Origin of the sequence: Enterococcus crotali (assembly GCF_000633635.1) — a bacterium.
Taxonomy (GTDB): Bacteria; Bacillota; Bacilli; order Lactobacillales; family Enterococcaceae; genus Enterococcus_L; species Enterococcus_L crotali.
In genome coordinates this window covers 1-230,686 of record NZ_AYPQ01000006.1, presented here as the reverse complement: position 1 = coordinate 230,686, position 230,686 = coordinate 1, and the positions used below count along the sequence as shown (strand labels likewise).

207 protein-coding genes, 10 pseudogenes, 2 CRISPR repeat arrays and 2 other annotated features (1 of these 221 cut by a window edge) are annotated in these 230,686 nt (G+C 35.9%); of the genes and pseudogenes, 164 read left to right on the top strand and 53 right to left on the bottom strand.

The window, feature by feature from the left end:
* From V192_RS0114515 to V192_RS0114500, 4 genes are all read left to right on the top strand, one after another.
* Window positions 1-1,386 carry the 3' portion of an AcpB/EbpR/MafR family transcriptional regulator gene (locus V192_RS0114515; protein WP_025872947.1) on the top strand. The gene continues 108 nt to the left of window position 1, outside the view, so the window shows 1,386 of its 1,494 coding nt (coding positions 109-1,494); the start codon falls outside the window, past its left edge; it ends in the stop codon at window positions 1,384-1,386.
* A gap of 118 nt (window positions 1,387-1,504) precedes the next feature.
* On the top strand, window positions 1,505-1,783 hold the full coding sequence (locus V192_RS0114510) for a YiaA/YiaB family inner membrane protein (protein WP_025872946.1): 279 nt from the start codon (window positions 1,505-1,507) through the stop codon (window positions 1,781-1,783).
* 215 nt (window positions 1,784-1,998) lie between these two features.
* The gene (gene dnaX, locus V192_RS0114505) at window positions 1,999-3,753 is read left to right on the top strand and encodes a DNA polymerase III subunit gamma/tau (protein ID WP_025872944.1); all 1,755 of its coding nucleotides are present in this window, start codon (window positions 1,999-2,001) and stop codon (window positions 3,751-3,753) included.
* A 15-nt stretch (window positions 3,754-3,768) separates the two neighbouring features.
* Window positions 3,769-4,083 carry a YbaB/EbfC family nucleoid-associated protein gene (locus V192_RS0114500; protein WP_025872942.1) on the top strand — a complete coding sequence of 105 codons (315 nt, stop codon included), beginning with the start codon at window positions 3,769-3,771 and terminating at the stop codon, window positions 4,081-4,083.
* A 256-nt stretch (window positions 4,084-4,339) separates the two neighbouring features.
* Here the strand turns inward: V192_RS0114500 and V192_RS22920 are convergent, their stop codons facing one another.
* Entirely contained in the window at window positions 4,340-5,485 is a 1,146-nt protein-coding gene (locus tag V192_RS22920; protein WP_025872940.1) for an LPXTG cell wall anchor domain-containing protein, read from the bottom strand.
* 565 nt (window positions 5,486-6,050) lie between these two features.
* Between V192_RS22920 and V192_RS0114490 the strand changes: the two genes are divergently transcribed.
* The 8 genes from V192_RS0114490 (at window position 6,051) to V192_RS0114460 (ending at window position 11,712) form a co-directional block, all read left to right on the top strand.
* Window positions 6,051-6,746 carry a Crp/Fnr family transcriptional regulator gene (locus V192_RS0114490; RefSeq protein ID WP_025872938.1) on the top strand — a complete coding sequence of 232 codons (696 nt, stop codon included), beginning with the start codon at window positions 6,051-6,053 and terminating at the stop codon, window positions 6,744-6,746.
* A 125-nt stretch (window positions 6,747-6,871) separates the two neighbouring features.
* Entirely contained in the window at window positions 6,872-7,483 is a 612-nt protein-coding gene (locus V192_RS0114485) for an ECF transporter S component (RefSeq protein WP_025872936.1), read from the top strand.
* On the top strand, window positions 7,473-8,213 hold the full coding sequence (locus V192_RS0114480) for an energy-coupling factor transporter transmembrane component T (RefSeq protein WP_025872933.1): 741 nt from the start codon (window positions 7,473-7,475) through the stop codon (window positions 8,211-8,213). The genes V192_RS0114485 and V192_RS0114480 overlap by 11 nt, the downstream gene beginning before the upstream one ends.
* The gene (locus V192_RS22640; protein ID WP_275574546.1) at window positions 8,210-8,431 is read left to right on the top strand and encodes an ATP-binding cassette domain-containing protein; all 222 of its coding nucleotides are present in this window, start codon (window positions 8,210-8,212) and stop codon (window positions 8,429-8,431) included. The genes V192_RS0114480 and V192_RS22640 overlap by 4 nt, the downstream gene beginning before the upstream one ends.
* Window positions 8,428-9,060: an energy-coupling factor ABC transporter ATP-binding protein gene (locus V192_RS20325; RefSeq protein WP_338030884.1), complete on the top strand. Its 633-nt coding sequence runs from the start codon at window positions 8,428-8,430 to the stop codon at window positions 9,058-9,060. Before V192_RS22640 ends, V192_RS20325 begins: the two co-directional genes overlap by 4 nt.
* Complete coding sequence (locus V192_RS0114470; RefSeq protein WP_025872931.1) at window positions 9,061-9,858, top strand: energy-coupling factor ABC transporter ATP-binding protein; 798 nt, start codon at window positions 9,061-9,063, stop codon at window positions 9,856-9,858.
* Window positions 9,855-10,787, top strand: coding sequence for a nucleoside hydrolase (locus V192_RS0114465; RefSeq protein WP_025872929.1), 933 nt, complete (start codon window positions 9,855-9,857; stop codon window positions 10,785-10,787). Before V192_RS0114470 ends, V192_RS0114465 begins: the two co-directional genes overlap by 4 nt.
* Window positions 10,788-10,791: 4 nt before the next feature.
* Entirely contained in the window at window positions 10,792-11,712 is a 921-nt protein-coding gene (locus V192_RS0114460) for a ribokinase (protein ID WP_025872927.1), read from the top strand.
* Window positions 11,713-11,849: 137 nt separating this feature from the next.
* Here the strand turns inward: V192_RS0114460 and V192_RS22635 are convergent, their stop codons facing one another.
* Window positions 11,850-11,978: a hypothetical protein gene (locus V192_RS22635; RefSeq protein ID WP_275574545.1), complete on the bottom strand. Its 129-nt coding sequence runs from the start codon at window positions 11,976-11,978 to the stop codon at window positions 11,850-11,852.
* A gap of 297 nt (window positions 11,979-12,275) precedes the next feature.
* Between V192_RS22635 and recR the strand changes: the two are divergent.
* A pseudogene (gene recR / locus V192_RS20320) lies at window positions 12,276-12,871 on the top strand (recombination mediator RecR).
* 290 nt (window positions 12,872-13,161) lie between these two features.
* On the opposite strand, the gene V192_RS0114445 reads toward recR, so the two are convergent.
* On the bottom strand, window positions 13,162-13,827 hold the full coding sequence (locus V192_RS0114445) for an O-methyltransferase (protein ID WP_025872925.1): 666 nt from the start codon (window positions 13,825-13,827) through the stop codon (window positions 13,162-13,164).
* A gap of 260 nt (window positions 13,828-14,087) precedes the next feature.
* Between V192_RS0114445 and V192_RS0114440 the strand changes: the two genes are divergently transcribed.
* The 9 genes and pseudogenes from V192_RS0114440 to V192_RS0114400 all read left to right on the top strand — a co-directional run bounded on the left by V192_RS0114440 (window position 14,088) and on the right by V192_RS0114400 (window position 21,914).
* Window positions 14,088-15,830, top strand: a complete 1,743-nt coding sequence (locus tag V192_RS0114440) for an MSCRAMM family protein (protein ID WP_025872923.1) — start codon at window positions 14,088-14,090, stop codon at window positions 15,828-15,830.
* A 169-nt stretch (window positions 15,831-15,999) separates the two neighbouring features.
* On the top strand, window positions 16,000-16,644 hold the full coding sequence (gene tmk / locus V192_RS0114435; protein ID WP_025872921.1) for a dTMP kinase: 645 nt from the start codon (window positions 16,000-16,002) through the stop codon (window positions 16,642-16,644).
* Between the two features lie 14 nt (window positions 16,645-16,658).
* Window positions 16,659-16,988, top strand: a complete 330-nt coding sequence (locus V192_RS0114430) for a cyclic-di-AMP receptor (RefSeq protein ID WP_010760520.1) — start codon at window positions 16,659-16,661, stop codon at window positions 16,986-16,988.
* A gap of 1 nt (window position 16,989) precedes the next feature.
* Complete coding sequence (holB, locus tag V192_RS0114425) at window positions 16,990-17,940, top strand: DNA polymerase III subunit delta' (protein ID WP_025872914.1); 951 nt, start codon at window positions 16,990-16,992, stop codon at window positions 17,938-17,940.
* A 14-nt stretch (window positions 17,941-17,954) separates the two neighbouring features.
* Window positions 17,955-18,794 (top strand): PSP1 domain-containing protein, encoded by an 840-nt coding sequence (locus tag V192_RS0114420; protein WP_025872912.1) that lies wholly within the window; start codon window positions 17,955-17,957, stop codon window positions 18,792-18,794.
* Window positions 18,787-19,133: pseudogene (locus V192_RS20315) on the top strand (DNA replication initiation control protein YabA). Before V192_RS0114420 ends, V192_RS20315 begins: the two are co-directional and overlap by 8 nt.
* Window positions 19,134-19,218: 85 nt before the next feature.
* On the top strand, window positions 19,219-20,085 hold the full coding sequence (rsmI, locus tag V192_RS0114410) for a 16S rRNA (cytidine(1402)-2'-O)-methyltransferase (protein ID WP_025872909.1): 867 nt from the start codon (window positions 19,219-19,221) through the stop codon (window positions 20,083-20,085).
* A 258-nt stretch (window positions 20,086-20,343) separates the two neighbouring features.
* Window positions 20,344-21,561 carry an ammonium transporter gene (locus tag V192_RS0114405; protein WP_025872907.1) on the top strand — a complete coding sequence of 406 codons (1,218 nt, stop codon included), beginning with the start codon at window positions 20,344-20,346 and terminating at the stop codon, window positions 21,559-21,561.
* A gap of 11 nt (window positions 21,562-21,572) precedes the next feature.
* On the top strand, window positions 21,573-21,914 hold the full coding sequence (locus V192_RS0114400; RefSeq protein WP_025872905.1) for a P-II family nitrogen regulator: 342 nt from the start codon (window positions 21,573-21,575) through the stop codon (window positions 21,912-21,914).
* 71 nt (window positions 21,915-21,985) lie between these two features.
* Here V192_RS0114400 and V192_RS0114395 read toward each other — a convergent pair whose 3' ends face one another.
* The gene (locus V192_RS0114395) at window positions 21,986-22,564 is read right to left on the bottom strand and encodes a hypothetical protein (protein WP_025872902.1); all 579 of its coding nucleotides are present in this window, start codon (window positions 22,562-22,564) and stop codon (window positions 21,986-21,988) included.
* A gap of 172 nt (window positions 22,565-22,736) precedes the next feature.
* Here V192_RS0114395 and V192_RS0114390 point away from each other — a divergent pair, with 172 nt between their 5' ends.
* The 3 genes and pseudogenes from V192_RS0114390 (at window position 22,737) to V192_RS22870 (ending at window position 26,403) form a co-directional block, all read left to right on the top strand.
* Window positions 22,737-23,714 (top strand): HD domain-containing protein, encoded by a 978-nt coding sequence (locus V192_RS0114390; protein WP_025872900.1) that lies wholly within the window; start codon window positions 22,737-22,739, stop codon window positions 23,712-23,714.
* 44 nt (window positions 23,715-23,758) lie between these two features.
* Window positions 23,759-24,916 (top strand): DNA polymerase IV, encoded by a 1,158-nt coding sequence (gene dinB, locus V192_RS0114385; protein WP_025872898.1) that lies wholly within the window; start codon window positions 23,759-23,761, stop codon window positions 24,914-24,916.
* Window positions 24,917-24,991: 75 nt separating this feature from the next.
* Window positions 24,992-26,403 (top strand): annotated as a pseudogene (locus tag V192_RS22870) (cryptochrome/photolyase family protein).
* Between the two features lie 138 nt (window positions 26,404-26,541).
* On the opposite strand, the gene V192_RS0114375 reads toward V192_RS22870, so the two are convergent.
* The 3 genes from V192_RS0114375 to nrdD form a co-directional block, all read right to left on the bottom strand.
* Entirely contained in the window at window positions 26,542-27,330 is a 789-nt protein-coding gene (locus V192_RS0114375; protein ID WP_025872896.1) for an SDR family oxidoreductase, read from the bottom strand.
* Window positions 27,331-27,525: 195 nt separating this feature from the next.
* Window positions 27,526-28,128: an anaerobic ribonucleoside-triphosphate reductase activating protein gene (gene nrdG, locus V192_RS0114370; protein ID WP_025872894.1), complete on the bottom strand. Its 603-nt coding sequence runs from the start codon at window positions 28,126-28,128 to the stop codon at window positions 27,526-27,528.
* 107 nt (window positions 28,129-28,235) lie between these two features.
* A complete protein-coding gene (gene nrdD, locus V192_RS0114365; protein ID WP_025872892.1) occupies window positions 28,236-30,428 on the bottom strand; it encodes an anaerobic ribonucleoside-triphosphate reductase in 2,193 nt (730 codons plus the stop codon).
* A 308-nt stretch (window positions 30,429-30,736) separates the two neighbouring features.
* On the opposite strand from nrdD, the gene V192_RS0114360 reads away from it, so the two are divergent.
* The 18 genes and pseudogenes from V192_RS0114360 to V192_RS0114280 all read left to right on the top strand — a co-directional run bounded on the left by V192_RS0114360 (window position 30,737) and on the right by V192_RS0114280 (window position 50,897).
* Entirely contained in the window at window positions 30,737-31,504 is a 768-nt protein-coding gene (locus V192_RS0114360; protein ID WP_025872890.1) for an ABC transporter ATP-binding protein, read from the top strand.
* Entirely contained in the window at window positions 31,494-31,736 is a 243-nt protein-coding gene (locus V192_RS22380) for a hypothetical protein (RefSeq protein ID WP_239644696.1), read from the top strand. Before V192_RS0114360 ends, V192_RS22380 begins: the two co-directional genes overlap by 11 nt.
* On the top strand, window positions 31,706-33,577 hold the full coding sequence (locus V192_RS20305; protein ID WP_239644695.1) for an ABC transporter permease: 1,872 nt from the start codon (window positions 31,706-31,708) through the stop codon (window positions 33,575-33,577). Before V192_RS22380 ends, V192_RS20305 begins: the two co-directional genes overlap by 31 nt.
* A gap of 358 nt (window positions 33,578-33,935) precedes the next feature.
* Window positions 33,936-34,085: a teichoic acid D-Ala incorporation-associated protein DltX gene (locus V192_RS0114350; protein ID WP_025872889.1), complete on the top strand. Its 150-nt coding sequence runs from the start codon at window positions 33,936-33,938 to the stop codon at window positions 34,083-34,085.
* Between the two features lie 14 nt (window positions 34,086-34,099).
* The gene (gene dltA / locus V192_RS0114345) at window positions 34,100-35,614 is read left to right on the top strand and encodes a D-alanine--poly(phosphoribitol) ligase subunit DltA (protein WP_025872888.1); all 1,515 of its coding nucleotides are present in this window, start codon (window positions 34,100-34,102) and stop codon (window positions 35,612-35,614) included.
* Entirely contained in the window at window positions 35,611-36,816 is a 1,206-nt protein-coding gene (gene dltB / locus V192_RS0114340; protein WP_025872887.1) for a D-alanyl-lipoteichoic acid biosynthesis protein DltB, read from the top strand. Before dltA ends, dltB begins: the two co-directional genes overlap by 4 nt.
* Before the next feature lie 42 nt (window positions 36,817-36,858).
* On the top strand, window positions 36,859-37,095 hold the full coding sequence (gene dltC, locus V192_RS0114335; RefSeq protein WP_025872885.1) for a D-alanine--poly(phosphoribitol) ligase subunit DltC: 237 nt from the start codon (window positions 36,859-36,861) through the stop codon (window positions 37,093-37,095).
* On the top strand, window positions 37,095-38,363 hold the full coding sequence (dltD, locus tag V192_RS0114330) for a D-alanyl-lipoteichoic acid biosynthesis protein DltD (protein WP_025872884.1): 1,269 nt from the start codon (window positions 37,095-37,097) through the stop codon (window positions 38,361-38,363). The genes dltC and dltD overlap by 1 nt, the downstream gene beginning before the upstream one ends.
* A gap of 160 nt (window positions 38,364-38,523) precedes the next feature.
* Window positions 38,524-42,879, top strand: coding sequence for a SpaA isopeptide-forming pilin-related protein (locus V192_RS0114325; RefSeq protein WP_025872882.1), 4,356 nt, complete (start codon window positions 38,524-38,526; stop codon window positions 42,877-42,879).
* An 879-nt stretch (window positions 42,880-43,758) separates the two neighbouring features.
* Complete coding sequence (locus V192_RS0114320; RefSeq protein WP_025872881.1) at window positions 43,759-44,841, top strand: M42 family metallopeptidase; 1,083 nt, start codon at window positions 43,759-43,761, stop codon at window positions 44,839-44,841.
* Between the two features lie 20 nt (window positions 44,842-44,861).
* Entirely contained in the window at window positions 44,862-45,659 is a 798-nt protein-coding gene (locus V192_RS0114315; protein ID WP_025872880.1) for a DUF975 family protein, read from the top strand.
* Window positions 45,660-45,846: 187 nt separating this feature from the next.
* Window positions 45,847-46,587, top strand: coding sequence for an MBL fold metallo-hydrolase (locus V192_RS0114310; RefSeq protein WP_025872879.1), 741 nt, complete (start codon window positions 45,847-45,849; stop codon window positions 46,585-46,587).
* A gap of 12 nt (window positions 46,588-46,599) precedes the next feature.
* Window positions 46,600-47,604, top strand: a complete 1,005-nt coding sequence (locus V192_RS0114305; RefSeq protein WP_025872878.1) for a lipoate--protein ligase — start codon at window positions 46,600-46,602, stop codon at window positions 47,602-47,604.
* A gap of 201 nt (window positions 47,605-47,805) precedes the next feature.
* Window positions 47,806-48,141 carry a PadR family transcriptional regulator gene (locus V192_RS0114300; RefSeq protein ID WP_025872877.1) on the top strand — a complete coding sequence of 112 codons (336 nt, stop codon included), beginning with the start codon at window positions 47,806-47,808 and terminating at the stop codon, window positions 48,139-48,141.
* Window positions 48,131-48,492, top strand: a pseudogene (locus V192_RS20300) (DUF1048 domain-containing protein). The gene V192_RS0114300 and the pseudogene V192_RS20300 overlap by 11 nt, the downstream one beginning before the upstream one ends.
* Window positions 48,493-48,579: 87 nt before the next feature.
* Entirely contained in the window at window positions 48,580-49,260 is a 681-nt protein-coding gene (locus tag V192_RS0114290) for an O-methyltransferase (RefSeq protein ID WP_025872875.1), read from the top strand.
* Between the two features lie 81 nt (window positions 49,261-49,341).
* Complete coding sequence (locus V192_RS0114285; protein ID WP_025872874.1) at window positions 49,342-49,968, top strand: endonuclease III domain-containing protein; 627 nt, start codon at window positions 49,342-49,344, stop codon at window positions 49,966-49,968.
* A gap of 83 nt (window positions 49,969-50,051) precedes the next feature.
* Entirely contained in the window at window positions 50,052-50,897 is an 846-nt protein-coding gene (locus V192_RS0114280; RefSeq protein ID WP_025872871.1) for an alpha/beta hydrolase, read from the top strand.
* A 112-nt stretch (window positions 50,898-51,009) separates the two neighbouring features.
* Here V192_RS0114280 and V192_RS0114275 read toward each other — a convergent pair whose 3' ends face one another.
* The gene (locus V192_RS0114275) at window positions 51,010-51,702 is read right to left on the bottom strand and encodes an aspartate/glutamate racemase family protein (protein ID WP_025872869.1); all 693 of its coding nucleotides are present in this window, start codon (window positions 51,700-51,702) and stop codon (window positions 51,010-51,012) included.
* A 299-nt stretch (window positions 51,703-52,001) separates the two neighbouring features.
* Between V192_RS0114275 and ahpC the strand changes: the two genes are divergently transcribed.
* The 3 genes and pseudogenes from ahpC to V192_RS22865 all read left to right on the top strand — a co-directional run bounded on the left by ahpC (window position 52,002) and on the right by V192_RS22865 (window position 55,702).
* On the top strand, window positions 52,002-52,565 hold the full coding sequence (gene ahpC / locus V192_RS0114270) for an alkyl hydroperoxide reductase subunit C (RefSeq protein ID WP_010760552.1): 564 nt from the start codon (window positions 52,002-52,004) through the stop codon (window positions 52,563-52,565).
* Between the two features lie 95 nt (window positions 52,566-52,660).
* Window positions 52,661-54,349 carry an FAD-dependent oxidoreductase gene (locus tag V192_RS0114265; RefSeq protein WP_025872867.1) on the top strand — a complete coding sequence of 563 codons (1,689 nt, stop codon included), beginning with the start codon at window positions 52,661-52,663 and terminating at the stop codon, window positions 54,347-54,349.
* A gap of 328 nt (window positions 54,350-54,677) precedes the next feature.
* Window positions 54,678-55,702: pseudogene (locus V192_RS22865) on the top strand (acyltransferase family protein).
* Window positions 55,703-55,832: 130 nt separating this feature from the next.
* Here the strand turns inward: V192_RS22865 and V192_RS0114255 are convergent.
* From V192_RS0114255 to V192_RS0114245, 3 genes are all read right to left on the bottom strand, one after another.
* Window positions 55,833-56,594: an SGNH/GDSL hydrolase family protein gene (locus tag V192_RS0114255; RefSeq protein ID WP_025872865.1), complete on the bottom strand. Its 762-nt coding sequence runs from the start codon at window positions 56,592-56,594 to the stop codon at window positions 55,833-55,835.
* Window positions 56,595-56,681: 87 nt separating this feature from the next.
* On the bottom strand, window positions 56,682-57,215 hold the full coding sequence (locus V192_RS0114250; RefSeq protein ID WP_025872863.1) for a 3'-5' exonuclease: 534 nt from the start codon (window positions 57,213-57,215) through the stop codon (window positions 56,682-56,684).
* Between the two features lie 126 nt (window positions 57,216-57,341).
* Window positions 57,342-58,100, bottom strand: a complete 759-nt coding sequence (locus tag V192_RS0114245) for an exodeoxyribonuclease III (RefSeq protein WP_025872862.1) — start codon at window positions 58,098-58,100, stop codon at window positions 57,342-57,344.
* 219 nt (window positions 58,101-58,319) lie between these two features.
* Between V192_RS0114245 and V192_RS0114240 the strand changes: the two genes are divergently transcribed.
* A complete protein-coding gene (locus V192_RS0114240; RefSeq protein ID WP_025872860.1) occupies window positions 58,320-59,552 on the top strand; it encodes a chloride channel protein in 1,233 nt (410 codons plus the stop codon).
* A gap of 185 nt (window positions 59,553-59,737) precedes the next feature.
* Here the strand turns inward: V192_RS0114240 and V192_RS0114235 are convergent, their stop codons facing one another.
* Window positions 59,738-60,874 carry a hypothetical protein gene (locus V192_RS0114235; protein ID WP_025872858.1) on the bottom strand — a complete coding sequence of 379 codons (1,137 nt, stop codon included), beginning with the start codon at window positions 60,872-60,874 and terminating at the stop codon, window positions 59,738-59,740.
* A gap of 577 nt (window positions 60,875-61,451) precedes the next feature.
* On the opposite strand from V192_RS0114235, the pseudogene V192_RS20290 reads away from it, so the two are divergent.
* Both V192_RS20290 and murB read left to right on the top strand, forming a co-directional pair.
* Window positions 61,452-62,365 (top strand): annotated as a pseudogene (locus tag V192_RS20290) (Gfo/Idh/MocA family protein).
* 70 nt (window positions 62,366-62,435) lie between these two features.
* Window positions 62,436-63,338, top strand: a complete 903-nt coding sequence (gene murB, locus V192_RS0114225; RefSeq protein WP_025872856.1) for a UDP-N-acetylmuramate dehydrogenase — start codon at window positions 62,436-62,438, stop codon at window positions 63,336-63,338.
* Window positions 63,339-63,380: 42 nt separating this feature from the next.
* Here the strand turns inward: murB and cbpA are convergent, their stop codons facing one another.
* On the bottom strand, window positions 63,381-64,025 hold the full coding sequence (cbpA, locus tag V192_RS0114220; RefSeq protein ID WP_025872851.1) for a cyclic di-AMP binding protein CbpA: 645 nt from the start codon (window positions 64,023-64,025) through the stop codon (window positions 63,381-63,383).
* 148 nt (window positions 64,026-64,173) lie between these two features.
* On the opposite strand from cbpA, the gene rpmG reads away from it, so the two are divergent.
* From rpmG to V192_RS0114185, 7 genes and pseudogenes are all read left to right on the top strand, one after another.
* Entirely contained in the window at window positions 64,174-64,326 is a 153-nt protein-coding gene (rpmG, locus tag V192_RS0114215) for a 50S ribosomal protein L33 (RefSeq protein WP_010760564.1), read from the top strand.
* A gap of 17 nt (window positions 64,327-64,343) precedes the next feature.
* Window positions 64,344-64,514: a preprotein translocase subunit SecE gene (gene secE / locus V192_RS0114210; protein WP_025872850.1), complete on the top strand. Its 171-nt coding sequence runs from the start codon at window positions 64,344-64,346 to the stop codon at window positions 64,512-64,514.
* A 173-nt stretch (window positions 64,515-64,687) separates the two neighbouring features.
* Window positions 64,688-65,229, top strand: a pseudogene (gene nusG / locus V192_RS0114205) (transcription termination/antitermination protein NusG).
* A 110-nt stretch (window positions 65,230-65,339) separates the two neighbouring features.
* A complete protein-coding gene (locus V192_RS0114200; protein ID WP_025872848.1) occupies window positions 65,340-66,206 on the top strand; it encodes an alpha/beta fold hydrolase in 867 nt (288 codons plus the stop codon).
* 39 nt (window positions 66,207-66,245) lie between these two features.
* A complete protein-coding gene (locus tag V192_RS21310) occupies window positions 66,246-66,383 on the top strand; it encodes a LacI family DNA-binding transcriptional regulator (protein ID WP_082266041.1) in 138 nt (45 codons plus the stop codon).
* A 416-nt stretch (window positions 66,384-66,799) separates the two neighbouring features.
* Window positions 66,800-68,176 carry a helix-turn-helix domain-containing protein gene (locus V192_RS0114190; RefSeq protein WP_025872847.1) on the top strand — a complete coding sequence of 459 codons (1,377 nt, stop codon included), beginning with the start codon at window positions 66,800-66,802 and terminating at the stop codon, window positions 68,174-68,176.
* A gap of 230 nt (window positions 68,177-68,406) precedes the next feature.
* Entirely contained in the window at window positions 68,407-71,451 is a 3,045-nt protein-coding gene (locus V192_RS0114185) for a SpaA isopeptide-forming pilin-related protein (RefSeq protein ID WP_025872845.1), read from the top strand.
* 215 nt (window positions 71,452-71,666) lie between these two features.
* Here V192_RS0114185 and sdaAA read toward each other — a convergent pair whose 3' ends face one another.
* Both sdaAA and sdaAB read right to left on the bottom strand, forming a co-directional pair.
* Window positions 71,667-72,557, bottom strand: coding sequence for an L-serine ammonia-lyase, iron-sulfur-dependent, subunit alpha (gene sdaAA / locus V192_RS0114180; RefSeq protein ID WP_025872843.1), 891 nt, complete (start codon window positions 72,555-72,557; stop codon window positions 71,667-71,669).
* 25 nt (window positions 72,558-72,582) lie between these two features.
* The gene (gene sdaAB, locus V192_RS0114175; protein ID WP_025872841.1) at window positions 72,583-73,251 is read right to left on the bottom strand and encodes an L-serine ammonia-lyase, iron-sulfur-dependent subunit beta; all 669 of its coding nucleotides are present in this window, start codon (window positions 73,249-73,251) and stop codon (window positions 72,583-72,585) included.
* A 299-nt stretch (window positions 73,252-73,550) separates the two neighbouring features.
* On the opposite strand from sdaAB, the gene rplK reads away from it, so the two are divergent.
* From rplK to V192_RS22750, 7 genes and pseudogenes are all read left to right on the top strand, one after another.
* Window positions 73,551-73,973, top strand: coding sequence for a 50S ribosomal protein L11 (rplK, locus tag V192_RS0114170; protein ID WP_025872839.1), 423 nt, complete (start codon window positions 73,551-73,553; stop codon window positions 73,971-73,973).
* Window positions 73,974-74,083: 110 nt separating this feature from the next.
* Complete coding sequence (gene rplA / locus V192_RS0114165) at window positions 74,084-74,773, top strand: 50S ribosomal protein L1 (RefSeq protein ID WP_025872837.1); 690 nt, start codon at window positions 74,084-74,086, stop codon at window positions 74,771-74,773.
* A 66-nt stretch (window positions 74,774-74,839) separates the two neighbouring features.
* Window positions 74,840-74,967, top strand: a sequence feature (ribosomal protein L10 leader region).
* Between the two features lie 42 nt (window positions 74,968-75,009).
* Window positions 75,010-75,510, top strand: coding sequence for a 50S ribosomal protein L10 (gene rplJ / locus V192_RS0114160; protein WP_025872835.1), 501 nt, complete (start codon window positions 75,010-75,012; stop codon window positions 75,508-75,510).
* Between the two features lie 61 nt (window positions 75,511-75,571).
* Window positions 75,572-75,937, top strand: a complete 366-nt coding sequence (gene rplL / locus V192_RS0114155) for a 50S ribosomal protein L7/L12 (RefSeq protein ID WP_025872833.1) — start codon at window positions 75,572-75,574, stop codon at window positions 75,935-75,937.
* Between the two features lie 161 nt (window positions 75,938-76,098).
* Window positions 76,099-76,362, top strand: coding sequence for a hypothetical protein (locus V192_RS0114150; protein WP_025872832.1), 264 nt, complete (start codon window positions 76,099-76,101; stop codon window positions 76,360-76,362).
* Between the two features lie 126 nt (window positions 76,363-76,488).
* Window positions 76,489-76,731, top strand: a complete 243-nt coding sequence (locus V192_RS0114145) for a GlsB/YeaQ/YmgE family stress response membrane protein (protein ID WP_010765775.1) — start codon at window positions 76,489-76,491, stop codon at window positions 76,729-76,731.
* A gap of 23 nt (window positions 76,732-76,754) precedes the next feature.
* Window positions 76,755-76,877, top strand: a pseudogene (locus tag V192_RS22750) (DUF3788 family protein); the annotation flags it as partial.
* Window positions 76,878-76,962: 85 nt separating this feature from the next.
* On the opposite strand, the gene V192_RS22365 reads toward V192_RS22750, so the two are convergent.
* From V192_RS22365 to V192_RS22355, 3 genes are read right to left on the bottom strand one after another with little or no spacing between them, the layout of a single operon-like run.
* Window positions 76,963-77,409 (bottom strand): PTS sugar transporter subunit IIA, encoded by a 447-nt coding sequence (locus tag V192_RS22365; protein ID WP_025872831.1) that lies wholly within the window; start codon window positions 77,407-77,409, stop codon window positions 76,963-76,965.
* 17 nt (window positions 77,410-77,426) lie between these two features.
* Complete coding sequence (locus V192_RS22360; protein WP_025872829.1) at window positions 77,427-78,485, bottom strand: BglG family transcription antiterminator; 1,059 nt, start codon at window positions 78,483-78,485, stop codon at window positions 77,427-77,429.
* Window positions 78,482-78,859: an HTH domain-containing protein gene (locus V192_RS22355; RefSeq protein WP_025872827.1), complete on the bottom strand. Its 378-nt coding sequence runs from the start codon at window positions 78,857-78,859 to the stop codon at window positions 78,482-78,484. Before V192_RS22355 ends, V192_RS22360 begins: the two co-directional genes overlap by 4 nt.
* Before the next feature lie 195 nt (window positions 78,860-79,054).
* On the opposite strand from V192_RS22355, the gene V192_RS0114125 reads away from it, so the two are divergent.
* Genes V192_RS0114125 through V192_RS0114110 form a run of 4 tightly spaced genes read left to right on the top strand, consistent with a single transcriptional unit; the run spans window position 79,055 to window position 82,442 of the window.
* A complete protein-coding gene (locus V192_RS0114125) occupies window positions 79,055-79,375 on the top strand; it encodes a PTS sugar transporter subunit IIB (protein WP_025872825.1) in 321 nt (106 codons plus the stop codon).
* A gap of 21 nt (window positions 79,376-79,396) precedes the next feature.
* Complete coding sequence (locus V192_RS0114120) at window positions 79,397-80,650, top strand: PTS sugar transporter subunit IIC (RefSeq protein WP_025872824.1); 1,254 nt, start codon at window positions 79,397-79,399, stop codon at window positions 80,648-80,650.
* 4 nt (window positions 80,651-80,654) lie between these two features.
* Window positions 80,655-80,999, top strand: coding sequence for a PTS lactose/cellobiose transporter subunit IIA (locus V192_RS0114115; RefSeq protein WP_025872823.1), 345 nt, complete (start codon window positions 80,655-80,657; stop codon window positions 80,997-80,999).
* A gap of 18 nt (window positions 81,000-81,017) precedes the next feature.
* Window positions 81,018-82,442 carry a glycoside hydrolase family 1 protein gene (locus V192_RS0114110; RefSeq protein ID WP_025872821.1) on the top strand — a complete coding sequence of 475 codons (1,425 nt, stop codon included), beginning with the start codon at window positions 81,018-81,020 and terminating at the stop codon, window positions 82,440-82,442.
* A 60-nt stretch (window positions 82,443-82,502) separates the two neighbouring features.
* Here V192_RS0114110 and rlmD (V192_RS0114105) read toward each other — a convergent pair whose 3' ends face one another.
* A complete protein-coding gene (gene rlmD / locus V192_RS0114105; protein WP_025872819.1) occupies window positions 82,503-83,873 on the bottom strand; it encodes a 23S rRNA (uracil(1939)-C(5))-methyltransferase RlmD in 1,371 nt (456 codons plus the stop codon).
* Window positions 83,874-84,010: 137 nt separating this feature from the next.
* On the opposite strand from rlmD (V192_RS0114105), the gene recX reads away from it, so the two are divergent.
* The 3 genes from recX (at window position 84,011) to bph (ending at window position 87,781) form a co-directional block, all read left to right on the top strand.
* On the top strand, window positions 84,011-84,811 hold the full coding sequence (gene recX, locus V192_RS0114100) for a recombination regulator RecX (RefSeq protein WP_025872816.1): 801 nt from the start codon (window positions 84,011-84,013) through the stop codon (window positions 84,809-84,811).
* Complete coding sequence (gene mutY / locus V192_RS0114095) at window positions 84,801-85,976, top strand: A/G-specific adenine glycosylase (protein WP_025872815.1); 1,176 nt, start codon at window positions 84,801-84,803, stop codon at window positions 85,974-85,976. Before recX ends, mutY begins: the two co-directional genes overlap by 11 nt.
* Window positions 85,977-86,141: 165 nt before the next feature.
* Window positions 86,142-86,992: a CRISPR direct-repeat array (repeat unit 33 nt; unit sequence GTCTAGCTCTGTTTAGAGCTAGTGGATTGAAAT).
* Window positions 86,993-87,247: 255 nt separating this feature from the next.
* Window positions 87,248-87,781, top strand: a complete 534-nt coding sequence (gene bph, locus V192_RS0114090) for a biofilm phosphatase Bph (protein ID WP_025872814.1) — start codon at window positions 87,248-87,250, stop codon at window positions 87,779-87,781.
* Window positions 87,782-87,865: 84 nt separating this feature from the next.
* On the opposite strand, the gene V192_RS0114085 is transcribed toward bph, so the two are convergent.
* From V192_RS0114085 to V192_RS20985, 3 genes are all read right to left on the bottom strand, one after another.
* Window positions 87,866-88,300 (bottom strand): GNAT family N-acetyltransferase, encoded by a 435-nt coding sequence (locus V192_RS0114085; RefSeq protein WP_025872813.1) that lies wholly within the window; start codon window positions 88,298-88,300, stop codon window positions 87,866-87,868.
* A 223-nt stretch (window positions 88,301-88,523) separates the two neighbouring features.
* Window positions 88,524-88,748 carry a hypothetical protein gene (locus V192_RS0114080; RefSeq protein WP_025872811.1) on the bottom strand — a complete coding sequence of 75 codons (225 nt, stop codon included), beginning with the start codon at window positions 88,746-88,748 and terminating at the stop codon, window positions 88,524-88,526.
* Window positions 88,749-89,257: 509 nt separating this feature from the next.
* Entirely contained in the window at window positions 89,258-90,772 is a 1,515-nt protein-coding gene (locus tag V192_RS20985) for a C40 family peptidase (RefSeq protein ID WP_025872807.1), read from the bottom strand.
* Between the two features lie 312 nt (window positions 90,773-91,084).
* Between V192_RS20985 and V192_RS0114060 the strand changes: the two genes are divergently transcribed.
* Complete coding sequence (locus tag V192_RS0114060; RefSeq protein WP_025872805.1) at window positions 91,085-92,230, top strand: AI-2E family transporter; 1,146 nt, start codon at window positions 91,085-91,087, stop codon at window positions 92,228-92,230.
* A 244-nt stretch (window positions 92,231-92,474) separates the two neighbouring features.
* The gene (locus tag V192_RS0114055) at window positions 92,475-93,854 is read left to right on the top strand and encodes a hemolysin family protein (protein WP_025872800.1); all 1,380 of its coding nucleotides are present in this window, start codon (window positions 92,475-92,477) and stop codon (window positions 93,852-93,854) included.
* A 54-nt stretch (window positions 93,855-93,908) separates the two neighbouring features.
* Here the strand turns inward: V192_RS0114055 and V192_RS0114050 are convergent, their stop codons facing one another.
* A complete protein-coding gene (locus tag V192_RS0114050) occupies window positions 93,909-95,399 on the bottom strand; it encodes a helix-turn-helix domain-containing protein (protein ID WP_025872799.1) in 1,491 nt (496 codons plus the stop codon).
* 504 nt (window positions 95,400-95,903) lie between these two features.
* On the opposite strand from V192_RS0114050, the gene V192_RS0114045 reads away from it, so the two are divergent.
* The 3 genes from V192_RS0114045 to V192_RS0114035 all read left to right on the top strand — a co-directional run bounded on the left by V192_RS0114045 (window position 95,904) and on the right by V192_RS0114035 (window position 100,079).
* The gene (locus V192_RS0114045) at window positions 95,904-97,481 is read left to right on the top strand and encodes a peptide chain release factor 3 (RefSeq protein ID WP_025872798.1); all 1,578 of its coding nucleotides are present in this window, start codon (window positions 95,904-95,906) and stop codon (window positions 97,479-97,481) included.
* A gap of 289 nt (window positions 97,482-97,770) precedes the next feature.
* Window positions 97,771-98,430 carry a CatB-related O-acetyltransferase gene (locus V192_RS0114040; protein WP_025872793.1) on the top strand — a complete coding sequence of 220 codons (660 nt, stop codon included), beginning with the start codon at window positions 97,771-97,773 and terminating at the stop codon, window positions 98,428-98,430.
* 383 nt (window positions 98,431-98,813) lie between these two features.
* Complete coding sequence (locus tag V192_RS0114035) at window positions 98,814-100,079, top strand: MFS transporter (RefSeq protein WP_029948279.1); 1,266 nt, start codon at window positions 98,814-98,816, stop codon at window positions 100,077-100,079.
* A gap of 60 nt (window positions 100,080-100,139) precedes the next feature.
* Here the strand turns inward: V192_RS0114035 and V192_RS0114030 are convergent, their stop codons facing one another.
* Both V192_RS0114030 and V192_RS0114025 read right to left on the bottom strand, forming a co-directional pair.
* Window positions 100,140-100,454 (bottom strand): DUF1827 family protein, encoded by a 315-nt coding sequence (locus V192_RS0114030; protein WP_025872790.1) that lies wholly within the window; start codon window positions 100,452-100,454, stop codon window positions 100,140-100,142.
* 200 nt (window positions 100,455-100,654) lie between these two features.
* Window positions 100,655-102,910, bottom strand: a complete 2,256-nt coding sequence (locus V192_RS0114025; RefSeq protein WP_025872788.1) for an ATP-dependent Clp protease ATP-binding subunit — start codon at window positions 102,908-102,910, stop codon at window positions 100,655-100,657.
* Between the two features lie 327 nt (window positions 102,911-103,237).
* Between V192_RS0114025 and V192_RS0114020 the strand changes: the two genes are divergently transcribed.
* The 3 genes from V192_RS0114020 (at window position 103,238) to ptsP (ending at window position 105,596) form a co-directional block, all read left to right on the top strand.
* Window positions 103,238-103,429 carry a hypothetical protein gene (locus tag V192_RS0114020; protein WP_025872786.1) on the top strand — a complete coding sequence of 64 codons (192 nt, stop codon included), beginning with the start codon at window positions 103,238-103,240 and terminating at the stop codon, window positions 103,427-103,429.
* 173 nt (window positions 103,430-103,602) lie between these two features.
* Complete coding sequence (locus tag V192_RS0114015; RefSeq protein WP_010765749.1) at window positions 103,603-103,869, top strand: phosphocarrier protein HPr; 267 nt, start codon at window positions 103,603-103,605, stop codon at window positions 103,867-103,869.
* The gene (gene ptsP, locus V192_RS0114010) at window positions 103,869-105,596 is read left to right on the top strand and encodes a phosphoenolpyruvate--protein phosphotransferase (protein ID WP_025872781.1); all 1,728 of its coding nucleotides are present in this window, start codon (window positions 103,869-103,871) and stop codon (window positions 105,594-105,596) included. Before V192_RS0114015 ends, ptsP begins: the two co-directional genes overlap by 1 nt.
* A 249-nt stretch (window positions 105,597-105,845) precedes the next feature.
* Here the strand turns inward: ptsP and V192_RS0114005 are convergent, their stop codons facing one another.
* The 3 genes from V192_RS0114005 to V192_RS0113995 are packed head-to-tail and all read right to left on the bottom strand — an operon-like array spanning window position 105,846 to window position 110,445.
* Window positions 105,846-106,604: a nucleotidyltransferase domain-containing protein gene (locus V192_RS0114005; RefSeq protein WP_025872779.1), complete on the bottom strand. Its 759-nt coding sequence runs from the start codon at window positions 106,602-106,604 to the stop codon at window positions 105,846-105,848.
* A gap of 23 nt (window positions 106,605-106,627) precedes the next feature.
* Window positions 106,628-109,171 (bottom strand): metallophosphoesterase, encoded by a 2,544-nt coding sequence (locus tag V192_RS0114000; RefSeq protein WP_025872777.1) that lies wholly within the window; start codon window positions 109,169-109,171, stop codon window positions 106,628-106,630.
* Window positions 109,171-110,445, bottom strand: a complete 1,275-nt coding sequence (locus V192_RS0113995) for a class I SAM-dependent methyltransferase (RefSeq protein WP_025872775.1) — start codon at window positions 110,443-110,445, stop codon at window positions 109,171-109,173. The genes V192_RS0114000 and V192_RS0113995 overlap by 1 nt, the downstream gene beginning before the upstream one ends.
* Before the next feature lie 191 nt (window positions 110,446-110,636).
* On the opposite strand from V192_RS0113995, the gene V192_RS0113990 reads away from it, so the two are divergent.
* From V192_RS0113990 to V192_RS0113950, 9 genes are all read left to right on the top strand, one after another.
* A complete protein-coding gene (locus V192_RS0113990) occupies window positions 110,637-111,947 on the top strand; it encodes a WYL domain-containing protein (protein WP_025872773.1) in 1,311 nt (436 codons plus the stop codon).
* A 138-nt stretch (window positions 111,948-112,085) separates the two neighbouring features.
* Entirely contained in the window at window positions 112,086-112,841 is a 756-nt protein-coding gene (locus V192_RS0113985; protein ID WP_025872771.1) for a WYL domain-containing protein, read from the top strand.
* A 116-nt stretch (window positions 112,842-112,957) separates the two neighbouring features.
* Window positions 112,958-113,914, top strand: a complete 957-nt coding sequence (locus V192_RS0113980) for a DUF1002 domain-containing protein (RefSeq protein WP_025872769.1) — start codon at window positions 112,958-112,960, stop codon at window positions 113,912-113,914.
* Between the two features lie 197 nt (window positions 113,915-114,111).
* A complete protein-coding gene (locus tag V192_RS0113975; protein WP_025872767.1) occupies window positions 114,112-114,546 on the top strand; it encodes a GNAT family N-acetyltransferase in 435 nt (144 codons plus the stop codon).
* On the top strand, window positions 114,536-115,510 hold the full coding sequence (locus V192_RS0113970; protein ID WP_025872765.1) for an AraC family transcriptional regulator: 975 nt from the start codon (window positions 114,536-114,538) through the stop codon (window positions 115,508-115,510). The genes V192_RS0113975 and V192_RS0113970 overlap by 11 nt, the downstream gene beginning before the upstream one ends.
* A 194-nt stretch (window positions 115,511-115,704) precedes the next feature.
* Window positions 115,705-117,000, top strand: a complete 1,296-nt coding sequence (locus tag V192_RS0113965) for an MFS transporter (RefSeq protein WP_025872763.1) — start codon at window positions 115,705-115,707, stop codon at window positions 116,998-117,000.
* A gap of 68 nt (window positions 117,001-117,068) precedes the next feature.
* A complete protein-coding gene (locus V192_RS0113960; protein ID WP_025872761.1) occupies window positions 117,069-118,652 on the top strand; it encodes an alpha-L-rhamnosidase-related protein in 1,584 nt (527 codons plus the stop codon).
* Window positions 118,653-118,672: 20 nt separating this feature from the next.
* Window positions 118,673-120,031, top strand: a complete 1,359-nt coding sequence (locus tag V192_RS0113955; RefSeq protein ID WP_029948278.1) for an MFS transporter — start codon at window positions 118,673-118,675, stop codon at window positions 120,029-120,031.
* Window positions 120,032-120,271: 240 nt separating this feature from the next.
* Window positions 120,272-121,153 (top strand): hypothetical protein, encoded by an 882-nt coding sequence (locus tag V192_RS0113950; RefSeq protein WP_025872757.1) that lies wholly within the window; start codon window positions 120,272-120,274, stop codon window positions 121,151-121,153.
* Between the two features lie 83 nt (window positions 121,154-121,236).
* Here V192_RS0113950 and V192_RS0113945 read toward each other — a convergent pair whose 3' ends face one another.
* Window positions 121,237-121,509, bottom strand: coding sequence for a hypothetical protein (locus tag V192_RS0113945; RefSeq protein WP_025872755.1), 273 nt, complete (start codon window positions 121,507-121,509; stop codon window positions 121,237-121,239).
* Between the two features lie 1,413 nt (window positions 121,510-122,922).
* Window positions 122,923-123,179, top strand: a binding site (T-box leader).
* Between the two features lie 64 nt (window positions 123,180-123,243).
* On the opposite strand from V192_RS0113945, the gene V192_RS0113940 reads away from it, so the two are divergent.
* The 13 genes and pseudogenes from V192_RS0113940 to tig all read left to right on the top strand — a co-directional run bounded on the left by V192_RS0113940 (window position 123,244) and on the right by tig (window position 136,926).
* Entirely contained in the window at window positions 123,244-124,356 is a 1,113-nt protein-coding gene (locus V192_RS0113940) for a 5-methyltetrahydropteroyltriglutamate--homocysteine S-methyltransferase (RefSeq protein WP_025872753.1), read from the top strand.
* Window positions 124,357-124,389: 33 nt separating this feature from the next.
* Complete coding sequence (locus V192_RS0113935; protein ID WP_025872751.1) at window positions 124,390-124,863, top strand: S-ribosylhomocysteine lyase; 474 nt, start codon at window positions 124,390-124,392, stop codon at window positions 124,861-124,863.
* 34 nt (window positions 124,864-124,897) lie between these two features.
* The gene (locus tag V192_RS0113930) at window positions 124,898-125,764 is read left to right on the top strand and encodes a MetQ/NlpA family ABC transporter substrate-binding protein (RefSeq protein ID WP_025872749.1); all 867 of its coding nucleotides are present in this window, start codon (window positions 124,898-124,900) and stop codon (window positions 125,762-125,764) included.
* Window positions 125,761-126,468, top strand: a complete 708-nt coding sequence (locus V192_RS0113925; RefSeq protein ID WP_025872747.1) for a 5'-methylthioadenosine/adenosylhomocysteine nucleosidase — start codon at window positions 125,761-125,763, stop codon at window positions 126,466-126,468. Before V192_RS0113930 ends, V192_RS0113925 begins: the two co-directional genes overlap by 4 nt.
* A gap of 205 nt (window positions 126,469-126,673) precedes the next feature.
* A pseudogene (locus V192_RS20285) lies at window positions 126,674-129,444 on the top strand (sigma-54-dependent transcriptional regulator).
* Window positions 129,445-129,516: 72 nt separating this feature from the next.
* Entirely contained in the window at window positions 129,517-129,933 is a 417-nt protein-coding gene (locus V192_RS0113915; RefSeq protein ID WP_025872745.1) for a PTS sugar transporter subunit IIA, read from the top strand.
* Window positions 129,934-129,952: 19 nt separating this feature from the next.
* Window positions 129,953-130,423 carry a PTS sugar transporter subunit IIB gene (locus V192_RS0113910; RefSeq protein ID WP_025872743.1) on the top strand — a complete coding sequence of 157 codons (471 nt, stop codon included), beginning with the start codon at window positions 129,953-129,955 and terminating at the stop codon, window positions 130,421-130,423.
* Window positions 130,424-130,437: 14 nt separating this feature from the next.
* Window positions 130,438-131,226 (top strand): PTS mannose/fructose/sorbose/N-acetylgalactosamine transporter subunit IIC, encoded by a 789-nt coding sequence (locus V192_RS0113905; protein ID WP_025872741.1) that lies wholly within the window; start codon window positions 130,438-130,440, stop codon window positions 131,224-131,226.
* Window positions 131,210-132,040 carry a PTS system mannose/fructose/sorbose family transporter subunit IID gene (locus V192_RS0113900; protein ID WP_025872738.1) on the top strand — a complete coding sequence of 277 codons (831 nt, stop codon included), beginning with the start codon at window positions 131,210-131,212 and terminating at the stop codon, window positions 132,038-132,040. The genes V192_RS0113905 and V192_RS0113900 overlap by 17 nt, the downstream gene beginning before the upstream one ends.
* Before the next feature lie 26 nt (window positions 132,041-132,066).
* Window positions 132,067-133,116: an SIS domain-containing protein gene (locus V192_RS0113895; protein WP_025872736.1), complete on the top strand. Its 1,050-nt coding sequence runs from the start codon at window positions 132,067-132,069 to the stop codon at window positions 133,114-133,116.
* 12 nt (window positions 133,117-133,128) lie between these two features.
* Window positions 133,129-134,133, top strand: a complete 1,005-nt coding sequence (locus V192_RS0113890) for an SIS domain-containing protein (protein ID WP_025872734.1) — start codon at window positions 133,129-133,131, stop codon at window positions 134,131-134,133.
* A gap of 114 nt (window positions 134,134-134,247) precedes the next feature.
* A complete protein-coding gene (locus V192_RS0113885) occupies window positions 134,248-135,468 on the top strand; it encodes a zinc ribbon domain-containing protein (protein WP_025872732.1) in 1,221 nt (406 codons plus the stop codon).
* Window positions 135,469-135,643: 175 nt separating this feature from the next.
* Window positions 135,644-136,926, top strand: a pseudogene (tig, locus tag V192_RS20280) (trigger factor).
* Between the two features lie 79 nt (window positions 136,927-137,005).
* On the opposite strand, the gene V192_RS0113875 reads toward tig, so the two are convergent.
* Window positions 137,006-137,869, bottom strand: a complete 864-nt coding sequence (locus tag V192_RS0113875) for an alpha/beta hydrolase (RefSeq protein WP_025872729.1) — start codon at window positions 137,867-137,869, stop codon at window positions 137,006-137,008.
* Window positions 137,870-138,258: 389 nt separating this feature from the next.
* Between V192_RS0113875 and allC the strand changes: the two genes are divergently transcribed.
* The 8 genes from allC (at window position 138,259) to arcC (ending at window position 147,738) form a co-directional block, all read left to right on the top strand.
* Entirely contained in the window at window positions 138,259-139,485 is a 1,227-nt protein-coding gene (gene allC, locus V192_RS0113870; protein WP_025872727.1) for an allantoate deiminase, read from the top strand.
* 20 nt (window positions 139,486-139,505) lie between these two features.
* Window positions 139,506-140,291 (top strand): (S)-ureidoglycine aminohydrolase, encoded by a 786-nt coding sequence (gene allE / locus V192_RS0113865; protein WP_025872725.1) that lies wholly within the window; start codon window positions 139,506-139,508, stop codon window positions 140,289-140,291.
* Window positions 140,292-140,311: 20 nt separating this feature from the next.
* Window positions 140,312-141,379 (top strand): ureidoglycolate dehydrogenase, encoded by a 1,068-nt coding sequence (gene allD / locus V192_RS0113860; protein WP_025872724.1) that lies wholly within the window; start codon window positions 140,312-140,314, stop codon window positions 141,377-141,379.
* A gap of 218 nt (window positions 141,380-141,597) precedes the next feature.
* A complete protein-coding gene (allD, locus tag V192_RS0113855) occupies window positions 141,598-142,647 on the top strand; it encodes an ureidoglycolate dehydrogenase (RefSeq protein ID WP_025872721.1) in 1,050 nt (349 codons plus the stop codon).
* A 122-nt stretch (window positions 142,648-142,769) separates the two neighbouring features.
* Entirely contained in the window at window positions 142,770-144,527 is a 1,758-nt protein-coding gene (gene fdrA, locus V192_RS0113850) for an acyl-CoA synthetase FdrA (RefSeq protein ID WP_025872719.1), read from the top strand.
* A gap of 135 nt (window positions 144,528-144,662) precedes the next feature.
* Window positions 144,663-145,931, top strand: coding sequence for a YlbE family protein (locus tag V192_RS0113845; RefSeq protein ID WP_025872717.1), 1,269 nt, complete (start codon window positions 144,663-144,665; stop codon window positions 145,929-145,931).
* A 3-nt stretch (window positions 145,932-145,934) separates the two neighbouring features.
* Window positions 145,935-146,786, top strand: a complete 852-nt coding sequence (locus V192_RS0113840; protein ID WP_239644693.1) for an oxamate carbamoyltransferase subunit AllH family protein — start codon at window positions 145,935-145,937, stop codon at window positions 146,784-146,786.
* Window positions 146,787-146,799: 13 nt separating this feature from the next.
* Entirely contained in the window at window positions 146,800-147,738 is a 939-nt protein-coding gene (gene arcC / locus V192_RS0113835; RefSeq protein ID WP_025872712.1) for a carbamate kinase, read from the top strand.
* Window positions 147,739-147,794: 56 nt separating this feature from the next.
* Here the strand turns inward: arcC and V192_RS0113830 are convergent, their stop codons facing one another.
* Window positions 147,795-149,435 (bottom strand): PucR family transcriptional regulator, encoded by a 1,641-nt coding sequence (locus V192_RS0113830; protein WP_025872709.1) that lies wholly within the window; start codon window positions 149,433-149,435, stop codon window positions 147,795-147,797.
* 713 nt (window positions 149,436-150,148) lie between these two features.
* Here V192_RS0113830 and V192_RS0113825 point away from each other — a divergent pair.
* From V192_RS0113825 to V192_RS0113800, 6 genes are all read left to right on the top strand, one after another.
* The gene (locus V192_RS0113825; protein WP_025872707.1) at window positions 150,149-151,357 is read left to right on the top strand and encodes a pyridoxal-phosphate-dependent aminotransferase family protein; all 1,209 of its coding nucleotides are present in this window, start codon (window positions 150,149-150,151) and stop codon (window positions 151,355-151,357) included.
* A gap of 212 nt (window positions 151,358-151,569) precedes the next feature.
* A complete protein-coding gene (locus V192_RS0113820) occupies window positions 151,570-152,835 on the top strand; it encodes an MFS transporter (RefSeq protein ID WP_025872705.1) in 1,266 nt (421 codons plus the stop codon).
* A gap of 71 nt (window positions 152,836-152,906) precedes the next feature.
* Window positions 152,907-154,127 carry a dicarboxylate/amino acid:cation symporter gene (locus tag V192_RS0113815; RefSeq protein WP_025872702.1) on the top strand — a complete coding sequence of 407 codons (1,221 nt, stop codon included), beginning with the start codon at window positions 152,907-152,909 and terminating at the stop codon, window positions 154,125-154,127.
* Between the two features lie 174 nt (window positions 154,128-154,301).
* The gene (gene allW, locus V192_RS0113810; protein WP_025872700.1) at window positions 154,302-155,762 is read left to right on the top strand and encodes an allantoin permease; all 1,461 of its coding nucleotides are present in this window, start codon (window positions 154,302-154,304) and stop codon (window positions 155,760-155,762) included.
* Between the two features lie 166 nt (window positions 155,763-155,928).
* Complete coding sequence (allB, locus tag V192_RS0113805; RefSeq protein ID WP_025872698.1) at window positions 155,929-157,296, top strand: allantoinase AllB; 1,368 nt, start codon at window positions 155,929-155,931, stop codon at window positions 157,294-157,296.
* A gap of 261 nt (window positions 157,297-157,557) precedes the next feature.
* Window positions 157,558-158,889 (top strand): hypothetical protein, encoded by a 1,332-nt coding sequence (locus V192_RS0113800; protein ID WP_025872696.1) that lies wholly within the window; start codon window positions 157,558-157,560, stop codon window positions 158,887-158,889.
* Between the two features lie 111 nt (window positions 158,890-159,000).
* Here V192_RS0113800 and V192_RS0113795 read toward each other — a convergent pair whose 3' ends face one another.
* Window positions 159,001-159,342 carry a YrdB family protein gene (locus V192_RS0113795; RefSeq protein WP_025872694.1) on the bottom strand — a complete coding sequence of 114 codons (342 nt, stop codon included), beginning with the start codon at window positions 159,340-159,342 and terminating at the stop codon, window positions 159,001-159,003.
* A 135-nt stretch (window positions 159,343-159,477) separates the two neighbouring features.
* Between V192_RS0113795 and V192_RS0113790 the strand changes: the two genes are divergently transcribed.
* Complete coding sequence (locus V192_RS0113790; protein ID WP_025872693.1) at window positions 159,478-159,825, top strand: winged helix-turn-helix transcriptional regulator; 348 nt, start codon at window positions 159,478-159,480, stop codon at window positions 159,823-159,825.
* A gap of 147 nt (window positions 159,826-159,972) precedes the next feature.
* On the opposite strand, the gene V192_RS0113785 is transcribed toward V192_RS0113790, so the two are convergent.
* The 4 genes from V192_RS0113785 to V192_RS0113770 all read right to left on the bottom strand — a co-directional run bounded on the left by V192_RS0113785 (window position 159,973) and on the right by V192_RS0113770 (window position 164,849).
* Entirely contained in the window at window positions 159,973-160,719 is a 747-nt protein-coding gene (locus V192_RS0113785; RefSeq protein WP_025872692.1) for an SDR family NAD(P)-dependent oxidoreductase, read from the bottom strand.
* Window positions 160,720-160,960: 241 nt separating this feature from the next.
* Window positions 160,961-162,883 (bottom strand): PTS fructose transporter subunit IIABC, encoded by a 1,923-nt coding sequence (locus tag V192_RS0113780; protein ID WP_025872691.1) that lies wholly within the window; start codon window positions 162,881-162,883, stop codon window positions 160,961-160,963.
* 302 nt (window positions 162,884-163,185) lie between these two features.
* Window positions 163,186-164,100: a 1-phosphofructokinase gene (pfkB, locus tag V192_RS0113775; protein WP_025872689.1), complete on the bottom strand. Its 915-nt coding sequence runs from the start codon at window positions 164,098-164,100 to the stop codon at window positions 163,186-163,188.
* A complete protein-coding gene (locus V192_RS0113770; protein ID WP_128080826.1) occupies window positions 164,097-164,849 on the bottom strand; it encodes a DeoR/GlpR family DNA-binding transcription regulator in 753 nt (250 codons plus the stop codon). The genes pfkB and V192_RS0113770 overlap by 4 nt, the downstream gene beginning before the upstream one ends.
* 185 nt (window positions 164,850-165,034) lie before the next feature.
* On the opposite strand from V192_RS0113770, the gene V192_RS0113765 reads away from it, so the two are divergent.
* The 11 genes from V192_RS0113765 to V192_RS22630 all read left to right on the top strand — a co-directional run bounded on the left by V192_RS0113765 (window position 165,035) and on the right by V192_RS22630 (window position 179,532).
* Entirely contained in the window at window positions 165,035-166,519 is a 1,485-nt protein-coding gene (locus tag V192_RS0113765; RefSeq protein WP_025872685.1) for an alpha-amylase, read from the top strand.
* 287 nt (window positions 166,520-166,806) lie between these two features.
* Window positions 166,807-167,309: a CRISPR direct-repeat array (repeat unit 33 nt; unit sequence GTCTCACTCTTTATTGAGTGAGTGGATTGAAAT).
* Window positions 167,310-167,536: 227 nt separating this feature from the next.
* The gene (gene pcrA / locus V192_RS0113760) at window positions 167,537-169,777 is read left to right on the top strand and encodes a DNA helicase PcrA (protein WP_025872683.1); all 2,241 of its coding nucleotides are present in this window, start codon (window positions 167,537-167,539) and stop codon (window positions 169,775-169,777) included.
* Between the two features lie 11 nt (window positions 169,778-169,788).
* On the top strand, window positions 169,789-171,834 hold the full coding sequence (gene ligA, locus V192_RS0113755; protein ID WP_025872681.1) for an NAD-dependent DNA ligase LigA: 2,046 nt from the start codon (window positions 169,789-169,791) through the stop codon (window positions 171,832-171,834).
* 199 nt (window positions 171,835-172,033) lie between these two features.
* Window positions 172,034-172,339, top strand: a complete 306-nt coding sequence (gene gatC / locus V192_RS0113750; protein WP_025872678.1) for an Asp-tRNA(Asn)/Glu-tRNA(Gln) amidotransferase subunit GatC — start codon at window positions 172,034-172,036, stop codon at window positions 172,337-172,339.
* Window positions 172,339-173,808 carry an Asp-tRNA(Asn)/Glu-tRNA(Gln) amidotransferase subunit GatA gene (gene gatA / locus V192_RS0113745; RefSeq protein WP_025872676.1) on the top strand — a complete coding sequence of 490 codons (1,470 nt, stop codon included), beginning with the start codon at window positions 172,339-172,341 and terminating at the stop codon, window positions 173,806-173,808. The genes gatC and gatA overlap by 1 nt, the downstream gene beginning before the upstream one ends.
* The gene (gene gatB, locus V192_RS0113740) at window positions 173,808-175,238 is read left to right on the top strand and encodes an Asp-tRNA(Asn)/Glu-tRNA(Gln) amidotransferase subunit GatB (protein ID WP_025872674.1); all 1,431 of its coding nucleotides are present in this window, start codon (window positions 173,808-173,810) and stop codon (window positions 175,236-175,238) included. The genes gatA and gatB overlap by 1 nt, the downstream gene beginning before the upstream one ends.
* A gap of 16 nt (window positions 175,239-175,254) precedes the next feature.
* A complete protein-coding gene (locus V192_RS0113735; RefSeq protein WP_025872672.1) occupies window positions 175,255-176,313 on the top strand; it encodes a diacylglycerol kinase in 1,059 nt (352 codons plus the stop codon).
* A 264-nt stretch (window positions 176,314-176,577) separates the two neighbouring features.
* Window positions 176,578-177,273 (top strand): nicotinamide riboside transporter PnuC, encoded by a 696-nt coding sequence (pnuC, locus tag V192_RS0113730; protein ID WP_025872670.1) that lies wholly within the window; start codon window positions 176,578-176,580, stop codon window positions 177,271-177,273.
* 8 nt (window positions 177,274-177,281) lie between these two features.
* Window positions 177,282-177,923, top strand: coding sequence for a deoxynucleoside kinase (locus V192_RS0113725; protein ID WP_025872668.1), 642 nt, complete (start codon window positions 177,282-177,284; stop codon window positions 177,921-177,923).
* 108 nt (window positions 177,924-178,031) lie between these two features.
* Window positions 178,032-179,402 carry a 23S rRNA (uracil(1939)-C(5))-methyltransferase RlmD gene (gene rlmD / locus V192_RS0113720; RefSeq protein WP_025872666.1) on the top strand — a complete coding sequence of 457 codons (1,371 nt, stop codon included), beginning with the start codon at window positions 178,032-178,034 and terminating at the stop codon, window positions 179,400-179,402.
* Between the two features lies 1 nt (window position 179,403).
* On the top strand, window positions 179,404-179,532 hold the full coding sequence (locus tag V192_RS22630) for a hypothetical protein (protein WP_010773187.1): 129 nt from the start codon (window positions 179,404-179,406) through the stop codon (window positions 179,530-179,532).
* A 153-nt stretch (window positions 179,533-179,685) separates the two neighbouring features.
* Here V192_RS22630 and V192_RS0113710 read toward each other — a convergent pair whose 3' ends face one another.
* Together V192_RS0113710 and V192_RS0113705 are read right to left on the bottom strand one after the other, a co-directional pair.
* A complete protein-coding gene (locus V192_RS0113710) occupies window positions 179,686-180,048 on the bottom strand; it encodes a MerR family transcriptional regulator (protein ID WP_025872664.1) in 363 nt (120 codons plus the stop codon).
* 458 nt (window positions 180,049-180,506) lie between these two features.
* Entirely contained in the window at window positions 180,507-182,450 is a 1,944-nt protein-coding gene (locus V192_RS0113705) for an FAD-dependent oxidoreductase (RefSeq protein ID WP_275574549.1), read from the bottom strand.
* A gap of 227 nt (window positions 182,451-182,677) precedes the next feature.
* Here V192_RS0113705 and V192_RS20980 point away from each other — a divergent pair, with 227 nt between their 5' ends.
* From V192_RS20980 to V192_RS0113670, 6 genes are all read left to right on the top strand, one after another.
* Window positions 182,678-183,253, top strand: a complete 576-nt coding sequence (locus tag V192_RS20980; RefSeq protein WP_025872662.1) for a TetR/AcrR family transcriptional regulator — start codon at window positions 182,678-182,680, stop codon at window positions 183,251-183,253.
* Window positions 183,254-183,511: 258 nt separating this feature from the next.
* Window positions 183,512-184,075 (top strand): helix-turn-helix domain-containing protein, encoded by a 564-nt coding sequence (locus V192_RS20265; RefSeq protein ID WP_338030882.1) that lies wholly within the window; start codon window positions 183,512-183,514, stop codon window positions 184,073-184,075.
* Between the two features lie 16 nt (window positions 184,076-184,091).
* Window positions 184,092-184,682 (top strand): GNAT family N-acetyltransferase, encoded by a 591-nt coding sequence (locus tag V192_RS0113690; protein ID WP_025872660.1) that lies wholly within the window; start codon window positions 184,092-184,094, stop codon window positions 184,680-184,682.
* Between the two features lie 1,572 nt (window positions 184,683-186,254).
* Window positions 186,255-186,647 carry an Rrf2 family transcriptional regulator gene (locus V192_RS0113680; RefSeq protein ID WP_025872657.1) on the top strand — a complete coding sequence of 131 codons (393 nt, stop codon included), beginning with the start codon at window positions 186,255-186,257 and terminating at the stop codon, window positions 186,645-186,647.
* 71 nt (window positions 186,648-186,718) lie between these two features.
* The gene (locus V192_RS0113675; RefSeq protein ID WP_025872655.1) at window positions 186,719-187,648 is read left to right on the top strand and encodes a DMT family transporter; all 930 of its coding nucleotides are present in this window, start codon (window positions 186,719-186,721) and stop codon (window positions 187,646-187,648) included.
* 84 nt (window positions 187,649-187,732) lie between these two features.
* On the top strand, window positions 187,733-188,098 hold the full coding sequence (locus V192_RS0113670; protein WP_029948275.1) for a cupin domain-containing protein: 366 nt from the start codon (window positions 187,733-187,735) through the stop codon (window positions 188,096-188,098).
* Window positions 188,099-188,293: 195 nt separating this feature from the next.
* Here the strand turns inward: V192_RS0113670 and V192_RS0113665 are convergent, their stop codons facing one another.
* The 5 genes from V192_RS0113665 to V192_RS0113645 all read right to left on the bottom strand — a co-directional run bounded on the left by V192_RS0113665 (window position 188,294) and on the right by V192_RS0113645 (window position 192,222).
* Window positions 188,294-188,473 carry a DUF1648 domain-containing protein gene (locus V192_RS0113665; protein WP_239644699.1) on the bottom strand — a complete coding sequence of 60 codons (180 nt, stop codon included), beginning with the start codon at window positions 188,471-188,473 and terminating at the stop codon, window positions 188,294-188,296.
* 43 nt (window positions 188,474-188,516) lie between these two features.
* Entirely contained in the window at window positions 188,517-190,079 is a 1,563-nt protein-coding gene (locus V192_RS0113660) for an ABC transporter permease (RefSeq protein ID WP_025872648.1), read from the bottom strand.
* The gene (locus V192_RS0113655) at window positions 190,072-190,785 is read right to left on the bottom strand and encodes an ABC transporter ATP-binding protein (RefSeq protein WP_025872647.1); all 714 of its coding nucleotides are present in this window, start codon (window positions 190,783-190,785) and stop codon (window positions 190,072-190,074) included. The genes V192_RS0113660 and V192_RS0113655 overlap by 8 nt, the downstream gene beginning before the upstream one ends.
* A 223-nt stretch (window positions 190,786-191,008) precedes the next feature.
* A complete protein-coding gene (locus V192_RS0113650; protein WP_025872644.1) occupies window positions 191,009-191,611 on the bottom strand; it encodes a TetR/AcrR family transcriptional regulator in 603 nt (200 codons plus the stop codon).
* Window positions 191,612-191,850: 239 nt separating this feature from the next.
* Window positions 191,851-192,222: an iron chaperone gene (locus tag V192_RS0113645; RefSeq protein WP_025872642.1), complete on the bottom strand. Its 372-nt coding sequence runs from the start codon at window positions 192,220-192,222 to the stop codon at window positions 191,851-191,853.
* Between the two features lie 173 nt (window positions 192,223-192,395).
* Here V192_RS0113645 and V192_RS0113640 point away from each other — a divergent pair, with 173 nt between their 5' ends.
* From V192_RS0113640 to V192_RS0113620, 5 genes are all read left to right on the top strand, one after another.
* A complete protein-coding gene (locus V192_RS0113640; protein WP_025872640.1) occupies window positions 192,396-192,944 on the top strand; it encodes a DUF1697 domain-containing protein in 549 nt (182 codons plus the stop codon).
* An 85-nt stretch (window positions 192,945-193,029) separates the two neighbouring features.
* Window positions 193,030-193,881, top strand: coding sequence for an SDR family oxidoreductase (locus V192_RS0113635; protein WP_025872638.1), 852 nt, complete (start codon window positions 193,030-193,032; stop codon window positions 193,879-193,881).
* Window positions 193,882-194,286: a MerR family transcriptional regulator gene (locus V192_RS0113630; RefSeq protein ID WP_025872636.1), complete on the top strand. Its 405-nt coding sequence runs from the start codon at window positions 193,882-193,884 to the stop codon at window positions 194,284-194,286.
* A 350-nt stretch (window positions 194,287-194,636) separates the two neighbouring features.
* The gene (locus V192_RS0113625; RefSeq protein WP_128080824.1) at window positions 194,637-194,999 is read left to right on the top strand and encodes a hypothetical protein; all 363 of its coding nucleotides are present in this window, start codon (window positions 194,637-194,639) and stop codon (window positions 194,997-194,999) included.
* Window positions 195,000-195,014: 15 nt separating this feature from the next.
* On the top strand, window positions 195,015-196,097 hold the full coding sequence (locus tag V192_RS0113620) for an endonuclease/exonuclease/phosphatase family protein (RefSeq protein WP_025872632.1): 1,083 nt from the start codon (window positions 195,015-195,017) through the stop codon (window positions 196,095-196,097).
* A 46-nt stretch (window positions 196,098-196,143) separates the two neighbouring features.
* On the opposite strand, the gene V192_RS22350 is transcribed toward V192_RS0113620, so the two are convergent.
* The 7 genes from V192_RS22350 to V192_RS0113590 form a co-directional block, all read right to left on the bottom strand.
* Window positions 196,144-197,148, bottom strand: coding sequence for a glycoside hydrolase (locus tag V192_RS22350; RefSeq protein ID WP_239644692.1), 1,005 nt, complete (start codon window positions 197,146-197,148; stop codon window positions 196,144-196,146).
* Window positions 197,145-198,431 carry a glycoside hydrolase gene (locus V192_RS22345; protein ID WP_239644691.1) on the bottom strand — a complete coding sequence of 429 codons (1,287 nt, stop codon included), beginning with the start codon at window positions 198,429-198,431 and terminating at the stop codon, window positions 197,145-197,147. The genes V192_RS22350 and V192_RS22345 overlap by 4 nt, the downstream gene beginning before the upstream one ends.
* 374 nt (window positions 198,432-198,805) lie before the next feature.
* Window positions 198,806-200,212, bottom strand: coding sequence for a sensor histidine kinase (locus V192_RS0113610; RefSeq protein WP_025872630.1), 1,407 nt, complete (start codon window positions 200,210-200,212; stop codon window positions 198,806-198,808).
* Window positions 200,196-200,840, bottom strand: coding sequence for a response regulator transcription factor (locus tag V192_RS0113605; protein WP_025872627.1), 645 nt, complete (start codon window positions 200,838-200,840; stop codon window positions 200,196-200,198). The genes V192_RS0113610 and V192_RS0113605 overlap by 17 nt, the downstream gene beginning before the upstream one ends.
* 14 nt (window positions 200,841-200,854) lie before the next feature.
* Complete coding sequence (locus tag V192_RS20975) at window positions 200,855-201,481, bottom strand: FtsX-like permease family protein (RefSeq protein ID WP_025872625.1); 627 nt, start codon at window positions 201,479-201,481, stop codon at window positions 200,855-200,857.
* Between the two features lie 64 nt (window positions 201,482-201,545).
* Window positions 201,546-202,115: a glycoside hydrolase family 73 protein gene (locus V192_RS0113595; RefSeq protein ID WP_025872623.1), complete on the bottom strand. Its 570-nt coding sequence runs from the start codon at window positions 202,113-202,115 to the stop codon at window positions 201,546-201,548.
* A 210-nt stretch (window positions 202,116-202,325) separates the two neighbouring features.
* Window positions 202,326-203,822 carry a helix-turn-helix domain-containing protein gene (locus tag V192_RS0113590; protein ID WP_082266036.1) on the bottom strand — a complete coding sequence of 499 codons (1,497 nt, stop codon included), beginning with the start codon at window positions 203,820-203,822 and terminating at the stop codon, window positions 202,326-202,328.
* A gap of 431 nt (window positions 203,823-204,253) precedes the next feature.
* Between V192_RS0113590 and V192_RS0113585 the strand changes: the two genes are divergently transcribed.
* The 11 genes from V192_RS0113585 to V192_RS0113535 all read left to right on the top strand — a co-directional run bounded on the left by V192_RS0113585 (window position 204,254) and on the right by V192_RS0113535 (window position 214,925).
* Window positions 204,254-204,865, top strand: coding sequence for a TetR/AcrR family transcriptional regulator (locus V192_RS0113585; RefSeq protein WP_025872619.1), 612 nt, complete (start codon window positions 204,254-204,256; stop codon window positions 204,863-204,865).
* 270 nt (window positions 204,866-205,135) lie between these two features.
* Window positions 205,136-205,654 carry a response regulator transcription factor gene (locus V192_RS0113580; RefSeq protein ID WP_025872617.1) on the top strand — a complete coding sequence of 173 codons (519 nt, stop codon included), beginning with the start codon at window positions 205,136-205,138 and terminating at the stop codon, window positions 205,652-205,654.
* Window positions 205,655-205,803: 149 nt separating this feature from the next.
* Window positions 205,804-206,106: an LPXTG cell wall anchor domain-containing protein gene (locus V192_RS0113575; protein ID WP_025872615.1), complete on the top strand. Its 303-nt coding sequence runs from the start codon at window positions 205,804-205,806 to the stop codon at window positions 206,104-206,106.
* A gap of 38 nt (window positions 206,107-206,144) precedes the next feature.
* Window positions 206,145-206,984 carry a WxL domain-containing protein gene (locus V192_RS0113570; protein WP_025872613.1) on the top strand — a complete coding sequence of 280 codons (840 nt, stop codon included), beginning with the start codon at window positions 206,145-206,147 and terminating at the stop codon, window positions 206,982-206,984.
* Between the two features lie 25 nt (window positions 206,985-207,009).
* Window positions 207,010-207,804 carry a WxL domain-containing protein gene (locus tag V192_RS0113565; RefSeq protein ID WP_025872611.1) on the top strand — a complete coding sequence of 265 codons (795 nt, stop codon included), beginning with the start codon at window positions 207,010-207,012 and terminating at the stop codon, window positions 207,802-207,804.
* 81 nt (window positions 207,805-207,885) lie between these two features.
* Window positions 207,886-209,028 carry a WxLIP family cell surface protein gene (locus V192_RS0113560; RefSeq protein WP_025872608.1) on the top strand — a complete coding sequence of 381 codons (1,143 nt, stop codon included), beginning with the start codon at window positions 207,886-207,888 and terminating at the stop codon, window positions 209,026-209,028.
* Window positions 209,029-212,241, top strand: coding sequence for a MucBP domain-containing protein (locus V192_RS0113555; protein WP_025872606.1), 3,213 nt, complete (start codon window positions 209,029-209,031; stop codon window positions 212,239-212,241).
* A 168-nt stretch (window positions 212,242-212,409) separates the two neighbouring features.
* On the top strand, window positions 212,410-212,724 hold the full coding sequence (locus tag V192_RS0113550; RefSeq protein ID WP_025872604.1) for a rhodanese-like domain-containing protein: 315 nt from the start codon (window positions 212,410-212,412) through the stop codon (window positions 212,722-212,724).
* Complete coding sequence (locus tag V192_RS0113545) at window positions 212,724-214,376, top strand: FAD-dependent oxidoreductase (protein WP_025872602.1); 1,653 nt, start codon at window positions 212,724-212,726, stop codon at window positions 214,374-214,376. Before V192_RS0113550 ends, V192_RS0113545 begins: the two co-directional genes overlap by 1 nt.
* The gene (locus V192_RS0113540) at window positions 214,376-214,681 is read left to right on the top strand and encodes a rhodanese-like domain-containing protein (protein WP_025872599.1); all 306 of its coding nucleotides are present in this window, start codon (window positions 214,376-214,378) and stop codon (window positions 214,679-214,681) included. The genes V192_RS0113545 and V192_RS0113540 overlap by 1 nt, the downstream gene beginning before the upstream one ends.
* Window positions 214,671-214,925: a metal-sensitive transcriptional regulator gene (locus V192_RS0113535; protein WP_025872597.1), complete on the top strand. Its 255-nt coding sequence runs from the start codon at window positions 214,671-214,673 to the stop codon at window positions 214,923-214,925. Before V192_RS0113540 ends, V192_RS0113535 begins: the two co-directional genes overlap by 11 nt.
* A gap of 225 nt (window positions 214,926-215,150) precedes the next feature.
* On the opposite strand, the gene V192_RS22340 is transcribed toward V192_RS0113535, so the two are convergent.
* Entirely contained in the window at window positions 215,151-215,504 is a 354-nt protein-coding gene (locus V192_RS22340; protein ID WP_239644690.1) for a cyclic nucleotide-binding domain-containing protein, read from the bottom strand.
* Window positions 215,505-215,851: 347 nt separating this feature from the next.
* On the opposite strand from V192_RS22340, the gene V192_RS0113525 reads away from it, so the two are divergent.
* The 13 genes from V192_RS0113525 to V192_RS0113470 all read left to right on the top strand — a co-directional run bounded on the left by V192_RS0113525 (window position 215,852) and on the right by V192_RS0113470 (window position 226,469).
* Window positions 215,852-216,223 (top strand): GntR family transcriptional regulator, encoded by a 372-nt coding sequence (locus V192_RS0113525; protein ID WP_029948272.1) that lies wholly within the window; start codon window positions 215,852-215,854, stop codon window positions 216,221-216,223.
* Window positions 216,216-216,920, top strand: coding sequence for an ATP-binding cassette domain-containing protein (locus V192_RS0113520; RefSeq protein WP_025872593.1), 705 nt, complete (start codon window positions 216,216-216,218; stop codon window positions 216,918-216,920). Before V192_RS0113525 ends, V192_RS0113520 begins: the two co-directional genes overlap by 8 nt.
* Complete coding sequence (locus V192_RS0113515; protein ID WP_025872591.1) at window positions 216,904-217,623, top strand: hypothetical protein; 720 nt, start codon at window positions 216,904-216,906, stop codon at window positions 217,621-217,623. Before V192_RS0113520 ends, V192_RS0113515 begins: the two co-directional genes overlap by 17 nt.
* Window positions 217,580-218,311 (top strand): ABC transporter ATP-binding protein, encoded by a 732-nt coding sequence (locus tag V192_RS22335; protein ID WP_239644689.1) that lies wholly within the window; start codon window positions 217,580-217,582, stop codon window positions 218,309-218,311. Before V192_RS0113515 ends, V192_RS22335 begins: the two co-directional genes overlap by 44 nt.
* A 53-nt stretch (window positions 218,312-218,364) precedes the next feature.
* A complete protein-coding gene (locus V192_RS22330; protein WP_239644688.1) occupies window positions 218,365-219,588 on the top strand; it encodes an ABC transporter permease in 1,224 nt (407 codons plus the stop codon).
* A 30-nt stretch (window positions 219,589-219,618) separates the two neighbouring features.
* Window positions 219,619-220,152, top strand: coding sequence for a hypothetical protein (locus V192_RS0113505; protein WP_025872589.1), 534 nt, complete (start codon window positions 219,619-219,621; stop codon window positions 220,150-220,152).
* A gap of 79 nt (window positions 220,153-220,231) precedes the next feature.
* Window positions 220,232-220,633: a DUF3224 domain-containing protein gene (locus V192_RS0113500; RefSeq protein WP_025872587.1), complete on the top strand. Its 402-nt coding sequence runs from the start codon at window positions 220,232-220,234 to the stop codon at window positions 220,631-220,633.
* Window positions 220,626-221,513: a helix-turn-helix transcriptional regulator gene (locus V192_RS0113495; RefSeq protein WP_025872586.1), complete on the top strand. Its 888-nt coding sequence runs from the start codon at window positions 220,626-220,628 to the stop codon at window positions 221,511-221,513. The genes V192_RS0113500 and V192_RS0113495 overlap by 8 nt, the downstream gene beginning before the upstream one ends.
* 76 nt (window positions 221,514-221,589) lie before the next feature.
* Window positions 221,590-222,021 carry a hypothetical protein gene (locus tag V192_RS0113490; protein ID WP_025872585.1) on the top strand — a complete coding sequence of 144 codons (432 nt, stop codon included), beginning with the start codon at window positions 221,590-221,592 and terminating at the stop codon, window positions 222,019-222,021.
* Between the two features lie 408 nt (window positions 222,022-222,429).
* Window positions 222,430-222,699 (top strand): ACT domain-containing protein, encoded by a 270-nt coding sequence (locus V192_RS0113485; RefSeq protein ID WP_025872584.1) that lies wholly within the window; start codon window positions 222,430-222,432, stop codon window positions 222,697-222,699.
* Window positions 222,700-222,983: 284 nt separating this feature from the next.
* Complete coding sequence (locus tag V192_RS0113480) at window positions 222,984-224,327, top strand: PFL family protein (protein ID WP_025872582.1); 1,344 nt, start codon at window positions 222,984-222,986, stop codon at window positions 224,325-224,327.
* Between the two features lie 136 nt (window positions 224,328-224,463).
* On the top strand, window positions 224,464-224,850 hold the full coding sequence (locus tag V192_RS0113475) for a DUF1149 family protein (protein ID WP_025872580.1): 387 nt from the start codon (window positions 224,464-224,466) through the stop codon (window positions 224,848-224,850).
* Between the two features lie 227 nt (window positions 224,851-225,077).
* On the top strand, window positions 225,078-226,469 hold the full coding sequence (locus V192_RS0113470; RefSeq protein ID WP_025872577.1) for an L-cystine transporter: 1,392 nt from the start codon (window positions 225,078-225,080) through the stop codon (window positions 226,467-226,469).
* Window positions 226,470-226,546: 77 nt separating this feature from the next.
* On the opposite strand, the gene V192_RS0113465 is transcribed toward V192_RS0113470, so the two are convergent.
* The gene (locus V192_RS0113465; protein WP_025872575.1) at window positions 226,547-227,356 is read right to left on the bottom strand and encodes an MBL fold metallo-hydrolase; all 810 of its coding nucleotides are present in this window, start codon (window positions 227,354-227,356) and stop codon (window positions 226,547-226,549) included.
* A gap of 118 nt (window positions 227,357-227,474) precedes the next feature.
* On the opposite strand from V192_RS0113465, the gene V192_RS0113460 reads away from it, so the two are divergent.
* Together V192_RS0113460 and trhO are read left to right on the top strand one after the other, a co-directional pair.
* On the top strand, window positions 227,475-227,846 hold the full coding sequence (locus tag V192_RS0113460; protein WP_025872573.1) for a VOC family protein: 372 nt from the start codon (window positions 227,475-227,477) through the stop codon (window positions 227,844-227,846).
* A gap of 298 nt (window positions 227,847-228,144) precedes the next feature.
* Window positions 228,145-229,086, top strand: coding sequence for an oxygen-dependent tRNA uridine(34) hydroxylase TrhO (trhO, locus tag V192_RS0113455; RefSeq protein ID WP_025872571.1), 942 nt, complete (start codon window positions 228,145-228,147; stop codon window positions 229,084-229,086).
* A gap of 55 nt (window positions 229,087-229,141) precedes the next feature.
* Here the strand turns inward: trhO and V192_RS0113450 are convergent, their stop codons facing one another.
* The gene (locus V192_RS0113450) at window positions 229,142-230,245 is read right to left on the bottom strand and encodes an SLC13 family permease (protein WP_025872569.1); all 1,104 of its coding nucleotides are present in this window, start codon (window positions 230,243-230,245) and stop codon (window positions 229,142-229,144) included.
* Between the two features lie 179 nt (window positions 230,246-230,424).
* Between V192_RS0113450 and V192_RS0113445 the strand changes: the two genes are divergently transcribed.
* On the top strand, window positions 230,425-230,686 hold a 262-nt coding region (locus tag V192_RS0113445; RefSeq protein WP_025872567.1), incomplete at its 3' end, for a helix-turn-helix domain-containing protein.

Genomic DNA, 230,686 nt, shown 5'->3' with positions numbered 1-230,686 from the left:
TGCTCGAAAAAAACGATCATGTTGGATTGTCAGTACATAGAAGATCGCTGGTCCGATTATTTGACGATAGAGACATCCAGAAAGCATGGTGTTCGGCTGATTGCCTCGCCGCATCGTTCGATTCATGAAATTTATATAGAGATCATTCAGGAATCAAATGCTTTTTCATTATTAGAGTCGATTTTTTTTGAGCCGAAACAGCCTGCACATTTTTGGGAGAAAAAGTTATTTTTAAGTAATTCTAGTTTGTATCGTTTATCAAATCTGATCAGTTCAGCGTTAAAGGATCGTAATATCCAAATGAGTCGTTCACCGTATTTTGTTCATGGAAAAGACGAACGGCAGATTCGCTATTTTTTTACTTGTTACTTCATCGAGGTGTATGGTATTCGTGAGTGGCCGTTTCATTTAGATCGAGATAAAATTTTTCGATTATCAAACAAGATCAATCGGAAATTTGAATTAGAGCTAAACGATAGTCAGATCGTTCATTTGGCGTATTCGATCGCTGTAACAATCATTAGAGAACGTCAGGGTTTTTTGATCCAAAATAGAAAAGATCCAATCAATAGCTTCGTAAAAACAACCATCGATGTTAGAAAATACCAAGCAGACGTGGAAGAGATCGCAGAACCATTAAATGTTGTGCTTCCTGATAATTGGTATGAAGATTTTTGTTATTCTATTTTCTGGTGGGACTTTGGTTGGGATAATGAACAGGAGAAAGTGAATGTTATCCATCAAGCGGAAAACTTGGTAATGACGATCAAAAAGGCGTTGTCTATCTCTATTTCAGAACAAAGTCGAATCAGTATCGTTCGTTTGATTGAGTATATCTATGCCAAACACAAAATGTTTCCTTATAAAAAGTTTATGGTTTATGATCGGTATTTGTATTCCAGTCGGGCAATCAAACAGAATTTTATTGTGTTTACTGCCGTTGTGAAAAAAGCATTAGGTGTGCTGGAAGTAAAAATGAACTTTCCTTGGAAAACAATGTATTTAGATGGTATTCTTCATGAAATGGCGATTCGTTGGCAAGATCTCAGTAAGCTTATGGATGTGATGAGACATCAGCTATCGGTCTTAGTTTTGAGTGATTTAGGCAAAGAACATGCACAGCTTCTCAGTTCCATTTTAAAAGAAAACTTCAAAAACAAGGTCAATCTTTCTGTTCAGGAAAACCATTTTTATAATCAGTCAATGAAATCTTATGATCAAGAGTATGATCTATACGTATCAAATTATGCGGTGGAGTCTGTAGATGAAAATATCAACATGATCGTTGAAGATATTCCATCCTTTAAAAACTTAACAGACCTGCGAAAGTATATTGATAAAAGAAGATTGGTTTTACCGAAAGATATTGCGTATCTAAATGCTTGATTTGTTATTTTAGTAAAAGTAATAAGTCATTTATTTTTTAAAATTAAAATAATGATTGTCATTTAATAAATAATAATGTTATACTAAAAAAGTATTATTTTTTTAAAAGGAGAGAATTATGAAGAAGAAAGCGTACAGAAACACACCTGCATTTGTCTTTCTAAGTTGGGGATCATTTGCCTTTTTTGTGGCATTGATGTTGATTGGGTTATACACACTAAAAGAACCGTTAATGGTCAAAGGGTATTATTTGATGGGATCAGTTGGATTGATTTCTTCATCATTTACACTTTCAAAAGTAATCAGAGACAATCAAGAAGATGAAGAACGTTATAACCAAATGTTCCGTGCAAATGATGGTCTAGCTAATAAAGATGAAACAGATACACATATTTAATCAATAAAAAAACGGTTGGACAGTAGTGCTCAAGCTGAAATAAGCTTCTGCTTCCAAGGTTTATCTGGATTCTAAGTGACTGAGGTATGACTCGTAGAGTGATGATGCCTCAGTCATTTTTTTAATATTTTTTAATCAGTTAGCTTTTTTTAATGCCTTATCCATAAAAATCACGTATAATAGTAGATAGTGAAATTTTGAGGGAGGGGTAAATTATGGCTTATCAAGCTTTGTATCGTGTCTGGCGTTCGCAACGGTTCGATGATGTTGTTGGACAAAAAGCAATTACACAGACATTAAAAAATGCGATCATACAAAAGAAAACCTCGCATGCCTACTTGTTTACCGGCCCAAGAGGAACAGGAAAGACTAGTGCGGCGAAAATTTTTGCTAAAGCGATCAACTGTAAACATAGTGTTGACGGAGAACCATGTAATGAATGTGAAACCTGTGTTGCAATCACCGAAGGACGTTTGAATGACGTGATCGAAATTGATGCAGCTAGTAATAATGGTGTTGAAGAAATTCGTGATATCCGTGATAAAGCTAAGTACGCACCAACACAAGCCGAATATAAAGTGTATATCATTGATGAAGTACATATGTTGTCCACAGGGGCCTTCAATGCATTACTAAAAACCTTAGAAGAACCGCCGCAAAATGTTATTTTTATTTTAGCGACAACTGAACCACATAAGATTCCATTAACGATCATTTCGAGAACGCAACGTTTTGATTTTAAACGAATCAGTACGCAAGATATTGTTGATCATCTAGGCTATATTTTAAAGCAAATCAACGTTGAGTTTGAAGAGCAGGCTTTATATGTAATTGGACGTGCAGCTGAAGGTGGGATGCGGGATGCTTTGAGTATTTTGGATCAGACAATTTCATTTAGTGATGAAAAAGTCACTTTGACTGATGCTATGCAAGTAACTGGTAGCTTGACCTATGAAATGATGGATCAATATATTTCAAGTTGTGTGACAGGAGATGTTGAACAGGCATTAGAAATATTAGAGAATATCCTTAGTTCAGGTAAAGAAGCAAGAAGATTTTTAGAAGATCTGTTATTATATTGTCGTGACCTATTGATGTTTCAACAAGCACCAAACCTGTTAGCGGAAAAAGTTGGAAATTTGACTGATAATTTTAAAGAATTAGCAGGACAAACTGCTGCAGAAAAAATTTATCAAATGATTCAAATCTTAAGCGATACTCAAAATGACATCCGTTTTACTAATAATGCGAATATCTATCTTGAGGTTGCAACAGTTAAACTAGCAAAATCAGTTAAAAAACCTGTAGAAATTTCAACAGAGACACAACCTGCAACAACAACAGAGATGACTTCGTTACAGCAGCAAGTTGAACAGTTACAAAAGGAACTAACAGAGTTGAAGAAAAACGGTGTTACAGCCAAAGAGGCTGAACCTGTTAAAGCAACACGAGCGACAAGTAGTAAAAATGCGCTGCGGATCCCAACAGAACTTGTCTATAAAGTGTTGATCGAAGCGACAAAAGATCATTTATTGAACGTAAAAAATGTTTGGGATGATTTATTACAAATGATGTCTGTAACTCAAAGAGCTATGTTGAAAGCTAGCGAGCCAGTTGCTGCAAGTCCTAATGGTTTAGTGATTGCATTTGAATATGAGATTGTTTGCGGTCGAGCGATGGAAGATGAAGAAATGCAGTTAGCGATCCATAATAATTTAAGTCGTTTGGTAAACAATTATGCACCTGATATGGTTTGCATCACAAAAGAAAGTTGGCCGAAACTACGCCAATCATTTATCAGTCAAAATAAAGAGACACCAGGAGAACAAACAAATGATGATCATCCTGTTAGCAATGAAGCAAACCATTTGTTAGCCGATGACGTCCCAACAGAAGAGGTCAACAACCAAGTAGTAGACGAAGCAATCGCAATGTTTGGCGAAGAGCTAGTTGAAATAATTCAAGATTAAGAGGAGAAGATAAGTATGATGCGTGGCATGGGTAATATGCAAGGAATGATGAAACAAGTTCAAAAAATGCAAAAAGATATGGAAAAGGCGCAAGCGGAATTGAACGAGCGCGAATTTGTAGGAGCTGCAACCAATCAATTGGTGACTGCAACTTTTACTGGCGATCGTAAAATGAAAGATATCGCAATTAAAGAAGAGGTTGTTGATCCAGAAGATGTAGAAATGCTACAAGATTTAGTGATCATGGCGGTAAATGATGCTTTGACTAAAGTAGAAAAAGAAACAGAAGCAACAATGGGTAAATATGCTAAAGGGATGCCTGGATTCTAGTCTAGGATAGACTGGGGAATAAAAATGAGCAACCATCAAGTAAATTTTGATGGTTGCTCATTTTTTATAATCCCTAGCTGCGTGTTTTTAGAAGTAAGAATAAGCTTGATCAGTGATTTATAAATAAAACCAACACCTGATAAATGTCCAGAGACCGAATCAGGTGTTGGTTATTTCATTTAGTAAACTGAATGAAAATAGCTACTAAATAGTTTTCAGTTAAAGATTTACATTACAATTATAAAAAGCAAATGTATTATTTTGCTACTTGTTTTTTTCTAAAGATGTAAGCTCCACCAGCAATCAACATTACACCAGCTGAAGCAATCATCATTCCGTTATTTGATTCACCTGTTGAAGGCAATTGTTTTGCTTTTTTCTGAGTTGAGCTAATAGGTTTTTTAGCTGAAGTAGAAACTGGCGATACTACTTCTGAAATAAGATCATTAGTAGGTGCTTCAGGTGTTTTTTCAGAATTAGCAGTAGGATCAACAGGAGTCAATGGATCTGTTGGTTTATCACTTTCTGGAAGAACAGTTAAAGTAATTTCTTTTTCTGCTACAATGTTATCTGTGCTACGAGTTACTTTACTCACATAAAATCTGATTGTATGCGTTCCAGGAGTTACTAACAGATTGCCAAGTGCTGTAACTTGGATCGAGTCCCCAACTACTTCAAAACCTACCATGTATCCTTCAGCGTTATTAAATGTTGCCCAGCTTAAAATAATCTCTTCTGTTAACTTTTGACCTACATACATCGTCTGATTAGAGATTTCGATGGATGGTTTAACCTCTTCTGATGAACTAGAATCAGTAGAGCTTGATTCAGTGGAACTAGAATCAGTAGAGCTAGGTTGAGTCGAACTAGAATCAGTGGAACTAGGCTGAGTTGAACTAGAATCAGTAGAACTAGGCTGAGTCGAACTAGAATCAGTAGAGCTAGGCTGAGTCGAACTAGAATCAGTAGAGTTAGGATCAGTGGAACTAGGCTCAGTAGAGTTAGACTCAGTGGAACTAGGCTCAGTAGAGCTAGAATCAGTGGAACTAAGCTCCTCAGTAGAACTAGGTGGGGTAACAGCAACGACTTTTGCTAATGCAATATTCATACTGGTAATAAACGTTTGATAACTGCTCTCCATATTAGTGTCTAAGGCAACTTGGGCGTTAGATACTGATGTTTTTAGGCTTTCAATCGATTCAGGCGTGTACAAATCAGGTGTTGCTAAGATTGTGTTGGCTTTATCAACTAAACCTTGTAATTGTCCTCGAAGTGCACTCGAATCGTCAGCCGTAGGAGCTGTTGATTCTTCAGCATGCACGATAGAGTTAACGGCAGGTGTTGAAAAGGCAACAGAACTAAATAATAATAACGCAGACATAATTTTTAAACTCTTTTTCATAAAAAATCCCCTTTATTGTGTGTGTATGGATATATTTTATTATCCATAATAAATATATAACACCCGTAATAAAAGTCAAGACTTGTTTTCGGATGGGAAAACAGTGTTTGTCTGGTCAATTATACTTATTATATAGTTTGATTAACTATTGTTAAATGGCTTTTTTTTAATAAAAGGGGGTATTTTAAATGAAATTTTCATACCAATAGTTGAAAGGAGGTAGCAGAAAAGCCTGATTTTAAACACTTTAGGTCGCTCATATGTTTTTTCATGGATGGATTATTAGAATTTCTATTTATTTTGTTGTTTTTAATGTTAAAAAAAGATTAAGAATAACAGAGATAACTCTTTAATATGAGATTTACTAGTACATAATTCTTTCGCACATTATAATCAATAAAAAAATAGTATGTTAATATATTTTTCGGATAACTATTTGACATGTTATTAGATTGCTGCACAATAATCATTTGCAAAAATAAAATTGTAAATGATAAAAAATATGCTATCTTATATTCAGAATATCGATTCACTGGCATTAAAATAATAAGGAGCGTGTCAAAAAATGAATCTGCACGAAACGTGGCAAAAATACCCTACAGACAGAGTGTTAAACTTTTCTGATATCTCTAGCTATCTGAATGAAAAAGGCCATACAGTTATTTATAAGTCCGGACAATCAATCATTGAAAAAGGGGATTTTCCTTCTTATATCTATTTTATCATCGAGGGAATCGCCATTGGAAAACGAGATTATGAAGACGGGAACGAATATAATTATTTCCAAATAGACAAACAAAATGGCAACATTGGTTTATTGGAAATAGTAGCAAAAAAAGAACAATATGTTGCAACAATTACTTGTCTCACTGATGTAAAAGTTGTACGGATCGAATCTGTCATTGTCTACGAAATATTGATGAATCATCTTTCGTTATTAAGAAAATGTACCTTTTTATTGGCGGATGATCTTTATAGTAGATCTGGAAATGATGGTATTTATTATTACTACACAGGGATTGATCGAGTTCGTTTATTTTTAATGAATTATTTTGAGCAACATTATGCTCATCAGGCACTTCAAGTAGAAATGAATTATGAGAAAATTGCCAATCAAATCGGCGTTAGTATTCGCACAGTCGGCAGAAGTATCAAGGCGTTGAAAGCCACAAACGAAGTGCAAAATCAAGCTAAAAAAATTATGGTGACAAAGGAGCAGTACGAAAAAATGAAGTTTGAACTGACAAAAAAAGGAAGATAATCTTTTTTTTTTGTTTATCCGGACATCTGTCCTTTTCTAACGGTTAATGTATTTTTATAATGAAGCTAGGAAATGGATAGAATTCTTCTGCAAATGAAAGCGGTTTAAGAAAGGACGGGTTTTAAGTGAAAAGAGGCATAAAATATGATTTTCCACTTATGGCATTATTGTTGATCCCTGTAGGAGTTTCACTCAATGTTGTGGGGTATCAGTTATCATCAATCCTGAAATTACCAGTTTTTATCGATATGATCGGAACAATTATGGTATCAATGATTGCAGGACCGTGGGTTGGTGCTTTAACTGGTTTATTAGGAAATGTGGTCAGTGGGATGCTTAATCCAATTTCAATTGCGTATGGCGCTGTATCTATGCTCGTTGGTTTTATTTCAGGCTATTTGTCGAGATGGAAATTTTATACAAATATTTTCGGTATTATTATTTCTTGTATCATCTTATCCGTTGTTTCAGCCGCAGCGGCAGCGGTGGTGACTGTATTTATGTTTGGGGGAGTTACAGGTGCCGGGACAGATTTGATCACAGCAACATTTCTTGCAGCCGGAAAAGAGCTATGGAATTCAGTGCTATCCACCAACTTGATTTCAGGTACGATCAATACCATTATTAACTTTTCTATCAGTTGGCTGATTGTTAGAAGAATTCCAGACAGATTTTTAGTGAAACTCAATTATGGAATGCCCTATGTTCATAAGGAGGGACGAATCAATGAATACTAGAATCGGTAGACTTTATCCCGGAACCAAAGTTGCTTGTGTTTTACTTATCATAATCCTGTGTATGTTTTTGCCAGGTTATCTGTTTCAATATGCAGTGCTGCCTTTTATTATGTTACTAAGTCTTTTCTCGCATAACTTTTGGCAATTTATCTCAGTGTTTATGAAATCAATTTTTGTAGTTATTGTGTTTATTTTTGTTATCCAGGTATTCATCGTGAAGAATGAGGATTCGACCTCACTTTGGTGGATTTTCAGCTTCTCTCAAATGGGATTAGATAACAGCCTTGGGATGACCTCTAAAATTGTTGGAATCAGCTCCAGTATTATTTATTTTTTCCAAGTGACAAGTACTAAAGATATTCACTACACTTTGGAAAAATCAGGAGTCCCCAAAAAAATGACCTTTGTTATAGCATCAACGATCCAATTAGTCCCACAAATGTCTAATTTATCTAAAACAATTACGGATGCTCAAAAATCAAGAGGAATTGAAACAGAAGGTTCATTATGGATCAGAATGAAATCCTTTGTCCCTATGATTGGCCCGCTGGTTTTATCTTCCATCCAACAAACAGAGGAAAGAGTGCTCACCTTAGAATCACGGGCCTTTTCATCTAAAAATAAAAAAACATCCATCTATGAATTACCAAAAAGAAAAATCGATTATCTAATTACAATTACTTGCTGGCTAATCTTTGCAGGCTTTATCATTTGGAGGCTGATGAAATGAGTATACTATCTTTAAAAAATATTCACTACACCTATCCGTTAGAACACCAAGAAACCATTAAAGGTCTTTCTTTTGAATTTGAAAAAGGAAAAGTTTATGGTCTAATTGGTGCCAATGAATCAGGGAAAACAACCTTATGTAATATCATTCGTAGCTTTATTCCGACTGTTTATAAAGGTGTCTTAAAAGGCGAAGTTCTTGTGAATGGTAAAAAATAGAACATTTCGAGGATGGTGAGCTGGCTTCGATCATCGGCTACTCTTTTCAAAATCCCTTTACGCAAATTTCAGGTGTCAAAGAAACTGTCTATGAAGAGATTGCTTATGGCATGGAAAACTTAGGCTTCAAAAGAGAGCAAATGATTCAAAAGGTAGAAGAACTGATCGATATGTTCAAATTAGAAGAATTGAGAGATAAAAATCCTTTTGAGCTATCAGGGGGACAAAAGCAGCGAGTTGCTTTAGCATCAATCGTAGCTTTAGATCCAGAAATCATGATTTTAGACGAGCCAACTTCACAATTAGATCCTCAAAGTACAGAGGAAATTTTTACCATTGTTGATTTATTAAGAAAACAAGGAAAGACAATTATCCTAGTGGAACATAAAGTCGACTTACTAGCTGAATATTGCGATGAAATCCTCCTGATGCATGAAGGGCAAATTGTGCTAGCTGGCAACGCGAAAGGAGTTCTCTCAAATCCAGCAGTATTAACTTACGGCGGACAGTTACCACAGGTCGTTTTATTTTTCCTACAAGGAATCAAGGAAGAGAAGATACCCGTAACAAAAGCGATCCCTCTGACAATCGGTGAGGCCTATCAAAACCTCAGAGAGGAAGTGAAATAAATGGGCTATTTAGAGCTACATGATGTTTCTTACACCTATCCAAACGGTTATGAAGCAGTAAAAAATATCGATTTGAGCTTTGAACTTGGTGAATCTGTAGCAATTATTGGGCAAAATGGTGCAGGCAAAACAACCACTGTAAAATTAATGAATGGCCTACTAAAACCAACACAAGGTGACATTTTGGTAGAGGGTGTTTCCATAAAAAAAACAACGACAGCCCAAACTTCGAAGCTAGTCGGCTATGTCTTTCAAAATCCAGATGATCAAATTTTTCAGGAAACGATTTTTAAAGAAATCGCTTATGGTCTGAAGAGCAAAAAACTAGATGCAGACACAGTTCAACAACGAGTTAAAGAAGCCGCTACTCTTTGTGGCTTGGAGGATTTATTAGAGGAACATCCGTATAATTTGCCTTATTCTAAAAGAAAATTTGTGACAATCGCTGCAATCATCGCCATGGACACACAGGTGATTATTTTGGATGAACCAACTGCAGGACAAGATCGAGAATCTACGGAGCGATTAGGAACACTGATCCGCAACCTTTCTGAACAACATAAAACAGTGATCACGATTACTCATGATATGGAATTTGTCGCAAGAGAATTTAAACGCGTGATTGTCTTTTCGGATAAAGAAAAAAGAATGGACGCGACACCTGAAAAAATATTTTGGAACGAATCTTTATTAGCCATGGCAAATCTAAAGCAACCTTACATTTGTCAGCTTGCTAAATTGTTAGGTGATACAGGGGTCATGACAATAGATGCGTTATTAGAAAGGAATTTTGGATGAAAACGATTTTAATTGATTGCGACCCAGGGCATGATGATGCACTTGCCATTTTAACAGCGCTTGCCAATGAGGAGAAGCTGTCTATTCTTGGTATTTCTACAATAGGTGGGAACCAAACTCTAGCAAAAGTCACAAAGAATGCCCAAAATGTGTTAGCGTTTGTTGACGCAAAAATCCCATTAGCAATAGGACAGGCAGGCCCGTTAGTGAAGCAGCTAGAGCCAAGTGATGAAGCACACGGTAAAAGCGGGATGGATGGTCCTTATTTTGAACAAAAGGAATATCCGATTGCGTCAACAAATGCAGTTGATTTCATGTTTGAAAAAATCATGACAGCAGACGAACCAGTCATTATTGTTGGTTTAGGTCCTTTAACCAATATTGCGCTACTATTAAAAAGCCATCCTGAGGTTCACAAAAAAATTGCTTTTATTAGTTTAATGGGCGGTGGAATTGAGCATGGCAATGTAACCTCGTTGGCAGAATTTAATATTTATGTAGATCCTGAGGCAGCCCATATTGTCTTTCATGCAGGCTTACCGATTGTTATGTCAGGATTAGATGTAACTGAAAAAGCAGAAATTACCGTACCTGAGATTGCTACCTTAAAAAATAAAGGTCGAGTAAGTAATTTAGCCTATGAGCTCCTACACTTTTATAATCAGTCAGGTCAGCAGTTTGGTTTTATAGATAGTCCCATTCATGATCTGTGTGCGATTGCTTATTTAATAGCGCCAGAAATCTTCACAGGTAACTATTATTATGTAGATGTTGCGACTAATGATGGTGTGAGCAGAGGACAAACGTTTGCAGATAAGCGCTTAGTGACAGAACATGAAAAGAATACGCTAGTTTTAGAAACGGTGAATCGAGAAAAATTTGTTAAGCTGTTGATATCGGCTTTAGAAAAGTTAGACAAAAGAGGGTGACAAAATGAATGATGTCGTTGTGCTAGGTAGTTTAAATATGGATATTGTTGTAACTAGTAGTAGATTTCCTAAGGTTGGCGAAACCATCATGGGCAAGCGCTTAGCGTATCATCTTGGTGGAAAAGGTGCGAATCAAGCGGTAGCCGCTTCAAGAATGGACATTTCGACATGCTTATTAGGGAAAGTAGGCGCAGACGTTTTTGGCAAACAAATCATCGATCAATTAGCAACTGAAAAGTTATGTTTGGAGCATGTCAGTGTCGAAGCAGGAGAAGCAACAGGGATTGCAACCATTACGAAAACCCCAGAGGACAATAGCATTATTGTGATTGCTGGAGCAAACAGTTTTACTGATGTTGCCTTTGTAACTAAAAAAGAAGCAGTGATCTCACAGGCTAAAGTTTTACTTGGGCAGATGGAAATTCCAGTGGGGGCGTTAAAAGAGGCTTTTAAAATAGCCCAAGCTAACGGTGTTCTAACGATTCTTAATCCAGCACCATACACCAATGAAGTAGTTGAATTATTATCTGATGTGGACTATCTAACGCCTAATGAGACAGAATTTCAAGAACTTATGGCGAGATTTCACGAATCGATTGATTTTGAAGCAGACCTATTAGAATTGAGCAAGCAATTAACTGCTAAAATCATTGTAACACGAGGAAAAGATGGCGTTTCATTTGTTGAAAATAACCAAGTTGTCACGTTACCAACTATTTCGGTCAATGTAAAAGATACAACAGGAGCTGGAGACACTTTCAATGGGATTTTTGTTACTTATTTGGCTAAGGGGTACCCGCTAAGAAAAGCCGTGGAGTTCGCCAGTGTGGGAGCATCACTTTCTATTGAGAAGGACGGTGCACAAGGTGGCATGCCGACTTTGAAGCAATTGGAAGCTACGATGTTAGACAAGAATGCTACTTAATTAAAATCGTGAAGGAAGTCATTCATTTGTTTTAGCTGATGTAATCATTTTACAAGAAGCTAAAGAATGTATAAATAATTGTAGAGATATTGGGGATATGAAGCAGAAGTTATTCTGTTTGATATCCCCAAATGTGTTTATTCAGGATGATTTTTTTTGTCTAAATCGCTTGAAACCTGTTTTAAATGTTCGATCAATGCAATGAAATGTTCTGTTCCATCTTGCTCTTCTAAAGAGCGTTCAGTAGTCGCAATAGCTTTGCGCATCGCCAGACTCACTAAGAAATAAGTTATAGGAGCTCTTCTTTAGAGCACCTTACTTTTTGATAATATAACCTTTCTCACAATATTTTTATATTTTTCAATAGAGTAATTAAATCATTTTTGGTTGACTTTGTCGACTTTAGTTGTGCTAAAAATAAAGTTGATTAATTTGCAGAAAATTAAAAAGCTAAATGGTATAAAATCACTCACAAAAAATGGTATAATTGACTTTAGTCTTATAATAGATACATAGTTTGAAACCAGACACGAATGGTCTGTGTTTGAAAGGATTTGAAAGTAATGCATTATCCTGAACCAATTGCAAAATTAGTAGAAAGTTATATGAAATTACCAGGTATTGGCCAAAAAACAGCTGTACGCTTGGCTTTTTATACACTTGATATGAAAGAAGAAGATGTAAATGCTTTTGCAAAATCTTTGATTAGTGTGAAACGTGATCTGCATTTTTGCAGTATTTGCGGCAATATTACAGAAGAGGACCCTTGTGAGATTTGTCAAGATACGACAAGAGATCGTAGTATTATCTTAGTTGTAGAAGAACCGAAAGATGTTATGGCAATGGAGAAGATGCGGGAATATCATGGTCTGTATCATGTACTTCATGGGGTATTATCGCCTATGGAAGGGACAGGGCCAGAAGATATCAATATTGCCTCTTTGATCCAGCGTCTGCATGATGACGAAGTCAAGGAAGTGATTATTGCAACGAATGCCACGACAGAAGGGGAAGCGACAGCGATGTATTTATCTCGTTTGATCAACCTGCTGGTATTGTTGTTACAAGGTTAGCTCATGGATTGTCTGTTGGAAGTGATATTGAATACGCGGATGAAGTGACTTTACTCAAAGCTGTAGAAGGACGCCGTGAATTGTAAAAATAGAAAAATTATAAGAAAAGCGAAGGCGCGTGGGACTGAAGTATTTAACCCCGAGAAATAAGAAGGGGTACTTCTGCTCTCGCCGTCTATTCGTATTTAGGGTGTGGAAAAAAGTGATTTTTACTTTTGTCCACACCCTTTTTATTTTAGGCATAAACTATTAAAAAAACAGTGATACCGTTTTGATCACCTATAATTCTAAGCACATTAGTATTCAGAGTTGCAAGATCAGAGTCAAGCTGAAATTTTCGGAGCTAGATGCTGTTGTCACGATTTCACGCTATTCTTTATTTCTCAACAATACTGATGGTAAAGCCGTCGTAGCCTTTTACACCAACGGTTTCAATTGCGGTCGAAGTTAATGAGTGAGAAGTGGATAGATCATCCACAAAAGAACGGACTCCGATAACCCTTCCATCAGAGCTAGTCGAATCAATAACAGCACCATCACGTACGACATTATCGCCAATAATAATGGTACCAGGACGAGCAAGTTTCAATGCATAGTCCAAGTAAACAGAGTTGTTTTCTTTATCTGCATCGATAAAAATTAAATCGAAAGCAGGAGTTTGAGTATGTACCATTTTTTCTAAGCTGTCAGAAGCTGGACCAACTAAAATCGTTGTTTTATCAGAGACGCCAGCAATAGTTAAGTTTTCTGATGCAACTTCCGCATGTTTTTTATCATATTCAAGAGAGATTACTTGTCCATCATTTTCAATTGCCTTAGCAAACCAAAGCGTGCTGTATCCGCCAAGTGTACCAATTTCTAAAATTCGTTTAGCGCCTTTGATTTTTGCGAGAAGATATAAAAATTTTCCTTGAGAGGGGGATACATCGTGTGGAGGTAATTGGTGCTTTTGATTATTAGCCAGAATTTGATCAAAAATAGGGTCATTTTCTACTAGTTTTTCAATAAAATAGTCATCAACAGCTGCAAATAAGTTTTCCAAAAAATCACTCCTAGTTTTTATTGTTATACCTAAAATAATTATACACTTTTTGTGTTGAGAAGAAATATTATTTACTTTAATTGATTATATTTTTTGGTTCAATGTGTTTTGATAGTCTGGTTTTTCTGAAAAATAAATACATGAAAATAGAATAGATATTGTATAATTGAAATAAATAGAAATAATATGGTTTATATTTTTTATTTTTATCTTTTGGTATAGAGAGAACAAAAATTAATTTATAATAAGGGTGGGGAACAATGCAAGAGAAATATCATAGGTCTATTAAGGTGTTTGTTTTAAGTGTTATGTTTATCGGGATTTTAATCAGTTCTACAGTGCTTTTTGAAATAAGAACGGAAGCAAAAGAAATCAATAACACGATCCAAAATGTAAAAATCACCAACGAACATGGAGAAGAGCAGGACTCGTTTAAATCGTGGGATATCATTCAAGTTCATATGGATTGGAGTATACCAAATGGAAGTGCTCAAAAAGGCGATACAACATTAATCGAGTTGCCTGCTGAGTTAGATTTGGTCAATAGTTTGTCTTTTGATGTGCTGGATGAAAGTGGGGCTGTTGTTGCTACAGCAGTTGCTGATAAGGGAGCCAAAACAGTTTTGCTTACGTATACTGATTTTGTAGAAACCCATTCTAATGTAAAAGGTACATTGCAGTTTTTCAGTCGTTTTGATAAACAAGTGATCGAGGAATACGGCACGATTAAACTAGTGTTTCCAATCAACAAAACGACAGAGGTTTCCACAGAAGTTGAGGTCGAAGAAGCCACAGATGATCCAAATGAAGTAATCAATAAATGGTCTTGGTTTTCATCTGATTCTCGTACACTTTTTTGGGAAATTCGTGTAAATGCTAGTGGTCAAGAATTGCCCAATGCGGTCGTTAAAGACACGTTTCAAACAGACAACTACACGTTAGTTCCAGATTCGATCAAAGTGACCTCAGCAGTATTTCCAGACGGTGATCAAGGGATTTTTGATAATCCGATCAATAAAATCGATATCACCAGCCAAGTAACGATCACCTATCTTCCCAATGGATTTACAGTAGATTTTGGCGATATGCCCAAAGGAATTGGCTACCTTATTTCTTATGACACAACGATCGATCATCAACCTCAAGATCAAGAGGAGTTTTCTAATATCGCAACGTTAGAAAGTGAACAAATAACTATTGATTCAAAAGAATCCAAGACGCAATACTCTGATGGAAATGGTTCAGGAAGCGGAGAAATATTCTCTATTCAATTAATGAAGACTTCAGAGGATGGAGCTGTTTTGGCGGGAGCAGAATTTGATGTCTTCAAAGATTCTACGAATGAACTTATTGGAAAAATCATCACAAATGAGCAAGGGATAGGCGAAATAAGTAATTTATTGCAAGAAGACTACACACTGATTGAAACAAAAGCGCCAATTGGATTTATTTTAGATGGGACGCCTATAAAAATAGCTTCAAAAGATTTTCAAAATAAGATTGCATTCAGGCAAGTAATAAATCAAGCTGAGCCAACATTCGGAGCCGTACGACTAATTAAAATCGATCAGTCAACGAAGAAAACCTTAGCAGGTGTAGTCTTTGAACTGCAAGATGAAAAAGGAAACACATTACAGACCGGACTTACAACAGATGAAGATGGGCAGCTACTCGTCGAAGGATTAGCACCTGGAACCTATCAATTTTTAGAAACCAAAGCATTAAAGGGCTATAGACTAAATGAAGAGCCGATTCCTTTTGTGATCACGTCATCTCAAATTGAACCATTAGAAGTGATTGTTGAAAATCAAAAAGAAGAAACACCAGAACCTTCACAAGAGAGTAGTACTGAAAACCAAACAAAGAAAAATACTAGCAACCAAGCGAAAGATAAAATACTACCTAAAGCTGGAGAAAGTACTAAGAACTACTTTGTCCTATTTGGAACCATTTGCTTAGGGAGCGGAGCGATTATCCTGTTTGCTAAAAATAGAAGAGTTTAAATTTTTTATAAGCGACTAAATAAAACTGGGGTAAGGTCTGTGAGGCTTTTCATCTCAGTTTTATTTGTTCAACAGGAAATTTTTAATAATAAGGAATTCAATTAGACTGATTGTGATAGATAAAGTATAATAGATAGAAGGAATCAAAGTAAGTAAGGGGATTAGTAAAGTGCAAGGTATTTTTATAACGATCGAAGGACCAGACGGCGCAGGAAAGACGAGTGTTTTAAATGAGTTATATCCAAGGTTGGATCTGGCGGCGGAAAGAAGTATTATCAAAACAAGAGAACCTGGCGGCATTCCCATTGCTGAGAAGATTCGTCAAATTATTTTAGATCCAAGAAATCAAGAGATGGATGAGCGGACGGAGGCTCTGCTTTATGCCGCGGCTAGACGTCAGCATTTAATGGAGAAAGTTTTACCTGCTCTAGAAGAAGGTAAAATTGTTTTATGTGACCGTTTTGTAGATAGTTCGTTAGCCTATCAAGGAGCGGGCAGACGTATTGGTGTTGAAGCGATTGCGACAATCAATGAATTTGCGATCGAAGGGACTGTACCTGATTTCACGATTTATTTAGATGTTGACTCAGATACAGGATTAAATCGTATTAAAAACCATCGTCAGCAGCAAATCGACCGATTGGATTCAGAAGGACTTGAGTTTCATCAACGAGTTCGTCATGAGTATTTAAAACTAGTAGAAGAAAATCCTGAAAGAATCACGAAAATCGATGCCAGAATGAGTTTGGAAAATGTTGTAGAAGCAACATTTCAAGCAATTGTAAACCGTTATCCAGAATATTTTAGAAACTAGGAAGGTGACCGAATATGAAAATTATTTTAGCGATTGTCCAAGATAAAGATAGTAACCGTTTAGCCAATGAATTTATTGATGCCAATATTCGTGCGACAAAGCTTTCATCAACGGGCGGCTTTTTAAAAGCTGGAAACAGTACATTTATCGTTGGGATTGATGATGATCGTGTGGAAGAAGCATTAGAATTGATCAAAAAAACATGCCAATCTCGCAAGCAATATGTGTCAACTCCTGTAACATTAGATATTACAATGGATGGACAAGTGCCTTATCCTGTAGAGGTCGAAGTTGGCGGCGCGACAGTTTTTGTCTTGCCAGTAGAAGGATTCCATCAATATTAAGATGAATGAAGCATCCGTTTTAAGTGAACAACAACCGCTGCTTTACCAGCAGCTTCAAAAAAGTTTCGAGCATGGTCGTCTTGCCCATGCTTATCTTTTTGAAGGCGATACAGGAACTGGTAAAAAAGAATTTGGTTTATGGATGGCAAAATCCGTTTTCTGTACAAATTTAACAGATAATAATCCTTGTAATCAGTGCAATAATTGTTTGCGGATCAATGAAAATGAACACCCTGATGTTTTACGGATCGCACCTGATGGACAAACGATCAAAGTCGATCAAATCAGAGCATTGAAAGCAGAATTTAGCAAAAGTGGAGTGGAAACCGCTCAAAAAGTCTTCTTGATCGAGCAAGCAGACAAAATGAGTGTTGGTGCAGCGAATAGCTTGTTGAAATTTTTAGAAGAGCCAGAGGGAAAAGTTTTAGCTATTTTAGAAACGACCTCTTTAACAAAAATGTTGCCTACGATCCAATCTCGTTGTCAGGTTCTTCATTTTCAACCTTTAGTTAAGTCTAAATTAGTCCATGCTTTAGTAGAAGCAGGAATCAATAAAAATACAGCCAGCCTTTTGGCAGAGTTGACAAATAGTTTTGACAAAGCAGTTGAAATCTCTCAAGATGAATGGTTTAATGAAGCTAGGGAAATTACTCAACAATGGTTTGATTATATGATAAAAGATGATTTACAGGCTTTTGTCTATGTTCAAAAAAAGATGGTCAAAGTCTTTAAGGAAAAAGACCAACAAGGGTTGAGTTTTGATTTATTACTTGCTTATTACCGCAAGCAGCTCACTGAAAGTGTAGCGCAAGAACAACTCAAACGTGTGATAGAACAACAGGCACAACGAGTTGAACTGATTTTAAAAGCGCGGCAAAAATGGGAAGCTAATGTCAGTTGGCAGAGTGTTTGCGAGCAATTAGTGATACGAATGATCCACCCTAAAACATAAATAGGAGGATGGAAATGGTAGAAGTAGTAGGAGTTCGCTTCCGTGAAGCAGGTCATATCTATTATTTTGCTCCTGGAAAATCAGAGTATTTTTACAATGAGAAAGTACTTGTGGAGTCACAGCAGTCTAAACAGCTAGCCACAGTTGCGATACCGAAGAAATCTATTGATCCAGAAGACTTACCTGAGGAGTTAAAACCCATTTTAAATAAAGCATCAGAAACTGATTTAGAAAAAGAACAAAAGAACGTGGATGATGCTGAAGCGGCTTTGAGTGTAGCCAAAGAAAAAATTCGAGCACATGAATTAGAAATGAAATTGATTCGTGTTGAATATACATTTGACCGCAGCAAGATGGTTTTTTATTTTACAGCAGATGGACGAATCGACTTTCGTGAGCTAGTCAAAGATTTAGCGGCGATTTTCCGTACAAGGATCGAATTGCGCCAGATCGGTGTTAGAGATGAAGCGAAGATTTTAGGTGGGATCGGTCCGTGCGGCAGACAATTATGCTGTTCAACTTTTTTAGGTGATTTTATGCCAGTATCGATCAAAATGGCAAAAGATCAAGGGCTATCACTGAACCCTGTAAAAATTTCTGGGTTGTGTGGACGCTTGATGTGTTGTCTAAAATATGAAAATGATGAATACGAAGCAGCGAAAAAAGAATTACCTGACTATGGTAAAGATGTCATTACACCAGATGGAAAAGGACGTGTAGTTGGTTTGAATTTATTGAGCCGGATCATCAAAGTTCGTTTGGTTGGACGTGAAATAGCTGTAGAATACGATTATGAAGAAATCAAAGAAGCAACAGAAAAAGCTCAAGCCGAAAAAGGTGATCACAATGGATAAACGCTCTTTATACGATGGTCTGAGTTCTTTAGAGACTGATTTACAAGGAACTTTAGGACAATTATCAGAGATTAAAGAAGCACTTCATGAATTAGTTGAGAAAAACACAACTCTAGAAATCGAAAATCAGCGTTTACGGGAACATTTGCAGGAATTGACTAAATTAGCCAATGACTCTAGTGATCCAGCTAAGCAGGAGCTATCTAAATCTCGAATGAATTTGGAAAAGCTCTATGAAGAAGGGTTTCATGTCTGCAACATTTTATATGCTCGCGCCGGGAAAATGATGAAGAATGTGCTTTTTGTCTAGATGTAATTTATGGTGAACGATATAAATAAAAAGTTGGGACAAAAGGGGCTGCTTTTAGGCTAACTGCTTATGTCCCAACTTTCTTTTTTCAAAAAATCAAAAAGGAGTTTCTCTATGCAAAAACAAAAAAGTTTTGATTCATCCGGCATCGGGCAGCTATATTTAGTGCCGACTCCAATAGGAAACTTGGAAGATATGAGCTTTCGCTGTATCAATATCTTAAAAGAAGCAACAATTATTGCTAGTGAAGATACTCGTAATACTCAAAAATTGTTGAATCATTTTGAGATAGCGACTCCTCAAATCAGTTTTCATGAGCATAATTATAAAGAACGGATACCACAATTTATTGAACGTTTAGAAGCTGGCGAACTGATTGCTCAAGTTAGTGATGCTGGGATGCCTTCGATCAGTGATCCAGGGCATGAATTGGTTGAAGCCTGTATCGAAGCTGGGATTAAAGTGATTGCTTTACCTGGACCCACAGCTGGGATCACGGCATTGATTGCTTCAGGATTATCGCCGCAGCCATTTACTTTTTATGGTTTTTTACCTAGAAAGAAAAAAGAACAAATTGATGTTTTAGAGAAGTTGAAAACAGCAGTACCAACGCAAATTTTTTACGAATCACCTCATCGAATTGCTACAACGATAAAGCATTTTTCAGAAGTATTTGGAAAAGAGCGGAAAGCCGTGATTTGTCGTGAATTAACGAAACTCCATGAAGAATATCTTCGAGGTACTTTGGCTGAATTGACAGATTATTTAGCAGAACACTCGTTAAAAGGTGAGTGCTGTCTTTTGGTTGAAGGCGCCGATGGATCACAGGTAGCTGAAAATGCGGATCTGGAGCTTTCAATCAAGGCACATATCGATGTACTGATGAATTCAGGAAGTTCATCTAAAGAAGCAATTAAAGAAGTTGCAAAGCTACGCGGATTGAAGAAACAAGAAGTCTATAGAGAGTTTCATGTAGATTGAATTGAATAGTAAAAAATAAACTGATTTCAAAAGTCAGTTTATTTTTTGTAGTAATTGGTGTACTCGATAGAAGCTATAGAATATAATGAAACCGTTCTATTGGTATAGATGTTATTTCTTGTAACGTGAATTGTCAGAAAAATGAAATTATTTTCACTAAATAAGTGATTTCTGTTAGGATAAATCCCAGTTTGATGCTAAAATAACCGACAAAGCTAAAATGAAGGTTGGCTTAATTTGGATATTGGAGGGGTTTGTATGGAAACTGGAAATATCGCGTTTATTATTGTATGTTCAGCAATGGTTTTTTTGATGACACCCGCATTAGCATTTTTTTATGGAGGGTTGGAGCGTAGAAAAAATATCCTTAATACGATGATGATGGTAATTTGTGTGATGGGCTTAGCTTCAGTACTTTGGGTTGTCCTAGGCTATTCCATGTCATTCAGTGGTGACCATTTATTTGTGGGGAACTTAGATAAATTATTTTTTAATCGAGTGTCCATGACGAAAGGAGATACGATTCCAGAAGGCCTGTTTGCTGGATTTCAAATGATGTTTGCTTTGATCACAACAGCAATTATTACAGGGGCTGTAGTTGGGAGGATGCGTTTTTCTGCCATCTTTTTATTTATCGGTATTTGGTCGATCGTTGTTTATTATCCAATGGCCCATATGGTTTGGGGCGGCGGTTTTTTAGACAAAATCGGTTCAATCGATTTTGCAGGAGGAAATGTGGTGCATATTAGCTCTGGCATTTCAGGTCTTGTATTAGCTTTGGTTTTAGGGCAACGTAGAGAATATCAACAAACAGAATACCGTCCCCATAATATTCCCTTTGTTGTGCTAGGTGCGGGCTTACTTTGGTTTGGCTGGTTTGGTTTTAATGCTGGCTCGGCTCTGGCAGCAGATGGACTAGCGATCCATGCAATGCTTACGACGAATACAGCCGCGGCAAGTGGGATGCTTTCCTGGATGCTAATTGAAAAATTGGCAATTGGGAAACCGACAATTGTTGGCGCTTGTACAGGTGCTGTAGTAGGTCTCGTTGCAATCACGCCAGGTGCAGGCTTTGTTTCGTTGTGGAGTTCATTTGTATTAGGCGCGCTGGTTAGTCCAGTTTGTTATTATTTTATTTCATTTGTTAAACATAAATTTGGTTACGATGACGCACTAGATGCATTTGGCTGTCATGGTGTTGGCGGAATCTTTGGTGGAATCATGACAGGGATTTTTGCAGATCCTGCTATAGGAGGAAAAACAGGTTTGCTTTATGGCGGAATCGAGTTATTTGTAGCCCAAGTGGCCAGTATTGTTTTTACGATTGTATTTGCAGGAGTTGCTAGTTTTCTTATTATTAAAGGAATTCAATTATTTATGCCGATTCGAGTTTCAGCAAAAGAAGAAGCATTGGGATTAGATCGTATTGAGCATGATGAAACAGCTTATCCAACATTTATGGGATTAGATTCTTAGGAGGGAAATAAATGAAAAAAGTAGAAGCAATCATTCAGCAAGAAAAATTAGAAGAACTGAAAGAGAAAATGACTGATAGTTTTGAAGCACTAGGAATGACGGTGAGCCAAGTGCTAGGCTTTGGGAATCAAAAGGGGCTAAAAGAATATGTGCGAGGACAGGAAATCATTACCACCTTATTACCAAAAGTCAAAGTCAGTTTTGTTGTTTTGGATGAAGAAGTCGAAGAAATCATCTCTTTGATTTTGCTAATTTGTCAGACAGGAGAAGTGGGAGACGGCAAGATATTTGTTTATAATGTAGAAGAGGCGATCCGCATTAGAACAGGTGAGAGAGGCACAAAAGCGATTTAAAGAGATAACAAGAAGTAACTCAGCAAGTTTTTGAAAATGCTGAGTTACTTCTTTATTTTTATAAAAATAATTTATTTAAAAGATGAATCATCGATTTCTTTAATGCGTTCTGCTGCTTTGTCTTCAGATATTTTTGTATACTTTTGAATGACAGTATATGCTGGATTTTCATTTGAAGAGCCAAAAGCATATAGATAGTCTTGTTCAATAAAGTACTTAAAACTATTCTTCATAGTATCACTTTTATCAACGACGGTTTCTGGATCAAGAGAAGAAATGTATTTATATTTGTCATACGTTAACGTATAAATACCATTTTTTTCAGTATAGTGACCGCTAACATCAATATTTTTCTCAATGCTGCTGAAAGCATGCATTGAAAATGTATCATCACTATTCATTAAAAGTAATTCGCTAGAGTCTTTAAGTGGTGCTGTATAAGTAGCAGAGGCAGCTAAATCTTTCATAGCATCAGTTTCAGTGAATGTGTCCGAACGATATCCACCGACAAGAAGCCAGTTTTCAGTCGTTACTTTTTCCTCTGTTGTGGTAGTGGTAGTACTTGCTTGTGTTTCATTTTTCTTGTCTGAACAAGCGCTTAATGATAAAAAGCAAAGGGCCCCAAGAGTTACTAATAGTATTTTTTTCAAAACATTCTCTCCCTAACAATAATTTTGAACACTTCTAATAATAGTACATTAAATTTTTTTTATCAATATCAAAAAAATAACATAAATTACAATAAAATGAATTTAGTTGTAAATGAACAAACGTTCGTATATAATGTTTGTAAAAGTAAATGGAATTTTAAGGGAGAGTAAAATGATTGTTGAAGATATTTTGTATGGTTCATTTGAAGTAGAAGAGGTTCTAGCGGCATTGATCTCATCACAGGAAATACAGCGTTTAAAAGATGTTCATATGGCAGGACCTGCCGTTTTGATCAATCCAGCTTGGAACGAAACGAGATACGAACATTCTGTGGGCGTTATGTTGTTGATCAGAAAATTTGGAGGAACTGTAGAAGAACAGATTGCAGGCTTACTACATGATGTGTCGCACACGGCTTTTTCACATGTGGTCGATTTGGCTCTAGCGAATAAAAAGGATGATTATCATGAGCAAATCAAAACACAATTGATCGAGCACTCTACGATCCCAGCTATATTAAAGCAGTACGATCTTGATTACAGGCAGATACTATTTGATGATGAACAATGGCTATTATTAGAACAAGAAGCACCATTATTATGTTGTGATCGAATCGATTATACATTACGAGAAGTTCATCGTTATTTTTCTGTTCCAATACAAGAAATACAGCAATTTTTGAAGTCAATCAAAATCATTGAAGATCAAATCGTTGTAGATTCAGTTGAGTGGGCAATGTGGTTTATGGATCAATATCGAAAAGTAGTGATCGACTTTTTTTACGATCCGCGAAATATTTGCAGCTATGAGTGGATGGCAAATGCCATCCGGCTAGGACTGGAAGAGCAAGAAATTACTTTGGCTGATTTAATGATGACAGATTCAGCGTTTCTCAAAAAATTAAAATCAAGTGTTTCTGTTGAAATCAAACAACTATTGGATAAAATAGCTCATCCTCCAAAGTGTAGTGTTTGTTCAAGTGAGGATCATTATGATATTTACCAGAAGAAGAAAACAAGAGTTGTTGACCCTTTAGTAAAAGTGCCTGAAGGGATTGTTTCGGTATCGTCTATTTCAGCTATCGCTCAAGTAAAGCTTGAAAAATTACTTGATGCGAGTCAAAAGGGAATTTATCTTATATTCGATTAGAAGTGGACAGCACACTATGATTATTATAAAGGAGGATGGCAATTATGATCAGTGAACTTCGTTTTCCCTTAAAGAAGGATACATCTCGCAAGATTATTCATATCGATATGGATGCTTTTTTTGCTTCTGTCGAAGAACGCGATCATCCTGAATTAGTCGGCCATCCTCTAGTAATCGCGCGCCATCCTAGTGATACTGGCGGCAAAGGCGTGGTAACTACTGCAAATTATGAAGCACGCAAATTTGGGATCCATTCCGCTATGAGTGCTCAAAAGGCCTATGAATTATGTCCAGATGCTATTTTTAAACCAGGTAATTATGAAAAATATTCGGAAATCTCACAGCAGATCAGAGAAATTTTTCGTCGCTACACAGATATTATCGAACCCGTTTCAATCGATGAAGCGTATTTAGATGTCACTATAAATAAAATCAATAGTAAGTCAGCAATCAAAATCGCCAAATTAATTCAATACGATATATGGAATGAATTGCATTTAACTTGTTCGGCAGGGGTGAGTTACAATAAATTTTTAGCAAAACTAGCTTCTGATTTTCAAAAACCAAAAGGTCTGACTGTTGTGATGCCAGATGATGCTGAGACATTTTTGAAGGCTTTACCAATCGAAGCATTTCATGGGGTTGGGAAAAAAACAGTTCCCAAAATGCACGATTTGGGGATCTATACTGGTGAAGATTTGTATAAGCAAGATGAGATGGAGTTGATTCGTAACTTTGGTAAGATGGGTTACTCTTTGTATCGCAAAGTTCGTGGTATCCACGATTCACCTGTAAATATAACAAGAGACCGCAAATCAGTAGGGAAAGAACATACATATGGCACACCACTAACAACTGAAGCACAAGTAACTGCTCAATTAAGGCAGTTAGCAGAACGTGTGGAAGATTCACTAGATCGAGTCCAAAAACACGGAAAAACAGTTGTATTGAAAGTTCGTTATACAGATTATACAACAATAACAAAACGTCGGACTCTGCCAGAATATATTTCTAAAAAAGAAGAATTATATTATCAGGCAAACTTGATCTGGGAAGAAATTCTGGGACTGGAACAAGGTATTCGTTTATTAGGGATAACCTTGACGAATCTTGATCCGATGGCGTATGAAAATATAGTCTTGCCTTTATGGGAAAAACAAAAGACGGATGAATATGAAAAACTGGATGATCAGATCAAATAACTAGTTTTAAATTTTAGTGATCACTGGCTAACTATGCTACTATCTATATAATCATAAGCAGGAAAGGAAAAAATAATGAGCAAAACATTTATGTGGTTTCGCAAAGACCTTCGTTTAGATGATAATACTGCTTTTAATAAGATGATAGAAGAGAGTAAAGAGACAGACGAGCTTATTTGTCTTTTTCAACTAAACCCGGCACAATTTTTAAAAGAAAGTTACAATCATGATGCTTTTTTTTATAGCTTAAAGACTTTTTTTGAGCATGCTGAATGGTATCTCCATTCATTTCCTATATGGAGATGTCGAAGAAGTTTTACTGAACTAAAACAGGTATATCCAGAGTGGCATGCGATTTATTTTAATAAAGATGAACGTGGCTTTGGCAGACAACGAGATCAAAAAATGGTGACCTTTTTTCAGAATAATGAAATTCAGGTACATTCATACCAAGATAGTCATTTACATGGCGTCGAGGAAATCAAAAAGCCGACAGGCGAAAGTTACAAAGTATTTACCCCTTACTTTAGAAAATGGCGAACGCTACCAAAACCTTTTTATGAAAGAACCATAAAGATAAATAGATCATTTGGCAAGCTCAGCATCCCTTATTTAACAAAGGTCAAAATGAGTTTAAACAGATCATTGAAAAGATAAATTTACCATTTGATTTTGAGTGTGGGGAAGCTGCTGCAGAAAATATTTTGAAAGAGTTTATTAAAAATCACTTACATGATTATCAAAAAGGACGAGACTATCCTTTTTTAGATCAAACAAGTAAGTTATCGAGATATTTAAGAACAGGGGAGATATCGGTTCGAAAAGTTTGGTATGCTCTAAACGCGGAACCAGATTCTGATAGTCGTCAGACGTTTATTTCTGAATTATGTTGGCGGGATTTTTATAATATGATCTATTTTGAAAACCCTAACCAAAAAACGCAAGAAATAAAGGAGCAATATAGACAGTTGCAATGGGGCTCCAACCAAGAAGCATTTGAGCGTTGGAAGCAAGGTCAAACAGGTTTTCCAATTGTCGATGCTGGAATGAGACAACTTAATCAAACTGGCTGGATGCATAATCGGGTACGTATGATTGTCGCTTCTTTTTTGATCAAAGATTTAATGATCGATTGGCGGAAGGGAGAAGACTATTTTCAACAAAAATTAATCGATTATGATGCAGCAAGTAACATTGGTGGTTGGCAATGGGCGGCTTCAACAGGAACAGATGCGGTTCCTTATTTTCGGATATTTAACCCTACAGTACAAGGTGAAAAATTTGATCCACAGGGAGAGTTTATTCGTCAATTTATTCTTGAATTAAAAGATGTACCAACTGAATATATTCATGAGCCAAGTAAAATGCCAGCGGACCTTCAAAAAGACATTGTTGTGTCTAGCGGAAAAGCTTATCCTGATCCTATCGTCAATCATCAAAAAATCCGTTCAGAGATCTTAGCTTTTTTCAAGGAAAGTTCTTCTTAAGCAAAACGAAAAATCAATTGGAAAAACAATGAGGTTGGAGCAGAAAGCCCCTAACGCCTTGAAATGTTTAGAGGCTATTTCTGACTCAACCGTTTATCTGTATCTTACAAGGATACTGCCATTTTTTGATAACATCGTTTAAAGTAATGATTCTGCGCCATCCACATAAAGTTCTGTTCCAGAAATATTCGCAGATGCATCCGTCGCTAAAAATAAAACGGATTGTGCAACTTGGTCACTGGTTCCTGTTTCATTTTTCAACGGTCGCTCACCTTCTGGAAATTCTACCTTGATTTCGACTTCTTTTAATTCATCTGAATAAGTTGTTTTTTCATTGATTGCTGTATCGATAGCTCCAGGACAGATGGCATTGACACGGATATTATATCGAGCAAGTTCTAAGGCGGCCATTTTTGTAAAAGCTACCTGTCCAGCTTTTGAAGCACTGTAGGCAGAGGCTCCAAAATTATTAAAAATTCTAGTACCATTAATAGAGCTTGTTATAATGATTGAACCGCCGTGCTCTTTCATATGAGGAACTGCAAATTTTGTACATAAAAACGTACTGCGTAGATTCGTATTTATTGTAGTATCCCATTCCTCAATTGTTAAGGACTCGATCGGTGCCCACGTGCCATTGATTCCAGCATTGCTGAAAAAGATATCTAACCCTTGAAGACTGTCGGTTAATTCATCGATGGCCTTTTTTAAATGGCGTTCATCTGTTACATCCACATTTCTGTAGTAGCAATCATATCCTTCCTGCTTGAATTCTTTAGAAATAATCTCTAATCGACTTTTGTCGGCGTCAATCAAACCGACACTATATCCTTCTTGGATAAACAGTTTGGCTGTCGCATAACCTATACCAGAAGCGGCTCCGGTGATGATGGCTTTTTTAGCATTTAATCGTTGATTTGTATTCATAATCGTTTATCCTCCTAAGTTCTTGGGTGATTATATTTAGTGATGATGCCTTCTATTTTCTATTGTAATATACTCATAAAAGATGAGCGAATGATTTGATAATGACTATAAAGAAAAACTGACTGGTGCAGCCGCAAGAGGTTCTCTGTGGCTGCATCAGTCAGTGTAACATATGATTTTTTATGATAATAAAAATTAAATCATATTTCCTTTTTTTATTTGTTCGTATGCTTGTTCAGCATCATGACATTTATCCCAAATGACAGCTTGTCCACAATCTAGAGATTTCTTGACATCAAGAATCCGCTGATTGCTGCTGCCTCTGAATTGGAGGTTCAAGTTTCTCTTTGATAATTCAAACCGACCATCAACTAAGATATCGATTTTGTTCAATAGTTCAAGTTTGTCCTCGGATTCTAGCAATAATTCTTCAAATGTATAGCCGGACCAGGACCAAATATCTTTTTTAGTTCCAAATTCTTTATGAACTCGATCGACAACGGTCAAACAAACAGCTGTATTCAAAAAGGGTTCTCCACCTAATAAGGTCAAGCCCTGGACATAATCGTGTGATAAATCTTCAATGATTTTATCTTCCAATTCTTTTGTAAAGGGTTTACCGTAGCGGAAATTTTGGACAGCTTGATTAAAGCAGCCTTCACAGGCAAATAAACAACCGCTGACATATAGACTATTTCGTACGCCTTCCCCATCTACAAAGTTAAAGGCTTTGTAGTCACCAATATAATTTTGACTAAGTTCTTCTGCTAACCATTCTTGTGGTTTAGGATTTCTCATTTTAGTCATCCTTTCAAATAAACACGATGCCTGCAAAAAGCTGCAGGAGACATCGTGTTTTGGGAATTGATTGATTCTGGTTGTATCTAATCCGTTTGTTTTACTTTTTATTTCATATGTTTCACTCGTGATGAGATTTCTTTATGGCGTCCGTGAACCATTGGTCTGGCTTGAGGATTCCCTAAATAGCCGCATGTTCGTTTTACTACATCACATGATTTCGGATCGTGATTGCCGCATTGCGGGCATTCAAAGCCACGTTGTGTTGGGTTGAAATCTCCTTCAAAACCACATTCGTAACAATGATCGATCGGTGTGTTTGTTCCTAAATAACCAATCCGATCATATGCATAGTCCCAAACGGATTCTAAAGCTTTGGGATTTTGTTGTAAGACTGGGTACTCACAGTAATGGATAAAACCGCCTGAGCAATATTGAGGATAGTCTTTTTCAAAATCTAATTTTTCAAATGGCGTTGGATTTTTACGGACATCGTAGTGGAAGCTGTTTGTATAATATTCTTTGTCGGTGATATTTTCGACCACGCCAAACTTTTCAGTATCCAAACGACAGAAACGATCTGTTAAACTTTCACTTGGGGTTGAATAGACGCTAAAGTGGTAACCATATTCATTGCCCCAATCGTCAGCATGTGCTTTTAAATCTTTTAAAATCTCAAGGGTGAAGTCTTTGGCCTCAGGATTAGTTTCCCAATCACCGCCATAAAAGGCAGAAGCTACTTCATATAAACCGATATATCCTAGAGAAACAGTCGCACGTTTATTTTTGAATAGTTCGTTGACTGATTCTTTTCTAGACAAACGTTTCCCAAAAGCGCCATACATATAGAGAATTGGTGCATTCGCTGGTGTTGCTTCTTTACAGCGTTCAACTCGATAAACTAAAGCATCTTTCATTGTATCAAGGCGCTCAGCCAATAGTGCCCAGAATTTATCCATATTACCATGAGCTTCCATAGCGATTCTAGGAAGATTTAAAGTCACAACACCCAAATTCATTCGACCTACATTGATTTCTTCTCCGTGTTCATCTTTCCATCCCTGTAAGAAAGAACGACATCCCATTGGTACTTTGAAGCTGCCAGTTAAATCAACTAATTTATCATAATTTAAAACATCAGGATACATTCGTTTAGTTGCACACTCTAATGCCAATTGTTTGACATCGTAATTGGGATCAGTCTCATTTAAATTTACACCGCGTTTCAAAGTGAAAATCAATTTAGGAAAGATAGCTGTTCTGTGCTCGCTACCTAAACCGTTGATACGAATTTGTAAGATGGCTTTTTGAATTTCACGTTCGAACCAATTTAGTCCTAAGCCAAATCCTAGAGAAGTGAAAGGGGTTTGGCCGTTTGATGTGAATAAGGTATTGATTTCATATTCTAAGCTTTGCATCGCATCATAAATATCTTTTTTCGTTTTGCTTTTAGCATATGCTTCTTGGCGATCTGTTCCTTCGATCCATTCTCTGGCATCATTTAAATGCTTTTGATAATTTAATTCAGAAAACGGAGCTAATAACTCATCTACACGATCTGCTGAACAGCCGCCGTATTGACTTGAGGCTACATTAGCTATGATTTGTGAAATTTGAGCAGTTGCCGTTTGAATTGATTTTGGTGCTTCAACTTCCGCATTACCGATTTTGAATCCATTATTCAACATTCCCTTAAAATCAATCAGGCAGCAGTTAGTCATAGGTGTATATGGATGATAGTCTAAGTCATGATAATGGATATCACCTTTTTGATGTGCATTTGCAACATGAGGAGGCAACAATTTAAGACCGATCGATTTACCAACGATTCCCGCTGTCAAATCTCTTTGGGTGTTGAAAACATCACTGTCTTTATTCGCATTTTCATTGACGACAGATTGGTCTTTATTGATTAATTTGCTGATCGTAAAATTGATATCAGTAGCTTTACTACGCTCAAAATCACGACGAGTGCGATAGTTGATATATTCTTCTGCTAACTCGTATTCATTTTTTGCCAATAAAATGTGTTCGACGATATTTTGAATCTCATAAATTTTTACATTCTCGGCGAATCGATCTGATATTTCTTGATCGATCCTTTCAACGATTTCTTGAATACGCTCATGGGCAAGTGGGTCTAAAGAACCACGAATTTTTTGTTCAGCTTTGATCAAAGCATCATAAATTTTTCGATCATCAAAATCAACCAAGCGTCCATCTCTTTTAACGATTTTCATAGTATGCAAAGCCGAAGTGACAGAACCTGCTTCATTATTTGCGTGTTTAATCTCCATCATTACTACCCATCTCCTCATTGATTTATTCCTTCCTAATCATAAAACAATTCAGTAAATCTTTCAACTATATATAGTGTGAAATTTAATTTTTATTCTGTTTGAACAACTACATGTAGTGTTTATGAGAAATGAAAAAATAGTGAAAACAACTCCCTAAAAGGTTTGTGGAAACTGTCACAACATTCTTGTTAAAAAAATAAGGGATTAATAAATTTTTTTTTATTATTACTTAATTGTAAGAGGAAACGATGTTCAGTTTCATAATATATTGGTAGAATAAGGACAATGAATAAAGTGGAGCGAAAACTATGACAAAAATTTTAGAAGTGAATCATTTAAGTAAATCATATGGTTATCGAAATAATAAAGTTCAGGTTTTAAACAATATTTCTTTTTCAGTTGAGCAGGGTGAATTTGTTGGGATCATGGGCCCTAGTGGAGCAGGAAAGTCTACTTTACTGAATACCATCTCAACGATTTCATTGCCAACAACTGGCACTGTTCGAATCGACGGACAAGATATATTGAAAATGCGTGATAATCAAATCAGTGATTTTCGCCGTAAAAAGTTAGGGTTTATTTTTCAGAATTTTAATTTGATGGATACCTTGAATGTCAAAGATAATATTCTACTGCCATTAGCTTTAGATCGAATGTCTTTGACTGAAATGGAACAACGCTTGACTCATGTTACAGATACTTTAGGAATCGATCAGCTATTGACTGAATATCCTACTGCTATTTCTGTAGGACAAAAACAACGAGTAGCTGCGGCACGTGCGCTGATTACGATGCCTAAAATTATTTTTGCAGATGAGCCGACAGGATCGCTAGACTCAAAAGCAGCTGCAGAATTACTGCAGTACATGACAAATATGAATTTACAAGACGATGCTACGATTATGATGGTCACTCATGACCCTTATACAGCTAGTTATTGTAATCGAATTTTGTTTATAAAAGATGGGGTGATTTTTTCAGAAGTTGTTCGTCAAGGATCTAGAAAAGAGTTTTTCAATCGGGTGATCGATATGCAGGCAACGATTGGCGGAGGTGGTCGTGCGAATGATTTTTAATTTATCTTGGAAAAATTTTAAAGGGCAATTTCTCAATTACTTGGTTTATTTTGTTAGTATGACATTTGCTGTTGTTGTTTATTATTGTTTTAGTGCGATTACATATAATAGAAATATAACAAAACGAGTTGGCCAAGAGATTCATATCGACGGGGCAATGAATTTAGGCGGTATTTTGATCATTATCATGATAGTAGCTTTATGTTTGCCGCAAATCATTTCTTCTTATTAAAACGTGGTAAAGAAATTGGTTTGTATCATTTAATTGGAATGCGGAAAGAACAAATAGCTTTTTTATTTTTTGTAGAGACATTGATCTTAGGCGCAATCTCTTTAGTTACTGGAATCATTTTGGGGATTATTTTTTCAAAATTATTCTCGATGATTTTGGCGAAAGCAATGTTTTTACAAGTAGAAAGTTTGTTTTCTATTTCATTTCCTTCGATGATTCAAACGAGTGTTACCTTTGTTTTTATGCTTTTGGCCGTGTCACTTCGAAGTATTTGGTTGATCTACCGCTACCAAGTGTCAAATATGCTTGGCGTTAATAAAAAAAGAGCAGGTGATCCAAATAAAATATCTGTTTTAAAGATATTTTTAGGCGTTCTTGGTGTTGGATTGATCGGTACGGGCTATTTTTTATCGTATAACATTATCCATTTTGGGACATCTTTAGTGAAAACTGGAATGGGCTATGCTAGTTTTTTACTTTTGCCGGTAGTAATAATGTTCATATGTATGTTAGGCACATACTTGTTTTTTAAATATACTATGTATTTAGTTGTCTATTTATTTGGAAAAAATAAATACAACTATTATCGAAATTTGAACATGTTAGCATCGGGCAATACCATACGTCATATTAAAAGAAGTAGTACCACGCTGTCATCTGTGACTATTTTTATTGCGATTGCCTTGGGCATGATCGGTGGAGCTGCGTCCTTTTATACGATTGGGATGAATTCGGTAAATATTACGACACCGACGGATTTTATTGTGGCTGAAGATGATTATGAAAAGTTGACGCAAAGAATCGAGCAGGAACCGGATACAAAAATCGATTCACCTGTCAAATTAAATTATAAGTTGACGGGTAGCCGATTTCATCTTAAAATTGGACAGGATGATAAGCAAAATACGATAAGTCCGATAAACTTATTATCTCTTTCAAATTATCAGGAATATCAAAAAATAAATCCTTATTTGAAAAATATTAGATTAAATAATGATCAGGATGTTGTCATTTTAGACAGTATTAAAAATATTTTAGGTGGGTTCATTCGTTATGGTTCTGAGTTTGTTTTAACAGAAGACGTAAAACTTCATGTTTCTGAAATACGCCAGGATTATCTTGGACAAGATTTATTGCGCTATAGTTTTCCTACGCTTGTTGTGTCTGATCAACAGTTTAATGAGATAAATTCAGGTATCATCTATACACTGACCGCTTTTAATGTTAATGCTAAAGATGAGGATGCTTTGGCAAATAAATTGTCAGAAGAAGTGAAACCTAACTGGATTACACCAGTTTATACTAAATATAAGTGGGTTGACGATCATTTAGAAGGTTATACATCTAGAACCAGTCTACAACCAAAAAAAGAGCAGTCAACAGAATTTTCTGAAGAAGATGAACAGGAAGCTTGGCAATTAAACTATGCAAGTCGCTTTTCAGACTTAAGATATGAAAGAAGAGTCATGGGGCTATTCATTTATGTAGCTATGTTTTTAGGAGTCTTAGCTTTGATTATTACAGGAAGTATTTTAATGTTGCAGCAATTTTCAGAAGCTGAAAGAGAAAAAGAAAACTATGATTTATTAAAAAAAATTGGGGTTCCTAAAAAGAAAATCACCCAGCTTATTTATCAGCAAAATAGCATCATCTTTTTCCCACCAATGATTATTGGGGTTTTACATGCAACATTTGCGATCTATGTCTTTAGCAGACTAATCTCAAGTTCTGGCTATTGGCTAGCCTATTTATCTTGTGGAATGCTGATTCTGATCTATCTAGCCTATTATTTTCTAACATCAGCGATCTATTCTCGCATCATCCATGGACATGACCGTTAATAGCTTAAGTTTCTTTAAAGAGATTTTTCGAGAGAGCAGCATTTTTTATTATGGTTAAAACTGTATCTTTAGTAGAAGCGTTGGACGTTTTACAAGAGCTAAAACATTAGTCTGACGCTTAGAATGTTTGAACAGCAAAGCGATTAAAAAAGTAATTTTTTGTATTTTCTTTTATTGAAAAGAGGGTGGAACAAAATCTTTTTCGTTTTGTTCCAGTCTTTTTTATTTGAAGGTGACAAAACTGTTAGTGAGAAAGACGGCTTTATTTGCGAATTTAGTTTCTTTTCTTGATAGTATTGATTACAATAGCAGTACCAAAAAATATGATTATATGAAAATTTTGGAGGCATTAGATAAAATGAAAGCTTTTTTTACTCAACCAAATGTACAATACTGGGGGAAATTCATTGGAAAGACCGTTTTTTATTTTGGTATTCTTTTAATGTTGATTTATTTATACCATTATAAAAACATTGATGGTGGTACATTTATTTATAATGAATTTTAGGGAGGGAATACTTCATGACGATTTTAAATATTATTGAAGCAATCGATCGTTGGGGGATAAAAGAACCAAACCGTCCCGTCTATATTGAAAGCACACGAACATATACTTATGGAGAGCTTAAGCGTGACTCCGATGCAATTGCTGCATATTTGCAAAAAAACATAGAACGTGCTCGTCCAGTCGTTGTTTATGGAGAATTAGAATTTGAAATGCTCGCATGTTTTTTAGGGGCTTCAAAAGCCGGACATGCCTATATACCGATTGAAGCACATACACCAAAAGAACGAGTGGAAATGATTTTGGAGGTAGCTGATCCAGCAGTGATTTTTTCTGTTGCCAAATGGCCGAATTTAAATACTACTTCTGATATTCTTTCGTTGGAAGAACTGAAAAGCATTTGTGCAAGTGCACAAAGTGTAGCAAAACTTGAACCTGTCACTGAATTTGAAACCTACTATATTATTTTTACTTCTGGAACAACTGGAGTACCCAAAGGAGTTCAAATCAGTCATGGGAACCTTTTGAGTTTTGTTAATTGGGAGTTGGCAGATTTTGGGGTAACTGAAGGCATGCGCTTTTTATCACAGGCGCCTTATTCCTTTGATTTATCTGTAATGGATGTGTATCCCGCTTTGACCTCTGGTGGGTCTTTGACGCCGCTACCTAAAGAAATCATCAATGACTTTAAACTGCTCTTTGCTGAACTTCCCAAGTTGAAAATAGAAGTTTGGGTTTCCACTCCGTCGTTTATGGATATTTGTTTGATGGAACCAACATTTGATGGTGAACATGTGGATAGTTTGAAAGTATTTCTATTCTGTGGGGAAGAGTTGCCAAAAGCAACAGCTCAAAAATTATTGGAGCGATTCCCTAAAGCTAGTATTTTCAATACCTATGGACCAACTGAGGCGACAGTAGCGGTCTCAGGAGTCAAGATCACTCAAGAAATTTTAGACGAATATAGTCGCGTGCCAATTGGTTATGTAAAAAATGATACAACGGTGTATATCATGAACGAAGATCATGAGCTTCCAGCAGATGAAGTAGGAGAAATCGTGATCGCAGGTCCAAGTGTTTCTAAAGGCTATCTGAATAACCCAGAAAAAACAGCGGACGCTTTCTTTGAGTACAAAGGCCAACCAGCTTATCGTACAGGTGATGCAGGAAGACTAAAAAATGAGATGCTAATTTATGATGGTAGAATCGATTTTCAAGTGAAACTGCATGGTTATCGAATCGAACTTGAAGATATCGATCATCATCTAGCAACTGTTTCTTATGTGAAACAAGCTGCAGTAGTGCCAAAATATCAAAATCATAAGGTTCAGCAATTAGTAGCTTTTGTGGTTGCAAATCCTCATGAGTTTGAAAAAGAATTCAAACTGACCAAAGCAATTAAAGAAGAGTTGAGCCATTCAGTAATGGACTATATGATTCCGCAAAAATTTATTTATGTGGAAAAACTACCGCTAACAGCGAATGGAAAAATCAACCGTAAAGGATTGATGAATGAGGTGAACGCAACATGATTGATGTACCTCATATGATTCCTTATGCAAATCCAATTTATTTTATTTATTTGTTAATAGCACTTTTACCAATGATCCTTACTTTATTGATCAAAGGAAAACGTTGGTCATGGTATCAAGTTTTAGTTACCTTATTGTTCTTATATATGAGTTTTGGCGGTGAAGACTGGAAACAAGGTGTAGCGCTGATTGCATATGTCATTTGGCAGACGATTCTTGTTTGGTTTTATTTTCACTATCGACAAAAAAAGAATGAAAGTCTAGTTTTTTATCTAGCGGTATTTTTAGCGATTTTACCATTGATTTTAGTTAAGGTCGTTCCTTTTGTTTCAGGACATGCGTCTCTTCTAGGGTTTCTAGGTATATCTTACTTAACCTTTAAATCGGTCCAAATCATCATGGAAATGCGCGATGGCTCGATCAAAGAATACAATATTTTCCGATATATCGAATTTCTTTTATTCTTTCCAACGATTTCGTCTGGACCAATCGATCGTTACCGCCGTTTCGAAAAAGATGTTGAGAATCCACCGACACCTGTTAAATATGTAGATTTTCTAGGAAAAGGGATTCATAATTTTTTCTTGGGATTTTTATATAAATTTATTATTGGTTATTATTTTGGGCAAGTCTTGTTACCTGTCGCTGCAAAACTGGCTGCCAAAACGGGTGGAATATCATGGGAATTAGTCGCTTATATGTACATTTATAGTATGTATTTATTCTTTGATTTTGCTGGCTATAGTTTGTTTGCCGTAGGAACTAGTTACTTGATGGGCTATGATACACCAATCAACTTTAATAAGCCGTTTCTGAGCTGGAATATCAAAGAGTTTTGGAATCGCTGGCATATGACTCTTTCATTTTGGTTCCGTGATTATATTTATATGCGTTTGATGTTTACTTTGATCAAGAAAAAAGTCTTTAAGAGTCGTATCGTAGCATCAAATGTTGGTTACTTTGCCCTATTCTTATTGATGGGTGTCTGGCATGGCTTAACTTGGTATTATCTTGCCTACGGCTTTTACCATGCTGCGTTGATTTGTTTGACCGACGCTTGGCTACGTTTTAAAAAGAAACATAAAGAGAAAATCCCATCGAACAAATTCACACATGCATTTGCTGTTTTCTTAACTTTTAATGCAGTTTGCTTTAGTTTCTTGATTTTCTCAGGATTTTTAGATACATTATTCTTTAAATAAAAAAATTACAGCTAAAAACTGTACGACAGAGGAGAACTACACATGAACATAGAAGAAACAGTCTTAGATATTTTAGAAGAAATCACAGGTACTGATGAAGTTAAAGAAAATAGAGAAGTTGATTTATTTGAAGAAGGGCTGATGGATTCACTTGCAACAGTTCAACTATTAGTTGAAATCGAAGGACAATTAAACGTGCAAGTGCCTGTTTCAGAATTTGACCGCGATTTATGGAACACACCAAATAAAGTTATCGAACAAGTGAAAGCATTACAATAATGAGCATAAAGAAAAAAATCTTTGGAATCTTTGGACCGATCTTAATTTCTGCGGTTCTGTTAGTCGCTTTTTTCTTTGCACCGTTTAAAATAGATTTGGATAGCAAACGTGTTTTAGCAGATGCATCCACTTCCATGGCAACCAATGTGTTAAGAGGAAATGCCATCAAGAATAAAGCAATCGGTTCAAAGGAATACGTTCCATTTTTCGGTTCTTCTGAGTTAAGTCGAATCAGTCCGTTTCATCCTACTGTTTTAGCAGAAAAATATGATCGGAGCTATCGCCCATTTTTATTAGGAGCTCCAGGTACCCAATCCTTAACTCAGGCTTTGATGATGCAATCTATGGGAGAAAATCTTGCTCATAAAAAAGTTGTTTTCATTATTTCGCCTCAGTGGTTTGTTAAAAAAGGCGTCACCAATGATTATTTCAATGCTTATTATTCTGAGCTGCAAACGTATCAATGGGTTAGTGATCTAGAAAAAATCACTGATGATGATATTTATCTCGCTACAAGATTGATGGATTTTCCAAAAGTAAAAGAAGATAAACGGTTAATTAGTGCTTTGAAAGCTATTGTTTCTGGAAAAATACCAAGTACATCAGATAAGCGCTATATCGATTTAATGATCAATATGTTTTCGCGTGAAGACGAATTATTTAGTAAAATCGGTATGGTAAGCAAAGATAAAGCCATCGAAAAAGCTGAAAAACGTTTGCCTAAAACATACAATACAAATGAGTTAGATCGACTCGCTGCTGAAATCGGTCAGAATGCGACAAATAACAATCCGTTTGAGATATCTAATCCATTTTATAACAAGCGGGTAAAAAAGAAGCTGAAAGAGTTAGAAAATTCACAATTAGACTGGGATTATCGTTTTTCGCCTGAGTTTTCTGATTTACAGCTAGTACTCAGTCAATTAGCGCAAGATAAAGCGGATGTACTGTTTATTATCCCGCCAGTAAATAAACACTGGACGGACTTTACCGGCCTTTCCCAAGACATGTTACAAGGCTTTGCAAAAAAAGTTAAATATCAATTAACAAGTCAAGGTTTCAACAATATTGCAGATTTCACTAAAGATTGTGATACTCAATACTTTATGGCTGATACGATCCATTTAGGCTGGAGAGGCTGGTTAGCAGCTGATCAACGTATTCAGCCATTTCTAGAAAATGATTCCATTAAATCGCCAAACTATCAACTTGATGGGTCATTTTATTCGAAAGACTGGCAGCAAAAAAATCCAAGCGATATTAGATAGTCAATGAAAAAGAAAGACAAAAATGTTAAAAAAAACATTTTTGTCTTTTTTTATTTACGTTTAAATGAAATTATATTAAGAATTCATCTATGAAAATTAATATAATATGGTAATATATTAATAGAAGTTTGTTTTTTATTAAAAAGAAAAGGAGATAATAATGAAAAAACAGAAATTTTGGATAGTGATGGTGATCCTGATGTTGATTGCCAATTCTTTGATTCCTGTTGTTAGTTTTGCTGAAACATTCGCACCAGAAGAAACTCTTGAAACGCCAGCTAATGAAACAACAAGTGATGTATCGAACAAAGAAAGTTCTTTGGAAAGCTCAGAAATCCTTAGTACGACAGAAACTTCGACAAGTGATACATTAGGTGAACAACCAGAGAAGGTAGAAAACTCTTCAAACGAAGAAGTTCTAGAGACGTCAGCTAGTGAAGTTGAAATTGAATCAAGACAAGCAAAAGTACAACAAACAGAAAACCTAATATCAAACGTTACGTTGACCGATTCTAAAGGAGAAGAGTTCAACACAACGACCAACCGTCCTCAAAGACAAGCACCATTGAAAGTAACATTACAGGTTGGAACAGAAAATCAAACAATTCAAGCTGGAACATACGACTATCAATTGCCAGCAGATATTGCGATTTCTAACAACATATCCGGAAAATTAGCGACCGTCGGAAGCTGGACTATCGACACAACCGGAAAACTTACCATCGTATTTAATGAAACCGTAGTCAATGGAAAATATCAAATCGATATTGAAACAAGCTTCATTCCATATAGCGATGATAGTGACTTACTTAAAACGATTGTTTTCCCTTTAGCAAATAACCAGGAAAAACAATACGATATTTTATTTAAACTTTCAGGCGAAGGAAGCGTTAGTCTGAATAAAAATAAAAACTTTAATACAGATCTTGTGTCGACAGAAATAAAGACGAATATCAATCGAGAAACCATTCAGCCAAATCAAAAAATAGTGGTTAAAAACACAGTCAATAAAAAAAGTCCAAACCAAATTGAGGATGCATCAGCTTATATCAATATCGAAAATCTGAAAGTTTTTGAACAAGATGTTTCGATGGGGGGCAAGTTGATCGGTGAACCCGTTTTGTTAGGAAATGGCGAGTACACACTTCAACAAAATGGTGCTAATTTGGAAGTGATCTTAAACAAAGAAACAAATAAAGCTGTGATTCTTACGTATGATTCAGTTATCAACGAGAATTCGATCGTTAATGAAGAGTTGTCCAATCTGAGAACAGAGGCGACTGTTTATGGGAAATACCTTTCGAGCTATGTTTATTTTCAATATAATCATAATCCTCACATAACGAAAAAAGGGGAGTATAACGTTAAAACGAACACAATCGTTTGGACGATCGATTATAATTTGGACAGTACAGAGCTGACCCAAGGGACTAAATTTACAGATATCCTCAAGGATGAAGTTGCGAATGATTTAACGTTTTCAAATTTAAAAATCTACTATCTATATGTTTATGGAACTGACTCGATCAGCCAAGGTGGATTTGCACCGACAAGTCATTGGGATACAAGTGGTTTTGGGCAATATACAACAGATTACACATATACCAATAATCAAAGTAACTCACCAACTCAGGCTTATCGATTTGTCTATGAAACCGCAGTTCAAAACCCTAGCCCGCGTGTGATCGAAAATCAGGCTTCAGATACCTTAGGCAGCGATGAGGCAAAAATCAATCTGGCGCCATCTAATATTTCTAAAATACTAGAAGAAGATTCTTTAGACATGACAGCTGGTACAGTAGATTGGTCGATCATTGTCAATAATAAACATTGGGGAATGCAGTTCAATCAAATGATCGATGAGTTTGGCGAACGAGTAAAAGAGTTAGTAGATGGTTCTGCTGATTTTTATTACTATGCTAAAGGGGATGACAAAACGAAGCACCCATTAGTTGTCGGACAAGATTATACGATCAAAAAAACAAGCGCTGGCTTTACGGTGGATATGTTAGGTATTCATAGCGGCATTACAACGAATAAATATGTTTTGACGTATACAAGTAAGTTTGACAATACAGACATTAAAGTAGGCGACGAACTGAGTAATAAAGTCTCTCTTGCAGGCAATGGCACTATTCCGATGGAAGCCTCAGCGACATTTAATATTCCTAGCTTTTTAGTTGGGGGCGGTAAGAAAAATGTTGTGTATGCTAATACGACTGGCCTATTTACTTGGACAATCGGCATCAATGAAGAACGTCATAAATATAAAAATCTGATCTTGGATGATGAAATCGAGTCGATTCAAAAACTAGATAAAAACTCAATTGAAATTCTTGAACTAGACAAAATTGTCAATGAAAATGGTAAGGAAGTAGTTTTGACAGGTGAGGCGATCCAACCAGGAGATGCCCGATATCCTACTGTTATGGAAATCGAAGACAATCATATTCATTTAGAGTTTTCATCTATCGGGAACAAGAAAGTAGCCATTCGCTATAAAACAGCACCAACTACTGCTCCTGTTTCTGATTACTACACTAAATTTACGAATATCGCCAAAATCAGCGATGAAAAGGACTACCAACATGAACTTAAAGCTGAAGAAACGGTCGCTTTGGGAATCAATACGTATAAAGTGGGAAGAGTTTCAACAGCAGATAATAAACTTGCTAATTGGTATGTTCAAACGAATACAATGCCAGCAAATCGTCCATATAAAAACTTAGTTTTAGAGGATAGTTTCACACTAAGTGATGCATCGAAAGCTGAAAATACGAACTTTGTAATTGGAACGGATGCTTTTGTGGTTAGGGACTTAACCACAAATAAAATTCTTAGTCTAGGTGAAGATTATGAGATCAGCTTTACTTATGATCCAGATCAAAGCCCAGCAGGATCTCTTTTGAAAAATTATGAGACGAATTATTTTAAAATCACTTTCAAAAAGGAAACGCGAGGCGTTTCTGTAGAGTATCAAACCGTTACAACGAAATCAGCAAATGTGCTTAATACAGCTGTTTTTTCAAATAATAACGCCATCAAGGCAGATTGGTCAACAGTAAATCATACGGTTACAAGCGGTTCTGGTTCTGGAAAAGGCGTCGGACAGATTCCGTTGAAAAAAGTTGATGCACGTACACAAGAACCTTTAATGGGAGCCGTTTTCGAACTATTTGATAAAGAAAGCAAGCAATCATTAGGACTAAAGGTCACATCTGATCAAGAAGGAAATGCCACCTTTAAATCAGTAGCTGAAGGTGAGTATTTAATCAAAGAAATTACAGCGCCTGAAGGGTATAAATTATCTGACGAGTATCAAAAAGGAGTACTTTTATCAACAAAATCAGATGAGGATATGGATGATCCAACGTATGTAACGATCGTTGAAAACGAACCAATCATCACCACAGGAACCGTAGAGCTGAAAAAAGAAGATCCTCAAGGGAATGCTTTGCCAGGTGCTCAGTTTCATTTATCACTCAGTAATCAGGAAAAAACAGAATACTACCAGATAGATGAACAAGGACAGTCAAGTTGGACGGAGGATCAAAAATCAGCTCACATATTCAATTCAAATGAGCAAGGCTTGATCACAGTTTCCGACCTGACAGAGGGTGAATATGTCTTTACAGAAATAGAAGCCCCTAGCGGTTACAAATTAGATAAAGAACCCGTTGCATTGACATTGACGAAAGAGTTGATCGAGTCAGAAACAATCGTTACAGGAACTAAGGTCAATCAATTATTAACGGGAACGATTCGTGTGAAAAAAATCGATCAGGAAACCAAGCAAGCACTTAGCGGAGCTGAATTCTCTCTTGTATCTAAACTTGATCCTACAATTCAACACACATTGACAACAGATAAGGACGGTATAGCAGAGCTTGAAGGGCTAGCGCTAGATACGTACACGTTAACTGAGACAAAAGCTCCTATTGGTTATCATCTGAAAGACTATACGCAAGAGATTACGCTCAAGTCAGAACAGTTGAATGTCGAAGTGACTGTAGAGAACGAACATAAAGTAGGAAAAATTCTATTCCACCATGTGGATACACAAGGCAACCAAATCGACAAGGATTATGAACTAACAGAAAGAGTTGGCACAAAACAAACAGTCAATCCAAAAGAAATCAAGGGCTACCGTTTTAAAGAAGTTCAAAAACCAACAGCTCAAGTAAGAAGTAGAATGGATCAACTAGTTGGAGCAGATGAAGTCATGTTTACAGAGGCACCGCAAAAAATAATCTATGTCTATGAAAAAGAACTAGACTCTTCTATTATTACTCCAACAGTGCCAAAAGAAAAACCAAAAGTACCAGAAGAAAAAACTACAGCCAAAACGAAGGATACTAATTTTGCAAAGACATCTGCAGCTGTGAAGAAAAAACTACCAAGTACAAATGAACAGTCTGAAAATTGGTACACTGTTTTAGGGAATAGTTTGATTATCAGCCTACTGGGCTATTATATTATCTATTACTTTAGAAAAAAACAAATAGGTAAAGGATAACTTCTTAAAAAATGAAAAAGTGATAGAAAAAGCTCATTTGATGGGCCTTCTATCACTTTTTGTTTTGTATGTTTTAGTATACAGTTGATTTTTCAACAGCGTTAAGAAGTGATATAATACGATTAATGATAATTTAGTTACTTAATTGGCTAGCTTCGGTAAAAAGATAAACTAGAATTGTGGCAAATAACGCCACTTTCCTATTTTCCTATTTTTCTTTCGGAGCTAAATGAGCTCTTTCAGCTTTTAATTATTGTCTAGCTTCAAGAGCTAGCTCCTCGGTAAAAAGATAAACTAGAATTGTGGCAAATAGCGCCACTCTTCTATTTTCCTATTTTTCTTTTGGAGCTAAATGAGCTCTTTCAGCCTTTATTATTGTCTAGCTTCAAGAGCTAGCCTTTCGGTAAAAAGATAAAAATGGAATGAGGCAAAAAGCACCTCAGTCAATTTTTTCTATTTTCCTGTCAAGGCTAAATGAGCTCTTTCAGCTTTTATTATTGTCTAGCTTCAAGAGCTAGCTCCTCGGAAAAAAGATAAACTAGAATTGTGGCAAATAGCGCCACTCTTCTATTTTCCTATTTTTCTTTCGGAGCTAAGCGAGCTCTTTCAGCTTTTAATTATTGTCTAGCTTTAAGAGCTAGCCTTTCGGTAAAAAGATAAAAATGGAATGAGGTAAGAAGCACCTCAGTCAATTTTTCCTATTTTCCTGTCAAGGCTAAATGAGCTCTTTCAGCTTTTATTATTGTCTAGCTTCAAGAGCTAGCTCCTCGGAAAAAAGATAAACTAGAATTGTGGCAAATAGCGCCACTCTTCTATTTTCCTATTTTTCTTTCGGAGCTAAACGAGCTCTTTCAGCTTTTAAATTTAGGAGGGAATATTTTGGATCAAAAAGAAGAACGTTTATTAATAGACTTAACCAATGCTAAGGGAGTACCCGGCAATGAGGGGGAAGTCAGAGAGATATTCAAAAAATATGCAGCACCTTTTGCAGATAAGATCATGTACGACGGGTTAGGCAGTATCATCGCTAAGCGTGTTGGTGATAAAGAAGGGCCAAAAATTTTCTTCTCAGGGCATTTAGATGAAGTTGGTTTTATGGTGACGCAAATCACAGAAAAAGGGTTTATTAAATTTCAAACACTTGGCGGCTGGTGGGGACAAGTCATGCTAGCGCAGCAAGTTCAAATCAAAACAAGTAAAGGGGATTTATTTCATGGTGTGATTGGTTCAAAACCACCACATGTTTTAACGGCAGAAGCTAGAAAGCAACCATACGATGTGGCCGATATGTTTATTGATATTGGTGCATCAAGTGAGAAACAAGTAGCGGAATGGGGCATTAAGCCAGGTGACATGATCACGCCTTATATTGAATACCGCCGGATGAATGATACTAAGTTTATGTTGGCAAAAGCTTGGGATAATCGCATTGGAACAGCTGTGTCTTTAAGAGTTTTGGAAAACTTAGCAGCTGAGGGACATCCAAATATTTTGTTTGCCGGAAGCGATGTCCAAGAAGAAGTTGGCTTGCGTGGTGCACAGACAAGTACACATTTAGTTGATCCAGATATTGCCTTTGCACTTGATACTGGCACAGCAGGAGATACGCCAGGTATGACGCCTAAAGAGGCTGATTCTGAATTAGGTAAGGGGCCACAGATCTTGATTTTCGATGCGTCGATGATTCCGCACAAAAAATTACGTGATTTTGTGATCCAAGTGGCGGAAGAAAATAATATTCCTTTCCAATATACAGTAATCACAGGTGGTGGAACGGACGCTGGCAGAATGCATCTAACTAGAAATGGTGTACCATCATTAGCTATTACAGTTCCAGTTCGTTATTTACATTCTCACACATCCATGATCCATGAAGATGATTATTTAAACACTGTCAAATTAGTGACAGAAGTTGTGAAGCGATTAGACCAAGAAACAGTAGAAAAGCTTCGCAGTTATTAAACTTAAAGGAGAAATTGTAAATGAAAAGTCAAGTTACAAATGGAAAGCATCGAGAACAAGCTCGAATATCATTAAAAAATCAATGGGGAACAATGGCGTGGATTACCTTTTTAGCTGTCTTTACCCGTTTGATCATTGCTTCAGTGGTTGGTAATATTGCCAATTTACCGAAAGAGGGTGCTGGAAGTAATGTTATGTCCTTTTTACTAAATAACTTTCTCTTTTTTGCAATCACTTATGGTACTTATTATTGTGCGCTACAAGTACTTCGTGGTAAAAGAGTTGAAGCAGGAATGTTAACAACGATTTTTCAAGGGAAATTTTATGTTCCGATGTTATTTATCAATCTTATCCAATACATTGTTGAATTAGTATTGGATCTAATTGTGTTGTTACCAGTCCTTTTATCATACGGAGTAACGATGTATTTTGGATTAATGTTTAATACTGTTTCAGTTGATCGTTTCCAAAGTGAAATGGGTGGAGATCTCTTTTTAGCGCTATTGTTACTAATTTTTGGCTTTTTAATGATTTTAGTTGGTGTTTTTGTCAGCGGTGTGTTCCAATTTGCTGTTTGGGTGAAGCTTGATGATCCCAAATTATCAGTAGGAGATGCTCTAAAATATGCTTTGTTCTTGATGAACGGTCGTTTTGGTCAATATCTACTTCTACAACTTTCATTTATCGGTTGGTTTATCATCGGTACTTTGGTTTTCGGAATTGGGTTGTTATGGGTGATTCCTTATCATGATGTTGCTATAGCAAGTTTTTATGATACAGCGCGTGAAGAAAAAGGGGCACCAGCAGTCGTTGTTTAAAATGGAGAAGAGCAGAACAGTCTTTTATTAGATTTGTTCTGTTTTTTAGTGTATATCATCAATCATTGAAAAATAGTAACGTGAGATAATCTATGAGCAAATTTTAGTGTCAAAATACAAATAACTGTCTCCATGTTCCTTTTTTGTGTTACCATTAAGTGAAGACTAATCAAGGAGGTCGAGGAAGTTGAAAATAACCGTTTTAGGCTGTTTAGGTGCTTACCCTTATAAAGGCGAAGGAACCAGTTCTTATCTGCTAGAATCGGATGATTTTAAGCTATTGTTAGATGCTGGCAGTACAACCTTAGTCAATTTAGAAGAGCATCTTGATCCGTTAGCGTTAGATGCTGTGATTTTGTCCCATTATCATTATGATCATATCGCAGATCTTGGTGTGCTGCAGTATTATCGTCAATTATACCCAGTAATAGAACCAACACCTATTTTGCCGATTTATGGACATACAGATGATGCGGTTCACTTTGAAGCATTGAATATGCCTGGAGTGTCGAAAGCCGTTCCTTATTTTGAAGCAGAAGAATTAAAACTGGGTCCGTTTCTTGTCACATTTATGAAAACAATCCATCCTGTACCTTGTTATGCGATGCGTTTTGTAGAAGAAAAGACGGGAAAAGTGTTTGTTTTCACTGGTGACTCTGGTTACTTAGAAAGCTTTGTTGATTTTGCGAATGATGCCGATGTCTTTTTGGCTGATACGTATCTATTTGAAGGAAATGAAAAGCATCATGCTCATTTTACGTCAAAAGAATCAGGGGAGATCGCTAAAGAAGCCAACGTCAAAAGGCTGATTTTAACTCATTTACCTCAACATGGCTCATTAGAAGAACTAAAAAAACAAGCTGAAAAAGCTGCTGGCAATCAAGTGTCCGTTAGTTTAGCAAAGAGAAATTTAGTTATTGAAATTTAAGGAGTGGTGAACGTGATTTTTGTACCAAATGAAAACAATGACCCTAGGATCAACTTGGCAATCGAAACATATTTATTAAAAGAAAAACCCTTAGATGAACCGATTCTTTTGTTTTACATCAATGATCCATCGATTATTATCGGACGTAACCAAAATACAATCGAAGAGATCAACAAAGAATATGTCGATGAACATGGAATTCATGTAGTCCGTCGCTTAAGTGGAGGCGGAGCAGTGTATCATGATCATGGAAATTTGAACTTTAGTTTTATCATGCCAGATGATGGTAATTCTTTCCGTGATTTTGCGAAAGTAACACAACCAATCGTTCAAGCGCTGCACGAGCTAGGCGTTTCTGGTGCTGAATTAAAAGGTCGTAACGATTTAGTCATCGACGGGATGAAATTTTCTGGAAATGCGATGTATGCCACCGCAGGAAGAATGTTTGCTCACGGGACCTTGATGTTTGATAGTGATATCAATGAAGTAGTCAACACCTTAAAAGTCCGCAAAGATAAAATCGAATCTAAAGGTATCAAATCAGTTCGTTCACGAGTGACGAATATCAAACCGTTCTTATCCGCTGATAAACAAGATATGACGACAGAAGAATTTCGTGAAGATATCTTATTGAAGATCTTTGGTGTTGATTCTGTTGATCAAGTTAAAACCTATGAATTAACAGATGAAGACTGGGAAAAAATCAACAAGATCTCGGACGAGTATTATCGTAATTGGGATTGGAATTATGGTAAATCCCCGGCCTTTAACTTAGAACGTCATCAACGTTTCCCAATCGGTTCCATTGATGCTCAGATGAATGTGGAGGATGGCGAAATCAAAGAAATCAAAATCTTTGGTGATTTCTTTGGATTAGGTGAAATCAAAGATGTAGAAGAAATCTTGACTGGCACAAAATATGAAAAATCAGCAATCGAAGCAGCTGTAGATAAAATCGATCTTAAAAAATATTTTGGTAATATTGAAAAAGAAGATTTAGTTGGTTTGCTTTATTAAGTAGGTAACAAAGAGCCTGTAGTAAAACTAGAAAATAGTTTTACTACAGGCTTTTTTTATGCCATAATCAACTACTCAGTAAAACAAAGTAGTTGACAACTCTTCTACTAAGTTATACTATATACCTGTACTTAATAATACTAAGTAGTTAGGAATAATATGAACCTCAAGTATCTCAAGAAAGAACAGGAGATGGACGTTATGAACGGAACAACGGAAATGCTTAAGGGCGTTCTAGAAGGCGTTATTTTGGAAATTATCAAGCGACATGAAACATATGGCTATGAAATAACGAATAATTTACAAGCGTACGGATTTGAAGATATCGTTGAAGGAACGGTTTATACAATTCTCTTACGTTTAGAAAAAAAGAACTTGGTCACAGTTACAAAGAAAAAATCCGCTGTCGGACCAATGCGTAAATTTTATTCCTTAAATGATGCCGGGCAAAAAGAACTCGCATTATTTTGGCAACGCTGGACCTTTATTTCAGGACAAATCGAAAGATTAAAGGAGGAAAAAGAGGATGAAAAATAAAAATGTCGTCAATTATTTTAAACAAGTTCATGCAGACAAGGTAGAATATAATAAACAAATGGCACGTTTGAAGAAATTACCTACAGACTATCAAATCGTGTATAAAGAAGTACAAAAATTTTTATGGGAATTTACTGCAGGCGATGGCATGGATATGCGACCTCCAATGCTGGAATTACTAGATTTTTTTGAAGAAGGAGCTGCAAATAACATACCTGTCTTACAATTAGTTGGTGAAGATGTGGCTCTTTTGCAGAAAATACACTACATGAAATGCAAGCCAAAACAAGAATTAATGAACTAAAAAGAAAAATGAACGAACGAATCGCTAAAAAAATCAGTAAAGAATAAATAAATTTAGTAAGCAACGCTTAAAATTATTTTTTTGACATCATATCCTTCTCTTCGTATAATAAAGAAGCGAAAAGGAGCGATAATATGCGAAACGAAATGATGCATCGACCAGTTGTGAAACAAGAACTCGTTGATTTTATGCGTAATAAACAAAGAAAAATCCAAGGAGAACTTGGCGTAATAGAAGAAGAAGCACACGAGGCAGGAGTACCGATCATTCCTCATGAAACAGTTGTATTTTTACAATTTTTCTTAGATCAAATCAAACCCAAGAATATTTTAGAAATTGGAACAGCAATTGGATTTTCTTCTAGCTTGATGGCCCAATATGTTGGAGAAGACGGACATGTCACGACCATCGATCGATTTGATGTTATGATCAGAAAAGCGAAAGTAACGTATGAACGATTAGGATTGACAGATAAAGTGACCTTATTAGAAGGACAAGCGGCAGAAGTTTTACCCACGTTAACAGGTCCTTATGACTTTATATTCATGGACAGTGCGAAATCCAAATATATTGAATTTTTACCGGAGTGTTTACGCTTATTACGTGTTGGCGGCGTGCTGATGGTAGACGATGTTTTCCAAGCAGGAACGATTTTAGACCCAATTGAAGAAATTCCACGTAGTCAAAGAACGATCCATAGAAAGTTGAATCAATTCTTAGATACAGTCATGACCCATCCAGATTTGACTTCAACCTTATTGCCATTAGGTGATGGCGTGATCATGATCACTAAAGAAAGAGAAATAACTGAATAACTATTATGCGACTTGGGTCAGGATTTAATTATTTTGATCTGAGTTTTTTCTATGTAATAACAGACAAAGGAGTGAATCAAAATGAAAACAGATAAGGAGAAACTTCAAGTGCTAAACAATTTAGTCACACATTATGGTTTCCAATATTGGTGGGAAGATGAAAATCGTATTTCAGATTGGGTATCGATGATATTGATCCAGCAAACAACTGAAAAAAATGCGCATAAAGCATTAGGAAATCTAGAGCCGTATTTAACAGTGGAAAGCCTTCAAGAAATTGAAATGGAAACTCTGCAAGAATTGATTCGACCAGCTGGTTTTTTCAAGCAGAAAAGTAATTACATCAAAGAGTTGATCAGTTGGTTTATTTCACATGATAGTGATTTTGATAAATTTCGAGGTTACTCGACTGAGGAACTTAGAAAAGAGCTGTTGACGATCAAAGGCGTCGGTTCAGAAACAGCGGATGCGATGCTGCTTTATATTTTTGAACGAAACGTATTTATTGCGGATCAATATGCGATTCGACTATTTAATCGTTTAGGTTTTGGTCCATATAAGACCTACGAAGAAATGCGGAAAGATTTTATTCATTTGACCGAAGGAATTCCGCATGATATATGTAAAGAATGGCATGCAGCAATCGATGTTCATGGCAAGCATTTTAACAAAGATAAGAAGATGGATGAAACGTTTTTAATCTCCTAAGCAAAATTGTTCTCTTTGCTTTGTGTTTAATTTTGGTTTAAGTTTCAAGGCGTACACTTTCCTTATAAGAGGAGGGAAACGTCATGAATAATACTAAAAACATAAAAAGAAAACTTCCAAAAATACTTTTGATTGTAGGTGTTGTTCTAGTGTTTTTTCTTTTATTTCAAAAAGGCTTAACGGCATTCGCCGAAAAATTTACACCAACAAGTGAACCTGTGGCAATTCAAACGCCAACGATTTTTGTTCCAGGTACTAATGGAACAGTCAGTCGATTCAATGGCTTGATCAAAACGTTAGATCCAAAAGCGGATGTGCTAAAAGTTACTGTAGCAACAGACGGAACGGTCTCTTCAAAAGGGAAGCTATCCAGTTCAGCTGAACACCCTATGATCGTGATTGCGTTTGAAGACAGTAGTGATGAAACATTGCCCCTTCAAGGGAACTGGTATCAACTAGCATTAAGCTATATTCAAAAAAAGTATTCATTTGAAACATACAATTATCTAGGTCATTCCAATGGCGGATTAGTGATTACTTCTTATCTGGAAGAATTTCAGCAACCTGATGATCCTAAATTAACTAAATTGATAACGCTAGGAACGCCATATAATGATACATCAAAAAAATATAATGACGCCGTGACATCATTTACACAGCCAAAAGAAACTAGCGAATTGCTCAAAGGTTATTTAACGAATCTAGAAAATATTCCTGATACGGTCGAAATGTTAAATATTGCTGGAGAAGTTGATGACACGGCATCGGATAATACTGTTCCTGTACAAAGTGTTTTTGCTGGAAGGTACATTTATCAGGAGCAAGTAGCTGATTATCAAGAAATACTGATTCAAGGAGAAAATACGAGTCATAGTAAACTAGTTGAAAATCAGAAAGTCATTCAATTATTGAAAGATTTCTTTTTGTAAGCTTAAACAGAAGGTGGTGGGACGAAGAAGTTGCTTCTGCTCCCACCGTTTATTCGAATTTAGAGCCCGAAACAAAAACTTATTTTTAGTTTTTATCTTGGGCTCTTTTTACTTATTTTTCCAAAGAATTCAGTGCTGCTTGAACAGCATGGATTTTAGTGGTATCAAAAAGTGGAACGGCAGTATCGCTTTGAGCGACTAGCATACCGATCTCCGTACAACCTAAAATAACACCTTCGGCTCCTCTTTGACTTAATTGATTGATCACCTCTAAATAAAATTGTTTGGAGATATCTGTTGTTTTTCCCAAACATAACTCTTCGTAGATGATTTTGCTGATTCGTTCACGATCTGCTTGTTCTGGAATGAGGACATCAATTTCATGGTCTTCAATCACTTGCTTGTAAAAGTGTTCCTCCATTGTAAATTTTGTTCCTAGTAAACCAACCTTTTTTATTTTATGATGATTTAGTTCTGTGGCAGTCACTTTGGCAATATGGAGAATTGGAATGCTGATTTTTTGTTGAATGGCTTCTGCAACTTTGTGCATGGTATTTGTGCAAATAACGATATAATCTGCACCTGCTTTTTCTAAAGAAAGACAAGCTTCTGCTAAAAGTTCAGCACTTTTATCCCATTGATTTGAAAATTGATATCTTTCGATTTCTTGAAAATCAACGCTAAATAAAATACATTTTGCAGAATGCAATCCACCTAATTCAGCTTTGATAGTTTCATTGATCAATCTGTAGTAATCAGCGGAACTTTCCCAACTCATTCCGCCTAATAATCCGATGGTTTTCATTTTAATTTTACCTCCCTAAATAATTTTTATTAAGTATATCAAATAAAATGAGAACTTGCTTATTTCTCATTATATTTATTACACAGTGTAATTTTAGTTAAAGGGTCATTAATTGAAAATATTTACTGTTATTGAGAATGAAAGAGCTATTTTCTCAAAGAAAAGACGAAAATGGCAAAAATAAAATAACTAAACTATAATAATTCTATTGACATAATAATTTTAAATTGATACGCTAAGAGTGTAGAAAAATCGAGTGGCTTTGCAGCTAACTTTTAAATTTTAGGAGGAATATGTATATGAATTTAATCAACACAAAACTATTAGACTTTGAATGTGACGCATATCAAGATGGAGACTTTATCAAAGTATCAACAGCAGACGTATTAGGTAAATGGAGTATTTTCTTCTTCTATCCAGCTGACTTTTCATTTGTTTGTCCAACAGAACTTGGCGACATGCAAGATCACTATGATCATTTAAAAGAGTTGAATTGTGAAGTTTACTCTGTATCTGAAGATAGCCACTTTGTTCATAAAGCTTGGGCGGACGCGACGGATACGATCGGTAAAATCAAGTACCCAATGCTAGCTGATCCAAATGGTAAAATTGCTCGTTTCTTCGGTGTTTTAAACGAAGATTTAGGTCAAGCATACCGTGGAACATTTATCGTTAGCCCAGAAGGCGAAATCAAATCATACGAAATCAATGATATGGGAATTGGCCGTAATGCTGATGAATTAGTTCGAAAATTAGAAGCGTCTCAATTTGTAGCAAAACATGGCGATAAAGTTTGTCCAGCAAACTGGAAACCAGGTGAAGAAACGATTGCACCAAGTTTAGACTTAGTTGGTAAGATCTAAACGTTTAAATAGACAACCTTAAGACTTCCTTTCTAGGAAGTCTTTCTTAAAATTTATAGAGCAAAATAACGAGATAGACAAAAAGGAGAACATACATGAGTCAAGAAATTTATGATTTGATCGTAATCGGCGGCGGATCAGCTGCTTTATCAGCAGGGATTTATGCGGGTCGTGCGATGTTAGATACATTGATCATCGAAAAAGACAAGATCGGCGGACAAGTAACGACAACATCTGAAATCGTGAACTATCCGGCGATTCGTGCAACAACTGGGCCTGAATTGATGGAAGATATGCGTTTACAAGCATTGGATTTTGGTGTTGATTTTACAACAGATGAAATCATCGATGTTGATTTAAGCCAAACCGTTAAAACAGTTAAATCTGCTACAAAAACCTATCAAGCTTATGCTGTGATCATCGCAACAGGTGCATCAGCACGTAAAATCGGCTTCCCAGGTGAAGTTGAATTTACAGGACGTGGAATTGCTTATTGTTCAACATGTGATGGTGAATTCTTCCAAGGATTAGATATTTTCGTACTGGGTGGCGGATATGCGGCTGCCGAAGAAGCGGTTTATTTAACTCGTTATGGTAAATCAGTGACAATGATCATTCGTGAACCTGATTTTACTTGTGCGAAATTAACAGCAGAAGCAGCCAAACAACATCCTGATATCAAGATCGTCTACAATACCGAAGTCAAAGAAATCACTGGCGATGACTTTGTTCGTAGAGCTGTTTTTGTTAATAATGAAACAGGCGAAGAGACGACTTATGAAGCACCAGCTGACAGTACTTTTGGGATGTTTGTTTTTGCAGGAAATAAACCAAGTACTGAGATTTTTGAAGGTAAAGTTGAATTAGATCGTGGCTATGTACCGACAAATGAAAATATGGAAACCAATGTTCCTGGTGTCTATGCAGCCGGAGATTTACGGATCAAAGAATTACGTCAAATCGTTACCGCGGTTTCAGATGGCGCAATCGCTGCAACCAATGCACAAAAGTACATCACAGAAGAAAAAACAAAAGCTGGCTTGCCGATCGTCAATGAACGTATGGAAAAACGTTTAGCCAAGCAACATGCTGAAAATAAAGAAACACAACCAAAAGCAGAGAAGAAACCTACTAAAGCAACGAGTGGTAATAACACATGGTTCCCTGATGCAATGAGAGAGCAGCTAGGTGGTATTTTCGGTAAATTAACGAAGAATGTAACCTTATTACAAGTCATGGACAGTAGCGAAGAGAAATCACTTGAATTGAATTCTTTCTTAACCGAATTTGCCTCATTAAGCGATAAAATCTTGCTGGAAACTGTTCAAAAAGGTACAGATGCTGACCTAGAAGCGAAATATGGCATCGATAAATTACCTAGTGTAGTTGTTTTAAATGACCAAGGTGAATACACAGGAATCAAATTTAGTGGTATTCCAAGCGGACACGAAGTCAACTCGATCGTTTTAGCTGTGTATAATGTAGGAAGTGCAGGACAGCCAATAGAAGAGCCTGTCGTTGACAAAATCAAGGAACTGCCTAAAAAGAAAGTTCAGATTTTTGTTTCATTGACTTGTCATTATTGCCCTGATGTTGTGGCAGCGTGTCAGCGAATTGCTTCGATCAATCATAATGTTGAAGCAGAAATGATCGATATCGGTGTTTTCCCAGAATTAAAAACAGAAAAGAAAATCATGAGTGTCCCTGCGATGATCATTGATGATAAGGATATTGTTTTTGGTTCTAAAAACATGGATGAGATTGTTGAGATTTTAGAAAAATAGTTTAAAGAGGCCAAGACAAAAGTGTTTAGCTCCGAGAAATAAGCTGGAATTTACGAAAATTGCTCTTCAAATTTTTGTGAATTCCAGCTTATTTCCGAAGGAGCTGCTTTTTTCTCGCTGTTTATTCGGTTTTAGAGTGCACACCAAAACTGATTTTTAGTTTTGTCCCACATTCTTTTTTAGTTATTTTGAGCTTTAAGTGTTTTATACAAGAAGACAAGCAGATAATTATTTTGTGCTAAAGTACTTTAAATGCTTATGAAATCTAGTATAATAGATTAAAGGAGATTTAAATTTGAAAAATTAAGGGGATTATGGTGTATGATACATGAAAGTTAGAAAGTCAAATTTTGAGTTTTTTCGGATATTGAGCGCATTTGTAATTGTAATGCATCATTATGTTGTTCATTCAGAATGGAATTTTGGAGAGAATTTAAGTATAAAACCAATTTTTCTCGATATTGTCGGATCGGCGGGAAAATTTGGAGTAAACTGTTTTTTATTGATTAGTGGATACTTTTTAGTCAATAAAGCATTTAAACCAAAAAAATTACTAAATCTATGGTTGCAAGTATTTTTTTACTCAATATGTATTTTTTTAATATTTGCATTTTTTGGAAAAGATCCCTCTATTTTAAACGTTAAAAATCTTATTGCTGTTAGTTTTCCTATAACATTTGAACAATATTGGTTCATTAGTCTTATGTGCTACTGTACTGTTTATCACCGTTTTTAAATATTTTAGTTGTAAATATGAAGAAAAAGCAACATGTATTTCTTTTAATATTTCTTTTGATGTATTTATCAATTAAGCCAGTTATATCATTGTTGATCATGAATTATGGTGGGGCTGAAAGTGGTATGTGGTTTTTGTTTATTTATCTTATTGCTGCTTATATAAAGATGTATCCCGAATCATTTGCTAAGAGCAGCAAAAGTTATTTTATAAAAAGTGCTGTTGTTTTTGCAATCATTATTTTTTTAATCGTTTTACTCGCTGTTCACAATAATCAAAGTGAGAACGTACTTTCAAAAAGTTTGCTAGTGGGCATTCAAAGTCCTCTTTATCTTCTTTTGGCAATCTTGCTTTTCTGTGGATTTAAAAATTGGGATGTTGGCGAGATACCTGTGGTGAATTTATTAGGATCTGCAACGTTAGGTGTTTATCTGATTCATGACAATAACTATATTCGTTATTATCTATGGAAAGTTTTGACAGCATTTAAAGTTTCGTATTATGGTATAAAGTTAGTTCTGGTGTCTGCTCTAATTATTATCACTGTTTATATTGTGTGCTCAATAATCGATATTTTGCGGCAGAAATTATTTATTTTGATGCGTATTGGAACGTAAGTAATATACTTGAATCGAAAAAATGTAAAGTTAGCTACTGATATTTTAAAAGACCATAAGAAATCTGTTAATCAGGTTTCTTATGGTCTTCTTATTTCAACAACTGTTTATATAAATGAAAAATAAGAGATCATTTAAGCAAATCAATATAATTTGATAATCTAGGTTCAATGGATTGGAAAATCCGCCGAGCAATCTCTTCATGACCTTTTTCATTTGGATGCATATCATCTTTTATGTTTTTATTTTTTAAAAAATTATCAGCACTTTTAGGCTCGATAGTATCTTTTGTATTGGTCCATAAGCTACGAATATTTGCTACAGGAATATCATATTTAGAAGCAACTTTAAAGATAATATCGTCGTAAAGTTGTGATATATTTTGATCTCTGTTCCATGTAGTTACTAAAACGATAAGAATATTTTGTTCTTGAAGTTCCGATATGATATAGGATAAGTTTACTTCAAATTGTTTTAAACTATTCTCATTTTTATAATCTAAAAGATCATTCGTTCCGTATTCTATCGTAACAATGTTTGGTTTTTGCTCTTTGATATCTTCAATGCTTGAAATCCCAAGATCACTAGCTCGTGCCCCAGGATTAAATACTCCTTTTTGCTCAACTTGTACATCATAAGATTCTTCAATTAGATTTGCCAATATATTGGTAAATCTTTGCTCTTCATTTTTGACAATCAGGCCAGCACTTATGCTATCACCCATAGGAGAGTAAGTTAATTTATCGACTTTTTTTGATAGGCTAGATGAAGATAGTGTTTCTTCAGTTTTTGTTTCGTTTACTTCCGGCGACTTTGGCGAAAAAAAATAGTACATCGAAAATAAAATGATAGGAATCAATGCTCCCACTAATAGATATATCGCTTTTTTCATTGATAAATCCTTTCTTACTAATAAGTCTACAAAAAACTATCTACAATGATGATTAACTGTAGATAGAGAGTATAAATAATATCATAACTATTTTATCGTGACAAGTTTTTTCAAAGGCTCAACACCAAAATGTTTCTCTTGGTACAAAAGAATTTCAGCACAAGCGCGACTATCTTCTAGAGCGTCATGGTGATTGTTTAACTGGATATTTAGATTATCACAAATTGTATTTAATTTGTGATTTGGTAGTTCTGGGAATAGCTTCCGGCTAGTTTTCACCGTACATAAGGAAAGATAATTTGGTTGATTGATACCATAATAATCCAAACAGCCAGCTAAAACACCACAATCAAAAGGGGCATTATGAGCAACCACTAAACTATTTGGTTTAAAACACGCTTGTATTTGCTTCCAAACATCAGGAAATTTAGGGGCATCGGCTACATCCTCTGGTTTGATCCCATGGATTTGAATATTTTTCCAGAAAAAATCTGTTTCGGGTTTAATTAAAGAATAGTATTCATCAACGATTTTATTATTTTCTACTTTTACTAGCGCGACAGAACAAGCGCTATGTTTAGCGTAACTAGCTGTTTCAAAGTCTATGGAATAAAAATTCATGTTCATTATCCCTTTCAGTTCAAAATTAATTCATACATGTAGTATAACAAAATGAGTGACGTATAGTAAGTCTAATCGGAAAATATTAAAAGAAACTAAATAAAAAACGAGAGAAGGAAACTCTCGTTAGGCGATTGTCAAATCAACTTCAACTGGACAATGATCGCTACCTGTAATTTCGGTGTGGATCTTTGCACTCGTCAACGCATCTTTCAAGACATCAGAAACGACAAAGTAATCGATTCTCCATCCAGCATTATTTTTCCGAGCATTGAAACGATAGCTCCACCAAGAATAAACGCCTTCTTGGTCAGGATAGAAATAACGGTAAGTATCGATAAAGCCACTATCTAATAACTCTGTGAACTTCTCGCGTTCTTCTGGTGTAAACCCAGCATTTTTTTGATTGGTTTTCCAGTTTTTTAAATCGATATTTTGATGGGCAACATTTAAATCTCCACAAAGAATCACTGGTTTTTCTTTACTCAATTCATTTAAATACGCACGAAATGCATCTTCCCAAGTCATGCGGTAGTCTAAGCGTTTCAGCTCATTTTGTGAATTAGGTGTATAACAGGTAATCATAAAAAAATTAGGGTATTCCAGTGTGATCAGGCGACCTTCTTGATCATGTTCTTCGAGATCCATGCCATAACGAACGCTTATTGCTTCCTCTTTGGCAAAAATCGCAGTCCCAGAGTAGCCTTTTTTCTCAGCATAATTCCAGTATTGGTGATAACCAGGCAACTCCAAATCAATTTGCCCTTCTTGTAATTTTGTTTCTTGTAGGCAGAAAAAATCTGCATCTAATTCATTAAATACTTCCATAAAATTCTTCTTCACAACAGCACGCAGGCCGTTGACATTCCATGAAATACATTTCATCTTGAGGACCTCCTTAAAATAGCATTATTCATTGGTTCTTGTAAATAAGACTTTAGAATAGTTTAACATACATACTTCAAATTTTGGTCTTCTTTGCTGAATTTCTGATTCTGATCAACGAGTATCGTTTTTGTATTCAGTTATTTAGATTTGTGATAAAGTTATAAGAAAACAAGTGGATCATTAGTTAAATTTTCTATATTGAAAGGATCTATAAAATTGAATGCAAAAGAGATTGGTTTATTGATTTATGGGATTGTACTAAGTAGTATTATTGGTGTCATGTCTTTTATTTTTTTAAGATTGGAAGGCATAGGCTCCGAATTACTTTGGGATTTAGTTTCACCTGATCATCGTTTTCGTGTGTTATATATTTTTGGAATTACTTTAATGGGTGGTTTACTATTAGGAGTTTTTCGAACAAAATGGGGGAATTTACCACACACTGTTCATGATTCAGTAACAGAGTTAAAACTGACCAAGACCTTAAATTATAGCAGTGTGTTCCGTAGTTTATTGATTGCTCTTATTGTATTGATTTTTGGCGCAGGTGTTGGTCCAGAAGCAGGATTGTTAAGTGCAATTATTTATTTTTCAGTCTGGCAAGCAGATAAGCTACGTTATTATTACTTTAACTATAGCGAGGTAAAAGACTTATCCATACAAGAAAAAATAGTACGTTTGTTAAATCCTAAAAAATATTTATTGACCTACGATGAAAACAGAGCTGTAGGAGAACGTCAGAAATCGAAAAAAAAGGTTTTCTATCTGTTATTTATTGTGAATGGTTTGATTACTTTTTTTCTCTTGATGAAAATGACAGGACAACCATCTTTTGTTTCTAAAATGGGTGAATCTAATTGGGCTGTAAATGATTTGTGGCTAGGAATACCGTTGGTTCTATTTGGCCTATTGTTTGGAAATTGTTATCGTCTCATTACTAACTTTTTGAAGAAACACCTGGATTTTTGGCAAGAGTTTCCTATTCGTAAAGCATTGATAGGTTCTATAGCAATTTTTTTGATAGGTGTTTTTCTACCAAATTTACTTTTTTCAGGACAACTATCTCTTTCACTTGCGCCATTTGTAGGAAGTCAGGCTTCGTTTTTGGTGCTGACGATGATTGCCTTGATCAAATTAGTATTTTTGCAAGTATGTTTGAATACAGGATGGATCGGTGGAGATATCTTTCCGATCGTATTTTCTGCGATCATTCAAGGTTTTGCAGTATCACAGTTATTTCCACAAACGGACCGCCTATTGATTGTTGCCATCGTGAGTACTAGCATTGCTATAGCAATCATCAAGGCACCATTTCCAGTTGGCGTATTTATGATGTTGTTTTTCCCGCTAAATTTAAGCCCAATCATTTTAGCGGTAGCTACGATTTTATTTTTAGTCAAAAAAGGATCGAATCTATTGATCCCAAAGAAAACAGTGAATCAAAAATAGAATAAATATCATGTATCGGACTAGGAATATTTTTATGAAAATAGGCGTTATTTGTTTTAGTATCAAGTAACATTCATACTTTCTACTCATAAGGAACAACGAAGTGCAGTTCACTTTCATACCGTTCCTCTAAATATAAGCTGCGGATTCTTTTACTCTATCTTAGATCAACTTAAGGCGTATGATTAGTGACTATCTAAAGCTTTTTTGTAATCATAAGCTATTTCTTTTTGTAAATTAGAATTAGTATTGTGTCGATATCGTGTTATTTGATTTTTAATCAATGACTTAAAAAAAGGCCCATTAGGTGAATAACTTGTGTTGTATAATGGCACTGTTATTGTAGACTTAATTTTTTCAGTTGCTTCGGTATATTTTGAATTACTGGTAGAGTATTTAACAGAATAGGTGATTTTGCTACTCTTATTTGGCACTATAAATAAATTGATTTGTTCGCTGGAATTAGCAACTATCTTTTTATTTACTGGTACAGAATAGCTCTTAGCAGCATTATCTATATCTAATAAAAGGACAGCTGTTTTATCTTGAATACCTGCTCCCAAACCACCAAATGAAAATCTTTTAGCTGATCGATCATAGTAGATAGAATGTATTTTAAATTTTTTATTAGATGTTAATTCAGTTATTCCAAATGAAATAGCATGATATTTTTCGTTTTTTTCAAATAATTTATGTAATTCGTCTGAAAGGTTCAATTCAAAAGATTTTAAAATATCACCAGAATATAATGAATCCTTTTTTTTTGTTTTAGTCGAGAATAAGTTTTGAATATCTTTAGATGATAATTTATTCTGGACTTGGTCAATATCTTCTAATGTAACTGACAACTCGAACTCTGAATCTTTTAAGTTTCCTAAACCATTATTGATAATAAAAATTATTAATTTATTGTTATCTAAGCCGTAACTAATTTCTAAGTCAGGTTCTTTTATTGGCTGAATATTATCTATTTCAATAGTAGCATCAGAAACTATTAAATCTCTTGAAGTGTTGTTTTTTAGAGTAGATATATTAGGAAGAAAAAAATAAGAGTCATTTGATTTCTGGATATTCTTTGGGGTTGCTAGAACATATGAGTTCATATTTAATGATTCAGGGTTATAGACTGGTTCAGTCTTATTCTGAGTGACTTCTATATTACTTTGAAAATTACTTAGAAATGGAAAAATTATTTTTTCTGTGATACTAATAATAAAAAGAGTGAACGTAATAATAAATGTGTAGATTATAATTTGGTATTTCATTTTTTCTTGTGAAGTTTGCAGTCTTTTTTCTTTTCTGGAAATAATAAACACCTCCATTGAGAATTATATCATTAATCTATATAAGAAGAAATAGATGACTTTTTGAAAACGGAAGTGTTTTATAGTATTGGAGCTACTCAAAGAAACGTAGCTACTTTGCTTTCACAATCTAATTTCTTAATTTTGATTTGTTCAGCTTTCACCAAACTGATAAATTCTGCGGAAAAAGCATGGAACAAATGTCCTAATACGGCAAGAGGTTCTTGCCAAGAGTCTAAATGATCTAGTAAATTTTGTGAATCAGTAATATCTTGATAGGGAATTGCTTTTAAGTTATGTAGTTCTTTTTCCGTAATAGTTCTCTCCTTTTTTGAAGCGCTGAATTTCGTGCTTCAGTACTTCTTAATGTACGCATTGACTTAGGCAACTTTTTAAATTGGCGGTAGAAATGACTTGTATATGATTAGTGTAAGTCTGGCAGAATTTCTATCGTTTTCTTTTCCATATATTTACAAATAGATTCAATGTAAATACAGAGGTTCTAAATAAATTGATTTTAAAATCCTTTTTTCTTAAGAACTACCCTAAAATGTAGTACTATGAGTAAAGAATGATTTAATCAAGGAGGACCTTCATGAAAATCGGAATTATCGGCTTAGGCAATATCGCACAAAAAGCGTATTTACCTGTATACTCTCAACTAAGAGACCAAGCAACATTTATTTTAGCTACCAGAAATGAGCAAACCCGAAAAGAAATTAGCGAAAAATACGGCTTCAAGGAAATGGTTGCTTCAACAGAAGAGTTGATTGAAGCTGGAATATCGGCTTGTTTTGTCCACGCGGCAACTAAAGTTCATGGTCAACTGGTAAAACAATTATTAGAAGCTGGCATCCACGTTTTCGTCGACAAGCCTTTAAGTGAAAATCTAGCAGAAGTCAAAGAAATCCAAACACTAGCGGCAGAAAAAAATCTCCTGTTGATGGTTGCTTTAATCGCCGTTTTGCACCATTCGTAGAAGAATTAAAAGCAATTGAACATAAAAATATGCTGCTGATTCAAAAAAATCGCGTTGCATCAGAATCTGCAGTTAATTTTGTGATTTACGATTTATTTTTACATGTAGCTGATACACTTGTTTATCTACTAGATGATGAGATTCGGCAAGTTCAAACAAAAATCATTGAAGAAAAAGGCTTGTTAAAAAGAGCCATACTACATGTGGAAACAGAAACCACAACAGCAATTGCCTCAATGAATCTCTATTCAGGAGCAAATACAGAAACATACCAATTAACAAGTCCAAAAGGAACATTCGAGTTAGAAAACCTCACGGACTTAACCATTAAAAATCAGCTAGGAACGCAACAAAAAAACTTTGGCGATTGGTCAACAACGCTAGAAAAACGCGGATTCCAGCAAATGGTAGAGGAATTTATCAAAGCGGCTCAAACAAATGATGGAACGCATTTAAAACAAGAAAAAGTTTTCACAAGTCATGAGCTATGTGCCCAAATGCTACGCAAGCATCAAGAACATATTTTATAGACTCAGACTAGAAAGTTTCTCTTTGGCATGCTAGAATAAATAGGATGTTTGAAAGAAAGGACGACTTTCGATGAATAAAATTGAAATGATGACTGAATTAACGGATATAACGTTACTATTTGATGAACCTTTGATGAACTTTACCTTTACAAAAACGGGTGGACCTGTAGACGTTTTAGCTTTTCCAAAATCAAAAGCTGAAGTGAGTACTCTGGTCGAATACTGTAGAAAACATGATATTCCATGGCTTGTTTTGGGCAATGCCAGCAACTTGATTGTACGCGATGGTGGGATTCGGGGAATGGTGATCATGTTGGAAAACATGAAAGAAATCAGTGTTTCTAACAACCAAATCATTGTGGAAGCAGGTGCAAAATTGATCGATACAACATACGTTGCATTAGATCATGATTTGACGGGCTTTGAATTCGCTTGTGGGATTCCAGGAAGTATCGGCGGAGCTGTTTATATGAATGCTGGTGCTTACGGAGGTGAGATCAAAGATGTTTTCACTAGTGTCGATGTTTTGTTGGAAGACGGAACGATCAAGACGTTTACAAATGAGGAGATGGCATTTTCTTATCGTCACAGTGCGATTCAAGATATGCACTGTATCGTGTTAGAAGTGACATTTTCTTTAGAAGAAGGAGAACATAGCGTGATCAAGAGCCAAATGGCTGAACTGACCGAGCTTAGAGAATCCAAACAACCATTAGAATATCCATCTTGTGGTAGCGTATTTAAACGACCAGAAGGACATTTTACGGGTAAATTGATTCAAGATGCTGGCTTACAAGGACTGAAATGGGGCGGTGCTCAAATTTCAGAAAAGCATGCTGGATTTATTGTAAATATCGATCAGGCGACAGCAACAGACTATGTCGAATTGATTGCACATATTCAACAAGTGATCAAAGAAAAGTTTGATGTTGTATTAGAGACTGAAGTTCGTATTATTGGTGAAGAGCGTTAAAAAAGAAGCCTTTTAATTGGAGGCTTCTTTTTTATTATTATTTTATTCAGCATTTGCTTGCAAATCTTCGATCTCAACGACTTTAAGATTTTTACGCTCTAAATTCTCAACAATAACCGCACAAGTTTCTTCAGTTGTTTCGGCAGGTAAAGTGATCAAGGTACGGCGGATAAATTCATCCTCACCGATATCTAGTGTAATACAGCTGGCGATACTGCTATGTTTGGCAATGATTTTCGTCATAGCGGCCAGATCCCCTTGTTTACCTGTTGTCGCAATTGTCAAAACATAACTACCCCGTTGAATATTCCAAGATTGAGCCAGGATATTCAATAACGTACTATGCGTTAAAATTCCATAAAAATAGTTATTCTCATCTAACACAGCGATGTAAGGTAATTCTTTGATCGTAAAGAAAACTTTGAAAAATGATGTGTTCACGAAAATAAATTTTGTTGCGTTTTTTAATAAATAAGTTACTGGTAAACTCATGTCTCCACCGTTTGCTTTGTGGCGGTAGATGTGCATTTTATAGATATTTCCTCTAAAAATCTTTTCCGATTCATCTAAGATCGGTACACAGCGATAACCTGAATCTTCTAAGATCTTTAAAGCCTCTTCTAATGTACAAGATTCATTGACGGTTGTAAGATTTTTCTTTTTGATAACAACGGATTTTAATAACATATTTTGACCCCCCGTAGGTTAAATTCGTCTGACAAGCTAATGATAACATAATTTGAAAAAAAACCATAGTTTATTGAGTATCCATTGACATTTTACTGAAAGAATGATAATGTTATTGAGTAAATTTGTGAATAGAGGAGGTTGAACAATGGCAACAAAAAAATCAGCACTTGCTTGTTCAGATTGTGGCTCCAGAAACTATTCTAAAGCCGTCAGTGAAGGAAAACGTGGAGAGCGGTTAGAAATCAAAAAATTCTGTAAATACTGTCAAAAATACACGTTACATAAAGAGACGAAATAGATTTAGGAGGAGCTCAAATGAAATTTTTACGTAGTGTTAAAGATGAGATGAAGCAAGTTTCTTGGCCATCTAAAAAACAATTACGCAAAGACACGTTGGTTGTTATCGAAACATCAATTATTTTTGCAGCATTATTCTTTGTAATGGATACTGTGATCCAAACTGCTTTTGGCTGGATCCTTAAGTAATTCAAACTAGTATTTCATCATGAGAAGTGCTATAATAACACATGAGGAAAAACTTCGGGGAACTGAGGTTTTTTTATTTTCACATGAGAAAAAGAAGCTGAGTGCAAGGGATTACTTGTTACTCTTAATGTATTGTTTCACAAACTACTAAACCCAAAGGAGCAGAGACAAAAATGGAATCATTTGAAAAAATTGGTATGTATTGCATACATACTCTGGTTACGAAAATAAGGTAAAAGCGAACATCGAATCACGTGCACAAAGCATGGGCATGGGGGATTTCATTTTTCGTGTAGTCGTTCCAGAAGAAACAGAAACAGAAGTAAAAAATGGTAAATCTAAAGAAATCGTTCATAAAACGTTCCCAGGTTATGTGTTAGTTGAAATGACGATGACCGATGATTCTTGGTATGTAGTACGTAACACACCTGGTGTTACTGGATTTGTCGGCTCTCATGGTGCCGGAAGCAAGCCAGCGCCATTATTACAAGAAGAAATCAATCATATTTTACGCTCAATTGGCATGAGCACACGTCAATCTGATTTGGATGTTGCATTAGGCGACACTGTTCGTATTATTGAAGGTGCATTCTCTGGTCTTGAAGGTGAAGTAACAGAAGTGGATGAAGAACGTCAAAAATTAAAAGTGAACATCGATATGTTTGGCCGTGAAACAAGTACAGAACTAGATTATGAACAAGTGGATTCAATCTAAAAATAGAAAGCTGAAACATGTCTGTTTTGGTAAGAAGAGAGTGGAGCAAAACTAGCCTTAGTTTTGTCCTACTCTCTTCTTACTATAGTGATAATTGAAAAGGAGATAAAATGAGAAAAACAAAGTGGTATCTACTTATAGCGGTCTTTTTTTTGTTGGTTTTTACTAGTTGTACTGATAAAAAAGTTTCTAATGATGAAGAACAACAAGCCACTAAAAATTCAAAAATTAGTGAAACGATTCAAAAGTCTTCTATCCCAACACTTTTTGTCCATGGATATGGCGGTGGCAATAATTCTTTCGGCCGCATGATCAAACGAATGGAAGGAAGTAATCAGACTAAAAAAGAGCTAGTTTTGACGGTGAGTCCTGATGGGGAAATTCAAGCAAAAGGTAAGTTGACTGGGAATAAAACGAATCCTAGTATTCAAGTTCTATTTACCGATAATAAAAATAATGAATGGAATCAAGCAGAATGGATCAAAAATTGTTTGACTTACATTCGAGATAAGTATGGGATAACAGCGGTCAATTTAGTGGGACATTCAATGGGTGGAGCAAGCTCTCTTCGGTATTTAACTACTTTTGCTGATGATACAAGCTTACCTAAAATCCAAAAGTTTGTGGGAATAGCAGCGCCTTTCAATAACTTTGTCGAATTATCTGATGGAGAGACATTAGACGATGTTATAAACAACGGACCTGCGATTCAAAGTGAACGATATGCTGATTATGTCAGTGGAATCGAAAAAGTCTCAAAAGATATGAGCGTTTTGATCGTTGCAGGTGATGTGGAAGATGGCAGCTTAAGTGATGAAGCTGTTCCTGTTGCAGATGCAGTAAGTGTAGCAGCGTTGTTTAAGGAACATGGCAACGAGGTACAAGAAAAAATCTTTTATGGAAAATCAGCACAACATAGCCAACTGCACGAAAATAAAGAAGTAGATCAACTTGTTGCAGATTTTCTATGGAAATAAACGACTAAAACCTGTGTATCTATAAAGAAGGAAAAATCGATGAAAATCAGAATGAAAGATATTGCAAGGATGGCCAACGCATCTGAAGCTGTAGTTTCGTTAGTGTTAAATGATGAACCTTCTAGAATCTCTTACACAACAGAGAATGAGGTTATTGCGATTTCAGCTGAAAAGTAGCAGTTGCTGATACGACAGGCGCAATACGTTCAACTACTAAACTTGGAGCACAAGCTGGAATGCCAACTTTGCCCGAAATTGAAATATTTTAACTATATGAAAACTGTACCAAAGATTTTTCTGAAGTGGAAAAGTAAAAAAACATACTAAAAATTAGAGGGGAAACTTATTGGTAGATGAGTTTTCCCTCTAATTTTTAGTATGTTTTTGTTTGCACAATATTCTTTATAAGAAAAAGTGTAGAAAAGAAGTGAATCAATTGAACTGTAAAATTTAAACAAATCAGCTTTTTAGTATATAATATTGAATGAAATTATAGGTATCAACCTATTTTTAGAAAGTTGTTTCAAGAAGAGTAGCTTAGAGCTTCGTTAAGCGTGAGCGATAAAAATCGGGATAAGTTAGAGGTGCACAATTTGATAACACTATTGGATAGCAATGAAAAACGAATCATAAATGAATTGTGGTTAATGAATCTAAGCAATGGCTCTATGCCGTTAAATCTTTTAAAAGAGCAAATTGGTTGTTCTTTAAATACACTTAAAAATGATCTAACTCAGTTAGATTCTGACTGGTATGATATTTTGGATGTGCACATAGATGAAAATCAAATCGTCCATATCGATCATTTATCCAATGGGACAATCGATCAAGTATTAACGAATATACTCTATAATAATGTCAATTTGAAGATCTTATTACTACTGTTTAAGGAAACAAAAAGAGACGCAACCTATTATATAGAGCAAGTATATTGTAGTTTGCCGACATTTTATCGCTCAATAAAAAAGCTGGAAAAGTTTTTTAGGGGTTTACCAATAAAGCTAGTAAAAAAGAATAATCTATTTTATATTGAAGCAGAAGCTGGCGAACATGTATTACGTCACTTTTTTACTCTATTGTTTATTGAATTTTATCGAAGACGTTTATTGGAATTTATTCCCGACTACTACAAGTTGAAGCAAAAGATTCAAAAAGAAATCATCCCAAAAGACCAGCAACCATCTGAACAGCTTATTCTATTTTTAACTGTTTTGTATTTTGTTTCTATGTGGCGAGAGAATCAAGGGTATCACTTAGAGGAAACTACCTCTACTGATATTCATGAAAAATTGAAGCGAAGACTATCTGATTATTTTTATAATTGGGATTCCGAGGCTGAAATGGAAATGGTCATGCAAGTCTCCGCTGATTTTTCCAGTGAATTTGTTTCAAGATTCGAGGTTACGATGGAAGAAGTTCAACCGTATTTTCAGGAAATGTTGCGAGAATTTTATCTGAATCGTAAGCAGTTTTCTTATGGAACGGATTCTATAGTTGATCGCTTAAGAATGTTCAATCGATTGTTTGCTTTTCGAAACCCAGTGATGTATTCGACTCTTTTTCAGTTATGCTCGAACTATTTAAGTAAATTGAATCTGAATGAATCAATTTATATAGATACATTGATTAGTGAAATATCAATGAAATTTCCCTTTTTAGTTGATCGAAAGCTAACCTTGACTATCGGTGTATTCAGTGACTTTAGTAAAACGCATGCCAGTTTTATTGAAAAAAAACTGAAAGATCAAGGGGATCACTTAGGTCTCATTAGTTTTGAGGCAGAGAGTTTCAACCATATACAGGAAGTTGACACTACCAAATATGATCTGATTGTTTCAACGGTTCGACTTCAAGGTATTCTGTGTCCTGTATTCGTAATAGAGGACTATCCTGGAGAGTATCAATTTTATCAATTTAATGAATTTTTGAAAAAAATAGCCCAAGATAAATTTGAGCGGTTATTATTATAATCATCAGAAATTTTTTTGATTAAATTCAGTTTTTGTGTGAGTGAGTCATGACTTGTAAAGTTATGATTGACTCACATTTTTTATTTTTTTGTGTTTTCATGAACAATGTCAACAAAAAAGTTTTGTCAAAAAATGAAAAATAAAATAAAAATTTGAGAAAAATTTCTGAAAATAATCATGTATACTTTCGTTGCTAGATAGATGTATCAAAATTTCAAGGAGGAAAAACAATGCACAAAAAAGTAGGATATCTGTTGTTGATCATTACTTTGATCTTGCCGATTTTTTTTAATTTAGTACCTATGAAAGTCGAAGCAGCAGGAAGGGATATTTCTCACAGTCACATTAAAAACATCAGTATTGATCCAATGCAAGCAGAAACCGGAGATCAAATAAGTATTGAAGTAGCATTTGATAATTCAGCCGGTGATATTAAAAATGGGGATTATCTTACTTTATCTTGGCCCCAGGTTGGCCTGACTATTTTGGAGGGGTATGAAAAAACGTTCTATTTAACAATAGATGGCGTTAACGTAGGAACGGTACATATAACAACGGATGGAGCGGTAGCTACTTTCAATGAAAACATAGAAAATATCGAGAATATCAAGGGTGGTTTTAATTTTGAGGCAGTTGTACACAATGATAATTCACAAGAGTCTACTGAAACGATTTACATAAATGGCGGACAAATTCAGACTGGCGTAAATGTTCATACTGCAGGACATGGATCTTCAGGATCAGAATATCCGTTTTTGGTTAAATCCGGAGTGATTCATCCTGAAAATCCTGAACAAATTTCATGGGATGTTAGTGCAAACTTAGAAAGAGATGTATTAGATGGAAAAATTTCAATCATCGATCAGATCAGAAATGTTCCTACAGACCACCAATTGATCCCTGAAAGCTTTAGAATTATCTTAGCTGGCCGAGAAAATAAAGATTACATTGGTCTTTCAGGAATTGAGCAATTTTTGAGTGAACATTCAGGTGCGATTTTCGATTATGATGTTAACACTGGTAAAATTGAAGTTGTTTTACCTTACTCAGATGGATCTGAAACCTCTATGCGTATTCTCTATAAAACTCAAATCATCAATAATGATGTAGAATTTTTCACAAATGATGCAACAGCTGAATATCGATTACGTGACAAAGATTATGAGACACAAACAGTGAGTAAAGAAGTCGAAAACATCAATGTGGGTTCTTGGATCGAAGGGTCTACGGTTGGTAAAATAGAATTGCAAAAGGTAAGCAGCGAAGATAGTACTCAACTATTGGAAGGCGCTATATTTGACCTGATCGATCCTAAGGATAATAGTGTGATTGAACAATTAGTCACAGACGAATTAGGGAAAGCAACTTCTCAGAAAATTGAATTTGGTGAATATATCTTGCAAGAAACAAAAGCACCAGTTGGCTTTGAATTAGATCCTACACCGGTCAAAGTAACACTAGAAAAAAATAAAGAAACAAACAATACCGCATTTATTACACTTGAAAATACACCGGAACAACCATTACGACCATTAGAACCAGCGAAACAATTTGGTGGACTCAAAATCATCAAAAAAGATTCTGAAAATAATCAGGTATTGAAAGATGCTGTTTTTGAGCTGAAGAATGAGGCTGGCGAAACTGTTGAAAGTGGTCTAACGACTAACGATCAAGGGATAATTGAAGTAGCACATCTACCTATTGGAACGTATCAAATAATAGAAACAAAAGCACCAAAGGGCTACCAATTAGACACGAAGTCTATCCAAGTGAATGTTCAGTTTAATGAAACGGTTGAAGTAACTGTTTTAAATAATAAAGAGCTTTCAGAATCAGAATTGCAGCCTAGTGAACATTTTGGTGCAATCAAAGTTATCAAGAAAGATCGAGAAGATTTACGTGTGCTTAAGGGCGCAGTTTTTGAGTTGAAAAATGCATCTGGAGAAGTTGTAGAAGATGATTTAACAACGAATGAACAAGGGATAATCAGTGTCTCTCATTTGGCTGTTGGTGAATATGAACTAGTAGAAGTAAAAGCGCCTAAAGCACATAGAATTGAAAAAACACCGATTCATGTGACAGTTAAGTTTAACGAAACAACTGAAATCACAGTCTTCAACAGTAAGGAAATTCCAGATACAGAACTGTTGCCAAGTGAGCAATTTGGAGCACTTAAAGTCATCAAAAAGGATCAAGAAAATCAACAAGTACTAGAAGGTGCAGTTTTTGACCTGAAAAATGAAGCTGGAGAAGTGGTAAAAAGTGATTTAACAACGAATGAAAAAGGAATCATCGAAGTCGCTCATTTACCAATCGGAAGCTATGAATTGATCGAAACCAAAGCACCAAAAAATTATCAAATAGAAAAAGCTCCTATCCAAGTAACGGTTAAGTTCAATGAAACAACTGAAATCACAGTCTTTAATAGTAAGGAAATCTTAGCAACAGAACTGTTGCCAAGTGAGCAATTTGGCTCGCTTAAAGTCATCAAAAAAGATCAAGAAAATCAACAAGTACTAGAGGGCGCAGTTTTCGACTTGAAAAACGAAGCTGGAGAAGTGGTAAAAAGTGATTTAACAACGAATGAAAAAGGAATCATAGAAGTCGCTCATTTACCAATTGGAAGTTATGAATTGATCGAAACCAAAGCACCAAAAAATTATCAAGTAGAAAAAGCAGCAGTAGATGTAACAGTTAAATATAATGAAACAACTGAAATCACAGTCTTTAATAGTAAAGCAATTTCAGAGACAGAACTGTCACCAAGTAAACAATTTGGATTCCTCAAAGTGATTAAGAAAGATAAAGAAACCCAAGAAGTATTACAAGATGCTGTATTCGATTTGCAAAATGAGGCAGGAGAAGTAGTCAAAAGTGATTTAACGACTAACGAAGAAGGAATCATCGAAGTCTCACATTTACCTATTGGAAGGTATCGATTGATCGAAACAAAAGCGCCAACGGATTACCAATTAGAAAAAACGTCAGTACAACTAGAAGTTAAATATAACGAAACAACAGAAGTAACAGTATTCAATAGCAAAAAAGAATCTATGTCTGTCATTGAACCAAACAAGAAAACCGATTCTACTAAAAATGATCCTGTTGCAAAAGAAAAATTATCTAACCCTAATAAAAACATGCACAGTTCCAACAAAGAGCAGCAATTGCCACGTACTGGTGAAACAATGAACACATTAGTTTGGCTATTAGGAATCATGATTTTAATTACAGCCGTAAGTTTGCTGACAGTCAAAATTGGCTATAGACAATAATATCGAAGACTTCAAAAAGTTTTTGATAATGGAATGATTTTATGTGAGAATGTGAAAGAATAACGTAGAGCAAAAGTTGCTCATACTGTATTTATCGCGGAAGTTTTTTATAGCTCAAAATAGGACGAAATTCACAAAAAGCGGGAGACCAATTTTTGTGAATTTCGTCCTATTTTTGACGGTTACTATGCCTATTTTACAGTTGTAATTTGTTTTTATGATTTATTGTGAACATTGCTTTGATTATCCAAAATTTCCTTTGCCAAACGTTGTGCAGTCGGTGTCACAGCCAAGCCGCCTTCTGCAGTTTCTTTGAAAATTTGCGGCATTTGACGGCCAACTTGATACATCGCAGCCACGACTTCATCAGGTGGAATCACACTACGAATGCCAGCTAAAGCCATATCAGCTGAAATAAAAGCTTGTGAAGAGCCTAAAGCATTCCGTTTTACACATGGAACTTCAACAAGTCCAGCAACAGGATCACAAATCAAGCCCATCATATTTTTTAGCGTGATTGCAATCGCTTGTGCGGCTTGATCAGCAGAACCACCTGCAGCACAAACTAAGGCAGCACTAGCCATGGCACTAGCTGAACCAATCTCTGCTTGACAACCACCTTCAGCACCGCTGATTGATGAATTATTCGCAATCACTAGACCAAAAGCGCCAGCCGTGAATAAGAAGTCCAGTTGTTGCTCATGTGTTAATTGCAATTTTTCGATTGCCGCCATCAAAACACCTGGCACAACACCAGCACTTCCAGCAGTCGGTGTTGCACAGATCAATCCCATATTTGCATTGACTTCATTAACTGCTACTGCATTTCTAACTGCAGTCAAAATAGTTTCGCCGCTCAAAAAATTTCCAGATTCGATATACTCATCAAGACGAGTTGCATCGCCTCCTGTAATCCCTGTTACGGATGTTACACCATCAACGCCTTCTTCAATTGATTGCTTCATAACAACAAGATTACGTTCCATTGTTTCAATGATTCGTTTACGACTGTGTCCATGATTTTCGATTTCAGTTGCGATCATCAATTCAGCAACTGATGGATAATCCGTCGCTTGTTTCACTAACTCTTCTATAGATAGAAACATAATTAGTTTGCTCCTTTAGTTTAGATTAATCAAAATAATTGACACTATAAATATGGGGGATTTGGACTAATTGCATGGTAATGTCACCAATTTCAGCATGGTCGATTTCAATGATCATGATCGCTTTTTCACCTTTTGATTCACGTGTTACGGTCATGGTTCCAATATTGATATTGGTATCAGATAATAGATTAGTAACTTTGGCAATCATTCCCGGTACATCTTGATGAACGATAATAAATGTTGGTGTGCCCATCGTTAAAGAAATCTTAAAACCATTCAATTCTGAAATCTGAATATTACCTCCACCGATCGATATTCCTGTAACAGAAAGTTTTCTATCTCCTTTGGAAACAAGCAATTTGACTGAATTTGGATGTTCCGCTTTTTCTTTAAGCGGAACAAATAACACTTCCATATTCTGTTCGTGAGCAATTTTTAAAGAATCAGCCAAGCGTTCATCATCGGGCTCCATATCAAGTAAGCCCCCAACTAGAGCGATGTCTGTTCCATGACCACGATATGTTTTAGCAAAAGATTCATATAAATAAATATCAACTGTGTCTGGCTGTTCACCAAAAATGCTACGGACGATTTTACCAATGCGGGCAGCTCCAGCAGTATGCGAACTACTTGGACCGATCATCACAGGACCAATGATATCAAAAACACTTTTATAACGTAAATTTTCCATTATCTACTCACCTATCTTTTGATTAAATCAGGATTTTTCTAACGAAAGTCTATCATAATTAGAAGGAATAAACTAGAACAGTAATAAGAATGCGAGAAAAACTTATCTTTCTCTCATTTCTAAACGAAAATCTAGAGGGAAAAAGAATAGAAAGGTATTGAAATTTTATAAGAAGCAGAGTATACTATTTAAGTGTGCATTTTTGCATACAGGTTTTCTTTGATTCGTCAAAGAATGACGTGGGAGGAGAAATCTTCATCTCCAATTAACCACATCACGGACTCAAGGAGGTATGTCTCGTGGCAAAAAAAGTAGAAAAATTAGTTAAATTGCAAATTCCTGCAGGTAAAGCAACACCAGCTCCACCAGTAGGTCCAGCATTAGGTCAAGCGGGTATCAACATTATGGGATTCACTAAAGAATTCAACGCTCGTACAGCTGATCAAGCTGGTTTGATTATTCCAGTTGTAATTTCTGTATATGAAGACCGTTCATTTACATTTATTACAAAAACACCACCAGCTGCAGTATTACTTAAAAAAGCTGCAAAAATCGAAAAAGGTTCTGGTGAGCCAAACAAAAATAAAGTAGCGAATGTTACGAAAGATCAAGTAAAAGAAATCGCTGAACTTAAAATGGCAGACCTAAACGCAGCAGACGTTGAAGCGGCTATGCGCATGGTTGAAGGAACTGCAAGAAGCATGGGAATCACAGTAGGATAATTTTTATTCTAGGTAACCCAAAGAAGTAGCTTCTCAGTTTATTTCATATTCAAAGATATGAATTACGTGGGAGGTTCGACCGTTATAACCACAATCAAGGAGGAAACAAAATGGCTAAAAAAAGCAAAAAAATGCAAGATGCATTAAAAAAAGTTGAAGCAACAAAAGTTTACCCTGTAGCAGAAGCAATCGCTTTGGCTAAAGATACAAATATTGCAAAATTCGACGCAACTGTTGAAGTTGCTTACCGTTTAAATGTAGACCCTAAAAAAGCAGACCAACAAATCCGTGGTGCAGTAGTATTACCTAACGGAACTGGTAAAACACAAAGCGTTTTAGTTTTTGCTAAAGGCGACAAAGCAAAAGAAGCTGAAGCAGCTGGTGCTGATTACGTAGGCGACGCTGACATGGTTCAAAAAATCCAAGGTGGATGGTTTGACTTTGACGTAGTAGTAGCAACTCCAGACATGATGGCTGAAGTTGGTAAATTAGGTCGTGTCTTAGGTCCTAAAGGTCTTATGCCTAACCCTAAAACTGGTACTGTAACAATGGACGTAACAAAAGCTGTTAACGAAGTAAAAGCTGGTAAAGTAACTTACCGTGTTGACAAAGCTGGAAACATCCACGTACCAATTGGTAAAGTTTCATTTGATAATGAAAAATTACTAGAAAACTTCAATACGATCAACGATGTATTGTTGAAAGCTAAACCATCAGCAGCAAAAGGTCAATATATCAAAAACATTTCAGTAACAACTACATTTGGACCTGGAATCCATGTTGACCAAGCTTCATTTTAATTAGAAACGCCGAATAAGTAAAAAAAATTATTGACTCAACTACCTTTCTCATGGTAAGGTAGTTGAGGTTAATAATTAACTGTACCGAAGACAGTAGGTGACGCAAGTCTTAATTTCCTACCGAGGACAATTGTTGATACATACAATTACGTCCCTCTATGTCAACGGTGGCATGGAGTTTATTTTGTTTTAATCGCAAATAAACTTCTCCATCAATAATCAGGAGGTGAAAATAAATGAGTGAAGCAGCAATCGCTAAAAAAGAAACCCTAGTCGAAGAAGCAACAGCTAAGTTCCAATCAGCAGCTTCTGTAGTTATCGTTGACTATCGTGGTTTAACTGTAGAAGAAGTGACTAACTTACGTAAACAGTTGCGTGATGCAAATGTTGAAATGAAAGTTATCAAAAACTCTATCCTTTCACGTGCAGCTAAAAAAGCTGGACTAGAAGGTATGGACGAAGTATTTACAGGCCCTACAGCTGTCGCTTTCAGTAACGACGATGTAGTAGCACCTGCTAAAATCATCGACGAATTTGCAAGTACTGCAAAAGCATTGGAAATCAAAGGTGGCGTTATTGAAGGTAAAGTATCTTCAGTAGAAGAAATGACATCTTTAGCAAAACTTCCAAGTCGCGATGGACTACTTTCTATGCTATTATCTGTATTACAAGCGCCAGTCAGACAAGTGGCTTACGCTGTCAAAGCAGTGGCAGAAAAAGAAGACGAAGTTGCATAATTGCAGCCTAGTAACAAACTAAACTAAAAAATAATGAATTATTAAAACGGAGGAAACCATAATGGCATTGAACATTGAAAACATTGTTGCAGAATTAGAAGGCGCAACTATTTTAGAATTAAACGATTTAGTAAAAGCTATTGAAGAAAAATTTGACGTATCTGCAGCAGCTCCTGTAGCAGCAGCAGCAGGACCAGCAGCAGCTGGCGAAGAACAAACTGAATTCACTGTAGAATTAACTGCAGCTGGAGATCAAAAAGTTAAAGTTATCAAAGCAGTTCGTGAAGCAACTGGTCTTGGCTTGAAAGAAGCTAAAGCTGTAGTTGATGGCGCTCCTGCACCAGTTAAAGAAGGCGTTTCTAAAGATGAAGCAGAAGCTTTAAAAGCTGCTTTAGAAGAAGTTGGCGCTTCAGTAACAGTAAAATAATCTTTTTAAGATTGAATTTCAAGCTAGAATCCATTTGGGTTCTAGCTTTTTTTATTTTATCAAACCAAATTCAAAGCATATCAATCGAATTTTTTGACGGAGGCGTTTAAAATTATAGATGTATAATCATCTATTGATAAAGACAAGAGGGAGAGTTTACGATGGAAAGAGAAATCAGCGTTGCAGTAACTTGTAAAAATTGCGAAAACGAAATGACAGGCAAATTTTTATTAAATACGAGAACCGACAAAGCAGATCATCAAAGAATAAACATTCCTTTAGGAGAATTGCAGCTTTCAGATACTGAAATTGAATTAGTTTGTGATGATATTTTAGTGGATGATGAAATAAATCTACATTATTATTGTGAGAATTGTGGTACTAAAAATCATGTAACGATTTTGGTAACAGATGAGATGAAATAAAAATGATAATTAGATGATATAAACTAATTTTCAGATGCATTTCTTTCGCAAGAAAATAAATAATCTGTTAGCATAACTAAGTAATCATTTTTAACATTTATTCTATTTGTAAGGGAGGTCATAAAGATGCATTGGTTATGGGTTTTAATCGTAGGTGGCGTTATCGGAGCAATTGCGGGAGCGATCACAAGTAAAGGAAAATCAATGGGTTGGATCTTCAATATTATTGCAGGTCTTGTAGGCTCATCGATTGGTCAATCACTTCTAGGAAGTTGGGGACCTCAAGTTGCCGGTATGGCATTGTTTCCATCAATTATTGGTGCTGTGATTTTAGTTGCAGTTGTATCATTTTTTGTTGGTAAAAACTAAATGGATCAATAAGCAAAAAGAGGATGGGACAGAAGTGTTTAATCCCGAGAAATAAGAAGGAATTCACGAAAATTGTTCTTCAAATTTTTGTGAATTTCAGCTTATTTCCGAAGGGATTGCTTCTGCTCCCACCGTTTATCCGGATTCCACATGAGTGGGATATGACTCGAAGAGTTATGTCCCACTCACTTTTTTTATAATGTAAATCAATCAGAAATTATACTTAAATATTTAATTAAATAATTCATTAATAAACCCTTCATAATCTTTAACTTTTAAAAGTTTATTTAACTTCTCTTGATTTGAAAAGGTATCGATCATAAAATCAAATAATTGCCGAAATTTTTTCATATCATCTTGATTTATAACGATCATAATAATCACTTGAACATAGTGATTCCCCCATTTAACAGGCTGATCATTCAAAATAATAGAGATTCCCGTTTTTTCAGCACTCATTTCGATTGCATGTGGTAAAGCAACGGAGTTATTGAATGAGGTCGCAGACATTTTCTCTCGTTCTTTAATTAAATCAATAAAATGAGCATCAATATAGTTTTTTTCAACCAATTGAGCGCCTAGATGGTCAATGTATAGATCTGGCGTTTTCAGATAAATGTTTCGTTCAAACCTTTTGGGTGTTAAGTATGTTTGGACGCTTTCTTTTAAGGATTTCAACAATTTTTCCTGCTTTACTAGTTGGATGGATTGTTGGATTTTTTCATATCTTTTTCTGATAAAAACGGAGAAATCTGAACGATATGTGTCAGATCTTTCATTTCTATAGTCGATAAAACCAAATCGGCTTCACGCATTTCAGTCAGATTCTCACTGTCTAATTGATAAAAAGTTCCTACAATATTCAAACTAGATTTGAATGTATCTCCGATTTTATAAATCAAACGTTTGTGCATATTATAATATTCTGGCGTATAAATCACACAACTTAATTTATTCTCTGTTTCAAATTTTTCCTCAAAATAAGAACCAATGTGAAGTGCAATAAAGGTAATTTCATCATCTGAAATTGGAATATTGATTTGTTTTTGAATCTGTTTCGCAATGAAAACAGCGACTTCATAAATAAAGGCATAGGATTGTTTGATTTCTTCAGATAATGGATTATGAACCTGCTTACCATTCTTTGCTCGTGAAATCAAATTCGACACATGCAACGCTAAATTCAATACCAACTCGTCTGAAATATGAGTAATAAAATATTTTTCGGCAACAGTTTTCATCATCGTTGAAATAAAGGTATAGACAGAAGTGCCCATATAATCTTTTAAGAAAGCATCATTTGATGGTGAGATTTTAGTCATTAATAAAAGGGTCAAATTGTTTATTTCATAATGATCCATTTCTACAGTAAAAGCTTGATCGATATCTTTTCCAATCTCCGTAGCAATTTGATATTCGATTTGATCGTTAGCAAACAATTTAGGAATAAAATCAATTTCAGATCGTTGATGATGTTGAAGACGATTGATAGCGATAGCGATATGGAGCAATAGACTGTTAATAGCATAACCATTTATATAGAGATGTTGACTGCTCAAATGATTGATCACGATTTTTTGAATTGTTTCAATCTGAATATCTGGAAAAACTGTTTGAATGTAATCGATGGATTGAAAATTTTGTAGAGCTTCCTCCTGCAACATATCACTAGTGAGCTTTCGAAAGTTAGTTTCGTCACCTTCCATACTTAAAAAATGTCTATGTTTAATGATTTTTAAATGATAGTTATTCATTTTTTCCGTAGTCGAATAGTATCTTTTTCTATAGTTGGAATACTGACAAATAAAGTTTCTGCAACTTCAAAGTAATCGACATTTTTGTGTTTGATTAATAAATTCATCAAATAATTCATACGTTCTACAGGTGTATTCAATTCCCGTTTATTATAAGAAACAAATTCGTCGATTTCAACACGGCTGTCGATCTTATATCCTTGTCTGGAGGATTGGATCATTTCAAAATTAGCATTTTGATTAATTCGAGCTACATAGCTACGTATTGTTCTTGTTGATGTGGATAACGCTTCAGCTAGAAAAGTTGAAGATAGCCAATTGTGATGCTGAATCAACAGCTTTACGAGTGCCGCTTCTTTCTTATTTAAGGACACATTATCCGCTCCTCTCCATTTTTTTATATCTCCTATTATTCTTCGTTTTAAATAGGAAATCAAGTACAGTTGTTTCCGCTAAAGCAGTAAGAAGAGGAAAGAATCATATTTGATAGTGGTGTGTAAAACGTAGATGATAAGAGTGTAGTAATTGAATAAGCTTGTTTAGCTTTTAAATTAGAAAGGGGAAAAATAATGAGTGAATTAAATGTATTATTAGTCTGCGGATCAGGTGCTAGCAGTGGGTTTATGGCGGCGAATATGCGTAAGGCAGCTAAAGAAAAAAATTTAGACATGAGTATTGTAGCTAGAAGCGAATCGGAAATTGAAAACTATATTGAGGAAATCGATGCGTTGATGGTAGGGCCACATCTTGAATATATCATTGATGAAATCGATGAGATCATTCATGGGTTTCCGGTAAAAGTTATTCTGATGAAAAAAGAGTATTATGCGACGTTAGATGGAGATGCGGCTATTGAACACTTGTTAAGTTCGTTAAAAGAAGACGAATAATGTGAAAAAGGAGACGTAAATATGAATAAGTTGATCTTTTGGTTGGAAAATAGTTTCTCACCTAAAATGAACAAAGTAAATAATAATCCTTGGATCGTTAGTATTAAAGATTCAATCATGCAGACGTTGCCGTTTATTTTCTTAGGTTCGATTTTTTCAATGTTGGCTATTTTGAATGAATATTTTCCAGCCCTACCAAGTTTTTGGGTGCCATTTGGTTGGACGATGGGAAAAATCTCACTATTCGTAGCATTTTTGATTCCGTTTAACTTAATGGAGAAAAAAAGATTACGAAAGCAACGAATCGTCGCTGGGATGAGCGGTTTAGTTTTGTTCTTAATGATTATTTCACCGCAAATCGAGAAAGACGGTGTGGTCGGTTTTGGTCATGACGCATTAGGTGCTGGCGGGATGTTTGTTGCAATCGTTGCTGGATTAATTGCTGGATTTGTCTTGGTTGCATTAGGAAAATTTACATTTTTCAAAGAAGAATCTGTGATTCCAGATTTTGTCAGAGCTTGGTTTGATTCTATGTTGCCGATCGGTCTTATTATCATTTTTGGCTGGGTCGTTGTTTTGATCATGAAAGTGGATCTATATAACATTGTTTTAAGTATTTTTATGCCATTATCAAGCTTTATGGAATCTCCTGGAGGTTTTGTAGGGATGATGTTTTTAATTTGTTTCCTTTATTCAATGGGCATTTCTACTTGGGTTTTGACACCTGTGGTTCAGCCAGTTTTGTTAAAAGCAATTGCTGAAAATATTGCACTAGTTCAAAATGGCACAGCATCTGTTGAAACATTAAATTTAGTTACCAGCAGTACTTTATATTCAGCTTATCTATGGATCGGTGGAATTGGTTGTACGATGCCGTTGGTTCTAATGATGATGCGAGCTCGCTCTAAGAAAATCAGTGCACTAGGCAAGGCGTGTATCGTCCCATCGATTTTTAATATCAATGAACCGGTGATTTTTGGTGCTGTGGCGTGGAATCCGCTGTTGATGATTCCAATGTGGTTGCAAGGAATTATTTTACCGATCGTGATTTATATTTTTACAAAGGTAATTCCATTTGCACCAATTCCTAAAGTTCAGTTTGAATTATGGTATTGTCCGTTTCCATTTGCTACTTGGTTTACGACTGGGACAATTACTGGGATTATCTTGATGCTAGTTATTTTTGCGATATCTACAGCTATTTGGTATCCATTTTTTAAAGCATATGATGATCAAGAAACAAAAGCTGAAAATCAAACGATAAAGGAGGCTTAATTATATGGACGATATATTATCACAGCAAGCGATGAAAATTATTTTATTTGCTGGAGATGCCAGAGTTAATTGTAAAAATGCCCTTGTTGCAACTGAAAAGAACGATTTTGAAACAGCAACAAAAGAAATGAAGGGTGCCAAAACGAATATCACTGAAGCACATAAAATTCAAACGCAAGCTATCCAAAGTGAAATGGCCGATGACAAAAAACAACATGAGCATTCTTTATTATTCACACATGCGCAAGATACGTTGATGACGATTTATAGTGAAATCAATATGGCTAATCACTTAATCAAAATAGCCAAGCAACTCAATGAGCGTTTAACAATACTTGAAAAAAAGTAAAGAAAAGAGGGCAAAAGTATGTATCAAGTACCAACTGGGTTTCCAAAAGATTTTTTATGGGGCGGAGCTGTTGCTGCTAATCAATGCGAAGGAGCGTATGAGTACGAAGGCAAAGGCGTAAGTGTTGCTGATATCAATGAATTTAGAGCGGATCTTCCATTAGAAAAAAGATCGAATGCAGAAATTTCTACCGGCTACATTGAAGAAGCTTTGAATAGTAAAACAGGTATATTTCCAAAAAGATGGGGAATCGATTTTAAGGAAACCTATCCAACAGATTTAAAATTATTAGGAGATATGGGGTTAAAATTATTTAGAACCTCGATCGACTGGTCGCGAATTTTTCCGAATGGCGATGACCTTGAACCAAACGAGGCAGGATTACTTTTTTATGATAAATTGATCGATGAAATTATCGCAAATGGCATGGAACCAATGATTACCCTTTCCCACTATGAGATGCCATTGAATCTTACATTAAATTATAACGGCTGGTATTCAAGAGAAGTCGTGGATTTCTTTGTTCGTTATTGTAAAGTTATTTTTGACCGTTACCAAGGCAAAGTAAACTATTGGATCGTGATCAATCAGATCAATTTGATCGGTCATGAATCATTTAATCATTTAGGGATAGCCGAGGATAAGGTAGAAAATTTGCAGGAGGCAAAATATCAAGGGGTGCATCATATGATGGTAGCATCGGCCTTAGCGACTGAATATGCCCATCAAGTCGACGAAAATTATGAAGTAGGAATGATGCTTTGTGGCGGTCCAGAATATGCGGCAACCTGTGATCCAGAAGATGTTTTGGCAACGCTGAAAATCAATCAAATGCAGTATTTTTTTGCTGATGTGTTATTGAGAGGCTACTATCCAGGTTACGCATTTCGCTATTTTGAAGAACATGATATTAAGCTAAAATTTGCAGAAGGGGATGAAGCTGCTCTGAAAAATACAGCAGATTACTTGTCATTTTCTTATTATTATACGCAAATTTGTGATTCAAAACATGATGAACCATATCGAAACAAAGCTCTGCCAGCAAATCCTTGGGGCTGGACGATCGATCCACTTGGGTTAAGAACATTACTTAATTCTTTTTATGACCGCTATCAATGTCCGCTCTACATAACAGAAAATGGCATCGGCTGTTATGATAAGTTAGAAGAAGACGGAAGTGTTCATGATGATTATCGAATCGATTATTACAAAGCGCATATCGAACAAATGAAAGAAGCAATCAAAGATGGTGTTGATCTTAGAGGATATTGTGCTTGGGGACCGATTGACATTATCAGCTGCTCTTCTTCTGAAATGAGTAAAAGATACGGATTTATTTATGTCGATCAAGATGATTATGGGAAAGGGAGTCAAAAACGGTATTTGAAAGATAGCTATGATTGGATGAAAAAGGTTATAGCTAGTAATGGGGAAACACTTTAACAATGCTTAAAAAGATCCAACGACCAGATTCATTCTGATTGTTGGATCTTTTTAAGTAAATCATCTCTTAGTCAATTTTACAACAACTTCACATCGTGCGGTTTGTGGAAACATATCCACTGACTGCATATATTTCACATCAAAGACTTTAGCCAAATCAACTAGATCTTTTGCCAGTGTTGACACATTACAAGAAATATAAACCATCTTTTTAGGAGGCTGCTTTAAAATAGCTCTCAGCAGTTTTTGATCCAATCCGGTTCTAGGAGGGTCAACGATAAGTGCATCGGGTTTAAAACCGTCTTGAAGCCATTTAGGCAGCAATTCTTCAGCAGTTCCCACTTCATAATGGGTATTCGTAACACCTAAACGCTCAGCATTCATCTTAGCATCTTCGATCGCAGCTGGAATAATATCCATTCCTCGAACTTCTTTGGCTTGTTTAGCAACACTTAAACCAATGGTTCCAACACCGCAATAAGCATCAACGACAGTTTCATTTGGTTGTAAATCTAAAGCTTTCAACGCTTCATTATATAGAACTTCCGTTTGTTCTGGATTTAGCTGGAAAAAGGCTCTAGGAGATAAATCAAAGGTTACTTCGTTGATTTGTTCTTCAATACTTTCTTTACCCCAAACGTGGATCGTTTCATCACCCATAACAATCGAAGTTCGTTTATTTTGAACGTTTTGCATAATCGAAACAACCTCTGGAAGATGTTGTGTGATTTCTTCGATCAAGGCCTTTTTCTGTGGAAATTTTACGGATTGCGTAATAAAAACAACTTGGACTTCATTTGTTTTGACACCGACACGCACCATTAACGTTCGGAAGATACCGCTATTTTTTCGTTCATTATAAATTGGTAATTGGTATTTGTTCAATAACTCTACTAAAGCATTCATCACTTTAGTTGTCGCTGGTTGTTGAACGAGGCAATCATCAATAGGAACTAAACGATGAGAATCCGCTTGATAAAGACCAGCTTCAACTTCTCCTTCGATTTTCCTTAATTGAAATTGCGCCTTATTCCGATAATTCCAAGGATTTTTCATGCCGATAGTTTTAGGTAGTTGATAATTCTCATAGTTTCTTGGTCTAAACTTATTTAGCGACTGCTTCAAAAGATCCTTTTTAAACAGTAGTTGTGCCGGATAAGCTAAATGTTGCAGCTGACAGCCACCGCAAGCTTCGTAAACTGGACAAGGCGGCACGACACGTTCAGGGGCTGCTTTTACAATCTTTTTCAATTGTCCTTCAACAAAACGAGGAGCGACTTTTGTGATTTCTACAGAGATATCTTCTTTTGGTAAGGCACCGGGTACGAAAACGATCGTCTTTTTATAATAGCCGATACCTTCTCCATTGATACCTAAACGTTTTATTTTTAAAGGAATCGTTTGTCCTTCTTTTAATAGTTGTGTGGTCATAATTCCATCCTTTTGATCCGTAGATCTATTAATCAAATATATCGATAGTTCTTATTTTAGCACAATTTGCCTAGTTTAGCTTCTGCCAAATATATGTTATAGTAGAATATATGTTCTCACTAGAAAGGCGGAGAAAGATGGAAACAATCACGAAAATTACAAAAGACAAAGGTCAGTTTTATCTTATCTGGCTGTCTTCAGGAGAAAAATTACGTGTATCTGAGGATACTTTAGTTCGACAACGGTTGTTAAAAGGGCAAGAATTATCAGATGAAATGGTCGAAAAAATAAAAAAAGCTGGTTCTTATGATGTAGGTTTGCAAATGTCCTTAAATTATTTAAGCTATCAGTTACGATCAAAAAAAGAAATCTTAGATTATTTGAAAGAAAAGGAAATTTTGCCAGAAGATCGAAAAAGCATCGTGATCCGTTTGGAAGAAATGAACCTTTTAGACGATAAAATATTTAGTGAAAGTTATGTTCGTACTTTGATGCGAACAAGTGATAAAGGACCCAAAATGATTGAACAACAACTAAAACGAAAAGGCTTGAATGATGAAGACATTCAACATGGGTTAACTTTTTATACGATGGATGAACAAGTAGAAGTAGCAAAAGCAACGGCTGAAAAGGCGATGAGACGTTACCGGACAAAGAGTTTCAAAGATGCACTTCAAAAAGTCCAAATGCATTTGATGACAAAGGGCTTCAATCGTGAAGTGATCGATTTGGCTTTAGAAGAGCTATCTTTTGAAAAAGATGAAGACCAAGAATTAGATGTGATCAGAAAAGAAGGCGATAAATTATGGGAAAAGCATCGTAAATTAGATTCCTATAAACGCCTAATGAAAGTCAAACAAGGGCTTTTTCAGAAACGTTTTGATTCAGATTTGATTCAGCAATATTTTGATGAAAAGGAATTAGAGAATGAAGAATGAAAAATATTGGGAGACGTGGAGCGCAGAAAAAATCCAGTCATTTCAAGAGGAGTTTATTAATTGGTATGAAAAAGAAAAACGAAATCTACCTTGGCGAGTCAATCTAGATCCATATCGTATTTGGATCTCAGAAATCATGCTGCAGCAAACCCGAGTTGATACGGTGATCGATTATTATTATCGTTTTATGGAATGGTTTCCGACGATCAAGGATTTAGCTGAAGCACCAGATGATAAGTTATTAAAAGCATGGGAAGGTTTAGGGTATTATTCCAGAGCAAGAAATTTGAAAGTTGCAGCTCAGCAGATCATGACAGAGTTTAATGGACAGATGCCTGAAACGATTGAAGAGATACGCCAATTAAAAGGAATCGGGCCATACACAGCAGGTGCGATCGGTAGTATTGCTTTTCAACTTCCAGAACCTGCCATTGATGGGAATGTCATGCGGGTTGTCAGTCGTTTGTTTGAAATCAGTGATGATATTGCAAAAGCAAGCAGTCGTAAAGTTTTTGAAGAAGCAATGTATAAAATCATTGATAAGGAACGACCAGGAGATTTTAATCAAGCCATGATGGATCTAGGTTCTGCAATCTGTACACCGACTTCACCTAAGTGTGAGGAGTGTCCGATTCAATCTTATTGTTTGAGTTATGAAAATAATACGATGACTGATTTTCCAGTAAAATCAAAAAAGTTAAAACCAAAGGATGTTTATTATATTGGTGGAATCATTGAAAATAAAGAGCAAGAATTTTTATTGAGTCAGCGTAGTGAAAAAGGCTTATTGGCTAATATGTGGTTGTTTCCAATAGAAGAAGTCAGTAAAGAACGTTTCGAGTTTCTACAAAAAATGCGCGTGAAAGAAGAGCAGCAATTATCGCTTGATTTTGAAGAACCATTATTAGTTGCTGAAGAAAATCCGGAAATTTTTGAAAAATACTCTCAAGTAGTTTGGCAAAAGCGATCTTTAGGAGAGGTAATCCATATTTTCAGCCACCTAAAATGGCATATTCTTGTCTTTTATGGCCGACAAACAGGATTAACGCCTTTGGATGAAAAACAAGAGTGGGTAACAAAAGACGAATTTTCAAGCTATGTTTTTCCAAAACCTCAGCAAAAAATGCTAGAACTATATAAAAAAGAATTTAAAATACAAGAATAATCTTTGGTGCGAACCCCAAGTGATCATAAAATCCCTAGGAGATCCGCACCAGAATTTTGCTGGAATTAGAGGGGAAATAGCTCTTTTTCTCATTTTAATTTAATGTTATACTAGTTTTAGTGTTGAAATTGTGGAGATATGTCGTGTATTTTTATCAATTTCACAGTCTAGCTCTGTTTAGAGCTAGTGGATTGAAATTTTTCTGAAAGTGACGTTTACCCAAAAAAACACGATGTCTAGCTCTGTTTAGAGCTAGTGGATTGAAATTACTTATGGAACTGCTTTTGATTTTGGCACCAACTACGTCTAGCTCTGTTTAGAGCTAGTGGATTGAAATCTCATTTTGTGCTACCTTTTGACTTAATGAGTCGAGTCTAGCTCTGTTTAGAGCTAGTGGATTGAAATTGACGGTTACGAATTTAATACAGAATTATCCGATGTCTAGCTCTGTTTAGAGCTAGTGGATTGAAATACAGAATGGAAACAATACGTTTAAATCGCAAAATAAGTCTAGCTCTGTTTAGAGCTAGTGGATTGAAATATTACTCCTGCAAATTCATCAATCATCGTTTTGGTCTAGCTCTGTTTAGAGCTAGTGGATTGAAATCAAACGGAGCGGTTTTGCCAAACGGCGATTATCCTGTCTAGCTCTGTTTAGAGCTAGTGGATTGAAATTGTGCTGCAGAAGCAACGTCAAATTGCGGATCTGGGTCTAGCTCTGTTTAGAGCTAGTGGATTGAAATATTGGATAATTCACTTTCCATGATTCCAGCTGGTGGTCTAGCTCTGTTTAGAGCTAGTGGATTGAAATACATTTGGAATGGTCAGGCGTGGGAGGAAATATTGTCTAGCTCTGTTTAGAGCTAGTGGATTGAAATACGCCTTTGTTTTTGTTGCCACGCTTATCTCTGGTCGTGTCTAGCTCTGTTTAGAGCTAGTGGATTGAAATAAGGCTATTTCACTTATAACGTAACGGATAAAATGTCTAGCTCTGTTCAGAGCTAGCAAATCGAAATCATCAATATTGCTGCACACAACTGTATGATAAAAACTAGATCTGCTTTAAAAATAACTCATTTTCATCATCAAAAAAGTAAAATCAAACCATTTATTTCAATACTTATCCCTCCTTGCTGTGAGAAATCAAACTACTTAGTATGCAAAGCTGAAAATTATGATATAATTATAGTGATATCGGTGTAATGAACACCCAAACGAAGAGCAATCAGCTTTTAAAAGCGATTTTTCGTACTAGGGAAAGTTGGGGGACTATGGCAATTCCAAAAGAAGGTGAATTTGTAACGATTCAAAGTTACAAACACGATGGGCATTTGCATCGAACATGGCGAGATACTATGGTATTAAAAACAAGCGAGTATTCTTTGATTGGTGTCAACGATCATACTTTGGTGACAGAGTCTGATGGTAGACGCTGGGTTACTCGGGAACCAGCTATCGTTTATTTTCATAAAAAATACTGGTTCAACATAATAGCGATGATTAGAGAAAAGGGGGTTTCTTATTACTGCAATCTAGCGTCACCTTATCTTTTAGATGATGAAGCATTGAAGTATATTGATTACGATTTGGATATCAAGGTTTTTCCTGATGGTGAAAAACGTTTATTGGATGTGGATGAATATGAATTTCACAGTAAGATTATGGATTATCCAGAAGATATTGATTTTATTCTAAAAGAAAATGTCAAGACGTTGGTCGATTGGATTAATAATGAAAAGGGCCCATTCTCTGAAGCTTATGTAGATATCTGGTATAAGCGATACCAAGAGCTATCAAAGAAATAGCCAATGTAAGATGTTAAGTGAAAAAAGAAACCAAAGCTAGACTTTCCGAAGTCTTGCTTTGGTTTCTTTATTTTGGCGAAAGCACTAAAATCGCTTATTCATCTTATAATGTTCGATATCTGCATCAAGGAACATGTCACCTTCCTTGATATAACCCATTTTTTCATAAAAGCCAAGAGCTGTGATTTGTGCACCTAAAGTAACAGTGTTGTAACCTTGCTCGTTCGCAAATTGTTCAGCACCTTCCACAATCAAGCGTCCATAATCATTACCTCTAAACTTTTTTTGAACAGCCATCCGCTGTAATTTTATCAAACCATCATCTAGCGGTAGTAAACGACAAGTAGCAATGGCCTCATTGCTATCACCGTACAAAACAAAATGAATACAACTTGCTTCGTATTTATCGATTTCAATTTCACCAGGAACACCTTGTTCCTGCATGAACACTTGCCGACGGATTTTGACGGCATCTAAGTAGATATCACTCATCGTATCTTTTGTGTGGACAATTTTCATTTAGCACCTCTATATAATTATTTTATTTAAATAGTAACATCAATTTTTTAGAAACTTAGACTATAAAGTTGGATGATGATAAATAATTTTTTTGGTTTGGCGACTGACTTGAAAAAGAACAGTATGTTAAATTTACCATCTAATCTAATTTTTTCCCAGACGTATTTGACTAAGAAAGTGGTTTTCAGATTTTGAAATAACTAAGTGATAAGATAATCTCTTATTACTTAACAGATACACCTGTTTTATTAACATAACCTATCCATTTTTGATTGTTGTCGTATAAAGAATAATAAACTTCACCCGAAAAATGATTGTATCGTCCTTGTGCATGGTATGTTTTTTGATAAAGATTAGTAGTATTTCCTTTTTTTGATGAGAAATCGTTAATGTTTCCCCAAATAGGGTAGTCTTTCTTTGTGATCGTTACGTATTCATTATTACGCATCCAAATACCTTGCTTCCCGTCACCTATTGTGAGGTCTTTTTTATTAACATAACCGATCCAAACGTTTTTATTATCATATAAAGAATAGTAGATTTCGCCAGAAAAGTGATTGTATTTTCCTTGTGCATGGTACGTTTTTTGATAGAGACTGTTGGTACTGCCTTTTTTAGCAGAGAAATCATTGATATTGCCCCAGATAGTGGAGTCTTTTTTAGTGACAGTGACGAATTCATTATTGAATAACCAAAGGCCACGTTTGCCGTCACCTATTGTGAGGTCTTTTTTATTAACATAACCGATCCAAACATTTTTATTATCATATAAAGAATAGTAAATTTCGCCAGAAAAGTGATTGTATTTTCCTTGTGCATGGTACGTTTTTTGATAGAGACTGTTAGTACTGCCTTTTTTAGCAGAGAAATCATTGATATTGCCCCAGATAGTGGAATCTTTTTTAGTGACAGTGACGAATTCATTATTGWAYAACCAAAGACCACGTTTGCCGTCACCTATTGTGAGRTCTTTTTTATTAACATAACCGATCCAAACGTTTTTATTATCATATAAAGAATAGTAGATTTCGCCAGAAAGTGATTGTATTTTCCTTGTGCGTGGTACGTTTTTTGGTAGAGACTGTTGGTACTGCCTTTTTTAGCAGAGAAATCATTGATATTGCCCCAGATAGTGGAATCTTTTTTAGTGACAGTAACGAATTCATTATTGTACAACCAAAGGCCACGTTTGCCGTCACCTATTGTGAGGTCTTTTTTATTAACATAACCGATCCAAACGTTTTTATTATCATATAAAGAATAGTAGATTTCGCCAGAAAAGTGATTGTATTTTCCTTGTGCGTGGTACGTTTTTTGGTAGAGACTGTTGGTACTGCCTTTTTTAGCAGAGAAATCATTGATATTGCCCCAGATAGTGGAGTCTTTTTTAGTGACAGTGACAAATTCATTATTGTACAACCAAAGCCCACGTTTGCCGTCAGCTTTGGTTACGGCCTTAGAATTTATATAGCCTTGCCAAGCTCCTTTACTGTCATATAATGAGTAATAAGTATCGCCATTTGTATGATTATATCGGTATACAGCTTGGTAGGTATTATTAAATAATTTATCTGAAGTATTTTTTTTCGACCAGTCGAATGAGCTAAAGATGTTATATCCTTTCTGGGTAATCGTGACATAGCTACCATCATTAATAGGATTTCCTTGAGGTTTGGAATCTGTAAAGTTCATTTTTAGCGCAAAACTAGGAGGGAATTCTGTCCACCAAATCTGTGATTGTTCAACCTTTCTATCATAATTTGGCGCATGGATATACTGCCCGTTACCAATATAAATTGCTACATGGTAAGTTGCTCCAGCAGTGCCCCAAAAAAGTAGATCTCCTGCTTCTAATTGCGAAATGTTCGCTTTAGAAATATTGATTTTAGTTCCTGATTTTTCTTGAGGAACAGTCCAGTCCCCAATATTCTTTCCAGTTACCTGTAAAAATACATAACGAGTCAGACCGGAGCAGTCGAATTTATTTGGACCTAATCGGTCAGGATAACTTTGTGTATAAGATTTCCCTAAATGTTTTTTTGCTTCTGCTACGATTTGATCTCTTTGGTTGCCTGCTTTAAATAGTGAACGAGCTTCAGGTGCAGGATCTTGAGAAGCTGGTAAACTTCCTAAAGTGTCAATAAGCGCCTTATATTCTTCAAAAGATAAGACTTCATTGCGAGAATCAGTTTCAAACTGCTTTCTTAACTCCTCTTCACTGTTATACATAGGAGAAGAACTTATCTGGTTCTCTTGATTACTTTGACTAGACTCAACGGGTTGCTCTTGACTAGTTAATGTCGTTTCAGTAGTACTGGATGCTTCACTAGTACTTTCAAGTGTTGAATCTTCATTTAGACTTGTACTTTTAGTTATTTCAGTTGAAGAGTTGTCAGCAAAAACGCTAGTAGTACTTGTCATAGAACTGACTGCTGTAATTAATACCAAATTGACAATTATTTTTTTAAACATCAAAAAAGCTCCTTTTTTTATTTTTGGAAATAATATCATTATACCATTGTTTTGTAAACGGTTGTTGATTTTCAAATCAGTGATCAACAGTAGCGAAGTAATCGTTATTTTTACCATTCTTAGTAAGGTAGACGAGCAGGGAATAGCCAATCATTGATATGTATATGTAAAAAGTATTGCTATACTATTATATGGATTTTTATGCTAAAATCTATAAATAAAGACTTATAGTTATATAATTATGAATTTTTTTTAAAAGTGATAGTATCTAAAATTAGTTCGTTATGCTTTATTATGCGAGGAGGAGAATCTGTGTTTGAACGTTTAAGACAATCAAAGTTATTTTTTTGGTCAGCAGAATTGCTGGTTATTGCCACATTGATTTTTGTATCGTCAAAAATCAATTTTATTTTTGCACCGATAGGCACTTTTTTTTCAACATTGTTTGCGCCAGTTTTGGTAGCCGGATTTTTGTATTACATTTTAAATCCAATCGTCAATTTATTGATGAAAACGAATATGAAGCGAATTTTTGCGATTTTAATTGTATTCTTACTCTTGATCGTAGCGCTTGTGTTGATTTTAGTTAGTGTGATTCCAAGCCTAGTATCCCAATTATCTAGTTTGGCTTCTAACATGCCAGATGTTTTTAAAAGCGTGGAAGCGTGGGTTTACCAAATGGCTGAGCTGCCTATTTTTAAAGATTTTGACTTGACGAAATATATTGATCAATTAGATATTTCTTATGGCAAAATTATTCAACAGTTTATCAGTGGGCTATCCAGCAGTTTAGGCTCAATCGTGTCAACAGTGGCTTCAACGACGATTATCATCGTCACAGCGCCATTTATTCTATTTTACATGTTAAAAGATGGGGATCGTATGGTTCCTGGAGTTAAACGTTTTTTACCTGAAAAACGTCAAGATGATATTGTTGATTTATTAGCTAAATTGAATAAAACATTATCAAGCTATATTAGTGGTCAGGCAATCGAGTGCTTATTCGTTGCAACGTTTACTGTGATCGGTTATTCATTGATTGGTGTCCGCTATGCATTTTTATTTGGTGTAATTGCTGGTATAACCAACTTGATTCCTTATTTAGGTCCTTATATCGGTCTGGCTCCAGCAGTTTTTGTCACGGTTTTTGATGAACCATTTAAAGCATTACTTTGCTGTTTGGTTGTGTTGATCGTACAACAAATCGATGGCAATATTATTTATCCAAATGTAATTGGTAAATCATTACAAATCCATCCTTTGACAATTATTCTTATTTTACTTGTTGCAGGAAATATTGCAGGACTCCTAGGAATTTTCTTAGCAGTACCTTTTTACGCAGTGTGTAAAACCATCGTTGTCCATGTTTTTCAAATGGTTCGCAAGAATAAAATGGGCGAACAACCGATCCTTGAGCTTCCTGACGAAATAAATTCGCCACAAAGTAAGGAAAAATAGTTGATGAATATTGAAATCACATCCCGTTTGTGATACGATTTTAGCGTGACTACCTCATGTAGTCACGTTTTTTTAAAACAAAGAAAGCAATTCGTTCTAGATTTGGGAATTGTCTGTTATACGAACTAAATTTTTGAGGAAAATAGCACGAATAAGATAACAAAAATCCTATTCAGAAATCCCTATTTTTTATAGAAAAAGCTCGGTGATCCATTCCCGCAAACATTTAAGGAGAGAAAACATTATGAATAATGCTGACCCCGAGAGTCAGTCGCTTATCGCGCAAATTTTACTATTGGTTGTTTTAACATTGATCAACGCTTTTCTTGCAGCATCAGAAATCGCGGTAGTTTCTGTAAATAAGAATCGTGTCGAACAAAAGGCTGAAGAAGGCGATGCAAAGGCTAAGAAATTATTAAAAGTCCTGCAAGATCCTACAAGCTTTTTATCGACGATCCAAGTTGGTATCACTTTAGTCAATATTTTATCTGGTGCCTCGTTAGCTGACTCATTATCAGCCAAATTAGCACCTGTCCTTGGCGGCGGCGCTGCTGCAAAAAATATTGCGAATATTATTATTTTAGCTTTATTGACGTATGTCTCAATCGTTTTTGGGGAACTGTATCCAAAACGAATTGCAATGAATAAATCAGAAGAAGTAGCTCAAGCTACATCAGGATTCGTGCGTGCAATCGGCATTGTTGCCAAACCGTTCGTGTGGTTATTGTCAGCTTCAACGGATCTGCTTTCAAAGCTTACACCGATGAAATTTGATGATGCTGATTCAAAAATGACACGTGACGAAATGCGCTATATGTTAGAGTCTGAAGGCGTTTTAGATAATGATGAACTTGAAATGCTCCAAGGTGTCTTTTCTTTAGATACAAAAGTGGCACGTGAAGTTATGGTTCCACGAACTGATGCATTTATGATCGATATTTCCGATGATATTCAAGAAAATATTGATGCAGTTTTATCAGAAAACTATTCAAGAATACCGGTTTATAACGAAGATAAAGATAAAATCGTTGGTGTTCTTCATACTAAAAACTTACTAAAAGCAGCTCATAAGTTAGGCTTTGATAAAATCCAATTAAGAAATATCATACAAGAACCATTGTTTGTTCCAGAAACGATTTTTATTGATGATTTATTGTATGAACTAAAAAGAACGCAAAACCAAATGGCTATTTTATTAGATGAATATGGCGGTGTCGTTGGTTTAGCTACCTTAGAAGATCTACTAGAAGAAATTGTTGGAGAAATCGATGATGAGACAGATGAAGTTGAAAATTTATATGCTAAGATCAATGACCACGAGTATTTAGTTCAAGGAAGAATGTTGATTGATGAATTCAATGAAGTATTCGGAACAGATTTACACATGAGTGACGTTGATACAATGGCAGGTTACTTGATAACGGCTTTAGGTACGATTCCTGATGAAGAGGAGAAACTATCATTTGATGTTGGTAATCTTACCTTGACCTCTGAAGAGATGGAAGGAACACGCGTTTTAGCATTAAAAGTTGTTTTCCATGATGAAGAGACCGTTGATGAAGAACCAGAAGAATACCGTCGTTTTTTCCGTAAAGAAATGGAAGATGACGAACCAAGAAGATAAAAGAACTGAAGAGAAGGAACAAGGATAGCTCAGCTATTTCTGTTCCTTCTCTTTTTAGACTGGATTGACACCTTTTGTATTGTGGACAGCTTTGATCGCCTGATAGAGACCAATGTATTGTTCATCATTATTTGCAGAAAATCGAAAAACAAACGATGGTAAATGGCATTCTTCTGGAATTAAATAAGATGAGGTAGCCACAATAAAATCTAAGGAAGAAAAGTTGTTATATTCATAAGCAACCAATTGGACAAATGGTAATTCCATAATAAATTGTGTTAACGGTTGAATCAGTAGATAGTTTGATTCGGCAATTAGGGCAATACGAACGATCTTGTTTGCTTGGAATGATTCGTAAAGCGGAACGAGCAAAGCTGCTAGTGTATCTGATAATGGCTCAATATTGTTTTTGAGCCACGCAAAGTTTTTTCTTTTAGAAATTTTTTGAAATAAGGCTTTGAAATGTGTCAGCAATTGATAGTAATATTCATTTTTTGAATATAAAGAATGATTGATCAAGTGAAATAATGTTGGAAAAGGGTGTTCATTGATTGTAGTAGAGAAAATAATATTAGCAGTATTCCCAAAAAGAATAGGTGCATCCGCCCAAGAAAAATCTTTAGGCATAAACTCTTGTTTGAATAAATGACAAAATTCTTCTAACAATTTAGTCGCTGAATTTGTCTGACTTTCTAAATAGTTGTTCAACAAGATTAAACGATGATCATCATCTCTAAAAAAGTTTGGTGTAGCGATCAATAAATAGGCTGCATATTGCGCTTCAGCTATCAATGATTTGTTTTCCTTGATTAAATCGCCAAAGAAAATTTTTGCATAAGTCAGGTTTGTCGGGATGTAAGGATCGATGGTCGTTTTTTCTTTTAATCCATTTCCAGACTTTACCCTTAGATAAATGATATCCAAAATCAATGTAATCTGTTTATCAGCAGAATAACTGAAACTATCAGGAAAATATGGACTGATGACTTTGGTTATTTCGACGTAATCAATCGGATTATTTTCAATCTTAGGTAAATTTGTACCTTGAGAAGCAAGCCAAATTAATGTATATAACGTTATTCGAATAACCCGCTCATCACCATAAAGATTTAATTGTGACGTGTTCATCTTAATGTTGAATTGTTTAAAGTAGTCACTTAACAACTTTGATTTTCGAACGACAGTGGCTTTACTATGATAATTTTTCGCACAAAACTTGGCTAAATCATCGTTTGGATAAAAGAGGATCGAAATTAGTAACTGGTAGGGAATACTTTGGGTAATTAAGTACTGATAATATCTATCATAGGAAATATCTTGTTCATAACAAACCCCGCTGACATGAAGAATTTCAATCTTTTCTTGCGCTAATGTTGTGAGATCTTGTTGTATTAATTCTAGTAGATAAACGACACGGCTGTATGAGTAATCAAGTTTATTTTCAAAAAAATTGATACTGTGCTGTTTATCAGAAAACTGTGTCAATAGTTTAAATAAAGTCAATTTTCGTTTAGCGGTATCTTCTAACATCATGGCTTCCAGCATTTTTTTCTCCTTTAAAGTAAATTTATCAATAAAGTAAAAAGTATGGTCCTAATTTGAATAATTTATAAAAAAAAACTTTTTTAATAACGGTTGGATATTCAAAAACGATGTAATATAGGTCTTATTTTGTTTAAAAATAACGATAAGAATAATTAGAGAACTGCTTGGGTCCCCACTTTATGAGAGTTGCACTAATGAAGAGCTGACCTTATACTTGGGTTACTTAAGTGTAAAACACTTCTTAGTAATAAAGCTAGATTTTTTTTTATTTAATCTAACGGTTTATTTCTTCCCCAATTAATAGAGATCAGGACAAAATTCCTTGAGTTTTGTTCTGGTCTCTTCGATTTTTTTTAAACTTGGCTAAAGGCTTTGAAAACTAGGGTAATTCCATGATATACTACACTAGTTGAATAATAAAGAGTAGGGAGAATTTTCCGATGTAGATATCCTTTAAATAAATGACGTTTTTTCTTAGAAAATAATAATAGATTGGAGCAACAAATGAATAATCCACATTTAAAAGAACAAGTAGATAGCCGCCGTACGTTTGCGATCATTTCCCATCCGGATGCGGGGAAAACAACAATTACTGAACAACTTTTACTTTTTGGAGGAGCAATCCGTCAAGCTGGAACAGTTAAAGGCAAGAAGACGGGGAACTTTGCAAAATCAGACTGGATGGAAATCGAAAAACAAAGAGGGATTTCTGTAACTAGTTCGGTGATGCAGTTTGACTATGATGGAAAACGTGTCAATATTCTCGACACGCCTGGACACGAAGATTTTTCGGAAGATACGTACCGAACGTTGATGGCTGTGGATAGTGCTGTCATGGTAATCGACAGCGCTAAAGGGATCGAAGCTCAAACAAAGAAATTGTTCCAAGTTGTCAAAAAACGTGGCATCCCGATTTTTACCTTTATCAATAAGTTAGATAGAGATGGTCGTGAACCGTTAGAATTACTTGAAGAATTAGAAGAGTTATTAGATATCGAATCATATCCAATGAACTGGCCGATCGGTATGGGAAAAGGGTTACATGGGTTATATGATATCTACAACAAGCGTGTAGAAGTTTATCGACCTGAAAACAATAATGGCGAGCGTTTTATTCCATTAGTGGATGGCGACATTTCAAGTGATTTGCCGTTACACAAAGATAGTGTGTACCGACAAGTCTTGGAGGAAGTTGAACTATTAGTTGAGGCAGGCGATGAGTTTGATACAGAGAAAATCGCTCGTGGGGATCAAACGCCAGTCTTCTTCGGTTCAGCCTTAACGAATTTTGGTGTGCAAACGATGCTAGAAACTTTCTTACAATTTGCGCCATCACCTTATGGTCATAAGACAGAAGAAGGGCAAGAAGTGAGTCCTTATGAAGAAGAATTTTCTGGGTTTGTCTTTAAAATTCAAGCAAACATGAACCCTGCTCATCGAGATCGGATTGCTTTTGTCCGAATCTGTTCAGGCACATTTGAACGTGGAATGGATGTTACCCTTGGCAGAACTGGCAAGAAAATCAAGTTAAGCAATGTGACACAATTTATGGCTGATGCTAGAGAAAACGTGGAAGAAGCTGTAGCAGGAGATATTATCGGAATCTATGATACTGGTAATTACCAAATCGGCGATACGTTGTATGAAGGAAAATTAAAAGTTCAGTATGAAGAGTTACCTTCATTTACACCAGAGCTATTTATGAAAGTCAGTGCCAAAAATGTCATGAAACAAAAATCATTCCATAAAGGCATTTATCAGTTAGTACAAGAAGGCGCGATCCAACTGTATAAAACGTATTTAACTGAAGAGTATATCATTGGAGCTGTTGGCCAATTGCAGTTTGAAGTTTTCCAACATCGCATGTTGAATGAATACAATGCTGAAGTCATTATGACGCCAATGGGCTCGAAGATCGCTCGTTGGATCGATCCTGCTGATCTAGATGAACGTATGAGTTCGAGTCGAAATATTTTAGCTCGTGATCGTTTTGATCAACCACTATTCTTATTTGAAAATCAATTTGCGATGCGTTGGTTTGCCGATAAATATCCGGATGTTGAATTGAAGAGTTTGATGTAAACTAATTTTATTGGACGAGGATGAGACAGAAGTGTTTAATCCCGAGAAATAAGAAGGGATTGCTTCTGCTCTCACCGTTTATCCGGATTCCACGTGAGTGAGATATGACTCGAAGAGTTGTGTCGCACTCACGTTTTTTCATTTGACAGTAAGGATACATAAACGTATAATCAACAACATTATTGGAGTGAGTAAAAATGAGTCGTCGTTTAAGACAATTAAAAAATGTTTCAGTGGTAGCAAGCTTCTAAGTCATAAGAAAAATCAAACTTAGAAGCGAGGAAGAAAAATGACAAACAATAATAATTTTGAAAAATGGTCTGACACAATGTACTTAAAGGACTTGGTTACAAATCCCTTGATCGAGGTAGGCGAGTTTTCTTATTACTCTGGTTATTATAGCAATCAGGAGTTTGAGAATGGCTGTGTTCGCTATTTGTGGGGAGATCCATTGACAAAAGCGGCCTTTGATCCGGTAAAAGATATGGGTTGGCATCTAGATAAATTAATTATTGGAAATTATGTATGTATTGCAAGTGGTGCCACGATTTTGATGGGTGGCAATCACAATCACCATCCAGATTGGATCACTGTGTATCCTTTTGCCAGCCATGTAGAGAAATCGTATGAACCAAAAGGGGACACAGTCATTAAAAGCGATGCGTGGATCGGGATGGATGCGATGGTCATGCCAGGCGTTACGATTGGTGAAGGAGCCGTGATTGCAGCAGGCTCGATGGTCGTAAAAGATGTTCCACCATATACGGTCGTTGGCGGTAATCCAGCGAGAGTGATCAAACAACGATTCTCAGACGAGGAAATTAAATTACTTTTAGAGCTGAGATGGTTTGATTGGACGGCAGAACAAGTGGAGTCCGCGAAAGATATTTTGATGAGCGACTCTATCAAAGAACTTTATATGTATTATAAAAAGCATATCTTAAATTAGAGATTGAGATAAAAGGAATCAGGGAGTCTCTCAGACACCTTGTATTGTGTATCACCGAATCACTTTGTTCTTTGTGATTTACAACAATGCGGTCGAAACGAAGTAATGGTGTTTACTCGCATCTTTTATTCGAAACTAAAGAGAGGTTGCTTCTGACCCCGCCGTTTATTCGGATTTATAGCCCTAGACAAAACTGATTTTTAGTTTTGTCCAGGGCTCTTTTTTGTATTCATAATAAATTTAATGTCAGCTTTAAAGTCTAAGATAGGACAATAGTCCGAGTGAATACAGGACTTTAGCCTGAGTATTCTAACAAGTCGGAATGGTAAACTTGAGTATCTAAGTATTTAAGGTTTGATAAAAAAAGGGAGATGAGGGGAAAAATGATGGGGAAAGTGAATAAAAATATTTTGTATTTGATATTGGGACAGATGATATCAGTTTTTGGTGGGGCAATTTTACGATTTGCCTTAGCGCTTTATGTATTAGATAAAACAGGACGGGCAGATATCTTTGCAACGATTCTAGCGATTTCAAGTATTCCTGTCTTGTTCGCTCCGATTGGCGGTGCAATTGCAGACCGATTTGATCGGCGTTTGTTAATGGTTCTAATGGATATTATTAATGCGGTTTTAGCGATAGTCTTATTTTTTATTTTAGGTTTTACTGATTCAATCGTTATGATTGGTTTACTGTTATTCTTACTATCGATTGTTGGTAGTTTTGATACACCAGTGGTTACTGCGAGTATCCCTCTATTAGTAAAAAAAGATCAATTGGAGCAAATAAATGGTTTAGTTAATGGAGTTTTATCTATGTCGAATGTAGTTGCTCCTATTATTGGGGGGATTTTATATAGTATATTAGGTGCGCAAAAGCTGATTATAGGGAGTGCTATATTTTTCATTCTAGCTGCTTTTATAGAAACCTTTTTACGTATTCCCTTTGAAAAACGACCAATGGAATCTGGTGTGTTAAGCACCTTAACAAATGATCTAAAGGATGGTTTTAAAGAAGTCCGTAATAATCGAATTATTTTTAATGCTATTTTGATCGCGGCTCTTATCAACTTTACGTTATCGGCCTTTTTTATTGTCGGAGTTCCTATTGTGTTAAGAGTTGTTTTGCAGGCGAATGATGCAGTTTACGGTATCGGCTTGTCAGTGATTAGTTTATCCACAATCCTTGGCGCGATTTTTACCGGATTTTTCACAAAGAAATTACGAATCAACAATCTCTATAAGATATTTACTTTATCTGGTTTGTTGTTGATTTTAATGAATATTGGGTTAATGTTTGCAGGAAACCCATTAGGAAATACAGTTGGCTTTGCAACATTTATACTAACTGGAATTCCAATCGGGATGATGATGAGTATGATTTCAATTTACTTGATCTCAATGGTTCAAAGAATAACACCAAGAGAAAATATTGGTAAAGTAATGGCTACGATCATGGCTGTATCACAATGTGCAGTCCCAATTGGTCAAATCATCATTGGGTTGTTATTTAAAACAACCACAACAAATGTATTTTTTCAGGTGATGATTGTTGCTGTATCAGTGTTGTTAGTCTCAGGACTGTGTTGGTATCTATTTAGACATTCAACGGATAATGACATTGGTGAGGTAAGTGGGAATAAAGAATAAAAAGAGTGCGAAACAAAACTGATCATTCGTTTTGTTTCGCACTCTTTTTACTGAATATATCTAATTTTCAACAAGGCTAGACGTCATCGGAATCGAAATTTCTATCACATCTTTTAATTCAATGATCGAAATTTGATCACGAACATATTTATCTTTTGGAATACGTCTCAAGAAATAAGATAAAACCTCATTGATTTCTGTCTTACGAACAGCGCGTTTCTTATTTACAATCAATATTTCAGCATGTTGGGCAGCTTCTGTATAAACGACGGTCGTGTTACCCGCTGAATAAACTTTGACAAAGTATGCATCGGTATTTTCTAGTTGTTTATTGACTAGCTGTTTGTAGCTATTAGTTACATTGACTAATTTCATTTTTTTCACCTCAATTTCATTTTTTTACATTAATAATAAAATGCAGAGTATTCACAGAATTAACTAAGCTAGAATAATCTTTATTAAAATTTGATATAAATTCACTCACTCTTATTATAAATTTTTTTAGCTTAAATAAAAAGAAATTTGTCTTGAAAAACACAAAAAAGTCAATCAGTATGCCTGATTGACTTCACTTTCTATGCTTCTTCTGGAGTTACTTCATTGGTATCACTAGTATCTTGGGTTGTTTTTCCAGTAACAATAATTTTTTTATCATCATCTAGTTTAGCGATCAATTGATGTTCTTCTGGATGATCTAGGAAATACTCAGCAATACCATCTTCGATTTGCTCTTGGATCGTTCGACGTAAAGGACGAGCACCCATTGCAGGATCATAGCCTAAATCGACTAATTTTTCTTTGACATCCGTTGTTACATCAATGTGAATTTTTTGATGAGCAAGTAGATTGTTGACTTCGTCTAGCATCAAGCTAACGATGTTCATCAAGTTTTCTTTGCTCAATGCTTTAAATTCAATGATGCCATCAAAGCGGTTCAAGAATTCTGGCGTAAAGAAATTATTCAACTGTCCTAAAACAGATTTTGTAAGTCCCGCGCGCGCAGCGCCAAAGCCGACGTTTGCTTCGACATTACCAGTTCCAGCGTTACTTGTCATGATAATGATCGTATCTTTGAAGCTAACGGTTCTACCTTGGGCATCTGTTAGGCGTCCATCATCAAGAATTTGCAAGAACATATGCAAGACATCTGGATGAGCTTTTTCGATTTCATCTAGTAAAATCAAGCTATATGGATTACGACGAACTTTCTCAGTTAACTGTCCAGCTTCATCATAGCCAACATAACCTGGAGGCGAGCCAATCAATTTAGACACGCTATGTTTTTCCATGTATTCACTCATATCAAAGCGGATCATGGAATCTTCTGAACCAAATAATTCGTAAGCTAATTGTTTCGCTAATTCAGTTTTACCAACACCAGTTGGTCCTACGAATAAGAAAGAACCGATCGGACGGTTTTGTTTGCCTAAACCAACGCGATTACGGCGAATGGCTTTGGAAACTTTATCGACTGCGTCGTCTTGTCCAACGACGTGTGCTTTCAGATCGACAGCTAGGTTCTTCAATTGTGTTTGTTCTTTTTCTTTTAAATCACCGACAGGAATCCCTGTTTTTTGTTCCACGATCGCTTCAATATTTTTTTCACCGATCACAGGCGTTTCTTCATCGCTGATTTGTTTTTCTTTCATTGCTTGTAATTTATTGATTTGATCACGATAATAAGCCGCTTTTTCGAAATCTTCTTCTGCAGACGCTTGTTGTTTTTGTTGTTCTGCATCTGCTAGTTTTTTCTCGATTGTTTTAGGATCGACGATTTGGATGGTCAAGTTCATTTTAGAACCAGATTCATCTAATAAATCAATTGCTTTATCTGGTAAGAAACGATCTTGGATATAACGGTTAGATAAAGTTGCAGCGGCTTTGATCGCTTCATCTGTATATTTTACATGATGATAATCTTCATAACGCTTTTGCAACCCTTTAAGAATCGCAATCGTTTCATCGACAGTTGGTTCATCTACACGAACAGGCTGCATCCGACGTTCTAAAGCAGCATCTTTTTCGATGATACGATATTCATTTAAAGTCGTTGCACCAACCATTTGCAGCTCACCACGAGCGAGTGCTGGTTTTAAAATATTACCAGCATCCATGTTGCCGTCACCAGCAGCTCCGGCACCAACGATTTCATGGACTTCATCAATGAACAAAATAACATTTTCAGCTTGCTTGATTTCTTCGATCAATTTTTGCATACGTTCCTCAAATTGCCCACGAATACCGGTTCCTTGAACTAAGGAAACGACATCTAGACGGATGACTTCTTTGTCTAATAATTTTTGAGGGACATCACCTTCAACGATTTTTTGAGCTAAACCTTCGACAACTGCTGTTTTACCAACACCAGGTTCACCGATCAAGACTGGATTGTTTTTTGTGCGACGATTTAAGATTTCGATTACCCGTTTGATTTCTTCATCACGTCCAACAACTGGATCGACGTCACCATTTCGAGCGGCTTGGGTAATATTGATACCGTACTCACCTAATAAACCATTGGATTGTCCGGCTCCGCCGTGTGGAGGCTGACCACCGTTAAAGCCGTTGCCATCACCAAATTGGGTAGGTGGGGTTTGACCATTAGGGTTTCCTTGTTGTTCTTGCATTTGACGTGATAAAGAACGATATAAATCATCTAAACTTCCAAAACCAAATGGATCTTGTTGAGACATTGTTGGTTGGTTATCGTTTGCTTGTGCTTTTAATTTTTGGTAGCAACTTTGGCAATAGTCTAATTGTTTTCTTTGACCATTAACATTTGCATATAAGTGGATCGTTGCTGGATTTTGTTGACAATTTTGACAAATCATAGGATAAAACACGTCCTTTCAAAGTAAGACTAATGATAGTTCAAAGTCAATTAAATAGGTCGAATAGTCTGCTGACCATTTTTGACCTTTGAGAATATTATAGCATCTTTTGTACAAGAATCAAGCAATTGAACTTTAAATTCGTTTGATAAGTAGAGCATAAAACAATGGTAATAGAGGACATAGCTTATAATTAGCAGAATTAAGGCTATTTTTATAAAAATATTAAGGTTTGTTTTTATAAAAGTAGGAATAATTTAGACAAAAATCTATTTTTGTCATACAATATCTTCAGTCTAAAATAAAAGTGAAAGCTGTGATCAACTGATGTATGAAAATCCATTTGAAGAACAAATCAACGCCTTAAAAGAAGGAGCTATTTCCGAACTTATTATTGAACCAAAAGATTTTCCTGCCTTTAGAGAAGTTTGGAAAAATTTGCCGGATCGAATGTCTTTTGTCGGAGAAGCTGGATTAAATGGACGAATTATATATCGTTATATGAAGGAAGAAAATTAATTGATCGTTTCAATCGATAAAAAATAGGTGAAAAGTGTTGTATCTACTCACAAAAAATGGTAATCTTAAAAATTGAAAGGGTATTTTCTAGATTCTAGTTTCATTTGAAACGTGTCAAGAAAGGAAAACCCTAACATAAAAAATTATTTTACTTACGAAGGAGACCGATTTATATGGAAAAGAAAGATTTTCACATCGTAGCAGAAACAGGGATTCACGCACGTCCAGCTACATTATTAGTACAAACTGCAAGTAAATTCAACTCAGATATCAACTTAGAATACAAAGGTAAATCTGTTAATCTTAAATCAATCATGGGCGTTATGTCTCTAGGCGTTGGCCAAGGTTCAGACGTAACTATCTCTGTTGACGGTGTTGACGAAGCTGATGCATTAGCAGCAATCGTAGACACAATGAAAAAAGAAGGATTGTCAGAATAATGTCTGAAATGCTAAAAGGAATTGCCGCAAGTGATGGTGTCGCTATTGCTAAAGCTTACCTGTTAGTTCAACCTGATCTATCTTTCGACAAAAAATCTGTAGATGACACATCTGCTGAAGAAAGCCGCTTAGATGGCGCTTTAGCAAAATCTACGACTGAGTTGCAAGCAATCAGAGAAAAAGCAGCGCAAAGCCTTGGTGAAGAAGAAGCGCAAGTATTTGATGCACATTTAATGGTTTTAGCTGACCCAGAAATGATTGGTCAAATCAAACAAAATATTCAAGATAATAAAGTAAATGCTGAATCTGCGTTAAAAGAAGTAACAGATATGTATATCGGTATGTTCGAGGCAATGGATGATAATGCTTACATGCAAGAACGTGCTGCTGATATTCGTGATGTTGCTAAACGTATTTTAGCTCATTTACTAGGTGTTACTCTTCCAAATCCTTCAATGATCAATGAAGAAGTAGTTGTGGTTGCCCATGACTTAACACCAAGTGATACCGCTCAATTAGACCGCACGTATGTAAAAGCATTCGTAACGGATATTGGCGGACGTACATCTCATTCAGCGATTATGGCTCGCTCTCTTGAAATTCCTGCAATCGTAGGAACAAAAGAAATCACTGCCAAAGTCAAAGAAGGCGATATTTTAGCTGTTAACGGAATCGATGGGGATGTTATCATTCACCCAACAGATGCTGAAAAAGCTGATTTTGAAGCAAAAGGCAAAGAATATGCTGACCTTAAAGTTGAATGGGAAAAACTAAAAAATGCTGAAACAGTCACTGCTGATGGTAAACACATCGAGTTAGCTGCAAACATTGGTACGCCTAAAGATTTAGAAGGCGTACACAACAATGGTGCTGAAGCTGTTGGTTTATATCGTACAGAATTCCTTTACATGGATTCTCCAGATTTCCCAACAGAAGATGAACAATATACAGCTTATACTGCAGTACTTGAAGGTATGAACGGCAAACCTGTTGTGGTTCGTACAATGGATATCGGTGGAGATAAAGAATTACCTTATCTGCAATTACCGCATGAAATGAACCCGTTCTTAGGTTACCGTGCTTTACGTATCAGCTTATCTGAACGTGGCGATGAAATGTTCCGTACACAAATGCGCGCATTATTACGTGCTTCTGTTCACGGTAACTTACGCATCATGTTCCCAATGGTTGCAACGTTAAAAGAATTTAGAGCAGCGAAGAAAATCTTTGAAGAAGAAAAAGCAAAATTAGTTTCTGAAGGAACAAAAGTTTCTGATACGATTCAAGTTGGTATCATGATCGAAATTCCTGCAGCAGCTGTAATTGCTGACAAATTCGCCAAAGAAGTTGATTTCTTCAGTATTGGAACAAATGACTTGATCCAATACACAATGGCAGCAGACCGTATGAACGAACGTGTTTCTTACCTATACCAACCATATAACCCATCAATCCTACGTTTGATCAAGAACGTTATTGATGCTTCACATGCTGAAGGTAAATGGACTGGTATGTGTGGAGAAATGGGTGGCGATCAAATGGCTGTTCCATTATTGGTAGGAATGGGCTTAGATGAGTTCTCAATGAGTGCGACATCTATTCTTCAAACTCGTAGCTTGATGAAACGTCTAGACACTAAGAAAATGGCTGAACTTGCCGATCGTGCGTTGAATGACTGCGATACAATGGAAGAAGTTATTGACTTGGTTAAGGATTATACGAAATAAATAGTAATTAAAAGCTTTCGCTGTTCAGAATCCGTTCTGAGTAGTGGAAGTTTTTTAGATAAATTGGCCAGACTGGTGTTTTAAAGTTAAAAATTTTGAGAAAAGTTATGCTAAAATTACTTACATAACTGTATCGATCCTCACAAATGTGCAAGATCAGTAAATAGACCAATATATTGTTCAAATAATAGATATGAATAGAGAAACTAGAAGCTTGAGATAATCGACTCAGGCTTCTAGTTTCTGTTGTTATTCTAGCCATTTTAAAAAGAAGTCATTCAATTCGTCATAGGTAATTGAAGAAAGTGTTTCTAACGTTTGGACATAGGCTTCAAAATAAGCGATTTTTTCTTTGATAAACACTTGAATCTCCGGAATTTGTTTTTCTAATGCTAATTCTTCGCCTGCTTTTTTTCTTACTAATAATTGTGCTACAGCTTCTAAAAATTTAGTCGATAAACTAGGAATGGTTAGTAGCTGTTCAAAAGCGACTGGTGGTTTTTCATGATAATACTCAATCCACATACAGGCAAGTAAGGGACGCAAAACATAAAAATATTTTTTGCTTTTCACTTGTTCCTGCTTCAAATAATCTCTAAAATTCCCTTTAGCCATATGCAAATAATGATAGATCAATCCTTTAGGTTGTTGGATTTTATCAGCGAGTAAGCTCAATTCATGATGGAATGTTTCATTCTTCCTATAAACAATAGGAGAAGCTAGCCATTCTAATAGCGCTGGGTTGTTTTTTCTTAGTAACGTTAATGTTTTATCTAGATCCCAACCGCTGATATCTAAATCACCAGAAATTGGATATTCCAGTACATCTTTTGTAGGTTGTAGTTGTAGGTACCATTCTTTTGGTCGAATATAGATAAAACGAACATCGTAATCACTATCTTTTGAAGGAAATCCCCAAGCTCGGCTGCCTGATTCTACAGCATATAAAATTTGGATATGTTCTTTTTCTGCGATTTTATCGAGTTCGTATTTTATTGTTTGATCCATTTGGAAACCTCCTTTTTAAACGATTATAGACGAGGATCAAGTTCTTTTTCTTTTGATAATTCAAACAGTAAATCCGCTAAAATAGTGAGATAAATTTCATTATTTTCATTGATTTCATGAACCGGAATTGCTAAGAGTTCTTTTGCCAATTCATATTCTTTCAAGGAAGTTTTTAATTTTCCTGTCGTTTTTTTATTTGCAGTTAATTTTTTATATCGCGGTTCCCATTGATAATCATAGCCATAAATCAAAGTTAGGTAATCTTTATTACGAACTTTCATAAAAGGTACAGTGTTTTCTGGCAAATGGTTTGGTTTTAATACGATTCCTTCCATTTGTTGATCCACAGTGATTGAATCGAAAAATTGGGTTGCTAGTTGTAAAGCTTCAGGTTTTTGTAAATCAATGACTTGAAAGAGATCGTTTGAAACGAATGTATAACGTTCTATACTGGACCAATTTGGTAATTCTTCAGAGCCGTTTTTATAGACAATCTTTAACAAATCAAACGGACTGTAAGTTAGTTCAGCTTCTACTCCATACAACTCAAGCTGTTTTTCATAGGTCTTCACGAAGGGCTCTCTTTCAGCAACTGGAACGTGGTAGGGTGCAACCTCTGATAAATACTTGTATTGGCTTGCCTTAAATTCACCATATTTCTTTTTCATCTCTTTTTTACTGTGGTGTTTTACATCATAAGAATAGTTCGTATTTACCATATCCTCGTTTAATTTTGTAAAAGCTTGATCAAAGTGATGTTCCTTTAAAAAAGTGTTTTCTATCTCTAAACCTTTAGCAATAGGTTGGTACTCTTTTCTAATGAGTCCATCACCTAAAGCAGACCAAGGCAATAATTCTCCGTCTAATAATAGCATGTCGATGTTGTGTTTTTGCATATAAGAGCTAAATTTTGTCAACAATCGCCGATAGATAGCACTTAAATCTAAATGTTGGATTCTATTACCATTTCGTGTGATAGCATAACATTTATCGAGGTCATTAAAAAGATAGAGGTTACAGCGAGAGCCCATATATTTAGGTTGCAAAATCAACTCCTTAACACCTTTTTGTTTGAAGTAAAGAAGCCCTTGCGCTAATGATTCTAGCTCATTATTTGCTTCATCTGCTGCAGAAGGTGCCATCGTTCCTGAGACAAATTGAATTTTGTTTTTGACCATATAACGAAGTTTCCGTTTTTGATCATCTGAAAGTAATTTCCAGGATGCTCGTTTGGGTTTAGCGAATAAAAGAGGAAGTGGTGCTTTTACTCCTTCGTTAGATGAAACAGAATACAGCATTGTTTTATATGGGAGTACACGAATAGCTGTTAAACGATTTTTTGAAACGGCTCCAGTGTCAATACTACGTTTGTTTTTCAAGCGAAATGCTTCTTGGTTCGCAACATGGCCAAAAATGTGTAAGGGTAAGTTGAAATAACTTTCCTCCTCAAGAAAAGCTAATTGTTCTTGAATATCTGCTTCCCGATTTAAACGGAAATTCCGCTGTTTCTTTCGGGAAAGACTATCTAATTTGCCTAAGTATTTCGTTTTACATGGCGCATGAGTCACAATAAATGATTGTTTGTCAGTACCGATTCGACGGAAAAATGGTTTACTTTGTTCGACTAAATGGAAAAACTTTTCAGCTAATTTTTGGTCTTGTTGTAAGACCGGTATAGAATCGAAATAGGTCTCAAGAACTTCTTTTTGCGTTCCTTTGATCGTTTCTTTCAGATATTTATAAACAAAGTTTTCATGATTACCAATAGTAAATAGAAATTTGTCTTGATTATCGTAGAGGAACTCTATTATTTTTTTAGTATTATTTCCTTTGTCAATCCAGTCACCAACGAGAATAGTTTTAGTTGAATCTATAGCAGCATTTTTGCTTGCTGAAGTCTCTAGGGTCGTTAGTAATTCTTTAAGCGTGTCTACACACTCATGAATATCACCAATGACATCATACTCCTGATTTGCCGGCAGCAGGCATGAGTAGTAGTCCTCTTGATCTGTAATCGTCACAGAGATATCTGAAAAATCATTTTTTGTCACTCGATGGATCATATGATAATTTTCTCGGGCTAATTGCGGCAATACTTCTCGTTTTAATCGTTGAATGTGATCACTGATTAATCGACGTGAACGTTCACTCTGGTAGTAATCCTCACGATTTTTATAGTCGAAAACAATTGTTTCGATGTGATAGTTTTGTTCTCGGGCAAGTTTTGAGATTTCTTCACGGAATTCTTTTGCCAATCCAGTTGTATCCACAATGACAAATTCTGCGCTGATTGGATAAGTCGTAACTGCCTGTAATTTTTCTTTTAAAAAGGGAAAGGCCACGTTACTAGCTTCTAGCATCACTCGATCATATTTATCGAATGAATGTCCAAGTAAGTCTTGTCTAATATCATCAGAAGATAGATATTGAACATTGCTGACAAAGTTTTTTTCTGAATCTGTAACGGTTAATTGTTTCATTAAAATATCTTTTGAAAAAGTTGTCTTGCCACATTCAGTTGGTCCAACTAATAAAAAGATAGTATGCATTTTTGTTTCGATAATCATTATGATTGCTCCTTTCGTTTGATCAAAACGCCTTGTGTTGTGCTTACTTGATCAACTTGATCCCCGATAGCTAAAAATTCTATCGTATATTGTGTTAAATCTACCAACTCTGTTATCCACGTTTTAAATTCTGTTTCATTCATTTCCCAGTCATGATCGTCATGACGCATTTGTCCTTCTGTTAAATAATAGTGTTGATTAAATGAACGATTAGGTGTTGAAAGTATCAGCTTGTTGATATTTTGCTGTAGGATTTGTTGAACAAAAGTCGTAGCCACGCTCTTTTCCATATGTTCAACGACTTCCATCAGCAAAACATCGATTGGCTCATTACTTTGCGACATCATGACCCATTCCTCTAGCGAAGAATAAAAATCGACATTTTCTAGTTCTTTTTTTGCAACCTTTTCTTTGGCAACCGCTAATGCATCGGAATCAATATCAATTGCTGAGTAAGATTTTTCGTTTAACTTTTGTGAAAAATGCGAAATATAGTAACCTTCACCGCAACCAATATCAACGATACTGTGATCAAAATCTAGCAAGGACTCCGCCAAATTTCGTCTTTGTAAATTGGTTTGACCAAAAGCAAACTGGATCGTATAACGTGTTGTTTCTTCAATTTCTTCCTTAAAACGATTGAAAAGATTTCTGCGATTTAAAAAATGTCGAACAAAAAGATTTCGTAAGTAAAATGGTGCATCGATTGCCTTTAATGAAGTAATTTGTTTGCTGATGGATGATTCTGCTTCATCTAAAAACTCGGGTGCGAATAATGCTTGGAAAAATAAAAAGAGTTGTGTGTAATGAAGCAAGTCATGTAAAGATTCCTCGGTTTGAATAGTTAATGTACCAACATTTTCCAATTGTTCTTCATAGGTTAGAGAAATTGAAGGAAATTGTTGCTGGAAAAAACGTAAAAAATGTTTACGTCGAACCGCAATAGAGGCAAAAACTAAGGTATGCGTATTGCCTTTTTCATCAAATTCTTGCTCTTTCATAGGGTAACTAAAGTATTCGGTTAATAATGCTAGATAAGCTAAAGGTGCTTGATATTGTGAGACGTTTAAATAATGATTTTCCTCTTCTCTTGTTGGGCGAAATGAAATGGTTGAATCTGAATCGGAAAAGTATGCACAATAGGTGAACTCATCTGGATACCAGCCATAGCCAAATCCCTTTCTGATTTTTCTTAATTGCATCCCACTCGCAGGGTTTTTGTATAAGAGATAAGATAATTTTGGATTAGTAGAGTGTAATTTTATAAAAGCCATGCTAACTTCCTCCTAGAAGTAAAAATGTAATGAGCTTATTCTATCTTTTTCTCAAGAGACTAGCTCATGAAACGAGAGATATTTAAGTTGTTTTCATCATAATAGATAATCGTGGACTTATCTTTTAAGAAAAGTTGCGCAGAATGCTTTCCTTTGATTAAATAAGATAAAAGGGAGAAAAAGGAGAGTATATGGCAAAGAAGTTTCAGGAATTAGTAAAAAATAGTGAAATACTGCGTAGATACGCAAGAGATTTTTATATTTATGGTTTTAAAGATCGAGAAGAATTTACATATGGGAGTACACGAAGCTATGATAATGAACGCCGAAGAATTGAAAGTCTTTTTTCAGAGTTTATTGAGACAGACTATAATCAAGGGAAAAAGACACTACGCCTTTCGATTGACGGTCATCGAAGAAGTGAAAATCCATTTCAGCGGCTATGGAAGAGTAAGTCGTTTACAAAAAATGATATTTTTCTGCACTTTGTTTTGTTGGATATTTTTACAGATCAGAAAAAATGTACGATTACTGAATTAGTTGAGCTTATTGACAAGGATTATTTGAGTGTTTTTCAAGATGATTATATGCTAGATTCTTTGACCATTAGAAAAAAAGTGAAAGAGTATGTTTCACTAGGTATTTTACAAGAAAGCAAGCAAGGGAAAACACTCTACTATCAGCAGCAACCAAGAATGCTTTTGTCTGAAAACGTCATTCAAGCAATTCAATTTTATAAAGAAGTTTTCCCTGTTGGAATTATCGGGGAGCATCTTTTAGCTCGTGAGCCAAAGATTCAAGCGTCTCCTTATGTTTTTAAGCATACATTTTTTCATCAGACATTTGATGCTGAGGTTACCTTGTTATTGTTACAAGCAATTCACCAACAACGAGAAGTGTGTTTTCAAACGTACAAACAACAGGAGGTACAGTTTCTACCTCTAAAAATATATAGTAGCTGTGAGTCTGGTCGTCAACACCTTGTCGGTAAGTTGAAAGGCAAAAAACGCTTATATTCGATACGGTTACACACAATCAGTCATGTAAAACTAAAAGCTGTAAATCCCCAAACTCTTAAGTACCAAGAACAACTTTTAAAGCAAAAAGAAATGGTGTGGAACGCCGCTATCGCCAATCGACCAACGCAAGAATTAAAAGTCTTCTTTTTGATCGATGAAGAGCAGGAAATGTATTTGATTCGGCGCTTGGAAAAAGAAAAACGGCAAGGGGATATTATAAGATTAGAAAAAAATCGCTATCTTTTTCAAATAAAATTGGCTGATATGGTAGCTATTACACCATTTCTAAGAACCTTTTTTGGACGTATCGAGAAAATTCAATGTACGAATCGTCTGTGGGAAAAACATTTTTGGGAAGATTATCAAAAATGTGCTCTCTATACTTTGAAGAGGGGGAGGAAAGATGATGCCTCTATTCCACGAAATTTATGGACAATACTTTGCGATTGCAGAAAAAATCCTGCGACAATTACCATTGAATAAAAATGAGATTCAACAAATGATTGAGGAGAATGGGTATGGTGAGACGCCTTTCACTTTTCAGATGCTTTTTTTAATGAGGAAGATGCGTGGCATTTAGTTAAACCAGACGCTCAAGATTATCAGTCTATTTTACGCCAATTGCCACAACGTCCAGTGACTCTACTGGAAAAACAATGGTTAAAAACAATTCTGCAAGATGAAAAAATTTCCTTATTTTTAACTGAAGCTGAGCAGTTGCATCTATTGAATCAATTGCAGGAGGTTTCCGTTTTATTTGGACCAGAAGATACAGTTTATTACGATCAATTTCAAACAGATGATCGCTTTCAGGATACTGAGTATCAACGAAATATTCACTTATTGGTCGAAGGTATTCAAAAGCGGCTGTATCTTGAAATAGATTACCAAGGGTTAGAAAATCAAACGATCATTACCCATAAAATAAAACCAGATAAAATTGAGTACTCACATAAAAATAATAAATTTCGCTTAAAAGCAAAACGCCAAACAAGAAGAGGTAATTGGGAAAATTGTCTATTGAATGTATCTGAAATACAAGCGGTTCGTTTATTAGCGCAACATTTTGAAAATGAAAACTTGCAACGTACAACTGAAAAATCAATCACATGTTTATTGAAAGACGAACGCGATACACTAGAAAGGGCAATATTTCACTTTTCAAACTACCGAAAAGTTACCCAAAAATTAGAAGGTGAAGCGATGTATCAGCTGACTATTTTTTATTTGGCGCAAGATGAAACAGAGTTGTTGATTCAAGTAATGTCGTTTGGTCCCTTTTTAAAAGTAACGGCTCCAAATCGTTTTATTCAGCAAATTCAATATCGACTTAGAAAACAACGAGAATTATTTTACCCTAAATATTTAGATCAATGAGGGTGCAGAAGTTAAAATAGGGTAAAAATTTATTAAAACGGGATCGTCCTTAAGGAATAACTAAAAAAAGTGTTGTATAGTATGAAACAAATAGAAGTTATTTTAGGAGGATTTTTATGAAACATAAACAAAAAAAACTAGCAGTAGCGATGAGCTTACTTTTGATTTCAACAAGTATATATAGTGGAGCAACAGTATTTGCGACAGAACAAAGCACAGCAACCAGCTCAACGAATACAGAGACAAGTAGCAGCGCTGAACAAAACCTACAAATCAACGCAGTTGCTCTAGGCAATGCACTGACTCAGGAGCAAAAGGATTTTACCTTAAAAGAACTAGGCATCAAAGGGGAAACACCTCAATATACAACAACAGGAAAAGACCTTATGAGTTTTATCCCTGACGGTGGTTTCACGCCAGAATGGGCTGTTTACAGCTCTGTTCGAATGGAAACTCAGAAAAAAGGGGCAGGAATCTCTGTAGATATTGCCACACCTAAAAATATCACGAAAATCACTGAAGCTCAGTACCAAAATGCAGCTTTGACTGCTGGGATCACTGATGCCAAACTAACTGTGGCATCAGCCGTACCAATCGATGGTTCTGGTGCTTTAGCAGGTGTTTATAAAATCGTCGAAGAATCTGGCGGAATCATCAATCGTGATCGTGTCGGTGTAGCACAGGACGAAATGGATGTACTATCTAAGATCACAGAAGAAAACAAAGACAAAGAAGGCTATTCCGACGAAGCCTTGAATGCAGCACAAGAACAAGCGAAAAAAGAACTCGCTGTAAAAACGGCTGATGGGAAGAAGTTAACCCAAGAAGATATTCAACAAACCGTTGAAAGTGCCTTACAAAGTCAAGGGATCAAAGATGTGATGTCAACAGATCAGGTGAAAGAATTAACGACATTGATGAGTGATATGAAAGATAAAAATATTTTTGAAGACTTTGTGAATCAACTAGATTTGTCTAAAACGAAAGAGCAAATTCAAGAGAAATCTAAAGGACTTTGGGAGAATATTAAAGGTTTCTTTAGTGGACTTTGGGATTCTGTTACTGGAAAATAGAATAAGTAAAGCTTGATGAGGTTGGGACAAGTGTTACTTCTGCTCCCACGATTTATCCGGATACCTTGAGGCTGAGATGTGACTCGTAGAGTTATGTCTCAGCCTCATTATTTTGTAAGTGTGAATAATTAAGAAATAAAACATACTTTTTATTGTATAATCAATCTATAAAACGGTATGAAAGAAGGTTATCACGGATGATACGAGTTGCAACATTAATGGATCTAGATTTGTTAGCGATACATGATACTCACATCCCTCAAGAAAGACTTCGCTCAGCCATTGAGGAAAATAGAATTCTGATTATTGAAGAAAATGAAATGATTGGTTGGCTTAGGTTTAGTTTCTTTTGGGACTCTATTCCATTTGTGGATATGTTGTTTATCTTGGAACCTTTCAGACGTAAACAATATGGGACAGATTTAATGCATTTTTTTGAACATGAAATGATCATTCAGGGGTTTAAAGAACTTATGCTATCAACTTCCAGTGAAGAGTATTCGCAACACTTATATCTTAAATTAGGGTTTAAAACAGTAGGGGGATTTTTCCCAACAAATGAGCCTTATGAAATAATGATGGTAAAAAAACTTGATCATGATAATAGAGAGAAGACAAACAATGAATTTTGAAGAGTTAAAAATCAAACTATGGCAGGAAAATAAAATCGAGCAAGAACAGCGCCTTGAAGGACATAATGTCAATGATCAGCATCTGCCTTTTGAAGAAATGGCGATACCTAAAATGCCGGAAGCTAATTTTTTTACAGATGGCAATATCTTTATCAATAAGCATCATCGTTACTCTGAAATGCCTGCTCATACTCATGAATTTGTTGAATTTAATTATATGCTTTCAGGTCACTGTGTCCAGTATGTCAATGAACAACGTATTGATTTGCAAGAAGGCGAAATTCTTTTGATGGATAAAGATATCGTCCAACGAATCGAACCGTTGGGTAAAGACGATATTTTGATCAACATTTTATTAAAAGGAGATTCAATCACAACAGGAATTATCGTCAACATGGTGAAATCGAATGGTCTAGTGAATGAATTTCTACTAAGCGCTTCTAATGATTATAGCGATCATAATGCCTTTATTTATTTTCGATCTGGTCAGAAAAAAGAGGTACAAGAGATCGTTCAAAAAATGATTCTCGAATATTATCAAAAAGAGAATTATTATATGCGTTCAATTAATTTGCTATTGTCTTTACTTATGATCGAGCTGACGCGGGTGATCGAAGCAGATAGTCTAGAAAATTCTCAAGAGCAAGATGAAGAAATTTTAACGATCCTTCGTTATATTGAAAGTCATTTTACAGCATTAACCTTATCAGATCTAGCGAAGTTCTTTGGCTACAACTCTAATTATATGAGTAATAAACTAAAAAAGGAAACAGGCTACTCTTTCCAAAAGTTGATCAATAATATGCGTTACCAAACGGCCTTAGATCTACTGAGAGAAACGGATAAGAATTTAGAAGAAATCGCTCATGATATAGGCTTTGACTCGGTACCTTCTTTGTATAAACTATTTAGTAAGTATACCGATCAAACCCCGAAAACAGTAAAAAGCCTATTGAATAAGTAAAAAAATTGAATTAGTTGAAAAGGAACTTCTAACAATTGTTAGAGGTTTTTTTATCTGTGATTTGGCAAAGAAATGTGTGTGATTTCGCTATAGTAGAAACCTGATAATACGCTTACAATTGTATTTGTTAGCAGAATAAGTAATCAGTTGAATCAATTGACTACTTGTTAAAAGAGTAGAGGAGCGTGACGATCATGAGTAAACAAAATGGATCAAATTCAGCTTTGGTGAAAGAATACTCACCATTAGCAACAGCAGCTGGTATCGGTTCGATGTTAGGATCAGGATGTATTGTTGGATTATCAGCAACCATTCCAGTTTGGCAACAGGGTTTAAATTTAACAACAGGACAAGTCGGAATTATTTCAGGCGGCTTAACGTTTGCTATCGCATTCGGATCATTATTTGCAGGACAGATCACCAAGGGATTTGGGCTGATTCGATCATTTAACTGGTTGAACCTTTTTTATGCGATCGGAGCTGCGATTTGTATTTTATCGAATAGTTTTGCAATGTTATTAGCGGGTGTGATTGTGATGGGCTTTTCTTCTGGCGCTGATTTGCCGATTAGTTTGACTGTCGTGTCTCATGATGCACCAGATGAAACAACTTCTGCAAGTTTAGTCTCATCGACACAAGTTTTCTGGCAAATAGGCGTTTTTATTTCTTATATTTGTTCTTTTCTTTTGTCGGGGATTCAAGGTGTACTTGGCGCTAGAATTGTATTTGGCATTCTTTTTGGTTTTGCAATTATTACATGGTTATGGCGCAGTTTTTCAAGTAAATTCAAACGGTTTCATGATGAAGGCGCAGCCCGTCAAGCTTTACAAAAATCTGCTTCTTCTGATGTACAAGAAGTTTCATTTAAAACAGTGTTATTTGGAAAAAATAAAAATAAATATTTAGGTTTCTTTTTCGCTATTTTGATTTTCTACGTGTGCTGGAATTTATTAGCAAATACCTGGGGACAGTTCCAAACGTATGCGCTAACAAATGCTGGAGCTAGCCAAATGCAAGCGACTGGCTTAGGAATTATTTTAAATGTGGTTTCTCTTGTGACAACGATTATTTTTGCATCGATCGCAGGTGGAAAATACCGTAACAAAGCTTTCTTTATTGGCGCATTTGTTCAATTTGCAGCAATGCTGGGCATGGCTATGATTGGTGGCGGTGCTGGTTTTATCGCGTTGGCAATTACGATTGCCTTTTATAACTTTGGGAACCCCTTGGCAGGTGAAGCAATTTATAAAGTTTGGACACAAGAATCATTTCCAGCTGAAACGCGCGCTTCATTACAAGGGTTCATCAATGGTTTTTCTAGAATGTGCTGTGGACTCTTCGCTTTTGTCACTCCATTTTTAGTGGCACCAGACAGAATTCAAACGTCGATGTATGGTTTTGCTGGAATTGTGTTGTTGGCAACAATTGCAGGAATAGTGATGATGCGGTTACAAAAGAAATATAAAGTAGCACAAGATACTCAAAAATAACTCACAGAGCTCTCCTGACTGGTCTAGGTTAGGAGGACTCTTTTAAGAAGATAATGGAGGAAATAAAAATGGCTTTTACTTTTCAAATCAATGATGATGTTGTCTGGAATCGAAATGAACGCTTACTTAAGAAAGCGGAAATGAACACGCCTAAACTGATTCACACAGAAATCCAACCGACTAGGCTCGTTGAGATCGTCGCGGATAATCATTCTATCAATGGATTTAAAGCGGTTTCTAGCGAGAAAGAAATCAGTAAACTTTCAGAATACGGATTGAAACGTGATGAAAAACTGATATTAGATTTAGGCGATCATTATGTTGGGAAATTTACGATCGATATTGATTCGGTCGGTTCACCAATGGATGCGCCGTTATATTTACATTTCAAATTTGCTGAAGTACCAGCAGAAATCATGGCTGAGTCGAAAGAATATGATGGTTGGCTGTCTAAATCATGGATTCAAGAGGAGTTTGTCCATATCGATGTATTGCCAGTGACCTTGGAAATGCCTCGCCGATACAGCTGTCGCTATATTGAGCTTGAAGTGATCGATACCTCACCAAAATGGCAAGCTAGTTTTAGCAAGCCAACATTTATTGCGGAAAGTTCAGTTACGTTGGATGACGTTGAGAAAATTGAGCTGGCGGATGAACAGTTACAAGCAATCCATGATGTTTCCGTTAAAACCTTACAAGATTGTATGCAAACTGTTTTTGAAGATGGACCCAAACGAGACCGTCGCCTTTGGATCGGAGATTTACGTCTCCAAGCGTTAGCCAATTATGCCACGTTCGATGATGTAGCATTAGTGAAAAGATGTCTGTATTTGTTTGGTGGAATGACCACAGAAGAAGGGAAGATTCCGGCAAATGTCTTTACTGCGCCTAGCTTGATTCCAGATGATACGTTTTTGTTTGATTATAGTTTATTCTTTGCAGTGATTTTATTCGATTATGTCAAGCATACAAATGATAAAGAAGTGATGGAAGATCTTTATCCAGTGGCTAAAAAACAAATCGATTTCGCTTTAAAACAGGTAGATGAAGCTGGACGATTGGTTTTAGATGAAGCCTGGCCGGTATTCATCGATTGGTCAAATGAATTTGACAAAGCAACTGCGGGACAAGCTGTATTTATCTATACGCTGAAACGATTTATTGAATTGGTGCGCCAAATAAACGATCAAGACTTGAATGTTTATCAGACAGCTTTGGAAAATATGGAAACTTTTGCTAAAGAAAAGCTATTCGATCAGAAAAAACAACAATTTATCGTAGAAGGAACTGGCGAAATCAATGTAGCGAGTCAAGTTTGGATGGTTTTAGCACAAGTAATGAATGAGCAAACAAACAAGGAGATCATGACAGAAACAATCCGTACGCAATTTCCAATCACAGGTATTGCGACACCTTATATGTATCATCATATTGTGGAAGCATTATTTGTCGCTGGACTTACAACCAATGGCGAAAAACTGATGAAAAACTATTGGGGCAAAATGATCGAGATGGGTGCGGATACCTTTTGGGAAGCGTTCAAATTAGAAGACCCTGATTTTTCGCCTTATGGTAGTCCGATCATCAATAGTTATTGTCATGCCTGGAGTTGTACGCCGGCGTATTTGATCAAAGATTATCTCTTTAACTAGTAGATAAGGGAGTGGAAAAAATGGATGTGTTAAATGAACAGACCAAACCAATGTCTAAATGGCGTCAGCGAATCGGTTACGGTGTTTCTGATTTAGCTTGTAATTTGATTTGGCAGATGATTTCATTGTATCTATTGTTTTTTTACACGGATATCATGGAATTAAGTGCGGCAGCGGTTAGTTTGATGTTTGTACTGACAAGATTTGCGGATGGCATTACGGATTTGCTCGTCGGCTATTTGATCGATCATACTAATACACGCTGGGGAAAATCTAGGCCGTATTTTCTTTATGGTGCGATTCCTTTTGCTCTATTTGCTTTCTTGTGTTTTAATGTTCCCGACATTTCGGCGACAGGGAAACTTGTTTATGCCTATATCACATACTTTGGACTTTCGTGTGCGTATACGCTGGTCAATGTGCCGATGGCTTCGATTCTACCCAGCTTGACCAATGATGCAAATGAGCGGACAGCGTTATCGACTTCCCGTAAGTTTTTTGGATTTCTAGGTGCAACGATCGTTAGCTCAACAGCGCTAACTCTTGTAAATCGCTTAGGTCATGGGAATCAAATTGTCGGCTTTAGACTGGTCATGGCGATTTTTGGAATTATTGGTTGTGGTTTGTTCTTTTTCACTTTCTTTAATGTGCGAGAACTTCCAGTGGTTTCAACGGAAAAAGTTTCTCTAAAAAATGTTCTTTCATCATTAAGAAAAAATAAACCGTGGTTGATTTTTGCGTTGAATATTTTGTTTATGTGGACAGGATTTTTTATTCAAACAAGTGCGTTGGTGTATTATTTTGCGGTGGTTGTAAAAAGTCAAGGTTTATCGATCACAGTTGCAACGATCATGTCAATCGTACCGATGTTTGCTAATTTTTTAGTTCCAATGATTGCAAAGCGTTTAGGCAAACGAAATCTGTATATCTCAGCTTCTCTGGTTCAATTGTTTGGCTTGTTGATTATGCTGATCGCAGGTATTGATCATGCTGTGATTTTAGTGGGCGCATTCATTTCAGCGATTGGCTATGGAATGAAAGAGAGTATTTACTTTTCAATGCAGGCTGATCCAGTTGATTATGGTGAGTGGAAAACTGGGTTGAATGTTTCTGGTTCGTTATCAGCGATCAATGGCTTCTTAGGGAAAGTTGCCCAGGCTCTAGCTGGTGGGATTGCTGGTGCATTTTTAGCTTGGGGAAATTATCGACCTGGCGTAGCTGTTCAAAGTAGTCAAGCGATCGTGGCGATCAAGGCGATGTATTTGTATATTCCAATGATTTTGATTGTTTGCTCGGTTGTGACGATGCTATTTTATCAGTTGGATCGGATTTATCCGGAGATTAAAAGAGAGTTGGAGGAACGAAGTATACAGAGTTAAACTTGTAGTGAATTTTAAAAGTATTTTTTGATCTATTAAGAGTTAATAGAGTGACACAGAATTCCAAAATCTGTGTTATTCTATTGATTTTTTTGTTGAAATAAAAAATCTAAAAGAATATTGTTATTTACTTTAAGTGTGGTATTATATATTAGGTTGTTTATTTATTTCTATAAGTATGTATATTTTTTTAGACTTAATTAATACATCCAAAGAAAAAAATAAAGGAGAGTTATCAAGATGAGCAATAATTTAACAAAATTTTTAGAGTCAACGGATAATGAAATTATTACAGATACTTTTGTTATCAAAGACAACCTGCTAAAATTTGAGGATGTCACACTTCAATTAAGTAATATCTCTCGAATTTATGCTGGGAAAAAGACATTAAAAATTCCAATTCCAGCCATTGCAGTTTTTATTATTTCGCTATTATTAATATTTATACAGCCACTTATAGGAATTATTGGTTGTGTGCTTTCTGGATGGTATATATTTTCGATTTATCAAGCATATCTGAGTGGAAGGATTTATTTATCTTTTCTTCTTAATTCAGGAACGTACTATTCTATATTCTTTAAAGATAGTGACTTTTTGGAAGACGTACGAGCGAAAGTAGAAATGGCATTTAATAAACAAAATGTAGATTACACTGTAAATGTTGCTGAACAAAAAATTATTCAAGGTGACCATCATGAGTTTAAAGGAGATCATAATAATTTGAATTGGGGAATTCAAAAAGATACGAATGTTAACTCGCATAATGCTAATTCCTTTAATCATAGGGATGATCATTCTTCTGTAAACGTAGGAGATATTCAAAATAGTTCAATTCATTCTTCAACGATTGGAAATAAAAATAATGTGAGTCAAGATTCAGAAGGAAATTATGATTGGCAGTCAATTGAGTTAGCATTAAAGACTGTTATATCAAGTATTAAGATTGATTCACCAGTGAAAGCTGCTAGTCAAGAAGCATTAAAAGCTGCAGAAAAACAAGATAAGACTTTATTTGAATCAATTATTAAAAAAAATAAAGCCGAATTTTTATCAGATCTGTTTCAAAATACTGCTAGTGGTATTTTGGTACAAGTAATTGCTTTTGCTCTAGGCATTGTTTAAAATTTTATATATCTAGAAAAAGAGAAAACTTTATAGAGTATGGTTTTCTCTTTTTTTTGTAAAGAAATTTTATTAGAGGTGTTTTATATTTTTTCTTGTGTGATTAATTTTAATAAATCTGAATGTGCTGTTTTTAGTAAATGTTGGTAATCTTCAATAAATATTGAAAATAATTTTGAACATGCATAATAATCTTTCACAACCTGTTTCTTATTAATCGGCGTATTTGGATTTGTAAAATACTTCTCCAAAACCACCAACGGTTCTTGCCACGATTGCAGTCGTTCAACCGTATCTCTAAGATCAATAATTTCCTGATAAGGAACAGCTTTAATACAAAGTGCGGAATTTTTCATAAGTAAGTTCTCCTTTTATTGTTTATTTTAATAACAACTAACAAGTGAGAAAAAGAAAAAACGATAGAGATTGCCGCCTCTATCGTTGGGATGACTAACAGACTACAGCACGATTCTTTACCCAATCTGAACAAATTTACTAAACTGTCTAGAAATTCTTACAAAAATTAGGTACAATAAAGAAGCTAGTGCTACGGTACTAGTAATCAGGCAACTTGGATAGATGGGTTACGCTGTCTATTCAGGGCTTCATTTACTGGGTGGTACCAGTGAGTGAAGTGCCTATTTATTTTGCTCTTTTTCTCAAATTTTATAGGATGGCAACAAAAAAACGACTACAGTTACACCTGCAATCGTTGACAATAGGCAAGTCAAAAAATAGCTATTTTTACTCGTTTGTACTTGAAAGGAGAAGATTTGCGGTCTTCTGGTAGACAAAAGTATGTAAAAATAGGAGCATGACATACACTATTGGCGATTTGTTTAAGCAGGTTACGCTGTTTAATCAAAACTTCTCTAGTTTGGTTGGTAGCCAGATCAGGAAGTGCCAATTATTTAGTTTTATCGTTAGGAGAAAGTGCATCTAATTCACTCATTTCGTGCTAAGCGAATGATTACTATTCCTCTTGTTAATTATTTCTATCCTATGGCTATTAGTATACCGAAAAAAACAACTGTTCGCAATAAAAAATCTGACATTCCTCGATTAAATAACACTTAAAATCCTCTCTCTTATATATAAGGAAAAATAACAAAAAATTTTTCTTAGCTATATTTTATAATCCAGTGATAGAGAGTAAAAAAATGAACAAAAGCTATTTTATGTTCAAAATAAAAATTCCTATATTTAAGATTTTTGTATCAAATCATGATGTTAGTTATTCGAGTATTTTCGAGAGTCAACTCGACACCAAAAAGTTGAGGTTCCCATAACTAAGTAGCTTTAATTATTCATTCTTTATTTTTTCATATCATTCGGAATACCAAAGATATTAATTGCCTTTTTTTATTTCTCAAATTTTTTCAGCATTAAAAGTCGAAAGATGTTCTAGATCGATAATAGAAAAAGTCAGGATTTCTCCATTTTTGCTTATTTGGGATAATACTGGAATAATTAATTTTTTTGCTAAACTGTTACAGTGTCTGGATGTTCTTATTATAGTTGTTATCAGCAAGATCGATTTTAGAAATAGCTCCTAGACAGAGTGATAGTTACTGTAATAATTTGCCAAAAGGCTAGTAGTTATTATTAAAAGTAAACCAAAAATGATTGAAACATTTTTTTTAGTTTATCTTTCATTCTCATCCTCCAAATGTATATTATAAATGATTACTATGCTAAGTAGCTTCATTTTTTTAATTATTCATTTGACATCACAAAAACCATCTGCTATCATAATTAAAAATAAATAAAAAAACACGTAGAAAAAGAAAGTAAAATTCTGTGGAATTTCTAAAAGAGAGCCTTGGTAGCTGAAAAGAGGCGGAAGAAAACGAATTTGAAAATGGCTTTTGAGTGGGCATTTCGAGAGATTATTTTAGAGGTGCACGGTTATTCCCGTTAGCAAGAATCCTAATATCAAGCAGTGGCGGCGTATTAGAGTAGAGGCAAAAATCCTATGATTTTTGTGAATTAAGGTGGTACCATGTATGTTTATTACATCCTTAGAAGAGTCTTTGACTTTTCTAGGGATTTTTTTGTTTTCTATTTAAAAAATGAGGGGGAAATTAATTATGTGTCAAAATTCAGTACATCGTTATGAAATCGTAGGAAGTTTTTTACGTCCGGAATCGTTAAAAAAGGCGCGGGAAGAGTTTGTTTCTGGTGCAATTTCAGCAGATGAATTAAAAGCAATCGAAGATCAAGCCATTCGGGATTTAGTCGCAAAACAAAAGGAAATCGGCTTACAAGTCATCAGTGATGGGGAGTTCCGTCGTAGTTACTGGCATCTTGATTTTTTCTGGGGCTTTAAAGGGGTTGAGCATAATGTAATGGATCAAGGCTATTTATTTCATGGAGAAGAAACAAGAGCTGATTCAGCACGTTTGACTGGAAAAATCGCTTTTAATCCAGAGCATCCGGTTTTTGAAGAATACGAATTTTTGACTGAAATTGCGGATGGGACACCTGTTCGTCAAAGTATACCTGCACCAGCACAGTTGTTAGCGGAGTTAGTTCGTAGTTCTAATGAAGAAAAGGTTGATGAATTTTATCCAGATCGAGAAGTTTTATATCAAGATATTGCTAAGGCGTATCGGGAAACGATTTTAGCTTTATATGATTTAGGTTGTCGGGATATAAAATTAGATGATTGTACATGGGGCATGTTAGTGGATAAGAATTTTTGGACGACGATGACTAATGGGGAATATGATACCCAAGCGTTGCAAGAGTTGTATTTACGTTTGAATAATGATGCGATCGTTGATTTACCAGAAGATTTACATGTAACAACTCATGTATGTCGTGGTAACTACCATTCAACATGGGCCACTTCTGGCGGCTATGAGCCGGTCGCAGATACACTATTAGGTAATCAAAAGGTTGAGGCCTTTTTCTTGGAATTTGATGATGAGCGTTCTGGGGATTTTGAGCCGTTACGTTTTGTTCCAGAAGATAAACAAGTGGTTTTAGGTTTGGTTACGAGTAAGGATGGTACGTTAGAAGAGAAGGAAACCTTAGTGAATAGAATTAAAGAGGCAAGTAAATTTGTTCCCTTGGAGCGCTTGAGTTTAAGTCCTCAATGTGGATTTGCATCAACAGAAGAAGGCAATATTTTGACTGAGGAAGATCAGTGGAAAAAGCTAGCGTTAGTGATTGATGTGGCGAATGAGGTTTGGGGTTAAGCAAAATAGTGAACTGGAAGGATGAGTGTGACCATGGCAGAGGTTGAAAGTTTTACATTAGATCATAATAAAGTGATTGCTCCTTATGTGCGAGTGATTACGACAGAGGTTGGGAAAAAAGGAGACGAAATCACTAATTACGATTTGCGTTTTGCCCAACCAAATCAAGCAGAAATTCCGACAGCGGCGATTCATACGTTAGAGCATTTACTAGCTGATTTATTGCGGGATCGTTTAGATGGAATCATTGATGTTTCACCGTTTGGTTGTCGCACAGGGTTTCATTTGATTGTTTGGGGCAATTATCCAGCGCAAAAAGTTGGACAAGCGTTAAAAGAAACGTTAACTCAAATCATAGAGGAAATTCAATGGTCTGACGTTCAAGGGACGGATGCAAAAAGTTGTGGGAATTATAAAGATCATTCTCTTTTTTCAGCAAAAGAATGGGCTAAATTAGTATTGGCTCAAGGAATCAGTACAGCGGCTTTTGAGCGAGATATCATTTAGGTTGAATCATAGTAAATAGTTGAAGGAGACTGTTATGAAAAAGTGGATTGGATTTGGCCTCTTAGCGGCTTTGTTTTTAGTGACGGGTTGTAACAGTCAGAATAAAGAAGAGGCAAGTAAAGAACAGAATGAAACAACCAAAATTGTTTTAGGATCAGTAGACAGTGATGCTGATATCTGGCGATTTATTGCAGATTCAGATTTAGCTAAGAAAGCTGATTTAACGATTGAAGTGAAAGAAATCAATGGCGGTCCTCAACTGAATAATGCGACGGTCGAAGAGCAAGTTGATGTGAATGCTTTCCAATCTTTAGGCTATTTAAACAGTTTTAATCAAGATAGCGATCAAAAATTAGTGCCGATTGCGACGACCTATATGGAACCGATGGGAATTTATTCGGATAAATACAAATCAGTTTCAGACATCAAAGACGGAGCAGTCGTTGCAATCGCAGATAATCCAGCGAATACGGCACGTGGGTTACGCTTGATGGAAACAGCTGGTTTGATCAAATTAGCCAAGGATTTTGATAATGGAACAGGCACACCATCTGATATCATTGAAAATCCTAAGCAGTTAGAGTTTAAAATGATCGATGATACCACTGGACCAAGAGTGTTACAAGATGTCGATCTAGCTTTGATCAGTAATACAATTGCGTTTGAAGGCGGCTTAAATGTTTTGCAAGATGCTTTGTTTAAAGAAGAAATCGATGAAAATACGCAGCAAAGCATCAATGTTTTAGTAACCACAGAAAACCGTCAACAGGATCAGGCGTTAAAGAAACTAGCAGAACTTTATCATAGCCAAGAAGTTAAAGACTATATAAAAGAACATTTTGGCGGGACGAAAGTCGATGTGCAAGAAGATATCGGGAAACTGTGGGAGGCAGATAAATGAAAATCGCTATAGCAGCAGCAATGCAGGAAGAATTAGCCCCTTTTAGAGGTTCCTATCAGTCGGACTTGATTTTGAGACGAGGCAAAACCGTGATCGAAGAAGTAATAGGTCAGCCAGGTTATTCTTTATTCTTAGTGGAAACGGGGATCGGTAAAGCCAATGCAGCAGCTTCTGCTAGTTTAGTTTGTGAAACGATTCGACCTGATGTGATCATTAATACAGGTTCAGCAGGTGGTTTTTTGAGTGAAGTTGAAATAGGTGATGTTGTTTATGGAACAACACTTACCTATAGCGATGTGGATGCGACTGGCTTTGATTATGCGTTTGGGCAAGTGCCGCAAATGCCAATAGACTACAGGTTGAGTCAAAAATGGTTGGCTATTTTTGAGTCCTTAGAAAAGCCTAAAGCATATGGTTTACACAAAGGATTGATCGTAACAGCTGATTCCTTTATGAGTGAAGCGGAATTCGTGACAAAGGTGAAGGAGCTTTTTCCAGAAGCAAGAGCCTCTGATATGGAAAGTACTGCAATCGCACAAGTTGCGAGTTTTTATGATATTCCTGTCGTGAATATTCGTGGGATTTCCGATATTGCCGGAGTTGAAGCCGCGGAGTCTTTTGACAATCATTTAGAAAAGGCTGCACTTCATGCGTATCAAGAGACGAAACGCTTCATTCAGATAGTGGCAGAAGATAATTCATAGGGTATAAAGATGTTCAGGCTTTTAAAAGCGGAACATCTTTTTTTAATTCGAACACAAGAGTGTTTCTAATATCAGATCCAAATATTTCACTTTTTGCACGTATAGTCAACGTATCGTTAGAATAAGAAAATAAATTTGATTTCTGATGAAAAAAGAGATTTATTTTTATAAAAACATTCGCTATGATGAAGGCAGGAGGGATCATATGTTAAAAGAAAAACTGTTAGACTATCTAAAAAATCAAACATCTTTTTTCAATCCTGAAAATGTAAGCGATATTTTTCAGCATCCGATATTGCTGAAAAATTCTCAATCAAACGAAATACAGCAAGCCATTATCTAAACCAGCTTGCAGATGAAGGAATCTTAGTAAAGGTTAATACACGTCCTGTTTACTTTTTTCATAAAAAAACGTTCGAGCTACAAAATTATCCGCTAAAAAGTTCGTATTATCAAAATTTATCAGATATAGAAAAGGAGAAGCCGATTTTTGATAAGAAAATTGATTTTTTCCAAAATGTGATCGGTAATCGTGGCAGCTTAGCGCAAACCATCGAACAACTAAAAATGGCAGCGCTCTACCCAAATGGTGGGTTACCGCTACTGTTGACTGGAGAAAGTGGTACAGGCAAAAGCTATTTAGTTCAATTGCTCTATCAATTTTGTTTAGCAAATGATCTATTGATTAGTGATGCACCATTTATCACTGTGAATTGTGCGCAGTATGCAGATAACCCGGAATTATTGACAAGCCATTTGTTTGGTCATGTAAAAGGAGCATTCACTGGAGCGGATACTGAAAGAGTGGGTGCTTTTGAAGCAGCAACAGATGGTTTTCTATTTTTGGATGAAGTTCATCGATTAAGTGCAGAAGGACAAGAAAAATTATTCACTTTTCTGGATCAAGGAATTATTTATAAAATGGGGGAAAGTAATCATCCGATCGCAGTTAATTGCCGATTGGCTTTTGCAACGACGGAAGAGGTGAGCAGTACCTTTTTAACGACATTTTTAAGACGAATTCCAGTTCAAATCAAAATTCCAGCGCTTAATGAACGGACTCAGGCGGAACGAAAACAGTTGATTATTCGCTCTTTCTTTGAAGAACAGCAAACCATTTTGAGACCGTTACTCGTTTCACCACAGGTCATCAAAATTCTAGAAAATCGTTCATACAAAGGGAATGTAGGGGAATTGAAAAATCTGATCAAGATTATTACAGCTAAAAGTTTTACTGTCAATCATGAAAAAATACAAATCCCGATCACCTTGCATTCATTACCTAGTGATTTGCTAGCAGAAAATCATGAAACGACGTTTTCAGATGCCGACTCACTTTTAAGAATCGATAGTCAAAGTAACTTGGACTATTTAATTGAAGAAAGTGAACCAGAACAAAAGAGAATTATTCAAAGTTATGAAAAAATTTTGCTAACTTATGTTCATAACCAATCAGAACTAAACACTTCAGTAGGCTTGATTTCAAAGGAAATTGATTATCTTTTTGATTATTTATTATTTGAAACAAAAAGAGACCAAAAGCATGAGATGTTGCTATTTATTACTCAGCATGTGCGGCAGATGCTAGAAAAAATTGAATCTGCTTATCAAATTAGTTTCAATGGAAGCTTAGTGTATGCAATCAGTCACTATCTGTTTCAACGACGTTATGTAGAATGGCTGCCAGAAGTTGAGATGGTTCAGTTGATCGAGAGCTTTTTACTGGATATCAAAGCTAAGCTACCGAGTAGTTATCGATATGCAGAGCAAATTTTAAATCTAGTCAAAACGTCATTGGATATTGAAGTTTCCAGTATGGATCGGATTATTTTATCTGTTTATATTGATAATCTAGGCTATACCAAGGAAACTGCTTATCCTAAAGCGGTGATCGTGGCACATGGCTACGCTACAGCTAGCAGTATTGCAAATGTGGCTAATCGGATGTTGAATGAATTGTTGTTTCAATCTTTCGATATGCCGCTCGATGTCACGCCAAAGAAAATTGCGGAAAAGCTGATGCAATACATTGAACGAAATGATACATCAAACGGCTTGATCATTTTATTTGATATGGGGTCATTAAAGGAAATCCATCGTTATTTTGCCAAAGAATCCAATGCACCCATTGTATTGATGAATAATGTAACAACTAGTTTAGCGATTGCGGTGGGAGAAGGAATCCAAAGACAACAGCAACTTGTTGAGATCCCAGCCAAGGCGATCGATCGTCATCAGTATCAGTGGGAAATTATTCAACCGGAAACGAAAAAAGAAAAAATCATTCTCACGACTTGCGCTACCGGTATTGGGACAGCTGTTCAAATTAGTAATTTACTTGAAAAAAGTTTACCAGATACAACTGCTGTAAAACTTATTCCATGTGAATTCCGTCAGTTACGTGATCCCGTTGAATTTGAAAAAGCTTTTTCATTGTATGATGTGCTGGGGATCGTTGGTACAGCCAATCCAGCCGTGGAAAATATCCCTTTTGTTTCATTAGAGGATTTGATCGCCGGAATTGGGATCGAAAACTTGTTAGAGTGGTTGAAAAAAGAGCTAGTCCTGGATTCTCAGCAAGAATTTAGTAATCAGCTGATTCGTAATTTTTCATTAGATCGTGTGATTCAATCTGTGACGATTCTGGATACAGAAAAAATCATTGAACAAATTGAAGAATTTATGAAACAGCTAGAAGAACGCTGGGGTCATCGTATTACCAACGATCGAAAGTTAGCGTTGTATGTTCATGTAAGCTGTTTGGTTGAACGATTGATCCGCAATGTACCGATCGAAGTTTATAGTGGTTTTGACACTTTACAGGAGTGTCACGAAAAAGAGTTAAAGGACATCAAAGAAGCCTTTAGTGTCATCGAGAAAGTCTATAGTGTCAATATTCCAGATTCAGAGCTTTCTTATGTTCATGATGTTTTATTTGAAAACACTGAATATATCAGTGCTGAAACTGATTTTTAATCAATAAATCAAGGGTGCCACTAAAGTTGGCACCCTTTTTGCTATTAATAAAGTGTAAGTGAGGTGAGCGGGATGGCAAGAAAAATTATTTTAGCAACACACGGAAATTTTGCGCAAGGTATTAGAACTTCTTTAGAACTGATTTGTGGAAAAGCAACGAATGTAGAAGTTATTTGTGCCTATATGGAAGAAGGGTTTGATTTAGGTACTACGGTGGAAAAGACGATCAATGAAAATCATGAAAATGAATTGTTGATCATCACAGATATATTTGGTGGTAGCGTGAATAATGAGTTTTTCAAATATGTTGAACAGCCGAATGTGCATTTAATTTCTGGATTGAATTTATCATTATTGATTGAACTGTATACCCAATTAGAAAATGCAGTCTCTTTGGAAAAATTGATCACTCAAGCAATAAAAACTTCTCAGGAAACGATTCAATATTGTAATGCATTAAAAGTAAAAGACGACGAAGAAGAATTTTAAAAGAGAAAGGAAGTTAATCATGATTAAATTAGTACGTGTGGATCATCGTTTATTACATGGACAAGTTGCCTTTTCGTGGACACAAAGTTTAGGTGTAGATTGCATTTTGATTGCCAATGATGATGTACCACAAAATGATATCCGTAAAACGACGATTAAATTAGCAAAACCTGCTGGTGTTAAATTGGTGATCAAAAATATTGAGGATTCAATCAGTGCCTTGCAAAGTGGTGTGACGGATAAGTATAAGTTATTTATTGTTGTTGAAAGTGTTGAAGATGCATATAAATTAGCGAAATCTTGTCCTGAAATCAAGCAGATCAATCTTGGTGGAATGAAAGTCAGAGAAGGGACCAGAAATATTTCTAAAGCGGTCAATATAACCGCAGTTGAGGAAAGTTTAGTCAAAGAGTTAATCGCTGAAGGTGTTGCTGTTGAAATCAGACAAGTCCCCAATGATAAAAAAGTTGCTGCTTTAGATGCATTTTAGAAAGGAAGATCAAAATGATTGTACAAGCAATTTTGTTAGGAGTTATTGCATTTATTGCTCAGTCTGAGTATGCGTTAGGCACGTCACTTTTATCACGACCGATCGTGACCGGATTATTTACAGGGATCGTTTTAGGGGATCTTAAAACAGGTATTATTATGGGGGCAACGTTGGAATTAGCATTTATTGGTTCATTTTCAGTAGGAGCATCGATTCCGCCGGATGTGGTGACAGGTGGAATTTTAGGAACTGCATTCGCGATTACGGCAGGGGCTGGAACAGAAACGGCTTTGGTTTTAGGCTTACCGATCGCAACATTAACACTGATTTTGAAAAACGTTTATTTAGGTTTGGTGATCCCAACAATGAGTCAAAAAGCTGATAATTACGCGGATGATGGAAATTATAAAGGGGTAGAGCGAATGCATTTGGCGGCTGGTTTTGGCTTGTCACTGATGTTGGCACTAATTGTTTCCATTTCATTTGCTGTAGGGAGTAACACGATCAAAGGTTTATTGGATATGATTCCTGAGTTTGTTCAGCATGGCTTATCCGTTGCAACGGGAATTATTCCAGCACTTGGTTTTGCAATGTTGGCACGTTTATTGATCAACAAACAAGTAGCACCGTATTTCTTTTTAGGTTTTGCTTTGATGGCTTATTTCGAAATTCCAGTTACAGGAATCGCAATTTTAGGTGCGATCACAGCTGTGATCGTGGTTAATATCATGAATCACAATAAAGGCAAAGAAATGATCCAAACATCAAACGGGGAGGTTATTGACGATGACGAAGACTTCTAAGGAACAAACTGAAAAGTTGATCACTAAAAAAGAATTGAATAGTGTTTTCTGGCGGTCTTTCCAAATGGAATTTTCTTGGAATTACGAGCGTCAAATGAATATGGCATATGTGTTTGCAATGATTCCGATTTTGAAGAAATTGTATCCTAAAAAAGCTGATATGGCTCATGCGCTGAAACGTCATTTAGCCTTTTTCAATACCACCCCCCATATTGTGACATTGATTTTAGGGATCAATACGGCGATGGAAGAAGAAAATGTACTTGATGAACAATTTGATGTCAGCACGATCGATAGCATTAAAACTTCACTGATGGGACCTTTAGCTGGCTTAGGGGATTCATTTTTCTGGGGAACATTACGCTTGATCGCAACTGGAGTTGGAACTTCACTCGCTTTACAAGGAAATGTTTTAGGACCGATTTTGTTCTTACTGATTTTTAACGTCCCACATATTATTTTGCGCTATCTCTTCACAGGGTGGGGCTATAAATTAGGAACAGGTTTTTTGAAAAAGATTCAAGCGAATGGAATGATGGAAAGCTTGACTTTAGGTGCTTCGATCATTGGCTTGATGGTAGTTGGTGGGATGACAGCTTCGATGATCGATATATCGATTCCAGTTACGATCAGCGGCAGTGGTGAAACAGCTGTAACAGTGCAGAGCATTTTTGATGATATCATGCCTAAACTATTGCCATTAGCGACATTTGGAGCGGTCTTCTATCTTTTGAAAAAAGAAGTGAAACCTTTAGCGATTCTTGGAGGGATGGCACTTGTTGGGATTTTAGGTTCTTTAATAGGAATTTTTTAAGCACATTTATAGTGAGGTGAGGGTCAATGGAAACGATGTTGGATTACATCAATGAGGAACAGAAAACGTTGGAGCACATTATTGAATCATTCGATGTAGCACAAATCAATGTGAAAAACGTTAATCACTGTCTGATTTTAGCGACTGGTTCTTCTTACAATGCTTGTTTATCTGCAAAATATTATTTAGAAGAGACAGCACCTGTATACGTTCAAATAGAAGAACCGTTTAATTTTCTACATTATGGGAAGATCGATCCCAAGATTGATTTGATCATTGCAGTTTCCCAAAGTGGTAAAAGTGCTTCAACCATTCAAGCAGTAGAAACGTTAACACAAACTAGATCCATCAAAACAATTGCGTTAACTAGTGATATAAGTAGTCCAATTACTAAAGTGGTAGATGAAGTTTTAGATTTAAATATGGGAATCGAGAAAGTCGGTTTTGTTACGAAAGGCTATTCAGCAACTGTATTGAATTTGATGTTACTAGGATTACGTTTGGCTTATCAAAACAGGTCAATTGATCAAGTAATGTTACAAAGTGAGTTGTCAGAATTAAAGAAAGCAATCAGCCAAATAGATCCGGTTATCGAAAAAACCAGTGATTTTTGGTTGGAAAATCAAACAGATTTAATTGCTGGCTCACGTTTTATTACGATTGGTTATGGGCCAAATGTCGGGACCGCCAAAGAATTTGAAACAAAATTTACCGAAACAGTTCGTTTACCTTCTCAAGGATTTGAACTTGAAGCATACATGCATGGCCCTTATTTAGAAGCAAACCATAACCACTCATTGTTTTTTATTGAGAATGATAATGTATTGAATGGAAGAAGCCAAGCGTTAAAGGACTATTTAAGCAAATATGGTGCAAGTTGTTACACGATTACAACCGTTGCAAAATCAGAGCCGCAAACATTGAGTTTGTCTATCGAAATACCTGAAAAAATCAGTCCACTTCTATTGGTGATTCCCTTCCAATATTTAGCATATCAAATTGCTACAGGTAAAGGAATCGATTTAAACAAACGAATTTTTGATGATTTCGACCGAGTATTAAAAAGTAAAATTTAAGGAGCGTAAATAATGTTAAAATTTAACGAAACAAAACAAATCGAAGATATCAAAGGGGCTTTAGCACTACGTCCAGAAGTTGAAAAAATTGTGGATGAAGTCTGGGAAATAGGGTTTGACTCTATTTATTATCTAGGTATCGGTGGAACATATGCTTCAGCGATGCAAGCTGTTACTTATATCAACGGAAAAAGCGATTTACCGGTTTACGTACAACATGCTGCTGAATACTATACGACGGGGAATCGCCGTTTAACGAAAGATTCGATCGTTATTTTGTCTTCTGTAACAGGAACTACCCAAGAAGTCGTTAAAGCGGTAGAAGAAATTAAATCTGTCGGTGCAACATTGATCGGCTTTATTGATGCACAAGGGAGTATTTTAGCTGGAAAATGTGACCATGTCGTGACCTATCCGGCACCAGGAACGGAACAAATCAAGTTCTTTATGCTAGCCGACCGATTGATGAAAAATAATGGCGAATTTGATGATTATGAAGATTATTATCAAGAATTAGAAGAACATCTTCCTGTAGGGTTGGTTGAGGCTGAGAAAAAGGCGGATGACTTTGGATTGAAATTTGCCCAAGCCCATCGTCACGATGAGATGCATTATTTCATCGGTGCGGGAAATCAATGGGGCGCAGTCTATTCTTATGCGATGTGTTATTGGGAAGAACAAAGCTGGTTGCCTTCAAAATCGATTCATGCCGCTGAATTCTTACATGGAACTTTAGAAATCGTAGAGGAAACAACTGCGGTAACATTATTTATTGGTGAGGACGAACAACGGCCATTGGCTGAACGAGTAGCAAATTTATTGCCGCGTATTTGTGCTAACTATACGATCATTGACTCAAAAGACTATCCCGTTGCAGGAATCAGCGAAAAATATCGCGGACGAGTTCTATCGTTCTTGTTGATGCATTGTGTAACACAAAGAATCGATGCTCATGTGGAACAGTTGAATTGCCATCCGTTAGATATCAGACGTTATTATCGTCAGTTTGATTATTAAGATGAAAGAGAGGACCTGCGGCTGAAAAGTTGTAGGTCCTCTCTTTCATCTTATATTTACTATCAAAATAAACTATGAGACAATATTTGAAAGATTTTGATAGGAGGAAGAACAGTGAATGAAGATTTACTTGTCCCAAATAAATGTAAGTCTTGCGGTGGTCTGCTGAATGATCTAAATACAAAATATTGCCCAAACTGCGGAATAATGTTAGATGAGATCCAAACTTTAATTGATAAGAAAAATCAAAATATTGAAACCTGTCCGAACTGTGGGTCATCCATTGTGTTTAATATTGAAAAACAGTGTTTTGAATGTAAGCATTGTGCATCGACTTTTTCAACACAGAAAGAGTTAGATGCTATAGCTCAATTTTATCAAGCAGATAAGGTAGTTCCGTTTCAAGTGGAACAAGAACGAGCGAAGATGCGTTTTTACGAGTGGTTTTCAGTGGATCAAGAGTCACCAGTAGCTATAGAGAATATCACTTTAAAGCAAGTTTATATACCATTTTCAGTTGTTACAATTAGGTACGAATGTCATTGGGAAGCTGAGGTTGGTTATACTACATTTCAAGAAAATTCAGGAGAAAACTGGTCCTATAGCGACGGACGTATATCAGGGGAATGTTTTTCCTTTTTTTCTGTCTCAGAAGAAATGAACATAGAAGCTGATAAACTGTTCTCAATCGCCTCTTTTAAGCCTTTGATTTTAAAAATGGTTCCATATGACGACCATTATTTGACTGGTACACATCAATTAAAAATAGCAGCGGATGAAGTAATGAAAACACTAAACCTATTTCAAACAGTTACGCAGTATGCAGCTGAAGATGAGATGAGAAAAGTAGTGCCTGGTGATCGGAATAGAAATGCAAGGGTGACAAATCTACAATATGAACCTTTTTCAGAATTTGTTTATATTCCTATTTGGCAGCTTGAATATCAAATTAATGAGAGCATATTTGAAGTTTTAATTACAGCTACAGATAAAGAAAATATAAACTTAGTTGGCAGTAAACCTTCTGCAAGTGATTTTCCAGAGGATGAACTGACCAAAATCAATAAGAAATATAAGAAAAAATATCGTTGGAGCATCGTAGCATTTTTAATTTCATTGATTCTTATTATGACTTACGATCGAAATAATGAGCCAGGTGTCCTTTTTTCAATTATTACGCTATCATTATTTTTTGGAGGCTTTTTTTCTTGGCTCGTTTTTGGCATCAAGAGTAAGCTCATGAAAAGAGCCTATCTAAAATCTAAAAAAAATCAGTCAACTGGGTTACAGAACAATACAGACTATTTAAGCTTGATTGAAAAATATAAGAAATAGTCAAGTGAGTCATTTACATTATTGAGAAGAACATTTTACAATCAAAAAAGAAATTTTTGTTTTATTTCCCTTCTTCTCACCTAAAATGTTTACATTTAACCAGTGATAGTGTACTATTTAAAGGTATGCATAACATAAATTCATGTATAAAATTAAGTTATTCGGAGGGAAACAAATGTCTGCGAAATTTGAAAAAAAAGGCACCAATGATGGTGTGTTAACTTTTTCAGTTGATCAAACTCTAATTGAAAAAGGCTTGAAACAAGCATTCGATAAAGTCAAAAAAATCTTAACGTACCAGGATTCCGTAAAGGAAAAGTGTCACGTCAAGTATTTAACCGTATGTACGGCGAAGAAGCATTGTATGAAGATGCATTGAACGCAGTATTACCAGAAGTATACGAAGCAGCTGTGAAAGAAGCAGGGATCGATCCTGTATCACAACCTAAAATTGATGTTGAAAGCATGAATAAAGGTGAAGATTGGGTAGTAACTGCTGAAGTGACTGTAAAACCTGAAGTTAAATTAGGCGAATACAAAAACTTAACAGTTGAAAAACAAGACCGTGAAGTAACGGATGAAGACGTTGATGCACGCATCCAACGTGAATTAGAAGCACAAGCTGAACTAGTCATCAAAGAAGACGAAGCAGCCGTTGATGGCGATACTGTCGTAATCGACTTTGAAGGATTCAAAGACGGAGAAGCTTTTGAAGGCGGAAAAGGCGAGAACTATTCTCTTGAATTAGGTTCAAACTCTTTCATCCCAGGTTTTGAAGAACAATTAGTTGGCAAAAAAGCTGGCGAAGAAGTTGAAGTAAAAGTAACTTTCCCAGAAGATTACCAAGCAGAAGATTTAGCTGGTAAAGAAGCTGTTTTCCAAGTGAAAGTTCACGAAGTGAAAGCAAAAGAATTACCAACTTTAGATGATGAATTTGCAAAAGATGTTGATGATTCAGTAGAATCATTAGACGAACTAAAAGAAAAATACCGTAACGAATTAACAGAATCTAAAGAAGCAGCTGCAACAGAAGCAAAAGACGAAGCAGCTATCCGTCAAGCGGTTGACAACGCTGAAATCGTTGATCTTCCACATGTAATGGTTCATGATGAAGTGCACCGTTCAATGGATGAATTCTTAAACAACATGCAACGTCAAGGAATCGCTCCAGATATGTACTATCAATTAACTGGTACAACTGAAGCTGACTTGCACAAACAATTTGAAGCAGAAGCAGAAGTTCGTACGAAAACAAATCTTGTAATCGAAGCGATCGCTAAAGCTGAAGATATCGAAGTATCTCAAGAAGATATGGATAACGAAATCAAAGATTTATCAGAACAATACAACATGCCGATCGATCAAGTGAAAAAAGTCTTAACTGAAGACATGTTAAAACATGACATCCGCATGAAACGTGCAGTAGAAGTGATTACTGAAACTGCAACTGAAAAATAAAAGCAATTTTAAAAGACATTCCTGAGTGATTGGGAATGTCTTTTTGCTATATCCATAGAAGAGGATAAGTATGTTAAAATCAAATGACGGCTAGTGTTTTATCAAGCCATGCAATCAGAGCTTGATACACCTGAAGCCCTTCACTTTTAGTAATATCACCATCAAAATCATGAGGGAGATCTTCAACTTCTTCATAAGTAACATGGGGGATTTTATTACTGGCAATACGCGATACTTCAACTGGCACATCTTGATCGGCTGAGCTATGAGCTAAAAATACAGGCGGAAGCTCAGTAAGTTCTGTGTCTGTAAGAGTAAAGATTTCTTTTTCACCTGGAGAGTTGATCAGATAACTTAACCAGTTACCGAATTGGCGACCAGATAAATAAAGGGAAAAACGTTCATTAATAGAGACTTCTGTGATAGGTTTAGATTGGATCAATGCTTGAGCAGTTAAAGGAGCAATCTTAGGAAATTGATTATAATAACTGCTAGGCTGGCTGAACGCCGGATTCGTCAAATCATAATAGCCATAAAAGCTGATCAAGCCTTTTTGTTCGGGTAAAGAATAACGTGCAGATAATAAATAAGAAAGAAAGCCACCAGCTGAGCGTCCAAACAAGAAATAATTCGAATTTTCCAAACCTAACGTTGTTTGATGATTTTTAAGGAACCAGTCAATCGCTTCCTTTAAACAAGTAACGATAGTAGACAGTTTGACTTCAGGAGCTAAAGGATAATCAACAGTCAATAAATTATAGCCATGCTCGACTAAAAGTTCACAGTAAGTTTCGGGTAAATCATCTCGAGTTCCGTAAAGAAGCCCGCCACCATGAAAATACAAGAGTGTGGCTTTTGTAGAAGAGTCATCTTCATTTGAGTAGAAAGTCATGGATAAATCTAAATCTTCTAGTTTACTGTAAAGAAATGTTTGTTTAATCATTAATAGTCCTCCTTGAATTATAGGTAACATCGTGCACCTTGTACCAAGTGTTTTCGTGCAACGAGTAATCGCATGAGTGATCAATATCAACTCATAAATTCATTGTATTTCTTGGCATGTCTCAAAACTAGAGCATAATAAGATAACGTACTTTCAATAGAAAAAAAGACTGAGATATTGTTGAGCTTATTTGCATTCTACCATTTTTCCGAAAATTAGCCCATGAATCCAGAAAATTTCACTAACTTATTTCTATTTTAACCCAAATAGCTACAGTCTTTATGTTTAATGCGCACAAAGATAGGAGTTAATTTGTGAAATGTGGATAGTGTATGAAAACGGGCAACCGCTTACAATGGTTGTGATAATAAAAGAGGGAGATGTATCAAATGGATTTAAAAAAAGTTTTACAAGAAAATATCGATCACTTATCAAGTATTGGCAACGACCCAACCGGTGGAATGACACGTTTATTGTATTCTGATTCTTGGTTGGAAGCACAAAAATCTGTAAAAGAAAAATTAGAAGCAATTGGTATGACCGCTTCATTTGATGAGATCGGTAACCTCTTTGGTAGAGTAGAAGGTACAGAACATCCAGAAGAAACCGTTTTATCAGGTTCTCATATTGATACTGTCGTTAATGGCGGGAATTTAGATGGTCAATTTGGTGTTATTGCAGCCTATGTTGCGATTCAATATTTACTAGAAACACATGGTAAACCAAAACGTTCATTAGAAGTTATCTCAATGGCTGAAGAAGAAGGCAGCCGTTTCCCTACAGTATTCTGGGGTAGTAAAAACTTTGTTGGCGAAGCGAAAAAAGAAGATGTTATTGAAATCGCTGACTTTGAAGGTTTAAAATTTGTTGAAGAAATGCAACGTCATGGCTTTGATTTTAGAGATGAAACTAAAGCTGCAAGAGATGATATCAAGGCATTCGTAGAAATCCATATCGAACAAGGTACAGTGCTTGAAAAAGAGCAATTACAAATTGGTGTGGTTAACAATATTGCTGGACAAAGACGTTATACAATTGTATTGAAAGGCGAAGCAAACCATGCTGGAACAACACCAATGGGGTATCGTAAAGATGCTGTTTATGCTTTTGCTAAGATTTGTTCCGAAGCGATCGATCGCGCATTAGAAGTTGGCGATCCGCTAGTGTTGACTTTCGGTAAAGTTGAACCGAAACCAAATACAGTAAATGTTGTTCCAGGTGAAGTGCTATTTACAATGGATTGCCGTCATACAGATAGCGGTGAACTTCATGCCTTTACAGCAGAAATCGAACAATTGATGAGAGATATCGCAGCAAAACATGGCTTAGAGATCGACATCGATTTGTGGATGGATGAAGCTCCAGTGCCAATGAATGAAGAAATCGTAACAGCAATCGAAACAGCAGCTAAGACTGAAAATATGAAATACAAAGTCATGCATAGTGGAGCTGGACATGATTCTCAAATCATCGCACCAAACTTCCCAACAGCAATGATTTTTGTACCAAGTATCAATGGGATCAGCCATAATCCAGCTGAAGCGACAGATATCGATGATTTAGTCAACGGTGTCAAAGTTCTAGCTAGCACATTATACGAATTAGCTTATAAATAAAAGAAAGTAGGAAAATAAAAATGGGTTATAAAAATAATCAAACAGGTTATCTAGATGGTTTATTATCATCTAGAGCTGTTATCAAAAAAAATAATTACGCTTTGATCCCTCATGATGGGTTAGTAAATAATGTGATTCCAGGTTTTGAAAATTGTGATTGCTCGATTTTGGGTTCTAAACAATTAGGCGCAAATTTTGTTGATTATATCATTACAATGCACAAAGACGGTAAAAACCAACGTGGTTTCGGCGGCGAAGGTGTAGAAACGATTGTTTATGTGATTGATGGTGTGCTAAATGTTAATGATGGTACAGAGACGCACAAATTAACAAAAGGTGGCTATGTATATTTACCAGCTAGCACATTGATGTATCTAGAAAATGGTCAAGAGGCTGATACAGAAATCTTCTTATACAAAAAACGCTACCAACCATTAGAAGGTTATGAAGCGCATAAAGTAGTTGGCAATGTAAATGATATGGAACCAATCGAATATGAAGGCATGAAAGACGTTCTTTTATGGGACTTTTTACCTAAAGATTTAGGTTTTGATATGAACTTCCACATTCTTTCATTTGAACCAGGTGCAAGCCATGGGTATATTGAAACGCATTATCAAGAGCACGGTGCTTACTTACTTTCTGGACAAGGCATGTACAATTTAGATAATGAATGGATGCCAGTTGAAAAAGGCGATTACATCTTTATGAGTTCATATGTACAACAAGCAGCTTATGCTGTAGGTCGTGATGAGCCTTTAATGTATGTTTACTCAAAAGATTGCAACCGAGACCCAGAAATTTAATTTGAAGAGGAAGTTTAAGAATGAATGAAACTGTTGTAGTGAAACCAGAAGAATTGCATGATTTGATCGAAAAAAAATTAACGACAGCTGGTTTAAAACCAGAGCATGCAGATGAAGTGGCGACACATTTGGTATTTGCGGATGCATGCGGTATCCACTCACATGGAGCCGTTAGAGTAGAATATTATGCAGAACAAATCGATAAAGGCGGCGTAACGCTTGATCCAAACATTGAATTTGAAGAGACTGGACCAAGTTCAGGAATCGTTCACGGTAAAAATGGCGCAGGACAATTCGTTGCAGATGTTGGTCTTGGTTATGCGATCGATATGGCGAAAAAATCTGGAGTGGCGGCTGTTGGCATCTCAAAAATCAGCCACAGTGGCGCGTTATCTTACTATGTGAAAAAAGCGGCTCAACAAGATTTGATTGCAATTGCAATGTGTCAATCAGATCCGATGGTTGTGCCATTTGGTGGGAAAGAAAATTATTTCGGTACAAATCCAATTGCCTTTGCGGCACCAAGAAAAGGTCATGAACCTGTTGTTTTCGATATGGCAACTACGGTTCAAGCTTGGGGCAAAGTCTTAGATGCTCGTTCAAAAAATAAAGATATTCCAGATACATGGGCAGTTGATAAAGATGGAAAACCAACAACTGATCCTCATAAAGTCAACGGCTTATTACCAATTGCTGGACCAAAAGGCTACGGCTTGATGATGATGGTAGACATCTTATCTGGCATGCTGTTAGGTTTACCATTTGGGAAACACGTTTCTTCTATGTATGACGATATAAGTAAAGGGCGTAATGTTGGTCAAATGTATATTTTGATCGATCCAAAACGTTTCACAGATTTAGAGATGTTCAAAGAATCAGTGAACGGTATGGTAGAAGAGCTACATGAGATTCCGGCAGCAGACGGATTCGAGCAAGTCTATTATCCTGGTGAAATCAATCAAATCAACTATGAAAAATCAATGGCAGAGGGTATTGATATCGTAAAAGATATTTATGATTATTTAAAGAGCGATACACTTCATTATGATCGCTATGAAAATACAAATGCTTTTGGTGAGAAAAAATAAAATTTTTTGAACTATGATGCTTCATGAAAATGTTGTTTAGTTCGTATAAGTATTAGCGAAGCGGAGAATTGTTGTCGTATGGTATTTAGCTACGCGGGCTAGCTTCTCGGAAAAAAGATAAAAATTGAATGAGGCAAAAAGCACCTCAGTCAATTTTTCCTATTTTTCTGTCGAAGCTGAAAGAGCCCGCTTCGCTTTAAAATAAGGAGGCGTTTTAAATGAGAGTAAAAAAAGCGGATTTACATCAACTGATCAAAGATAAGATACAAAAAGCTGGTTTGTCGGAGGAACATGCAGGAATCGTAAGTGATGTTTTAACTTTTGCAGATGCTAGGGGAATTCATTCTCACGGTGCAATGCGTGTAGAATATTATTCAGAAAGAATAGTAAAAGGCGGTATCACGAACGATCCTACTTTTTCTTTTGAACAAACAGCTCCTAGCTGTGGTATGTTTGAAGGCGATAATGGTTCTGGTTTTGTTGCAGCAGAAAAAGCCATGGATTTAGCCATTGAAATGGCTAAGAAAAACGGTGTCGCTGTTGTTGGAGTCCGTAATATCTCTCATAGCGGAGCGCTTGCTTATTATGTAGAAAGAGCTGCAGAACAAGATATGGTAGCACTTTCTGTTTGCCAATCTGATCCAATGGTTGTACCATTTGGAGGAAGCGAACCTTATTTTGGTACAAATCCAATTGCCTTTGCGGCACCTAGTAATGACGATCGTGTGATTACGTTTGATATGGCGACAACGGTTCAGGCGTGGGGCAAGATTCTTCATGCTCGTTCTAAAAAAGAAGCCATACCAGATTCATGGGCGGTAGATGCCAAAGGAAACCCGACAACTGATTCAACAGCAGTAAATGCATTGTTGCCGATTGCTGGACCTAAAGGCTATGGCTTAATGATGATGGTGGATATTTTATCTGGTATTTTATTAGGCGTGCCATTTGGCAAACACGTGTCTTCCATGTATCATGATTTATCTAAAGGCCGCGAATTAGGTCAGCTTCATATTGTGATCAATCCAGATTTCTTCATTGGTTTAGAAGTATTTAAAAAGAACATCTCAACAATGTTGGATGAACTAAAAGAAATCAGCCCGAGTCCTGGTTTTACTGAGGTTAATTATCCTGGTGAACGAGGACGCGCACGTGAAAAAAATTATGAAGAAAATGGAATTGAAATCGTAGATGATATCTACGAATATTTAGTAAGTGACGATATTCATTATGATCGTTATGATCACAAAAATAAGTTTGCAGAATAATATTCTGTAAAATAAATTATCTAGCTACGCGGGCTAGCACTACGCTCTGCTTCGATCGCATCAATTTTTTCTGTCGGAGCTGAACGAGCCCGCTACACTTTTAAACAAACGGAGGAATTTCAATGCTGCATACAATAATTAAAGCGAATAGCTATCAAGATTCTATCGTATTGATGTTATTAACAAACAAATTAAATACAATCGATGGCGTTCATAATGTTTCAGTTATGATGGGAACACCTGCTAATAAAGACATTTTCAAAACAGGTGGTTTATATACAGATGAGCTAGAAAAAGCATCTTCAAACGATATGGTGATCGTATTAGATATTGAAGACGACTCATTGATCGACCAAGTATTAGCAGAAATCGATGTATTTTTAGAAGAACAAACCAAAGGTGGCGGCGACGCTTCAGGTGAAGAAGTCGTAAAAACTTGGGACAAAGCCTTTGAGCTTGGCAAAGATGCTGGTGTAGTCGTTTTCTCTATTCCTGGTACACACGCAGCACTTGAAATTGAAAAAGCATTAGATGAAGGCAAACATGTCTTCTGTTTTAGTGATAATGTCGCGATTGAAGATGAAAAACGCTTAAAAGAAAAAGCACATGATGCAGGACTTCTATTAATGGGTCCTGACTGTGGTACTGGGATCATCAATGGTATTCCAGTAGCCTTTACAAATGCTGTCCGTAAAGGGAAAATCGGTGTTGTTGGTGCTTCTGGAACAGGTATTCAAGAAGTAACGACGATCATCCACAAACTAGGTGGCGGAGTGACGAATGCAATCGGTACTGGTGGGCGTGACTTAAAAGCTGAAATTGGCGGAATTACATTAAAAGACAGCATTATGACATTAGAGAAAGATCCTAATACAGAAGTGGTCGTTGTCATTTCGAAACCACCTGCACCAGAAGTTCGTGATGAAGTTTTAAATCTTTTAAGAAGCATTTCAAAACCTGCTGTAACAATTTTCTTAGGTGAAAAACCAACATCTCATGAAGAAAATCTTTATCGTGCGTATACATTAGAAGAAGCAGCACAAACAGCTGTTCAATTATTGAATAAAGAAGCTGTCACAGCAGTGAAAGAAACCTTATCAGTTCCTACTCATTCTTTCAAACCGGAACAAAAATATGTCAAAGGTTTATACTCTGGCGGAACGCTAGCTTATGAAGCAGCAATGTTGATCAAAGAAGGATTAGCTTTAACCGGTGATGAACATGCACCAGAGGGCTTTATCTTACAAAATCAAGGACATGAAATCATTGATTTAGGTGACGATGTTTATACACAAGGCAAACCTCATCCAATGATCGATCCGACAAAACGCAAAGAAATGTTAGAAGAAGCAGGCAAAGATCCTGAAACAGCAATCATTCTTTTGGATGTTGTATTAGGTTATGGTTCTCATGCTAATATGGCGCAAGAATTAGCACCAACAATCAAAGAAATCAAAGCCCAAGCAGCAACTGATGGTAGAGAATTATTTGTAATTGGTACAATTGTTGGGACAGACGAAGATCCGCAAAATATTCATGAGCAAGAAGCAATCATGAAAGAGGCTGGTGTGATCCTTTGCGATAGTAACGCGCAAGCAGTTCGTTTAGCCTTGGCTATTTTAGATCATCCATTGACGCAAACTGATAAAGCAATCGAAGCCGCACCGGCAGTGAGCCCAGTTGCGATTGAACCAACAGAAGCAATGTTAGCATTATTGACAAATCAAGGATTTATCAATGTTGGTTTACGTAGTTTCTCAGAAGCAATCATCAATCATGGTGGTAAAGTGGTTCAGTATGACTGGCAACCAGTTGCAGGCGGAAACATTACATTGCAAAAAGCATTACAGTTCTTAAATAAAGTAGCATTAGCTAAATAAATTATCCAGCTTACTGAGCTAACTCCTCAGAACATAGATGAAAATAGTTTGTGGTAAAAAGCACCACATTCTATTTTTCCTATTTCCAGTGGGAGCTGATCCAGCTCATTCAGCTTTTAACGGAGGAAAATCAAAATGTCATATAAAACAATCGATGAAGCAAACCAAGCGGTAGCAGCAAAAATCGTTGCTGGTTCTCCGTTCTTATTAGATGTCGTTCCAGCAAATTCAGTAATCGAAGAATTGAATGAAGGCAAAGTCCTATTACATGCAGGTCCTCCAATCACTTACGATAAAATGGTCGATCCAATTCAAGGCGCTTGTGTAGGTGCAGTTTTATTTGAAGAATGGTGTGAAACAGAAGAAGAAGCAAGAAAATTGTTAGAATCTGGTGAAGTCAAACTGATACCTTGTCATCATGTGAATGCGGTTGGACCTATGGGTGGAATCACTTCTGGAAACATGGCAGTCTTAGTTGTTGAAAACAAAACAGACGGCAATCGCGCTTTTTGTACGATGAACGAAGGAATTGGTGCAGTGTTACGTTTTGGTGCTTATTCTGATGAAGTAATTACTCGTTTAAGATGGATGAGAGACACTTTAGCACCTGTTTTAAGTGCTGCATTAAAAACAAAAGAAGATGGCTTAAACATCAATGTATTGGTTGCTAAAGCAATTGCTATGGGAGATGAATTCCATCAACGTAATATTGCGGCATCATTAGCATTCTTGAAAGAAATGGCACCGATTATTGTTGGGTTGACTGAAATCGACCAAACAAAACGTGAAGAAGTTGTTCAATTCTTAGCAGATACCGATCAATTCTTCTTAAACATCATGATGGCTTCAGCTAAAGCTGTTATGGATGGCGCTAGACAAATCCAAGAAGGAACAATCGTTACAGCGATGTGTAGAAATGGTTATGAATTTGGTATCCGTATTGCTGGTATGGGTGATGAATGGTTCACAGGACCGGTCAATACACCTCAAGGATTATATTTCTCTGGCTTTAGTGAGGCAGACGCTGCTCCTGATATGGGAGATAGTGCGATCACTGAGACATTTGGAGTTGGTGGTATGGCGATGATCGCAGCACCTGCAGTTACTCGTTTTGTAGGTTCAGGCGGATTCTACGATGCGTTGAATACAAGTAATGAAATGACAGAAATTTGTATTGATACAAATCCTAATTTCCCAGTTCCAACTTGGGACTTTAAAGGAATCTGTCTTGGAATTGATGCACGAAAAGTTGTTGAGACAGGGATTCTTCCAGTGATCAATACAGGAATCGCAAATAAAAAAGCTGGCTTAGGTCAAATTGGTGCAGGAACAGTAACACCGCCAATCGACTGTTTTGAAAAAGCAGTTTTAGCTTATGCAAAAAAATTAGGTTTTACAGAATAAAAGGTGAAGACATTGTTTGTTAATGCTCGATTTATAGATGAAAGTCTTCTAATCAATGAGACTGAAGCGCAAAAATGGTACGTTCATAGCAAATATAAAAATAGTTTCAATATTCAAGATGAGAGGAAACAACAGTTAGTGGTCATAACGACCACTAACTATCCTTTTATGCCGAATGGAATTTATCTGGAAGTAGCTGATTTCTCAAGGTTATTGGCAATGGTTGAGATCGGTGAACAAATAACTTGGAAGCAAAACATTCTACAATTTTCTAGCAATCATCTGTTTCTGATGCATGGTCAACGCTATTCATCTGTGATGGAAGGAACGGAAGAGTTAGTGGAGAGCAGTCTTAAAAAGCTATTTTCATATGTAAACACAATAGTGAAAGAAACGGGGAGTCAAAATACATTGGCTCAGTTTATAGAAACTATCGATCCATTTAGCGAAGCTGTTCATCTTTTATGCTTGGAAGATCGATCGCAGCAAGAATCAGGTCTGAGTTTTCTTTTAGGTAGAGGATTAGGACTAACGCCATCTGGTGATGATATGGTCGTTGGACATTTGGCTGCAAGAATGCTATTGAAAGAAGAAAATTCGATATTAATACATTTACTTACTGAACTGTTAACGGGACGGTCTCTGACAACAGATATCAGCAAGCATTATTTGTTATGCGCACTATCAGGTCGTTTTAGTGAACCAGTTTTAAATTTAGTAAAGGCATTAACAACAAACAGTAATGAAGAGCAAATCGAAAAAGCTGTCAAAGCAATTATTAGTGTAGGTCACACATCAGGTGTGGATTTATTGGCAGGCTTAATAACTACAATAAAATTTTTTAGGAGTAAATGAAGGAGGATTTTTTATGGCAAATCGCGTCGTAATCGCATTGGGAGGCAATGCAATTTTAAAACCAAACCAAGAGGCAACACTTGAAGTGCAATTAGATAATGTTAAACTGAGTGCGGACTTGGTTGCAAAAATAGAAGAGATCGATTATGAAATCGTTTTAACACATGGAAATGGCCCCCAAGTCGGGAATATTTTAAGACAAAATGAAGAAGCAAAAGATGTGGTACCACCATTTCCTTTAGATGTCTGTAATGCAGAATCACAAGGATTTATTGGGTATATGTTAGAACAAAGCTTGAAAAATTCATTGGAAACAAAAGGACTGACGAGTAATGTAATCACATTATTGACCCAAACAGAAGTGTCAGCCGATGATGATGCATTCAATAATCCAAACAAACCTATCGGAATTTTTTATTCAGAAGAAGAAGCAAAACAAATGGAGCAAGAAAAAAATTGGGTAATGATGGAAGATGCTGGACGTGGCTATCGTCGTGTCGTACCTTCACCACAACCAAAAGCAATTCATGGTGTAGATGCAATCGTTAATTTACTAAATCGTAATACAATCGTGATTGCAGGCGGTGGCGGTGGAATTCCTGTCGTTCGTGATCAAGATGGTCTATTAAAAGGAATCGAAGCGGTTATCGATAAAGACCGTACAGGTAAAAAATTAGCAGAACAAGTTGATGCAAATGTCTTTATGATGTTGACAGACGTAAGCAATGTCTACATTAATTACGGTAAAGAAAATCAAGAAAAATTAGAAACAATTTCTGTAAAACAAGCACAACAATATATGGATGAAGGTCACTTTGCTGATGGTAGTATGGGACCAAAAATGGAAGCAGCTATTGGTTTTGCAGCGCAAGGAAAAACTGCGATCATTTGCTCTTTAGAAGAAGCAGATCAAGCTTTATTGGGTAGAGCTGGAACAAGAATCACAGGATAAATCTAAATAAATAGAAGTTGGAAGAGACAAGCAACATTTCTTCCAACTTCTATTTTTTATTGGTGCTGATTCGAGCGTTCAGATAATTCTAAAGCTAAACGTAAATTCAAGCTATTATTTGGATCTTGAATACTTTTTCCGAGTAATTTTGCACAATGGTCGATTCTGTATTTGATTGTGTTTCGATGTAGATACATTTCTTTAGCGGTTTTTGATATTTCACACTGAAAACTTAAATAACACTGTAAGGTTTTACGTAGTTCAATAAATGAATCTTCAACAGGATAAGCAAGTTCCTTTAAAGTGGTCTCACAAAAATAATGAATATCTTCAAGACTCATTTTTTCAAATAAACTTTTCATCCCTTTAGGATGATAGCGATGAGTCAAGGAACCACTAGTCATCGTCAGCATTTCTTCATAAGCCGTTTTAGCCTCGATGAAAGAATTGGCGATTTGTTCAACACTTTCATACAAATTACCTAAAGCAAAGGTTAACGTAATCGGTAATTTTTCGGAAAGTTCCAATGATAATTCAGCTAGAATCCTTTCTAAATCATCCACTCTGCTTTGAATCAAAATGGCTAAGTGATTCGTATTTTTCACTTTAAAAATACTGATATGCTTGATTCTAGGCGGCAAAGTTTCTTGAAGCCATTGAAAGGCGACATCACTTTCTTCTTGTTGATATTTGATCTTTGTAGCGGTAGTTGTTGTTTGGCTGCAAACAGCATAGACAACTTGATATTGAGTACTTTTCTTTAATCCGTAATTTGCACCAAGATCGAGCCAATCACGCCTGGATTGATGAGGTGTTTGTTGATATTCGATTAGTTGAGCTAAAAAATCACTTTTAAGAAAATCCAATGATTCCTGAACTTTTTGATTTTTATACAACATAAAAGACAACACTAAACAAGCTTGCTCAACTGCAAATTCTGACATTGGATATGGGACCTGTTGTGGATTTAAAATAAGTAAATAGTGTGGAAAATAACTATTTACAATAACCGAGAATCCAGCAATTTGAAGTGCTTCTTGGTTTAAATCCTTGATCATGAAGGAAGCATGACTATCTTCGTTCCAATTATCATATTTGCTGACTAGCTGTTCAACATAATACTCAGCAGGTTTTGAAGTCTGTGTAAAATGTTTTGAATGCGCGATTACTTTTCGATAAGGACTTAATAAAATGACAGGTGTATTGATCATTTTTCCAAAATCTGCGATAAAACGAGCGATACTCACGTCATGGATCAGTAAATCAGAAAAACGTTTTTGAATGTCTAAAGCATAACTTAGTTGCTCAGTTTTGGTATCCCACAAATAGTTCAGCAGTTGGTGTAACAAAGCACCTAATGGTTGAGTACTTGGCACTTGAACCAATGGAAAATCGATCTCATTGGCATAATCTACAATAGCTGGATCAATTGTTTCAATAAAACGTCCAACTTTTATACCGATCCCAGCAGCTTCTTGCTCTTTTAAAGAATCGATTAAAGCAATTAGCTCCTTTTGATTATTTTTATAAACCATGGCTGTTGTTAAAAGAAAAATTTTCTTTGGAATAAAATTGGCCACATCAGGTGTTTCAGAAATCTCGATACTTTCAACGACTGTATCGGATTTTCTAGGATTTGTTAATAATTTTAGATCGGAAAATCTTGGTATTTTTAATAAATCTTCTAAAGTAGTCAATGGATTTCCTCCTAATATTAAAAGCGGAACAAATCGGTTAATCCTAGAGAAAATTAGGATTGATTTGTACAGCTAGATAACTTGCGGTAACAACGTTCCGCTTTGCTTCACCTTGTACTTTTCAACATCAGTTCACTTCGTTCTCTGTGTTTTAAAGCAAAAGCACAATGAGTTCGTTCAGCCTTGACAGGAAAATAGGAAAAGATGAGGGTGGCGTTTTTTGCCACAATCTTCTTTTATCTTTTTCCCGAAAGGTTAGCTCATGAAGCTAGATAACTTGCGGTAACAACGTTCCGCTTTGCTTCACCTTGTACTTTTCAACATCAGTTCACTTCGTTCCCTGTGTTTTAAAGCAAAAGCACAATGAGCTCGTTCAGCCTTGACAGGAAAATAGGAAAAGATGAGGGTGGCGTTTTTTTTGCCACAGTCGACATCCTCTTTTTCCGAAAAGCTGGATGATCATTGTATGAATGAGTAGCTCCGTCATATTAAACCAACTCTTTCTAGACGAGGAGCAGATATGAGAGCGATCAATATTAATAGATCACCTTGTTAGATTTCTGTATATATCTCTATTCTAAATGATAGCGTATGCAGATTCAAGAAAGGTTTGTATATAATAACTGAAAATTTTAATTTTTTATTCAAAAGTGACAATGACTTTTTCGGAGATAAGGGTAGGATGAAATTAAAACGGAAAAGAGGGAATCGTTATGTTTTCAGAAATATCAGTACCAAGTAGAACCATCATGACTCCAGGACCAGTTGAAGCTCATCCTGTAGCATTAAGAGCGATGTCCGCTTCTATTTTAGGACAATTTGATCCAGCCTTTTTACAAATTATGGATGAAGTAAAAGAAATGATCAAGATTCCTTTTGGAACAAAAAATAAGCAAGCTTTTGCAGTCGATGGAACATCTCGTTCTGGATTAGAAGCAGCCTTGATTGCTTTGATTGAACCAGGGGACAAAGTCTTGATTCCAGTCTATGGTCGTTTTGCGTATCTTTTAGGAGAAATCTGTGAACGCGCTAAGGCAGAGATTCACTATCTTGAAAAAGAATGGGACGCACCATTTGAACAAGAAACAGTAATTGAAGAAATCGAAAAGTTTCAGCCTAAAATCGTTGCTATGGTTCATGGTGAAACGGCCAATGGGCAAATGCAATCAATGGAAAAAATCGGTCAACATTGTAAAGCGAATGATATTTTCTTTGTTGTGGATATGGTTGCAACATATGGTGGTGTGCCGCTTGAAGTAGATGCTTGGGGTGTCGATATCGCAATTGCCGGAACACAAAAATGTGTAAGTGTTCCTTCAGGTTTATCTTTGATTACTTATAATGACCGGGTAGAAAAAGTTCTTACGAGCCGTTATCAAAAAGAATTAGGGTTAAGCAAAGATATTCGTAATGATAATCACATCAGTAGTAATTATCTTGATTTGAGCCAGTTACAGCGTTATTGGAGTGAAGAGCGAATCAATCATCATACAGAAGCTACAAGCATGATCTACGGACTGCATGAAGGCTTACGCATGATGTTAAAAGAAGGTATGGATAATGTGTATGCTCGCCACGCTCAAAATGATCAAGCGATTGTTGCCGGAATAAAAGCAATGGGCTTAGGTTTTTATGGGGATTTATCAACTAAAATGCCGACTGTTACACCTATAATGATTCCAAATGGGATCGATGGTGAACAGGTTCGTGCGCTAATGTTAGACGAATTCGGCGTAGAAATCGCCTCATCTTTTGGTGCGCTGCAAGGAAAAGTTTGGCGTATTGGAAATATGGGCTACAGTAGTAGAAAAGCAAATGTTCTTCATGTACTGTCCGCTTTAGAAGGTGCTCTTAATTATTACGGGGCTGATATCAATAGAGGAGAAGCCGTCAAAGCTGCATTAAGTATTTATAAAAAATAGAAATAAAAGTTAAATTATTTGTGCGAAAGAACAAGTGATTGTTCGTTTTGCACAATTTTTTGGCAAGTTTGTGAAAATTAATGATGCGTGAAAGTTTGCTACCGCTTACAATTGTTAATGAATAAGAAGTTGTTTGCTTATAAAATTGATGTGAAATTGCACAAAGATTTTACTTATCAAGTTTATAAAAAATAACATATGGAGGAAAAGACATGGATGCTAAAAGTAAGGGTTCAGGAATGGATTATTGGAAAAAAATTGTTATTTTGTTATGTGCTGGTTGGGTAACGATATGGGTATATCGTTCAGCGTTATCACCTGCATATCCACAGATCAATGCGTCACTTGGCGGAAATATCACGGATACAGCATTAGGCTTTATTTCTACTTGTTATTTCTTTGGGTATGTAGCAATGCAGATTCCAGCAGGTTTTTTAGTAGATAAAATCGGAAAGAAAAAAGTTTTGATTCCAGGTTTTATTGTTTTTGGATTAGCAGCGTTATTGATTTCTCAAGCTACGAATATCCAAATGATTTATGTTGGTAGTGTTTTAGCAGGTTTAGGTTGCGGTTCTTTCTATGGATCGGCGTATTCCCTAACATCTCAAAACATTCCTAAAGAAAAAAGAAGCTTTTCTACTGCTATTGTAAACAGCGGGTCAGCAGTTGGTTCAGGTCTAGGCTTGATCTTATCTAGTTTCTTAGTTGTTCAATTACAATTCCCGTGGCAAACAATGATGTATATCTCAGTAGCATTGATCGTTATCATGCTGATCGCATTTATTGCAATTATTCGTAATAATAAAGAAGATGCTGAATTCTTAGCACAATCTGAAGTAGCAGAAGCAGCAGAAGTGAAAGAAGAAACAGTTGTAGAAAAAGAACATGTATCGATCAAAAAATTATTCTCACCAAAAATGTTATTTGCTTATATTTTATACTTTGCAACTTGTTATGGCTATTATATGACGGTTACATGGTTGCCGAACTTTTTAGGAACTGAAAGAGGCTTTGAAGGTGCAGCAATTGGTTTTTCTGCATCATTGGTAGCTTTTGCTTCAATTCCAGGAGCGTTGTTCTTTAGTCGTTTAGCAGATAAATATATGCATAAAAAAGTTCAATTTATCGTGATTTTAGAACTGCTAGCTGCAGCAATGTTGTTATTTACAGTACAAGCTACAAATTCAACATTCTTACTGATTAGCTTGATTATGTACGGTTTCTTAGGAAAACTTGCGGTAGAACCAATTATTATTTCATGGCTTGGTGAAAATGCACCTAAAGTGGGAATTGGTACAACACTTGGCGTATTCAACTTTTTCGGAATGATGTCATCTGTTATTGCACCAACATTAACTGGTTCAATTTCAGATGCAACTGGTTCAAAAGTAATGGGCTTTTATATTTCCGTTATCTTATTGGTTGTAGGAACGCTTCTATTTTTATTAGCTAACTTGAATAAAAAGAAAAGTGCATAAGTTAAACAAAATTTTTACTGGTAGATGGTTAGAAAGTTGTCAGTTGGTATCTTAAAGTGAGGAACCTAGTCATGAAAAAAATTCGCAACATAAGTATGACAAATCAAGTGATGATCGCCACTATACTAGGAGTTGTAGTAGGGATCATCTTCCAAGAAAAAGTCGAATCGCTCAAAGTTATTGGAGACTTATTTCTGCGTTTAATTCAGATGTCTGTAGTTGTTTTGATTATGGGAGCAGTGATTGAAGCCGTTGGTGGCTTAGCGGCAAAAGAGCTTGGGAAAATCGGTTTGAAAGTATTTATATGGTTTATGGGATCGACGATCTTAGCTGCTGTGATAGGTGTTTTGTTTGGACTGTTGATACAACCAGGCAAAGGATTAGAAGTTAGTGGTTTTGAGGTTGGCAACATTAAAGCCAGCACAGAAAGTCTACAAGAAATTATTGTTGATTTTGTTCCAAAGAATATTATTGAAGCAATGGCGCAAGCGAATATGATACAAGTGATTATTTTTTCATTACTATTTGGTTTAGCGTTGAGTTTGATCAAGGATAAAGACAAAAATTCAATTTTACTTGAGGTCGTTTCAGCTTTCAATAATGTTATTTTGAAAATGGTAACGCTGATCATGAAACTCGCGCCAATCGGTATTTTTTGTTTAATAGCTCCTGTAATAGGAACTATCGGCACAGGTGTACTGATTACACTAATGAAATTTTTATTGACCCTTGGAGTCAGCGCCCTATTGTTCTTGATCGTTTGGTTACTGATAACAGCATTGTATTGTAAAGTAAGTGTTAAAAAATTGGCACAAAATATGTGGAGAATGTCGATTGTTGCATTTACAACGACATCATCAGCAATTACTTTACCCATACAAATTGAAGATGGTCGAGATAAATTAGGCATTAGTGATCGTATTTCAAAACTAGTCATGCCTTTAGGAATGACATTAAACAGTAATGGTTTAGCGATGTTTTTGTCATTAGCCATCGTAACATTTGCACAATTTTATAATATCCAAATGGGAATAGGGGAGCTAGTAAAAGCTGTCTTGTTGTCAACACTAGCCTGTCTAGGTACAGTAGTTGTCCCTGGCGGAGGTTTAGTAGCACTTGCTACAGTTATGCCTATGTTAGGTTTACCTACAGAAAGTATCGCGCTTTTAGCAGGAATTGACTGGTTTTCTGGTATGTTCCGAACCTTACTAAATGTTGATGCTGATACAACGGTAGCTTTGATCATTGCTGCCGATGAAAAAGAACTAGATTATGATGTATTTAATGCATGATTAAGAACATTGATAAAATGAAATATACCCTTGAAAATTGGATTTATAGCTGATTTTCAGGGGTTATTTTATACTAATGTTCTTTTAAAGAAAACAATATTCAGTATACAGGACTAATTGTATTTTAAATTTGAATTGATTTATGGATTTGAGCGTTTAAAAGGAGGCGAAATAATGGGAAACCATGATTATCAAATCACGGAAGAAGAACTTCAACGTTATCGAGAGCGAGGATACAATGAAGATCTGTTACCGAAACCGTTGTCCAAAAGGATGATGGGCAAGATGAACTACTTTACATTGTGGATGGGTTCAGTACATAATATCCCTAACTATACCGCTGTTGGAGGATTTTTATTTTTAGGATTATCACCAATCAATATTATGTTGGCTTTAGTGATCAGTGCAATGGCAGTCGCTTTATTTATGACCTTTAATGGTCGGGCAGGCTCAAAATATGGTATTCCTTTTGCTATTCACTTACGTTCAACTTATGGCGATATCGGTGCAAAACTACCAGGGTTTCTCAGAGGGTGTGTTGCGGCGATTGCTTGGTTTGGATTACAAAATTATACAGGTTCCCTTGCGCTTTTGATTTTGATTGGCAAAATTTGGCCTGACTTTTTAGTTTTAGGTGGGGATAGGATGATCTTGGGAATTTCGGTTCCCGGATTGATCTCTTTTACGTTATTTTGGGTTGTAAATGTGTTGATCGGTTTCGGCGGAGGTAAGATTTTAAATAAATTTACAGCAATTTTGAGTCCGCTGATTTATATCGTTTTTGGCGGAATAGCAATTTGGGCGATTAATGCAGCTGGTGGTCTTGGACCTATTTTATCCTATGATGTTGTAGGGGCAACTCACAATATTTCACCAGTTTTTGTCTATTTGATGATCATCAATTCGGTTTTAGCCGTTTGGGCAGCACCAGGAGCTAGTGTTTCAGATTTTACTCAAAATGCGAAATCAACAAAAGATCAAACGATTGGTCAAACAGCTAGCTTTTTAGTTGGCTATGGTATCTTTGCTTTTTCAAGTGTGGTGATTTTGATTGGCGGCTCGATTCGTTACGGAATTCAGGAATGGAATATCTTAAATATTGTGGATCGTTGGGACAATTCATTTGCGATTATTGTTGCGATGCTAGTATTCTTATTAACAACGGTATCTACAAATGCAACGGGAAATATTATTCCCGCTGCTTATCAGTTGTGCGCATTATTTCCTAAAAAGATCGATTATAAAAAAGGTGTGTTGATTGCCAGCGTGATTAGTTTTCTGATCATGCCGTGGAAATTAATGGAAAATGCAGCTAGTATTTTTATTTTCTTGAATACGATCGGTGCAGTCTTAGGACCTGTTGCGGGAACAATGATTGCTGATTACTATTTTGTTCAGAGACAAAAGATCGACTTGAATCAGTTGTACATGGATCCAAAATCTGACAATAGTCATAATATATACAAACGATTGAATAAACCTGCGTATGTTGCTACAGTTGTGGCATTAGTTATTTGTTTAAGTGGGAATTTCATTCCTGTTTTAAAAGTGATTTCGGATATTTCTTGGATTTCTGGTTTTGTATCTGCTTTTGTTTTATATTTAGTGTTAAGAAATTTTTTTGATAAGAAATAGGTCTAGCAAAATAGAACGTTGTTACCGTAAGTTATCTAGCTTCAAGAGCTAGCCTTGCTGGAAAAGGTAAAAAATAAATGAGGCCAAAAATGTCTCTGTCTTTTTTGCCTATTTTCCTGTCAGGGCTGACCAAGCTCACTCAACTTTTAAATTAGGAGGAAAGTAAATGATGCATGATTTAATAATCAAAAACGGTTTAGTTATTCTAGAATCGGGAGAAATTGAGACAGATGTTGCTGTAAAAGATGGATTGATCGTTGCTGTTGGAAATGATCTTGGTGAGGCGAATAAAGTCATTGATGCAAAAGGGCTAGTTGTTAGTCCTGGTATGGTGGATGCGCATGTGCACATTACAGATCCTGGCGGTGGTTACCGTGATCAGTGGGAAGGGTATATCACTGGAACTGCTTCTTGTGCGAAAGGTGGCGTAACGTCATTTATGGAGATGCCTTTAAACCAAGTTCCAGCAACTGTCGATGGTGAATCATTGGAAATAAAATACACTGCTGGAAAAGGAAAATTGAAATCAGATGTTGGATCATTTGGTGGTTTGGTGCCTTTCAACCTTACTGGTGGTATCCAAGAGTTGAATGATGGTGGAGTCGCAGCATATAAGTGTTTTATGGCAACTTGCGGTGATCGTAGTATTGATGGCGATTTTATGAATGTTGATGACTACTCTCTCTATGAGGGGATGAAGCAAGTCGCTAAGACTGGTAAAGTATTGGCGATCCACGCAGAAAATGCTGCGATTACAGATAAATTAGGTGAAATTGCCTATAGAAATGGTGAAACTACTTTGAAGGCCTACGTTGCAACGCGACCTGTTTTCACTGAAGTTGAACCAATTCGAAGAGCAATTTTGTTTGCTAAAGAAACAGGCTGCCGCATTCATATTTGCCATATTGCTTGCCCGGAAGGCGTAGAAGAGGTGACCAAAGCAAGAGCGGCAGGAGTTGATGTGACATGTGAAACGTGTACGCATTATCTTTATTTTGATACAGACGAACTAGATGCTATTGGCCCAATTGTAAAATGTTCACCGCCGATTCGTGATAAAGAAAACCAAAACGGCATGTGGGAAAAAATTCTATCAGGGGAGATTGATTTTGTTACATCTGATCATTCTCCATGCACACCAGATCTAAAAGATAAAGACAATGCTTTTGAAGCATGGGGTGGCATTTCTGGCGTCCAAAACAATGTAGATGTACTTTTTGATGAAGGTGTCCAAAAAAGAGGGATGTCTTTGAAACAATTTGCTGATATCATTGCTGCTAATCCAGCGGACCGTTATGATTTGGATCAAAAAGGCCGAATCAGTATTGGGAAAGATGCTGACTTTGTCTTGATCAAACCGAATGCTCCTTACACATTAAAAGCCGAAGATTTGGAATATCGTAACAAAATCAGTCCGTACATTGGTCGTGAAATTGGTGCCCAAGTTGTAGGAACGATTTTAAGAGGTCATGTGATTTATACAAAAGACGAAGGTGTCTCAGCTGATTTCGTTGGCACGTTTATCAAAAAATAAATAGGTCAACAGCGTTTAAGAGCAATTAGACATGAAAATAACTATTTTTATGGTCTGATTGCTTTTTCGATACCATAGATGAAATTCAAACCTTTGAAAAAAATACTTTATCTCTTGCAAACTTTTTTTTAATTGAAAGAGATAAAGTATTTTTTAGTTATTTAAAAGTTTTGAAGAGTTAAACTTTGATTTTAGAAGTATATTAGATGAAGTCTCTCTTTTTTTTCGCTATACTTGTCTTATAAGAATGAGGTGAGGCAAATGAAAAAAACAGAGAAAATGTATATGGTAATTCAACGGGCTAGTTTTTCTTTAGAAGAATTGCAACAAGATGTCTACGATTGGTTGAGTTTTTTACGAATTTTGACGGTTCCTGAAAACTGTCGCTTCGGTGAAGAAGAGGTACAGACGTTTGATTTACATGTAATTACTCATCGAATTCAACAATTGACAGAGAAAGAAAATGTATGGATCAAAGTAAATAGTCAAGACGGAGAATTTCAGCTCCATGTTTCTAAGTTGAATCTTCATGAGCGAGCAGTTTTAGATGGAGCTGTATTTTCAGCCTATCGATCAATAATCGAAGACTACTGTGATACTCGAATGAGCAAAAATGGCATTTACGGGTATATTCGCTCGTTGGATGAATATTTGTATAATAATGTGGAAATTATCGAAAAGAGAACATTTGAAACAGAAAAAGAGATTTCTGATTTACCTAAACGTTATAATAGTAAACAAGCGGTGATTGTTGATTGCAATCAACTGGCGGGTTATGATATTTATTTTAAAGGATTATGTTTGACTTCTTGCTGGAAAATGTATTATTCCAGTTTATATTTTCAAGTTATTCCAAAACCGATTTTTTTGGAAGTCCAACAAGTGCAATCTGTAGAAGAAATAACCAATCAAGTAATCAAAATAACGTTATTTAATGATCCATTTAATTGGATTTTGCCCGTTAATCAAAAATATCAACGGTTATTTAGAGATCAGATGGGCTATGATCAATTAGCTTGGAATAACGGTACAGGTGTGTTACGCCAGCCGTATATTGAATACGCTTTTGGAGAAGAGGTTATCCAGACTGTTCAATATCAAAATAGCTACTATCAGCCTATTGAAAAGAAACGTGCAACGTATTTCGTCACTAGAAGTTATGATAAGATCCACAAAAAATATGTAGTGAACCGGACAAGGGGAATTTTGAATGCGCAAGCTTATTTTCCCTGGATCGATGAGAAGAGTCGGAAGATGATGAATTATCGGGTGTTAGATCCCAAAATGGCAATTGATAACGGTCTTTCAGCATACGAATTTTATATTCGCCAGTTTTTAGAAATTGATGTCTTGGATCAAAAATATGATGATTTTGTTTCTGTGTTACGTTTTTATTTACCAAAAGAATCGATGCAGCAACTCCCTTTAGAAGCTTTATGGGATCAGCTTTTTGACATGAATATTAGCAATTTAAAGCAAAAAGAAGTCTCTATACGTTTTGATTTGAAAAAGGCTAAAAATCATCTGCGTGTTGTGTTTTTAGATTCTAGCCATTTGGAATCGATCCATCAAACAATGGATATCAGTGAATAGTGATGTTTAAAAAAGACTAAGGAAGTCAAGACAAAAGCATCTAACTTCGAGAAAATTGGGTGTTTATTATCTATTAAAAATATGCGTATTACTTGTTCAAAAGTAGCTACACTACAGAGTTTTAAAATAAATACTGAGTCCTAGGTTGATCAGAACAAAAAATCCAAAGATAATTGTTGAAGTAGTATGACCCATGCTGAATAAACAATAAATCACGATGGCATAAATTATGCTTTTTACTAAAATAAGCCATAGCCCCTCTAATCGATAATTCGATGATGGAGCACAAAAAATGCTCCAAATGACAATTATTGACACAGGAAGCGACAAGCCAATTGTAACAGAGATAGCTTTCTTAATCGGTAGGTTGATCCCCCAATAACCCAAAATAAATATAGCTGATATCTCTAACAAAAAAGCGAGTAAGATATTACTATTTTTAATTAAATTCATTATGTTCTCCTCTTTCAGTATGATAAATATTTTATCTTTAATAATTACTCTCTTTGCCACTGTTTTCAGTATATAATAGTAGATAAATACATACAATTACGCACAAAAAAGTAAGTAGGGGCTGGAGGTAATCAATTGGAATTAGAGAAGGGGAATATCTGCACAGTAGAAGATCATGGTTTCGCAGACCTTGAAAAAGTCTTAGCAATGATCAGTGGTAAGTGGAAAATACAAATTATTTATCACTTAAGCGGAAACCAAAATATTAGATATGGGCAGCTCAAGAAAAAAATTCCTGCAATTAGTCACAAAGTATTGTCCGCACAATTAAAATATCTGGAGAAGGACGGTTTGATTTCTCGAATAGAATATCCTGAAATTATACCTCGAGTGGAATATCTACTGACCGATTTAGGAGCTAGTCTTCTACCAGTATACGAAGTTTTTAATCATTGGTATGACGAGAATAAACACCATTTTTAAAGTCGTAAAAGATAATTGTTTGTTAGACATTAAAACAGGATTTGCAATGAGTGCAAATCCTGTTTTAGCTTTATGATTCCTCTATTTGTTTATCTACTTTGTTATTTTTTGAAAGTGCGTGACAAAAACTTAGCTAAACGAGTGTGATCACAGTGCAATTCTGTCTCCATCAATCACTAATTCTGCACCAGTTACAAAACTGGCTTCGTCACAAGCAAGATAAATAATTCCATTAGCGATATCATCAGGTTTTCCTAAGTAGGGAAAATGAACCGATTTTTTATAAGTTGCTTTGATAGTTGGAAAAGTGGTCTCAATCATAGGTGTATCGATAGTGCCAGGACAGATTGAATTGACACGAATATTATGTTTAGCATATTCAAAAGCCGCTTCAAGTGAGACCGAGCGAATAACATCCTTTGCTGCAGTGTAAGGACTATTGTCTGATAAACCAACCAATCCTTCCAGGGATGAAACATTTACGATCGAGCCGCCTCCATTTTTTATCATAAAGGGAATGACTTCCTTGATACTGAACACGAGACTATTTACATCGATACTTTGAATTTTTTGCCAATCCTCAGCTAATAAATCTAACATCATTTTTGGAGCAGCAATGCCCGCATTATTAACTAACACATCGATTTTCCCATAACTTTTTATGGTATTAGAAATGACTTTCCGCCAACTTTTGACATTACTTATGTTGTGTTGAAACGCTGTAGCTACACCATTGAGCTGAGAGGTAGCTGAAATAACAGTAGAAAGCTTATCCATATTCTTAGCTGTGCAAACGACAATAGCCCCTTCATTGGCAGCTAATTTGGCTGTAGCTACACCAATACTGCTGTCGCATTCTGTAATCAACATTACTTTACCTAATAATCTATTCATATTAAAAAACCGCTATAATGAAAAATCATTATAGTCATCCTTTCTGATCAGTCTTAAAGATATTATTGTTTTAGTGAAGAAATATTTAATGCGTAAAGAGTGCATGTTTCTCAATTATAGTTTAATATAGATTTTTTTTTAAAGCGAATGATATAAACGTAAACGATCCAAATTTTGTGTCAAAGAAAAAACCTCAAGGAATAGAGAGCGTACTCTCTTTCGTTGAGGTTTAATAAGTTATTTATTGTGTAACTGGTTTTTTTACAATTCCTAAAATCAAAGCAGAAATAACTGCCCCGATTGCGATAAATACCAAATATAAGATTGGGTGACTAAGCAATAATGCTACAAAGATTCCGCCATGAGGAGCTAGTAGGCGAATCCCAAAACCACCGACTAAACCACCAGCTAATGCTGAACCAACAACAAAGCTTGGTATCACTCGTATCGGATCAGCTGCAGCAAATGGAATCGCCCCTTCAGTAACAAAAGATAGACCCATTACTAAGTTGGTCAATCCAGCATCTTTTTGGTCTTGCGTAAATTTATTTTTGAAGATCAACGTTGCAATAAAAATAGCCAATGGAGGAACCATACCACCTGCCATAACAGAAGCCATAATGATACTACCGCCTTCTGTAACAGTTGCAGCAATGGAAGCTGTCCCGAATACATAAGCTGCTTTGTTGATCGGACCACCTAAGTCGATCGCCATCATCCCGCCAAGTAAAGCGCCTAAAAGTGCGGCATTTGTTCCATCTAAACTTAGTAAGAAACCATTCAATCCATCATTGATAACTTTCATTGGAATATTAACTAAGAGCATTAATCCACCAGTAATCAGTAAACCAAAAACTGGATAAAATAGAATTGTTTTGATGCCATCAAGTGATTTAGGCAAACCTTTGAAAAGTTTTTTCAAGAAAATAATAACATATCCAGCAAGGAAACCACCTACTAAAGCACCTAAAAACCCAGCCCCACCGGTATTCGCTAACGCACCAGCAGCGAACCCTACAATCAATCCAGGACGATCAGCAATACTTGAAGCAATAAATCCTGCTAAGACAGGTAACATAAATCCAAAGGCTGCACTACCGATTTGATTGAACCAAGAAGCTGCTTCATTATAATTACCAAGCATACTTAGCTGATCTTGAGGAACACCAATAAATTGATCGATCATAAATGAAAGTGCGATTGCGATCCCGCCGCCAATAACAAAAGGAAGCATGTGAGAGACGCCATTCATCAGGTCTTTATAAATTCTTGAACCAACAGAACCATCGGCAGAACTATCTTCTTCACTTGTATCTGATTCAGAACTATGAAAGATCGGTGCTGAACCATTCGTTGCCAGTGTGATTAATTCTTCTGTTTTACGAATCCCATCGCTAACTGGACGGTTGACTAATTCTTTGCCATCAAAGCGATTCATTTCTACTTTTTTGTCGGCTGCAACAATGACACCATCTGCACGAGCGATGTCTTCAGCAGTTAGACGATTTTTAATTCCTTCAGACCCATTTGTTTCAACTTTGATCTCGATACCCATTTCTTTGGCTTTTTTCTTCAAGGCATCTTCAGCCATGTATGTATGGGCAATTCCAGTAGGACAAGCGGTAACAGCAACGACGAATTTACGGTTGGTATCCTGAGTGTTTTTAGAGGCTTCTTCCACTTGTTCTTGTTTTTCTTCGGCTTCTTTCGCTTCTTCGGCAGATTGAAATAGATTTTGAACTTCTTCTGGCGTTTTTGTTTCTTTTAATTTTGCGACAAAATCAGGATCAATCAACAATCTAGATAAGGCGGCCAATGCTTGTAAATGAGTGTCATTAGCGCCCTCTGGAGCAGCAATCATAAAGAATAAGTAAGTTGGTTGTCCATCTAAGGCTTCGTAATCAACACCTTTATTGCTTTTGGCAAATAGGACAGTAGCTTCTTTGACAGCACTATTTTTGGCGTGAGGCATGGCGATTCCATCGCCAAGACCTGTTGAAGTTTGAGCTTCTCGGTTTAAAATTCCTTCTTTGTAAGTATTGATATCAGAAATTCTACCGCCATCGTACATTTTTTGGACCATTTCATCGATCGCACCTTTTTTATCGGTCGCTTGCAGATCCATAATCATCACGTCTTTGACTAGTAAGTCTTTGATGTTCATTGTTTTTCCTCCTAATTTTAAAAGCTGAAAGAGCTTGGTCAGCCTTGACAGGAAAATAGGAAAATCAGAGGGTGGCGTTTTTTGCCACAATCAGATTTTATCTTTTTCCCGAAAGGCTAGCGCTTGAAGCTAGATAGTATAAAAGCTGAAAGAGCTTGGTCAGCCTTGACAGGAAAATAGGAAAATCAGAGGGTGGCGTTTTTTACCACAATCGGATTTTATCTTTTTCCCGAAAGGCTAGCCCTTGAAGTTAGATAGTATAAAAGCGGAACAAATCGGTTAATCCTATAGAAAATTTAAAGTTACTTAATTTTCTCAATGTCCACTTCTGAAATTAATTCATTGATAAGATCAGCAGATGCTAAGTCATCTGAAAAAGCAGTAGCGCTGCCACAAGCAACTCCCCACTTGAACGCCTCAATTGGGTCACCATTTTTAGCAAATGTTCCGACAAATCCAGCAATCATCGAATCGCCAGCGCCTACAGAGTTTTTTAATGGTCGTTTTAATACGTTTGAGCGATAGATGCCTTCTTCTGTAAAGAGCAAAGCGCCGTCGCCAGCCATTGAAATAATTACATGTTTAGCACCATCTTCTAATAAACGTTCCCCGAATGGTAAAATATCTTCCATCGTTTGAAATTCAACATTGAATAGTTCAGCTAATTCATGGTTATTCGGTTTGATCAGTAGTGGTTTTTGAGGTAATGCATTTAATAAATCTTTGCCTGTTGTATCAATGATAAACTCAGCATTTTTATCTTTGATGATCTGAATCAATTCTTCATAAAACCCTTCACGTAGTGTTGCAGGTGTACTTCCAGAAAGGACGACGATGTCTCCTTCTGAAATAAGGCTTAATGCTTGCTTGAGGTCTTGCATTTCTTCGTTGCAGATAGCAGGTCCTAAACCATTGATCTCAGTTTCTGTTTCAGATTTTAGTTTGATATTGATCCGAGTATCTTCACGAACGGTTGTAAAATTAGTCTGGATTTGTTCTTTGGCCAACCAATCAGCAATGAAAGTCCCTGTAAATCCACCTAAAAAACCTAGTGCCGTTGATTCAGCATGAATCCTTTTTAATATTCTTGAAACGTTGATTCCTTTGCCGCCTGGTAACTTAAAGTCATTGGTCATTCGATTTAAATCACCTAATTTAAGACCTTCTACATGGACGATATAATCGATTGAAGGATTTAATGTTACTGTGTAAATCATTGTCCTGCCTCCTTGATCGTTGTTATTTTCTGAAATTGTTCAAGTAACTCTGAGGAACAGTGGTTGGTAAGTAGAGTCACATCCTGTAGCTCAGTTACTTTTGTGAAGGTTACTTTGTTTAATTTAGTTTGATCAACTAAAACATATGCTTCTTCTGCTTGGGCAATAGCCAAACGTTTTAAAGCAGCTTCTTCAGGATCAGGAGTGGTCAAACCAAATTCAAGATGGACACCATTCATGCCCATAAAGACTTTATTGAAGCGAAAATGAGCTAGTTGCTCCATCCCAGTTGCTCCGATAATTGCTTTTGTAGATAGTTTTAGCGCTCCGCCAAGAATGATCGTATTAATGTTTAGGTCGCCTAATTTCGCAGCATGATGGACAGAATTTGTAACAACTGTGATATTTTTACCTATTAAAAATGGCAGCATTTCTAAAGTAGTTGAACCAGCATCTAGATATATAACATCGCCATCATGAACAAATTCAGCAGCTAAAGAAGCGATTGCTTGTTTTTCTTGAGTGTTTTTGACTGATTTTTCAGTCATGTCTTGTTCAAAACCTAAATTTAGAATCCGTTTAGCACCGCCATGAACACGTTCAAGTAACTCTGCGTCCTCTAATTCTTGTAGATCACGACGAATTGTTGATTCAGAAGCGTTTAAAAGGGTAGATAATTCTTGAGATTTAACAACTGACTGTTGGTCTAGTAAACGTAAAATTGCTTGATGTCTTTCTTCTGTAAGCATTTTCACACCTCTTTTCAATGATTATAATAGCATATCTAAATAGCTGATGCAATCAAAAACAGTCAAAAACGATCAAAAAAGTTTTAAAACGCTCAAGAAGTAGTGTAAAAGAACCCAAATTTTATTATTTGACAAAGAGGTTTGTTCTTTGGCTTAATGAAGTTAGATAAATCGGAGGGATACATATGCATAATCGTACAATCTTACAAGGGTTTGAATGGTACCTACCAGCAGATGGGCAACATTGGAAGCGTCTGAGCGAATTAGCCGAAAATTTGCATAACAAAGGAATCAATGGGGTTTGGCTTCCACCTGCTTATAAAGGAGCAAATGGTCTAGAAGATGTAGGATACGCACCTTATGATTTATATGATTTAGGCGAGTTTGATCAAAAGGGAACGATTCCAACGAAATATGGCACACTAGAAGAGTATTTGACTTGTATCAAAGTATTGAAAGCAAATGGAATGGAAGTTTATGGAGATATTGTTTTTGATCATTTTATGGGTGCAGATGAAGAAGAAGATGTTTCAGCAGTAAAATATCATCCTGATGATCGGAACGAAGCGCTAAGTGGTGAAGAAGAGATTTCAGCGTGGACGAAATTTACTTTTCCAGGAAGAAACGGTCAATACAATGAGTATATTTGGACGTGGAAAAATTTTTCAGGTGTTGATTATGATGATCGAAGGAAGGATCATGGTATTTTCAATTTTGGTGGAAAGGGCTGGGAACAAGAAGTTGATAATGAAAATGGCAACTACGATTATTTGATGGGTTGTAATTTAGACATGGAATACCCTGAAACAATTCAGCAGCTAGACAAATGGGGAAAATGGTATCAGAGTTTGACAGATGTTGATGGTTATCGTTTAGATGCGGTCAAACATATTCAATTTAATTATTTTGTCGATTGGTTATTAAATAGAAGAAAAGAAAAAGGCAAAGACTTGTTTGTAGTTGGAGAGTATTGGAATGGTGAACTGGGAAAATTAACGAATTATATCGATAGTTCTGGAACACTGATCTCTTTATTTGATGTGCCGTTGCATTATCATTTTTATGAAGCTGCTAACTCTGACGGCCGCTACGATATGCGTAATATTTTTGAAGGAACATTGGCTAAAGAGCGTGCAGAATGGGCTGTGACTTTTGTTGATAATCATGACACTCAAAAAGGTCAAAGTTTAGAGTCATGGGTCGATGGCTGGTTCAAAGTGCATGCGTATGCACTGATTTTGTTGAGAAAAGCAGGAACACCAGTCGTTTTTTGGGGAGATTTGTTTGGGATTCCAACGCAAGATGTAGATGCTGTAGGAAAAGATCTAGAATTATTGCTGAAAATTCGTGAACATTTAGCCTATGGGAGTGAAATGGATTATTTTGATGATCCAAATGTAATCGGCTGGATTAGAACGGGCACATTCGATCGAGAAAAGTCCGGCTATGCGGTTATCATGACGAACGCCCAGGCGGGGCAAAAAATAATGACGATCAGCGCAGTACACGCTGGTAAAATATTTGTTGATATTTTAGGAAATAATGATACGAAAGTAACATTAGATGAAACAGGTGCAGGAACATTTCCAGTAAACGGTGGCGAAATTTCTGTCTATGTAAATGAAGAGAGTGTTGAAAAATTGAGTAGGGGAATTGAAGGTCTGACTTAGTAAGGAGAATAATGAAAAGAAGTACTTACCACTCGTGTTAAATGATATATAAAATAGAGCGTGACTTCCGTTTAAAGAATAATTATACTAAGTATAGTAAGAAAAAATTTAGGATACATGGAAATTTGGTGCGGACCGTTAGTGCCCATGGAATTACTAGGAGATCCGCACCAGAATTTAGCTGAAAATAGAGGGTGAATAGCATTTTTTCTCATCTTTTTTTCATTTTCAGTTGGATTTAATATTTTAAAATAGCGAATTTGTAAGTTTTTTATTACTTTTTCGCTGTCTCACTCTTTATTGAGTGAGTGGATTGAAATTAACGATAAAAGGAACGATTTTTCTTTAAAACGTCTCACTCTTTATTGAGTGAGTGGATTGAAATGTTTTACGAAAATCAACAAGCTGGACTTTGTTCGGTCTCACTCTTTATTGAGTGAGTGGATTGAAATTCTAAGAAGAAAGTTAGCGTGATCAGTGCGAAAGAGTCTCACTCTTTATTGAGTGAGTGGATTGAAATAGTAAGCCTTTTTGATACTTCAACTCGTCATTCCAGTCTCACTCTTTATTGAGTGAGTGGATTGAAATAAAAGTTGATGGATGATTTGAAACAAAAAATTGAGTCTCACTCTTTATTGAGTGAGTGGATTGAAATCTGCGTGTGAAAAATCAGAACCTTCTGCTTGTGTGTCTCACTCTTTATTGAGTGAGTGGGTTGAAATTAGTGGTCGTCTAGCTGGTTGGGGTAGCAATTTAGGTCTCACTCTTTATTGAGTGAGTGGATTGAAATACTATTTAGCAGTCTTTGTACTTTTTATTTTTTGGTCTCACTCTTTATTGAGTGAGTTTTTTTATCCCTTTCGAATCAACAAAAACAATAAGTAAAGTTGAGTTGTCATCATAATCAACATCGTTCAAAAAGAAAATATTGTTCCGAGAATTCCATCATTATTAAAGAATTTTCCTGCTATATTTGGTATAATGTATAAGATTGAAAAAAGAGAGAGGACGTTGATGATGGCACAAGAAAACGCCTTGATCCAAGGTATGAACCCGAGACAAAAAGAAGCCGTTCTACATACAGAAGGGCCTTTATTAGTTATGGCGGGTGCAGGTAGCGGAAAGACGAGAGTATTAACACACCGCATTGCCTATTTAATTGAAGAAAAAGATGTGAATCCGTGGAATATTTTAGCGATCACATTTACCAATAAAGCCGCAAAAGAAATGAGAGAGCGGGTTGGGAAATTATTAGAGGTTGGCGGAAATGATGTTTGGGTTTCCACATTTCACTCAATGTGTGTACGAATTTTGCGCAGAGATGTTGACCATATTGGTTATAATCGCAATTTTACGATCATTGATACTTCTGAACAACGGACATTAATGAAACGAATTTTAAATGAACTGAATATTGATGTGAAAAAATATGATCCTCGCTCGATTTTAGGAACAATCAGTAATGCTAAAAATGAGCTGCAAACTCCTGAAAAAGTGGAGGAATTGCAAGGAACACCATATGAGCAAGTCGTTGCAAAATGTTATAAGATGTATCAAAAAGAATTAAGAAACAATCAGTGTATGGACTTCGATGATTTAATCATGAATACGATTCGTTTATTCAATGAACATCCTGATTCATTGACGTATTATCAAAATAAATTCCACTATATTCACGTAGATGAGTATCAAGATACTAACCATGCTCAGTACACTTTAGTCAATATGTTGGCGGCACGTTTCAAAAATTTATGTGTCGTGGGTGATGCTGACCAAAGTATCTACGGTTGGCGTGGCGCAGATATGCAGAATATCTTGGATTTTGAAAAAGATTATCCAGATGCTTCCGTTATTATGTTGGAACAAAATTATCGCTCAACTAAAAAAATTCTGGATGCAGCGAATAATGTTATCAAAAATAACCGTAATCGTCGTGATAAAAAATTATGGACAGAAAATACCGACGGAGAAAAAATCGTTTATTATCGTGGCGATAATGAACGGGATGAAACGCAGTTTATCGTGGGACAGATCCAAAAAGAAATGCGCGAAAAAGACCGTATTTATGGAGATTTTGCAGTCTTGTATCGTACGAATGCCCAGTCACGTGTAATGGAAGAAATGCTGTTGAAATCAAACATTCCTTATACCATGGTCGGCGGTCATAAATTCTATGATCGTAAAGAAATCAAAGACATTTTAGGCTATTTAAATATCATCTCTAATCCAATGGACTCTCTTAGTTTTGAACGAGTAGTCAATGAACCAAAACGTGGAATTGGTAAAAGTTCTGTTGAGAAATTAAGAAGTTTCTCTCAGATGCACGGCTGGTCATTATTAGAGGCTTCACAAAATGTGGATTTAGCAAATATCTCAGGAAAAGCCGGTAAAGAATTGGGTAGCTTTGGTATGATGATCCAAGATTTGACCCAGATGATTCCATATTTAACAATTACGGAGTTAGTTAAGGAAGTTTTGGAACGCAGTGGTTATCGTGAAGAACTAGTCAGACAAAACAATTTAGAATCTCAGGCTCGCCTAGAGAACTTGGATGAATTTTTAACCGTTACCCAAGAATTTGATAAACGTTATGAACGCCAAGCTGAAGAAGAGGCCGACGCGCCAGATGAAAAATTAGCTGTATTCTTAAATGATTTAGCGCTAGTTTCAGACTTAGATAATTTAGAAGAAAGTACTTCTCAAGTGACGCTGATGACGTTACACGCAGCTAAGGGTCTTGAATTTCCTGTTGTGTTCTTGATTGGATTAGAAGAAGGAGTTTTCCCGCTATCTCGTGCAATGTTAGAAGAAAGCGAACTAGAAGAAGAGCGTCGTCTGGCCTACGTTGGGATCACTCGTGCGGAAGAAGTATTGTATATATCCAACGCTTTCTCCAGAACACTATATGGGAAAACACAATACAATCGTCCAAGCCGTTTCTTAGACGAAATCGATGAAGAATTATTAGATTTACAAGGATCGATCGCATCACCTAAAGCACCTGCTAGAACCTTTGAACCTAAAGTGTTTAAACCTGCTTATGCGCAGCCAACCAAACAGCCTGTAACAGATAAAGTTGCAAGCGGCGGAGAATCCATGGCATGGCAAGCAGGAGATAAAGTCAGACATAAAGCGTGGGGAACAGGTACAGTCGTTCGCGTTGGCGGTACCGCTAAAGACTTAGAACTAGACGTTGCTTTCCCAGAAAAAGGCATCAAGCGCTTATTAGCAGCATTTGCTCCGATTGAAAAAATATAGGAGGGGTAATTATGGCGGAAAAACCGTTAACATTAGCCGAAGCGACAGATAAAGCAAAAGAACTACGAGCTCAGTTAAATCAGTATTCTCATGAATATTATGTTGCCGATAAACCGACCGTAGAAGATTATGTGTATGATCGCTTGTATAAAGAATTATCAGACATAGAAACTGAATACCCAGATTTGATCACTTCTGATTCACCCACGCAACGAGTTGGTGGAAAGATTTTACAAGGCTTTGAAAAAGTCACACATGAAGTGCAAATGTATAGTTTGAATGATGGTTTTAGTAAAGAAGACATTTATGATTTTGACGAACGCGTTCAAAAATTAGCTGGAAAACAAGTTACTTATTGTTGTGAGCTAAAAATCGATGGGTTAGCTATTTCATTAAAATATGAAAATGGGAAATTTGTTCAAGGTGCGACTCGTGGAGATGGAACTGTCGGTGAAAATATCACTGAGAATCTAAAAACGGTCAAATCGATTCCTTTAGAGCTGAAAAAACCAATTTCAGTTGAAGTTCGCGGCGAATGTTATATGCCGAAACAATCGTTTGTCAATTTAAATAAAGAACGTGAAGAAGCAGGACAAGATGTTTTTGCGAATCCAAGAAATGCTGCAGCCGGCAGCTTGCGTCAACTAGATACAAGCATGGTTGCCAAAAGAAATCTCAGTACCTTCTTATACACTGTCGCTGATTTTGGACCAATGACGGCACAAACGCAGTACGATGCGCTAAATGAACTATCAGAAATCGGTTTTAGAACCAATCCTGAAAAAAAGCTATGCCAAAATATTGATGAAGTTTGGGCATATATCGAAGAATACCATGAAAAACGTTCAGAATTACCTTATGAAATCGATGGAATTGTGATCAAGACCAATGAATTCACGATTCAAGATGAATTAGGTTTTACTGTTAAAGCACCGCGTTGGGCGATTGCTTATAAATTTCCACCAGAAGAAGCCCAGACAATCGTGGAAGAAATTGAGTGGACGATTGGACGCACGGGTGTTGTAACGCCGACAGCTGTAATGCAGCCTGTTCGTGTAGCAGGTACGACCGTTAGCCGCGCAAGTTTGCATAATGCTGATTTCATTGCGATGAAAGATATTCGTTTGAATGATACGGTGATTATTTACAAAGCTGGCGATATTATTCCAGAAGTGGCGCAAGTATTGACAGAAAAACGGGATGAAAATAGCCAACCTTATGAAATTCCAACCCATTGTCCAGTGTGTCATAGTGAATTAGTTCATCTGGATGAAGAAGTTGCCTTGCGTTGCATCAATCCTAAATGTCCTGCTCAAATCAAAGAAGGTCTGAATCATTTTGTCTCTAGAAACGCGATGAACATTGATGGCTTAGGTCCTCGTGTATTAGAACAAATGTATGATAAAGAACTAGTCGCTGATGTCGCTGATCTCTACTTTTTAACTGAAGAACAATTGATGACTTTGGAAAAAATCAAAGAAAAATCTGCGAATAATATTTATCAAGCCATTGCCGCAAGTCGTGAGAATTCCGTTGAACGCTTGATTTTTGGGTTAGGCATTCGTCATGTGGGTTCTAAGGCAGCTAAAGTTTTAGCAGAACACTTTGGTGATCTAAGAACAATCAGTCAAGCAACGAAAGAAGAAGTTGTGGCGTTAGATTCGATGGGTGAGATCATCGCGGATAGTTTAGTGACGTATTTTGAAAATGAAGAAGTCCACGAATTGATGGATGAACTGACCAAGGCTGGTGTGAATTTTGAGTATAAAGGAGTTCGCACGTCTCAATTAGAAGCTGTAGAATCACCATTCAAAGATAAAACGGTTGTTTTAACTGGGAAACTGACCCATTACAATAGAGAAGAAGCCAAAGAAAAAATCGAAAATCTTGGCGGAAAAGTAACCGGCAGTGTTTCGAAAAAAACGGATATTGTGGTTGCCGGTGAAGATGCTGGTAGTAAATTGACTAAGGCACAAGATCTTGGTGTCGAGGTGTGGGATGAACAGCAAATGGTCACCGCATTAGATAATAGCTACACAAAAGAGTTAGACGAATAGCTTAAAAATGAAACAAATCGACTGTTCGGTGCTATTTTTTACATTTTCAGACTATTTTCTTCCATCTCTTTCAAAAATTCTTAGAATTTTATGATAGAATAAGAAAAAAGCTGTTTTTTAACGCAAAATGTCGTTGAACAGTATAAAAATGAACTAGTGAACTCTTGAGTGAGTTTTTCTAAAGGAAAGAAGGGTATCCATGGCAATCAGTGAAGAAAAAGCAAAACATGTAGCCAAATTGTCCAAACTGTCTTTTTCCAATGAGGAGTTAAAAGACTTTACTGATCAATTAGGCAAAATCATCGACATGGTGGAATTATTAGAAGAAGTAGATACAGAGGGTGTTCCATTTACCTCTAACGTTGCGCAATCAATCAATGTAATGAGAGAAGATGTAGCAACACCTGGTATGGATCGTAACGAGTTAATGAAAAACGTACCAGAATCAGAGAATGGCTACATTAAAGTGCCAGCAATTATCGACAATGGGGAGGCTGGTGCATAATGGAAAAATTATACGATAAGTCATTAACAGAATTGCATGATTTACTTGTTTCAAAAGAAATCACTGCAACAGATTTAACACAAGCTACGTTAAATCGCATCAATGAGACAGAAAAAGACGTGGATTCCTTTATTACGATCAGTGATGAAAAAGCCTTGGCATTAGCGAAAGCAATCGATCTTAAAGGCATTACTGAATCAAATCCTTTAGCAGGTATACCAATTGGGATCAAAGATAATATCGTAACCAAAGATATTTTAACGACAGCAGCATCAAAAATGCTTCACAACTTCAATCCTATTTATGATGCAACTGTTATGGATAAAGTCTATCAAGCAGATATGATCCCTGTTGGGAAATTGAACATGGATGAATTTGCGATGGGCGGAAGTACGGAAACATCGTACTTCAAGAAAACAAAGAATGCATGGGATCATACTAAAGTTCCTGGAGGATCTTCTGGTGGTTCTGCCGCAGCTGTAGCAGCAGGTCAAGTACCTGTTTCATTAGGAACTGATACAGGTGGCAGTATTCGTCAACCCGCATCATTTAACGGAATCGTTGGGATGAAACCAACTTACGGGCGTGTTTCTCGTTTTGGATTGATCGCCTTTTCATCTAGTTTAGATCAAATCGGTCCATTGACAAGAAATGTTAAAGACAACGCATTAGCACTGAACGCAATCAGTGGCTTTGATGAAAAAGACGGTACTTCAGCTGGTACCTCTGTTCCTGATTTTACTGCTGGTTTAACTGGTGATATCAAAGGCATGAAGGTTGCTTTACCTAAAGAATATTTAGGTGAAGGGGTGGATGCTGGCGTTAAAGAAGCTGTTCTTAAAGCGGCGGAAACATTTAAAGCCTTAGGTGCAACAGTAGAAGAAGTTAGCTTGCCTCATTCTAAATATGGCGTAGCTGTTTATTATATCATCGCTTCATCAGAAGCAAGCTCAAACCTACAACGTTTTGATGGGATTCGTTATGGCTATCGTTCTGAAAACGTGAAAAATCTTGAAGATGTATATGTAAATTCACGTTCTGAAGGGTTTGGTATAGAAGTAAAACGTCGTATTATGCTTGGTACATTCTCGTTAAGTGCGGGACATTACGATGCTCACTTTAAAAAAGCTGGACAAGTTAGAACCTTGATCAAGCAAGATTTTGATAATGTTTTTGAAAAATATGATATCATCATTGGCCCTGCTTCACCAACTGTTGCATTTGGCTTAGGTGAAAATATCAATGATCCGATTACAATGTATATGAATGATTTATTGACGATTCCAGTCAATTTAGCTGGCTTACCTGGTATGTCAATTCCAGCTGGATTCTCAGAAGGATTACCAGTTGGTTTACAAATCATTGGTAAAGCTTTTGATGAAAGTACGATGTACAAAGCGGCATATGCCTTTGAACAAGCAACAGATTTCCATACGAAAAAACCTGTGATCTTAGGGGGGAATGACTAATGAATTTTGAAACTGTCATCGGACTTGAGGTCCACGTAGAATTAAAAACAAATTCCAAAATTTTTTCACCTGCCCCAGCTCACTTTGGAGCAGAACCAAATAGCAATACAAACGTGATCGACTGGGGTTACCCAGGCGTATTACCTGTTATGAATAAACAAGCCCTTGAATTTGGTATGAAAGCAGCGCTTGCGTTAAATTGCGAAATCTCAAAAGATACGCATTTTGACCGTAAAAACTATTTCTATCCAGATAATCCCAAAGCCTACCAAATTTCTCAATTCGATCAACCGATCGGTCACGATGGTTGGATCGATATTGAAGTGGAAGGTAAAACAAAACGTATTCGTATCGAACGTGTGCATTTAGAAGAAGATGCTGGGAAAAATATCCATGGTGACGGCGGTTATTCTTATGTTGACTTAAACCGTCAAGGGACACCGCTGATCGAAATCGTTTCAGAAGCGGATATGCGTTCACCGGAAGAAGCCTATGCTTACTTAGAAGCTATCCGTTCAATCATCCTTTTCACAGGTGTTTCTGACGTGAAAATGGAAGAAGGATCAATGCGTTGTGACGCCAATATTTCTTTACGTCCATATGGTCAAGAAGAATTTGGAACAAAAGCCGAACTTAAAAACTTAAACTCAATGAGTTTTGTAAAAAAAGGTCTAGCATTTGAAGAAAAACGTCAAGCGAAAGTGTTATTATCTGGTGGAGAAATCCAACAAGAAACACGCCGTTTTGATGAAACAACCAACAAAACATTATTGATGCGTGTTAAAGAAGGGTCAAGTGACTACCGTTACTTCCCAGAACCTGATGTACCTCGTTTTGCAATTGATGATGAGTGGATCGAACGTGTTCGTCACAGCTTACCTGAAATGCCGGCTTCTCGTCGTGCTCGCTATATCAAAGAACTAGGCTTACCAGAATACGATGCAATGGTTCTAACGCTAACAAAAGAAATGTCTGATTTCTTTGAAGCAGCATTAAATGAAGGCGCAGATGCCAAACAAGTATCTAACTGGTTGATGGGTGAAGTTTCAGCTTATTTAAATAGTGAAAAAATCGAATTACCAGATACAAAATTAACGCCTGCTAACTTGGCGGGGATGATCACCTTGATCGAAGATGGTACAATCAGCTCTAAAATCGCTAAAAAAGTCTTTAAAGAGTTGATCGAAAACGGTGGCGATGCCAAAGAAGTGGTTGAAGCAAAAGGACTTGTTCAATTATCTGATCCATCACAATTATTACCGATCATCAATGAAGTATTGGATAATAACCAACAATCTGTTGATGATTTCAAAAATGGAAAAGATCGTGCAGTTGGCTTTTTAGTTGGCCAAATCATGAAAGCAACCAAAGGACAAGCGAACCCAGGCGTTGTAAACAAATTGCTCCAAGAAGAATTAGCAAAACGCTAGAAAGCAGCGAAAGATTATGAAAAAAGCAAGAGTGATTTATAATCCAACTTCAGGAAAAGAATTAGTCAAAAAAAACCTAGCTGATATTCTTTCTGTGGTAGAAGAATGCGGATATGAAACTAGTGCTTTTGCTACAACTCCAGAAGAAAATTCCGCTAAAAACGAAGCACGCCGAGTTGCAGAATTAGGGTTTGACCTAATCGTAGCGGCTGGCGGTGATGGGACGATCAATGAAGTCGTCAATGGCATTGCTCCTTTAGAAAAAAGACCGTCGATGGCGATCATTCCTGCTGGAACAACCAATGACTATGCAAGAGCATTAAAAATTCCTAGAGATAATATTCTTAAAGCCGCAGAAGTCATCAAAAAAAATCAAACCGTCAAAATGGATATCGGTAAAGCACAAGACAGTTATTTTATCAATATTGCAGCTGGCGGCCATTTAACTGAATTGACCTATGAAGTTCCTTCAGAACTTAAAAGTATTTTTGGTTATTTAGCTTATTTGGCTAAAGGGGCTGAAATGCTGCCGCGTGTTAAACCGATCAAAATGCGGATGGAATATGATGAAGGTGTTTATGAAGGCAATGCTTCAATGTTTTTCTTAGGACTAACTAATTCAGTTGGTGGTTTTGAAAAGATTGCACCTGATGCAAAACTAGATGATGGAAAATTTTCTCTAATTATCGTAAAAACAGCCAATGTTTTTGAGATTTTACATTTAGCAGCATTAATGCTTAATGGCGGTAAACATATAGAAGATAATCGCTTGATTTATACAAAAACCAGTCGGTTACATGCTGAAACGTTGGAAACCAATAGTCGTATGATGATCAATTTAGATGGTGAGTATGGCGGCGATGCACCGATGGAATTTACTAATTTACATCAGCATATCGAAATGTTTGCCAATGCAGATGCTATTCCATCTAATGCAATCATGGGTTCAGTTTTAGATGATTATAATAACGATTCTGATGAAGAAGATGAGTACCTTGAAACAAGCAAAGAATTTGTAAAAGAAGTTGAACGGTTGACTGAAGAAGACATTGATAATAATGGCAAAATTGGTTAAACGTTCAAGATAAAAAAGAGTATCTAAGACAGATTTGTCTTAGATATTTTTTGTTTTGCCAGATCTGATTAAAGCGTGGAAACTAGGTGGAACACAATATATGGGGTTTGAAAATTAAAAAACACAATATATTGTATAAAAAATATCTCATAATCAATGATTGAGAAGGATTCTCATTGACTTGTATTTGAAAGAGAGGTAAATTTAATAAGTCGTCATCTCTGCAGAAAATGATAAATAGGACAAGTGAAAGGTTTATTTGAAATGGGTTCAAATTTTATTATCAATGATTTTAAAGGTTGGAAACGAAAAAACTACCTTTTTTTACTCACAATGATTTGTGTACAATTAGTCGCGTTTTCTTTTAATCCGTCTAGTTGGATCACTCTAATGGGCGGTTTATCCGGTATTATTTGTGTTAATCTAATCGCTCAAGGGAAAGCGAGCAATTATATATTTGGTTTTATAAGTGCATTGATCATAGGCTATTTTGGCTTTAAAACGCGTGTATATGCCGAGGTTTTGCTACAAAGCTTTTATATTATCATGGATATTGCAGGTTTATACACATGGTTAAAAGTCAGTGACGATGGATCTGGAAATGTGACAGATGTCAAAATGCTCAAAGGCATTCAATGGCTGTATGCTGGACTGGTGTGGTTGGCAATTGGTGTTATCGCCTATTATTTGTTAGGCTTTGTCAATGATGCTCAACAGATTCTTGATGCAGTGACATTCAGCGTGTCTGCAACGGCGATGCTATTGATGATCAAAAGGTATCAGTCACAATTCGTTTTTTGGTTATTAGGAAACCTTTTTTCAATAGTATTATGGTTTAGAGCAGGTATGCATGCTGGAGGCGATTATGCGTTATTTGTCATGTACTGCATGTATACGATCAATTCTATTTACGGTATGATCCATTGGTTAAAAATCAAAAAAATAATTATTAATAGGTAGGGAGTTCGATGGCAGTGATCGTTTTAGCAGGCACAATTGGTGCAGGAAAATCTAGTTTAACAGAAATTATTTCGGAACATTTAGGGTCAGATGCTTTTTATGAATCGGTCGATGATAATGAAGTATTGCCTTTATTTTATGCAGATCCAAAAAAATATGCATTTTTACTACAAATTTATTTCTTGAATAAACGATTTGATAGTATTAAACAAGCACTATCTCATGAAAATAATGTCTTAGATCGTTCTATATATGAAGACTCTTTATTATTCCATTTAAATGCTGATTTAGGTAGAGCAAATGAAACAGAAGTAAAAGTGTATGATTCTTTATTAGAAAATATGTTACAAGAGCTACCTTTTGCGGCTCACAAAAAGCGACCAGATTTACTAGTCCACATTAAAATATCCTTTCCCAAAATGCTGGAGCGGATTCAAAGACGAGGACGCCCTTATGAACAAGTAGAACAAGACCCATCTTTGTATGATTATTATAAAGAGTTGAATACACGCTATGAGCAATGGTTTGAAGACTATAACGAAAGTCCTAAAATCCAAATTGATGGAGACAAATATGACTTTATCGAGGATGAAGAAGCGAAAAAAGAAGTGATCCAGTTGATTGAAAATAAACTAGCTGAAATCAATTAAATAGAAAAATTAAATTTTACTTCTTTTAGCCATAGAAGCAATCTCTCTATTGCTTTTCTAGCATTTTTTCATTAGAATGAGAGAAGCGCATTAAAGAAGGAGCGACTTATGAATAATTTTCCAGTGAACAAAAATGAAACAATCGAAGTTGATATTATTGATCTGACACATGAAGGAATGGGTGTTGCCAAAGTTGACGGCTACCCGCTTTTTATAGAAAATGCCTTGCCAGGTGAAAGAATTGAAATCAAAGTCTTGAAAGTCGGTAAAAGTTTCGGCTACGGGAAAGTCTTGACGATCTTAAAATCGAGTGAAGACCGTGTACCAGTCAAAGATGCAAACTTTACTAAAGTTGGGATCAGTCCATTACAGCATTTAGCTTATGGTGCTCAACTCACGTTCAAAACAGACCAGGTGAAAAACGTGATGCAGCGAGTTGCTAAGTTACCTGATGTTCCTGTCTTAGATACTTTAGGCATGAACGATCCTTGGGGCTACCGTAACAAAGCACAAATCCCAGTAAGAAAAATCGATGACAAACTGCAAACTGGCTTCTTCAGAAAAAATAGTCATGATTTAATTCCATTAGAACATTTCTATATTCAAGATCCTAAAATTGATGAAGCAGTCATCAAAATCCGTGATATTATGAGACGTTACAGCATCAAACCTTATAACGAATCAGATAACACAGGAAACTTGCGTCATATTGTCGTACGTCGTGGTTATCAAACTGGCGAGATGATGGTTGTTTTAATCACTAGAACACCAAAATTATTCCCAACAAGTAAGATCGTTCCTGATATTTTAGAAGCATTGCCAGAAGTTGTCAGCATCGTACAAAATGTGAATCCAAAGAAAACGAACGTGATCTTTGGTGATGAAACGATTCTTTTACATGGCGAAGATAAAATGATCGATACGATTTTCGATTTGAAATTTGAAATCTCATCTCGTTCATTCTACCAAGTAAATCCAAAACAAACAGAAGTGATGTACAATAAAGTCAAAGAATATGCGGCATTGACTGGTGAAGAAGTTGTCGTAGATGCGTATTGTGGAATTGGTACGATCGGTTTGACATTAGCGAAAGATGCGAAACATGTTTACGGCGTTGAAGTCATTGAAGAAGCAGTGAAAAACGCTGAGAGCAACGCAAAACTGAACAACATCACGAATGCAACCTTTACAGCAGGCTTAGCTGAAGAAGCATTACCAAGAATGATCGAAAATGACATCAAACCTGATGTTGTGATCGTCGATCCACCACGTAAAGGCTTAGAAGCAAGTTTAGTAGAAACATTGATCGAAACAAAACCAGCACGTATTGTGTATGTGAGCTGTAATCCAGCAACGCTGGCACGAGATCTTGCACTACTCGTTGAAGGCGGCTTTGAAGTTAAGGAAGTTCAACCTGTAGATAACTTCCCACAAACGACACATATTGAGTCTGTTACTCTTTTGACAAGGACGGTGTAATATGGATACAAAGAAAAAAATGTTAGAACTAATCAAGAAAAAACAAGGCGGCGGCCGTTCAAAACAAATGGAAACGCCTAAAAATGATCGTAAAAATATGCGTAAAGGTCCGAAAATTTATAATAAATAGTTTGAGGAATAGTACCTGAAGAAAAATTTTAAAAGTATGAGCCCGGGAAAAACTAAAAATTAGTTTTTTCCCGGGCTCTAAAACTGAATAAACGGCGAGAAAAAAGCAGCTCCTTCGGAAATAAACACGTCTGATTCCACCTCATGTTTTTTTTTAGTTTTCATGCACTCTTTTTGTATAAACATCGATTTTATAATCAAGCATGTCAATCCCTTCTTGAATCTGCTTCATTTCACTTAAAGCAATCTCCTTTTGCTTTTTCAACAAGTCCAAGCGATTTTGATTAGTAGAATCTCCTTCATACCACCAAGCTATATACTGTTTTAAATCCTCAATTGTCATTCCTGTTTTTTTTAAATGCATAAAAAAGTCGATCCATTCCTTATTGCGGTCGTCATAAATTCGGATATTATTCTGATCTCTTTTTACTGTGATCAAGCCTTCTTTTTCATAAAAACGTAGAGTATAAGGGGTAAGACCAGTCATTTTTGAAAATTCATGAATTTTGTAAGCCATTAAAGTTACCTCCCATTTTTTATCAACTTCATTGTACCATTTAGAGTCAACTCTAGGTCAAACATAATAAAAGTCAGTCTGATTAAATTTTTCACCCAATAGAGATAATTAATCTGAAATTGATAGATAGTAAAAGAACCAGGCGGATCAGAGAAGAACAGGTGTGGTAATTAGGCTTTCCTCTTTGATGATTTTTCCAACCATTTACAGATAGTTACTTGATAAACAAGATTTAACATAAATTCGATCATATATTTCACCTCTTTGTTCGCAGCTTTGATTTGATAAATCAACTATAGCATGTGGCAAAAGGAGGGGCTACTTACAGTTGAGAGTGAAAACGTACAGTCTGGTAAGGTTACTGAGTAGAAATATAGTTAACCGATAATGAGCCAAAATTAAAATTTTTCAAAAAAAGAATCAGATGACGTGAAACAGGTGTCATCTGATTCTTTTTTCTAAATACTTATAGCCACTTCATGACCTTGTTTAATACTCGTTGCAAAGCAATCGGGAGTATGACTATCACCGATATTATACACTTCAGGAACCTTACCAAGTAGGTTGTCATATAATTCTGTATTTGGCTTTTCACCGACAGATATTAAGATAGTATCTGTTGGGATTTGTTTCAAAGCACCAGATTCATCCAGAACATCAACAGAGTTTTCATTGATTTTTATGCATCTAGTGCTGCTCATAAAGGTAGCACCTAAAAGAGTCAAATGATCTAATAAAATTGTGCGATTCGTCATGACCATTTTTGCAGCGAAATTATCAGTGGCTTCTATGATCGTTACATTTTTGCCTTGCTCTACAAGATATTCAGCTGTTTCACAACCAACTACACCACCACCGATGATTACGACTGATTGACCAGTTTCTTTTCCAGATAACGCTTCTTTTGCATCAAAAACGTTTGGTAGATCAATGCCTGGAATTATTAATTTTACTGGTGTTGGACCAGTGGCGCAAATCACAACATCGGCATTTAACGCTAGAATCGTATCGACATTCATTGGTGAATTTAATTTTACGTGAATATTTAGCTCTGTGATGATCGCATTAAAATAATCCAGCATCGGAGATATATTTTCTTTATGAGGGGGAGCTGCCGCTAATTGTACTTGTCCTCCGATATAGTTATTTTTTTCGTAAATCGTTACATCGTGCCCTCTTAAAGCCATAACACGGGCGGCTTCAACTGAGGCGATCCCACCGCCAATAATAGCAACATTTTTCTTTTGTTCTGTTTTTTCAAGCTTGTAACGATTATTTAGATTGCCTAAAACCGCATTGCTTGAGCATCTAGAATGTTTATCATATTGTAGTTGTTGATCAATACAGGTGTTACAGCCAACGCAAGGACGAATCAAGGCTTCTTTGTCTTGAAGGACTAAGTTTGGCAGGTTTGGTTCTGCTAAAAGACCTTTGCCCATAAAGACAAATTCACATTTCTCGTTTTGCAATGCGTCTTCAGCAATTTGAGCGTATCCTGAGCGACCACCACTAATGATTGGAATTTTAGGCTCATTTCCAGTAATTTGTGAAATTCCAGCTTTGACAGCTGCAGAGATATCAAAGAGTTGTCCTTTAGCAGATCCAGTATCTGCGACATCCTCCAAGGTCGCTTCCTGTTTCCAAGCGCCAACCATGACTTCAAGGGCATCAACACCTGCTTCTTGGAGACGATAAGCATAATAAGTTCCATCCTCAAGGGTGATTCCGCCATCTTCACCAAGCTCCAATACGGTTAGTTTAACGGTGACGGCAAAATCATCTCCGCATAAGGCTCTGATTTTTCGAACAATGTTCAGATGGAAGGTGATTCGTTTTTCTTTGCTGCCACCATATTCATCTGTTCGGGTATTTGATTTTGAATTTAGAAACTGCTCTCCCATGTAATAACCGATGCTATGCAGCTGAATGCCATCGAAACCAGCTTTTTTTGCTCTTAGTGCTGCATGGGCATATTTATCTTCGATTGCTTGAATTTCAGCAATTGTCAGCATTTTTGGAGCTTCATTTGAAAGGCCCATCATAAACGTATATGGCATTGCAACAGCAGAAGGGCCAACTGGTTGTTGCCCAGTTATTTTACGGCGGGCACCGCGACCTGTATGACTGATTTGAAGTAGACATTTTGCTTTGTGTTCATGGATCGATGCCGCTAGTTCGCTCATTCCATCAATATATTTATCATCATCGATCACGAGCATATTAGAGGTGTTTAGACCTTGAGGTGCATCAACACAAGAGACTTCAACGATCACAAGACCTGCACCACCTTCTGCTCGTTCTGTGTAATGGTTGACGATCGCTTCATTGACATAACCATTATCGGACATATTGATGCCCATCGCTGGTAAGACGATTCGATTTTTTACTGTAACAGGGCCAATTTTCCTTCTGAAAATAATTTTGGATACTTCATTTTGACATTCCTCCTAATTTAAGTGCTTGTAACTTGATGATTATGATTAATTGTTGCTAAAACAACGTCTTTAGCTGAAAAACAAGTCATGCTTAATCAGACTTGGTCACTGTAAGACTTGTAGTATTTTAACTTGCTTTAAGCTATAATTTAAGCAAGTTAAGCAACAAATAATTGATAAAAATGAGGGATAAGATGAACAAACAGCTAAAAAAATCAGAAATAACAAAATTAAAACTTAAAGAAGCTGCCAGTCAACTATTTGTATCTAAAAACTTTGACGATACTAGTATTTCCGATATCACGAAACAAGCAGGCTACGCAGTCGGCTCATTTTATAAGCATTGGAAACGTAAAGAAGATCTGTTATTGGAACTATGGTATGATGCAACAACTTGTTTTATGTTGGAAACAGCAGAATCATTGATTTTGACTAAAACGTTTCATGAATTTAGTCAGCACATGGTAGAAAGGGTTTTAACTTATGGCGATGATCCTTTTATTAAAAAATATTTTGCCGCACGTTATTCTTTAGAAGTCCATGATGAAAGTGCCATGTCCGATGCGTTCGATCTGTATGTGAAAAACATCTATCAACAGCTATTATTTCTCCATCACAAAACTGAAAGTCAACAGCTATGGGAAATTGCGATCGCTGTTGCGGATTTGCTAAATGGTCATGTGTTAAATGCAAATAATTTTGGTAAAAACAGTCTAGCAATACTTGAAAAGGAACAATTGATCATGGTTGTAGAACAGTTGGTTTCATAGTGATTAAATTCACAAATAAACATAAAAGTGAACCTTATTCACTTTTTAAAAATAGCATTTATTCAATAAGTTGTCAATATGGATTCAAGATTCCATTGATCAATTAATCACAAATTAGCGTATTCTATGATTCTACTGTTAGTTGAGTTGGATTTGTAGCGGTTCAACCAATCGTTAATTGCATAATAAAGCTGTGGGAGGGTATGATTTTGATAGAGATCGGCAATCGATTAAAAGAGTTGAGAGAATCAAAAAAAAATGACGCAAAAAGATTTAGCAGAAATTCTGAATGTTACACCTCAGGCTATTTCAAAATGGGAACGAAATAAAAGTTATCCTGACCTAGATACATTGGTAAAACTTAGCACGTATTTTCAAGTATCTACTGACAGTATTTTAGGAAATGCCAAACGCTCTTTTTTTGATTCGCTCTTTTCAAAGAAGAGAGGAAGAAACTATATGGAAAAAGAAATGTCTCATTTAACAAATCAATCAACTGAGAATCAACCCGAAAAAGTCATTATTATCTTTAGTATTACTGCAAGTTTTATCTCTGATGCTGGTTTTCAGACACAGCGACTTGCGGTTAAAATGAACCAAATAGCTAAAGAAAGAGATGTAGCTATTATTATTGAACTGTATAGTTCTAACAAAGTGGCTGAAAAAGGGAAACAAGCGGATGTGATTTTATTGACGCCTGAGTTTGCTTATGCGCAAGAAAAAATACAGAAAACATTTCCTGAAAAAAAGGTCAAAGCTATCAGTAAAAAGGATTATGGCTTGTTAAATGCTGAGAAGATCTTGATGGACAGTCTAAACTAAGTAAAGGAGAAGGCAAATGTTAGAATCACAAAGATTGATCATTCGAAGAATCGAAGCAACGACATCAGATATGAAAAGTTTGTATACTATCTTATCTGACAAAGAAGTTAATAAATACCTTCCGTGGTACCCTGTGAAAGATGTAGCAGAGGCTAAAAAATTCTACAAAACAAAGATCGAATCAAATGACCTAAAAGGGGCTGGTTATTATTTTTTAGTTTGTTTGAAAGAAAATAAAATTCCAATTGGTTATGTCACTGTGAGCGATGGTCAAAGTCATGATTTTGGTTATGGATTATTAAAGGAATATTGGGGACAAGGATTGATCACGGAAGCATGTGATGCAGTCATTCATTTCTTAAAAGCGCAAGGTTGGACATATATCACTGCAACACATGATATTCATAACATTGGCAGTGGTAAAGTTATGCAAAAGCTGGGAATGAGTTATAAATATTCTTATAAAGAACAATGGCAGCCAAAGGATCTGAACGTTACGTTTAGAATGTATCAATTGAATTTTGATCAGAACTCAGCAAGTGTTTATCAAGGGTATTGGGATGAATACCTGGAACATTTTGTAGAAGACATAGAAACAATCAAATAAGGAGAGAGCTATTTCGATAAAATAATTATAGAAGTTAGCGCTCGAAAGGATAAAAATGTTAATAATAGATCCTAATATGTATCGGAAGAGTTTATTGGGGTTACTAAAGTTGGAGGCATGTCTGCAATAATGCAGCAAGCTATTCTATTATTTAGTAATGAAAAAGTCATCGGTTTGTTCGTTCACTCGTTTACGTGTCAGCTTGCGTATACATTAGAATTTCAGGAGCGACATCAAAAGTGGCTCTTCAAAATTCATGAAAAGATTACTCTTTAGAAGATAGACAAAATAGATTTGTGACTTAGTTGTTTAATAGTGACGAGTGTTAAAAACCTATTTGAAATTTATGGAAGTAAGAGTGCGAAAAGTATATTAAAAACAAACAACTGTTTATCCCTATGTTGGTAAAATGGTTGGGTTGGCTGTTTACTAAAAAGGAATAGCATTAAAGATAAACAGTTGTTTGAAATGGCAGGCTCTGCATACCTGCTGTTTTTTGATTTGAACATTAAGATCATCTTCCGCCAGTCGGATCTTAACGCTCACTGATACACATAGAATCATTCGTTACTTTAACTAATCAGTCGGGTAGATCTAGGAAAATTTTTGTTTGCATGTTTATTTTTTAATTACTTATTTTGTACGCATTGACGTGACACCTTTTTTAGACTAAATAGAAAAGCATGGTGAATGTTAGATTCTCGTAATATCAGCTCGTAAACACCAAGAGATGAAAAAATGTGTTAAGAAAAAAGGAGAACTTGATGTTTACTATTTATAAAAAGAGCGAAAAAAACAGTATTGGCCACCAACCAATACCGTGCAAAAGTTCAATGAATAATCATTAACTATTCAAATGACAAAAAGTTTGCAAAAAACACTAGTATTTCTTACAAAAGTTAGGTAAAATGAATGAGTCAATGCGCATTGACTGGGCAACTTGTATTGTCAGTTTGTGCTGACGATACAGGGCTCTGTAGGAGGATTTGCGGTCTTCTTGCAGAGTGCCTGTTTATTTTGTTTTCCGCTCTAATTATCTAATAAGCAATATAAAACTAAAAAATGGCATTAGTCAACAACTAATACCATGAAGCGTTCGCTAAATAAATAGTAACTAAACCATTGATTTGTAAAAAAGACTGGTAATCTTTTCTTACTTTTAGTACAATGATAATAGTCAATAAACTATTGACGGAGGCAACTTGTATTATTAGTTTGTGCTGATAATACAGGGCTCTGCGGGATGATTTGCGGTCCTCCTGCAGAGCGCCTTTTTTAATTTTATTTTGTAATATTATCTTAACTTAAAGATAGGAGTTTCGTCAATTAGTTTTTCAAAATAGTAAAAATTAAACGCATTGAGTAAAAAAATGGCTTAGGATGTTAAGGATAAGCCTGTTTTTCTCTAAAGAAATTCTTAACCTTTTGTTCGATACAACAAAAATAATAAGTTGTTTCTGCTCCTATCTTTTATTCTGGCATATTCGTCATTTATCTGGAAAAGAAAAATCTTGACAATTCTGTTATTAAAGATATTATAGATATATATAGTCTTTAAAAAGGGAGGATAGTATGAAATATTCTAAAGCAACAGATTATGCGCTGCATACGATGTTTTTTCTAGCAAAAAACCAGGATAAAATGCCGATCAATGTTAATGAATTAGCAAAAGAACAAGATATTTCGCCAACCTATTTATCAAAAATTTTAACGAAATTATCAAAGGAACAATTGATAAAAGCTAATTCAGGCGCCAATGGAGGCTATTCGATTCGATCTAATTGGCAAACAATCACATTTTTTGATGTGATCCAAGCAGTTGAAGGGAAACAATCATTATTCGAATGTTATGTCCATGATGATCCGAATTGCGATATAAAAAAAGTAATGTTTCATGCAGAAAAAATTATGGAAGATTACTTAAGAAGTCAAACATTAGCAATTGTACTTGAAGAGAGTAACTAAAGTTACTCTCTTTTAAACGGAGTTATAAAGGACATTAAGTGTCTTTAATATATATGAAAAGGAGTATCTATATGGAGTTTATTTTATTTCTCAGTCTTGGCATTTTAACGGGTTGTTTTTTTTCTATTCAGGCCTCAATCAATTCAACTTTAAGCAGGTATACGAAAACGCCACTTAATGCGTCTTTGATTGCATTTTTTGTAGGATCGATCATTCTGCTTACAGCAACGTTTTTGTGGGATTTTGATCAGTTGAACATGTTAGATTTATCGTATCCTCTCTATACTTATGTTGGCGGGGCTGTTTCAGGTGTCGTTTATAATGTTTCAAATATTATATTGTTTAGGAAAATTGGTGCGACAAATACAACATTTTTGACTGTAACAAGTCAGATTATTTCTGGGGCAGTCTTTGATAGCTTTGGATTCTTAGGCTTACCAGTCGTTCAGCTAAGCTTGAAAAGAATAATGGGAATTGGGATCATGTTACTAGCTGTTTTTCTCCTACAAAAAACTAATCGGAAGAAAATACACAAAGAGGAAGAAACTGAAAAAACGAGTTACTTCTGGCTGATGTTTGCCTTGGTTGCTGGGGTATTTCCCCCTTTACAAGCTATCTTTAACGGGCAGTTGAGAAGCGCTGTGCGCTCGCCATTAGTTGCTACGTTGATTTCATTTTTGGTCGGTTTGATTATTTTATTTGTCGTTGTTCTTATTGTACAAAAAAGTATTAATTTTCCAACGAAAGACCCATCAGGGAAAAAATTACCTTGGTGGATTTATATTGGAGGCGCCTTTGGGGTGATTGTGGTCGGGGGCACTATTTTAGTTGTAGGGGAACTAGGTTCTGTTTTAACGAGTAGTTTATTTTTATTAGGACAAATTATTATGTCTAGTTTGATTGATCAATTCGGTCTTTTTGGCCTTAGAAAAACTGTGATAAGCAGGCAGAAAGTTATTTCGATTCTATTGATCATTCTAGGTTTAGTCATTATTTCTTAAGAAATGTATGAGAGAATATCTGTTATAATTTAGGTAAGCATAAAGAAGCTAGCTCATGGAAAATAAAAAGGATGGTGAGTAGTTATGATTACAAAAGTAAACATGTTGGAAAAGTTTGCTGCGATAGAAAACGATTATGAACCAAAAGATGCGGCGCGAGTTAATGATATGGCGGTCAAAATGGTAAAACTAAAAGGGCCTTTCACGTGGCATTTACATGAGGATTCAGATGAAATGTTTATGGTTGTTAAAGGCAAGTTGACGATTGAAATCGAAAATCAAGAACCCGTTGATGTCAATGAAAATGAATTTATTGTTATTCCCAAAGGGGTTACACACAGACCGAACCCTGTTGAAGAGGTCTTAGTAGCATTATTTGAACCGGCAGATTTACTCAATACTGGAAATGTTGTAAATGAATTTACGGTTGAGAAGGTTGAAAAAATTTGACAACCCTCATATAAAATAAACACATGTAAATACTTGAGCTGAATAAAGAGCGAGAAACAGCAATCCAGCACACCGTTTCAGTCGCGTTAGTTTCTAATAGCTAGCGTTTGTACGTTGAAGAACTTCGGAATAGGCAAACATTCACAAAAGTTTGAAGAGCAATTTTTGTGAATGCTTGCTTATCTTTTGAGCTAGTTACTTTTTTTCTTGGTCTTTTTTCCTAAGAAATTTCCAATAAAAGGAATAAAGGATGAATGTTCCAAACAACAAAAAATACTTATTAACAACAAGATCAGCTTTTCCCTGATAATTGAAGTGTACGGGTATTTCATTAGGTAAAAATAGACAAACCAATAAAAGAATAGCTATGATCATCAATAAAACTAAGCAATCTTTTTTCATTAGGGGAACTCCTTGATTAAATGTATTTTGAACGGCATAGTTTAGTGTACAAATTCACTGAAATGAACGAGACTAGAATCGAAACGCCCCAAAGTGATGGAAGCCACGGTAAGCCTAAAAGTAGAGTTAGAATAACAGGTAGCGAGACAAGCAACATGGTCACAAGATTAGTGATAATGACAGGTGCACTTTGTTTGACCACAGCTGTTTCACTATTCCAGGCGTAATTGGGTGATTTTTTATTAAGAAAAATACCGAGCGTGGCTGTAAACAATGAAAAAATAATAGGAATAAAAATTAAACTAATGACTTGATTCAATATTAAATTAAACTGTAATATTACGGCAAAAACAGCAACGATGTAGCCAATAAAATGAAGTGTCAAGTTAACAGCAATTTTACTGTCGACAATGTTTTTTACTGAAACAGGTGCGCTTTCTACTATCCAAATATTTTTTCCTTCTAAAGAGATCGAAGCAGCAGTGGTGCAGCTAAGGGAAAGCAGAGCAGCAATAAAAATAGACGAATATGTTCCTAATATAGATGAATCAACTTCGACTTTTAAATAATGAATTAGGTTTTCAGGACCAGTAAAAAGTAAAACAAGACTAAGAATAAATAAAAGAACAACGCCTAAACTAGTATTTAAAATGTACATGTATGATGCAAAAAAACGACTTAGCTCCTTGTGATAGAGTGCCTGAAATTTACTGTGTTGTTTGATAAACAATCTGTTATCAGTTTTTTTCAACGAGGGATTTAAAGTAAGCTCATTTATCCGCAAATAATTCTTTGATACAACACGAATAAATAAGATAAAGCTAAGCGCCGAGACTAAGATAAATCCACCAACCCCATAAAGAAAGTAAGTAGTGTTCTGTGATAAAAAAAGTTGAGCCAAAGGATATAAACTAGTTACTTGTTTGGCCAGCATTGTACCTAAATTTTGAGAATTTGTCCCTGTCTGCAGACTAGAAAAACCGAAGTACCCAAAAAAACATAATGCTAGAAAGGAAAATAATAGAGAAAATAAGTTTTTATTTTTAAAATAAGCAGAAAGTAAGACAATCAAAACCCCAATCATAGCTGCAAAGCACATTGGAATGAATGGGATAAAAAGCATAGAAGTTAGATAGAGAAGTAACGACAGGCCACTCGCTTGTGTCTGATTAAACCAAGTAATACTGCTAGGTAAAATAAAAACAAGCGTGATCATCAAGTTGATAAGATACATAAATAAAAATTTACTGGCAATAATATCACGTCCTTTTACTGGCAGAGCAGACAATGGTTCAATATCGTTACTTGCAAATAAAAGCCCATTTGAGCGGAACATAGTCATGAGCATCAAAATAAAGCTCGATATCGCAACCATATAAGCTGGAATCAGCGTTCCTTCCCCCATCAAGACCAAGGTTTTAGCAGTTTGTACATTATAAAAACCAAAAAATAAAATCAAAAGAAGAATCCCAAGAAGGCTGATAAGTTTAGTGGATTTTCCCTTGTTCGTTTGAAATAGTTCATTTAAATAAAAATTATGAATTACTAAGATTTTAAATAAAATCAATGTATTACGCATACTCTTGAACCTCCATAAATAACTGTTCCAATGATTGATCACCAATAACTTCCTGTGTATCTCCAGTAACAATCAACTGTCCGTTTTTGATCACAGCGATTTTATTACATAACTTTTCTGCCACATCTAGTACATGTGTTGAAAAGAAGATTGCACCGCCCTTTGAAACTAATTTTTTCATGAGAGACTTTAAAATAAATGCTGCTTTAGGATCTAGTCCCACGAACGGTTCATCTAGAATCAATAATTTAGGTGAGTGAGTAAATGCTGCGATTAGTGCTGTTCTTTGTTTCATTCCATGAGAATAAGAAGAAATGACTTGGCCAAGATAAGGTAGCATCTCAAATAGCTCGCCAAAGTGCTGAATATTTTGTTTTCGTAAAGCTTCAGGAACCTCGTACAGATCAGCAATAAAATTGATATATTGTAAACCAGTTAAGTGTTCGTATAAATCTGGATTATCTGGAATATAAGCCATTTCACTTTTGCAAAGAATGGGATCTGTTTTGATAGAGGTTCCATTGATGATTATTTCACCCCGCTCAAAATCATGGATTCCGACAATAGCTTTGATCGTTGTTGTTTTACCGGCACCATTCCCGCCGATAAATCCAAAAATATCACCAGACTCAATTGTGAGCGTTAGATTATCTATCGCTTTTTTATTATTTGTATATGACTTTGTTAGATTTTTAATCGTTAACATGTTGTGATTCTCCTTTGTTTATTCATTGGTTTTTTCTAACTGACAAATTGTCAGTTGAAGTTCTAAGAAGGTGAGTGAGACATAACTCTTCGAGTCATATCCCACTCACATGGCATCTTGATATACGTTGAAATCAAAAAAGTAACGCCTATATTTTCCAAGTGCTAAAGCACTACGTTTTGAAGTTTTCGAAAATAAACTTCAGTTCCAACTTCGTCTGTTATTAAAAAATGGGTTCATTAGACTGTAACACTCGTTCTAAAATTGCTTGAAACGCAGATAAATAATTCTTGTGTTCGGAAGATTCGCTTAGATCGTTAGAGACAAAAACAAAGCCTGTCATAAGAAAAGTAGCTGTCTCTAGTGGATAGCTTACGTGGAAAACCTTTTCTTTGATTCCTTGAATAATGATCTGTTCAAAATACAACGTGACCTCATTGATTAGCTTGTGAGAAAAGCGGTCTGTCACATAACGGTTTTGTTCCAAATCAACGGTTCTTTGAAGGCTAACCATCTCCTCTGTGATCGTATCTTTCTTGATCATGGTGGCTTCAATAAATTTTTGGATTTTTTCAATTGCGGAAAGACTTTTATTATTGGCTATGCTTTCTAGTTGGTGTAATAGAGGCGCTGTTTGACGTTCGACTAAGTAATACAAAATATCTTCTTTATTTTTAAAGTGGTAGTAAAGTAATCCTCGGGAAATATTTAAGCGCTCAATAATATCTTGAGTGGTAGTTTTTAAATACCCTTTTTCCATAAATAACTGACCAGCAGTATCCATAATTTCAGCTCTACGAATTTCAGGTTCTTTAATGTCACGCATAATCAGCACTCCTTTTTAAATCAGTATAAAGTCTGACTGACAGTTTGTCAATTAGCTTCTTTCTGCAAATTACAAAAAAATTCCATCTCAAGTAAGATGGAATCAATTCTTATTTTATCTTTGGGGAAGATAATTAAGTAACTCTCTATGTCTAAATAATAATAGATTTAAACCAATTTTGCTACTTCAATAAATGCTTATCGATAAAACTTTTTTGAATAAAGCACGTTACCTACATACTATTCTCGCCAAAATTTTGTGTAGTGGATTTTTTCTTGAATATTGTAATCAATTATTTTTTTCAATAGGGAAAAATCAATAGACTGGTCCCAAGTGATTTTGAAAAGGTTATCGGTATGTTGATAATTAGCTTGTTCGATGGCTTCTTTAAAAGCCGTGATCGCGACTGTTTCTGGTGCAACTGAAACATGTTTTTTCGTTGCACTGTAAGCAATAATAAAGGTATCATGATCAGTAAACATGGGTTGATTCCATTTGATTACAACATTTAATTGTGGATAATGTTCTTTGGTCCAATTAAAAATTTCTTCTAAACGGGCCCGATGCACTGGTTCACTAATTTTTGAAAAAAATTCATTTATATCTTTCATTATGACGACCTCTTTTCTTTTGGATTAGGATTGTTGGTTCTTTATTATAATATAGACTCTGCCTTAAAAGAAAATAATTACTTTTATTATACGATATAAGAGCTAGCTTTTTTACTTCTGTTCTTTGAATACGTTATACTTTTAGATAAATAGAAAACAAGGAGTGATGGGCGATGCAAACCTATATTGCTTTATTACGCGGCGTCAATGTTGGTGGGAAAAATCGAGTAGTGATGGCAACATTGAAAGCTCGTTTTGAACAACATGGCTTTACAAATGTTATGACGTATTTAAATAGTGGGAATGTCATTTTTGATAGTGAAGAAACCGAGATTTTACAACTGACAAAAGATTGTGAGCAACTGATTGAAGCAGCGTTTGGTCTTAAAATCATCGTGACGATCGTACCTGCCGAAGCTTTGCTAAAAGCATTAGAGCACATGCCGGACTGGTGGAATACAGATAAGGAATCAAAACACAATGCTATTTTCGTGATTCCTCCAACGACAACGGAAGAAGTGATTGCCTCTGTCGGTGAGGCTAAAGCAGAATATGAAAAAGTGGCGCATCATGAACGTGTTATTTTCTGGTCTGCACCAATCAAAACATTTTCTAGAAGCCGCTGGTCAAAAATTGTCGGAACGAAGATGTATAGTCGAATTACGATCCGAAATGCTAATACTGTAAATAAGCTGGCAGAACTTGTTCAAAAAAATAATTAAAAAAATGTCTTGTCTTGGAGGTACCTCCAAGGTATATACTTTCCTTGTTGATCGATCAAACAACGAAAAGAGAGGAAGTATAAAGATGAGTAAAAAGGTCTGGTTAGTAACAGGAGGTTCTAAAGGGTTAGGCTTGGTTTTAACAAAAGCACTACTCAATAATGGACAACAAGTTATCACAACAAGTCGTGATTCAAAAGCACTGATTCAAAAAGTGGGACCAGAAAGTCCTTCGTTTTTACCGATAAGTTTGTCTTTAACAGATGAAACTGATATTCAAAAGATAATAAAAGCAGCGATTGAAAAATTTGGTAGAATTGATGTTTTGGTAAATAATGCAGGCTATATGGTAGCTGGCGCTGTCGAGGATTTAACGGATGAGGAAGTCAGAGCCTGTTTTGATATCAATGTTTTTGGCACGTTAAATATGATGAGAGCGGTCATGCCGATTATGAGAGAGCAAGAATCAGGCTATATCATCAATACGTCATCAATTTCAGGTCTGTACGCAGGCTCATTTGAATCCACATATGCAGGAACAAAGTTTGCTATTAATGGAATTACGCAAGCCTTTGCAGATGAAGTCAAGCCTTTTGGAATTCATGTGATCAATGCTGCTCCAGGGTATTTGCGGACAGAGTTTTTATCAGAAAATTCTTATATGCTGTCAAAAGCAGTTAGTGAGCCGTATAAAAAAGCTGTAGAAGAACGACTTGAGTTTGTTGCTGCGATGAATGACAATCAACCTGGAGATCCCGAAAAAGTCGCTGCCTTATACATGGAAATCGTTGAACTGGACGAACCACCTTTAGAATTAATGGTTGGCGGTGATGCTTATGAATTAGCATTAAATATGTCGAATCAGAAAATTCTAATGACGGAAAAATATAAAAAATTATCAGAGTCAGTAGATTTTGTACAAAAAGAGGAAAGCTAGATGACGATTAAAGAAATGGCAGAGTTGGTGGGGCTTTCCGCTGATACATTAAGGTACTATGAAAGAATCGGTGTCATTCCCACAGTTACAAGAACAACTCACGGTATACGGAATTATGATGAAGTTGATTTGGAATGGATTCAATCGATTTTAAGATTAAAAGCTTCTGGCATGACCTTGGAGATGATCATTGAATATGTTAGATTGGCGAATCAAGGGGATCATACCATCGAAGCCAGAAAAAATTTGTTAGAAGAAGAACAGGAACGAATCTCAGCAAAAATCGAAGAGCTTCAAGGAAGATTAGCTACCATAAATAATAAAATAGATGACTACTATGACGATTTATTGCCAAAAACGACAGCAATGATCAATAAAATGAATCGTGAAGATACGCTAAGCTGATAAAAAAGTTTAAAAGGGTTTGGGACTGTTGCTATGTCTCAGCCCTTTTCATTTTGAATAAACAGTGGTGAAAAAATAATGATTTCTGTCGAAACCTTTTTAAGCTATTCTTAGGTCATGTTGAATCTTGACGATTTTATGATTATAATGGATGACAAATGGGTTTAATGAAGAGGTGTTGGAGAAAAATGTGGACGTTTATTAAAAATAATTTATTTATGATCAAAAGATCAGGCTTGCTGTATAATATGAAACCTAGGAATACTTTTTTTCTTACTTTGATACTTGGAGCAACTGGGATTCCTAGATTACTAAACAAAAATTTTATTTCTGGAGGACTGTTACTTTTCGTGTTTATCCTCACTAGTGATTGGGACAATGATGTGCTCATCTGGATCGGTGTTTTTGATGCGGTCACAAGCATTTTTTATAGGGAGACAGAACCAAAAAAGAAATCTGTTGAAGATAAGCATAAGGTAACTAGGGCAGCGGTAACAAATGGGAATCAAAACAGTAATCCTGCAGAGCCGCAAGGACGAAATGCTGATGTAGTACAGAAGCGAAATACAGAAGTCGTGCAAAAGAAAGATATGAAAGTGTCACCAAAGAGAAATATCAAAATAGGAAATAAAATCTGTCATTTTTGCGGAGCACCAATGCCTTCAAATGAAACTGTTTGTTCATACTGTAGAATGGAAGAAACTACACAGTAGAAAGTAGAGAAAATAATGAACTTTAAAAAAATACTCACCATTTTGCTAACTATTGTATCTATTCTTAGTGTAGTAGTTTTAGCGTATGTCGGTTATGTCTATTTCAGTTATGCTAGAATTGCTGACAATTTACCTGTTGAAATCACGCAAAAGGCAAAAATAGAACAAGCAACAATCGATAAAGAATATACCATCACAACATTTAACATAGGGTATGGATCTTACACACCAGATTACACATTCTTTATGGATGGGGGCAAACAGTCAAAAGCTGTCAGCAAAGAAAGTGTTATTGAAAATATCGCGGGAGTAATTGATACGACTAAAACGATCGATCCGGATTTCGCTTTATTCCAAGAAGTCGATGAAAAAGCTACTCGTAGTCGCAGTGTGGATGAGGTTACTCAAATCAATCAACAATTTAATGATTATTCTAGTGTATTTGCCACAAATTATGATTCAGCATTTCTAATGTATCCAATTCTAGATCCAATCGGAAAATCAAAATCAGGTATTCTCACGTTAAGTAATACAGCAATTGAAGAGAGTGTTCGTTACAGTTTACCGATTGAAACGAATTTTAATAAATTTTTTGATTTGGACCGTGCCTTTACAATATCCAAGATCCCAGTTGAAAATGGCAAATACTTAATGATATATAACGTTCATTTATCTGCATATATCAAAGATCAAAAAATCCAAAAAGAACAAGTCCATAAGTTGTTTGATCATATGGAAAACGAATATAAAAAAGGAAATTACGTAGTCGGCGGCGGAGATTTCAATCATGATCTGCTCGAGTCTTCAACTGAAACATTTAAAAACGATACGACCGAAGAATACACATGGCTGCAGCCTTTTCCTAAAAAAGAACTGCCAGAAAATTTACAAGTTGCAGCTTTGAGCGAAACAAAAAAAACAGTACCGTCAGTTCGTAATTTAGATAAACCCTATAAAAAAGGAGAGTCATTTGTAGCTTTGATCGATGGGTTTATCATTTCGGATAATGTCGAAAATATTAGTGGAAAAGTGACAGATGCTGAATTTAAAAACTCAGACCATAATCCGGTTGAGATGATATTCAAATTAAAAAAATAAGAAAAGAAACGAGGCCTAGATAAAAGGCTTCGTTTCTTTTTAGTACTTAATCTTCCGTTTTTACAACCGTTTTTTTTCCATCACTTATGATTACTGCAGTATGGCTAGTAACTTTAACCCCCTCCGCATTGTAATCAGTACCAGAGAAGTTAGCAATCACGGATAATTTATCACCAAAATCTGTTTTTTGCACCAAACGATCGTCTGTTAACACTTTGAAATCCGTCATTTCATGTTGTAAAGCAGCTTTTTGGAAAGGACTCCAAATTTTAGCATTTTCAGCGATATCTTGTTTATGCTCGTCCCAAGCAGCCTTGTCGATATGCATCATCGGCGGTGTATTGTATAGATACTCTTTCATCCGACGTTCACCGACTTGATCTTTGATTTTATAGCTATCCCATTCCCACTGATGAGAAGTGATCACTGAACGGTTGTAAACAAGCTTGTAAAGGGGAAGAGAGTAAACAGGATCAGTATAAATGGCTTTATATTCTTCTTTGATCGGTACAACTTTTTTGTATTTTGTTGGAATACCGCCATCTAATGCAGCGTAACTTCCGACATAATAGTCACTTTCTTTGTTTTCACGCATATCAGGATCAGACCACATAATGACAGGCGTTTCAATTCCGTGAGCAAAAACCATATCTTTTGATGCAAAGTCATTTCCGCCTTCAGAACCGACAACTAGACCATTTTTATTGAAATAATCCATCCGTTTTAAACGTCCTGCAACATCTTCACTTTGGGTAGTCAAGTGATCCGGGCTATAGTCGTTATAAATTTCACCGGCGGCATCTGTATCTAAGAACCAAGAATTGAAAGGAATCTTGTTTTGCATAATGCCTGTAAAACGTTCTTTTACATCAGGGAAAATTTGTGTCGGGTTAAGTTTGCGCCCTTTGCCTAAGAAACCAGCTACCTTTTCTCCGTTCTTCTTAGTAACTGTTGCATTCTCGTATAGATTTTTATTAGGGAAAGAGGCAGTATTCCAATCAATACTAGCATTTTCCTGAATCGATTGATAAGAATCATAAGGGCCAATCAAGTAGCTTGATCAGCGGCAGTTTTGACCATTCCAGGATTCATTAACCCATTCGCCCAGTTTGGCAGACCGATCCAAGCATTTTCGACCCCTGAGGCTTTCATATCTTTGAAAACGTTAGAGGAAGTTGCTTGTCCCCAATTTTCTAATGGAGGGGTTAAATCACCTAAGACACCAGCTAATAGGTGCTTATTCAATGTGTAACGATCCTGTTCACTTAGTTTGTCAATGCCTTTATCGATCAGTTCTTGTGCTTTCGCATCTGGATTTTTGAAAATATCTTTATTATAAAATTGCGGATAAAGCAATACATAATTAATTGATGTTAAGAAGGTATTTTTTTCATATTTATAACCTTCATTGTTTTTAAACGCTTCTAAAGCTTTTAGATATTCCTCAGAGCCATCCTCCCCATATTGCGTCAATAATTCAGCGATCCATTTGAAAATGGGTTGGTCTACCATTTGCGGTAATTTTGCCCATTTAATATCTTCTGTTGTTAAAATTCGGCTATTCCAGTAATAAACTTGAATCGCACCGCGCATTTTTTTGATTTCTGGATTTTCTTTTTCTTTTTCATCCAGTGTTTTGAATTCACCTAAATCGATTCGGTCCATTTGGTACGTTTTTGCGATTGAAACAGGGTCATTATCAGTAACATAAAGACGATAATTCAAGGTTTTATTTTTGTCGAAGCCAATAAAATTGTGACTAGCTTCCAAAGTAAGATGTGGCTCGGTCTTCGTTAAAAGATCACTGTTAAATGTGTTGTCCATCACGAAAGTTGTAGCAAATGACTCTTGATTAGTTGTAAAAAAACTCATTGAAAAAGCTTCACTCATCGATAATTCTTCATTCTGTTTAAAGTAGGCAAGCCATTCTTTTTGATCGTTAGGAATCGTTTTTCCTTCTGCAATCGGTAATACATAATTTTTAGCGTCTAGTTTAGGCCAGGTAAACGTTGTATCTTCATTAGATAAACTTGTGAGTGCCACAGCTAGATGATTGTTTTCTTTTTTTAGTTTGACCTTGAGTTTTTCATTGGGATAAATCCAGCTGATCTCATCTTGGGTCTTTTTTAAATCAGTCACTTCTTTAACTTCTTGTGGCTTGGAGACTTCTGCTTTTTCACCGTTTGCGGTAATTGAAACAGTAAAAGTTGTAGGATCAACATCAAAAGAAAAATCTGTTTTAGCGTAGGTTTTATTTTTCTCGATTTCATTGTTGACGATTAGTGTTTCTGATTTGCTTGTAGCTTTGGTTTGGTTGAAATTACATCCTGACAAGGATAGTGTGATTGCGGCTAAGCGAGATAAATAGACAATTTTTTCATGACTTCCTCCTAAATTTAAAAGCTGAATGGGCTCGCTTAGTCTCGACAGAAAAATAGGAAAAATGGAGGGTGGTGTTTTTTTGCCACAATCTATTTTTATCTTTTTTCCGAGAGATTAGCCCATAAAGCTAGATAATACAAAAGCTGAATGGGCTCGCTTAGTCTCGACAGAAAAATAGGAAAAATGGAGGGTGGTGTTTTTTGCCACAATCTATTTTTATCTTTTTTCCGAGAGATTAGTTAAACTCAATAACATATCTAAAGTTTACTAAGTCAATGTTACAGAAAAATGCCAAAATCGAATAGTAAAAAAACAAGCGCAAATTACTACGCTTGTTTTTCAGGTTTATAAAAATGCAAAATAAAAATCAATGTCTGATGGACTAATCTTACTTCAATCGTAAAACCATGTTCCTCCATGATCGATTGAACGATCGATAAACCTAGTCCTGTCCCTGACAAGTTTTTATTCCGTGATTTTTCATGAACGTAAAATGCTTCCCAAAGCTTGTTCACATCAAAGTCAGAAGCTAAAATAGTTTGATTACTGATCGAAAATTCAATGAACTTGTCTGTCTCACGCCAACTAACTTGGATCTCTTTGTCAGTTGTATATTTTAGACTGTTCGTCAATAAATTTTCAAAAACACGCTTGATCAATATAGGATCAGCTTCAATCAGGGAAAGAGGACGGTCGGTATCGGCTTCTAATAACAAAATTTCCTCTTTTTCCATGGTCGGCGTAAGTTCAGCCACTGTTTGTCTCCAAGTATCTGACAATTGCAGAGGCACTTTATTGATGGGCTGTTGCTGTTCTAATTTTGCATAGTCCAGCATCTGATCAACGATATCATTCAATCGTTGGGTTTGCTGTAAAATCACTTCAAGATATGTTCCGTCGTCTAACTCATCTTCAATTCCAGAGCCGTATGCTTTGATCAAAGCAATCGGTGTTTTTAATTCATGGGTCAAGTCTGCTGTAAATTGTTTAAGTTGTTCATTTTTAGCTAACAAATTTTTTTGATAAGTAGCTAAAGCATAACTCATTTTGTTGATGCTAAGCGCTAATTCACCAATTTCATTTGCTGGAATATCTTCCGTTGTTACAAAGGTTAGCCCAGTGATTTCTTCCGCAACCTTTTTTAAGTTGACTAAAGGATCCGTTATTTTTCTGACAGAAATATAGATCAATACAATGATTAGCACCAATGTCAGGCTTAAAGAAATAAAGTTGAATGTATTGATTAGAGTAGCTGTTTCAGAAAAATTTACCGTAGAAACACCAACTAAATAAAAGGTATTATCGATTACCCTCATCTCAACTAAGAAGCTGGATTTCTGTTTTCCTTGGTCGAAATTTCGTTGAACAGCGTGAGGGCTATTTTGTAGTTGATCCAATGTTTCTTGTGTGATCCAAAAACGATTTAATGCCACTTTTTTTCGATTCAGCTCTACATTCAACGCTTCGTTAAAATCATCAAGTGAGGTATCGTCTAAACTTCGTGAGATGATTGTGACTTGATTGTTTTCTTCTAATTCCGCTAGTTTTTGCTCTGAATGAGCATTTTGTTGAATGTCTGTCATGACCGAGGTGATTTTGTGTTCCATTTTTGAAAAATAATAATGAGGAACAATCAAACTATTTAAAAGAAACATGATGATAAAGCTACCGATAATGATCAATGAAAAGGTTAACGTAAGTGTGGTACTGATTTTTCTAGTCTTCTTTTTCAATGAGATAGCCCACTCCTCTTTTGGTAGTGATGATCTCATCACCAATTTTTTCACGAAGTCTTCGAATATGTGTATCCACTGTACGTGCTACGCCGTCGTAATCCATACCCCAAACGCCTACCAATAGTTGTTCTCTTGTTAAAATACTACCACGATTTTTTACAAGCATCATCAGCAAATCAAACTCTTTTTTTGTTAAATCTATTGGCTGTTCGTTTTTCCAAATCTTTAAATTTGCTGGATCGATCAGCAAATTTTTCACATAAAATGAATGAGTCAAACTAAGTAGCTTTTTTACTCGTAACAGAAGGACTTGCGGATGAAAAGGCTTAGTAATATAGTCATCTGCACCACTAGATAAAGAAAGAAATTCATCTTCACCAGTTGCTTTGGCTGTTAACATCAAGATTTTTAATGAACTTTCAGCTTTGATTGTTTTGATAACTTCTAGTCCATCAATTTTAGGCATCATCCAATCAATAATAGCTAAATCTAATTTTTCTTGATAAAAAATATCTAAAGCTGATTCACCATCAAGGGCAGTATAGACTGTAAATCCGTCTTTTTTCAAATAGGCACTAACGATTTGCACCATTTCTGGACTATCATCGGCAACTAAAACATTCACGTTCAGGACTCCTTTTAGAGATTCGTTATTTTTTGTTTTAAGTAGAGAAATTGACCTATCAGTAAAAGTGAAAAAAATCCGATCAACGGAAAATCCACAAAAAAGGCAAAATCATTTGAGGAATACAACACATCTCCAAACCACGAATTAGAGTGCCTAAAAAAGATCGTGTAGAGATATTCTGCTGTTATTAAACCTAAAATGCTACTTGGTATAATGAGCAACAAAGGTTCGAAGAAAAACTCACTTGTGACTTGAAGTGCTGAGCCACCTAACATTTTCTTGATGATCAGTTCTTTTTTATCCAATATCAAAGTTTTTTGTAAATAAATAACGAGATAAAAGATGCCAAATAAAAATAAACCAATGCTGAAAATAAGTAATGCAATGCTTAAAGTATCTAATAAAGTAACTAAATTTTGGCTGGAATTTGTTTGAGTAAAAGCATCTGGTGAATCAATTGCTTCTAACCTATTTTGTTCCTCTATTTTTCTTAGAAGGAGCGACGTGATCCAAGTGTGGAGTAAAACGCTCAAAATAAAGAAATATAGAAAAGAAAAACTGCTTTTAAATAAAGCAGCCCCTTTTTTTCGCAAAATACTAGTGCAGCTATCCTTTAGAATATAGTAAAACTGATCCATAGTAATAATCTCCCAACAACAAGCATAACAGCATTAGAATAGAACAGCTCTTGATATGCTTTGGTTATTTATCGTATGTATATAAATTAAATTCTTCAATCAATTGAATCAATTTTTCAGCGTAGTCTGGATCAGTAGCATAGCCGCCATTTTGTAAAGCAACAGCTGCTTCCCGATAATTTTTGCTTGTTTTGATCCCGTCATACGTGCCACCTTTTAAAAATTCTATATGATCGGCCATTGATTCTTGGATCGTATCATATTTTTTAAAGGAATCATCGATCGTGATTCGTTCCCCGTCGATAAACTCGTCTGTGGGCATAATGCTAGATTGCTCATTAAAAGCCCCTTTGATCCCAAATAAGTTATTCGCTTCCACTGCTAGAGCACTGCGGCCCCAGTCAGATTCTAAAATTGCTTGAGCAATAGTGATACTAGCGAATAAATGGGTTTGTTTTTGTAACAGTTTCGCTTCAGATGCTATTTCATCAATAAAAATCTGCTGATAAGCAGTTGCTTCATCTTGGATTGGTTGCTCTTCTTTATTAAAAATAAGAAAGAGACTAGCAAATGAAAGAAGTAGAATCAATAGTAAAGGTAAAATATTTTGTTTTTTCAAAATGCCTTGATTCATAGAATAACCTCTTTTCTTTAAGTGTTATATCTAGTATAGAGGTTGAATGTTACAAAAATATGCCAAATAAGTTAATAATTGTTTGGCTTTCTTAAGAAGTAATGGTTGATATGAAATAACTGTGAATTTATTTTAATGATTTATCTAGTTTTAGTTAAGTAGAGTGGAAAAACGACTGACTTGATTTAAAAGAATCATAGTCAGTCGTTTTTATTTTTTGTTCACACGTATGGTTGTTAAGAACTTATCGATTCGAACGATATCTTCCAAACGAAGTTCATCTGTAATAAAAAGAATCGAATCGCTAGCTGTTACGGATTTGATGATAGGTGTAAAGCTTGTTGTCAGGACAAGATCATATATTGACTCTTGGAAATATTCAAGTGTACTGGAGATTTTGAGATTATAACTATCTTTAAAATATTCAAGTAGTTTACTAATAAGTCTCTTTTCAGAAATCAATGGTAAATCGGTATCCATATAAATCGAAAACGTTTCTTCAAAATAACTAATAGGTTTTATTGAAGAAAAAAACAATGCGTATCTAGGGAGCAAAAAGCTAGCTTCTCTAAAAAGTTCGATTTTACTTTTTTCGTATAAATGCTTCAATAAATTAGTTAGTTTTGCTTCTAATAGTGGGAACCGATTCTTCAACGTATCGATATCACCAAAACCAGACATCCCAAACGGAACATTTTTGAATAACGTACAAAATAAATGATAAGCAAAAATATAAGAAAAAAATTCTTCTTTGATAGCTGGTGGAATTGGGCAAATCTCATCAGCAAAAGCAGTGAAAAATGCTTCAGTTGACTGATAGACTTGTGAGTTACTTTCTTTATGGAAGGCTAATGTAGGAGTTCCTAATTCATTTTCCAAGTAAAATTTTTCTTGAGATTGAAGCACTAATACAAAAAAGAAAAATTCATTTTTTGATAGTAAGTGTTGTTGTTTCCAATGACTGCTTAACTGGATGAACTCGGCTGAGAAAAACTGTTTTAGCCATTCATCTGAGAAAGAAACTTTGTGTCCTTTACGAAAGCGTAGAATATTGATTGCTAATACAAAATATTTTTGTTCAATATTGGTTTGGCTCAAGTGGTTGTTAAAATTTTGCGATAGTTCTTTTTGGATGTCGATCACTTTTTGCTTTTCTATCTGAAAAGGCCAATATTTTCCTTTGCAAAGCATCCAGAAAAAAGTATAGGCAAGAATTCGGATTTGGCGCTCTTCACCACTTAAATAAAGTGTGCCTTTTTTAGTCGTCAGTTCGATCATATATCGTTTTAGCACAGGACGAATTTTTGCGATTCTTCTTTTGAAAGTAGAACTACTGATAAAATTTTCGGAGATATATTCAGTTGTTGAGACAATTTCACCAAGAAATAGCCTACTTAATAATTTAATCGAGAAAGACTGGCTGACTAAAAATAAAACGAAAGAATAAAAATCTTCATATAACTGATAGCTTATACTGACTCTTTTATCTGAAGAGATGGTAAAACGTAAGTTGGATTCCTTTTTACTAAATTGAGTGTAGTCATGGTAAAGTTCGTTAAGATAAGCCTCAATGGTCCTTCTCTCAAAGCCAGTTTTTTTTGCTAGCTCTTCAACTCCTATGTAATCATTTTTATCTTTAATAGCAAATAGTATTTTTATTTTATTTAGCGTTAAAGTATCTACTAATTCTTGAAAAATATTCATCATTGCACCTCCATTTCACTTGCCATAAACGTGTATACAGTAAAAAAATTAAAATAAAGATATCAATAATTAGCGATATCAACAAAAATATGCGGTTTAGGGTTCAACTTATGTAATAAAATAAAGTAAAAAATGAAACCAGATATCTTATCCTAGATATTAAACTATATTATGTAATAAAAATATAAGAAAATCAAATATTTAATAAAGTTAAAGAATGTCATGAACCTTATTGATACAATGTTTGTGAATAGTTAATACTAAAATTAACAAAAAAATCTATTTGTAAATAAGAAAAAAGTTTGGAATTTAAATAATAATAAAATGTTCATATGAATAGCTGATGGCTCTTCGATTTATAGAGGGAAAGTTCTAATATCATTTATTAAATATTGATAATTAGAGTCAAGTTAATAAAAGAATGGAGGTCTCGAATGAAGGGAGAAACAAACCAAAAAACTATCGAAAATGCAACACTGGAATTACTAAAGACAAAATCTATTGAGAATCTAAGTATTACTGAAATCGCTAAACATGCTTTTATCAGTCGTGTAACCTTTTATAGTTACTTTGATAACAAGTATGAAGTGGTGGCTTCTATTGAAGCAGAGTTTTTAAAAGGGGTCAAACAATTACAAAATGTGAATACGTCATTTCTCTTTAATGTTGATATGGAGTCAGTGACAGCAATCAAAGAAGTTCTTTATCAAAACTCACTTGATATCATTACTTACTACTATCAAAAGAAAGATATCATCGAAGTATTGATCAGTGAAAATAGTGGAATCACATTGGTTGAAGACTTGTACAACTTATATTATGACCATTTTAAAAAAGCTTTGCCAGATTTGTTTTATTTTAAATTTTCAACTGAATCGCTGAAATTTTACACAACCTTTATGACTAAAGGGGCAGCCGCTATTGTTGAAGAGTGGATCTTAACAGGATTTAAACAGTCTATAGACTTTATTACGGATAGTATTTTGAATATGTTAGCAATGTCATTAAACAATTTATACTGTGATTATAAAAAAAATGAAAATTAGATAATAACCGATAAAATATACAAAAAATGAAAAAGTGTAAAGGATTTTTGAACAAAGAATAAGTATTATATAAATATAAATTAAAAAACAAAAAGGAGCTAAGTAAATGTACAAAATTGCTTGCGTCTCACCTTCAAATAAACTACCTCAATTAGACGATCCATTAAATATCAGTACTGTCTTTTTAGAGAACATCAATGATGTAGAAAACATTGAGGAGTACGATGGTATCGTTATTAAAGAACCAAATGCGGACTATATTTTTCCAATTTGCGAGATGGTTATCAACTTAAGAAAGCAAAAAATATTTTTATCTGGATCATCACAGCTGGGAAAGGTTATTCAGAGCGTCTGATCTATTTTCAATTAGGCGTGGACTGTGTTTTAGATTCAAGTTACGAGCTGAAACAACTTAAATGGATCATTAATAATACGTTGAATCGTTACAATAATAATGTAAAAGTACTAGCTACGACAGATGGAACCAGCAATCAAAAAAATGATGTAACCTTACTTCCAGCTAACTTAAGTGTGTTATTAAACAACGACAAGGAAATCAGTTTAACGAGACTTGAATTTAGAGCAATGGAGCTATTGAATAGTATACCGAACCAAACATTTACCTATAAAGAGATTTACGAATATGTTTGGCAAACTACTTTCAAAGCAGATAATTACCGTGTATCAAATATTATTTTTCACCTAAGAAACAAAATCGAAAGTAATCCATTGAAAGCACAGTGGATCAAGACAACACGTTCCAAAGGATATCGCCTGAACATAAAATAAAGAACAGTCGGTCTTCAATAAAAATTGAATTAATGTTAAAGGAGGTGAGGGAGTATTTTTCTTCAAAATAACGTGTAGCACAACGTTGGAAAAAATAGCTAGGGTGTTGTCTACATAATAAAAGAGAACAGAAGGAGAAAAATAAGCAGATGGGAATAGTGAAGAAATCCAGTATTTTGTTCTTGCTACTGCTTAGTATAGGAAGTTTTACGACTCAAGCAGATGCACAAGCATCGGCTGGAACGAATACGGATATTGTTTTTGTAGAAGGTGATCCGCCTAAAAAAAACAAACCAATCAAAGGAAAGCCAATTACATTGCCGAACACTCTAAAAAAATTAGAGCAGAAGTATTTACCCTATACTGGTGAGCAATTGTTTTACTTTGGAACAGTAGTCGGGGGAATTCTGCTAGCGGTAATTATCTTATTCTACGCTAAAAAGAACAAATAAAGACATAACTAGAAGAAGTTCAAAGGGGAAGATACGTGATGAAATCAATCAAATTAGCAACATTAGGATTAACAGTTTGTGCATTAACAATTGGAGGCCAAGTAGCTCACGCTGATTTAGGGTCAGCCAAAACGACGACGGATGCAGAATTTACAGGCGGTGATCGTCCTGATCCAATCAAACCAGAAGAAGGACCAAAAACACCAGATCCCATCGATCCGGATCCAGATCCGATAGATCCAACAAAGGTAAAACCATTACCCGAATCAAAAAATGTCTACGTGACTCATTTACCAAATATTTCATTTGGAACTGGTAATAAAATTTCTGCTGGTGGCACTGAATATGAAGCGACAACAGAGAAAATCACTAAAAACAAAGGTGCGATTCAATATTACGGCCCTCATTATGTGCAAGTCGCAGATTTATCAGGATCAGCCAATACAAAATGGAGTGTTACCGTTCAACAAGATGATGTTTATACAACAACTGCTGGACAAAAACTACCAAACTCTAGAATTAGAATTTACGAAAATAGCATTCGTAATAGCGCCTATGACAATACCACGATTGCAAATGGCGTAACCGGAGTTGATGCAACAAGTGGTTTTGCGACGATTCCCGTGGCGACCAAAGATACAACAACAGCGCCAATTGAAGTTGCTTCTGTAAAAACAGCTGGTGCCACGAATAATACAGTGACATCTTCTATTTTTACAAAAGATTACGATGAAACTAATTACGATGCAACGAAAACACCGGCTACGCAACGCTACACTGGGATCAAACTAAATGTTCCCCAAGAAGACCAAGCCAAGACAGAAAAAAATAGTCAATATAAAGCAAATCTAACTTGGACATTATCAGTAGCACCATAAAAAAACACAAAGAGGATGAACGATTATGAAAAAGACTTATCTTACAATTGCATTGACATTAACATGTATTGTTGCACTCAATGCATTACCTGAAGTAACGCATGCTACAACGAAGACAACGGGAGATGCTTCGTTTAGTAAAGATGACGGAATGATTATCAACCCAATCAAACCTGGAACAGAAGATGACATCACACCGGAAAATCCAACAACAGTGGAAAATGTTGATGGTGTGCGCTTGGTTTATGTACCAAAATTTAATTTTGGTGTGAATAAAACAGCATTGACGACTAAAAACTTTCCGGTAAAACAAATGACCTATGGGAAAGGCGGAACAAATTATGAAATGCCGCAATTTGTTCAAGTTGCCGATTTGTCAGGGAAAGAAGGAACTATCTGGACTGTAACAGCGGAACAAACAGCACCATTAACAAGTACCGATACAGCAAAGCATGTTTTGACTAATTCACGTATCAAATTTAAAGGTGCAACAGTTACAAATAATTTAAACAATGCAGAGGTAGCAGATATGGTCACACCAGTGACAGCCAGCAACCTACCAGTAAAAGATGTGGATGGCGGAGCCTTAACAGTCTTTTCGTCAAAAGGTGCTGCAGGTAAAAAATCAACCAACGGTACGATCAGTTCGATGGTCTTCAAAAATGGCTATGTAGAGTCAGATTACAAAACCGCGGCAGGTGCAACATTAAATGATCGTGGTAACAACACAGATGTTGAACTACAACTAGAACAAAATGATAAAGTTCAAACGAAAGATTATCAAGCCGAAATCGTTTGGACATTGACAGTAACACCATAAATGTAAACACACTTGAGTTGTTCAGGTTTTGATCAATGAATGATAGATAGGGAACTTGTAAAGAAGGAGAGAAAGTAACACATGATGATCCAAAATAAAAAACAGCAACAACAGATCCAAAATAAGCTATGGCAGGGGTTCGTCATATTTTTACTTTGCTTTTTAGGCAGTGTAACTGTCAGTGCAGAAGAAGTCCCAATTAGTTTGAATCCTGTATTACCAGAAAATCAACTAACAAAAGAAGCAGGATTTTATGATTTATTGATGAAACCTGGACAAAATCAAGAAATTGCTCTTGAAATAAGCAATAGTGGAGACAAACCAGTCACACTAAATGTTGAAATAAATCCAGCGATGACAGGTGATAATGGGGTCATTGATTATACGAGAACTGCAAAAGACAAGGATGATTCAATGAAAATTCCATTGTCTGATGTGGCAAAGACAGATGCAGTCGTCAGTATCCAAGGCAAGCAAAAAATATCACTTCCCATCAAACTAAAAATGCCTACAGATCCTTTTGCAGGACGAATCTTGGGAGCCGTTCGGGTGACCCAAGCGGAAGCTGAAAGCAAAGAAAAAGAAAAAAACAGTATCAGCATTACGAATAAGTTTGCGTATGTTATTGCGATTCAGCTAAGAGAAGACGAAAAAGCATTGAAAGAAGAGTTAACCCTTCAGAGTATTCGTGCTTCTCAAGTGGCCGGACGCAATACACTTAAAGCTCAGCTTCAAAACCCAACAGCAACTCTGATCGACAAAGTGAGTTATTCAGGTGTTGTAACTGAAAAAGGGAAAAATGAGATTTTACATGAAAACAAAGTCGACGACTATCGGGTCGCTCCAAACACAACGTTCAATTTTCCAATTAGTTGGGGAAATCAAGCCTATAGAGCGGGCACTTATACATTGAAACTAAATGCTGAATCAAAACAAAGCGGTGAAAAGTGGTCTTTTACCCAAGATTTTAAAATTAGTGAAGAAGAAGCCAAAGAACTCAATGAAAAAGCAGTCGGATTAGAAGCAGAAACACCATGGTTAATGTATATTTTCATTGGTATCAGTTGTCTGATCTTGTTACTGCTACTCTTTTTCGGGATCTTCTTTTGGCAACGCCAAAAACGTAAAAAGGCCGAATTAGCTCGTTTAGCCCGTAAAAAGAAAAAGCGAAAAAAACGCCCAAGTCAAATCCCCGCTAAAGAAAAGAGGAAGGGGAAAAAATAAATGAAACGAAGCAAAAATAGTAAAAAGCTGTTGCTAACAAGCATAGTATTCCTGCTTGTTGTTGGAGCAGCTGGAGCCTTACTTAAGAACAATACAATGATTCAAGCAAAACCCAATGATGGTAACCCAATCAAAATCGATACGAATACGGATAACCCCTTTACTCTGCCTTTTGATGGTGGTCCAGTTTTGGAAAGGGAATTAACGAATCAAACACCTAAGTTTGCTCAGTATGTGCAAGATAGAAAGCGAAGTCTAGGCTTTTTTAAAGATAAGATGAGTGCATTTAGCTCAAGAGCTCAGGATGTTATTCACCCTCAATCCATCCAAGTATTAGATGATGGTAAAGTGGCTTTTATCATTACAAGTAGAACCGAATGGATAACTCCAGTAAATTTCACGCAAACATTATGTTTAGTCGACGAAAAGGGTCAGTTGTTGGATAGTATCAATATTGCTTCTGGTAAAGCAACCAATCTTGCTTCAGAGGATAGCGTTGCAAGTGGTGAGCATATTGATTCAAATGGTTCATTAGATAAAATAAGCGGCAATCAATTTAGCTATAAATATAGTGGTTTTTCGCCGAACAATAAAACGTTTACTGATAATGAGTTAAGGGTTGAGTTTGTTGGGAATAAAATCATGAATCCAACTTGGCGTAACTTTATCTATCAAGGTGGAGTAGGGAATCAAAGTGCAGCGTATAAAACAACTCTTTTAGGAAACAATGCTCAAGTTTCTTATGGGATAAATTATGAACCGCATAATGCGCCGCCCTATCATACTCTTTGGAACTGGGTTAATGATCGTTATGTTCCGCAAGTTAATCTACAGTTTCCGGATAGAAGGCAACGTTTAACTTCTGGCCAGATATGGGGGAGTTGGTTAAATGACCTAGGGCAGGATTCAGTCAATAATGGTTATTATGGCTTTGTTTATGTTTTAGATACGACTAACTCGCAAAATAATTCATATCTGTGCTACTGGGATGCTGCTGGAAATCGAACTGATATCTTTGATATGGGCTATACGAAGGTCAGCAGTGGTCTATTAAGTACTTCAATTTTAAGGTCAGCTTCTTCAGATAAAGTTATTTATCTTAGGAAACTCTATACTGATAAAACAGAATTGGTCAAAATCGATATTGCTAAGGGAAAAAACAATCAAGAGGTATTACTAACACTGCCACCAAATTCAAGTATCTCTATGGATAAAAATACTAAAGAAGATGGCTATATTATTTATGGACAGAATGGCCAACAAGGAAATATTGCCAGTGATCTAGCGCCATTTTTAAAAGATAATGATGTCTATGTCGGTTATTTAGATAATGATTTTAAACCAGTTACTGCTAGAGGTATTGCTTCCAATGGAACGGCGACACCTTGGGCAATCGTTCCACTTAAAGAAGAACAGTATTTTTTTGCAGGATTAGGAAATTCACGTGATTTCTCTGATCCGCCTGCTGCAGGATGGCAAGAAAACCCCTTAGCACCAGAAACTAAGAATAATGCATTCTATGGAACGATTTCGTTGGTTGATGATTTCAGTCCAGTGATCAAGACGACTAATCCAAATTTGATCGTCGATATTCATTCTGACCAACAAGAGATAAAAAAGAAACTGATTGATAATCTAGAAGTCTACGATACGTATGATTTTTCACCAAAGAACATTAGTGGACAAAAAACGATGGCGTGGTTGAGGGAGCGAATTAACCGCAATCCTTTAGAACCTACGTTACCGATCGATTGGAAAGCGCTTGGTTTAGATTTGTCTAACACTGGACCGCAATTAATAACACCGTTTATTGCGGATTCTGAGAAACAAGCAACTGCAACATCTCAATGGTTAAACAAAACCACACCGCAAACGGTGATTGAGGATGAGTATGCATTTGATGTTCAAAATTTTGCTTTACCATTGACAGATGTTGGGTCTTTAACGGAGCAGCAAGTCAAAGTCAAAGCGCAATCAACTGCTTGGAATATTGCTGCTCATACGATTGACGAGTTAGCTCGAGACAATTCCTTTTCACCAAAAGTCACGTTGGCTGCTGCACAATTGCTAGCAATTCAAAATGCCGACAAAGCAAAACCTTATCCGCTCGATTTGACATATGCTACATCAAAAGGAGCGATCACCAATCGTGTTTGGGTCTTTGTTACCAACTCTAATACGGCGGTGGATACTGACAGTAAAACGGTCTTATACGGTGATGATTACAAATACCCTCTAGACAAAGCGCCAAACACAACAGTAGACCAACAAATCAAGTCAAGCTGGTCTGCTACCAAGCCTAATCTTTTGGCCTATGATTATGCGGCGACTCAAAAAACAGGAACTGAATTGACGCCATTATCAGATGGGGCTAAAGATGGTAGCAGTCAAGGGCTAACTTTGTTGGCTAAAGATTTACAGCGGATCAAAGCAAGTACGACAGAATCAACCTTGCAAGATGTCGGTTTTACCTACACCAATGCCGCTGGTAAAACGACAGAAGTCTTAGTCAACGTTTCGATGTATCATGAGCAATCAACGTTAACAGTTACTTTTGTTGATCAAGATCAAACGGAGTTGCATAATCCAATTACGATAACAGGGAATGTCAACGATAAGATTGATTTGACCACGCAAAAAGCGGTTCAAGATGCAATCGCGACAACGAGCAACGAAGGGTATACACTGCTGAAACGTCCGGCAGATGAAGCACAGATCATTTTAACTGATGACAGTACTCAAACTGTGGCCTACTCATTTGACGGGAAACTGCAATTCACCCATGTGACGGAGAATTTAAAACTAAGCCCTGGGAAAATCGCACCATTCCAACAAACCTTGAGTTATGAAAATCCTGTAGAAGATTTTACAGTTCAAGTAAAAGATACGCGTTCGCATAAAAAAACAGGAGCAGATGCTAGAGGAACTTTTAAAGTGAACATGGCTTTAACGAAAGAGTTTACCTCTTCAGACGGAAAAGCACTGAGAGAGGCTCGCTTGTTGTATAAGAATCAAGAGATTCTTCAAACAGGCATAGATATCACACGTTCACAGCAAAGCAAAACGGAGCAAGAACGAAAAGATTTTACGTTCTTATTAGATACAAAAGCAGGGACGAAAGAAAATGGGTTCTCGCTAAAAGTTCCAGCTGGTTCAGCAGAAGCTAAAACATACGAAGCTGAATTGACATGGGATTTGATTCAAGGACCATAGCAGTATGGTAAAACAAAAGAAGCAAACACTATTAAAAGACAGTTGTTTGTTTCTTTTTTGTGTATCAATAAGCTCTAGAAAAAAATTCTAAGCACCCCTCTTTACAAGTAGAGAAAAATCATTTATGATAGTCCTTGTAAATACCCCTAAGGGTATAAGGAGGAGCTTATGTTTTCATTTTTAAAAGGAAAGTCAATCAGTACAACTGAACTTCAACGCCTGCTGGATTCAAAACCAACAGTCCTTGATGTTCGTGAAAAGACAGAATTTGCAGCAGGGCACATTCCAAACGCTAAAAATATCCCATTAGGCAAAATTTCATCTTACCAATCAAAAGAAGATAAACCAGTCTATGTGATTTGTCAATCTGGAATGAGAAGTCGGCAAGCAGTCAAAAAATTAAAAGCCAAAGGCATCGATGCAATCAACGTCAAAGGTGGCATGAGTACTTGGCGTGGAGCAGTTAGAGGAGGAACGTTATAATGCGAGTAGTAATCATTGGTGGTGTAGCCGGTGGAATGTCAGCAGCGACGAGATTAAGAAGATTATCAGAAGAAATTGAGATCATTGTATTAGAAAAAGGTCCGTATGTTTCATTTGCAAACTGTGGCTTGCCTTATTATGTCTCAGGAGAAATCAGTGAACGGTCAGAATTGATTTTACAAACACCAGAGCAGCTGAAAAAACGATTTAATATCGATGTTTATTCAGAAACAGAAGCGGTTAAAATCAATCGCAAAAATAAAACAGTATTGACCAATGCAAATGGTAAAGAAGAAGTGATCAGTTATGATAAGTTGATTCTTTCACCGGGTGCGCAACCATTGATACCACCGATCGAAGGATTAGTCGAAGCGGCAAATGTTTATACCTTAAGAAATGTTCCTGATGTTGATAAGATCGTAGCAACTGTTAAAAATGAACAGCCCAAACGAGCAGTTGTGATTGGTGCTGGCTTCATCGGTTTAGAAATGGCAGAAAATTTGAGCCATCTAGGCATCGACGTGACGATTGTAGAAGCAGCGCCACAAATTCTTCCGCCTTTGGATGAAGAAATGGCTGCCTTTGTTGAAAAGGAATTAAAAGCTAAAGGGATCACCGTCTATACAGGAGCGGCAGCTACGGCCTTCAAAGAAGCAGGAAGCAAAATCGAATTAAGCTCTGGTGAAACAATTACAAGTGATTTCACTATTCTGTCGATTGGAGTTAAACCATCTAGTGATTTAGCGATAGCAGCTGATTTGAAAACAGGATTACGTGGCGGAATCAGCGTAGATGAAAACTATCAAACGAATGATCCAGATATTTACGCAGTTGGCGATGCTATTGTCGTGAAACAACAAATCACAGAAGAAGATGCTTTGATTTCACTGGCTTCACCAGCTAATCGCCAAGGACGCCAAGTTGCGGATGTGATTGCAGGAGTGACGAGAAAAAATAGAGGAAGTATTGGCACAGCAATTGTTCGTGTCTTTGATCTTGCTGCAGCAAGTACGGGCTTGAGTGAACGTCAATTACGTAATAGCAATTTAGAATATAAGGCAGTTCATACAACCTCCAAAAGCCATGCGGGGTATTTTCCAGGCAGTCACCCGATCGTGATGAAGATGCTCTTTCACCCTGTGTCTGGTAAAATCTATGGAGCACAGGCAATTGGACAAGACGGCGTAGATAAGCGAATTGATATTATCGCGACTGCTATTAAAGCCGGCATGACTGTTATGGATCTGCCAGAGTTGGAATTTACTTATGCACCGCCATTTGGATCAGCAAAAGACCCAGTGAATATGATTGGTTATGCAGCTGCTAATATTGTTGAAGGTTTTTCCGACAATATTCAATACTATGACTTAAGAGAAGCGGTAGACAAAGGGGCCTTTTTACTAGATGTCAGAAACCCAGGAGAACTGACGAACAATGGGTCATTGCCTCAAGCTAAGAATATTCCATTGGATGAATTAAGAAATCGTTTGGCGGAACTTCCAGCCGATCAAGAAATCATTGTAAGCTGCCAAAGTGGACAACGGAGCTATCTAGCAGAACGTATCTTAAAAAATAATGGTTTTAATGTTAAAAATTTAGATGGTGCTTTTCAAATATATAGTACAATTTACCCTCAGGAGGTTATTAAATAATGTATAAATCAATAATGATCGATGAATTTGAACAACTAGAAAAAAGAAATAAACTGGCGATAATAGATGTACGTGAAGTGGATGAATATGTTGCAGGCCATATCAAAGGAGCAAAGAATCTACCACTAAGCACGCTACAGGAAACGGCTGAGACATTGGATAAAGCGCAACCTTACTATATTATCTGTCATTCTGGCGGACGTTCACAAATGGCGAGTGAATATTTTGCTTCATTAAAATATGATGTAACAAATGTGATGGGTGGCATGTCTGCCTGGAGAGGGGAAGTTATTGATGGCATGTGATCCTAAATTAGCGAATCGCTTAAAACGTTCAGAAGGACAAATTCGCGGGATTTTAAAAATGATGGATGAAGGGAAAGATTGCCGGGAAGTGGTAACACAATTGATGGCAGTTCGCTCAAGTATCGATAAAGTCATCGGACTTGTTGTAACTGAAAATCTAAAGCAGTGTATGGAAGATGAAAATATCGATTTAGCTGGCGAGGATATGGTAAAAGCCTTAGAAATGATTGTGAAAACAAGATAAAATAAACACCAAAAATCAGTGTCATCTTGATTTTTGGTGTTTATTTTATTGTGATCGGAACTTTCTTTTTTAAGAGCCAGCCAGTTTTTTCCAATTCACTTAAAGAAACGGAGACTCTAGATTGTGATGTCCGGCAGAATTTTGATAAAATTTCCTGTGTAATAAAAGAGGGTAACTCGAAATGCTCATCTTGTGTTAGAAAACCGATGTGCTCACTTAAATAACCTAACGCCGTTTGATTCGTTCTGTCGTCGGTAAATGCAGAAAATCAAAATAACCATAATGTCGCTGGAAAATATCGGCAAAATTGGTCAATAATAATTCATAATACTGTGGTTGTTCATTTAAAGTATTTAATAATATTACTTTTGGCACACTAAAAATCGTTGCATGGTCACTGATAACACGAATGGAGTGTGCCTTTTGTTTAAATGTAGAAAAACTGTCTAAGCCAAAAAAATCGTTTTCAAAAATGAAAGAGGAGATATAGCGTTTTTCATCATTAAGAATTTCAACGCAGATGACGCCTTCCACAACATAATAAAAATTTGCAGTTTTTTCATATTCATCAACAATCATTTTGTCTTTTGCATAATTTTTCTCTGTCCAGCCGCTACTTAGTTGTTTTTTTAAGTACTCAATTAAATTTGTATTTTCTTTATACAGTTCAATAAGGTATCACTCCTTTTTCAAATATAGAGGTAAAAAAAGTATATCATAATTTTTGGACCGAACAAAAGGGGGTTCTTGTCTTTTTACTCTAAATCAGCCCTTAACTTGCAGTCAATGAGTAAAATTGAAAAATAGTAGCAGGTTTAAAGCAATTTATATCATGGATATAAATTGTTTTTTTATTTCCTCTAAAATAGGTTTTACCAGCTGAGTGTGTGACTTAAGCAGTACAGTATACAACTAGAAAAGGGAGGATGCATGTGAATTATGACGGGAACAGACCCATTTATCAACAAATCATCGAGCAAGTCGAACATTGGATAGCCAGTGATCATTGGCAGCAAAATCAAAAAGCACCATCAGTCAGACAACTAGCGGAGGACTTAGAAGTGAACCCAACAACGATTCAACGAGCGTATAGTATTTTAGAGCAACAAGAAATTTTGATCAGTCAGAGAGGGATTGGTAAGTTCGTGACAAATAAAACCGATAAAATTACAGATTTACGCTTTCGATTGATTGAAGCCCACGTAGAAGCATTTATCACTCAATTAAGAAAGTTAGAGCTCACTCAAAATGAAAGGGAGCATATCATTGAACGGATTGTGAGGAGTGCAAATGAATAAACTAAAGGTAAAAAATATTGGAAAACAATACCAAAAAAGTATTTTTCAAGAACTGTCTTTTAACCTGAATGAAGGCCAAATACTCGGTGTTCTGGGGAAAAATGGAACAGGAAAAACAACACTTCTGGATTGTATTTCAGGACAAAGACAAGTGAGTACGGGAACGATTTTATATAATGACCAACCGCAAAATAGTGAACTCTTTAAAGCAAGTATTGCGTATGTTTCAACAACAAACTATTTTGAACAAACCGAAACAGTGCAACAAATTCTAATGGAATATACTATTTTATTTCCAGCATTTCGCTTAGAAAAAGCAATCGAACAATTAGAAATATGGAATATTTCTACAAAACAAAAGTGGCAAGAACTTTCAGAAGGGACGAAAGTCAAAGTAAAAATAGCTTGTGAATATGCGAAAGAGACAAGCATATTACTTTTAGATGAACCATTCGCTTATCTAGATTATTCTTCTCGTATTCAAGTGAAAAAGATGTTGAGAAGAGCTAGTGGCGAAGCGAAAATAATTTTAGTTTCTACAAATTTTATTGAAGAAATGGATACCTTGTTTACTGATGTTTTATTTATGAATCCTTTCAGATATTGCGAAGTAATTAATCTGGAAGATTTACGAGAACGAAAAAATATGTCCCTGAAGGAAATCTACGAGGAGGAAGCCAATGATACGTTTATTTAATTTTTATCATGAAAAAACTAAGAAGTTCTTTTTAAGTAGTTTACTCTTGATTTTAACGAGCTATTTTGCCAAATACGTTTTTCAAGTAATCATGCCTGAGTCCCAATGGGAGCGGCTGCCGATTTTACTTTCAGTTGTCACAGCAATTGTTTTGTCTTGGAGGATCAATCAACTGGACATTCAATCAAACCATCAAACGTTAGCTAGTACGGTCACACAATCGACAAGTGAAAAAATTGCAGCGAAGTATCTACTTTCTTATTTCCAATTGATCGTAATCGTTGTGATCAACCTAGTATTCAACTTTGCCACTATTACGTTAAGTGCATTACAGTTGTTGCTTTTAGCACTAGAATTAGCGGTTTATCTCGCTGGTATGATCAGTTATTTGATTCTATTTAGAGGTGTGATCGCTAAACTGTGGTTACCGAACTTTTCCAAAACTTTTGTGACCGCGATTGGTTGGATTCTTGTTATTTTGCTGAATGATGTTGCACGTTATTATTTTCCCCAAGGTTTAAATATTGAATTAACAGCCAATAACGGTATTTTTTATCCGAGTACGTTTGTCTTAAATGCTTGTTTATCTGGTGCAATCTTATTTGTTTATTTGTGGCTAGAAAAAATCAATCCAAAGATACTAGATAGGAGGAGAGGAAATGTATCAATTAAAAAAAGTGTCGAAAAGCTTTACGATCGATAATAAAAAAGAGCCTGTTTTACATGAAATAACAACAAACTTTGAAGCTGGTGACTTTGCCTTGATTTTGGGAGCCAGTGGTAGTGGTAAGACGACCTTGCTGAATATCATCAGTGGATTGGACACAGATTATGGTGGGGATATTTTTTATGAAGGACAAAACTTGAAGTCGGAGAATATGGATGATTTTCATAAAAATGAAATCGGGTTCGTTTTTCAAAGCTTTAATTTAGTTTCCCATCTATCTGTACTTGAAAATGTCAAAAGCGCTCTTTATTTAGATAAAATGTTAAGTCCGTCTGAGCGTACAGATCGTGCGGTCCAGCTTTTGACTAAAGTCGGTTTAGCAGATCACTCCAACAAGTACCCTAGTCAACTTTCTGGTGGTCAAAAACAACGGGTAGCGATCGCCAGGGCTCTTGCGAATGATCCAAAAGTGATCATAGCTGATGAACCGACTGGAGCATTGGATTCGGTTACAGCAGCGTCGATCATAGAGTTGTTGAAGCAACTGAGTAATGAAGGCACGTTAGTAATCACAGTTACCCATGACGAAAGTTTAATGAATTACGCAACGAAAATCTTAAGAGTAAAGGATGGGCGTATTTTAAGTGATGACCGAATCAAAACACCTGATTTCAAAAAAATCAAATACAAAAAGAAGTCCCGTCACGTGTTTCGCTTTCTCTAGGTGCCACTTTGCAACTCGTTAGTAAAAACTTTTTTAGTCGGATTTTAAGGAATTTGCTAGTTGCTTTTGGTACATCTATTGGAATTACAGCGATTTTACTGGCTTTAGGTATCGGTAATGGAATCACGGAAGTGCTGGGTGATTTTTTCCAAACAGCATATTCTCCAAATCAAATTACATCATATTATCAAGATCCAGAACGCGGTGGACCTCCTAGACCTTCTGAGCTACTAAAAGAAGAAGAGATAAAAAAATTAAAAGAACTGTACGCTAATGAAGGAATCACAGAAGTTTATGAAAGAGCAAATATCGCTGGGATTCGATTTAAATATGATAACAAGTTGATTGATGAGCTGGCACCAGCGCAAATGGATGAGGCCAATCTAAATAAGGAACGCTATAAAACAAACACAGTAGCCGATGGTTATTTACTGGCTGGAACTTTTGTAACACCAGAAGAATCGGGCGTTGTTCTGCCAGCTTCTGTAGCGAGAGAAATACTAGGCTTAAAAAATTCAGAATTAACACAAGAAAGTGTCGAAGAATTAATTTCAAAACCAATCACATTAGTTTATCAAGGACGAGATCAAGGGGTCGATAATACTACCATCGAAGTGGAAACTATAATTCAAGGAATCACCTCACCAGAAGAAGAAGGGTTTGTTCAAGGGTTTATGGCATCACCAAAAACATTTGCTTATATGGTGAAGAGTATGGGGATCGATAAGCCAATTTATACGATCGATGCCTTTGCGGAAAATCCAGAAGCTGCTGAAACGTTTATTGAAAAATACAAAGAAGATCCAGCGTATGAAAACTATGCAATCACAAATGCTTCTTCCTTCCTAGACACTTTTAAACAATTTACTGATATTATTGTTTACTTGCTAGCCTTTATCGCTGGACTTTCTTTGATCGTTGCAGGGGTAATGATTGCAGTTGTTCTATATATTGGCGTTGTGGAACGAACTAAAGAAATTGGTGTTTTGCGCTCTATTGGATACAAAAAAGGATATATCAAGCGTCTATTTAGAATGGAAGCAATCTATATCATGTTTTTATCTAATTTCATTTCAGTAGCGTTTGCCTATCTAATCCAATTTTTAGCTAATCCATTGATTGAATCTAGTATTGGCTTTAATCAGGTGATTCAGATAGCACCACTTAACGCGTTAGCTACGTTAGGGATAACTGGTGTCTTGGGTGTGATCTTCGCTTTATATCCAGCAGCAAAAGCCGCTAAACTAGATCCGATTACCGCTTTGCGTTACGAATAAAAAATTGAAAAAGGAAAGTAGGAAGTATCAATGAAAAAATTATGGAGTAACAAGTTATTTAGATATGGAGTGATCGGAATCCTTTTGATCGCATTAGGAGGCGCAGGCTTTTTAGGCTACTACCGCTTAGCAAGAGCCCAAGGGGTCATCACAAGTTATGAGATCAACGAAGACTTAAGTGAAAAGTCAAATGCACACCGAGCGGTTATTTACACACAAGACCGAGCTTTCAAAAATGAAGTAATTGATGAACTTGCAAGTAATCTAGCAGATGAGAATATTTATATAAAAGTAGAGCCAGTGGAAGAAATTGGAGAAAATAGAATTGAAGAGTGGGACAAAGTAATCATTTTATCAACCGTTCAATCAAGTGATCCTCCCAAAGTCGCTCTAGATTATATCAATAAGCACAAGGACGAGGAAAAGCTCAGTATCTACTTAACCGCTGATTCAAGTGTCTGGTCGAAAGATCCAGGCCATTTAGATGTTACGACCGCAGCATCTAAATCCGAGAATGTTACCGTCTTTAGTAAAAAAATCCGAGAATTTTTGGTAAATGAATAAAATAGAAAAAATTATTAAGTTGTTCGCTTGAAAAAAGAACGTATGTTTGCTATTCTTTTATTCATAAGGAGGGATAAGTATGAGCACAACGTTCAATGTAACTAAATGGGAGGAACAACCAGCTAATGTATTAAAGCTTGATTTTCCAGTAAACCGAGTGCAGGCAGAATATGAGCTTGACGGAGAGCTACAAGGAGCGGCTTGGGTCGAATATCTTCTTTATTACTTAGAAAGTAACAAAGAAGATGGACACCTTGCAACTGCAAGAATATCAGGATTTCTTCACTTTGAAGGCCAATATAAAGGAAAAACAGGAACCTTTACAGCAGCTGAAAAAGGAATTTTTGACAAAGGAGCCTTGGATTCACCGGGTATGCTTATTAAAAGTAGTGGAGAATTGGATGGATTGACTGGTTCTTATCAATATGATTTTGTTGGTGAAAATAGTAAGTTGATCTTGGATTTTAAGGACGATGAATAGCCTATCTAGATTGTTTTATATTATGCATTATCTAACGTTGCATAATAAAGCGAAATCAACAATATTAGCAGAGCAACTGGAGGTCTCGACCCGTACGATTTATCGGGACATCGATACATTATCTGCGTTGGGTTTTCCAGTATACGCTCAAAGCGGGCGAGATGGAGGGATTCGTTTATTGGATACGCATCATTTGTCTGCCACTTTTGTAGATGATGACGAGCAGGATCAGATTATCTTGGCGTTACAAAATTTAGCAGCGACCAATTTAAAAAGTATTACTCCGCTAGTCAACAAGCTATCCTCCTTATTTAAAAAACAAGTAGAGCAATGGATAGATATTGATTTTTCGACTTGGGGACGAGAAGATGAAGCAAATGCAATCGGATTGATCACGAAAGCCAAAAATCAAAAAAAATGCGTTATTTTTACTTATATTAATAGCAAAGGGAAAAAAACAAGCAGAGAAGTAATGCCAAATAAATTGATTTTTAAGCAGAATGCTTGGTATTTAGCAGGCTATTGTTGTGTTAGAAAAATGACTCTTCTCTTTAAATTGAAACGAATGAGCGAACTGATTATTTCGCAAAATGATATTGATGAAACATACATGATCAAAGATTATCAGCCTGAATTTTCAAAAGTATATATTGAATTCAAGATAAGAAATGATAAACTTCATCAAGTACAGGAAGACCTGCTGGCTATTGAGACAGAACGGTTTGCTGACTATACTAAAGTAAAAACTTGGCAAGTAGAAGGCTCTTGGCTGGCATCTTATCTGTTATCATTTGGTTCTGCAGTTGAAGTAGTTAGTCCAATTGAATTAAAAGAAAAAATCAAAAGAGAGATCAAAAAAATCAATCAAATATATTTTTGAGTTAACATATATTTTCATTATACCCCTTGAAACAATGACTATTGATTGAGATAATAGCAAAGAAAAGAGGGATCATATGGGACAAATTTGGATTGAACGATTACTTCGTTGGAACGCAAAAATTCAAAAATTATTAGTAGGCAGATATGCACGAATGGATCAATTGAATACTACCTTGATGAGAGGAAGTTTGATCTTATTACTGCTTAATTTATTTTTACCAACATCAATCGCTTTTTGGTTGGGAGTAAGTCTATTATTGTGGCTGAATTATCGCTTTTTTTCTAAAAGGCTTTATCCACGCTCAAATGAAAATACTCGCTATATTTTAAAAGTCCAGCAACTAAAAAAGAAACTAGATTTTTCAAAAAATAAGCTTAAAGAACGCAAAATTTATACTTTTTTTAAGTGCCCCAATTGTAAACAACAATTACGAGCACCAAAAGGAAAAGGAAAGATCAAAGTCACTTGTTCAACCTGCAAAGAACAATTCAATAAAATGGTTTAAGTGGAAAACTTCTGGGAAAATCTCAGAAGTTTTTTGTGGATGAAAAAAAACGAACATTCACTACTTTTTAAAATTGTATGTTCTTGTTTTTTGTTAATAAATGAACAAATTATGCTATAATAGGAAAAACTTATTTAGGATTGAAAAGCATAGTCTAGCTTCAAGAGCAAACCTCTCGGGAAAAAGATAAAAAATGAAAGAGGCCAAGAGCGCCCCAGTCATTTTTTCCTATTTTCCAATCGAGGTTGACCATGCTCTTTCAGCTTTTATATTATCTAGCTTCAAGAGCAAACCTCTCGGGAAAAAGATAAAAAATGAAAGAGGCTAAGAACGCCCCAGTCATTTTTTCCTATTTTCCATTCGAGGTTGACCATGCTCTTTCAGCTTTTAAATTTAGGAGGAAATTATATGCGCGCAGTATTGACTGTAATTGGTAAAGACAAAGTAGGAATCATTGCAGGAGTGAGTCAAAAGTTAGCTGAATTGGATATGAATATTATCGATGTCTCTCAAACCATCATGGACAGCTATTTTACGATGATGATGGTATTAGAAATTTCTCAAGGCAAAAATGATTTTGAAATGATTCGTTCTGAGCTAAACACTTTAAGTGAAAAACTAGGTGTGACGATCAGTATTCAAAATGAAGAGATCTTCAATGTTATGCATAAATTATAGTACACAATTGTGTGAACTTTTGTATTATTCAGCTTCAAGAGCGAACTTCTCGGGAAAAAGATAAAAAATAATTGTGGCAAAGAGCGCCACCCTCATTTTTTTCTATTTTCCATTCGAAGTTGAGTGAGCTCTTTTAGCTTTAACTATTATCCAGCTTCAAGAGCGAACTTCTCGGGAAAAAGACAAAAAATAATTGTGGCAAAAGAGCGCCCCAGTCATTTTTTTCTATTTTCCGTTCGAAGTTGAGCGAGCTCTTTTAGCTTTTAAATTTAGGAGGAAATTGTTTGGAAACGAATCAGATTTTAGAAACTATCCGCATGATCGAAGAAGAAAATTTGGATATTAGAACTATTACAATGGGGATCTCATTACTAGATTGTATTGATAGCGACAGTGATCGTGCTTGCCAAAAAATTTATGATAAGATTACTCGTTTAGCGAAAAATTTAGTTAACGTTGGAGAAGAAATTGAATCTGAATATGGGATACCGATCATCAATAAACGAATCTCTGTAACGCCGATTGGAATTATTGCCGCTGCAAGTTCAGATAAGGATTATGTAAAATATGCTAAAGCATTGGATAAAGCAGCGCAGGCTGTAGGTGTCAATTTTATTGGAGGATTTAGTGCATTAGTTGAAAAAGGCTACCAACATGGAGATGAGATCTTGATCAATTCAATTCCTCAGGCACTAGCTGAAACAGAATTTGTTTGCTCTTCAGTAAACATCGGCTCAACCAAAGCAGGAATCAATATGGATGCTGTTCGTCATATGGGATATGTAATCAAAGAAACTGCCGCAAAGTCTGATATGGGCTGTGCGAAATTAGTAGTATTCGCCAATGCTGTGGAAGATAATCCGTTCATGGCAGGCGCATTTCATGGTGTTGGAGAAGCAGATTGTGTGATCAATGTAGGAGTCAGTGGACCTGGTGTTGTTAAACGTGCACTGGAAAAAGTCAAAGGAGAACCTTTTGATGTTGTAGCTGAAGTCGTCAAACAAACCGCATTTAAAATCACTAGAATGGGCCAATTAGTTGGAAAAATAGCGTCGGAGCGTTTAAATGTTCCTTTTGGAATCGTTGACCTATCCTTAGCACCCACTCCAGCGGTAGGAGATAGTGTTGCTTATATTTTAGAAGAAATGGGCTTGGAAAGTGTAGGAACTCATGGTACAACAGCTGCTTTAGCGTTGCTGAATGATGCTGTAAAAAAAGGCGGCGTGATGGCTTGTAATCATGTTGGGGGATTATCAGGTGCGTTTATTCCTGTTTCAGAAGATGCTGGCATGATCGATGCAGTTAATAATGGTGCACTGAATCTAGAAAAATTAGAAGCAATGACAGCAATTTGTTCTGTTGGTTTAGATATGGTTGCTATACCAGGTGAAACATCAGCTGAAACAATTGCCGCCATGATTGCGGATGAAGCCGCGATCGGTGTGATCAATCATAAAACAACTGCTGTAAGAATCATACCAGCTGAGGGGACAAAAGTTGGTGATATGGTCGAATTTGGTGGTTTACTTGGTAGGGCGCCGGTTATGAAAGTGAACGATTACGCATCGACTGACTTTATCCTTCGCGGTGGACGTATTCCTGCGCCGATCCATTCATTTAAAAATTAGATTAAAAAGAGTCTATGAGTATTTGTGATAAAAAGATGTGTGGTATAATAAAAACCATAGATAGACTATGTTTTGCCCAGTACCAACTGGATCTCAATAATAATTATTGAACTTAAAAAAAGGGAGATTTTAATTCATGGAAATAAAACGTCAACAAGAAGTGGTAGAGGCTTTTCACTATGATATGCGCACACAAGATATGGAAGAAGTAGAAACGGATCTTAGAGTGGGCTTTTCACCAATTGAATCAACAGATGAAAACTATCCAAAGGAAAACTCAATTATCGCCGCTCGTTTAGAGTTTCGCTTAGTTTTTGAAGAATATTTACTATCAGGTTCAGTTAGCCAAATCAATCATATCATCAATCACAAAATTGAAACACAAGAAGATATCACACAAGAAGAAGTGGATGAGCTGGTTAGCCCATTGTTCGATATCGTACAACGCATGGCCTATGAAGTTACTGAAATTGCTTTAGACAAGCCAGGTATTCAATTAAATTTCCAATCAGCAGCTGAATAAATATTTAAATCAAAGAGTTTGTGATAGTTTTTGACTATCACAAACTCTTTTTTTTATCATTATACAAACAAAATAATACCCCTCAGCCTTTCAAATCAGGTACAATAGACCTATCACTGAAAATGAATTGATTTTATTTTTAGGGCGGATGATTGAAGAATGATCCCCGGGAACCTTTACTTCCTTTGATGTACTTGTCATTTAACTTAAATTTAGGAGGGAAAAAAATGACAACACTCATCACTGTTTTAGTGGTCCTTGCATTTCTTGCAGTGTTATACGTCTTTTATCGTATGCAAGCAAAACACTATAAGTTTTCAACTCGTGTGTTTGCCGCATTAGGTGTCGGTATTGTGTTAGGTGCAATTATTCAATTCGCATTCGGTACCCAAGACAAAGTCACAACGCAAGCAATGGAATGGATCGGTATTGTAGGTAATGGATATGTAGCATTTTTACAAATGCTCGTAATCCCCTTGGTTTTTGTTTCTATCGTAGGAGCATTTACTAAGATGAAAGAATCCAAGCAAGTTGGAAAAATTAGCTTTACTGTCCTGGCAACCTTGTTAGGAACAACGGCTATAGCAGCTTTAGTTGGAATTGGAACAACATTATTGTTTGGACTACAAGGTGCGAAATTTACAGAAGGAACGGCAGAAACGGCACGGATCGCAGAACTTGCGACACGACAGGAAACCGTTGAAAACCTATCGATTCCTCAACAAATTTTATCTTTTATTCCTAAAAATGTTTTTGCAGATTTTGCCGGTACTCGTCCAACTAGTACGATTGGCGTGGTGATTTTTGCTGCATTCGTTGGGATTGCCTACTTAGGTATTAAAAGAAAAGCACCGAAAGAAGCAGAATTTTTTGCAAACTTGATCGACAGTCTTTATAAAATCACGATGCGTATCGTGACATTGGTTTTACGTTTGACACCTTATGGGGTTTTAGCGTTGATGACGAATGTTGTTGCGACAAGTGATTATAATGCGATCCTTAACTTAGGAAAATTTGTATTCGCTTCTTATACCGCATTGATCATTGTAATGCTGGTTCACTTAGTAATCTTGATGGCAGTCAAAGTAAATCCTGTAAACTATTTGAAAAAATCGTTTCCAGTGTTGAGTTTTGCTTTTACTTCAAGATCAAGTGCAGGAGCAATGCCTCTAAATATTGAAACACAAACAAAAGCTTTAGGTGTTGATGATGCTACAGCAAACTTTGCTGCAAGTTTTGGTATGTCAATTGGACAAAATGGTTGTGCTGGGGTTTATCCGGCTATGTTGGCTACAATCGTTGCACCAACTGTTGGAATCAATGTCTTTAGTTTAGAATTTATTTTGATGTTAGTTGCAATCGTAACAATCAGTTCGTTTGGTGTAGCTGGTGTCGGTGGTGGAGCAACATTTGCTTCATTGATCGTGTTGGGTGCAATGAACTTACCTGTAGCGATCGTTGGATTGGTTATTTCTGTAGAACCATTGATCGATATGGCCAGAACGGCTGTTAACGTTAGTGACAGTATGGTAGCGGGAATCGTGACTAGTGCACGAATCAAAGAGTTAGACCGTGATGTGCTGAATGATAGCAGTCTAGTGATTGAAGAAAATGCTTAAAAAGTGATTCACTTCTCTTCCCCAAGAGAGTTCAAATAAAAAGAAGGTAAGTCTCCTACAAGAGACTTACCTTCTTTTTAATCCCACTCCAGTTGCAAACCAACGCCGACTTCTTCAATTGGAATTTGATAATGAATTTCAGCTTTAGCTTGAAAGGAAACACAATGGCAAGGATATAGTGTTTCGATTTGATTATCTATAAAGTATTCGATTGTTTTATCTAACTGTGAATCAACCTCAACTAAGTGAAAACCGCCAATGACACGTTTGATAGTTTGAATCCCAGTCACTTGTTTTGCATATTCACAAATATTGCTGATACCGCTGTGAGAACAGCCTGTGATAATAGAAAGACCATCATGACCTTCAAAAACGAGTGCTGAGTCATCTAGAACATAATCTGGTGTAAAGGCCGTCGATAATTTTGTTTCGCCTACTTGTTTACGAGGTTCAAACGTTACTAATTCAGGGATTTCACCAAGAAATGTAATATTTTGAGAAAGTTTAACAGGCTCTTTTGTAAGAAGTAGATCGTAGCTTGTTTGAAGTTCTTCCTTGGTTACAGACGAACCTATTATCAATTCTTCTTCTTTTTTAGGGCAAAAAGTGAGGGGGTGCGCTATAATTTGCGGCTTTTGCTTTGTAAAGATACTGGAAATCATAGTTAAGCCACCTGTATGATCATTGTGACCATGTGATAGTGCCAATTTTGTGACTTGACTTAAATCGATAGTAAGTAAGTCTGCATTTTTTATAAAAACATCACTGTATCCTGTATCAAAAAGAATTTTTTCATCACCATCCTCTATATAAAAAGACAATGCTGGTTCACCAAGATAATAATGATCAATATAGACATTATTATCTACCAAAACAGTTAATTTCATTTGTTTCTCCTTTTTGAAGCAAATTTATTTTCATAAATCTTACCATACGCTATCATAAAAAGTATATACTGAAAAAGGATTTATTTTAAAATAGAAAAAAGAGATGAGGAGCAAAAATATGTTCACAAATCAAATCAAAATTATGTTATATGTAACTAATGTAGAGGAATCAAGCAAGTTCTGGCAAAAAATCGGCTTTGTAGAAAAAGAAAGAGACGCAGTTGACGGCACACTTGTTGTGGAGATTGCACCAAGTGAAACTGCAGAAACAATGATCGTGTTATACGATTTAGAATTTATCCAACAACATTCACCAGAAGTTGCTGGAAATACGCCATCATTAATGTTTTTTGCTGATGATGTCATGGAATTATACAAAAAAATGAAAGATGCTGGTGTACGTGTTGGCGAGCTAGTTCAGTTACCAACTGGCTTGGTTTTCAACTTTGCTGATAATGATGAGAATTATTTTGCGGTATCTGGCCAATAAGAAGTTAATTTATACTGACTGCCTAAGCTTTCCTTTTTGGAAAGCTTAGGCGTTTTTTTTGAATTTGGTGATTCTGCTGTACAACACGTGGAATGTGTGATGTAAAAAGGAGCTGCTTGGTTATTCGAGGTCTAAATGGTTTCTTTTATTTTCTTTTTATGTGCACTATTCCACAAGCAAATAGTTCGCTTTCCTTAATTCTTTTTTTATATACTTGTTATGTATGAAGACAAAATGAGGACTGTACAGTTATTATGGAGATAGCAAAACAGTCTCTAAGAAAAAGGAGAAAGATACAATGGACTACCGCGTATTACTTTATTATAAATATACGACGATTGAAAACCCTGAAGAATTTGCAAAGGAGCACTTAGCTTTTTGTAAGTCGTTGAACTTAAAGGGAAGAATTTTAGTTGCAACAGAAGGGATCAACGGTACGCTTTCCGGAACGATTGCTGATACGGATGCCTATATGGAAGCAATGCTGGCTGATGAGCGTTTTAAAGATACTTATTTCAAAATTGATGAAGTACCAGAAAATGCGTTTCATAAAATGTTTGTCCGTCCTAGAAAAGAACTAGTTTCTTTAAGCTTGGAAGAAGATGTAAATCCGCTAGAAATAACTGGAAAATATTTAGAGCCGGCTGAATTTAGAGAAGCTTTGCTGGATGAAAATACCGTTGTGATCGATGCTAGAAATGATTATGAATTTGATTTAGGTCATTTTAGAGGAGCAGTTCGTCCGGATATTCGTAACTTTAGAGAATTGCCGCAATGGATCAGAGAGAACAAAGAGCAGTTTATGGATAAAAAAGTTGTGACTTATTGTACTGGTGGTATTCGCTGTGAGAAGTTTTCTGGCTGGTTGATGAAAGAAGGCTTTGAAGATGTTTCTCAGCTTCATGGCGGTATCGCGGTTTACGGAAAAGACCCAGAGACACGAGGCGAGCTATGGGATGGCAAAATGTATGTCTTTGATGAGCGAATCAGTGTTGAAATCAATCATGTTGATAAAAAAATCATCGGAAAAGATTGGTTTGACGGAACACCTTGCGAACGTTACATCAACTGTGCTAACCCATTCTGTAATAAACAAATTTTAGCATCCGAAGAAAATGAAGCTAAATACCTCGGTAGTTGTTCAGATGAATGTCGTCATCATCCTGCCAATCGCTATGTGATGAGAAACGAACTTTCAGAACAAGATGTAAAAGCTAGACTTGAAGCAATTGCAAATTAATCGCTAAAATAAAAAATTCGACACACAGTGACTGATCGTTGTGTGTCGAATTTTTTTATAGTATAAAAGCAAAAAATAAAAGAAAGAAGAGTAAAAATACGAAATTCACAGCTGAAAACTGCCAAAGAAACGCTTTTGATTGAGTAGGATAGTACGCTTTATACAATTTGAACCCGATCAAATTAGCTAAAGAAGCAATAATGGTTCCTAAACCGCCAACATTCACACCCCAAAAAAGTGCTTGAGATTGATCGGTAAATGGCGCAATCAAAATGGCTGCAGGAACATTACTAATAATCTGACTAACTAGAATGCTGCCAAAAAATGTTCGACTACTTGTTGTAAATTGTACCTTTATAAACGAAGAAAGTAATTCTACTTGTGCAAAATTTCCAACGGCGATAAAGAAAAAAATGAACGTTCCTAACAATTTATAGTCAAGTTGTGTAAGCAAATATTTATCATAAACAGTGAGGATTATCACCGCAATTGGAATGACAATAAAATAAGGTAGGGCATTAAAAATACCCAAAAGAATGAAACCTCCAACCATACTTAAGAAAACTGTTTTATTTTTATTGATTGTTGGAATCGAAGTATGCTGTGTTGGAATCATTCTTTTCTTTATAAACAGGAAAGAAACCAATAAAAACAAAATTGAAGAAAAGAGTAGCACGATAGACCACTTAAAAAAAGTCAATGTGGAAAGAGAATAATAAGAAAATAAAAAGAGATTTTGTGGATTCCCAAAGGGGAAAAAACTACTCCCTAAATTTGCCGCAACAATCAGTAATACGGCCCCAAAAATCTTATTTTCCATTTCCGGAAATTTTTTGATGATCGTTAAGTAAATCGGCATTAACGTAAGTATTGCGACATCATTCGTCAAAATCATAGAACTAATGAAGGATAAGAGCACAATATTTCGAATTAAACCACGGGTGTTAGCAGAATAATCGATCATCTTATCAGCAAAATAAGTCAGAATCCCTAGTTTTTCAAAATTTTTTACCAAAAGCATCAAACCCAATAAACAAAAAATAACTTTAAAATCAATTGAGTCTAAAGAGAATCGACCAAATGCACAACTGATGATAGCAACCAGAAGCGAAAGTGAAAATAATAAATCATCGGTAAAAAAAGTGTATAATCGTTTCATTTAGCAGCACTCCTTTTTAGGAAACGATATTCTGAAGACTGTTCAAATTTACTTTAAAAAGACTAAATTATCAAGTGTAAAGCAAAAGCCAACAAAAAAGAGAGATTGCCCTGTAATAGAAGTGAACCGACCCCAAAAAGTTAGACCAAAAATCTAATTTTTTGGAGGTCGGTATTTTTATGTCTAAATATAACTTTGAACTTAAACTAAAAATTGTTCAAGAATATCTGGTAGGGAAAGGAGGAATACAAGCTTTAGCAAATAAGCATGGGGTTAAAACAATGGAACAAGTGCATAGGTGGATCAATGCTTATCAAGAATTCGGTGAAGAAGGTCTTTTACGAAAACGCCAAAATCAGAATTATTCTGTTCAATTCAAGCTAAATGCGATAGAGTTATATCAAACAAGTGAGTTCTCCTATCGTGAAGTTGCCAATATTC

Bases quoted from the DNA above. Each gene is read 5' to 3' on its own strand.
- V192_RS0114510 (WP_025872946.1), top strand. From the start codon at position 1,505: ATGAAGAAGAAAGCGTACAGAAACACACCTGCATTTGTCTTTCTAAGT.
- dnaX (WP_025872944.1), top strand. From the start codon at position 1,999: ATGGCTTATCAAGCTTTGTATCGTGTCTGGCGTTCGCAACGGTTCGAT.
- V192_RS0114500 (WP_025872942.1), top strand. From the start codon at position 3,769: ATGATGCGTGGCATGGGTAATATGCAAGGAATGATGAAACAAGTTCAA.
- V192_RS22920 (WP_025872940.1), bottom strand. From the start codon at position 5,485: ATGAAAAAGAGTTTAAAAATTATGTCTGCGTTATTATTATTTAGTTCT.
- V192_RS0114490 (WP_025872938.1), top strand. From the start codon at position 6,051: ATGAATCTGCACGAAACGTGGCAAAAATACCCTACAGACAGAGTGTTA.
- V192_RS0114480 (WP_025872933.1), top strand. From the start codon at position 7,473: ATGAATACTAGAATCGGTAGACTTTATCCCGGAACCAAAGTTGCTTGT.
- V192_RS22640 (WP_275574546.1), top strand. From the start codon at position 8,210: ATGAGTATACTATCTTTAAAAAATATTCACTACACCTATCCGTTAGAA.
- V192_RS0114470 (WP_025872931.1), top strand. From the start codon at position 9,061: ATGGGCTATTTAGAGCTACATGATGTTTCTTACACCTATCCAAACGGT.
- V192_RS0114465 (WP_025872929.1), top strand. From the start codon at position 9,855: ATGAAAACGATTTTAATTGATTGCGACCCAGGGCATGATGATGCACTT.
- V192_RS0114460 (WP_025872927.1), top strand. From the start codon at position 10,792: ATGAATGATGTCGTTGTGCTAGGTAGTTTAAATATGGATATTGTTGTA.
- V192_RS22635 (WP_275574545.1), bottom strand. From the start codon at position 11,978: ATGCGCAAAGCTATTGCGACTACTGAACGCTCTTTAGAAGAGCAAGAT.
- V192_RS0114440 (WP_025872923.1), top strand. From the start codon at position 14,088: ATGCAAGAGAAATATCATAGGTCTATTAAGGTGTTTGTTTTAAGTGTT.
- V192_RS0114430 (WP_010760520.1), top strand. From the start codon at position 16,659: ATGAAAATTATTTTAGCGATTGTCCAAGATAAAGATAGTAACCGTTTA.
- holB (WP_025872914.1), top strand. From the start codon at position 16,990: ATGAATGAAGCATCCGTTTTAAGTGAACAACAACCGCTGCTTTACCAG.
- V192_RS0114420 (WP_025872912.1), top strand. From the start codon at position 17,955: ATGGTAGAAGTAGTAGGAGTTCGCTTCCGTGAAGCAGGTCATATCTAT.
- rsmI (WP_025872909.1), top strand. From the start codon at position 19,219: ATGCAAAAACAAAAAAGTTTTGATTCATCCGGCATCGGGCAGCTATAT.
- V192_RS0114405 (WP_025872907.1), top strand. From the start codon at position 20,344: ATGGAAACTGGAAATATCGCGTTTATTATTGTATGTTCAGCAATGGTT.
- V192_RS0114400 (WP_025872905.1), top strand. From the start codon at position 21,573: ATGAAAAAAGTAGAAGCAATCATTCAGCAAGAAAAATTAGAAGAACTG.
- V192_RS0114390 (WP_025872900.1), top strand. From the start codon at position 22,737: ATGATTGTTGAAGATATTTTGTATGGTTCATTTGAAGTAGAAGAGGTT.
- dinB (WP_025872898.1), top strand. From the start codon at position 23,759: ATGATCAGTGAACTTCGTTTTCCCTTAAAGAAGGATACATCTCGCAAG.
- V192_RS0114375 (WP_025872896.1), bottom strand. From the start codon at position 27,330: ATGAATACAAATCAACGATTAAATGCTAAAAAAGCCATCATCACCGGA.
- nrdG (WP_025872894.1), bottom strand. From the start codon at position 28,128: ATGAGAAATCCTAAACCACAAGAATGGTTAGCAGAAGAACTTAGTCAA.
- nrdD (WP_025872892.1), bottom strand. From the start codon at position 30,428: ATGATGGAGATTAAACACGCAAATAATGAAGCAGGTTCTGTCACTTCG.
- V192_RS0114360 (WP_025872890.1), top strand. From the start codon at position 30,737: ATGACAAAAATTTTAGAAGTGAATCATTTAAGTAAATCATATGGTTAT.
- V192_RS22380 (WP_239644696.1), top strand. From the start codon at position 31,494: ATGATTTTTAATTTATCTTGGAAAAATTTTAAAGGGCAATTTCTCAAT.
- V192_RS20305 (WP_239644695.1), top strand. From the start codon at position 31,706: ATGTTTGCCGCAAATCATTTCTTCTTATTAAAACGTGGTAAAGAAATT.
- V192_RS0114350 (WP_025872889.1), top strand. From the start codon at position 33,936: ATGAAAGCTTTTTTTACTCAACCAAATGTACAATACTGGGGGAAATTC.
- dltA (WP_025872888.1), top strand. From the start codon at position 34,100: ATGACGATTTTAAATATTATTGAAGCAATCGATCGTTGGGGGATAAAA.
- dltB (WP_025872887.1), top strand. From the start codon at position 35,611: ATGATTGATGTACCTCATATGATTCCTTATGCAAATCCAATTTATTTT.
- dltC (WP_025872885.1), top strand. From the start codon at position 36,859: ATGAACATAGAAGAAACAGTCTTAGATATTTTAGAAGAAATCACAGGT.
- dltD (WP_025872884.1), top strand. From the start codon at position 37,095: ATGAGCATAAAGAAAAAAATCTTTGGAATCTTTGGACCGATCTTAATT.
- V192_RS0114325 (WP_025872882.1), top strand. From the start codon at position 38,524: ATGAAAAAACAGAAATTTTGGATAGTGATGGTGATCCTGATGTTGATT.
- V192_RS0114315 (WP_025872880.1), top strand. From the start codon at position 44,862: ATGAAAAGTCAAGTTACAAATGGAAAGCATCGAGAACAAGCTCGAATA.
- V192_RS0114300 (WP_025872877.1), top strand. From the start codon at position 47,806: ATGAACGGAACAACGGAAATGCTTAAGGGCGTTCTAGAAGGCGTTATT.
- V192_RS0114290 (WP_025872875.1), top strand. From the start codon at position 48,580: ATGCGAAACGAAATGATGCATCGACCAGTTGTGAAACAAGAACTCGTT.
- V192_RS0114285 (WP_025872874.1), top strand. From the start codon at position 49,342: ATGAAAACAGATAAGGAGAAACTTCAAGTGCTAAACAATTTAGTCACA.
- V192_RS0114280 (WP_025872871.1), top strand. From the start codon at position 50,052: ATGAATAATACTAAAAACATAAAAAGAAAACTTCCAAAAATACTTTTG.
- V192_RS0114275 (WP_025872869.1), bottom strand. From the start codon at position 51,702: ATGAAAACCATCGGATTATTAGGCGGAATGAGTTGGGAAAGTTCCGCT.
- ahpC (WP_010760552.1), top strand. From the start codon at position 52,002: ATGAATTTAATCAACACAAAACTATTAGACTTTGAATGTGACGCATAT.
- V192_RS0114265 (WP_025872867.1), top strand. From the start codon at position 52,661: ATGAGTCAAGAAATTTATGATTTGATCGTAATCGGCGGCGGATCAGCT.
- V192_RS0114255 (WP_025872865.1), bottom strand. From the start codon at position 56,594: ATGAAAAAAGCGATATATCTATTAGTGGGAGCATTGATTCCTATCATT.
- V192_RS0114250 (WP_025872863.1), bottom strand. From the start codon at position 57,215: ATGAATTTTTATTCCATAGACTTTGAAACAGCTAGTTACGCTAAACAT.
- V192_RS0114245 (WP_025872862.1), bottom strand. From the start codon at position 58,100: ATGAAATGTATTTCATGGAATGTCAACGGCCTGCGTGCTGTTGTGAAG.
- V192_RS0114235 (WP_025872858.1), bottom strand. From the start codon at position 60,874: ATGGAGGTGTTTATTATTTCCAGAAAAGAAAAAAGACTGCAAACTTCA.
- murB (WP_025872856.1), top strand. From the start codon at position 62,436: ATGAATAAAATTGAAATGATGACTGAATTAACGGATATAACGTTACTA.
- cbpA (WP_025872851.1), bottom strand. From the start codon at position 64,025: ATGTTATTAAAATCCGTTGTTATCAAAAAGAAAAATCTTACAACCGTC.
- rpmG (WP_010760564.1), top strand. From the start codon at position 64,174: ATGGCAACAAAAAAATCAGCACTTGCTTGTTCAGATTGTGGCTCCAGA.
- secE (WP_025872850.1), top strand. From the start codon at position 64,344: ATGAAATTTTTACGTAGTGTTAAAGATGAGATGAAGCAAGTTTCTTGG.
- V192_RS0114200 (WP_025872848.1), top strand. From the start codon at position 65,340: ATGAGAAAAACAAAGTGGTATCTACTTATAGCGGTCTTTTTTTTGTTG.
- V192_RS21310 (WP_082266041.1), top strand. From the start codon at position 66,246: ATGAAAATCAGAATGAAAGATATTGCAAGGATGGCCAACGCATCTGAA.
- V192_RS0114185 (WP_025872845.1), top strand. From the start codon at position 68,407: ATGCACAAAAAAGTAGGATATCTGTTGTTGATCATTACTTTGATCTTG.
- sdaAA (WP_025872843.1), bottom strand. From the start codon at position 72,557: ATGTTTCTATCTATAGAAGAGTTAGTGAAACAAGCGACGGATTATCCA.
- sdaAB (WP_025872841.1), bottom strand. From the start codon at position 73,251: ATGGAAAATTTACGTTATAAAAGTGTTTTTGATATCATTGGTCCTGTG.
- rplA (WP_025872837.1), top strand. From the start codon at position 74,084: ATGGCTAAAAAAAGCAAAAAAATGCAAGATGCATTAAAAAAAGTTGAA.
- rplJ (WP_025872835.1), top strand. From the start codon at position 75,010: ATGAGTGAAGCAGCAATCGCTAAAAAAGAAACCCTAGTCGAAGAAGCA.
- rplL (WP_025872833.1), top strand. From the start codon at position 75,572: ATGGCATTGAACATTGAAAACATTGTTGCAGAATTAGAAGGCGCAACT.
- V192_RS0114150 (WP_025872832.1), top strand. From the start codon at position 76,099: ATGGAAAGAGAAATCAGCGTTGCAGTAACTTGTAAAAATTGCGAAAAC.
- V192_RS0114145 (WP_010765775.1), top strand. From the start codon at position 76,489: ATGCATTGGTTATGGGTTTTAATCGTAGGTGGCGTTATCGGAGCAATT.
- V192_RS22360 (WP_025872829.1), bottom strand. From the start codon at position 78,485: ATGAATAACTATCATTTAAAAATCATTAAACATAGACATTTTTTAAGT.
- V192_RS0114125 (WP_025872825.1), top strand. From the start codon at position 79,055: ATGAGTGAATTAAATGTATTATTAGTCTGCGGATCAGGTGCTAGCAGT.
- V192_RS0114120 (WP_025872824.1), top strand. From the start codon at position 79,397: ATGAATAAGTTGATCTTTTGGTTGGAAAATAGTTTCTCACCTAAAATG.
- V192_RS0114115 (WP_025872823.1), top strand. From the start codon at position 80,655: ATGGACGATATATTATCACAGCAAGCGATGAAAATTATTTTATTTGCT.
- V192_RS0114110 (WP_025872821.1), top strand. From the start codon at position 81,018: ATGTATCAAGTACCAACTGGGTTTCCAAAAGATTTTTTATGGGGCGGA.
- rlmD (WP_025872819.1), bottom strand. From the start codon at position 83,873: ATGACCACACAACTATTAAAAGAAGGACAAACGATTCCTTTAAAAATA.
- recX (WP_025872816.1), top strand. From the start codon at position 84,011: ATGGAAACAATCACGAAAATTACAAAAGACAAAGGTCAGTTTTATCTT.
- mutY (WP_025872815.1), top strand. From the start codon at position 84,801: ATGAAGAATGAAAAATATTGGGAGACGTGGAGCGCAGAAAAAATCCAG.
- bph (WP_025872814.1), top strand. From the start codon at position 87,248: ATGGCAATTCCAAAAGAAGGTGAATTTGTAACGATTCAAAGTTACAAA.
- V192_RS0114085 (WP_025872813.1), bottom strand. From the start codon at position 88,300: ATGAAAATTGTCCACACAAAAGATACGATGAGTGATATCTACTTAGAT.
- V192_RS0114080 (WP_025872811.1), bottom strand. From the start codon at position 88,748: ATGCGTAATAATGAATACGTAACGATCACAAAGAAAGACTACCCTATT.
- V192_RS0114055 (WP_025872800.1), top strand. From the start codon at position 92,475: ATGAATAATGCTGACCCCGAGAGTCAGTCGCTTATCGCGCAAATTTTA.
- V192_RS0114050 (WP_025872799.1), bottom strand. From the start codon at position 95,399: ATGCTGGAAGCCATGATGTTAGAAGATACCGCTAAACGAAAATTGACT.
- V192_RS0114045 (WP_025872798.1), top strand. From the start codon at position 95,904: ATGAATAATCCACATTTAAAAGAACAAGTAGATAGCCGCCGTACGTTT.
- V192_RS0114040 (WP_025872793.1), top strand. From the start codon at position 97,771: ATGACAAACAATAATAATTTTGAAAAATGGTCTGACACAATGTACTTA.
- V192_RS0114035 (WP_029948279.1), top strand. From the start codon at position 98,814: ATGATGGGGAAAGTGAATAAAAATATTTTGTATTTGATATTGGGACAG.
- V192_RS0114030 (WP_025872790.1), bottom strand. From the start codon at position 100,454: ATGAAATTAGTCAATGTAACTAATAGCTACAAACAGCTAGTCAATAAA.
- V192_RS0114025 (WP_025872788.1), bottom strand. From the start codon at position 102,910: ATGATTTGTCAAAATTGTCAACAAAATCCAGCAACGATCCACTTATAT.
- V192_RS0114020 (WP_025872786.1), top strand. From the start codon at position 103,238: ATGTATGAAAATCCATTTGAAGAACAAATCAACGCCTTAAAAGAAGGA.
- V192_RS0114015 (WP_010765749.1), top strand. From the start codon at position 103,603: ATGGAAAAGAAAGATTTTCACATCGTAGCAGAAACAGGGATTCACGCA.
- ptsP (WP_025872781.1), top strand. From the start codon at position 103,869: ATGTCTGAAATGCTAAAAGGAATTGCCGCAAGTGATGGTGTCGCTATT.
- V192_RS0114005 (WP_025872779.1), bottom strand. From the start codon at position 106,604: ATGGATCAAACAATAAAATACGAACTCGATAAAATCGCAGAAAAAGAA.
- V192_RS0114000 (WP_025872777.1), bottom strand. From the start codon at position 109,171: ATGATTATCGAAACAAAAATGCATACTATCTTTTTATTAGTTGGACCA.
- V192_RS0113995 (WP_025872775.1), bottom strand. From the start codon at position 110,445: ATGGCTTTTATAAAATTACACTCTACTAATCCAAAATTATCTTATCTC.
- V192_RS0113990 (WP_025872773.1), top strand. From the start codon at position 110,637: ATGGCAAAGAAGTTTCAGGAATTAGTAAAAAATAGTGAAATACTGCGT.
- V192_RS0113980 (WP_025872769.1), top strand. From the start codon at position 112,958: ATGAAACATAAACAAAAAAAACTAGCAGTAGCGATGAGCTTACTTTTG.
- V192_RS0113975 (WP_025872767.1), top strand. From the start codon at position 114,112: ATGATACGAGTTGCAACATTAATGGATCTAGATTTGTTAGCGATACAT.
- V192_RS0113970 (WP_025872765.1), top strand. From the start codon at position 114,536: ATGAATTTTGAAGAGTTAAAAATCAAACTATGGCAGGAAAATAAAATC.
- V192_RS0113965 (WP_025872763.1), top strand. From the start codon at position 115,705: ATGAGTAAACAAAATGGATCAAATTCAGCTTTGGTGAAAGAATACTCA.
- V192_RS0113960 (WP_025872761.1), top strand. From the start codon at position 117,069: ATGGCTTTTACTTTTCAAATCAATGATGATGTTGTCTGGAATCGAAAT.
- V192_RS0113955 (WP_029948278.1), top strand. From the start codon at position 118,673: ATGGATGTGTTAAATGAACAGACCAAACCAATGTCTAAATGGCGTCAG.
- V192_RS0113950 (WP_025872757.1), top strand. From the start codon at position 120,272: ATGAGCAATAATTTAACAAAATTTTTAGAGTCAACGGATAATGAAATT.
- V192_RS0113945 (WP_025872755.1), bottom strand. From the start codon at position 121,509: ATGAAAAATTCCGCACTTTGTATTAAAGCTGTTCCTTATCAGGAAATT.
- V192_RS0113940 (WP_025872753.1), top strand. From the start codon at position 123,244: ATGTGTCAAAATTCAGTACATCGTTATGAAATCGTAGGAAGTTTTTTA.
- V192_RS0113935 (WP_025872751.1), top strand. From the start codon at position 124,390: ATGGCAGAGGTTGAAAGTTTTACATTAGATCATAATAAAGTGATTGCT.
- V192_RS0113930 (WP_025872749.1), top strand. From the start codon at position 124,898: ATGAAAAAGTGGATTGGATTTGGCCTCTTAGCGGCTTTGTTTTTAGTG.
- V192_RS0113925 (WP_025872747.1), top strand. From the start codon at position 125,761: ATGAAAATCGCTATAGCAGCAGCAATGCAGGAAGAATTAGCCCCTTTT.
- V192_RS0113915 (WP_025872745.1), top strand. From the start codon at position 129,517: ATGGCAAGAAAAATTATTTTAGCAACACACGGAAATTTTGCGCAAGGT.
- V192_RS0113910 (WP_025872743.1), top strand. From the start codon at position 129,953: ATGATTAAATTAGTACGTGTGGATCATCGTTTATTACATGGACAAGTT.
- V192_RS0113905 (WP_025872741.1), top strand. From the start codon at position 130,438: ATGATTGTACAAGCAATTTTGTTAGGAGTTATTGCATTTATTGCTCAG.
- V192_RS0113900 (WP_025872738.1), top strand. From the start codon at position 131,210: ATGACGAAGACTTCTAAGGAACAAACTGAAAAGTTGATCACTAAAAAA.
- V192_RS0113895 (WP_025872736.1), top strand. From the start codon at position 132,067: ATGGAAACGATGTTGGATTACATCAATGAGGAACAGAAAACGTTGGAG.
- V192_RS0113890 (WP_025872734.1), top strand. From the start codon at position 133,129: ATGTTAAAATTTAACGAAACAAAACAAATCGAAGATATCAAAGGGGCT.
- V192_RS0113875 (WP_025872729.1), bottom strand. From the start codon at position 137,869: ATGATTAAACAAACATTTCTTTACAGTAAACTAGAAGATTTAGATTTA.
- allC (WP_025872727.1), top strand. From the start codon at position 138,259: ATGGATTTAAAAAAAGTTTTACAAGAAAATATCGATCACTTATCAAGT.
- allE (WP_025872725.1), top strand. From the start codon at position 139,506: ATGGGTTATAAAAATAATCAAACAGGTTATCTAGATGGTTTATTATCA.
- allD (WP_025872724.1), top strand. From the start codon at position 140,312: ATGAATGAAACTGTTGTAGTGAAACCAGAAGAATTGCATGATTTGATC.
- allD (WP_025872721.1), top strand. From the start codon at position 141,598: ATGAGAGTAAAAAAAGCGGATTTACATCAACTGATCAAAGATAAGATA.
- fdrA (WP_025872719.1), top strand. From the start codon at position 142,770: ATGCTGCATACAATAATTAAAGCGAATAGCTATCAAGATTCTATCGTA.
- V192_RS0113845 (WP_025872717.1), top strand. From the start codon at position 144,663: ATGTCATATAAAACAATCGATGAAGCAAACCAAGCGGTAGCAGCAAAA.
- arcC (WP_025872712.1), top strand. From the start codon at position 146,800: ATGGCAAATCGCGTCGTAATCGCATTGGGAGGCAATGCAATTTTAAAA.
- V192_RS0113825 (WP_025872707.1), top strand. From the start codon at position 150,149: ATGTTTTCAGAAATATCAGTACCAAGTAGAACCATCATGACTCCAGGA.
- V192_RS0113820 (WP_025872705.1), top strand. From the start codon at position 151,570: ATGGATGCTAAAAGTAAGGGTTCAGGAATGGATTATTGGAAAAAAATT.
- V192_RS0113815 (WP_025872702.1), top strand. From the start codon at position 152,907: ATGAAAAAAATTCGCAACATAAGTATGACAAATCAAGTGATGATCGCC.
- allW (WP_025872700.1), top strand. From the start codon at position 154,302: ATGGGAAACCATGATTATCAAATCACGGAAGAAGAACTTCAACGTTAT.
- allB (WP_025872698.1), top strand. From the start codon at position 155,929: ATGATGCATGATTTAATAATCAAAAACGGTTTAGTTATTCTAGAATCG.
- V192_RS0113800 (WP_025872696.1), top strand. From the start codon at position 157,558: ATGAAAAAAACAGAGAAAATGTATATGGTAATTCAACGGGCTAGTTTT.
- V192_RS0113795 (WP_025872694.1), bottom strand. From the start codon at position 159,342: ATGAATTTAATTAAAAATAGTAATATCTTACTCGCTTTTTTGTTAGAG.
- V192_RS0113785 (WP_025872692.1), bottom strand. From the start codon at position 160,719: ATGAATAGATTATTAGGTAAAGTAATGTTGATTACAGAATGCGACAGC.
- V192_RS0113780 (WP_025872691.1), bottom strand. From the start codon at position 162,883: ATGAACATCAAAGACTTACTAGTCAAAGACGTGATGATTATGGATCTG.
- pfkB (WP_025872689.1), bottom strand. From the start codon at position 164,100: ATGATTTACACAGTAACATTAAATCCTTCAATCGATTATATCGTCCAT.
- V192_RS0113770 (WP_128080826.1), bottom strand. From the start codon at position 164,849: ATGCTTACAGAAGAAAGACATCAAGCAATTTTACGTTTACTAGACCAA.
- V192_RS0113765 (WP_025872685.1), top strand. From the start codon at position 165,035: ATGCATAATCGTACAATCTTACAAGGGTTTGAATGGTACCTACCAGCA.
- pcrA (WP_025872683.1), top strand. From the start codon at position 167,537: ATGGCACAAGAAAACGCCTTGATCCAAGGTATGAACCCGAGACAAAAA.
- ligA (WP_025872681.1), top strand. From the start codon at position 169,789: ATGGCGGAAAAACCGTTAACATTAGCCGAAGCGACAGATAAAGCAAAA.
- gatC (WP_025872678.1), top strand. From the start codon at position 172,034: ATGGCAATCAGTGAAGAAAAAGCAAAACATGTAGCCAAATTGTCCAAA.
- gatA (WP_025872676.1), top strand. From the start codon at position 172,339: ATGGAAAAATTATACGATAAGTCATTAACAGAATTGCATGATTTACTT.
- gatB (WP_025872674.1), top strand. From the start codon at position 173,808: ATGAATTTTGAAACTGTCATCGGACTTGAGGTCCACGTAGAATTAAAA.
- V192_RS0113735 (WP_025872672.1), top strand. From the start codon at position 175,255: ATGAAAAAAGCAAGAGTGATTTATAATCCAACTTCAGGAAAAGAATTA.
- pnuC (WP_025872670.1), top strand. From the start codon at position 176,578: ATGGGTTCAAATTTTATTATCAATGATTTTAAAGGTTGGAAACGAAAA.
- V192_RS0113725 (WP_025872668.1), top strand. From the start codon at position 177,282: ATGGCAGTGATCGTTTTAGCAGGCACAATTGGTGCAGGAAAATCTAGT.
- rlmD (WP_025872666.1), top strand. From the start codon at position 178,032: ATGAATAATTTTCCAGTGAACAAAAATGAAACAATCGAAGTTGATATT.
- V192_RS22630 (WP_010773187.1), top strand. From the start codon at position 179,404: ATGGATACAAAGAAAAAAATGTTAGAACTAATCAAGAAAAAACAAGGC.
- V192_RS0113710 (WP_025872664.1), bottom strand. From the start codon at position 180,048: ATGGCTTACAAAATTCATGAATTTTCAAAAATGACTGGTCTTACCCCT.
- V192_RS20980 (WP_025872662.1), top strand. From the start codon at position 182,678: ATGAACAAACAGCTAAAAAAATCAGAAATAACAAAATTAAAACTTAAA.
- V192_RS20265 (WP_338030882.1), top strand. From the start codon at position 183,512: ATGACGCAAAAAGATTTAGCAGAAATTCTGAATGTTACACCTCAGGCT.
- V192_RS0113690 (WP_025872660.1), top strand. From the start codon at position 184,092: ATGTTAGAATCACAAAGATTGATCATTCGAAGAATCGAAGCAACGACA.
- V192_RS0113680 (WP_025872657.1), top strand. From the start codon at position 186,255: ATGAAATATTCTAAAGCAACAGATTATGCGCTGCATACGATGTTTTTT.
- V192_RS0113675 (WP_025872655.1), top strand. From the start codon at position 186,719: ATGGAGTTTATTTTATTTCTCAGTCTTGGCATTTTAACGGGTTGTTTT.
- V192_RS0113670 (WP_029948275.1), top strand. From the start codon at position 187,733: ATGATTACAAAAGTAAACATGTTGGAAAAGTTTGCTGCGATAGAAAAC.
- V192_RS0113665 (WP_239644699.1), bottom strand. From the start codon at position 188,473: ATGATCATAGCTATTCTTTTATTGGTTTGTCTATTTTTACCTAATGAA.
- V192_RS0113660 (WP_025872648.1), bottom strand. From the start codon at position 190,079: ATGCGTAATACATTGATTTTATTTAAAATCTTAGTAATTCATAATTTT.
- V192_RS0113655 (WP_025872647.1), bottom strand. From the start codon at position 190,785: ATGTTAACGATTAAAAATCTAACAAAGTCATATACAAATAATAAAAAA.
- V192_RS0113650 (WP_025872644.1), bottom strand. From the start codon at position 191,611: ATGCGTGACATTAAAGAACCTGAAATTCGTAGAGCTGAAATTATGGAT.
- V192_RS0113645 (WP_025872642.1), bottom strand. From the start codon at position 192,222: ATGAAAGATATAAATGAATTTTTTTCAAAAATTAGTGAACCAGTGCAT.
- V192_RS0113640 (WP_025872640.1), top strand. From the start codon at position 192,396: ATGCAAACCTATATTGCTTTATTACGCGGCGTCAATGTTGGTGGGAAA.
- V192_RS0113635 (WP_025872638.1), top strand. From the start codon at position 193,030: ATGAGTAAAAAGGTCTGGTTAGTAACAGGAGGTTCTAAAGGGTTAGGC.
- V192_RS0113630 (WP_025872636.1), top strand. From the start codon at position 193,882: ATGACGATTAAAGAAATGGCAGAGTTGGTGGGGCTTTCCGCTGATACA.
- V192_RS0113620 (WP_025872632.1), top strand. From the start codon at position 195,015: ATGAACTTTAAAAAAATACTCACCATTTTGCTAACTATTGTATCTATT.
- V192_RS20975 (WP_025872625.1), bottom strand. From the start codon at position 201,481: ATGGATCAGTTTTACTATATTCTAAAGGATAGCTGCACTAGTATTTTG.
- V192_RS0113595 (WP_025872623.1), bottom strand. From the start codon at position 202,115: ATGAATCAAGGCATTTTGAAAAAACAAAATATTTTACCTTTACTATTG.
- V192_RS0113590 (WP_082266036.1), bottom strand. From the start codon at position 203,822: ATGATGAATATTTTTCAAGAATTAGTAGATACTTTAACGCTAAATAAA.
- V192_RS0113585 (WP_025872619.1), top strand. From the start codon at position 204,254: ATGAAGGGAGAAACAAACCAAAAAACTATCGAAAATGCAACACTGGAA.
- V192_RS0113575 (WP_025872615.1), top strand. From the start codon at position 205,804: ATGGGAATAGTGAAGAAATCCAGTATTTTGTTCTTGCTACTGCTTAGT.
- V192_RS0113570 (WP_025872613.1), top strand. From the start codon at position 206,145: ATGAAATCAATCAAATTAGCAACATTAGGATTAACAGTTTGTGCATTA.
- V192_RS0113565 (WP_025872611.1), top strand. From the start codon at position 207,010: ATGAAAAAGACTTATCTTACAATTGCATTGACATTAACATGTATTGTT.
- V192_RS0113560 (WP_025872608.1), top strand. From the start codon at position 207,886: ATGATGATCCAAAATAAAAAACAGCAACAACAGATCCAAAATAAGCTA.
- V192_RS0113555 (WP_025872606.1), top strand. From the start codon at position 209,029: ATGAAACGAAGCAAAAATAGTAAAAAGCTGTTGCTAACAAGCATAGTA.
- V192_RS0113550 (WP_025872604.1), top strand. From the start codon at position 212,410: ATGTTTTCATTTTTAAAAGGAAAGTCAATCAGTACAACTGAACTTCAA.
- V192_RS0113545 (WP_025872602.1), top strand. From the start codon at position 212,724: ATGCGAGTAGTAATCATTGGTGGTGTAGCCGGTGGAATGTCAGCAGCG.
- V192_RS0113540 (WP_025872599.1), top strand. From the start codon at position 214,376: ATGTATAAATCAATAATGATCGATGAATTTGAACAACTAGAAAAAAGA.
- V192_RS0113535 (WP_025872597.1), top strand. From the start codon at position 214,671: ATGGCATGTGATCCTAAATTAGCGAATCGCTTAAAACGTTCAGAAGGA.
- V192_RS22340 (WP_239644690.1), bottom strand. From the start codon at position 215,504: ATGATTGTTGATGAATATGAAAAAACTGCAAATTTTTATTATGTTGTG.
- V192_RS0113525 (WP_029948272.1), top strand. From the start codon at position 215,852: ATGCATGTGAATTATGACGGGAACAGACCCATTTATCAACAAATCATC.
- V192_RS0113520 (WP_025872593.1), top strand. From the start codon at position 216,216: ATGAATAAACTAAAGGTAAAAAATATTGGAAAACAATACCAAAAAAGT.
- V192_RS0113515 (WP_025872591.1), top strand. From the start codon at position 216,904: ATGATACGTTTATTTAATTTTTATCATGAAAAAACTAAGAAGTTCTTT.
- V192_RS22335 (WP_239644689.1), top strand. From the start codon at position 217,580: ATGTATCAATTAAAAAAAGTGTCGAAAAGCTTTACGATCGATAATAAA.
- V192_RS0113505 (WP_025872589.1), top strand. From the start codon at position 219,619: ATGAAAAAATTATGGAGTAACAAGTTATTTAGATATGGAGTGATCGGA.
- V192_RS0113500 (WP_025872587.1), top strand. From the start codon at position 220,232: ATGAGCACAACGTTCAATGTAACTAAATGGGAGGAACAACCAGCTAAT.
- V192_RS0113495 (WP_025872586.1), top strand. From the start codon at position 220,626: ATGAATAGCCTATCTAGATTGTTTTATATTATGCATTATCTAACGTTG.
- V192_RS0113490 (WP_025872585.1), top strand. From the start codon at position 221,590: ATGGGACAAATTTGGATTGAACGATTACTTCGTTGGAACGCAAAAATT.
- V192_RS0113485 (WP_025872584.1), top strand. From the start codon at position 222,430: ATGCGCGCAGTATTGACTGTAATTGGTAAAGACAAAGTAGGAATCATT.
- V192_RS0113475 (WP_025872580.1), top strand. From the start codon at position 224,464: ATGGAAATAAAACGTCAACAAGAAGTGGTAGAGGCTTTTCACTATGAT.
- V192_RS0113470 (WP_025872577.1), top strand. From the start codon at position 225,078: ATGACAACACTCATCACTGTTTTAGTGGTCCTTGCATTTCTTGCAGTG.
- V192_RS0113465 (WP_025872575.1), bottom strand. From the start codon at position 227,356: ATGAAATTAACTGTTTTGGTAGATAATAATGTCTATATTGATCATTAT.
- V192_RS0113460 (WP_025872573.1), top strand. From the start codon at position 227,475: ATGTTCACAAATCAAATCAAAATTATGTTATATGTAACTAATGTAGAG.
- trhO (WP_025872571.1), top strand. From the start codon at position 228,145: ATGGACTACCGCGTATTACTTTATTATAAATATACGACGATTGAAAAC.
- V192_RS0113450 (WP_025872569.1), bottom strand. From the start codon at position 230,245: ATGAAACGATTATACACTTTTTTTACCGATGATTTATTATTTTCACTT.